The sequence below is a fragment of the Sphingopyxis microcysteis genome, from assembly GCF_012274265.1.
In the GTDB taxonomy this organism is placed as follows: Bacteria; Pseudomonadota; Alphaproteobacteria; order Sphingomonadales; family Sphingomonadaceae; genus Sphingopyxis; species Sphingopyxis microcysteis.
The window spans coordinates 1-230,686 of record NZ_JAANYY010000002.1 but is presented as its reverse complement, the minus strand read 5'-3'; the positions used below and the strand labels follow the sequence as shown (position 1 = coordinate 230,686).

Below are 230,686 nucleotides of genomic sequence, written 5' to 3'. Positions count from 1 at the left end.
GCGGCGGTCCAGGACATGGGCAAGAATGGCCGCGTGGTGCTGGTGGCCGAGGCGGTCCTTGCGGGTGAAGTGCCCGACGCGACCGCTGAGCTGGAGCAGCGCATTGCCGCGCGGCTCGGCCGGGAGCCGAAGCCATGATCCGCATCGCCCACCTGCTGCGCGGAGCCCGGCGTCCGCTGCTCCTGACGGGACTTGTTGCCTTGCCATTCGCCTGGGCGCCGCTTGCGGCCTTCAGCGAGGACCATGCCTTCCTGATCAATTCGAGCCCGAGCCTGCCAAACTGGGCCTTCTGGCTCGACAAGTCGGCGCCGATTGCGCGTGGCAGTCTGATCTTCTTCGAGCCGCCCAGCTCACCGCTGCTTGATAGGCATTTCGGCGAAGGGCCGCACCTCTTCGGCAAGCGCGTCCTCGGTCTGCCGGGCGATGTTGTAAGCCATGAGGGCGACCAAGTCCTGGTGAATGGCCGGGTTGTTGGCACGCGTCTCGAACAGACCCGGCTTGGGCTCAGGCTCAGTCCGGGGCCGGAAGGGGTGATCCCGCGCGGCTGCTACTATGTCGGCAGCGACCATCCGCGCGGGTTCGACAGCCGCTATGCCGAGGTGGGCTTTGCCTGCCGCGGGCAAATTCTCGGCAGCGGGAGGGCGGTGCTGTGAAGCGCGCCCTGCTTGTAACCTTTGCGCTTGTCCTCGCCGTTCCGGCCGATGCGCGGGACTATGGCCAGCAAGGTGCCGTGTTCCCGGTGATCGAACGCGATCTCCTGGAACAGATCCACACGCGGCTCACTGCCATGGAAAAATCAGGTGAGACCAAGCGGCTCAACCAAGAGCTGAGGCGGCGCACGACGGCGCGCGTCAACCGGCCCGAGCCGGTCGCGGGCCTCGTCCGGGCGAGCGCCGCTCGCCGCTGGAGCTTTGATCCGACGATCACACTCGAGACCGATATCCGGGGCGCCAAGGGCGAGCTCATCCATGCCCGCGGGACCCGGGTGAACCCGCTCGACAGCGTGCCGCTGCGCAGCGAGCTCCTGTTTTTCGATGGTGACGATCCTGACCAGCTCGCCTGGGCGCTCAGGGTTTCGCTGGGCGCCAAGCTCATCCTGACCAAGGGCGCACCGCTCGAGCTGATGAAGGCGCGGCAGCGGCGCTTTTACTTCGACCAGGGTGGCAAGTTGATCGCGCATTTCGGGATCAGGGCGCTGCCGGCTCGCGTGCGCCAGAATGGCCGGGTGCTCGAGGTCAGCGAGGTCGCCTTGGCTTCCCGACAAGGAGCACGCCCATGAAATCGCTTCGTCGCCTCGTCGCGACCCTGCTCGCAGGCCTGGGGCTGGCGTTGGCCAGTCCGGTCAGCGCCGATGCCGGGCCCGGTCGCTGCACCGGCAGCTTCGTCAACCCGATCACGGATATCTGTTGGTCGTGCCTGTTTCCGATCTCGGTCGGGGGTCTCAAGATCTGGCCTTCGAACCGGCCCGATCCTGACAACCCCGATCTGCCGCTCTGTTTGTGCGGCCTGCGGCCAGGGATAGCCATGGGCTTCTGGGAGCCGGTCCGGCTTGCCGACGTCAGCATGAAGCCATGGTGCTTCGTCAATCTGGGCGGGATGAAGCTCGATCCTGGGTTCGACATCGGCTTCCGCTCGATCAAGGGGCCCTCGGCCGTGGGCGGGGCCAGCCAGAACTATTCGAGCTGGCACGTTCATTGGTACGCTTACCCCTTGATCTACTGGATGGAGATCATCGCTGATTTCCTGTGCCTTGAGTCCGGCTCGATCGATATCCTCTACATTTCCGAGATCGATCCGCTCTGGCAGGACAGCGAGCTTACCGCGATCATCAACCCTGAGGCGGTGCTTTTTGCGAACCCGCTGGCACTAGCTGCCTGCGCGGCCGACTGCGTCTCAGCCACGGTCAATTTGCCGGTCGACGAGATGTTCTGGTGCGCTGGCTGCCAGGGCTCGATGTACCCGATGAACGGCAACGTCTCGGCGTCGATCGGCCATGTCCAGGCTTCGCGGCTCGTGCTCTCGCGCTTTGCCTACAAGCTGCACCGCGAACTCGTTGCCTGGGGCACGATGGGCGGCAAAGGGCTTTGCGGCAAGTACCTGATGCCGGTGATGCGCAAGCAGCAATACCGGTTCCAGGCCACCAACCCGAACCCGGCGACCAAGGGGCGCTACGCGTGCCCGCCGATTGGCGCCGCCACCACCTTTCAATCAGCTGGACAGGTCGTCCCCGCGATCGGTGAAGACATGGGATACCTCGTCTGGCGCAAGCGGAACTGCTGCGCGCTATGAACCGGAAACTTCTCCTGATCCCGCTCGCTGCGGGCATTTCTCTCGCAGGCCTGGCGCTGGCCCAAAGCGCGCCCGAAGGTATCGACCTCGAAGCCATCCGTGCCCGCTCGGCTGAGCATGCTAAGGATGCCGAGGCGCTGGCAACCACGGTCCGCACCCGGGCGGAGGTCGTGCATGACGAGGCATTGCAGAGCCAGAATGCCGCACAGGCCGCGGCCACGCGGTTTGCCGAGACTGTCCCGGCGTCGGCCAAAGGTCCAGAGGTCTTCGACTTCGACGCGATGGTGCGCGAGCGCGCCGAGGCAGAGAAGGCGCCGCTCTCCCAAAGCCCGCGCTTCATAGCCTTTGCGAGCCTGTCGATGCCGCCCGAGGCGCTCAAAGCGCTGGTTCGGGACATGGGGCGCGCAGGCGGCGTGACTGTGCTGCGCGGCTTCCCGGCCGGGGACTCTGCAAAGTTCAAGGCAACGCTGGCGGCGATCTGGCAGGGCGATGATGCCCCCCATGCGCTCGGGATCGATCCTCGCCTGTTCCGGGCTTTCGGCATCGAGGCCGCCCCCAGCTTCGTGATGGTCGGCAGCGACTTTGCGCCGTGTGATGGCTTTGACTGCCGCGACGCGCCTCCGCCGCATGACCGGCTCACCGGCAATGTGACGGTGAGCCAGGTCCTCGAGACCTTCCGCGATGGCAACGGCCCAGGCGCCCAGCTGGCCCGGCTGCACCTTACTCGCCTCGAACAGGAGCAGCGCCCATGACATGGCTTCGCTCGATACTTGGCGCCCTGCTGCTTCTGGCAGGAACGGCCCAGGCGGCCTCCGCTCAGACGACTGCCGATGCAAAAGCCGACGGCAAAGCGTTCGGCAACAGCGTAATCGATCGCGCCAAGGGCGCGGCTACCACGGCGCCAGATGCTTCGCGCGTTCCCGGATTCAATCCTGCCGCCACGCAAGGCCTTGAGGACCTGGCCGACCATCCCGATCGGATCGAGGGCGCCGCCCGTAGCGCGGCAACCGGCAACACCGCGATCCGGACGATCGAGGACAGCATGGATAACCGCGCCCGGTTTTCACCCCAGGAGATCAAGAGCATTCTCGCCCGCTCGGGCGAAATCAGCGAGACCCCGCTCGATTACACGAGCGGCATGTCGGTCTCCGGCTCGAAGGGCAATTGCGTCCCGCTTCCGCCTGGAACTGGCTCGGTCGGCACCTACATGGCGACTTGCAACACCGGCTATACGGCCGAGCAGAAGACGGCGACGTGCCAAGTGCCCCTCGATGTGCGCGCCGAGCCGCGCCAAGTCTATGGCTACTACTGCGTTGCGGGAAGCGGGGTCGATCCGACCGGGATTTATGCCTGCAACCACTATCCAGCGCCGCAGTGCACGGTGACGCAGTCCTGGCCGATTAACCTCTGCGATCCCTATTTCGGGATCTACTGGGGCTGCAACTCGGGTGACCTGCGCGTCGACCTCGTGAGCTGCACCGCGCCAGTCGAAGGGGCCACGCCTTACACGACCACCACCGAAACCGTGGTCACCGCCGAACGAAACGAGAGCCAGTGCTCCGCGCTGGCTGGCGATGCCAACTGCACACTCGACACCGAAGTCTGCACCGATAGCGACCCCGTCACCCGGATCGTCGATGGCGTCGCGGTTACCCAGCCATGCTGGGCCTGGCAGCGCAGCTATACCTGCTCGGCCAAGATGCCCGGCAATGACTGCGGCGAACTGGAGGCAAACGGCAGCTGCCGCTTCGTGCGCGAGGATTGCCTGACGGGCGACAGCCCCTGCTCGACGGCTGAGCGGGTCTATGAGTGCCCGGTGCCTCCAGGCGAGAACGCAGGCCAGCAATATGTCTGCGACGGCGACGTCTACTGCATCGACGGCTCGTGCGAGACGATCACCCGCGAGGCCAACGACGAATTCAAGGATGCGGTCGTGGCCCTGAACGCGATGGACCAGGCGCGGCGCGAGTTCGACCCTGCGACCATGACCCTCTTCAAGGGTGAGCGCGAGACCTGCTCGTCCAAGGTCTTCGGGGTGCTCAACTGCTGCAAGGGCAAAGGCTTCCCGCTGATCCCTGGCATCCAGTTCCTGGTCATGCTGGGCTGCAGCCGGGAGGAGGTCCTGCTCCACCAGCGCGATGCGCAAGGGCTTTGCGCCTATGTCGGGACCTATTGCTCTTCGAGCTTCCTCGGCGTCTGCCTGACCAAGAAGAAGGTCTACTGCTGCTTTGAGTCCAAGCTGACCCGCATCCTGCAGGAACAGGGCCGCGCGCAGCTTCCCAAGCCCTGGGGCAAGCCCAAGACCGAGCAGTGTCTTGGCTTCACCCTCGACGAGTTCGCCCGGCTTGATCTCAGCCGCATGGATTTCTCCGAGGTCTATGCCGAGTTCACCGATGCGGCGCGGCTCCCCGACGAGCTCCAGACCTCCGAGCTCATCCAGCAGAAAATCCGCGACTATTACGAAAGGAGCAGCCAATGAGCGCCCGTCGCACCCGCACGGCCATCATGCTGGCCGCCATGCTTGGTCAAGCAGTCCCGAGCGCTGCCCAGGACGCGGCCACGCTCCCCGGCGCTGCCGCCACTGAGGCCGGTGACGCCTTCTACTGCGGCGAGCGGCGGCTCGGCTACTGGTTCTACTGCGTGCGGCCGAAACCCGCGCCGTCGCAGACCGCCGAGCCGAAGTCCCAGGCACCGACCGCCACGGCCGCCCTCGATGCGATCACCGCGACGCTGCGTGAGCTCAAGGCTCGGGCGATCATCGAGCCTACACCTGAGAACGTGACTGCCTATATCCGCTTCCAACGCGAGCAACTCGATCGGGCTTCGTTGTTCTCGGATGTCTGGCAGCGGGCGATCTGGCAGGATCCGGGGCTCGACTACACGCTCGAGCGCCCGGTTGGAGCGGTGGCCAAGCGGCAATGGCAGGATGCTCGGACTGCCGAGCGCGATAGCGTGATGGCGCATCTCGGCGATCGCTACGGGCTGTTCTACTTCTTCGCCCAGACCTGTGGGGCCTGCGAGGTGATGAGCCCGATCGTCAAGGCGGTCGCCGATCGGTGGCAGCTCACGGTGAGAGCGATCTCGACCGACGGCGGGCCGTCGCGTCATTTCCCGAATTACACGGTCGAGAGCGGGCAGCGCCCGCGCATGGGCCTTGAGCCCAAGATCACGCCGGCCCTGGTCCTGTGGGACAGCGAAGCGGCGCGCGCGATCCCGATCGGATACGGCGTCCTGTCGGCCGATGAACTGCAGGACCGCATCTTTCTCCTGACCTCGAAGGAAGCCGGCCATGATTTCTAAGCTGCGCACGGCGGCGCTTGCTCTTGCCGCCACGAGCCTCGTTGTAACTCCGCTCCAGGCCAATGTCGGCGACAGCATGGACCGTTTCATGAACGACATGGGCGGAGCCGCGAATGTCACCGGTCCGAGCGCCTTCCAGGGCCAGTCGGCGGGCTACTATAGCCTCGGCAATGTCTGGACGCGCTTCCCGCAAAAGACGACCAACATCGCCAATCTCCAGCTGCCCCGGGCCCGGGCAGGCTGCGGCGGCATCGACATTTTTGCCGGCAGCTTCAGCTTCATCAACGCGAGCGAAATCGTCGCGCTGCTGAAGGCAGTCGCCAACAATGCTGTTGGCTTTGCCTTCAGCCTGGCGATCGACACGGTCTGCCCCGAGTGCTCGAAGATCATGCAGGAGTTTGCGCAGAAGGCGCAGCTCATGAACAACCTGTCGATCAACAGCTGCGAAATGGCCCAAGGGCTGGTCGGCGGGATCTGGCCCAAGGGTGACCTTGCCGACAAGGCGATCTGCGAGGCAATTGGTAACAGCGAGGGCATCTTCACAGACTATGCGGCGGCCAAGCATGGCTGCGGGACGCGCGGTCAAAGGAGCTCGACCAACTCCGGGGCCGGGGCAAACTATGCCGATGTGAACCCGGCTGTGCCGCGCAACTACACCTGGCACGTCCTCAAGAAGTCGGCCTTCTTCTCGCCCAATGGCACGTTCGACCGCGATCTTGCCGAATATGCGATGACGCTGATCGGCACGGTGATCTACGTGCCGCCGAAGGACGACGAGCCGGGCAAGTTCGTGCCCTTTGCTGGCGATGCCTCCTCAACGCTGGTGACCGCGCTGCTCGATGGCACGCAGGGCCAGACGGTCAGGGTCTTTGCCTGCGACGAGCCGGACCAGTGCCTCAATCCCACGTTTCGGGACATGAGCCTCAGTTCAGCCAAGGCCATCCGACCCAGGGTGGCCGCGCTCATCGGCAGCATGGTGGCTGCGATCCGCACGGATACGGCGATCGGCGATGCCGAGAAGGAACTGCTCCAGGTTGCCTCGGTCCCGCTCTACAAGATTCTGACGGTCCAGGCCGCCTATGGCCGGGGCATGGCGACCGATGACCGCGACACGCTCGCCGAGATCACCAGCATCGATCTGCTCTACGCGGTGCTCGACCGGATCGTGTCCGAGGCCGGCCGCTCGATGGCGAGCTTCATCGCAGCCGACGAAGCCAAGCTCGCCATCTGGCGTTCGCAGGTCGCGGACGTCCGCTCAAGCCTCGCGCAGCGCCAGGCAACGGGCCAAGCCAAGGTCTCGGCCATCATGCAGATCATCGAAAAGACAGCGATGATCGAGAACATGCTGGCAGCCTCGATGTCGCCCTCGATGGCGGCATCGCTCGACTGGTCGCGCGCGCTCCAGTCCCGTTCCATCGTCCCTTAAAGGCGAGACAATCCATGATCGAGATCTTCACGGTCGGCGGCGGCGAGTACATCGTCAATGTCCTGAATGCCGTCGCCAGCTGGACTGGTGCCGGCGGCTACAAAAGCCTGATCCAGGTGACCATGGTCATGGGCCTGGCGCTTGCGGTCATCGTACTCGCCTTCAACCAGGACTGGCGGGCCTGGCTCAACTGGTTCCTTGGTGCGACGCTCATCTACATGTGCCTGATGGTGCCGCGCATGGACGTCCATGTGACCGACCGGGTCAACCCGAGCCTTGCGCCGGCGAACGTCGCGAACGTGCCCTTGGGTCTCGCGCTCATGGCCAGCTTCACGAGCCAGGTCGGCGATTATCTTACGCGCTCGGCCGAGCTGGTCTTCGGCCTGCCGGACGACCTCAACTACTCGAAGAACGGCATGATCTACGGCGCGCGGCTCATCGAAGCGACGCGCTCCTTGCGCATCTCGGACCCCGAGTTTGCGGCCAATCTCGACGAGCACATCCGGCAATGCGTGTTCTATGATCTGCTGCTCGGCCGCTATTCGATGAAGCAGCTGGCAGAGAGCGATGATATCTGGACGACAATCGCCCCTGGTAGCGCGGCGCGGGCGCAGAAGTTTGTGACCCGGCAGGCCGATGACAGCGTAACGGCGTCGATCGTGACTTGCCGCGATGCCTACACCAGCCTTTCGAACCAATGGGCGGGGCTGGTCGATTCCATGGCGCTCAGCGCCGGTCGGCAACTCTATCCGCGCCAGACGGCGGCGCTCGCCAAGACCAAGCTGCTCGCTGATCTGCCGGTGGCCTACCAATATCTCTCGGGGGTCTCGAAGAACGCGAGCGACATCTTCCGCCAGGTCCTGACGATCAACGCGATGAATCAGGCGATGCACGGGTTTGCGGGCGCGAGCGGGACCTCGAGCGTCGATGTCTTCGCCCAGACCCGTGCCGACATTCAGACCGAGCGGACCTATGCCTCGATCGCCGAGAACGCGATGAAGTGGGTCCCCATCCTCAACGTCGTGCTGACGGTCGTGTTCTACGCGATGTTCCCGGTGATCTTTCCGCTTTTCCTGATGCCCAAGACCGGGCCGATTGCGCTGCGCGGCTATGTGACCGGGTTCTTCTACCTGGCGGCCTGGGGCCCGCTCTTCGTGATCCTGCACATGATCTTGATGTTCAAGGGCGCGAGCGATGTGGCGGCAGCTGGGAGCGGAACGGGCCTGTCGCTTGCGACCTTTGCGGGCATGACCGACGTGAACCGCGATATCGGGCTTTTGGCTGGCTATCTCGTCGCTTCGGTTCCGTTCCTTGCTGGCGGTATCGCCAAGGGCGCGCTTGCGATCTCTGGACAGGCGACCTCCTACCTCAACCCGTCGCAGAATGCGGCAGAGGAAGCGGCCCGAGAGGCCAGCACCGGCAATGTCTCGCTCGGCAACAGCAACCTCGACAATTCGACAGTGTTCTCCCGCCAGTTTGCGCAAGGCGCGCTCAATCCGAGCATTTCCTACGGTGCTCCACAGACCCGCGGATTTAGTGATGTGGGTACCCAGACGACGAGCTTCAGCGGGGCGGAATTCGCGACGGTGCCAAGTTCGCAGTACCCGTTTACACCCACGCTGGGGCAGGATTTCACGAGCAGGCTATCGACCATGGCAAGCCAGAGCCGCGGTCAGAGCGAGACCTATTCGAACCTTGCCCAGCAATCGACCAGCTCGGCTGTCACCCGGTTCAACGAGATCCGCAATGCCTACAGCCAGGGCCGATCCTCGGAGACGGTCAGCGGCACTGGCAGCAACGACAGCATCGGCACCGCCTTCAGCGAGGTCGACAACGCCTCCACCACCCTGCAGCGCCAGTTCGGCCTATCGCGTCGTGCGGCTGACGACATTACCGTTTCGTGGTTCTTGAACGGTGAAGGTTCGCTTAGTTTGGGAGGAGACAAGGGAGTAGGCAGCGCCTCGATCGGTGCCAAAGGTGGGCGAAATCAAAGCTGGACGGACAGTGACGTCGGCATTGCCTCCGAAGACCGCAATCGGATTACCGGGACATTGGAGCAACTTTCGGACACCCGGAACTGGTCCAGCACGCGTGAGGGCTTTCTGCGCCAGACGAGCTCGAGCTCGAGCTCCCAGGTTTCGACCAGCGCGGCGGGCCTTAGCCGCTCTTTGACCGAAGCGCAGACCTACTCGGTCGAGGCACGGCGCGCTGAAGAGCTAGCAAGCCGCCTCGAGAACCAAGCCTCCTGGTATGAAGGCGCCAACGCTGCCGGTTCGCTCAACCTCAGTCAGGCCTACCGCGAATGGGGCATGGCAGAGATCGAGGCGAACCGAGATTATTATGGCCCGGTCCGGTTCGACGACATCAATTTCCAGATGAGCGCGCAGGGACAGCAGCTCCAGGCCCGGTTTGTGGAGAGCTACGCTGACCGACTTCACGATGAGATCGAAGGAGAGCTGACGCTGCCTGAGTTCGCGCCGGTTAGCCGCCCCACTGTTGCGAGCCAAGGCGACGTCCGCGCCCGAGGACCGAGTGGAGGCGGTGGATCAGGAAATCTTGGCGCTGCCCCCGATCCATCGGGGATCAGGCAAGAGGTGCGCGCGGCACAGGCGCGGGGCCGCGGGATGATCGATCAGTCGAGAGGCAACCTCGATGCTGTCACCCGTGGAGCTAAGGGCGCAAGCGAGGAGGCCGCGGACGAGGTCAAAGAATGGTAGGATCAGAGGATCAGATCGTTGATGACAACGAATGCCGCAAAAGCAGTGAGGCCGACGAAGATGGCGATCAGCTTGATGCGCCCCCAAGGGTCAGCCCAGGTTTTCTTCCACGTGTAGGCAGTTAGACGATCTTCTGCGATGGCTCGATCAAGCTCTCTGAGGCCCTTCCAGTCCTCGGTCGCAGTAGGGTCGTCAGATGGCTTCAACATGAGGCACCCATTCAGAAGAAATACTGCTTCAAAATCGCTACATTATCCCAGATTTCCGGGCTTAATGTAGCGATTCTGACACACAAAATCCCGGGTGCCAAGCGATGTTCGGCTGCAATTTCATGAACTCAGTTCAAGATACCGGCAGAAGGCATTCGCGAGCTGCATCTGACGAGGCGTCCGGCATTCGGCCTCAAAAACTTTTGGCGATCCCACGAGGATGGTTACGCATTTCGCGCGTGAGGTCGCAACGTTCAAGCGGTTGAGACTGTAGAGGAATTCCATCCCGCGCGGCGCATCAGCATGCGAAGAGCTGGCGAGCGAATAGATCGAGATCGGCGCCTCCTGGCCCTGGAACTTATCGACCGTCCCGACCCGCGCCTGGGGTAGGCGACGTTGGATCTCGAACACCTGCGCATTGTACGGGGCGATGATCAGTATGTCCGCGATCCCAAGCGGCTTTTCGTTCCCCTCGCGATCGATCCAGGTCGCACCTTGTGCCAGTATGTCGGAGACCAGTTCGGCGATAACGTCAGCCTCTTCGGACGAGCAATTCTGATTGCCGGAATGCTCGACGGGTAGAAACCTCAGACCCGTGCCATTGGCGATCCCGTTCGCGTTGACCCGCTGCCCGGCTGCTTCTGCCTTTGCCCCGAGCTTGCCCTCGTAAAAGAGTTCGGATGTGAACGCACAGATCTCCGGATGCAGTCGCCAGGTGACGTCCAGAAACAGGCCTTCGTCAGGTGCGATGGTTTGCTTGCCCGAGAGCAGGTGGTCGAGCGCAGAGCAGCCGGTGCCGTCCGGATGGCTGCCTTGCATGGGCTGGTCAAGCTGTTGAGGGTCTCCAAGCAGAACCAGCGTTTTGGCCGCCTGCGAAACGGCAAGCACATTCGCCAGCGACATCTGCGCGGCCTCGTCGACAAAGAGAACGTCGAGACTTTCGAAGGCATCCTCTGTCGACCACAGCCATGCTGTTCCTCCTGCGACGCTGCAATCCGCTTTGAGCGCGGCGAAGACCTCCGCATTGCTCTTCTTCGCGAACCGCAGCCGCTCGGTTGCGTCCTCTTTGGACCCGGCCTTCGGCTTCTGGATACAGACCAGGGGGGTATTGGTCTCCTCAGCGACATCAATGACTTTGTTCATGAGATTGCGGATCACCTCGTGACCATTGGCCACGATCCCGACCTTCTTGCCTTGGCGGACAAGCTCGCAAATCATGTGCCCACCCGTGTGGGTCTTGCCGGTGCCTGGGGGGCCTTGGATCGGCAATACGCCTGCTGAGATCAGAGGGGCGATACGCACACCGGCATCGAGTGGCTTTTCTTTTTCAAGCCGAACTGGGCTGCCCTCTGCAATGCGCGGAGCCACCCGCATCAGCATGTCTCGTGCCGCCTGGTAGGCTTTCCCCTCAGCCATGCCGTTCTCACACACGTATGTTGCGAGCCTGACGAGTGCCTCCTGCATCGGCTTTGACGGGACATGCTCGTGGACAAAGACTGCAGCAGGGTGTTCCGCCGCCATTGCCGAACTCTTCTTGATGTCGATTGTGCGCTGTTCCCGTGAGATATCCTCAACGGTCCCCAAGGTCTGGCCGCCCTGCGCTCTGAGCCCTTTACCTGCTCGAATATCGGCTTCCTGGACCGGAAAGCTGTAGCGGTCGATGGGGCATTTGGCTGTGCCCCCCACCGTTTCAAGGTAGGTGAGGCCAGCGAGACCTGCCCGCTCATCGAGGAGCTCCTCCGCGGACAGATCACAGAGGCGGAAGTATTCCCACCAGGTCGCCTTTTCCTCGCGGCGATGCCACTCGAGAAGATTGGCAAGAAGCCAGCGCGCATGCTGCTCGGAGGTGCGCTCTTCCGGATCGACCGGGACATCGACAGTCAGCTGCTCAATTAGCGGCGTGATCCGCTCCAGCCATTCGGAAAGGCCTTCGCTCGGTCCGCTTTCCCCTGGCTCCGGTCTCGTAAACTCGATGCCTCGATCGATGAGCTTGCTGCGTTCGGCCTCCAGCCAATCGCGCAGAGCCTCGGTCGAGACACAGTCGTCGCGGTTGTAGGCTTCGACGGTTTGCTTATCCTCCGGCAGAATTCCCGCCGCGTCGTTCAGTTCGAGGCTCACCTGCAGCCGGTTAAGCGCAAGGTTCGCATCGGGAAGGCTTGCGTCACGAACATAGCCGTAAAGCGGCTCGAGCTTCTTGATGGAATAGCTCTCGACGCCCGCACGCAGCGAATGCCGGACAACGCTCAGCAAATCGACGAACACGAGACCACGCAGCAGCGAATCCAGTTCGTCTTCGCGCGTACCATATCGTCCCATCAGCCGTTTCAGCGCGCCCGGCTCGTATCCGCCGTAGTGATAGACATGGAGCTGCGGGAAGACCTTCTTCCGCTCGAGCACGAAATCGATGAATGTCTCGAAGGCTGCCTTCTCGCCGGCACGGTCAAGCGCCCACAGCCCGCGGTACTGTGGCTCACCCTTCTCGCGGAAGTGGAAGCCCAGGAGATATTCCAGCCCATGCTGGCCAACGAAGGAATCCCCCTCGAAGTCTAGAAAGATATCGCCCTCGCAAGGCTCAGGTAGGCAATTGAGGCCGAAACCTGCCACCGGCGCCAGCAGTTCGTAGCGCAGTTCGCCACTGACTCTGGTTTCAAGCTGGATCCTAGCCTGCTCGCGGACGCGGGTCAGAGATTCTTTCGAGCCACGCTCCGGCTTCCATTGCAGGGGCACCGGCAGTTCCGCCAGCGCCGTTGCCGTGGTGACGCCGTGATCCTTGAGCTCTGCGATCTGCATTGAGGAGATGCCCGCCACAAGGCAAAGGTGATCGTCATCCCGGCGTTGCTTGTCGCAGCGCGTGCTCCAATTGCAGATGTCACAGTTTGACGTCGGCTCCGGGTAGGTCTGTGCGGGCTTGTCGGTTCCGATCGCTCCGAGCAATCCCTGCTTCACCTGACGATGATAGGCGGCGAAATCGGCAAGCCGATACCGCTCCGGTGCAAAGTCGGTCCAGGGCGGGATGACGCTGGCGAAGATCGGCATGGTGCCTTGCACTTCGCCAATGAGCTCGGAGTAAAGGCAGAGCTGAAGGACGGTGCCGCCCTTCGTTTCCCGGGCGAGCTTGGTGTCGGCAGCTTCATAGGACCAATCGCCAAGGTCGCTTGGCGTATCGACGCGCTGCAGAATGTCGGCACGGCCTGCCCAGGATCCGCCTCGCAGCGCGCCCTGGACGATCACGTCAACGCCCGCCCGCATGGCGGCGATTGTTTGAGCGACGGCCTCGTCGCTGACGTCCACGCCTTCAACCACGACGCATGAAAGGCCTTGGGCGCGCAGATGGTCCACATAGGCCAGTTCGTGCTGCTTGCCGCGCTCCCAGAGCGCCTCGAGCGCGGGATCGAAGAATTTCGGACGTGAAAGCTTACCGCGCGCTGCCGCATGTTCCAACTGGGTCAAGTGCCGGCAGTTCAGATATCCGACCAGATCGGTAGCGCTGAGGCGCGGCGTTCCATTTTGAATTTGCACGATTTAGTCCCCGAAAACTCAGCACACTTCAGCTTCGGCAAACTCGAGCGTGAGCTGCCGTAATTGTTGGATGACGGCCTGCCGGGAGCCGAGTTCGACGCTCATCGTGTGGAGCCGGGCCTGATCCGCGCCGATCCGGTGCGAAGCCAGAGCACCAGGGCTGTCAGCCAGTGCGAAGTGATGCGGATAGAGCAGACTGAGGCAGTTGCAGTGGTAGATCTGACCATAGGCCATCATCTGATAGACGTCGGCCTGGGAGACCCCCTGCTTGGGATCATCGATCCGGGAGGAAATCCGCTTCCACTTGGTGTCTATAATCTGCACGACCTCGTTGCCACGCTTCACCAGGATATCGGGCCTCGTCTGAAACACCTGCCGGCCGTCGGTCTCATTCTCGAGACAAAAGAGACGTCCACCTTGAAGGCTGACGCTAAATCCTGTGCCCGAGAGCGCGCGCTTGAGCAGGCGCCCGACATACTCCTCGAAAAGAGTATTCATTTCAAAAAGAAGGGAAAAGCCGTCCTGCCGGCCCATCGAACTCGTCTGGAACCGGTCGCCGAGAAGAAGCCGGGCTAAGGTGATCAGCTCTTTCCAGCGCGCGTTGGTGCGATCGAGATGCACGTCATCCCAGCGCAACCCGCTTACCGGAACATCGGCAATGTCGGCATAGGCGAAGCCCAGCTCGGCCAGCCTGCGCTGGTTATCCGCATTGTTCGAAACGCGCAGCAACCGGGAAACAGCGGCTTTCATGATCTGATTGAGCGGAGTTTCAGGCGACAGCTCGTCGAAACGGCAAGCGAGACGCTGCGGCGAAGCGGCGAGACGCGTAAACTGTCGCGCAACATCAAGTCGGCCGCGAAGCGCGGGCAATTCATCCTCGCAGGCCATGTAGCGACGCGGCATGCCCTGACGCAGGGCGTCGGCGAGCTTTCGGGAAAACAGCCCGATCAGGACTTCAAGCAATGTGTCGCGTTGAGAGCCAAGCGCCGTCAACGTCCCGCTGTCGATTTCCAGATCGAGCGCGACGGCCAGCATATGCACCAGGCGATCCCGTAAGTAGCCGCGATTGTCGGGATCGCTCGCTGAAGGCTTCGCATCGATCTTGGGCAGGATCTCCAGCGCACACCCATCAGCGACAATCACGCCCACGACCTGACGCGCCCCAAGGGAATGCCGGCCATGCTCCAGGATTCCCTTGCCATTCTTGCCGGCCAAAGGAGAGCGGCGCGCAACGGCGACAAGCCTGTCTGCTGCCCATTCAGGGATGCATTCCTCACCCTCGCCATAAGCGAGCGATTGCCATTCGAGGAGCGATCGCCGGATCACGCAAAGCCCTTGTAGGCGTCGTCTGCAAACGGCTGCCGGACCTGCCAGCGCCAGCGAGCTGGAGCGTCGCCATCGGAGTCGAGGCCGTTGGGGGCCTTCAGTTCCCGTCGTTCCAAGAAGCGCTCGCCCGTCGTATCACCAAGCACGGCGGCGACCTTGGACCAGTCCTCGTAGAAGTACTCGGCGAGGAGTGGGATTACCTTGTGTCGCATGCATTCATCGACGTCGGAGCGGGTCGCACACCCCATGAAGTAGGCGTGCCCGATCTGGTGTTCCCGGTCGAAGAGATACTCGATGCGCTCGTTGAGAATGGCAAGGAGCTTTCTGAGCGCAATGCCATCGACATCCTCAGGCAGCGCCTCGGTGTCCGGCATGAGCTCTCGGAAGGTGAAGCGCCGGCGCAGAGCGGTGTCGAGTAAGGCGATGGAGCGATCCGCCGTGTTCATCGTGCCGATGATGTGGAGGTTCGACGGAACGCCGAAGATCTCGCCCGAGTAGGGCAATTTCACGCGAAGCTCGTTTTCCTCGCCGATCCGCTTGTCCGGCTCGAGCAAGGTGATGAGCTCACCGAAGACCTTCGAAATATTCGCGCGGTTGATCTCGTCGATGATGAGCACGTAGGGTTCGGGAACCCCCGTGGTAGCCACCGCGTCGCCACCTGAGGTGACGATCTGTTCCAGCGCGTCCCAGTCGATGTATCGGCTGTTCAGCTGGTAGACGGAAACCTGGCTGAAGATTTTCCCGTAAATGCGTTCGCGCGGGAGGCTCTCATCAGAGTGCCACAGCCATTTGACCGATCGGCGATGATTGTACTCACCGTTGGGACCGGGCACGAAACGATAGCCCCCGGTGACCTCGCCAATCGCCCGGAACTTCCGGTTGCCGTCTGACACAACGACTAGGGAACCAACCTCCATGTTGATTCGGAAGGCATACATCTGGGACATGTTGGGATCGTTACCGGTCGCCTCGGGGTGATCCTCGCGCCACCGTTCCTTGATCGCTTCCCATTTGTCGAAGCGGGGATCAGACCAGTCGACGTCGCCGCCATATCCCAGGACAATGTACCCATCGCGGATTGCATCCTGAAAGATTGCGTCATCTTCTGCTGCCCAGCTTCGCCCGAGCGACATCTTGAAGATCTTCTGGCTTCGATCGAGCAGCGGCTTCTCGGCGTCGACTGCATGGCCGCGGTTTTCAGAGGCAAGATTGGCAATCTGCTTGAAGATGCCGTCGTGGGGCTTCAGGCTGAACCCTCCACTGGCCGGACCATCGTCGCTCTCCTCGCCCGTGACGGGCCTCAGTCCTTCGACGAACTCTTCGTAGGAGAAGGACTGGTGAAACGTGACAAAGCCGATGCGCCCCTTGCGATGCAGGGACTGATAGACATCCATCAGTTCCTTGCGGCCAAGCTGCGCCGATCCTGGACCGTTGCAGATTTCCACGGCCTCGGCGGCTGTCGCATAGGTCTTTCCCGTTCCCGGAGGCCCGTAAAGGATCAGGTTGGTTGCAGTCGGCATGGCTGGCCTCATTTCTGAAATTTCTTGCGTTGCATCGGCAGCTTGGTCTTCCTGGCTCACGACCCAGAGGAAGCTCTGGACGTCCCACAGGTCTCGGGGCTGCCATCCCCAACCGGCCATTTCCTCGTAGAGCTTGTGCGCGAAGCGGAGCACTTCGGCATATTCTTCGGCTGACAGCGGGCTCCAGCCGAACAGCGGCTTGTGAACCAAAGCCTTATAGGCCCTCGAGAGCGGGTCGGTGTTGATGCCCAGGGCATCGCGCGGTCTGACCAGCGCCAGGAACATCGACGGGATATTGCGGCTCTCCGAGTAGGGCTTGCTCTTCTCTTGGCCCTCCAGAAGGACGGGCCAGATCGCGTCGACCATTTGTTTAGCCGCCGCCGGCGGGTCATCGCTTGAGCGGGCCAATTGGGCTGCTGCCAGTTCGAGAACATTCGGATGCTGCTGGCGAATGGCGGCGAGACGGTTGTTGGTCCGCCAACCGGGAAGATCGATACCCGTCAGGATGTCGAACAAGGCGCCGCCCAGCGCCTCGGGCGCCAGCGGCGGCTCTGACTGCAGGAGCGCCGCAACCTTGGCGATCGCCTCCCGCTTGTAGTTGATGACATCGCTGAAAACTTGCGAGGTCGCACCGGCAAATCCTTCCGGTTCAAAATCGGGATAGGTCCGCAGGAAACGAGCCTTGAGGTCCGCAAGCACGGCGGCGTCGAGGATCAGGTCATTCCCGTGAATTGAACCCTTCGCGGGAATGCCCAGAGCTCGGGCAATCTCTGGGTCGATTTCATAGGAAGTCAGTTTCTGTTTGCCGTATCCCAGATAGGGCCGCCGGCCGTTGTTGGACCGCAGCACCCGGACCAGACGCTGCTCCTTGAGCAGAGCCCGAGCCACCGCCAAGACATCGTCGGTTTCAATGGCATCTTCAGTTTTGTTCGAGGCGCCCATGATCCGGAACGCTTTGACCCCCGACTGCCGGTTGGTTTGGCGAATGGGCCAGTGAACCGTTCTGGAATCATCAAAGAGTGCGATGCGCTTCTCGGCATCGACACTGTCGAATGCGTCACCCGCAGTCCCTGAGCGGAACTGAGCGTAATCGTTAAGCGTCGAGCGATAGTGCGAGAGGTTCGCATAAAGATTGCCATCGATCGGAAAGCGAGCCGGGTTTTCCCGACCGGCACGTTCGTCGGCCTTAGAATAGGCAAGTGCGGCCTTGAAGCCTTCGAGACCATCAGCGTCGAAGGCTTCGTCAAGGTCGCCATAATGCGCTTCTACGCGCTTCGCGTCTTGCACTCGCGTGTTTTGCGTGGAGGGGGAACCTCCCTTCTTCGCGATCCACTCTCGAAATTCGGCTTCTTGCATCTGTGCTTTCTCAAAAATCTTTAAATGGATCGGTGAAATGGGCGCTGTCTATTTCGCGCCAATGAGATGCCAAAGCACCTCGATCATGGCGTATGTGTCTTTGGCACAGTAAGTCCTAAGCGATTGCGCTAGCTCAGCTACTCGGGCCTCGGAGGTCGCTGGTGCAATTGCTTCGAGATAGGCGAGCTGTGCCGCGGAGCCATCCGAGACGTCCAGCATGGCATAGTCGCCGCTATTGCTGATGGTCGGCAGGACAGCCTTGATAGACCAACTGCCGCCCTGATCGCGGTGGTACCAGTGCTCGCGGGTAACCGGCAGAAGATCAACAATGCGCGCTGCGATCGCCTTGAGATCGTCGGCGAGATCCGAAAACCGCTCCGCCAGCCGGAGGATGCATGTCCGCTCGAAGGCTGCATTATACGCGATGACGGTCCCATCCTGGGGGATCTGGGCCACCAGTGCCTCGGCGCAGGCGCGACGAGGATCTTTGCCATCCAGGCTTAAGAACTCACGATGAGTGACCTGCCCTTCGCAATCTTCGATGTGGGCTGAAAATTGAAAGGGGACTTGTTCCCAGGGTTTCGTTCCGAGCCAGCGAGGCAAGGCAAAGGCGATCGTCTCGAAATCGAGATAGGTTCGAGGAAATGTCCAATCTTCGACGATCCGCCGCGCTCCGTCGACGTCGTGGTAGGCGACGCCGGACAAGACAGCCTCGTGAATTCTCGCGTGAACGGCATTGGTGAAGCTGCCAGCCGGCACGTCCTTGAGCTCGGCAATGCCATGTTCGGCCCACTTGGCCGCTAGCTGCTTGCCTGTCCGGGGCAGCGAGGAGATCGGATATCGCGCCGTTTCCAGATCGCGCGAGCAATAGGCCACAAATTCGCACGGGAAAGGATCATGGCAATGACCGCCGGGATCGCGAGCGGGCTCTTCGCCATCAAGGACAGACCTGATTTCAGCGACCAACTTTGGGCGCTTGAGGGCGATCGGCTTGGCATCCTCCAGAGATGGCGTATCCACGAATGCGCCGTGGTAGTTTCCTTCCTCCGTCAGGAAGAACTGGTTGTTGAGATGCCGGATGGCGGCCGAACTCACCTGGACCCCGGCCTCACGCAGCACCCAGAGCTGGGTCGCTAGGTCGGCGACATGATAATCCTTGCGGCTCGTCGAACTCTTCACTTCGGCCACGTGCCAGCCCCCAAGCCCGTCGGGTTCCATGATATCGACGCGAACGAGCACACCATCGTGGGCAAAGGTAGCTTCGAACAGCGGGTCTTGAGCTGATGCGGACGTGAGTTCCTGGGTCCGCTGAAGCGCAGCGGCAAGGTCCGGCTCGGCCTCGATCATAATGCCGCCGGAGCACAGTAAACAGGCAGCGTCCCCAACTTCATGACCAGCAGCGAAGCGCGCCTCAGCACCTGCATCGAGCTCTGCAAGGTCAGGCCGATGCGTCTGCAGCCACAATCGCTTCGGGCACTGCTCGAAGGAGGTGATCTTAGATTTGGAAAGGCCGAACTTCCGGCTGCCAGAACTCATTGAACTACGTCATGCCCCCTCATTCCCAATGCCCAGCGTGCACTCTAGCACTGTTGGATGACAAAATCTGTCACCCCGGGTTAAACATCATCCTTCGAGATGAAAGAGATCGGGGCGCTCTGCTGATCATTGATCAGCGGTATCTCCGACGGTCGGCGCAGTTCGAGCTGCTCGGGAATATCCGAGGTAAGGCCATAGGCCAGGAGCAGTCGGGAGGTATCGCATTTAATGCTCGTCATCTGCGCGGGAGGGCTTGGGTGCATGAGCTTTAGATCGCCAAGTGTGGGGTGTACCCGAGCAATAAATTCCTTGTGCACCGCGGTCTTGCAACCGCCACCGATCGCCATGAGCTGCACAGGATTGCGGCGCAGGGTTGCATCGAAATTGCGCGGAGCAACGCGGGGATGCCGCGCGTAATTGAAGACCTGATCGTACTGCTCGATGCATGCCCGCCGAAACAAATCGTCTGGAAATCCGTCACTTCGGGCAGCTTCAAGTGCTGCGGCACCGAGCAGCTTCACCTCGGCGGCAAAGGCCGCGACGCGCTCGCGATTGACGAGGTTAAACGCTACTACGTCGAGCGTGGATGCTCCGACGTCGATGAGGATATGAGCGCCATCTCTGGCAAACGGCTCGTTGGCGTAGCCTGAGATCGCCGCGGTCAGTTCGGGTACGAGGTCAAAGCCCGCCGGCAAGTCATGCGTCGAGGCCTGATAGCATTCTCGAACCTTGCTGTGGGTGAGGCAGGTCGCGTGCGGCATAAGGGCACGCGCGGCGCTGACAATGTGCCTGAAATCCCGGTAGGTCTTGGTATCATCCTGGGCGGCAACGGGAATGCCGATGTTGATGGCCAGGAAATTTCTGGTTGCGTCGCCCCCCAGCGGCTGGGTCTTCTCGTACCATCCCAGGCAATGGGCCAGCTGCAGCGCCAGGAACGCTGCCGCGGCTTCGTTTCGCGTGACCGCCAAGTCCGGCAGAATGCGCTTGCCGCCGCCACCGGCGAGAATGCCTGCCTTGAAGCCTTCCAGTGCCACCTTGCCCTTGCCGGGCAGAAGGGAGAATTCCTCAGAATCTGGCGAAAACCAGATCACGCTCTGCCACAAATAGGGATGCCGGTTCGATTGCAGCAAATTGGGTGCAGGTCGTGCGGCGGTCGGATTGCCCGCCCGGTAAGGCTGGCGAACGGCAAGCTTGATTGAACTCGTCCCGAAGTCGCAGCCTATGATGTACCCTGAGTGGTCAGGCTCCGGCTTTGCCCGAATGAGCTCGGAGCCGAGCGCAATGCACTCTTCGACGCCGGTCCGAACCCAGGGGAGAGTGCGCTGCGGCCGCGTCTCTATCGGAGGCGGTGCCTCGCCGAACAGCACTCGAATTCGCTCAATGAGCTGTTTGGTCGTTGGCGGCGGCGGTGGTGGAGGGGCTACCGGGACTGCGGGTGTGCTTTCGACCGGATGCGGGACCCGTTTTGGCTTGGCGACGATGAGATTAGGAAGGAGTGGCAATCGAGCCTGCCCGTTACCAGCCTTCTTTCCATTGGCGGCTTCAACCGTTGGCGGGGGCGAAGCGGCGGGCGGCCCCTGCATGGCGATGGGCGAGGAAAGTTCGGGCTTCTTGCGTTCGTCGAGAGGCCGCTTGGGTAGCAAACCGGCCTTGATTTGATGCGGGAGAGGCGCCGCCGTCTCGACCGGAACGACTTTGGATCGTCCGCGGCCAGTCGGCCGAACCTCAAACTCCTGACGCTTGGCTTTCGGCGGCGCGCTTGCGACCTGACCTTCGGCCTTGCTCTTCATGGCTGCCTCGACATCGGCAAACCCGTTTGTATGGGAGTGATTGGGCTTTGCTCGCGGGTCGATCCGCCGGTGCTGAGCAGCGCCGGGCGCGCCCTTGAGTTTCTTCAAAGCCTCGGCTGCGTCAGCAAACGATCCGAATGTCTGCCCCTTCTTTCCCATGCTCACCGCCCCCCAACTTTAATGAGCGCAATGCCTGCGAGGATGGGCTCCTCGAACGTCAGTCGCCTTTCTCGCTCGGCGATCTCGTCCAACTTGACGTCCATTCGGGCGAGGAACTTGTTGAGCTTGCCTTGCTCAAGAAGGGCAATGCGCATGCGTCCATCGCCGCCGGTCAGCCGCAGATCCCGGATCCTGCTCTCGGCTTCGCGGCGCCTGCGCTCCTTATGTTCGACAATCAGCGCGCGTTGCGTCTCGACGCGGTCATAGTGATCGGCGGCGGTCGCCTGCTGAAAGTCGTCCCACATGGCCTCGAGCGACGGCAGAAGCCTATCCGAGATCACCGCGCTGGCTGAATCGCGCTCGGCCGGATCGAGGCCATGCAAACGCGGCGCGGCGGCGAGCGCCTCCATGAGAAGGCGTTCTGCATCGTCTTCCGGGACAATGGTCTGCGTCGACAGGTTCACGCCCAGAAAGGTCAAACGATCAATCGGCAAGAGCCCGTCAATCGACCAGCGCTGGACAGCCACAGCATAGGTGCCCGCCTTGAGTTTCAGTCCGGCAGGCTTGGGAATATGGAACGCAGTAGCCGGGCGCGGAGCCATCCCTGCCTGTCGATCATCAAGAATCCGCGCACAAAACCTCGCCAACGGGTGGGTCATCGGAACTGCTTCTAGCGCACGATAGCGCAAGGGCTCGGGATTGCTCCCGAATATGACTTTCACCCCACTCGCAGCGTCACGGCTGAAGCGCGTGGGGTAGCGGCGGATGTGTTGCGAACGGTAGCGTTCGAAGTCGGCCTGCCCTTTCGGTGACAAGCGGATGTCGTAGGCGTCGATGTCGAGGTTCGCGATCGGCTCAATCCGTGTGCCGGGATAGCTGTGCGTCAAGACAGCGGACACATAGTCCCGCAAATCATCGCCGGTCAGCCGCTTGTAGGGTGCCTGAGCATCCTTGATCTTCTGAAGGATGCTATCGCCATGGGCGACCAGACCCGGTGCTTCGCGTTCAAGTTCGTCGCTCTCGCGCTTACGCTGTTCAGCAGCCTGGGTGGCACGATCGAGCTCTGCAGCCCGCCGGTCGGGGCTGAGCTCCGGATCGGTGAGAACCAGTTCGATGTCGCGGATGATGTCGCCCAGGATCGGCTCGAAATCCCCGAGGGCTTCACGAATGATGCCCAAGCGCTCGTAGAGCCGATTGTACACCTGCTCCTCGATTGTTTCGGCGGCGATCAAATTGATGATCTCGATCGACGGGGATCGCTGGCCGATACGATCAATACGACCGATGCGCTGCTCGACCTTCATCGGGTTCCAGGGGAGATCCCAGTTGAAAAGGATGCGGCAGAACTGAAGGTCGAGGCCTTCACCGCCGACTTCCGAAGTCAGCAGGATGGTCCCGCCGGGTGAATCGGCAAAGCGCGCAATCGTCGCCTGGCGATCGTCCTTGATACCGCCGTGCAGTTCCATCACGCCAAAACCAGCGGCTTTGAGGCGACGAGCGAGGTACGAGATTGTCCGGCGGAAGCTGGAGAAGACGATGATGCGTTGATCACCGTCTGCCTCACGGACACGGCCGAGCCATTCGACCAATCGCGCAAATTTGGTGTCGGAGGCTTCAAGCTCCTTGAGGATGGCGGGATCGTCGCAAATCTCGCCGAGCGCCTGGATCAGGGGGCCAGGAACTTTCGACGGCGGGCGGTCATCCTCTTCCTCATCGAGGTCGAGTGAGCCGCTGCGCTCGCCCCAGTGACGGTAGGCTGAAGGCAAGCTCGAAGCGAGAAAGCGCTGGGTTTGGGCAAGCAGGAACCGCTCGTTGATGTCGTGGGTGTAGGCGTACTCCTCGATCCGTTGCGTAGCGGCATCGTAAAAGTCTCGCTCGGTATCGGACATCTCCCAGCGCGGAGCCTGGGGACGCCGCTCCACGCGAAACTCGGCGACATCGCGCCGGCGCGTGCGGTTGATAAGCGAGCCCAGCAGCGACATTTCCTCGATGCGGGCTGCCACTGCCACCCGATTGGCCGGCGTATCCTCCATCCCCTGCGCGAGTTCATGGCGCAGGCGCTTGAGGCGCCCCCCGGTCTTGAGCACCTGGCCTTCCGGCAGCTCATCCACCAATTTGATGAGGTCACCCATCGATGTCCGCGGATCGCGCGCGGCTTCCCAGGCCGCGATCATCGGAGCGTTCTCAGCCTGCAAGACGTCGAAAAGCCACTCGCGCTCGAACGTTTCGGGATCGATCAGCTTGAGGATCGCGCGAAGGTCGTTTGCCCGCAGATTGATTGGTGTCGCCGAGAGGAAAACCGAATAGTCGGACGCCTCGCTCACCATTTGCCCAAGCTTATGATTGAGCGTTTCAGTGTTGCGGAGGTGATGCGCCTCGTCGAACACAGCGAGGTCGAACAGCTCTTCCTCAGCATCGGCCATGTAGCGTGCGAGCTCTGCTCGCGGCCCCTTGGCGGGTTCATCGGGATTGTTCCAGTTCTTCGGCGGCCGGATTGCCGAGATCGAGGCGATCGCGGCAAAGCCCTCGCGCCTGACCTGATCGTCCTTGATTCGGTCCAAGAGGTCGGCTGCATCGCAGATGCGGGCATCGACATTGAACTTTGAGCGGAGCTCTTCGCGCCACTTTTCTGTCAGGGGTTTGGGGCAGACGATCAGCAATCTGCGGCTGTCGAATCGTGCAACCAGCTCGGTCCATATGAGGCCCGCCTCGATTGTCTTACCGAGACCCACCTCGTCGGCGATCAGCACGCCACGTGACGGCGAATTGAGCAGCTTCAGGACCGGCTTGAACTGGTAGGCATGAAATTCGGTGTTTGTCGCGCCGATGCTGTAGATGATGTCAGCGAGCTTGCCGGTCATGCGCATGTGCGTCAGGGTCCGCCGCAAATCGTCTGGGCCGGAGAGCTTGCCTGATGCGAAGTCGGCCAATGCGTTGGCTGTTTCTGGAACTTCCTCGAGTTCGATAAGAGGTACAGTTCTGCGTCCCGCAGGCAGTTCAATCTCGATGAAGGTGCGTCCGGCCCGCTCCAATGGCGGCTTCGTCGTGATCACGCCAATCGAGGACGGATCACCTTTGAGCCGAACGCGCGTACCAGGTTGCAAAGTCGTCCCCCTAATTCCGAGTCACAAATTTGTTCGAAGCGCACCTTGGCGGTCAAGTCTGACCGCGGAGTAAACCATCAGAATTTAAGTCGATGATGGCGATGTGCCGCAGTAATGATTGCTCCGTCATCGCCTACCACGAGGTAAGCATCGAGCGCCTTTTCCAGCTTGAGAAACGCCGATTTGCCCATGTCCTTGAGCATGCGGGACCGGCTTTGCCGGGTGAGATAGCAAACCTCGGCGCCACGATGACGACGATACTCTCCGTAGGCCATCAGGGCATCGACGGCCTGATGAGAAATCGCGCGCTGCTGCATGCGGGCTTCGGCGTGGTGCGTAAACATCTGATCGTCCTTTCCCTTGATGATGATTTGTGTCTAAATCACGGGGGTGACAGAAACTGTCATGGGGGAGCCTCTATGTCATTTGCCAAGGCGGTGGATCTCTTGCGCCTCGCAATGATGGCCACGTCCCGACAGGGGGTTTGTCTCAGTGATGTGGAAGCAGAATTCGGCGGCGTCCGGCGGACGGCACAGCGCATGATCGCGGCTCTCGAAGAGGCGTTTCCTGCGACCGAACACTATGTGGGTGACGACGGCCGACACTATTGGCGCCTGCCGTCTCGGGCTGTCGCGCCACTTCTTACCCCATCTGCAGAAGAACTTGTAAGCCTCAAGTCCGCGATCAGCGAACTCGAGCGGGTCGACATGAACGGCGAGGCTATCCAGCTGCGCAGCCTTGAGCGCAAAGTCAGGGCTCTAATTCCCAGCGATCGAACCCTTCGTCTGGCGACTGATGAGGAAGCTCTGCTCGAAGCCATGGGCTTTGCTGCCAGACCTGGCCCACGTCCGTCGATGAACGAGGCTGTGGATCTCGCCATCTCGGAGGCAATCAAGGGGCCGTTCGAGCTCAAAATTCACTACCAAGGCAGAGGGGATGCGAAGCCAACCTGGCGAACGATCGAACCGCTTGGCCTGCTCTTGGGCTCTCGCCGCTATCTCGTCGGCATCGATACGGCCAAGCGTGACGGGCGCTATCGCCACTACCGGGTCGAAGACATCATGGAGGCGCAGGTGCAGGCGAAGATCTTCGCCTATCCGGACGATTTCGATCTTCGAGAATATGCCACCCGTGCCTTTGGATCATATCACCACGAGGCCGAGTATGGGGAAGTGGTCTGGAGATTTTCGCCTGAAGCGGCGGATCGGGCCGCAAGGTTCCAATTCCATCCGAGGCAAGAGATTGAGCATCTGGATGACGGCGCCATGCTGGTACGCTTCAAGGCGTCAGGCCACCTTGAAATGAGCTGGCACCTTTATGCTTGGGGCGACAGCGTTGAGGTTATCAGTCCGAGCGGTCTTGCGGCCATGGTCCACCCCTACAGGCGCTCTGATTTTGCTGCGCTGCCATGATCTGTAAGTATATTGACAGAAATTATTTTTTCTATTTGGCGCGCTAGGACAGCAGGGACCTTTAAATGTATTCGACGCCACAGCCCGGCTCGGTAATTGAGCTCCGATCTGCAATTTGGAAAGTGCTTGGCACTTCGACGCTCAAGCAGGGCTATCGAGAAATCCATTGCCGTGGAGTCTCAGGCATTGTGCGAGATAAAGAGGCAAGGTTCATTTGGGATCTTGAGAAGAATGCTCGCGTCCTAAACCCAAGCGCGATCCAGCTGGTACCGGACACCTCGGCTGGTTTGATCGATACGAAACTTCATCTTGAGGCCGCATTTCGCCACACGTCAACGACTACCCGCGTACCGCTTGCACTGGGAAGGGCAGCGATCGATGATCTCACTTTCCAGCACTTGCCGGTAGAGCGGGCCCTCTCCCAGGACCGGGTACGGCTTCTGATTGCGGACGACGTCGGTCTCGGTAAGACGCTAGAGGCGGGCCTCATTGCTTCGGAGCTCGCCCTGCGAGGTCGAGCCAATCGTATATTGGTTGTTACGACGCGCGCGATGCTAACCCAGTTCCAAAAGGAATTCTGGACCAGGTTTTCCATACCACTATCTCGGCTCGATAGTGCCGCGATCAGAAGGATGCGGAACCGGATCCCGGCCCACTACAACGTCTTCGACCAGTTCGATCGGTCAATCGTTTCGATCGATACACTGAAGCGGGACACACAGATCCGGGATGCAATTAAAAATTCCTATTGGGATCTGATCATTATCGACGAGGCCCATAACGCTGCCCAAAGGAAGTCGGCGGCCGGATCGAACTCGCAACGGGCAGAGCTAGCGCAGCTGTTGTCGCGCCGGACCGACTCCTTGCTCCTCCTGACCGCAACGCCGCATGATGGTTCGCAGGAGAGCTTTGCGAGCCTGATCCGCATGCTAGACCCGACCCGGGTTCCAGACCCAAGCAGGCTGCATCGGTCCGATATCGAGGATCTGGTGGTCCGCCGGTTCAGGTCATCGCCCGAAGTCGTCGCTGATATCGGTTGTGAGGTGCCAAAGCGGGAACTGTTCCCACGACACTTCCCGCTCAGCGCGGAGGAGGAAGTCGCCTATCAAGCGATCGCCGACTTGCACCTCGATCTCGACGAGGAGCAAACGCGGGGGCGCGCGATTGACTTGTTTCGGACTACAATTGCCAAGGCGATCTTTTCCAGTCCCGTTGCGTGCCATGAGACGCTCGAGCGGCGTATACGCGGGATCGAGAAAGGCACCTCGCGCGGCACTGACGCGGACCTCAATCGTCTGCGCGCTCTAGCTCACCTGGTTGCGGCAATCGATACTGACACTTTCAGCAAGTATCAGCAGCTCTTGAAGCTCCTTCGCGAGCTGCGGTGGACCGGAAAATCGCCCCGCGACCGGTTGGTGATCTTCTCGGAACGGATCGCGACAGTTTCGTGGTTGGCCGAGCGGCTGCGAGAGGACCTTGATCTTTCACCGGAGCAGGTAGCGCGGGTGGATGGGGGCAGCGTCGAGGCAGACGTCAAAACCCAGGAGGTGATTGAGGCGTTCGGCCAAGAGCGTTCCCCAATCCGAATTCTAATCGCCTCTGACATGGCGTCCGAGGGCCTCAACCTTCACTTCCAGTGTCACCGTCTGATCCATTTCGACTTGCCTTGGTCCCTTTTGCGTTTCCAGCAGCGGAACGGGAGGATCGATCGATATGGTCAGGACCGTCCGCCCCAAATCAGTTACTTCGTTGGAGAGAGCTCGCACCCGAAAGTGCGTCAGATGTGGGTTCTTGAGAAGCTGGTTGCCAAGGATGAAGCGGCCCAAGCTGGTGTCGGAGACCCGGCCGTTTTTCTCGGCGCTGGAGACGCGGATGCAGAGGAGGTCATCGTCGCCGAGGCCATCGCGGCCGGGATCGGTGCGGAGGCATTCGAGCGCCAGATGGATGAGCGAGCCGCAGAGGTGGTGACGCACATGTCGGTTGACGACGAGTTTGCTGCTCTCTTCGGCGATTACGCCTCACCTGCCCCCGCCGAGGTTTTAACCTCGAAAGATCAAGGACCGCCCCGTCTATACCGTGACACGTTTGCCTACGCACGTGCGATGATTGAGCGGCTGTCCCGCCCTGAGGAGAACGCCTTCCCGGAGGCTCCGCGTATTCATGAGGCGGACCGGCTGATCCAGCTCGCCATTCCAGCAGATATGCGAGCCCGAGACGGGTTTGGCTACGCGAGCGAGGGGGCGGTAGACGGGCGGTTTATGCCCGAGGAGGCTGTCGGCCCCGGGGATCGGATTGAATTGACCGACCAGTCTGGTGTGATCAGCCAGGCCATCAGCGACGCGAAGGCTCAGGAACGGGCTTGGCCGACCGTGCAGTATCTTTGGGATGGGCACCCGATCCTTGAATGGTTTGCGGATCGGGCGAGCACCTTCTTTCCGGAGCATTCCGCGCCAGTAGCCCCGCTTATCGGACGTCTTCCTGAGGGTGAGGTTGCTGTCATCCTGCATGGAGCGGTTCCTAACGAGAATGGGGCCCCGGTAGTGGATCAGTGGGCCGCAGTGATCTGTTCTCCTGAGGGGACGGTCCGGATCGAGGATGTGGGCACGTTCCTCGAGCGGACCCGGCTGGCGGAGGACACCCCAAGCCGGATACTGGAGGATCTGTCGGCTGCTCAAGCGGCGATCCCGATCGCAGTGGATCGGTTCCAGACGCATCTGGTCGAGCTGCGGAAAGCCCGGGAAGCCGATATCCAACGAGACCTTGACGCAGTCCTTGGCCGGCTGTCTGCCCTCGAGAAGCGGTTCCGAGCCCAGCTGACGCTTGATCTAGGGGGCCTTGCCGAGGGGGGGCAGGAGTTAACCTCAGCCGAGAAGAGACGCCTGACGATGCGCCGCAAGCGTGAGCAGGAAATCGACAAGCTATTCCACGACTGGACGGAATGGTTCGAGCGCACCCGAAAGATGGTGGCTGATCCGAACCCGCACGTTGACGTCAAAGCCGTATTTGTAGGGTGACCTGATGGACCTGATTGGGATCGATAACGAGGCTGAGTTCTTCCCGTCTGGGACCCTGTCGGATGTGCTGAAGGAAGAGCTCCAGGACATAACCGTCCGATGGGCTGGCCTGGACCGCACGGCCCATCCGGTTGAGCGGCTCGCTCGCGTGGCTGGCCCTACCGTCGAGGCGCTGCGCCAGGTCCGGAACAATTCGGACCCGTTGCGGCGCGCTGAGCTGGTCCGTGACGCACGTCATGCTGTGTTGCTTGCCCTTGGGTATACTTGGCGACGTGAAGGTGCCTTTACGGCGCTCGACGGGGCACCAGTTATCCCGCTTGTGTCCCGCGCTGCAGACGGGTCCGGCCGAGACGCGCTTTGGGTTATCGAGGCGCCGATCCCGGCCCCGGAAGACGAGGCATCCGACCCGCTCGGCGCCTGCTTCATCGCGGACCAAGTTCCGCCGGATCTGCGCGAGGCGGTCCTGCTTGACCGGACCATCGAGTCCATCCTTGCGGAAGGTGTTTTTGAGCTGTCCGATGGGCCGCGTCACGTACTGGTCCTCGGCCTATCACAGATCGTCCTGATCGATAAACGGAAGTGGCCTGCGCGGTCCGCCCTGCGGTTTGATCTCCAAGAGATATTCACCCGCGCTGACCGTGACACGCTGACCGTCATGGCCTGCCTGATCTCCCGTGAAGCGCGCGTCCCGGAACAAGGTGCGCCGATCTCAGATCGGCTCGAGGAGGAGGCGCAGCGAAACGCGAACGCGGTTACAACTTCCCTGAAACGGACCGTTAGGGACGCGATTGAGCTGCTGGGGCAGGAGGTCATTGCGGTGACAGGCGGAAAGTATCCGTCAACTTTCCCAGAGCCGTCACGGCGTGGTGTCTGGATCGACGGGCCGGAGTTGTCGCGTGAGTGCCTGCGCTACATGTACCGGCTGCTGTTCCTGTTCTACGCGGAGGCTAACCCGCGCCTTAACCTCTTGGATATGCGCAATCCGATCTACACGACCGGCTACTCCCTCGAGGCGCTGCGCGAGCTCGAATCCGTGCCACTCCGAACAACGGCGGACCGTGAGGGAGGCTTCCTTTGGGAGAGCCTTCAGCGGACCCTCAGTTTGCTCTATACGGGCCTTGACCTCGCCGACGAGGAAAGGGGAACCGGTCTTCGCCTCCCTGCGGTCAAGGTGGCCCTGCTTGACCCGGAGAGCACGCCACTTTTGAACGGACTGCGGCTGCGCAACGAGGCGGTTCAGCAGGTGATCCGGCTCCTCTCTCTCCGGTCCACCGGAAAAAGCACTGGCCGGATCTCATATGCCAAGCTCGGGATTGGCCAGTTAGGCGCGGTCTACGAGACCCTGATCTCCTTCACCGGAGTTGTCGCCAAGACTGACTTGATCGAACTGAAGCCCCGCAAAGGGCGGTCAAACGAAGCCGCAGAGGAAGGGAGTCAAGCCGAAGAATCCGAAGCGGACGAAGACGTCGAGGAGGAGCTGTTTGACACTGACGAGCCTGACCAGGAGGATGCCTTCCGCCGTGACAAGGTGGACAAACTATCCCCTAGCTGGTTCGTCCCTCGCACTCGCATCAACGAGTTTGCCCCGGACGAGATCGTGTTTAACGGGCCGGAGGCGCTCGTCTATCCGAAAGGAACCTTCATTTACCGACTGGCGGGCCGGGACCGCGAGAAATCCGCGTCCTACTACACACCGGAACCTCTGGCCCGACTGCTCGTCAAGCACGCACTTATGGAGCGGTGCCGGGACCTCACCGCCGACGGGCTTCTTGATCTGAAAATCCTAGAGCCTGCGATGGGGTCCGCCGCCTTCCTGGTCGAGACAACGAACCAGCTCGCCGATCTCTATCTCGAGCGCAAGCAGAAGGAGGTAGGCCGAACCATCCCGCAGGAGGATATCGTCCTCGAGAAGCAGCGGGTCCGGGCCTATATCGCGGACCGGAACTGCTTCGGGGTCGACCTGAATCCAATCGCGGTCGAGCTGGGGGCAATCTCGCTCTGGCTGAACAGCCTGCATGGCAGTGAGTTCTCGCCTTGGTTCGGGGACCAGCTTCATGCCGGGAACTCCCTGATCGGCGCGCGCCGGGCCGCCTATGCCCCCGCGCTACTCAGCGCCAAGGCGCAGGGCGACCTCTGGTTCAATGGGAAACCAGATGAGATCGGCTGGCGCAAACGCCTGCCGGACGGGTACGTCTGGCAATGGCTCCTGCCCGCCAAGGACATGGCGAACTTCGACAAGGAAAAGTCGATCGCCCCCTTCGCGAAATCCGCACAGGACCAGATCAAGGCGTGGCGCAAGGACGGCTTCTTCAAGAAGCTCGAACCCCACGAGGTCAAGCTGGTTCAGAAACTCAGCCGGGTCGCCGAGGCCCTGTTCGATCAGGTCGCCGAGGATCTCGCCAAGACGCGAGCCGCCGCGAATGATGAGATCACCCTCTGGCCGGACAAGGTCATGCCCGGGAACAAGCGGCTGGACTTTCACGAGAAGGCCCGCCTGAACGCCCACCTGATCGGGGCCGATCACGCCACCAACACACTTCCCTACAAGCGGCTGAAAACCGCGATGGACGCGTGGTGCGCCCTCTGGCTCTGGCCGCTGGACAAGGCAGACATGCTGCCCGGCCGGGCAGAGTTCCTTCAGGGAATGGCGATGATCCTTGAGGGAGGGTTCACCGCCGACGGGTCGCTGGCCGCCCCCAGCGTAGCGGAATTCGCCGATCCGGCCCCTGACTTCCTAGACTTGCTGGAACCGGACGCGCCCGCGCGTGACCTGTTCAAGGCAGCCGCCAAGCGGCAAGAGGGTCTATTCCGGGAAACGAACGTCGAGGCGCTGATCGAGAACTTCGACTGGCTAAAGACCGCGGCCGAGGTCGCCGAGCGCGAGCGTTTCGTCCACTTTGATCTGATCTTCGCCGACGTGATGAAGGCGCGGGGAGGGTTCGACGTGATCGTGGGGAACCCGCCCTGGGCCAAGCCCTCGTGGAACGAGGGGCTGGTGCTGGCAGATATCGACCCGCTTTATGCGGGGCTATCGGCGGCGGACGCAAAGAAGGTTCTGGGTGAGGCGCTGCCGAAAGCGCCGCCCGTGCGGCGGGAGGGGCGGCTCGTTCCAGCTTTAGAGGCGTTCCTTCAGGACTTCGTGTCGACCCGGGGGGCGATGGAGGTGACCTCGTCCGAGGTGATGAACCCCTTCGCCGGGGGCGGGTCAAACAACCTCTATCGCTGCTTCATCGACCTTTCGTTCCGGCTTGTTGCACCGCAAGGCTATGCGGCGCTGATCCATCAGGATGGACATCTGGGGGACCCGAAGTCTGGGGCGTTCCGGCGGCACTGGTATGCGCGGATCGCAAAGCATTTTCACTTCCGAAATGAGATGAAGCGGAAGATGTTTGCCGAAGTTCACAATGAGACGAACTTCTCTGTAAACCTCTATCGAGGTGAGGACGGACTAGTTTTGTTCGATCAATTTTCTCAAGCCTTTCTGCCATCGCAAATCGAAGACTCTTATGCGCACGACGGCGTGGGGTCGGCGAAAGGAATTAAGGGCGATGATGGGAAATGGAACATTCAGGGCCACAAGGCTCGTGTCATCCACATTGATCGTGACGCCTTGTCTGTAATTCATGCTCTTACTGAAGAGGGTGAATGCCCGGTCGAAGAAGCTCGGTTCGTTCAGCCTTTTTCGACAGGTATCTTGGAGGTTTTCCGCAGACTTTCGCACCATAAAAATTTCTCCCAGTCGATCACAGGACTCGGCACTTCGCAAAAGGGTTTTGAAGGGCGACCAAGTTGGCAAGTAAATCGCTTGTGGGATGAAACTGGTGCGCAAAAGGATGGCACCATTTACCGGGAGACAAAATTTCGCTCATCAAGTGAGATGGTTTTACAGGGTCCGTTGTTCCATGTCGGAAACCCACTTTCAAAAACACCGAGAGCCGTTTGTAACTCGAACAAAGCATATGATGTAATCGACCTTACATGTGTCCCAGATGATTATCAGCCTCGCACGAATTATGGGCCGGCAGTACATTTTGAGGAGTATCAAAGAAGGTTGACACGATGTCGTTGGGACTCAACAAAAGTCCACACTGATTTCTATCGAGTGGCTGTCCGTGGTATGATTAACTTGAATACCGAGCGCAGCTTGATTTCTGCGATTATTTCGCCCGGTGTCGCACATGTTCACGGTGTCGAGAGCATGGCCTTTCATCAAGACGAGAATCTGATCAACGCGAGCGCGTTGCTGTGCTCACTACCAATCGACTTTCTAATCAAGGCCGCAGGGAAACAAAATTTTAACCTTATGGCTGAGAGTCTGCCTTGGGTCATTGTAGACGATACTGCCCTAAGTCGTTCGTTGCGCCTCGCCAGTTTGACGATAGCCTACGTAGACCTCTGGAACAGCCAAGCCCCAACCCTCGACGTCCTCCCTTGGTCCTCTCCAGACCCCCGCCTCCACCTCGAAGGCCCGGTCGAAGGCCCGGCCGCCTGGGACCGGACCGCAGGCCTCCGGACCGAATTCGCCCGCCGCATGGCGCTGGTCGAAATTGACGTGCTGGTCGCGCAGGCGCTCGGCCTGACCCTCGACCAGTTAATCGAGATTTACCGGATCTACTTCCCGGTCCTTCAGGAGAACGAGGCGGGCACTTGGTACGATCAGAACGGCCGGATTGTCTGGACGTGCTCTAAGGGCCTGCCCGGTGTTGGCTGGCTAGACGACCGCGGCAAGAGTCCCGGCCGCGCCGCCTGGGAGCGGAACATTGTCGACAACCCGCCAGCGCTGACCTGCACCGCCATCGACGACACAATGCCGGGCGGACCTCGCACCGTTACCCGCCACTTCGTTGGCCCATTTACCCAGTGCGATCGGATAGAAGACTACCGTCGCGCCTGGGCCCATTTCGAGCGGCTGAAATCCGCAAAGGCCGCCTGAGATGAACCCTATCCTCCTTGCCCGTCATGTCCAGGACAGCCTGCGCGAGCTGGTCCACACAACGCTGAACAGCACCAGTTCCGCCTTTGAGGGGATGGTGGACCGGTTCATTGCTGAGCCGAAAAACTTTATGAAGGGGCCGTGGATCTCCGTTGATATGCCGTTTCGGCAGATCGAGGGCGCGGCGGACGGGACATGGGCGCAGCCTTTCCCTGAGGTGCCGCTGAAGTTCGCGCCCTACCAGCACCAGACGGACGCCTTCGCCCGGCTGAGTGGCGAGGCGATGCGTTCGACACTGGTCGCGACTGGGACCGGGTCAGGCAAAACGGAATCCTACCTCTGGCCGATCCTGGAGCATTGTCGGAAAAACAAGGGGAAGCCCGGGATCAAGGCGATCCTGATCTACCCGATGAACGCGCTTGCGACCGACCAGGCACGCCGCATTGCGGCGGCCATTTCTGGAATAACATCACTGCATGGCGTGCGAGCGGGCATTTATGCAGACGCGGAGCCGAAGGATCCGACATATGAGGTGACCAAGGACAGCGTAATCACCCATCGCGAAACGATGCGGAAGAACCCACCGGACATCCTGCTCACCAACTACAAGATGCTCGACTATCTGCTGCTGCGGGGTCGAGACAAGACGCTCTGGGCGCAGAACGACCCTGAAACCTTACGGTTCTTGGTGGTCGACGAGATGCACACGTTTGACGGGGCCCAAGGGGCGGACCTCGCTCTTTTGCTGCGCCGTCTGAAATACCGCCTCAACACGCCGGACGTTCATCTGATATGCGTCGGCTCGTCGGCCACGCTTGGTTCTGGCGATGAAGCAGCACAAGAGCTGCGCAGCTACGCTGAGACCATCTTCGGTGAGCCGTTCGATGCTGGTGCGGTGGTCAGGGAAACACGGAAGACGCCTAACCAGGTGTTCGCTGACCCGGAGTACTTGGACCGGCCAGACCCGTCGGAAATTCATCGTGCACTGCATGAGGCTGCGGAGATGGATCAGCCGGATGCGGCACGACGATTGGCTGTTTGCCTCTTTCCGGAGCGTGACGACCCAGATCTCACTTTCATAGACGCGGGTGATCCCGCAGACCCGGGCTGGAGAATCGCGCTAGGGGACCGGCTGGTCCAGCATCATCTGTGTCAGCGGACGCTGAAGATCATCGCTGAGAACAAGGCGCCCGCCTCGCTTGAAACAGTGGCGGCTGGGCTTGCTCAGGTCCGGGTTCTCCGGGACTGGCCGGAAGCGGACTTGCGTGCTCTTACCGAGCTGGTGGTAGCACTGGTGGCTTGGGCGCGGTCAGGTGTTGTCGAGAGCCCACGCCCCCTCTTCAACGTCAGGCTCCAGCTCTGGATCCGGGAGATGTCCCGGATGGTCACGACCCTGCCTCGACTTGAAGCAGACGGGGTTCGCTCGCAGCTTGACCTTTTCCATGCGCTCGACCTGGATCGTCACATGCTCCGGAGGGCATTGCCGGTCGTTAACTGCAACAGGTGTGGAGCGACGGCGCATCTGGGCCGGCAGGACGCCCGATCGAAGTCGCTCCATGCCGATCTCGAACAGCTCTATCAGGAGTTCTTCGACGAAAACGGGGCGGGCCGGATCCGGCTAATCTACCACGAATCAATCGACCGGCTGGTCCAGGCGAGTGGCGCCGGGGGCCAGATTGTGAAGGGCCTCCTGAACGCAGAGACGGTCGAATTTACACCAGCTGATCACAATCAGCTTGATCCTGGGCCTGCCTCCCCAGTCTGGATCTATAACCCGACCGATGCAAACGGGCGCATTGATAGGACATGCCCTGCTTGCGGCCAGGCTCGTGGGCTCCTCCTTTTCGGGATGCGTGCAGCGCGCCTTACGACCGGAATCACCGGGACCCTTTACACCTCGGCGCAGAACGAGGAGCTGCCGGAGGCGAAACCGCGTTTCCTGATGTTCTCGGATTCAGTTCAGGACGCCGCCCACCGGGCAGCAGTCGCCGAGACCCGGAACGCCCTCTCGGTCTACCAGAAAGCCCTCTTCTCTGCCCTCCATGGCACTGAGGCAGGCGAGATGAGCCTGCATGAGGTGATCGAAGATGTCCCCCGGACGCAACTGGCCGAGCTCGGACCAGACGGCTTCACCGCGCAATTCATTCCAAAAGAACAGACCTGGCGGCACCGGTATCGCGAGCTGATCGAGAACAACACGTCAATTACCGATCCAGTCTTCCTCGACCACATCCGTCTACGGCTTGGCTGGGAGTATTTTGTCGACCTGAGCTATCGGTCACATTTCAACCACACGCTTGAGCTGAACGGAATGGTCGCAGCAGAGGTCCCAGTGGACTTGTTGCGCCTCTCGGCAGATCGGCTCTCACGCGAATTGCGCAATGAACTGCCGGGCGCGCCAGAGTTCGATACGGTCCTTCTGACTAGGCTCCTCGCCGGAGTTACACAGCAGATGCGTCGGCAGGGATCGGTGGCCCACCCCTATCTCGAGAGTGCGATTGCAACCGGCAAGGGCAGCTACGGTCTGAACTGGTACGCGGCTGCGATCCAGATGGGGGTCGGCAAGACCAGCTCCCTCCCGAGCCCTGACGGTCGGCGAGGCCTTGCTCCAATCCCGGTCACGCTCGGTCAAGCACCGAACGGGTTTGAACGGATCACCCGGCCCGGGAATGGCAGTTGGTACCGGGACTGGCTCTTCCGAACTATTGCTCCGGCTGACTTACGGTATGGGACTGATCCGGACACGATCTACCCCATGTTGATGCGCAGGCTGGAGGCGGACGATATCGTACGCCGCGTCAATGGACCGGAGGGACTGAACCGGCACGCATGGCTCCTTGTACCAGAGCGGGTAACCGTCTCCACCGTTACGATTGGGCTCACTTGCGACCGGTGCGGACGACGTGAAACCGGATTGGCCAAGAACGCCGCGGTCGCGGTCGGTTCACGCTGCAGCCGTATCGGCTGCGATGGGAGCCTTGTCGAGGCGGACCAGCTAGACCGGCCAGCCCTGCGCAGGGCGCTCCTTTCGGACCGCAATCATCGCGTGGTCGCCCGCGAACACACGGGGATCCTTGAAACTAATGAGCGGCTGCGGGTTGAAGCTGGTTTCATCAAAGGAGAGACCCGCTGGGCCCCGAACCTCATCTCAGCCACCCCGACGCTGGAGATGGGGATCGATATCGGAGACCTGTCCACCCTGCTCCTGAGCTCGGTCCCCCCAGAGGAAGCCAATTACGTTCAACGGATGGGGCGTAGCGGACGGCGCGATGGGAACGCGCTTAACATGGTTCTCGCAAATGCACGCGCCCACGACCTCCAGTTCTGGGAGGACCCTACACCGATGCTGTCCGGTCAGGTGCGCCCGCCGGGTGTGTTCCTTGCCGCTGAGGAGGTGTTGCTGCGTCAGGTGACCGCGTTCACCCTTGATGCCTACGTGGCAGCCTCGAAGGAGAGCGGGGATTACGGGAAGGTCCGGGATGTCCTGAAACGTCGGGGCAGCGGAGCCACAGAGGGGTTCCCGATTGAATGGCTCGATCAAGTCCGGGAGACCGGGTCCGAACTCGCGGAGCGGTTCCTGTCCGGACTGCCGCAGCAGGTTCGAGACCGAACAGATCTGGTGAACCGGATCCGATCTTATCTGACCGGAACCGACACAAAGTCGATCGGGTGGCGTGTCGGTGAGGCGTTTGATGCGGTTGCAACCGAGCGGGCCCGGCTGGCGGATAAGCGGGAAGAGGCGAGCAAGGAGCTCAAGCGCCTCCAGAAGCGGCGTGCTGAAATCACGGAGGAAGAGTTCCTGCGTCGAGAGCAAGAAATCAATCGCGACAGGTCCGAGATCAACCGCCTGATCCGAAGCGGAATCGACGAAGTACCGGTGATCAAGTTTCTCACCGACAAGGGTGTCCTGCCGAACTACGCCTTCCCAGAAGAGGGGGTGAAGCTGACATCGATCCTGTCGCGACGCAACGACGGTGCGGTCCCGCGCGACGAGGACGGGCTCTTGCACGTTGAATACTCTCGCCCGGCCAGTTCCGCCCTGTCAGAATTCGCGCCAGGGCAGTTCTTTTACGCGAACGGCCGTCAGGTGAAGATTGACCGGATCGAGATCGGGAAAGAGGATCTGGATCGCTGGACCTTCTGCCCGGCTTGTTCCCATGTAGCGAACCGGATTGATGGAGCGGCGAGCCGCACTTGCCCGCAATGCGGCGATGAGATGTGGTCGGATAGCGGATCTGAGCATGACGTTGTCCAGCTCAAGTCGGTAATTTCGGTAAACAGCGAGGAAAAGGCAGCGATCCGGGACGGCGATCAGCGGGATCAGCGTCAGTTCGATCGAGTCCTCATGCCGTTCCACGGACCGGAGGACATCGCGACATCCTGGTTCACAAGCAAAGAGACTGGCGCCCCGTTCGGATTCGAGTTCCTTCCCAGCTGCACTTTTCGAGATTTCAATTTCGGCTCGAAATCAACTCTCCCGGGACCGAAGATCGCTGGAGATAGACGACCGTCACAGCCGTTCCTGATCTGCAAACATTGTGGGGCCCTTCAGGGACCGCCCAGGGGAGAGGAAGACCGGGGTACACATCCGCCAAGCTGCATCGTCAATCGCGAAACGGATATGCCTCGGGACCGATGGGAGACTGGCGTTTTCCTGATGCGCAAGTTCGACACGGAGGCGATCCGCATAGTGATCCCGGTCGTCGGGGACGCAGATGACGACGACCTCAAGAGCTTCGTGGCAGCCATAAATCTCGGCATGAGGCGACATTTCGCTGGGAAGGTAGACCATATCCGGTCGACCATCTTCCAGGCGCAGCTGAACGGAATGACGAAAGTACGCAGCCTTTACCTCTATGATTCCGTCCCTGGAGGATCAGGGTATCTTCGCCAAATCGGCGAGCATCCGGATACGATGCGCCAGGTCATTAAGAGCGCAGCAGATGCTCTTCGAGACTGTTCTTGCAACCAGGAGCCGGACCGGAACGGGTGCTTTCGCTGCGTTAAACCTTACCGTTCTCAATTCGGACCAGGCGAGCCGGACCGGGACCGGGCGCGGCAGATGATGGAGGTGATCCTTGAAAAATGGGACAGCCTGACTCGGACCGAAACCGGGATCGACGAGTCAATTCGCGGTGCGCTGGTTGAAAGCGTCCTCGAGAAGCGGCTTCTCAGGGCGCTCTGCGACTTTTACGGTGACGGGGCGCTCTCCCCGCAAGTCCTTCCCGGTGGCCGACGCGGCTTCGTGCTGCGCGCGGGTCGTTTGGATGCACCGCGTCTATGGACGATCGAGCCACAAGTTCAGATCGACGCCCGATACCGGGGGCTGCCTCGCAAGCGGGTAGACTTTCTGCTCACGCCCGTGGGGCGAAGCGGGGGACTGCCGGTCGTTATCGAAATGGACGGGATCGAGTATCATGCGAACTCAGTCGCCCAGGATCTCCTGGATCGGATGCTGATGATCCGGTCCGGGCAGGTACGAGTCTGGACGCTATCCTGGCGAGACCTCGTCCCGGAAGATAAGGGCTACTTGAACCCGCTCTCGGAGAACTCTCTCGGTGCCCAAATGACCGGGCCTCTCGGACACGCGCTCGCTAACCCGCTTTTTTCTGCGCATGCGGAAGCGGTGCGCGCCCTTCAGACGGTTAGCACTCTCGATGCGCTGAAACACCTCCTAGACGGCGAAGACGACAGCGAGACAGCGATCCGTTCGGTTCTGGTCCGGGGCCTTGTGAAAGGGGGGCGGCCACTCGACCAGCTGCCAAGGCATGCTGCCCTGTCCGAAACAGGTCGCTCGTTCCTTGCATCATCTGAGGCTGCAGAACATGTGGGAACCGGCGCGCTCGATCTCTATTTAGCTTGCAAGAAAATCTCGCCAACCGAATGGGCCCAGTCAGATAGTGATATCCGGCTTCTGCTGCATGCTGTCCTTCCCGACCCAGGCGAGGTCCCGGCTGCTAAAACCCTTTACACCGAGGCATGGCGGGGGCTTTGGCGGCTGGTAAACCTGTTCCAGGGCGCACGAGGGCTTCATGTTGAGTTCGATGGGCTCGACACGCTTGCCCCGCCGGACATGCTGGACCCCGTTGAGCACGATGAACTTGGTGCTGGGGCCGCCGCGTGGGAGGAGGCGCGCGCCCTCTGCGACGAAGCATTCCATACTCTGATCGATGCACTGATAGCCGCAGAGACACCCGGGCCGGACCGGATTGGGGACGACTTGCTAGCAGGTGGCCGCGTAATTGGGATGATGGAGTTTGGCTGGGCGGACGCGCGCGTAGCTGTCGCTGAGATGACCGTAGATGAGGTTGGCTGGGTCCTTATCCAGTTTGACCCAGAGACGGACCAAGTCGGAGAGACGGTTTCGAGAGTTATTACAGCCCTTCAGGAGGCGCGGAAATGACGGACACAATGAACAAACGGGTCTCCTATGACATCGGCTGCATGAAGAGCTTGCGGAAGCTGCCGGATCGGGTGGCGCTCAAGTTCATGGACATGATGACCCGCTACATGTCCGACCCGTCCGCGAACGGGCTCAACCTCGAAACCGTGGAAGGTGCAAAGGACAACTCAATCAAGTCACTGCGTGTCGATCAGGGTTACCGTGCAATCGCCTTTGAGGTGGGCCGCGACATCATGTTTGTGCACGTAAACGAGCACGACAAAGCATACCGATGGGCAGCTGGACGCCGGGTCAAGCTGGATCCGGAGACAAACCGCGTTCGGATCATCGAAGAGGTTGAGGTAGTGCCAGAGCTGGTGGCAACCCCGGCTGTAGCCGCCCCACGTCTCTTCGAAGGTGTTCCTAACGCGCGTTTGCGGACGCTCGGCGTACCTGAGGAAGAACTCGCCGCGGTTTACCTCGTCCCGACAATCGATCATCTGGAGGCGGCTGAAGACCGGTTCGATCCGCTCACCTACCAAGTCCTCTACGCGGTCGCTGCCGGCTATGAGGACGAAGAAATCCGGTCCCTGACCGGGATCGGCGGAGAGACTGAGGCAGTAGCCCAAGTGCCTGCGACTGAGCTAACATTCGGTCAGATGATCGAGACGGAGCAGAGCCGCCAGACAATCTTCATCCCAGACAGCGAAGCCGAGCTGCGTCGTGTTTTCGAGGAAGGGCTCGAAGGATGGCGCATTTTCCTGCATCCGGAACAGCGCAAGATCGCCTACCGGGACTATAATGGCCCGGCCTTAGTCCGAGGTGGTGCTGGGACCGGCAAAACAGTCGTCGCGATGCACAGGGCGAAGCACCTGGCGGACCAGATCGAAAGGAACCTGAGCCTTGTGGGCCAGAGAGTCCTTTTAACTACCTTCACCACCAGCCTGGCCCATGACATCGAGGCCAACCTGCGGACTCTCTGTCCAGCCCATCTTGATGCACGGCCACCTCGGATCGAGGTCATCAATCTCGATCGATGGGTTTTCCAGTACCTAAAGCGAAAGAGTTTCACCCGCGAGGTTGCCTTCTTCGGAGAGGCGCGAGATCGGCTCGACCAAGTCTGGCAAGAAGTGTTTGACGATCATGAGCTGCCCGAGGGGCTATCCGAGGCATTTGTGCGGGCGGAGTGGTCGCAGATCATTCAGGCGAAAGGGCTTGTCGACCAGAAGGCATACCTGAAGGCGTCCCGAGCCGGACGTGGCACCCCACTCGATCGGAAGAAGCGGGCTGCCCTGTGGGATATCTTCGCCGATTATCGGGCCCGACTGATCAGCGAGCGGCTCGCAGAGCCGGATGACGCGTACCGGGAGGCAACCGAGATCTTGTCCGCCGAGGCGCCGAATCTTCCCTATTCGGCCGTGATCGTGGACGAGGCACAGGACATGGGGGAACAGGCTTTCAGATTGATCAGAGCGATCGTTCCGGAGAACCTGTCCGGGGACAAAAACTCACTTTTCATCGTGGGGGATGCGCATCAGCGGATCTACGGGCGGCGGGCCGCCATGTCCGCATGCGGGATCAACGTCCGAGGACGTTCGAAGCGGCTTCGGCTCAACTACCGCACGACGCAGGAGATCCGTGCTTGGGCCGTCTCCATCCTTGAGGGGGTCAACGTGGATGACCTCGATGAGGGTAAAGATAGCTTGCGCGGCTACGTCAGCCTCATGCGCGGGGTTGCTCCGGAGCTGGTCGGATGTCGATCTGAGGCAGAAGAATTGGATGGGTTGGTGGCTTGGGTCAGGTCACTCCCGACCGATCAAATTCGGCTCGCTGAGATCGGTGTCCTCTGCGCCCGCCGAGCGGACACGGACAGGGTCCAAGGCGCACTACGGCAAGCTGGTATCGAGACCGTTATACTTCAGTCTGGCGCGGACGACCGTTCAGTACCTGGGGTGAGGATCACTACGATGCACCGGGCGAAGGGACTTGAATTTTTTGCCGTTGCCATTCCATTCATGGCTGACGCCTCGTTTCCGCCATCAGTGGCTCTGAAATCAGCGGTAGATGCAGCTGACCGGGTCGATATTCTTGATCAGTATCGTTCGCTTCTACATGTGGCCGCAACCCGAGCAAAGAAAGCACTCCGGGTTTCTTGGTCAGGCCAGATCACGAGTCTGATTCCGAATGAGCACTAATTTTCATTCCTGGAGCGCTGCTTTTTTTTCGGACAGATCTACGGCATCATTCGAGAAAACTTCCCAAGTACGCCTCGACCTTCTCCAGCGTCCGTCGCCGGGGCCGCCGTCCCAACCGCAGGTCCAGCACAAAGCGCGGATCGCCGACCGCCCGTCTCCCGAACCGGGTCGCGGACATGTGGGTCTCCTTGAGATGACGCTCGATGCGGTCCAGAAGCTTCATGGTCTACCTCGAATCAGATTCAACTTGTGTTCTTGTTATGTTCTTATTAGGAGGACCCTATCGAGTCTAGGATGAATTCCTACACCTCACCTGGACCGCCCCTCGAAAGGCGCTGCCGATGGAGAATGTCAGAGAAGAGCTGGATCGCCTGATCCGGCAGAGAAACGTGGGTTATTCCGCGGTTTCGCGGCTGCTCAATCGCAACCCCGCTTATATCCAGCAATTCATCAAGCGTGGTTCGCCGCGCAAGCTGGATGACGAGGATCGGCGTATCCTTGCCCAGTTCTTCGGGGTGGATGAGCAGGTGCTCGGTGGGCCCGCGCTTCCTATGCGCGATGGCCTGGTCGAAGTACCAATTCTGAACGTCGATGCTTCTGCTGGCTTTGGTGCGATCGCGGAAAGCGAGACGGCCCACACCCGGTTCGGTTTCGATGAGCGGTGGCTGGGCAAGCTGACCCGGGCGAAAGGCCCCAGCCTGTCAATCATCCACGTCCATGGGGAGTCGATGGAACCGACGCTGCGGGACGGCGATGAGGTCCTGGTCGACGCATCGGATCAGGGCTCGCGCCTGCGCGACGGAATCTACGTGCTGCGTGTCGATGATGCGCTGGTGGTGAAACGTGTGACTATCCAGCCAGGCGGACGGCAGATCACCATCTCGAGCGACAATGCCGCCTACCCGACCTGGACTGACGTTGAGCGCGCGTCGATCCACGTGGTCGGTCGGGTCATCTGGTTTGGTCGTTCTGTCTGATCTGCCGCTTTCAGATCCCTGCAAATCGCTCCCGGTGGCGGGCCACGAAGTCTGCCCTTGGATGCAGCGCGCGATCACGCGGCAGCCGGATTTGCTGCCCCGCGGGCGGAAACAGCTGAAGAAGCTCGGACGGCACCTTGTTGTGTGACACGAGCAGACAGAGGTTGTCGTCGAAGGTGATCAGATGTCGATCAAACAGCCAATGGGCTGTTGCTGACAAGGCGACCCCGTTCTGGATGATGTCAGGACCGCCATCGGCGACCGACCAGATGTGCGCGGCCTGCGCTTCTGCCTTGCCGCCGCCATTGACGATCCTAAGCCCGGTCACGGCGCAGGTGTTCTCGTACGCATCGAGGACATGGTTGCGGAAGTTCGCGTCACGAATCTTGCGGTTGACGAGCATCTGCTCGACCCGCCGCTCCGCGAACTGATCGTGCAGAAGCAGATTGGTCTCCGGATCGATGCGGGGGGCATCGAGCTCCAGTCTGATGCGGTTTTCGGGATCGAGAGTTTCGGCAAGACCCGCATTGACGATGGCCACGAAATCCTCGTTTTCCAGCCTGCGGACCGACTTGCCGCGGAGGCTTCGTCCAGCATCGCCAGGCCGTGCCATCTCGCGCAGGAACCGCTCGGCAAACCGACCGCTGCCGTCGCGGTAGGGAACGGGCTGATCGAACTCGAGGTAGTCGCGCACGCGCGCATAGAAGTGGCTAGGATCGCTCGGGTCGGCATCGATGCGCTCGACGAAGGCCGCAGCGAAATAGGCCATGCGACCGCCAGAAACTCGCGTCTCGCGGTAGACGATCCAGTCGCTCTCAAGCTCTCGCGCAACCGAAAGGTAATTGCTCGGAAAGTGATACCGCTCGGTGATCGCGTCATCGTACCGCGAATTGCCGCTGACCTCGAAAACGCCCTTCACAGTTCCGCCCTAGCCAAAATCAATGTGCGCCAGGTTGCCTGGAGAATGTCCGGCCGTCCAGGCTCAACCTCGCAGAGATTAAATACCGATTTCGAATGGCTTGGTACGCTCCTTGACCAGTTCTGGCGGCTTTTTGGAAAGATCCTCCTTGCTTGGTGACCCGGCAGCCTGGCCTCTCGCTGCAGCCTCTCGCAGACGCTCGGTCACTTCCAGCGCCGAGGTCTTCTCACCGGTGTTCTGCGATACTGCCCTTCCAAGCTTGTCCGCACTGTCGACGACGAGCGTCAGGTGGTCCCGCAGCCGAGTCACGGTCACGAGAAAGGTTTGCTGATTGGCCAGATTGCGCTCCCGGCTATCCATGACAGCAATACCTCGATCCGAAGTCAAACCTTGCGCCATATGGGCATTGAGCGCGTACGCGAGGTCAAGCCGCCTGAGCATCGGGTCAGAGCGCTCCAACTCGTGCCGTAGGCCCGTAGAGGTGACCACAGTCACTCGAGAACCTTCAACGGCCTCGATCCTTGCCTGGTCAGCATTGAATAGTCCTCGGCGATGATCATTCTCGGTCCACCGGATCCGGTCACCGGCATGGATCGACAGCCGCTTCTCCTCGAAGAGCGCAAGGCGATCGTCCTTCGCACCGGGACGGATCCGGCTCGGCTGAAGGGTTCGTGCCTTACCTTTGCCATCGACGAGGAACACCTCGCGCGTCTTCTCGTCGATCCTGTCGACCTTGTATTCGCCGCGTGGGAGCCGCTGATGTTTATCGGGGCTCCGAACATCGAGGACCATGCCCGGGCGGTATGCCGAGACATAGCGGAGCTCCTCACGCGTTGCATTGACCCGTGACAGTACGGTCAGGTCGAGCGAGGTTTTGCCGAGCTCACCGTTGGCTTTGAGCCCTCGCTGGACAGCCTCGTTGACTGCGGTTCGCAAGGCCCGCCCCGAGGCGTAAATCGCGGTCCGCTCGCGCTCGAGCGGCGCAAGCTGGAGCCATTGCTCGGCAGCCGTAAAAGCGCTGTCGCCCGATGTCTCGATCGTCGAGTTCTTGAGATGACCAAGTGCGGTTTCCACGTTACCCGTTTGCGCAGCAGCCTGGGCCAGACGCAGTTGCGGATCCCGGCCGCGCAGGTTGGTCGTCATTTCGGCGCGCGCGATGCCAGCCTTCTGGACGAGATCAAACGGTTTGCCGGCATCGACCGCGCCGAGTTGGCGGGCATCGCCAACAAGCACAAGCCTGCGCGCGCCAACCAGATTGGCCAGCGTGACCAGACGCTCCTTGTCGCTGTTCGAGACCATCGAGGCCTCATCAAGGACGAGGACCCGGTCGCCCAATGCGGCTTTCGCCTCGGCCATCAAACCGGGATTGCCAGGATCCTCCAGCAGCGGTGCCCAGCTCTTGAGCAGGCGAGCCAAAGTCATCGAGCGAATACCGGTGTCGCGCTCCAGCATCTGCACCAGAGTGTTCTGAACGGCGAGCCCGATGATCTCCTTGCCTTCCTCGCCGAGGATCTGTGCCACGGGCTTCATAACACTGCTCTTGCCCGCACCGGCGACACCTTGGATGGCGATTGTCCGGTGGGACGAGCTGAGGATCACGCGGGCGGCCGCTTCTTGGCCACCATTGAGGTCGATGCCGTGATTGATGGCAGCGACGGCCTTGACTCGTGGGCCTGCCTCATTGCTCCCGAGAAGAGGAGCAACGGCATCCCTCCCGGCTTCGACCGCGGCGAGAATGCGATGCTCGCTCGCGAGCCCATCACGCGAGGTCAGCCAGCCCTTGTGTTCACCTGACCCTGGAACGAGTTCGCCCGAACGGACCAGCGAGCTGACCCGCTGCTCAATGGCGCCCATGGTTGTCGGCAGACCAAAATCCAGCGCCGATTTGAACAGGGCCTCGCGCGGAAAGGCCGCTTCGCGCTGCGAGAGGTGGCGTACCGCTGACGCTGTAGCCTGGGCTGCGGCGATGGTCTCGCGGTCTTGCTTAAGGACGTGAGCCGGGATCAGTGGATCGGCAGGATTGCCCCTGATGCGCTCGGCAAAGTCCCTGAGCCAGGCCCTGCCGCGCTCGATCAGGCTGGTGCCAGCCGCGGGTGCGTGCTGCGAGGAATACGAGTGGCTCTGTGCTCGTTCAATCATGGCCTGCAAGTTGAGCCCTGCTGCCCGGGCGTGGTCCTGCCAATCCGCCGTCAGGGCGCCCCTATCGGCGACGGTTTGTTTGGCGCTGCGGGTATCGAGGGCAGCGATCTTGCCCGCTTCAAGGCCTGGGCCGCGGCGTGCGTCCAGAACCTCCTGTCGCCTTGTGGAGAAAGCCATGACCTGGTCGCGAGAAAAGCCCGCCGCCTCGAAGTTCCCGTGCTTGCCGACAGGACCGACTTCATAACCGAGCTTCTCGACCGAGAGACGGAAGCGCGCCATCGTCATGCTGTTGAGAAGGGTATTGAGTGACCAGAGCCGGTCGTTCTTCAGCGTCCGCCATTTGCCATCAGCACCTTTCGTGACGTTGGCGATGACGGCATGGAAATGGAGGTTGGGCTCCTGGTTGCGATTGGTATCGTGCTGGAACAGCGCCACGGTGAGATTGCCGGTCTGCACGGTCCGCACCTTCCCGTTTTCGACGAGACGCGTTTCTGCCGCATTCTTCTCGGCCCACTGGAGCGTTTCCACCACGGCCTCGCGGTAGGCCTCAATGATCCGCTTGTCGTCGCCGACGAGGGCGAGGACCGACCAGCTCTTGGGCAGGGAAAAGGTCAGGTCGGTGCCGGCTCGGTGCTGGTTTTCGTGACCGACCCTGGTGCCATCCGGAAGCTCGCCCTTGAGGAGCTTGTCGAAGACTGTGGCATCGACCGCTCCGGAAAGGCCAAGGGCATCGGCTCCTGACCCAACCCATTGGCCTGAGCGATCCGCGTCTGCGCTTGCGTAGTAATTGTCAGCAGCAAAGTAGCTGGCTGCGCCGGACGCGGACCGGACATTGGCAACCGAGAGCATGGCTTATGGCCCTTCAAGCAAGGTGCCCCCTTGCTGTGGTGCCCTCAAAGGTCGGGTTCGTAGAAGTCTTGCGCCCCGCTCTCGACGCCGCCCTCGAGCAGGTCTCGTTCGGCCCGTTCTCGGGGGCTCTGACTGTCCTGCGATCGTGCGACCGGGATTAGCTTCGGATCGCCTGAAGCTGGCTTGTCTCCTCGCGCCGACGCCTTTTCATCGGGGGATGGCTGCGTCTCATCGGTCGCTTCACTTCTGCCGGAAAGAAGCGGCCCGGGAGGCAAGGTTGTAGTCGGCCCAGAACTCGTGAGCGCTTCGGCCGATGTTTCGACCTGGCCTTGTTCGGGCGCTACCCGCAAGACCTGTGCAGGGGCTTTGGAGAACCGCTGCTTAGTCACATTCCCTGTCTCATCCGGCGTCCTGACAACACGCTGAAGGTCCAACTTCAACTGCTCGGGAACGACCGGCTTGCCGGCGCCGTCGTCATTCGCGGCCGGGGCGCCGTCGGCAGCTTCGGCAGGCAAGGAGGCCCATTCCGAGGGATCGACATTGGTCTCATCCGCCGCGTGTGCCCCGGGAGCAGGCCCGAGTGCCCGCGCGATGAATCCCTCGGCCATCCGCGGCCAGCGGCGCGGGACAAGCGTGACCGGAGCGGCAGGAAATCCGTCGGGGAACTTGAGGTAACCGGAAAGCCTCGGCAGGTTCATGAACTGATCGGGCAGCAGCAACGGCTCAATCTGGCGACGGGGCGTCAGGCTGACGGCGTCGCGGGCATTGTTATAACCGTAGCTGTACCCTTCCTCCATGTCGCGGACCTGGCGATGACCGATGAAGTCGGAACACCAGGTGGCCGTTTCCCGGTCCGCAGTGGCGAGGATCAGCTTGCTGCGCGCGAGCGATGACAAGGTCATCGCCATGTTCTCGCCGTAGACCTCCTTGAGCTTGGCAAAGGCATGGACGCCAGTGACGATCGCACCGCCAAAATTGCGTGCGGTCTGCAGGCCTTTCTCCAGTGCGGGCAGCCGGTGCAACGCGCCCAGTTCGTCGATCAGAAACCAGACCCTGAGATCGGGCGTGCGCTCCATGGTCATCAGCGTGTTCATGGCCGTGTCGAGCCACAAGGTGAGCAGCTGCGAACAGATCGACATGTCGACGTAGCGCGCAGAGAGGAACAGGATTGATCCCGATTGGGAGCTGCCGCGGATCCAGTCCCGTACCGAAAAGCGGGGGCCTTTAGCGGGTAGCAGCTTCAGTGCCTTGGCGTTGGCGTTAAACACGGCGCGGATTGATTCTGCCATGCGCGCGGCTTCTGGCGCTGTCAGCGGATCGGCCATGGTGCCGCGCATAAGCTTGTGCACCTGCGCGAGGTCGGCGGTCATGAGGCGAGTGGCAAGCGCCTGGTTGCTGGCCTGACCGGTGCGCTGGAGATGCAGGCACATTTCCACGAAAAGCATGCGGGCTGCGAGCACCCAGAACTGCTCGGAACCACCGCCATCGTGCGGAACCAGCGCCTCGGCTGCGGCATGGAATTCGCCTTCGCTGGTGCAATCGTTGAATACGCTCCAGTTCGGGCAACGGGCATCGAGCGGGTTCAGAATGATGTCGCGGGTCGGATCGTAGAAGGTCTCGATGAAAGCTCCGGTAAGATCGAAAACAACGGCGCGCTGTCCGCGTGCCCGGGACTCGGCAAGGAGTTGGCTGAGGGCAACCGTCTTGCCGGTGCCAGTCGTGCCGATCAGCATGGTATGGCTTTGCTCGAGACGCCACGGCCAGGAGACGCCCGCGAGATGTGCCGGACTGTAGAAGCCTGCTTCCTTGGTCGCTGCTGCGCCTGCCAAACGCCATTTCCACCCTAGCGCTGCGTGCAGTTCGCGGGCACGTTCGGCGCGATTGTGCCGGTCGATCTCCGCTTCGAGTTCGTCCAGCGTGACGAGTATCGCCCCGCGCTCGTGCTTACGCTCCTTGGACTTGCCTCCGAACCGCTCAGCGAACCACCAGAAGGCAGCAAAGGCCGGGATCAGGACAAGCGCGGAAAGCCCGATACCGCGCCGGATGGCGGCGCCGAGTGCACTCCAGGCTTCGCGCATGGGCGGAAAATCGCGCACGACATTGAAAGGGATGCGGACAGTTCCGCCACCGGCCAATTTGAGTTCCACCAGCTTGCCGGGATCGAACTCCATGAACGCGTAGCCGGAGGCATAGACATGCATCCAGGCGAGATAGACCTGGTGATCGGTGAGCGTGGACGTCACCTCAAGATAGCAAAGCCAGGCGCTGACCAGGAAGGTCACCAGCAGGGGGCCTTTGAGCCCCGCTGCGAACATGAAACCGAAGTGTCCGAGGAGCTGGCTGCCGCGGGTGAAATTGAGGAGATTACGCTTCATCGCTGCCTCCTTCGGGTGTGGAGGCGCTGAGCCCGAGACGGACGAGACGACGATTGTAGGCTTCGTGCGTGCGCTGCCTCAACGAACCATCGGTATGGCTGGCCAGAAGCGCATCCAGGGCAACCGTGATGAAGAGGTTCTGCCGCACCGGGTCGAGCGCCGCAGGCCGCTTTCGCGCTTCGTTTTCACGCTGCCATGCGTCGATCAACTGGTCGCGAATGACGATGCTGACGGAGACCTGCTGGTCCCGGGCCTTGCCCTTTATCCAGTCAGCAAGTGGGCGGGGAACGTAGGTCTGAAGACTGAGATGCCGATCCATGTTCGGGGGTCCTATTGACCCTTGCGAACCTAGCTTGATCTTGCGGAAGACAGGGATGAGAATAAATCAGGAACATAAACCCGTCAACCGCGAAATGTGCGAATACTATCAATGGTTTGACTGGCTTCAATTTGCCCGCAAATTGCCAATCTGAAGCATGCTTCACGATTGAATTGGTTTGACACCAGCCCTAAAATTTCGCCTATCACGCTGAAATACCTTCCTTAAATCCAGCAGTGTCACTGCGTACGGTGTGCTCAGTCTACAAGCTGCGAGAGGGTGATCCGGTCACTTCGCCGGACATGTAGGAGGGGATGAAGAGCCTCGATAGCGCGGAGCCAAAGCGCGTGCGGGCGCCGATGCCCGCACCCCGCTCATCGGGCCCGCTTATGAATCGAAACGAACCGACGGCGAGCAAAATAAAAGGGCAGGAACCGTTCCCGGCTCCCACCCTTTTCGGCGTCAGAATTCATCCAGCATCGATCCGTGAATGGTGTGGACGACACGTGCTGCCAGGTGTGCTGGCAGAGCGCAGTAGTCGCCTTCATCGAGGGCGATATATCCGAGCTCTTCGTCTTCCACGATGTGCTGATCGAAGTAGCTGTGCAGTGCCCGGCGTTCGGCGAGTTCCAGGGCCTCGAAGTAGCTGCGGGATGAAGCGGTGCAAGGTGCAGAATAAGCCATGATGATCCTCCTGAGGTTGTCTCGAACGACAAGAGGAAGTGCGATGTTCGTGCGCATGTCGGGTCAGGGACCGCGCTCTCGCGCGGCCGCGTCAGCGGCGGTGGGGGAAACGATTTTGTCGGGGGAGGGATTCATCCCTTCTCCGACAAAATGGTGGGGCCCTGCCGTCCTTGAGGCGGCATGTGGACGGACATCATGCTGGGCATTCCGTGAGCCAGCCCCTCTACCCTCGCGGTTTGCACCGACGGTTGTGGGCGGGCTCCGCTTTTCTCGTTTTCCTACACCCGGCGCGCGGTGGCAGAAGCGCTCTCGAGGGATCACAAACCAAGGGGGCGGAAAGGACTGACATGCCCCGCAAGAACAATCCGGTCGATGCCTTGAAGAGGCTCCGGGAACAGCGCGACGAACTGGCGGCCAGGGAAGCAAAGCTCCGCGACGAGGCTGCCCTCGTCCTTGGCCACATTCTGATCGAGTGCGGCGCCGAGACGATCGAACCAGCGCAACTGCGTCAGATCGTGCGAGGAGCAATGGCACTCGGGATCGAGGAAACGCTGAAGCGGATAGCTCCCGCTTAAGCCCAACCCGGCGGCGGCAAGGGGTTCGATGCCCCGCGCCGCCGCATGGGACCAGAGCAAAAGAAAAGGCCCCGATGGCGTCTGCCACCGGGGCCTTGTCGTGAGGTGAGGACATTCAGTCCTCGTCGATGTCGGGGGCTCCCTCGTTGCTGCTCGAACGGCCCTTGGTGAGGAAGTCGACCTTGTCGGCGATGATCTCGCAGCCGTAGCGCTTGGCGCCGCTCTGATCTTCCCACTGGGTGTAGTGGATGCGCCCTTCGACCGTCACGAGCTGGCCCTTGGTGCAGTACTTGGCGACGTTCTGGCCCAGGCCGTTGAAGCAGGTGATCCGGTGGAATTCGCTGTCCTTGGCAGTGTAGCCGTTTTCGTCCTTGTAGGTCTTACCATCCTTGCGGGCGGGACGGTCGGTCACGACCGAGATTGAGGTGATGCTGGTTCCACCTTGGGTGGTGCGGGTTTCGGGGTCGCGAGCGATGCGGCCAACGAGAATAACGAGATTGGTCATGGGCTTTCTCCTGATCGAGCATTCCGGGGCCATCCCGGCTGCAAACCCGAGCAGAAGCGCCCCATGGCGAAGCGCACCGAAGGGGAACCCGGAACTGGTTCGGGTGGTGCGGGCAGCCGGGCACAGCCCGGCAACTCGGCCGGACCTGATCCGGGTTGCGCGTCTCGACGGGGGGTGATTCAGGGACAGGTTTGCATCGAAGCCGGGCGGAGCTGGATGCCTTGAACAGGTTTGCCCCGCCTCGTTTCCCTCCGGTCTTGGCTGGATCATCCCTGCCCGACCTTCCACCGGAGAATCCCTTCCTAGATCATCGTACTGACCGCTCCTCCAACCGGTGGCTCATTCCTGGACGAAACTGCTTCGCCGGGAAGAGGCATGTCGATCGTCACCCCTTCAGCGCCGTCCAGAGGGTTGCCTCGAAGCATCCAGGCCTGCGGCGTGATCAAGCGCGCCCAATCAGCAAAGGAGGGGATCGAGCCCAGGTCTTCACGTACGTGCTGTTCGCCGACCAGACGTACCGGAACGACCCGGCCATCGGCATTGACGAGGGTCTCGCCGAACAAGGTTTCGAGCATGAATATCCCCTCGGCATGGTGCCGGAGCGCGCGGTGCCGTGGGTCTGCCAGGATTGCCTTTGACTGGTCGAACCACTGGTGCAGCGGGAGATAGTCATCGACCGTGCCGCCCCATTTCCGGACCGACGAGAGAGCGTGGTAGTAGCAGTGGGCCATGCCAGGTGTCCTAGAGTTCGGTCGAGTGATCATTGGTCGCGATGAAGCGCAGACTGCAGTCGAGCACGAAAGTCGCTTCAGCCACATCGATCACGAGTTGGCCGCATGCACCGTCATTGATCTCCCAGCCCGGATGGTGGCGTTCGAGCGCCAGATAGGTCAGCTGTTCGAGTGCCTGGCCGATTGATTGCAGCTCTTCGGGACCAGCACGACCAACGTTGTCTGCTTCGCTTTCCATGAGGGAGACTTCTGGGCACGGGATCGCCGCGCCGGCTGCATCGAGGCATGCACATTCTTCAACGGCACCGCTGTCGCCGCATCCGTCGAAACGGATCTCGACGCGGGCAATCCCAGCGTCCTGCAAGCGCGGAAGAATGGCTGCCTTGAGCTGCTGGATTTCTTCGGCCACTTGCACTTGCCGCTCGGCCTGGCGAACAGCAAAGTCGGCCATCACAGCCTCGATATCGATCATGGAATGCCTCCTGGTAACTGAAGCCAACGGCAATTCGCTGGCTCCAAACGACAGGCGCGCGCCTTTCCTCTGACGGACGACGCCAGCGCCAACCCGGCTCTGGCGCGAAGACCGACAGGGCCTTAGTCGGTCCTGGCCGAAGTGTTCTTCGGATTGGTACCGAGAGGCCCGCGGCGATCGACAACGGTGATCCGCCGGGCCTTGGCTTCGATGACCAGACGTTCGAGCACGCCATTGCCCGGAAAGGCGATGACGTAGCGCGGATCAAGCGAGAGCATCCTCTCGTTGCGCTTGAAGCCGGCACGAGCGCCGAGCCGCATGTCGAGCGAGAACGTGACCTGCGGGATGCCGCGCCGTTCGGCCCAGCTCGATGCCAGGCGGTCGACGCCCTTGGTGTCGCCGCCATGGATGAGCACCATGTCGGGCACGCGGTCACGAACCTTGTCGAGGGTGGCCCAGACATTGTTGCCGAAGGTCAGCGCATCGTCTTCGCATCCATGACGGGTGCGCCCGCCAGCGAACACGACAGGGGTTCCTTCGGGCACTGCCGCACGGCGCTTGGCCTCGGCACGGGCGCGCAGGAAGTCGCGCCCTTCGACGAGTGCGGAAGTCAGCATGACGCTGTGATTGAAGCGAGAACTGGAGACCGGCTTCCAGGAGGAACCGAACTCGTTGAGGTACAGGGCTGCGGCGACCTCGCGCATCTCTTCAAGCGCCAGCATCGCGCCCTCGGCACACTGTGCCCGCTCGACCTGGGTCTCGAGTTCATATGTGTGAACCTCGGATCCATCGGCCGTAGCAATTAGCGCGCGGACTTCGTCGGTCGCGCGGTCGAGAGCCGTTGATTTGCGTTCGGCAGAGCGGTGGAAGATGTTGACGAAGGCCCAGCCAAGATCTTCGGCGTCGGCTTCAAGAGCGGTCCCGGACACCATGGCGAAAAGATCGGACCAGACCGCTTCGAGGGTTTGGACAACCGCCTCCCGGACCGGGAAATCGCTTGTCGATACGGGAGCGGTTCCGATCGAGAAACCGGCAAGATCGAGCCCGGCGAGTTGGTCGGCAAATGACGTGTGCATTGGGATATCCTCCTGACTGGCGTAAGGCCGACGCACCCATTCATGGCTGCGCCAGCGAGAGCCCGTCAGGGCCAGCATTCAGGCAGGATTGCGCACCCGTCAGGGGAAACCCGGCTTGGCGGGCTGGCGCGGGCAGGCCTTAAGCCTGAAGGGCGAAGGCCAACACGGGCCCGCCCAAGCCGGGTTGCGCAAGGCTGGCGGCTGGCCCAGGGCCTCTCTCGCATGGCGACAGACCAAGACCGGCCGGCAAAGCTCAGTCAGGGACGGCAATCCAAACCGCTGCGTCTTACCAAGCTGCAGACCTCAAGCTGCGCGCTTGGTGTAGACCCCCTCGCCGTTCGACATGTGCCCGAGGCATTCATAGTCGCCAAACATGGCATCGAAGCGGGATGCAATCTGGGATAGCCAGCGCCGTGCCCGCGGTGAGCGAGCCGTGCGCCAATCGGCGTCCCAATAGGCACCGTCATCGCGTTCGACGATCCAGACAGCCACAAGTGAGCCGTAGACCGATACGCCGAAATCGGCATAGGCATTGCGCATGAGGATCCGGTCTTCCCGGCCGCGCCATCCGTCATGTGGGATGAGCGACGGGAAGGCTTTGGCGGCCCGCTCGCACAGATCGTCACGCAGCCATTCATACTCGAATTCCCAGTCGTCCTCGGCTTCGACCTCGAGAACCGTGAATGCGACGATTGCGCCGCTGGGATAGCTGACTGATCGGCCCATAGCATCCTCCCTCAGGCCGCAAGCGCCGCGTCGTCTGACGCGTCGTCAAACTGTTCAGGCATCGCCCTCCCGCCGAGCTTCAGGAGCAGGCTCGATGACTCTTCGGCCTTTGCTGCAGCGGTCAGGATGGCGCGGTCATCGTCTTTCAGAAGCTTGAGCCAATGCTCGATATAGCTTGCGTGGCTGTCGAGGTGCGTGACCGGCAAGCCCAGCTCGGCGCCCAGCATCGCGCTGGAGAGTTCCGCGACCAGTTCCTCAGCGGCATAGGCCGCCGTGCCGAAGCGGTTCTTGAGATCGCGTCCCAGGCGGCTGACATGGCCGGTCCAGTGCGACAGCTCGTGCGCGAGCGTGGCGTAATAGTGATCGAAGCCATTGAACAGGCTGACCGGCGGCATCGTGACGCGATCCGCACTTGGCTCGTAATAGGCTTCGCAGCCCTGGTGACGCAGATTGACGGGGATGGCCGCAAAGAAGGCGTCGAGCTCGGACGCGCGCCCTTCAGGCTCGACCAGTTCCAACGTCGCGGCAGGATGGAAGCGCTCAGGCAGCCCTTCGACCTGATCGGCATTGAAGACCGGATAGGCTTTCAGCACCCGGCGGGCTTCATCGGTCTTTTCGCCGGTATCGGGCGCTTCGACCTCTTTGGTGTAGCTCTTGTAGAAGATCGCGATGGTCGACTTCTCGCCCTTGCGGACCTGGGCCCCGAGCGACTTTGCCTGATTGTAGGTCATCCAGAATGGCGAGGCGTAGCCGCACATGTCGGCGACCATCCAAAGCCAGAACACGTTCATGCCCCGGTACGGAATCCCACAGGCCCGCAAGGGCCGGGAGACCGGGACACCGCGCCACGGCTTGATCCATGGCTTCGTGCCTGCTTCCAGACGGGCGATGATTTCCTGGGTGATACGGGCGGCGGGCGACAAGCCGCTGCTCTGCCCCTTGCGATAGGCCATGATGGGTCTCCTGATTGAGGCATCCGGACAGTCGGCGACGGGTTCGCCGGTCAGTGCCACAGGTTCACGGGCCCCCTCTGCTCTGCTTCCAAAAAGGAAGCGGCCCTCCGGCGTAAGCCGAAGGACCGCTTCTCGAGGTACGAGTGGCCGAGCCTGTCAGGAGGAGGTCAGGCGGCCAGCTCGCGGGGGGTATGAATTTCGCCGTCGACACCAGGCTCAGCGTCGCTTGCGTCGATCTCGGCTTCGCCCGCCTCCGGCGTAGGGCGAGCGAAGCGCATGACCTCAGGCACCCAGGCCAGGGCCTTCTCGCGAACCTCGACCTCGGTGATGTAGGTGCCGGCGAATACGCGCTCGGCGCTCATCGCGAGATCACCTTTTTTGACCGAGGCAAAGCGCGAGGAGAGCTCGATGCCGCCGACATCGGTCAGCGCGTCGAGGATCACCTGCTTCGATACCCGGTCGAAGTAGTTGACTGCTGTCGGTCGCCACCACTGCGCCATGTCGATACCGATCAGGCTGCCGAGATGGTCCTGGAACGGCAGCTGACGCTCTCCCGCCATGTTGAGGCTTGCCTCGAGCGAACGGGCGACGACATAGCCCAGCCAGGCCGCGCGGCTGTCATCGGGCAGCGCACGGAAGAGATCGAAGCGGGACGTCGCTTCGGAACCGGCACGCCAGCTTTCGTCGAGGCCGGATCTGAACTCAGCAAGCGCGCTGCTCGCCGGCGCATCCTTGGCTTCGAAGCCGATGATCGGGCCTGCCGGAACTGGCGCGCGTAGCGTGGTCGAAGGGCGCGCCCACCAATCGTGGGTATCGGCATCGGCGAGGGTGAAGATCATGATGTCGAGCGCCAGCCCGGGATCGGATGCAACGTGAAGTGCCAGAACATCGCGGCGCTGCATCGCAAGTTCGTCAACCAGACGTTTCGACAAGGTGGTCCGACGCCTGTCCGAACCTTCTTCGCCTGCAACGACTTCGATCCCGTCATCGGGTTCTGCGGGTTCAGCCTGACGCTCGCCATAGAACACCGGCTGGAGAACCGGCGTGCCATCGCGCGATAGCACCAGGATCATACCTGCTTCGGCCTTGAGGTCAGCTGCGATGACGGGCGGGCGAGCTCGGATTTCCTGGCATTCGCGTTCTATCGCCTCGATCGCCGCTTCGGCGGCTGCCACCGCCTCCTCGGCACTGTCCTCATCCTCGAGGATCGCCGCATGCTCGTCATAGGAGGCATCGAGTTCGTCGAGCCTCGCCAATTCTGCGTCGGTCAATGGCGCCGGTTCGGCAGGAAGCCGGACCAGCCCTTCGACCAGATCGTGGCTGGCATAGGGATCGAGCGTCGGCTTGACCCAGGCAAAACCCTGCTCGGCGGCGAGAGCTTTGGCCTGCTCTTCCATCTTCGCGGCGGCAAGGCTTTCGAGCAGCGCAAAATCGACCCAGGATTCGCTGTCGTCGTTGTCGAACAGCTCACGCTCGATCCGGCCGCCCGCGGCAATGTAGGCATCGCGGCCAACGAGACGGGCGCGCGGATCGCTGCCCCGGACAGTGCCCGAGAGGACCATGCGCCGGATGCTGTCAGGATTGGGTGCGTAGTAGGCCGAGGAAACCTGCTCGAACACCCGGGCCTGGATGTCCTGGTCCGAGGTCGCGCCGAAGGCCTTGGCGATATCGAGGGTGATTTCCCCGGATGCCAGTGCCTCAAACACCACAGGCGCAAGGTTCGCGAGACGCAGCCGGCCATCAACGAAGCGAATGGTCAGACCGAAGCGGCGCGCAACATCCTCAACAGTCGCACCGCCTGCCACGAGCGCGGCAAAGGCCTGGGCCTCATCGGCTGGGTTCATGGCGAGGCGATGAAAGTTTTCTGCGAGGCTGGTCTCGACCGCGACTTCGGCGCTGTCCTCGAGCACGAGGCACGTGACTTCGTGATCGCGGGCGAGGATCTTGTCGTAAGCGAGCGCCAGCATCGCGCGGCGGCGGCGTTCGCCGGCTTCGACCTCGAACTTACCCTTCGCGGCCGGCCAGACGATAAGGTTCTGCAGCAGCCCATGGGCTGCGATGCTGGCCTTGAGCTCGGCATCGGCAGCGGGGTCACTGTGACGGCGGACATTGCGGGGAGACTGGACGAGCTTGTTCAGCGGGATCGACTTGATCATGGGACACACTCCTGATTGTGAGCCCGGCGCGTCGACCATCGACGCCCATATGGCTTAATCAGGGCAAAGCCCACTCCCCTCTAGTGCGTTCGCAGCACATCTCCCGATAGCGAAGGGCAGTGTCGAATGCCCATGGTTGTGGAATGACCGATTAGTCTCCTAGGCCCGCATCAGACCCGAGCCGCGGTTGGTTCGTTATTCGAAAAACCCGCGCGGGAATAAGATTTTTTAGCAAGGCTAAGTCACCTTTCTCGTTCATGGCATCGACTGCTCCTGAAGCGCATTGTGCCAATTAGGTTCTCCGCTAAGTCAATGTGGAGAAATGATTTGCGGGCGGTTGCTCAGGGGTGAAGCTCTCACTAGGCTGACGCTGAAGGAGAGCAGGGTGACATCGGTCTTCATCGCCTACGCTTCGGGCAACTCTTACCACAGTCAGATCATTGAGGGGGCAGCCAAAGCAGCTTCTACAGCTGCGCGTACTGTCACCGCATGGTCCCAGCAGGACACGTCCGGTTCACCGATTGCGCAATCGGTCGAAAGTTGGATCGAGAACGCGGACGCGTTCGTGGCCGACATCTCTCAAGTGAATGCCAATGTGACTTACGAGTTGGGGTATGCGATTGGCCTCGGGAAGCCGGTAAGGCTGATCCGCTCTTCGCATAGTTCTTTTCAGGACGTGAAGAATGTCGGGTTGCTCGATACGCTCGGCTACGATGCCTACGACCAACAGCCGGCCCTTGCTAAGATCCTTGCGCGCAAGAACGAGACAACAAGCTGGACACAAGTTCCGCGTAACAAAGACCAACCTCTATTTGTCTTGCAACGGCCTGGTTCCGGCGATGTCAATGGCCGTGTGGTTAGCGCGATCAAGAAGATCGCGCGCGTGCGCTTCCGCAATTTCAATCCGAGCGAGATCAGCCGTCTCAACGCGAGTGAGGCTTACGAACATGCGGCGTGCTCATTTGGAGTGGTAACGTTCTGGATGGACGGCACCGACGAACAATCGGTGCGGAATAATCAACGAGCGGCGTTCATCTACGGCGTCGCCCGAGGACGCAACATTCCCGCGCTGCTGATCGCGCACGAATCGATGGCGCTCCCGCTTGATCTCCAGGATCAAGCAGACCGGTTCTTCAACCTTTCTGACCTCGACAAGATGATTGGGGAGTTCCGGAATCGCGCTGCGGACGCCCAGAACGACTTTGTGGTGGTGAAACCGCACCACGAGCGCCTACTGGAGTTGTTGACGTGTGGGGATCCGGTCGCGGAGAACGAAGCCGCCACATTGGGTGATCATTTCCTACAAACCGATGGGTATCGACGGACTCTCGAAGGCACCGCAAATTTGCTGGTTGGGCGCAAGGGGAGCGGAAAGACCGCAGTCTTTCTCCAGGCTAGAGATCGTACCCGCGCCAACAAGGAAAACATCGTCATCGATCTGACACCAGACGGGCACCAACTGATTAAGATGAAGGAGTTCATCCTCGATAAGTTGAGTTTCGGAACCCGCAAGGAGGTGGTTGCCGCCTTTTGGGAATATGTTCTGTGGCTGGAAATTGCTTACAAGCTGCTAGAAAAGGATGAACAGCGTTCGCTGCGCGACGATCGTCTACTGCCTGGTTACCGGACGCTGCAGGCGCTGTTCGATGCGCGAGTCGATACTGGCACGGGCGATTTTTCCGAGCGCCTCAGGCGCTTGTCCGAGAATATCGTCGACCGCTTTAAGGCTAGTACGCTAGGTGAAGGCGAGATCGGTCAGCTGGCGTCATCCAAGGTGCTGGAGGCGATTTACGGGCATGACCTGCGCCAGCTGCGCGACGGAGTCATGGATTATTTGCGCCTGAAGGGTTTCGTGTTCTTCCTGTTCGACAATCTCGATCGGTTTTGGACGCCGGGCGGGTTTACTGACGATGACGCGTTGATCGTCGTAGGGTTGGCCGAATCAATGCAGGAGATCGCCCGCAAGTTCCGGAGGAAAAATCTCGAATTTCGCTGGGCCATCTTTGTTCGTTCGGATGTTTACGAGTTTCTCATCCGCGGCATGGCCGATTACGGCAAGCTTGCGGTGCAAAGCCTCGAGTGGGGCGATCGCGCACTGCTCAAGGTCTTGTTCGAACAGCGACTGCAGGCCAGCGTTCCGCATCTCGAGGAAGCCTGGACCAAGACTTGGGCGCGTGCGTCGGTGGATATGGTTGATGGGGTTCCAGTCATGGATTACCTGATCGACGGTAGCATGATGCGTCCGCGTTACCTGATCCGGTTGTTCGAAACTGCTCGACGCCGGGCCGTCACGTTCAATCGCCTTCAGATCGAAGAAGGCGACTATCGGGTGGCGCTGCGTGAACTAGGCTGGCAGGTGCTCGAAGACCTCGACCGCGAGATTTCCGATTTGGTCAAGGATGGCGCCTCCCTGCTATTCGAGATATTGCAGGCGCGCGAAGATCTGACCGTTGCCAAGTTGCGCTATCTCGCGGCGAAGCGGATCCATGATCCAGACGATCTGGCCAAGTTGATCGATGTGATGCTGTGGAACGGGAGCGTCGGGGTACTGGATGGAACAGCGCCCAAGTACATTTTCGACACGGGTTATAAGCGGCAGTATCTCGCGGCGATCATTAACGGTGATCAAGAAACCCGCCTGGCACTCCATCCCACGCTTGTTGCCGCAGTCGCCGGCCCCTCGTGATTATGCTGCGCTCGCATAATCGAGCGATTGTCGCGACCCCGCTGATCCCAACCTAGTCAACTGGCCCCTCGACCCTGCGCCGCCGGAGGGAGCGCTTCTCGGCGGGTATCACCGACGGTGCTGGATCAATGACCGCCTGTTCGCTGCATCCGAGTTCGAGATCGAGAGGCATCAGTGCATTCGTCGCGTTCGGGAAAAGCCTGAGCCGGCTGCGCAACTCGACGTGACGGATGGACACTCTCGCCGCACAGACGTCGTCTCCACGCGAGGCGGCTTGGTCAAAGACGAACGCCGTCGCACGTCCATCGCCGAGCGCTACCACCTTCCAGTATCCGGATGGCACCCGCTGGTAATCGCCGCCGTTCGGGAGTGGTCGCATCATCCGCTCATACAGCGGGCCCGTCAGGACGTAGACGGGCACCCCGAGGCGTTTGGCCATCTCGCGTTCCCGGTCCTCAAGACGCACCCAAGGCCCCTGGTTCAGGGCCGAACTCTGTGGCGTAATGTTCGACAGGATATTGGTGTCGGCCGCCGACGGCGTTCCTGAGAAGGAAGCAAGAGGCGCCTGATGACCGCGATCGATGTGCAGCTTTCCGCTGGCCATGTCATACGCGGCAGGCGCCAAAGTCTCATCATCGTCCAGCCATGGGTCAGCGCGCCAGTCGCGGTCACCGGATTGTCCGATCGATTCTTTGGTAACGCGATAGGCGACCCAGTCCGCCATTTTGGTCAGATCGTTCGACGAGAGCGTGTAGATTTCGCGTACGACGACGTCGTTCGTACCGGGAGCTCCCACCGGACAACCGTGGAGACAATGGAATGTATGCAGCTCGGCGTCCCTAGCGCTCGCCGCCGCAGGGACAGCAGCCGCCATTGTCGCGATCATCCAGATCGTCCTCATCGCAATCACCCTTCATCGTACAGGTGGCTGGCGAGCGTGTGCTTGCGCAGGCTTTCCGGCCGATAAGGCGCCACCTTACCCATTTGGGGGACCTGGACAGCCTCCAGTCGCTCAAGCACTGTGGGGTGGAGCATGGCTTCAGGATGGATCTCACGCTTCGCCAAGCTCCAGACCAGCCGGTTAAAGGTTAGCTTCCGGAGCAGCGCCGGTTGCGAGTTCAGCATCGCCGTCCGCTCGCTGTGCTGGAGGCCGAGCGGATCCGGCGAAGTCACGAGGCGATCATCCAGCACCGTGATGGCGTCGCCCATCGCATGCTTCAACTCCTCAACCATCCACCGCAACGCGATATCGGACAGGCGGGACTCCTCTTCCGGATAGCTGCCGCCGATGTCGGAATGGTTACCCGCAAACCACGCCTGCACCAGCCAATCGGGACGTCCCCTCTGCTCATTCCACGTAACGTCAGCGGGACGCCCCCAAGCCACCCGCGGAAACTTCGCGCGGTCCTCGTCGATCGCGAGAGCATGCCTAAGATAGGGGATCTCCCTGTCGACATAGCGATCGTAGTGTCGGCCACTCCACCACGCGACATGCATGTGCCTAATCAATGACAGCCAACCTCTAGGATCCCACTTGCTGCGCCTGAAGGTCGTTTCGTTGGCGAAGAACTTGACCTGTGACCAGAGCGACGTGGCGAACCAGTACGCAGCCGAGGCGGGCAGCAGGCCCAAGAGCGCCGTCACCCACCAGGGCACGACGCCGGCGACCAGCCAGGTCAGGCCGATCAGCGCTGCCATGCCTATGGCGGCGAGTGTCGTAGCGGCCCGGCTACCGAGCGCGGCCACCGTGTCAAACACCCCGACGAATTCCGGCTGCACGTTCCCCTGACCTTCGCCATCCTGACCCGTTGCCTCCGAACCGTATTTGGCACGGAAGCGGGCGGCGAGCGTCTCCCGCTCCGCCTCGTAACGTTCGCGCTTTGCGCCGGCCCCGTGATTGTATACCTTGCGCACACCCTCCGAGGCGATGGCCCGCAGCTCAGGTCCGTGGCGCGGGACGGGGCCGCCGGCAGCGTCTTGCGTCGGCACGCCGCACAGGTTCAGGACGTTGGCGAGCGAGCGCGCCGTGTAAGCCCCTCGGCTGAAGCCGAAGATGCAGATGCGATCGCCCAGCTCATATCTCGCGATCACGGCCGCGTAGCAGTCGATCACATTCTCATCGATGCCGGTCCCAACAGCGGCGGCGAGGACGTTGCGGACTCGTCTGAATGTTAGGCCTCCGATCTCTCCTGCCCCCAGACCGGGATCATAGAACGCGACCTGTTCCTTGGGGCTTATCGGCGAGTCCGGGCCCGGTCGCATCGACCGATACATCTTATAGACGTTGGACAATCGCTGATCGGGGCGAAGACCGCCGATCTGACCAGTGCCGTCCGAGAATATCAATATGGTCTTCGGCATTAACGCCCCCTGCTCCAAGTGCCACCACTAGGCCACGTCGACATCGAGCCAGCGGGCATAGGCCCTCACGTCGATCATCGGCACGGTGGCCTTCTCCTGGAGCCTCGCGATCAGCTCGAGGAGGAAAGCTGTCGCCGGCTTACTCATCAGCGTGAACATCCCGCATCCATCATCATCGCAAGAGAAGATGCCGTGCGCAGCGACACACCCCAGGTCTAACCGACCGCCAACGTTCTCTTCCGCTAAGGCCTTGATAAGCGGATCACCCAAGCCGGGCTTCCAATCGCTCTCGAGCGTGAGCATCCCCCCAATTATGTGCTGGAGAGGCTTGGCCGGATAGGTTCCGCCTGCATGGGGAATGGGAAGGCTCGTCCTGTGCAGCGCTCGAACGCTTGCTACCTTCTGCCTCGCGTAAGCAACCTGCTCTGCGTTGATCGACTGCTTCGCCTCGAAGACCGCGTAGACGCTTTCAGCCGGGATGACAGTCTGGCCTTGGAATTTGAAGATGAAGGGGGAATATTGGCGATCGAACACGACCACATCGATCTGATCGCTGAACGAGCCCACGCTGTCGACCACGTGAGCCGATGTCGCCTGGTACCGCTGAGGCAAATAGGTATTCAGCAATTCCAGCCAGACCTGCTCGCTCGCATCGCCCTTTGTTCCAGGATGCCCGAAGGACCTGCGGGCACGGCCGAGCTTTTCTTGGATCTCGTCGTGCAACTCCGAGAGAAGGATCTGGATCGACCAGTTCATCGCACAGTCCCTCCGACCTCGTCGCGGAACTTCGGCGTCGCCGTCATGGCTTCGGCAATCTCCAGCGCCCGTTCGCCCCGGATCGGCCTATCCGGGTAGGCATCCAGTGCGATCGCGGGTAGCAGTCGCTGAGCAAGATCCGAAAAGGTGAAACCTGGTGCGTCGTCGCGCGCGCCGGTCGCCGCCACGAGCGCCTCAATCTCAGTGGGGCTCACACCGAGCGGACTGAGGCGTAGCGACAGAATGTGGCGGCGTTGGACTTCGTTCGGGCGCATAAAGGACATGATGTCCGCCGCACGGCGTCGCACGGCAGGATCAAGCGCGTTGAGGCGGTTGGTGCACATGATCACCGCGGCGGGGAGCCGCAGGTTGGCCAGCCGGTCGATGCCCCTGATGAAGGCGTTAACGCCAGCACGGTCCTCGTGGTGCATCTGTGCTGCCTCGCGCGACTGCGCCAGCGCGTCGGCCTCGTCGACCAGCAGGATGATGCCGCCCTTCGATCTATCCCCCGACTTCAGCCGGCTAGCAGCTTGCACTGTGTGCTCGAATGCGGCCGCCAGGAGCTGGGTCATCTCGCCGACCCTTCCATGGCCTCGCGTCGCGAGGCTGAGCGGGTAGAGCGTGATTTCGATGTCCTCCTGCCGAGCCACCGCATCGCCGATCGTCTCGGCCAACTCCGTCTTTCCGGAACCAACGTCACCGGCCAGCACGACTAGGGGCGGGCGCCGTAGCACAACGTCCAGCAGCGGCCGAGCTTCCGCTGCATGAAAGCTCGTCGCCCACCGCTCCAACCCTTGCGGGTTCACGAGGAGACCGAGGATCTTGGCGAGCCGGGACTTCTGGTCATCGAGACCAACGAGACGCGCGAGACGTTCCTGCGGCTCAAAGTCCGGGTAGGTCTGACGACGTTCGAAAAGGTCGTCTAGGCCGGGCATGTTCTGCATCAGTAATTCCTCACGCTCGAGCGATCGAGCGCACGACCGCCCGAAGAATAGGTGCGGTCCGATTGCAAATAGCCATTGATCGGGGGTTCGGTACCACTGCTTCTCTGGAAGGGGAGGTTGCCCTTGAAGCTATCCCGTTCGGCAGGCGACAGATTCCAGAAGGCGTCGGTGTAGGTCATGAAGCTGGTAAACGATGCACCGGACACGTCCTTGCCGGGACGGATCCTGCCAGGGTCGTCATCGTTCGCTGCACCGCCAGCGAGATCGCGGGCAGCGTACTTCAACGTCGGCTCGATCCACGAGCCGTCACGCTTGAAGCCATAGGTAACCGATGACAGGTATCCGGCCTTCATCATTGCGATGGCTTCGGCTTCATAGTCGGCGATTTCACGATCCGACGGCCGCCCGTAGAGACGCTGGATACGCTTGAGGTCAGTCGCGATCTTTGCCGCTATGTGGCGGGCGTGGGTTATCGTGAACGTCGTGCTCTCGGTGTAAGTGTAGCTGGACATCGCGGACCTCAAGCCTGGAACGTGGAGCCGAAGACCTTTTGCCAGTAGCCGACGGTCAGTTGCTTGTTAGGTGCTGCCAGGGCGGCGTCGATGGCGTCGCCGGCATCAAGCGCGGCATCGACGATGTCGTCGATGTTTGCGTTCGTGTAGAGCCTGGACACGTTGTTATCGGCATTCACTGGATCGATGATCCGCACGGGATCGTTGAATTGGCCGATACTCGAAAGGGGGTAGTAGTCCGAGAAGGCGATCCGGTCCCGCAGTCCGCTGCGCGCCACGTAAGAGAAGAAGTGCTGCAGGGCCTCCGGGTAGTCGGACAGGTCCAGCCCGTCGTCGCATAGCTTAGCCATGATCAACTCGATCATGAACGACTTGAAGCGGAAGTCGTGCCGTTCCTGCTTCTGCTTCTTGGCCCAGAACTTCACGAGGCGGACGACCTGCGCAAAATGCTTCTCCTGAGCATTCTTGCGCTTACCCGCGAAGTCGAGGTGTAGCGGGATGCTGGTCTTGAGGAACGACCCGTCCTCCTGACTCACCAGGTTGCCATACCAGTTCGCATCGCCGTCATAGAGGATCGGCACTACATCGACGTCGAGTCCTGATCCACGGAACGAGACGGTCACCGAGTAAGTCTGCGGCTTCACCTGATCCGGCTCGAAATTCGGGAAGGCCTTGCGTAGCCGCTCGGCGAGATAGGTCAGCAGGGCGGCCACCGAGGTAGGCGCGTCGGTTCCGCTGATGTAGCAGGCGACGTCAATATCGTTAAGCGAACGGAGCGCGGTGCCCTTCGCCAGGCTACCCGACAACATCATCTTGCGGAGCGTGAAGTCGGGATGTTCGTCCACGTAGTTGGCAAGTTTGTCGCGCAAGCGACGCGCCTGCGCGCGATAATCGTTCGCCTTGTCTTGCGGGAGGTTCACGCGTTCCTCGGCAAAGCGCACAATATCGCGATGTCCGACGTGGTCACGGCTCATCGATTCGTCTCCTGGAAGCCCTCCGTCCTTGACGGGGACAGTCAAATGCGCGACTCGTCAGTCGACCCGCTAAAAACAATATGGGTATCGTAACAATACCCGTCAAGGAACTATACCCCATGCCTGTGGACGAAAAGCGACCGTGGACGCAGAACCGCCGTTTCGAGTTCATCGAATGGAAGCTTTTTTGGGAGGGGGCGCTCAATCGCAGTGACTTGGAGGACACGTTTGAGATTTCCACTCCCCAGGCATCGGTCGACCTCCGGCGCTACCGTGAACTGGCGGGAGGCAATATTGAGTACGATGCAACCAACAGGTCGTTCAGACCCACGCCCGACATCAAGCTCTCCTTCCTGAAGGCTTCTGCCGACCGTCTGCTGCTCCAATTGCGTGCATTCCTTTCCGGTGCCCTGCCGCGCCGCGAGGTGTGGTTTCGCGACATACCCGCTATAGGGATCACGCCCGACATCGTCCGCCATGTCGATGCGGACTGCCTGAGGATGGTCTTGGAGGCGATCCGGAAGCGGCACTGCGTGGAAGTGCGTTACCAGTCCCTGACGAATTCCCGTGTACGACAAATCGCCCCGCACGCTCTGGCTTTCGACGGGTATCGTTGGCACGTGCGAGCATGGGCCTGCGATCGGGGGGACTTCCGCGACTTCGTGCTCACCCGCATCGATCAAATCCGTCCCGGCCCCCCGGCTGACTTCGATCCGGCCGAGGACGTGGAATGGAGCAACACCATAAAACTTGATCTGCGCCCCCATCCCGGGCTGACGGAAGAGCAGAGCCTCGCTATCCAACGAGATTATGCACTCGACGGCGGGCGACGGGAAATCGAAGTTCGGCTCTCAATGGCCTTCTACTTCATAAAACGGATGAACCTCGACCTTACCGATCTTCCGCCGGCTCGCGCCCAGATTAGCCTGCATAATCTTGCCGAAGTCCAGGAAGCGATCAACAGTGCTAAGGCCGAAGCTAGGCGACGCGTTCTCGAGCGGACATCGCGATAATTCCCTTCAGAGAATCCGATAACTGTAGTCGATAGCCACAGCGTCGCTCTGAACAGAGAGCAGCGATTAGAGGCACAGAGAGGGCCTTTCTGCGACTCCTAAGTCGGCGGCGATTGCTATTCCAGCTGCGAGTCCTGTAGCGTCAATGGACTCGCTCAGCAGCGAACACTATCATTCGCCAGCATGTTCCACCTCCATTGCACCAAGAAGCTGCTTGATCGAATCAAACCGGATATCGCTGCGCCCGGGCAAAGCGATACGGCCCATGGAAACTGGTGGGCCACCGTAATGTTCTGGAAACCGCAGGTGGCATTGCTGATTTCCGAGCGCACGCTGCTTCCAGTGCTCATGCAGATGTCGCCTGCTGCGACGCTCTCTCGACGATTTCCCAAACAATTGGCCCTCGTTCTCAAAGAGCACCGAGTGCCATCCGAATTCATCGCTCAGGAAGTCTGGCAGATGGACAAGGTCCAGTACGCAAAGACTGCGAACCGGAGCGTCGTGGGCATCCTCAATGAGTTTGTTCGCCAGGCCGAGTTCTGGCTGGCCGCCTATGCCTATAAAAAGGGCGATAATGATGACCTCCTGGCGATTTCCGCCAAGCTAGCGGAGAAACCGTGTAGCCCGCTGTACAAGGGCCCGGTTTCGCCGGACAAAGCCCTTCATGAACTCGTGAAGGCTGGTTCGCAGACTTGAGTTTGCTGGCCGGACACTGTGCTCGGAGAACCTACAGCACTCGGCCGGAAGCCCGACTCATGCTGTCAGACGGGATCGGGCGGCAAATCGACGATACGGAAAACCGCTCCCGATCCGCCATCACGCACGAGGTCAACCCGCGCGCCATCCCAGTGATAGTCGAGGTGCCGCCCCTGTAGGGGGTTCGACGCGCAGTCTGGGTAGAAGAGCGCGACGCATTCCCCACCAGGATGCCGGATGCTCGGGTAGGCAATCCCGTTCGATCCCGCGCCCCTGAGCTGCCGCGCGACCGTTTGAGATGCGGCGTAGCTGTCAGGATCGAGCTCCGGGACCGGCTCCCCCGCCAGAGTTCGGAGATCATGCAAGTCTGCATCGACTGACATGACGATTTCCCGGAACTGCGAGGTCCAGCCAGGCGATTCCTTGGTTCGCGCCATGAAGCGGGCATGGTGGTGGATCGTCTCGAACAGTGCAGTTTCGAACCGGTCGCCAACGTAGAGCACGCCGTAGCTGCCATCGGTGAAGCGGCTCGGCCGGTCAGTGCTGACGTGGGTGAATGGCGCCATGAGGTAAGAGGCCCCGTTGCCGCCGACGCGCCGGTCAACCGGAACGAGGTCGAGGTTACCAATAGTCGCCATGATGCGAGGATTGGTCTTCTGCTCTGCCGAGATCAGCAGTGGCCAGTCGGCGGGATCAGCGATGTCTTCGAACAGATCGATCGGCGGAAAGGCGCTGCGGATGATCCGAGCAGCGTCCTTCCACTGGACTCTAGAAACGCGGATATCCGCCGCTCCGCTCACCAGCCACCACGCTCGGCGTCGAGGTAGCGACGCACCCGCATGATGTCGGTGAGCTCACCTCCGAGCATCACGTCAAGGCCACTCACTCCACCGAACGCATCGTTGGCCGCCCTCATCCAGGCATAACCACGGGTCGCCTCCGAGAAGATGATCCGGAGCGCCTTGTGAATACCCATGAGGTTGGAGAGACGAGCACGCCCATCGCGCGAGACGCGTCCCGGCCCTTCCGCCTTCCAGCGCCGATAAGATCGAACCGGCATGTCGAGCAGGGTTGCCGCCTGCTCGTCGGTCAGTTCCCATTTGCCGAAAAGATTGAGGACTGCTCGGAACATGGCCGCCGCCTCGTCCTGAGTAATCGGATCGGGACGGAAGGCGGTAACGGCAGTATCAACGGGTTGCAGAGCCAGCATGGCATTTCTCCATATGGCATCATATAACTTGATTAATGCCATTTGGCAAGAGGCTATGCCGATGATGCCAGTCTAGCCATCACGCTCGCTGCACCTACGATCGGCACAAAGAGCCGGGCCTGGTAACGGATGATCTCGGTAAAGCAGCCTTGGGCCTTGTACCAGTCGAGGCGGGCTACGCTCCAACCGGTAAGCTCAATTCGATGTGAGCCATTGACCAAGCTGCGCTTGACCATGAGCTTCTCGCGGCCCGCGAATTCCATGGTTCTGCCCGTCGCCAGGACGGACTGGACAATATCATCAGCGGAAAGCGTCTGTTCGCGCTCGAGACCCAGGGCTCGGCACAGGTCCGTAACACAATGGACCGGAACCTCCCGACCGAGGAGCGAACGGCCATCCGCCGCCGAGATGCGGCTCACCCTCACGAAATCCGAAGGGAGCTTGTCCCAGACCGGAAGCAGGAGGCCCGTCGCAAGATAGAGGCGCTCGCGCTTGTGGCTGGTCCGCGCTTCCTCAACCTCGGCTGCCCAGGCCTCGTGGAAAGCGTCGACGGAAATTACCTCCCAGCTGCTCTGAGCGAGCTGATCCTCGGTGATATGACTGCGCTTCAACGGGCGCAGCAGTTCGAAGCGGGAAACGCGGGTGCCGTCATCAGCAAGAATGCTGCGGGCAGGCACGAGCAAGGCAACCCGGCCTGAGCGGGCATTTCGAACCGGCCGTTGCCGCTGCCCAGCGAGGCCGTGAAGCTCCTCGAGCCGCTTCAGCGTCAGCGGCTTCAGGGCTCTGGCGATTTCCAGTTCCAGCAGATGGGTCGTCGCGCCCGAGGCGGGATCGGTGCGTAGCAGCGTGTCCGACAGGACCGTGAAGTCCTCGACTGCGATGGTCTCGAGACCGAGGTCCAGTGTACCGGCCTGACGGGCGGCATCAATGCGCGCTTCGACCAGACCCATGAACTCATCGAAGATCGCGTTCTGCAGGGCAATGGGTAGCGCCAGGATACGATTGAGCCAGCGCTGGATCGATGGCAGGTCATCGACCATCGACCCGTCAGGCCCTTCGATCCTGAGGCCCGTCAACTCCTGAAAGCGCCCGAGGCTGACCGCTTCGAGTTTGCCGGTGAACAACAGGCCGAACCAGCGATGGAGTGCCTCCTTCGCGTAGATGCTTTCGAGATTGTCGGCTGGATCAAAAAGGTTCTGACCGCCGGTCTGTCGCTGCCCGCGCGTCAGAGCACCCAGGCTGTCCAGACGCCGCGCGATCGTCGAGATGAAGCGGCGCTCGCCGCGCACATCGGTGGTCACGGGCCTGAACAGCGGAGCCGATGCCTGGTTGGTGCGATTGGTCCGGCCAAGCCCTTGGATTGCTGCGTCCGCCCGCCAGCCCGGCTCGAGCAGGAAGTGGACACGGCGGGCCTGGTTCCTCGCGGTAAGATCAGCGTGGTAGCTGCGGCCCGTTCCCCCGGCGTCAGAGAAGACCAGGATACGCTTGGCGCCGTCCATGAACGCCTGGGTCTCAGACACGTTGGCGCGCGGCGACCGCGATTGGAGCTTCTGACGACCGTCGCGGCCGACGATGAGCCGGCGTGTACGACCGGTGACTTCCGCCACCTTATCGACGCCGAAGCGTTCGATGATGGCATCAAGCGCGGTGGCAATCGGCGGCAAGGCGCAGAGCTGTTCGATCATCCGGTCGCGCGATGCAAGCGCAGAGCGGCACAGCACAGGAGCGCCATGCTCGTCACTCATCGGCTCGGAGCGAGGATTGCCGTTTTCGTCGGTGAACACGGCCATCAGGCGGACGGGGAAGCTCTTGGCGAGATAGTCGATCACGTATTCCCGCGGAGACAAGTCGATCTCGAGAGCTTCCCGCTCTTCGTCAGGCAGGTCGGCAAGCCGACGGTCTAGCATGGCCTCGGCCGTCGAAACGAGTTGCACGACAACAGCATGACCATCGGCAATCACCCTGTCGATCGTGGGCAGCAGGCTTGGGAGCTTCATCGACAAAAGCAGGTGCGCGAAGAAGCGCTGCTTGGTCCCCTCAAAGATCGACAGCGCTGCGGACTTGGCCCCGGAGTTGAGCGTCCCGCCGGTCTCGCTGTCGACGATCCGCGTGGCTTCCAGCGCTTCGCGCAGGTTAGCGTGGATGATTGCCCAAGCTTCGGCATAGGCATCGTAGACCGCGATCTGATCCTCGGTCAGGCAATGCTCGAGGATCTCATACTCGACACCGGCGAACGAAAGCGCCCGGGCTGTGTAGAGGCCGAGCGATTTGAGATCCCGTGCGACCAGTTCCATAGCTGCGATGCCGCCGTTGCGAATTTCGGCAACGAAGGCCTCGCGATTGGCAAAGGCGGTCTCCGGACCCCAGAGCCCGAGGCGCGTGGCATAGGCCAGATTGTTGACGTCGGATGCGCCGGTGGCCGAGGCGTAGAGCACCCTTGCCCGGGGCAGGAGGTTCTGCAGGCGCACCCCGGCAATGCCCTGCTCCGATCCTTTGACCTTGCCCCGCGATCCTTCGCCGCCAGCGGCGTTGGCCATGGCGTGCGCTTCGTCGAACACGATCACGCCGTCGAAATCTTCACCGGCCCAGGCGATGATCTGATCCAGCCGCGTTGCGTCGCTCCGGCCCGAACGCAGGGTCGGATAGGTGACGAAGAGAATGCCGTCGCGCATCGCGATGGGGGAGCCCAGCTTCCAGGACGCCAGCGGCTGGATGTCGATCGGGAGACCGCCAAGGGCGGTCCAGTCGCGGCGAGCATCTTCCAGCAGCGCCTCGTTCTTCGATATCCAGATGTGGCGGCGTTCCCCGCGCACCCAGCGATCGAGAATGACACTCGCGACTTGGCGGCCTTTACCAGCGCCGGTGCCGTCCCCGAGGAAATAGCCCTGCCGGTAGACGTGACCTTCCGCGGATGCCTTGAGCGAACAACCCTTGTCCTCTGGTTCGAACCGGCCGGGAAGATCGCGCGCATGGGCGCTTGACGCGTAGATGAGCGTCTCTGCCTGGGCAGCAGACAACAGGCCCTTGGCGAGCAACCCTTCGGGTAGCTGCGGCACAGCTTCGGGCTTGGGTGCCGAAATCGACCCCATGGCGACGGACTCGACGAGGGGCGTCGGATGCCCTGACGCGCCATCAATGACGATCCTGCTCGGACGATAGGGAAGATAGTGGCCGACCTGAGGGGCAAGCGGCGCAGGGGTTTCGAGCGACACGTAGGTGAGCGGCTTAATGGCGGAGGCTACAGGCGTGATCCTTTCTGGTGTCGGCAGCGGCCTGCGCGGCGCGGTAACCAGAAGGAACGGAGCACGAGCTGGAAGGCTCGACTTTTGGGGAGCAACCCCCAGGCTGGCGCGAGCCGGCAAGGCATCGACGAGATCGGCCAGCTGGCGGAACGCGTTCGTGCGAATAGCGACGGGCTCGTTGGCGTCTTCCACCTTGTCCAAGACCAGTAGTCGTGTGGTGATCCCAGTGCCGTGCTTCACGAAAGCACGTTCGACCGCGGCATTGAGTCGCAGCGAGACTGGCCCCTTCAGCCCCACCATAAACCTAGCGCAATCGAACCATTCGGGCATGATCGCGACAAGCCGACCGCCCGACGCCAGACGATTCCAGGCCGACCGCAAGTGGCGCGAGCCGGTGCGATTATCGTGCCCTCGCTCGATGCCGTGCGAATAGGGTGGATTCATCAGCACGACGCTCGGGCTGATGGCGGCATCGAGCAATTCGTCGATCAGTTCGGCGTCATGGCCGGTCACTCGGGCAGCCGGGAACAAGGCAGTCAGGCAGTCGCGGCGCAGCGGCGAGATTTCGTTGAGGGCAAGGCGCAAGCCAGCCTTGGCTGCCCACACCGCGAGCATCCCTGTTCCGGCAGAGGGTTCCAGGACGAGCTCGTCTGCTACTAAGGCGCAAGCACGGGCGGCAAGCCAGGCAAGGCGCGGCGGCGTCGCGAACTGCTGCCACTCGATCTGTTCGTCACTGCGGTTGGCTTGAGTCGGAAGCTGGGCTTCCAGCGTTTCAAATACGCGGCCGGCGTCGGCGGCCGAAGCGGCAAGATCGATCCGGGCGCTGGCATGCAGGTACTCGGCCTGAGCCAATTCCAGCGCGAGATGCGCATCGCGCACCGACCAGCGGCCTTCAGCGTCGGTGCCTCCGAAATGATTGGTCAGAAGCCTATGCACCTGCCGACGCGTGATCGGTTCACCGGATGCCATGCTTGCGGCGATGGTGCGAGCGACCAGCAAGACCGGAGGTTCAGATGGTGGGGGGAGCAAGAGAACGGGAGCAGAGCTGAGCATTTGGAGCCTCCTGACGTAGCCCAGTTCATTTGCTGGGCCTCATCAGGCCAAAGGCCTTCTCCCCTCTTTCTTCGTTAGGACTTGGATTGCAGCCACGCCTGCAAGGCGTCATTCCAGTCTGCGCCTTCAGCGCGCGGGCGACGCGTGATGATCGTCCGGCTTTCACAGGTATAGGCACTGAGCGCGCGTTCTTCGGCGAGTTCGCCGCCTGCATCATGGTCGACGAACAGGTGCAATTCGCGCACGCTCTCTGGGATCGATACGAGACCAAAACGTTCATTGCCGAGCGAGGCCCAGCAAGGGATCTGGGTCAGGGCCTTGGCAGCAAGCGCGCTCTCGATACCCTCCGCAAGGCCGAGCCGTCCTTCGACGGGATCGAAGAGACGAACAGCGCCCGATGCCAGACTCCCGAGCGCACGCTTTGGATAGTCGAAAGGGGGCACCGCCGGCCTTGTCGGATTGAGAAACGTGCGGTGAATCGCCACCTGTCGATGATCCATGGTCACTGCGGCGATCAAAGCAGGCAAGTACTGCGTGTTCCCCTTCGGGCCGAGCGGAGTGCGAGGGTGAAATCTGAGGGCACGAGAGGCAGCGCGAATGCCGCGGGCCTCAAGATACGACTTTGCGGGGGTGTCACCGATTGGCGTCGCTTCGCGCCAGATCCGCTCTGCAAACGCGCGATGGGCGGGCTTGTCGGCATTGGCGCATGCATCGCCTTCGGCGTTCCCTGAGAACATGCTCGCCGGCGAAACACCTCGTCCGGCGAGCGCCGTCAGGACCTGATCCTGGCTGCAGCCCGCGAAACAGTGGAAGAGGATGGCGCGTCGGCCCAAAGTTACGCCAAGCGAGGGCGTTCGATCATCATGGGCCGGGCATCGCGCCATGCCTTTGGCGCCGGACCAATGTCCACCGAGCTCCTCGCAAAGCTGCTTTGCCACTGAAGCAAGGGACGAGTTGGTAGCGCTGGATAACACGGGGGACATGTGGGGCTCCTCAGGCTCAAAATACCGCCCCTTTGCGAGCGACCTCTCCTCCCAGTCGCGTGCGCAAAACACTTTCCTACACCCTTTTGTTCACCATACGTTCTTTGCTGATTCGAAGCAATGCGACGAGATGTAAGATGATCAAATATGGAATGATCGGGATGCTCTTGGCGGCCGTTCCAGCGGTGCAGGCCTTGGCCCAGGTCGAAGCGCCATCCTTTGCGATTTTCGAACATCGCCCCTCAGCGACAGCCGCCGAGCCTGCCCAATCCTCCTTCGCGGCACAGAGTGAAATAGATTGGGGGGCAAGCAAGGCAGCGCCCTCGTTCCGCGAGGCAATCTACGTGGCGAATGTCCGAGAGGCAGAGCTCCGATACGGTCTTCCTACAGGCTTATTGCAGGCACTGATCTGGACGGAATCGCGGTTCAACCCGATGGCGATCAGCCCCGCTGGCGCGGCGGGGTTAGCACAGCTGATGCCGGGCACTGCTCGTTATCTCGGCGTTGCGAATCGGCATGATCCCGTCGCGAGCATCGATGGCGGGGCACGTTACCTCAGAGAGATGCTCGACAAGTTCGGGCAAATTCACCTCGCGCTTGCGGCCTACAACGCAGGGCCTGGAGCGGTTATCCGTGCCGGCGGCATTCCCCGAAACAACGAAACGCCAAGCTATGTCCGCAGCGTTCTGGACAGATGGCAAGCAATTAGCTCGCGCATCTGAAGCGTGTTTGTATAGCAGTGGCGAAGAACGGATTGCTTGAGCGGGGAAGGCTGAGTTTGATGGCTCCGAAACGAGATCGAGGCACCGAGGATGGCAATGTCATTCGCTTCGATTTCCGGGACGAATTGAAGAAGCAGCGCGGCAATCGGCGGCGCAAGGAGTGGGTCTTGGGACTGGGGGCTTTTTCGATCGTATTCGCGGGTGGAATGCTGGCATTGAACTGGCCCACGTTGAACCAGGCCTTATTCACCTCTTCAGAGCTCACACCGAGGTTTTCGCTGATGGCGGAGACTTCTTCGCCACGATTTGAGCTATGCGGAATGACACGTCGCACCTGCGTCGTGGATGGCGACACCTTCTGGCTCGAGGGTGAGAAGATCAGGATCGCTGACATCGACACGCCTGAGATCAGCGACCCCAAGTGTGATGCCGAGTATCAGCTCGGCATGAAAGCCACTCATCGGCTTCGTGACCTATTGAACGAAGGCGCGTTCGAGGTTCGACCAATCGGAAATCGTGATGAAGACCGGTTTGGACGCAAACTTCGGGTCGTCGTTCGGGGTGGTCAATCGCTTGGGGACCAGCTCGTGAGCGAAGGTCTCGCCCGCACTTGGACCGGGCGCCGGCAGCCGTGGTGCTGACAGTGGCAATATCACTGACCGTCAACGGTTGTTGCGGTATCGATCGGCAGGATCCGACCACAATTCGCCGTTCACTTCAGCACCGGGAAACGTCGGGTCTATCTGCGTCAGGAACGGCTCTTCAAGCGCGTGATTAACGCCCTATAGGCATGGTCTTCGGGAACGGTCAGGATCTGCGGCCGGTTTGCGATGATTTCGGCGATCTCTGGCGTCAATTCGTTCATCAGCAGGCTGAGCAGATTGTCGCCGATCGCGCGTGTGTCGCTTTGGTCCTCGAACAGCCCGGACTCCTCGCCATGCGCTAGCTTGTTGCGACCTTCGCGATAAATCTTCGAGACAGCGTCGCTGACACTGATTGAGCCCGCGCCCGTGGGTGCGGCTTTCGGATTAAGCGCTGCTTCGGCAAATTCGGTCATCGCCTTGGCATCACCGCCTGCCCCTGACAGCCCGTCTGCTGCGCAGCCATAGTCCACCACCGCCATGAAATCCGACGCCTCGCGGCGTGCCTCCCCGAACCAGTAGAGCGCGTTCGCCCAGCGCTCGACCAGGTGAGGCGCCTTGCTGGTGTTTCTGGCGCTGACATACGCGTCAAGCACCCGCCCGGCATCGTTGAGAAAGGGCTGCTCGGCCAGCATCTTCGCGGCCAGCGCTCCCGGAGGGCCGCCTAGGCCAGCGCGCGACGAGGACGAGCCCTTGAGAAACTGACCTGTCATCGTCGTCGCCAGCCACGCCTCGCTGAATAGATGCTGGCGTCCCGACTTGGTAAGCAGTCGTGCGTCCTCGAGATGAAATCGCAGTCCGATGACATCGATGGCGAGCCCGACGATTACAGATGCCTTCTCGTGCGACCGTGCCGGTTCATGGCCCTGCATGCGGACCGTCGCCACCCAGCCATAGCCGCGAAGCGAACTGAGCACTTCCCACGCCTGAAGTTCGTCCGCGGCGCTGCCTTGGGCGAGCGCCTGCCGGGTGAAGTCGTCGAAGGTGACCATGCCGTTTTCGACCTGCTGGACATGATGCAGGACCGCTGGATCGGTGACATAGACTGCGATCCAGTCGGCACGCGGCCGGAAGGCAACCGGTCCAACGTTGAAGGCCAGCACATTCTGGCTGGTGTCGAACAGGTGACATGGGATGTGGCGATCCAGATCAGGCCGGGCCCTGGCCGATCCCGCCTGCAGATTGGCTTCATAGTCGGCTGCCATCATCTGGTAGAAGCTATCGTCAACGGCGCCGGTCGTCTGGCCTTGCGGCAGGTGTCTTGGACAGGCGGCGATCGCATCGCCGATCGCAGTAAACGACAGTTTGTCGAAGACCTTTCGAGCGATTGTCTGGCGGAGATCGGCGTGCGCATCCCAACTCTGCTGGGTCAGCGTGTGCGCTGCGTCGATCGCGGTCCGCGTGCACTGATACTGACGACCGCCTCCGACCGGGATGGCCATTGCGGTGAACGGATCGGGCCAGAGCCTGTGCCAGTCATCGTACGGCATGGTCGCGGTCGCCATCACATCATCGAGAATTGTCTCGAGCAGTTCGGGTGCAGGCACTGGGGGTTTCTTGCTACTCCCGTGAATACGTGATCTTGCCATTCAATGCCTCCTCCGAACCTAGCCATGTAGATCGTGTCCGATTGTCCTGCACGCTAGGGTCGGCCCAGCGGCAACCCCTAGACGTTCAAAAGTCTCGTCAGCCTCTTCCCGCAAACGCGCCCTTGATGACTTTTCCACCCTCTCGGATTGTATCGAGATAATCGCTCCACCACTGGGCCATGCGAACCCGTTCCTCCCAGTGCTTACCGCGGTGATAGACGCCGCGAACGGCATTGCTGTCGCCATGGGCCAATCCTCGTTCGATCGCGTCCGGGTTCCAAAGGCCGCTTTCGTTCAGCATAGTGGAAGCGGTTGCCCGCAGGCCATGAGCGGTCACCTCGTCCTTGGTGAATCCCATCCGGCGGAAGGCGGCATTCAAGGTGTTCTCGCTCATTGGGCGAACAGAGGCACGGGCCGAGGGGAACACATAACCTTCGGTTCCGACCATCTCGGCGAGCTCTTTCAGGTAGCCAATCACCTGCTTCGAGAGCGGAACGGCATGAGGGCGCCGTGACTTCATCTTGCCTTCAGGGATGCGCCAGACACCTTCTTCGAGGTCGATTTCCTTCCATTCGGCATGCCGTAGTTCGCCAGGCCGCACAAAGACGTGAGGGGCGATGAGAAGAGCGTACCTAGTGATGAAGTTGCCTGTGTAGTCCTGGATCGCTCGTAGCAGCCCGCCAAGCTCCTTGGGTTCGAGAATCGCGGCGTAGTGCTTTGCCTTTGGCGTGATCAGTGCCCCGCGAAGCATTGACGTGGGGTCGCCTTTGCAGCGCGTGGTGGCAACGCCATACCGGAATACGCGGCTCGCAAACGACCGGGTCTTCTTCGCGGTCTCGTGCTTACCCTTGGCCTCGAGCCGCTTGAGAGGAGCGAGCACTTCAAACGGCTCGATCTCGTCGATCGGTCGGCTGCCAATCGCGTCCGCCAGCTGCTCGAGGAAGAAGTTGGCCTTCACGATGGTGGCATCTGCCCTGCCACTCTGCACCATCATCTGATCGATGTACTCCCGCGCCACTGCCTCGAAGGTCTGGGCTGAGAGGAATTCGGCGCGAATCTTCTGCTTGCGCTTCTCCATCGCCGGGTCGCCGCCGGACGCGATCTTGTGCCGCGCCTCATAGGCTGTCTGCCTTGCCTGCTTGAGGCTGATCTCGGGGTAGGCACCGATCGAGAGCTTCTTTTCGACCGGGCCGATCCGGTAGCGGAATCGCCAGAGTTTGCCGCCGGCTGGGGAGACCTCAATGTACAATCCGCGGTCGTCAGCAACCTTGTAAGGCTTGTCCTTTGGTTTGAGTGCTCGAAGCCGAGTCTCGGTCAGCGGCATGTGCGGGCCTTTTCCCGATGTGGTTTTCGCAAAGGCCCGCAAAAGGCCCGCAAAAATGTGCGGAACCCCCGAGAAAAGGCGGGACGATCCGGCACGATCCAAGGGCCAATTCCCTTGGATTTCTGCGGGTTTAATACACTTTTTGGGATGTTCCGAGAAGAACAAATGGTGCCCAGAAGAGGACTCGAACCTCCACGACCTTGCGATCGCCAGCACCTGAAGCTGGTGCGTCTACCAATTCCGCCATCTGGGCACGGGGTAGGAGCGGGCGCTTAGCGGCGGGGCTGGCGGCTTGTCAACTGCGCTGCGCGCGTCGCGGCATATTTTATCGCAAAGCTGCCGGTTTCGCGCGATCTGGCTGTCGTCGCCCCTTGCCCCCTCCCCCGCTTCGCGGCATGGGGATGCCGTCGGGCGCGCGCGGCGCCCCTCATAAAGAATCGATCACAGGCGGATCCCATGCAGAAATTCGACGGGCAATTGATCACGGTGCTGGGCGGCGGCGGCTTTGTCGGGCGCTATGTCGTACAGCGGCTGCTCGCGCGCGGCGCGCGCGTCCGCGTCGCGCAGCGCACCCCGCGCGCCGCGACGTACCTGAAGCCACTGGGCGGGCTCGGCCAGACCCAGTTCGTCGCCGCCGACGTCCGCGATCCCGCCAGCATCGCGCGCGCGGTGCAGGGTAGCGACGCGGTGATCAATCTGGTCGGCGCCTTTGCCGACATGCAGGCGGTGCAGGCCGACGGGGCGCGGCATGTCGCCGCCGCCGCGAAAGCGGCCGACGTCCGCGCGCTGGTCCATGTGTCGGCGATCGGCGCCGACCGCGACAGCCCGTCGGCCTATGGCCGCAGCAAGGGCCACGGCGAAGCCGCGGTGCGCGCCGCCTTCCCGGCCGCGGCGATCCTGCGCCCCTCGATCGTCTTTGGCCGCGAGGACCAGTTCATCAATCGCTTTGCGGCGATGATCCGTATGTCGCCGGTGATCCCCGTCGTGGCGCCAAACGCCAAATTCCAGCCGGTCTATGTCGGCGATGTCGCCGATGCGGTCGTCGCCGCGCTCGATAGCGCCGCGGCAGGCCAGACCTTTGAGCTGGGCGGGCCGCAGGTACTGACGATGGGCGAATTGCAACGCTGGATCGCCGATGCGACCGGCCGCGCGCCGCTGTTCGTCGATGTGCCCGATGCCGTCGCGGGAGCGCTCGCGTCGGGATTCGGCTGGGCACCCGGCGCGCCGATCACCAAGGATCAGTGGCTGATGCTGCAGACAGACAATGTCGTTGCGCCGGGCGCGGCGGGGCTGGCGGAGCTTGGCGTCCAGTCGACCTCGCTGGCCGCGGTTGCCGACGACTGGCTGGTGCAATATCGCCGCAACGGCCGCTTTGCGGTCGAGAAGCCCGCATAATATCCACGCCTCAGGCCACGGCCTGCCCCCGCCCGATCGCCTTGGTCGCTGGGGTGAACAACCCCAGGACATTTCATGCACGACCTTGCGACCATCATCCTGCTCGGCATCATCGAAGGGCTGACCGAGTTTTTGCCGGTGTCGTCGACCGGCCACCTGATCCTGGCCGCCGAACTGCTCGGCTTTACCGGCGAGGGATCGGCGGCGTTCAAGATTTCGATCCAGCTCGGCGCGATCCTGGCGGTACTCGTCGCCTATCGCCAGCGCTTCTGGAATGTCGGCATGGGTTTGCTGCGACAGGACCGCGATTCCATCCGGTTCACGCGCAACATCCTGATCGGCTTTCTGCCCGCAATGCTGATCGGCGCGGTCGCCTATGAGGCGATCCGCGCGCTGCTCCAGTCGCCAACGACCGTCGCCGTCGCGCTGATCGTCGGCGGCGTCGTGATCCTGGCGATTGAGCGCATGGTCAAGGTGATGAAGGTCGAAAGCGTCGAGGCAATGCCGCTGGGTACCGCGATCGCGATCGGCGCGATCCAGTGTATCGCCATGATCCCCGGGGTCAGCCGGTCGGGCGCGACGATCATGGGGGCGTTGTTGATGGGGGTCGAACGCAAGACCGCCGCCGAGTTCAGTTTCTTCCTCGCGGTTCCGACGATGCTGGGCGCAACCGTCTATTCGCTGTGGAAGGACCGCGATGTGCTGGTTGTCGACGATCTGACCGCGATCGCGATCGGACTGGGCGTCGCCTTTGTCGTCGCGCTGGCGGTGGTCAAGGCGCTGGTGGCGATCGTCGGCCGCTTCGGTTTCGCGCCCTTTGCCTGGTATCGAATCGCGCTGGGCAGCGTCGCATTGATCTGGTTGGCACTCAGATAGGTCCGATACGGCACTATTTGCGAAACATAATTGCGCCCGCCGGATTGCGAAGCCAACAGAGGTGTGATTTTAGGTCAGCTTTGCTTCCCTAACTGCGATTTCCTTCGTGACAGCGCCGATCCCGCCATGCATCTGCCCCGCTCAGAAGGGGAATTTGCATGGCTGCCGATCGCATGCTCCGGTTTGTGGAGCGTGAACAATCCTATCCCGACAAAAGGTCCGCCGAGGATCGTGCGCAGGATTTCCGCGAAATCGCCGAGCGCTATGCGGCACCCGACGCCGACGCGCAGGCGGCGCGCTGTTCGCAGTGCGGCGTTCCCTATTGCTCGGTGCATTGCCCGCTCCACAACCATATCCCCGACTGGCTGCGGCTGACGGCGGAAGGCCGGCTGCGCGAAGCTTATGAGCTCAGCAACGCAACCTCGACGATGCCCGAGATCTGCGGTCGCATCTGCCCGCAGGATCGCCTCTGCGAAGGCAATTGCGTCATCGAATTTTCGGGCCATGGCGCGGTGACGATCGGCAGCGTCGAGAAATATATCACCGACACCGCCTGGGCCGAGGGCTGGGTCGAACCGCTGCAACCCGGCGCCGCAACCGGCCAGTCGGTCGGCATCATCGGCGCCGGTCCCGCAGGGCTGACGGCGGCGGAATATCTGCGCGCCCAGGGGCACGAGGTGCATGTCTATGACCGCCACGACCGCGCCGGCGGCCTGCTGACCTATGGCATCCCCGGCTTCAAGCTGGAAAAGGATGTCGTGATGCGGCGCATCGATCGGCTGGCCGCTGGCGGCATCCAGCTCCATCTGGGTTTTGAGGTTGGCGCTGACGCCACACTCGACCAACTGCGCCAGAAGCATGACGCGCTGCTGATCGCGACCGGCGTTTACAAGGCGCGCGAGATCAATGTCCCGGGCAATGAAGCAGAAGGCGTCATTGCCGCACTCGACTATCTGGTCGCGTCGAACCGCAAGGGCTTTGGCGATGCGGTGCCCGCCTTCGACGACGGTCGCCTCAACGCCGCGGGCAAGCATGTTGTCGTCATCGGCGGCGGCGACACCGCGATGGACTGCGTTCGCACCGCGGTGCGCCAGGGCGCGAAGTCGGTCAAATGCCTCTATCGCCGCGACCGCGAAAATATGCCGGGCTCGCTGCGCGAGGTATCGAATGCCGAGGAAGAAGGCGTCGAATTCGTCTGGCTGTCGGCCCCTGCCAGCTTTACTGCCGACAGCCGCGTGAAGGAAGTCGCCGTCGCGGGAATGCGCCTTGGCGCGCCCGACGCCAGCGGCCGCCGCAGCCCCGAGGCCGACCCGGGGCGCACCTTCGACGTACCCGCCGACATGGTGATCAAGGCGCTCGGCTTTGACCCCGAGGAACTGCCCAACCTGTTCGGCGCGCCCGACCTGAGCGTCACGCGCTGGGGCACGCTGCGCGTCGATCACCAGACGATGATGACCAGCCTGCCGGGCGTGTTCGCCGCGGGCGACATCGTTCGCGGCGCCAGCCTGGTGGTGTGGGGCATCCGCGACGGGCGCGATGTCAGCGACCAGATGGCAAAGTGGTTGAAGGCGAAGGCGAAAAGCGAAAAGAAGGCAGCATGACCAACAGGGGAAGGAAATTCATGATGTCGAAGTTCAAAGCCATGCTGCTCGCCGGGACGTTCGCGCTGGCGCCGCTGACCACTGCCGCGCAGGAAGCGCCGGTCGCCGAGGTTGTTGCCGCCGATGAGCAAGGCGACGCCAGCAGCGAAGCCTATGCCGCCGACGCCAAGACAAAGATGCAGAAGGAAATGGATCAGGCGATCGCGCTGGTCGAAAAGATGTTCGACACCAGCAGCCTGCCGCCGATCGATCCGGCCCGGCTGACGCTGGCGCAGCAGACGATGGGGGCGCTGATCCCGGTCGGCAGCCTCGAAAAGATGATCGACAACATGTATGGCAAGATGCTCAAGACGGTCCTGGGTGAGCTCGGCAGCCAGTCCGACCTGATGCTGTCGATCAAGACCGGGGTCGAAAGCGAACAGATCGCGAAGCTCGACGAGCCGACCAGGGCGAAGATTGCCGACCTCTTCGATCCGCATCGCAAAGAACGCGAGGACCAGATCATGCGGGTGCTGCGCCCGCTGATCAGCGAAGCGCTGGCCGACATGGAACGGCCGATGCGCGACGGCATGGCCAAAGCCTACGCCCGCAAGTTCAGCGCGCCGCAGCTGGCCGACCTCAATACCTTTCTCGCGACCCCCACGGGCAATATCTATGCCAGCGAATGGATGGCGTTGCAGGCCGATCCCGAAGTGATGGTCGCGGTAATGAAAGCGCTGCCGCCGCTGATCACCAAATTCATGGATCGCGGCCCGCAGATCGAGAAGGACATGAAGGAGCTGCCCAAGGAAAAGCAGCTGGCGGACTTCAGCGACAAGGAACTCGCGTCGCTGGCCAAGCTGATGAAGGTCGATGTGCAGGTGCTGAAAGACCAGCGCGACCTGTGGAAGACAGAGGCGGTCGAGGACGTGGCGATGACCGACGACTATGCTGTCGAAGCCGCAGCGGATGCAGCCGACGCGGCGGCAGATGCAGCAGAAGCCGCAGCGGAGGCCGCCGTCGACCCCGCATTTGACCGCAGCAACTGGTCGGACGCCGACCGAAAGCGCGTCGAGGACGCCGAAGCCGCGATCGAGGTTGCGTCGTACAAAGCGGTCGAGGCCGAAGAAACCGCCGTCGCCAATGCGCGCAAGCGCCTGCCCCCTTCCGCCGAATAGGCCACAGGACGAACATCATGACCCATTACCCCACCCCCGATCACGCGCGGCTCGAAGCCGAAGGCATGTATCGTCCCGACCTGGAATCCGATGCCTGCGGCGTCGGCATGGTCGCGGCGACCGACGGCAAGCCGTCGCGCCGCGTCGTCGAGGCGGCGATCGAAGCCTTGCGGGCGGTCTGGCACCGCGGCGCGGTCGATGCCGACGGCAAGACCGGAGATGGGGCGGGCCTTCATGTCGACCTGCCGGTGCGCTTCTTTGACGACGCGATCGCGGCGTCGGGGCACAAGGTGCGCCCGAACCGGCTGGCCGTCGGGATGGTATTCCTGCCGCGCACCGACCTTGGCGCGCAGGAGGAATGCCGCACGATCGTCGAGGCCGAGATCATCGACGCGGGTTTCACCATCTATGGCTGGCGCCAGGTGCCGGTCGATGTGTCGGTGATCGGCGACAAGGCACAGCGCACCCGCCCCGAAATTGAACAGATCATGATCGCCGGGCCGCTGCCCGACGAAGCCTCGCTCGCCGAGTTCGAAAAGCAGCTCTACCTCGTCCGCCGCCGGATTGAGAAAAAGGTGATCGCGGCGCAGATCGCCGACTTCTACGTGTGCAGCCTGTCGTGCCGCTCGATCATCTACAAGGGGCTGTTCCTCGCCGAGAGCCTCGCCGATTTCTATCCCGACCTGACGAGCAAGCTGTTCGAAAGCCGCGTCGCGATTTTCCACCAGCGTTATTCGACCAACACCTTTCCGCAGTGGTGGCTGGCACAACCGTTCCGCTGCCTCGCGCACAATGGCGAAATCAACACGATCCGCGGCAACAAGAACTGGATGAAAAGCCACGAGATCAAGATGGCGAGCCTCGCCTTCGGCGAGCATTCGGAAGACATCAAGCCGGTGATCCCGGCGGGTGCATCGGACACCGCGGCGCTCGACGCGGTGTTCGAAACCCTGTGCCGCGCCGGCCGCGACGCGCCGACCGCGAAGCTGATCCTGGTCCCCGAGGCGTGGGTCAACGAGCCCGAGATGCCCGACGCGCACAAGGCAATGTACAATTATCTCGCCAGCGTCATGGAGCCGTGGGACGGACCCGCCGCGCTGGCGATGACCGATGGCCGCTGGGCGGTCGCGGGGATGGACCGCAACGCGCTCCGCCCGCTCCGCTACACGCTCACCGCCGACAATCTGCTCGTCGTCGGCTCCGAAAGCGGCATGGTGTTGCTGCCCGAGGCGAGCATCCGCAAGAAGGGCCGCCTTGGCCCGGGTCAGATGATCGCGGTCGATCTCGACGAAGGCACGCTCTACGAGGACCGCGCGATCAAGGACAAGATCGCGGGCGCCGCCGATTATGCCTCGCGCGTGCGCGGTTTCCGCACGATGGCCGACCTGCCAAAAGGCGGCAAGGCGAGCCTGTCCGTTTGGGACCGTCCCGAACTGCTGCGCCGCCAGGTCGCCGCGGGGCTGACCATGGAGGATATGGAACTGATCCTGTCGCCAATGGTCGAGGATGCCAAGGAAGCCATCGGATCGATGGGTGACGACACGCCGCTGGCGGTCATTTCGGACAAGCCGCGCCACGTCGCGCAATTCTTCCGCCAGAATTTCAGCCAGGTCACCAACCCGCCGATCGACAGTCTGCGCGAGCGGCATGTGATGAGCCTCAAGACGCGCTTTGCGAACCTCGCGAACATCCTCGACGAAAAGGGGCAGAGCGACCACGTCCTTGTGATCGATTCCCCCGTGCTGGTCGGCGACGACTGGGATCGGCTGCGCGCCTATTTCGGCGATGCGGTCGCCGACATCGATTGTACTTTCGCGGCGGGCGGCGACGCGTCGACGCTGCGCGAAGCGATCGCCCGCGTCCGCCGCGAGGCCGAGGAAGCGGTGCGTGCAGGACGCAGCGAATTGTTCCTCAGCGACCAGAATATCGGCGAAGGACGCGTCGGCGTCGCGATGGTGCTCGCCGCCGCCGCGGTGCACACGCATCTCGTCCGCAAGGGACTGCGCAGCTATGCGTCGATCAACGTGCGCTCGGCCGAAGTGCTCGACACGCACGCCTTTGCCGTGCTCGTCGGGGTGGGCGCGACGACGGTCCACGCCTATCTGGCCGAAGCCGCGATCGCCGACCGCCATGCGCGCGGGCTGTTCGGCAAGGAGCTGTCGCTGAACGACTGTCACCTGCGTTTCCGCAAGGCGATCGACGACGGGCTCTTGAAGATCCTCGCCAAGATGGGGATCGCGGTAATCTCCTCCTATCGCGGCGGCTATAATTTCGAAGCGGTGGGCCTCTCCCGCGCGCTGGTCAACGACCTCTTCCCCGGCATGCCCGCGAAGATTTCGGGCGAAGGCTATCAATCGCTGTTCATCAACGCGACCGAGAAGCATGAGGCCGCGTTCGACAAGCGCGTCACCACGCTGCCCATCGGCGGTTTCTACCGCCAGCGCGCGGGCGGCGAGACGCACGCCTATTCGGCGCAGCTGATGCATCTGCTGCAAACCGCGGTCGCGACCGACAGTTACTCGACCTATCTGCAATTTTCGCGCGGCGTCGCCGACCTGCCGCCCGTCTATCTGCGCGACCTGATGGAGTTCAACTATCCGGCGCAGGGCGTTGCGCTCGACAGCGTCGAGGCGATCACCGAAATCCGCAAACGCTTCGTTACCCCCGGCATGTCGCTCGGCGCGCTTTCCCCCGAAGCCCACGAGACGCTGGCGATCGCGATGAACCGCATCGGCGCGAAAGCCGTGTCGGGCGAAGGCGGCGAAGCGAGCGAACGCTATCAGCCCTATGCCAATGGCGACAATGCCAACAGCAACATCAAGCAGATCGCGAGCGGCCGTTTCGGCGTCACCGCCGAATATCTCGGCGCCTGCGACGAGATCGAGATCAAGGTCGCGCAGGGCGCCAAGCCCGGCGAGGGCGGCCAGCTTCCGGGCTTCAAGGTCACCGAGTTCATCGCGCGGCTGCGCCATGCAACGCCCGGCGTGACACTGATCAGCCCGCCGCCGCACCACGACATCTATTCGATCGAGGATCTGGCGCAGCTCATCTATGACCTCAAGCAGATCAACCCGAAGGCGCGTGTGTGCGTCAAGCTCGTCAGCTCGGCGGGCATCGGCACGGTGGCTGCGGGCGTTGCCAAAGCCCATGCCGACGTCATCCTTGTCGCTGGCAATACCGGCGGCACCGGCGCCAGCCCGCAAACCAGCGTCAAATATGCCGGCACCCCGTGGGAAATGGGGCTCAGCGAAGTCAATCAGGTGCTGACGCTCAACGGTCTGCGCCACCGCATCCGCCTCCGCACCGACGGCGGGCTCAAGACCGGGCGCGACATCGTGATCGCTGCCATTTTGGGCGCCGAGGAATATGGCATCGGCACGCTGAGTCTCGTCGCGATGGGGTGCATCATGGTGCGCCAGTGCCATTCGAACACCTGCCCCGTTGGCGTCTGCACGCAGGACGAAAAGCTGCGCCAGAAGTTCACGGGGTCGCCGGAAAAGGTCATCAACCTGATGACCTTCATCGCCGAAGAGGTGCGCGAAATCCTCGCCAAGCTCGGCTGCCGCAGCCTCGACGAGGTGATCGGGCGGACCGAATTGCTGCGACAGGTCAGCCGCGGCGCCGAGCATCTCGATGACCTCGATTTGAACCCGATCCTCGCCAAGGTCGACGCGCCCGACGATCAGCGCCGCTCGCAAGGACCAAGCTTCCGCAATCCGGTGCCCGACAGCCTCGACGCACAGATTTTGAACGACGCGAAGCCCTTGTTCGAGCGCGGCGAGCGGATGCAGCTGACCTATAATGTCCGCAACACCCACCGCGCGGTCGGTACGCGCCTGTCGGCCGAGGTGACCGCCCGCTTCGGGATGAACGGGCTTGCTGACAATCATGTCCAGGTCCGCCTCCGCGGCACCGCGGGCCAGTCCTTGGGCGCCTTCCTGTGCAGCGGCATCACGCTCGAAGTCTTCGGCGACGCCAATGATTATGTCGGCAAGGGTCTGTCGGGCGGCCGCATCGTCGTGCGCCCGACGGTGTCGAGCCCGCTGGTCAGCCAGCATAACAGCATCGTCGGCAACACCGTCCTTTATGGCGCGACCTCGGGCACGCTGCTCGCCGCGGGTCAGGCGGGCGAGCGTTTCGCGGTCCGCAATTCGGGCGCGAAGGTCGTCGTCGAGGGCTGCGGCGCGAATGGCTGCGAATATATGACCGGCGGCACCGCGGTGATCCTCGGCCCCGTCGGGTCGAACTTTGGCGCCGGGATGACCGGCGGCATGGCGTTCATCCTCGACACCGATGGCCGGTTCGAGAGCCGCGCCAACGACGAGTCGATCGTCTGGCAACGCATCGGCAGCGCGCATTGGGAGGCCTTGGTCCGCGAACTGGTCGAAGATCATGCGCAGGCCACCGGCAGCAAATGGTCGAGCGAGATCCTCGCCGACTGGGACCGCTGGAAGGGCCAGTTCTGGCAGGTGTGTCCAAAGGAGATGCTGTCGCGTCTTGCGCATCCGCTGAGTGATGCTGAGGCCGAGGTGGTTGCGGCAGAGTAATTCCTCCCTGTCGCGTAGCGATGGGGAGGGGGACCGCCCGCGAAGCGGGTGGTGGAGGGGCCGCACCGGCAGCGCCATGGCCCCTCCGTCAGCGCTTCGCGCTGCCACCTCCCCATGGCTGCGCCACAGGGAGGATCGTTTACCGCGTCGTTGCCGCGGTTCATCGCAAGCCTCACTCGCGTTCACCGGGGCGAAAGCGTCGATCCGCTACGGACGCCGCTTCGATGAACCATACGTCCTTCGAAAGGATGGAATCATGCCCCGCCTCGCCCTGATCGCCCTTCCCCTCCTCGCGCTCGCCGCGCCGCTGCCCGCTGCCGCTGCCGCTGCCGATGGCCAAATGCGCGATGCCGTTGCGACGCTGAACGACCCCGCTACGCAGGACCGGATGGCCGACACGATCACCGCGATCGTCGGCGCGCTGATGCAGATACCCGTCGGCCCACTCGCTGAGGCGGTCGCGCGCGTCGATCCCGATTCCGACGCCGCCTATATCCCGCGCGACGCGACGCTGGGCGAGGTCGCGGGCCGCGACCCCGATTATGCCGACCGGATGGGCGCCGATGTGCGCGCCACGACCCGGATGGCGGGACAGGCCGCCGCGGCGCTGGCGGTTTACGCCCCCGTGCTCAAGGATATGGCGCGCGATATGGCCGCGCAGTGGGAACGCGAACGCGAAGCGGCGCGCCGTTAACGTCTCCTTTTTCGTCATCCCGGCGAAGGCCGGGATCTCGCCGGTGCGTTCCGACGAGAGCGAGAGACCCCGGCCTTCGCCGGGATGACGAAACTACGGATAAGTCCCGCATCGGGCGTTGCGCGCGGCGCCCCGCTGCCGCTATGCCGAAACCATGTGGCAACTCTATCAATTCCCGCTCTGTCCCTTTTCGCGCAAGGTTCGCCTGCTACTGGGCGAAAAGGGCGTCGGTTATGAATTGGTGCGCGAATCGCCGTGGGAACGCCGCGACGAATTCATCGACCTCAATCCGGCGGGGCGCACCCCGGTTATGGTGGATCAGGCGCGCGGCCAGGTACTGATCGACAGCATGGCGATCGCCGAATATTTCGAGGAAACTGTCGAAGGCAAGGCGATGATCAACGGCACCGCGGCGAACCGCGCCGAGATCCGCCGGCTGACCGCATGGTTCGACCATGACTTCTATTATGAAGTCACCGGCCCCTTGCTGTTCGAACGGATGCAAAAGCGCATCGTCCACCGCCAGCCTCCCGATGGCGGCGCGCTGCGCGAGGCGATGAAGGCGGCGAACAACCATCTCGACTATGTCGACTATCTGATCGATCACCGCACTTGGCTGGCGGGCGCAACGATGAGCCTCGCCGACCTGACCGCGGCGGCGCATATCTCGGTCGCCGACTATCTCGGCGGGATCGACTGGACCGGACACGAGCAAACCAAGGGCTGGTATTCAGGGCTGAAATCGCGCCCGAGCTTCCGCCCGCTGCTGGCCGAGCGGATGGAGATCGTGACGCCGCCGAAATATTATGAGGATGTCGACTTTTAAACGTCGCCCCCGCGAAGGCGGGGGCCGCAGTCGGCTTGTCACTACGTCGCTGCTTTAGGTTGCCAACGGCCCCCGCCTTCGCGGGGGCGACGCTTCGGCATCTCCCGCTCTGTCCGTCATCCCGGCGAAGGCCGGGATCTCGCCGGTGCGGCAGGACGAGAGGGTGAGATCCCGGCCTTCGCCGGGATGACGATGTTGCTTCGGCTGGGGCTCAGCAGCTTTTGTATTTCCAGTTCCGATCCTTGCCCTCGGCGACCTGTGCGACGATCGTTTCGATGCGTTTGACCCGCGTTTCCTCGCGCTTCGCCTCGAGCACCCATTCGATATAGTCGCGGCGCTTGCCGGGCGAGAAGGCGTCCCAATGCCCTTGTGCCGTGGGATTGACCTTGAGCGCAGCGCCTAGATCGTCGGGCAGGTCGAGCGCCGCCTTTCGTTTCGGCGCCGCGCGTTTGGGCTTGCCCTCGGCGCACAGCGCCGCGGCCTTCCGGATATAGTCGGCCATCGCCTCGTCGCCCGGCAGGTCGGCCAGCGACGCGAGCCGCCCCATGCTGCCTATCGCCCCGGTGTCACGCGGCGAGCCGGTGACATCCTCGTCGCGCCAGAAACCAAAGGTCGCATGTTCCTTGAACGCCGCCATGCCGGCCAGATTCTGTCCGTTCAGCACAAAATGCGGGACGCCCCATTTGAGCGTCTCTTCCACGCCCGGCGCATGGCTATGTAACAGTTCGCGCAAATGGGTCAGGATCGGCTGCGCAAAGGGTTGCGCCTTCGCGATATAGGCGTCGACGCGGGGGTCGCGGCTTACGCCGGCCACCTTGCCGCGACCAGATAGTTGAGCGCCTCGCTGCCGCCGAGCTTGAAGCCCTTGGCTGCTGACGGCGACAGGCCGGTGCGGTCGATCACCTCAAGCCCCGCGCTTTCGAGCAGGTTGGTCAGTTCCTCGGGCTTCAGAAACTGGTCCCAGTCGTGCGTCCCGCGCGGCACCGCACCGACGCGCTCGGCCGCCTCGACGAGCAGCAGTTTCGACAGCATCGTGCGATTCGGGGTCGACAGGATCATCAGCCCGCCGGGTCCGAGCCGACCCGCAAGTTCGCCGATGAAGGCGGCGGGATCGGTGACATGCTCGACGACCTCCATCGAGGTGACGAGGTCGAAAGTCGCGGGCGGCAGCGCGGCGAGTTCGCCGGCAAAATAGCTGATCGCCAGCCCCTGCCCCGCCGCATGACCCCGCGCCGCGGCGATATTCTCGGGCGCCGCATCGACGCCCGTCACCTGCGCGCCCATCCGCGCGAGCGGTTCGGCGAGGAGTCCCGCGCCGCAACCGACGTCGAGCGCGCTGCGCCCCGCAAGCGGGTGACGTTCACGCGCATCGACGTGCCAATGCGCATCGATCTGGTCGCGGATATAGGCGAGGCGGACCGGATTGAGCTTGTGCAGCATCGCCGACGAACCGTGCGGGTCCCACCAGTCGGCGGCAAGCGCGCCGAAATGGGCGGCTTCATTCGGATTGATCGTCGCGGCGCTCATGCCTCGCGATGTGGCACTCCGCCTTCCGCGGCGCAAGAAATTCTATCGCGCGCATAGGTTCTCATGCTTGCCATTGCACCTCCCCTTCCGTAACGACGCGAGCGCCGCGGAAATGCTTGGAAAAGTCGCGGTTGAAACCGGTTCAGGAAAGCGGGGCGAGATGGCGCGGATCGTGATGAAATTCGGGGGCACGTCGATGGCGGGCACCGAGCGGATTCGCACCGTGGCGAAACTCGTCGCGCGCGAAGTAGCGAACGGTAACCAGGTCGCGGTCGTCGTCTCGGCCATGGCAGGCGAAACCGACCGGCTCGTCAATTTCTGCCGCGAGGCCAATCCGCGCTACGACCCCGCCGAATATGACGTCGTCGTCGCGGCGGGCGAGCAGATCACCTCGGGCCTGCTCGCGCTGACCTTGCAGGCGATGGGCACCCCCGCGCGCAGCTGGCTCGGCTGGCAGCTCCCGATCCGCACCGAGGAAGCGCACGCGCGCGCGCGCATCGCCGACATCGACACCGGCGCGCTCGGCGCCGCGATGGCGCGCGGTGAGGTCGCAGTGATTCCGGGCTTTCAGGGGCTGATGGACGACGGCCGCGTTTCGACGCTCGGCCGCGGCGGATCGGACACGAGTGCCGTGGCGGTTGCGGCGGCGCTGAAGGCCGACCGCTGCGACATCTACACCGATGTCGACGGCGTCTATACCACCGACCCGCGCATCGTCGCGCGCGCGCGCAAGCTCGATTATGTGACCTATGAAGAAATGCTCGAACTCGCGAGCGTCGGTGCCAAGGTGCTGCAAACCCGCTCGGTCGGGCTGGCGATGAAAGAGGGCGTGCGCGTGCAGGTGCTCTCGAGTTTCGTCGAAGGCGACGAGGCTCCCAAAAAAGGCACGATGATCGTCAGCGACGAGGAAATAGAGGAACATCAGATGGAACGGCAGCTGATCACCGGCATCGCCCACGACAAGAATGAAGCGAAGATCATTGTCACGCGCGTCCCCGACAAGCCGGGCGCGGTGGCCAACATCTTTGGTCCGCTCGCCGCGGCCGGGATCAACGTCGATATGATCATCCAGAACGTCGGCCGCGACAAGGGCGAGACCGACGTGACCTTCACCGTTCCCGCCACTGACTTGCTGCGCTCGATCGACTTGCTCGAGGGCGCGAAGGAAAAGATCGGTTTCAACCGCATCATCAGCGACGACAAGGTCGCCAAGATCAGCGTCGTCGGCGTCGGCATGAAGAGCCACGCGGGGGTCGCGAGCACGATGTTCCGCGCGCTTGCGGATAGAGGGATCAACATCCAGGCGATCTCGACCAGCGAGATCAAGGTCAGCGTGCTGATCGACGAGGATGAAACGGAGCTTGCGGTGCGCGTGCTGCACACGGCCTATGGGCTGGATGCTGACTGACCCCTTCTCGCGGCGAGCCAGTTCTCAGCGTCGAAAACCCTTTTCCGTCATCCCGGCGAAGGCCGGGATCTCACCCTATCGGATTGCCGCACTGGCGAGATCCCGGCCTTCGCCGGGATGACGATGAGGTCGAGGAAGATCATATCCCAGCGGGCGCAGACTCGCCGTCCACTCGCCGCAGCCGGGCCTTCATTACAAAATGCACCACCGCGACATGGATCGCGAACAGCCCGAATTTCGATGCCAGCGGAAAAACGCCGATGAACAGCGGCCACCAGGCGGTGAAGAAAATCGCGATGATCAGGTTTAACCCTGCGCTCGCAAACATCATCGCCGACCAGATCATGCCGAACCGCTCCATCACATCGCCGACCAACGCCAGTTGCTCGGGCGGGATGTAGCGATTGAGCCAGCCTTTGCGCAGCATCACGCTGCCGACGATCAGATAGACGATCGTCGGCTTCGCCATCACAAAGCGCGGGTCGCCGGTAAAGAGCGTCGCGGCCGCAGCGAAGAGTACCGATGCCAGGCTGATCCATTGCAGCGCCGCAACCTTGCGCCCGCGCACCAGTTCATAGCCGACGACCGCCAGCGCAACCGCCGTGCCGGCCACCGTCGCAACCAGGATCCCCGCCCCGGTCGCCAGCAGCACCGCAAAAAGGATGACACCCAGCGAATCGAAGAGCATCGGGCCGATCGCGTAGAGCAAAGTTCGCATGCCGCATCCTCTTGTCGCGAATCAAATGTTTTCGCCGTAAACATTGATCGACGAGACCGATGCGGTCAAGTATAAATTTACGCTGTTAACATGGGCGGCACGCCATGTACCGGTATGATTAGGTTCTCGATCGAAACCCAATTTCTGTGGTAGCCCCAAGCACCCACTTTGGAGGTGTTCGTTATGAAATCGGCGGTCAAAGCAGCCTTTGCCAGCGAAATGGCGTCCGCCCGATCAGCCGAAGCGGCAGGCGACTTTGCCCTCGCTGCCCGGCATCTGGAACGCGCCCATATCCTGGGCCAGCGCTGGTATGTGACCCATATCCGAACGCATTATCATATGTTGCGGCTTGCCCTGAAACGGTCGGACGCGAAAGAGGCGCGCGGTCAGCTTGTCCGGTTGATCGGCGCGGGCCCCTTTCACCTCGCGGGTTGGGTGCCCGTCGGCAACACCGGCGGCGCCGACGTATCCGCCACCCGGCCGATGCCGATACCGGCGGACCTGCAATCCCATCTTGAAGGCCATTCGCTCCGCAATGGCTTGATCCTGCGCGGCTTTTTGCTCGCGGCGATTGTCGCGGCCTATCTGATCTATCGGTAAGGAACGCGCTGCCGGGGCTCTGACGCCCGCCGACGCCAGCACGCAAGCCCTGTTGCCACACCAAAGAAAAGACCCGCCCCCAGGCCCATGTCCCCGGGGGCGGGTCCGCGACCCGTCGTCTGTGCGGCTGGTGCCGATCAGGCGAGGTCGAACCGGTCGGCGTTCATCACCTTCGTCCACGCCTTGACGAAGTCCTTGACGAACTTTTCGCCATTGTCGGACTGCGCATAAACCTCGGCGACCGCGCGCAGCTCTGAATTCGAGCCGAACACCAGGTCGGCCCGCGTCGCGCGCCAGGTTTCGCCGCCGCCCTTGCGGTCGGTGGCGACAAATTCCTGGTCATCCGACCCGTCGACCGCCTTCCAGACGTTGGTCATGTCGAGCAGGTTGACGAAGAAGTCGTTGGTGAGCTGTCCCGACCGCTTGGTGAAGTGGCCGTGTCCACGCTCGCCATGATTGGCGCCCAGCACGCGCAGGCCCCCGATCAGGACGGTCATTTCGGGGACCGACAGGCCGAGCAGCGACGCGCGGTCCAGCATCATTTCCTCGGTCTTCACCGCGAGCTTCTTCTTGCCCAGATAGTTGCGGAAGGCGTCGGCTTCGGGCTCCATCACGTCGAAGCTGGCCGCATCGGTCTGTTCCGCGGTCGCATCGCCGCGCCCGCCGGTGAACGGCACCGCGACGTTGAAGCCGGCATCCTTGATCGCCTTTTCCAGCCCGACGACGCCGCCCAGCACGATCGCGTCGGCGATCGACAGATTGCCGCGCAGCCCGTCGAGCGTGCTCAGCACCTTGGCCAGCAGCGCGGGTTCGTTGACTTCCCAGTCCTTTTGCGGCGCGAGGCGCACGCGCGCGCCATTGGCGCCGCCGCGATGGTCGGACTTGCGATAGGTGCTGGCCGAGGCCCAGGCCGTCTTGATCAGCTCGCTGACGGTCAGGCCGCTCGCGGCGATCTTTTCCTTCACCGCCGCCACTTCGGCGTCCGACGGCATCGTGCCGGCGGGGATCGGATCCTGCCAGATCAGGTCTTCGGCGGGAACTTCGGGGCCAAGGTAGCGGACCTTGGGACCCATGTCGCGGTGGCACAGTTTGAACCAGGCGCGCGCGAAAGCATCCTTGAACGCTTCATGGTCGCTCCGGAACTTCTCGCTGATTACGCGGAATTCCGGATCCATCTTGAGCGCCATGTCGGCGGTCGTCATCATCGTCGGAACCTTGACGTTGGGATCCCAGGCGGCCGGGGCCATATCCTCCGGCTTCTGGTTGATCGGCTGCCACTGCTGCGCACCCGCGGGCGAGTGGACGAGCTCATAGTCATAATCGAGCAGCAGGCGGAAATAATTTTCCGACCATTCGGTGGGAGTATTGACCCACGACCCTTCGATGCCGCTCGTCACCGCATGCTCGCCGATGCCGCCGCTCTCATGGCTGCTGACCCAGCCGAAGCCCTGCGCCGCCAAGTCGCCGCCCGCAGGGGCAGCGCCGAGCAGCGACGCGTCGCCATTGCCATGCGCCTTGCCAAAGGTGTGGCCGCCCGCGGTCAGCGCGACGGTTTCCTCATGGTTCATCGCCATGCGCTCGAAGGTTTCCTTCATGTCGCGCGCCGACAGCAAGGGATCAGGATTGCCGCCCGGGCCTTCGGGGTTGACGTAGATCAGGCCCATCTGGATCGCGGCCAGCGGCCCTTCGATCGCGTCCATGCCCTTGTCGGGGTCGATGCGCGTCTGGACGCCCTCGTTGACCCACTTGTCTTCGCTGCCCCAATAGATGTCGCGTTCGGGCTCGAACACGTCGGCACGGCCGCCGCCGAAGCCGAACACCGGCCCGCCCATGCTCTCGATCGCGACGTTGCCGGTCAGGATGAACAGATCGGCCCAGCTGATCTTGTTGCCATATTTCTGCTTGATCGGCCAAAGCAGACGGCGCGCCTTGTCGAGATTGCCATTGTCGGGCCAGCTGTCGAGCGGCGCGAAACGCTGCTGCCCGCTGTTGGCGCCGCCACGACCGTCGGCGGTGCGATAGGTGCCCGCGGCGTGCCACGCCATGCGGATGAAGAAGGGACCATAATGACCATAGTCGGCGGGCCACCACGGCTGGCTGTCGGTCATCAGCGCGGTCAGGTCGGCCTTCAACGCGTCATAGTCGAGCAGCGCGAACGCCTTCGAATAATCGAAATCGTCGCCCATCGGGTTCGACGCGCCGTTCGGGGTCAGGACTTCGGTCGCCAGCATGTCGGGCCGCCAGTCCTTGTTGGTGCGACCGAGCAGCGAACGTACGCCGCCGGGTTGGTGAACCGGGCATCCGCCGCTGATGGGGGTCTGGTCGTTCATACAGTCTCTCCTTTGGGGGTTCTCGTTGGATAAGGGTGGCGCGGCAGGATGACCGGCGCATGACGCGCGGGCGACCGGGGGGTCACCGCAGGCGCATCGATGCTGGCTGATCGCGAGTCGATTGGGTCGTCCTTTCGCCTTTGGATGGAAAGGATAGGACGGCCTCTTCCATCGACATAACCGAATAAGCTGAATTCAGTCATTGAACGAACCGATTACAGAGCGGCGGGTTGCGGCAATGAAATGACTTGGTCGCGCTGCTGCCACGCCCCGACGTAAGCGCGCCGAGGTCGCGCAACATTACGCAGGAACAGCGGGTTGGCATGATGTCACCCGCATCATGGTGTGACGAAATGGAGAGAGAAAGTGGCCAACCAAAACCCCAACGAGCAGCAGCAACGCGACGAAGAACAACGCCGCAAGCAGCAGCAACAGCAGGATGGCGGCCAGGATCGCCAGCAAGGCGGCCAGCGTTCCGATCAGGACCGCGGCAACCAGCAGCAGCGCTGATCGATCAGCCCGCACGAAAAGGGGGCGCTCCTCGCGGAACGCCCCCTTCTCTGTGTCCGGCGAATGGGCCGGGTCAGAAATTGAACTTGACCGTTCCGCCCCAGGTCCGCGGATCGCCCGGCTGGCCCGCAATCAGTCCGACATTGCCCGGCGCCACCTGCAGCGTTTCGATATAATCGACGTCAAAGGCGTTGCGGACCCAACCGAAAATATCGAACCCGTCAGCGCGAAACCCGACGCGGAAATTGGTCAGCGCATAGCCCTTTACGTCCGTGTAGATCGACGGCGACGCGTTCGAATTCCAGCGCGAGCGATAATTGCCGTCGACGCCGAGATAGAGCTGACCGTCCTTCGCGAGCAGCGTGGCGGGGATGTTGGTTTCCGCGCCATAGGAAAACGCCCATTTGGATACGCCGGGCAGGTCGGCGCCCGAAATGTCGCACTGGCGCGGGCTGAGCGCGCCGGGGATCCCTGGCTGCGAATAATCGGGCGCCGCATTGGCAGGCTGGAACGTCCCGCCGGACAGTTCGGGCGGGCACGGCGCGTTGGTGAACGATTTGTATTTCGCATCGGTATAGGCGCCATTCGCATAGGCCGTGAACCGGTCGCTGGTACGGATCTTGAAGTCTGCCTCGATACCCTGCGACACCACTTTTTCGGCGTTCGCCAGATAGCCGCGCACCGTCCCGAACTGACCGCCGTTCACGGTCGCCTGGAAATTCTTGATCTCGGTGCGGAAGGCGGTGAGGTTGAAGGTCGCGAGACGGTTCAGGAACTGCGTCTTGAGCCCGATTTCGAAATGATTGACCGATTCCGGCTTCACAGTGCTGGCACTCAGCACCGGCTGGTTGTTTGTATCGAGCGGCAAGCCATTCTGGTTGATCCCGACGGTCTTGAAGCTTTTGGCGTAAGTGGCGTAGGCCAGCACGTCGGGCGCGAGCTTGTAGTTTATGTTGAGGTCATAGCTGAAATTCCAGTCGCTGACCGACGGCTCGGTCAGCTGCGGCTGGTAAACCCCGCACTGTGCGGTGAGCACCGCATTGCCCGCCGTCGCCGCAGGCGCGCAACTGGCAATCACCTGCCCCGCACCCGTGGTCACCACGCGCTGATAAAAGCCCTGCTTCTTGTCATAATTGATGCGGATGCCCGGCTGGATCGTCAGTTCGGGGGTCAGTTTGTAACTCACCTGCCCATAGAGGGCCGCGCTGTCGGCTTTCAAAAACTGGGTGTTGCTGGCGGTCAGGCCGTTCAGCACCTCGGGCCGGTTATAGATATTGTTGGGGTCGGTCGACGGCGCGAGGCTGTAACGTGTCGCGTCGATACCCTGCTGCTCGGTGCCCTGCGTATCGATACGCTGCTTGAACCCGAACAGACCGACGACGAAATCGACCCGGTCGCCCTCGTAATTGTAGCGGAATTCCTGGCTGTACTGGTCTTGCTGCGACGGATTTTGCGACCGCGCCACGACCGAAGCGCCGGTGAAATCGCGGTCATTCTCCGGTAACCAGTCCCAGAAGCGCCACGCCGTGATCGACGTCAACGTCCCCGGCCCGACGTCCCATTTGACGCGCAGCGACGCGCCGCCAATCTTGTTGCCGGCATTCAGGCTGGCATCGATGTCGGTCAGCCGGTCGTACACATTGCGGCTGGGAACCGTGTAATTATAGCCGGGGTTGGGGGCCTGGAGCCGCGCGATGATCGCGTCATACTGCCGGTTCAGCGCCCGCTGCGTCGGCCCGACGCGGACGAAGGCGGTGCCGCAGCATTCGGGATCCTGCTTGCTGTAATCGGCAGCCAGCGTGATCGACAAATCGTCGTTCGGCTGGAACAGCAGCTGGCCGCGCAGGCCCAGATTGTCCTGTTCGTTGATCCAGCGATCGGTGCGCGTGTTGAACAAAGTGCCGCGGCGGCTGGTCGCGGCGATCGCGATGCGCGCGGCGATCGTGTCGGTCAGCGGCCCCGACACGGCGGCTTTTGCCTGCCGGTAGTTGAGATTGCCGACGCTGACCTCCGCGCGCCCCTCAAAATCGAAGGTCGGCTGGTTGGTCGTGATGTTGATCGCGCCCGCGGTGGTATTCTTGCCATAGAGCGTCCCCTGCGGCCCGCGCAGCACCTCGACCTGATCAACATCGAGAAAGTCGAAAGTCGCGGCGGCAACGCGCGAATTATAGACGTCGTCGACATAGATGCCGACGCCCTGTTCGAACCCGTCGCTGGTGAGGCCGTACGGCACGCCGATGCCGCGAATATTGACCGACGTGTTGCGCGGGTTGGTGGTATAAACCTGAAGCGTCGGGGCGAGCTGTTGCAGCTTCACGACGTTGAAGTTGCCCGTCGCCTCGATCGAATCGCCGCGAATGACCGAAATCGCGACCGGCACTTCCTGCGCGGTTTCCTGACGGCGGCGCGCTGTGACGATGATGATGTCGCCGCGGCTGACGTCATCGTCGATCTGCGCGGTGGCCGGCGCGCCCTCTTCCGCGCCATTGGCTGCGGACACCTCCTCAGCCGCGGCGGGCGTGGCGCCGATGGCCAGAAGAAGCGATATGGTGAGCGACGAGGCCTGCGCGCGGCGGCGGGCGGACGGGTATTTTGCGGTCATGACAATTTCCTGTTGCAAAGAAATTGCCACATCCGGTGGTCCGGTCTGCGGCAGGATGAGGGGAGAGCCCCCTTGGGAGATTTTGAAAGTTCAGTTGGGGTAGCGGTGCCGTTCGGTCACATCGACCTGCACCAGACGACCTTCGTGAACGGTCAGCTGGATGGCACCAAATTTCAGTTTCTGAAGCGCATCGAGCACGGTCTGCACCGCGCGAGGCGTCTGTTCGGATCCGTCTTTGTCGGTCTCCGTGGATGAACGCATGAATAATCCTTTCCCTGATGGATTCGCCGCCCAAGCATATGCCAAGTGTTTTAGTTGACAATGATTGATTTGCTTTCTGCGCCGAAAGGTTCGGTTGCTGCGCCAAACGGATTCCAGCACACGACGGGCCGATTGCCCCGTGGCCGCTAGGGATTGCGCGCGAGTCCCAGTGCTGGCAAAGGCAACCTCAATGAGCAAAATGAACGAACTGATGGCGCGCGGGATCGACCTGCTCGGCAGCGATTATGCCATCCTCTGCGGCGCGATGAGCTGGGTTTCCGAACGCCATCTGGTCAGCGCCATCAGCAACGCGGGCGGCTTTGGGGTGATTGCGTGCGGCGCGATGACGCCCGAACTGCTCGACACCGAAATCGCCGCAACCAAGGCGCTGGCAACGCGGAACTTCGGCGTCAACCTGATCACCATGCACCCGCAATTGTTCGACCTGATCGACGTTTGCGCCAAGCATGGCGTCGGCCATGTCGTGCTGGCGGGCGGCCTGCCGCCCAAGGGCAGCCTGGAGGCGATCAAGGCGTCGGGCGCCAAGGTCATCTGCTTTGCGCCGACATTGGCGCTCGCCAAGAAGCTGGTCCGATCGGGCGTCGACGCGCTGGTGATCGAGGGCATGGAGGCCGGCGGCCATATCGGCCCGGTGTCGACCAGCGTGCTGGCACAGGAAATCCTGCCGACGCTGGCGGACGAGGTGCCGATCTTTGTCGCCGGGGGCATCGGCCGCGGCGAAGCGATCGCCGCCTATCTGGAAATGGGCGCCTCGGGCGTCCAGCTCGGCACCCGCTTCGTGTGCGCGACCGAGAGCATTGCCCATCCCAATTTCAAGAAGGCGTTTATCCGCGCATCGGCGCGCGAAGCGGTCGCGAGCGTCCAGATCGATCCGCGCCTGCCCGTCATCCCGGTCCGCGCGCTGAAAAACGCCGGCACGGAAGCCTTCACCGCCAAGCAGCGCGAGGTCGCCAACAAGCTGGACGCGGGCGAAGTCGACATGATGCAGGCGCAACTGGAAATCGAGCATTATTGGGCGGGCGCGCTGCGCCGCGCGGTGATCGACGGCGATGTCGAAAATGGTTCGTTAATGGCAGGGCAATCTGTCGGTATGGTATCCCAAGAAGAGAGTGTGGCGGAAATCGTCGCATCTCTGGTGCAACAGGCCGAAGCCGCGTTGCACGCCCGGGGTTGACGCCGCATGGTATCGCGGTTGGGGAGTGGAACATGAATATGTCGCGGAAGATTATCGTCGCAGCTTTGCTCGCGAGCGTTGCTGCTTGTACGAAAGCGCCGCCTCCGCCGCCCCCGCCGCCGCCCCCGCCGCCAGTGGTCGTGGTGGTTCCGCCGCGGCCGCTGCCGCCGGGCAATGCGTCGGTGACCCAGATTCTCCCCGGTCGCGGCATCGACGGCAGGTTTGTCACGGCAAACAGCAATGTCACCGGCGACCGCGCCTTCTGGCAGCTTAAGATCGGGCTGAACGTCGCCGCCATCGGTTGCCGCGGCCTCGAGGAAACGACGCTGGTGTCGGCCTATAACAACATCATCAAGACGCATGGCAAGATCATCCGCTCGAGCGAAAAAAATGTGATCACCCAGCTCGGCAAAGAAACCAAAACCAACGGCACCGCCGCGCGCGATCGGCTGTCGACGCAGCTGTTCAACTATTTTGCCCAGCCCCCCGCACAGCGCGCATTCTGCGCCCGCGCCAATGAAATCGCACAGCTGGTTTCGTCGACCCCGACCGCGCAGGTGATCGAACAGTCGCCGGCGCATCTGGTGCGGCTCGATCAGCCATTCCATGACTTTTACGAGGCCTATGCGCGTTACCAGTCGGACGTCGCGGCGTGGGACGCCAAATATGCGCCGCCGCCGCCGATCATGAGCGCCCCGGCACCGCTGACGCCCGTCGGCTCGACGACGACGATGACGCCGGTCGGGACCGCTACGCCGCGGCCTGCATCGACCGGCACCAACTGACGCAGGCTTGGCAGACGCCAAGAATAGTTTTGCCGCGTCGGCGCGCGGGGGTCATGGCGCTCGGCGCATCCATCTGTTAGCAGGGGGCGAATGACCAACGCCCCGCCTCCGCCTTCGTCCGCTGCCCAGTCGGCCCGCACCATCCTGACGCGGCTGCACGAGGTCATGGCATCGCGCGCCAACGCGCAGGGCAAGCTCAACCAGGTCGTCGGGATCATCGGCGAATGCCTCGATAGCGAGGTTTGCTCGATCTATCTGCTGCGCGACGGCGCGCTCGAACTTTACGCCACCCGCGGCCTGAAACAGGAAGCGGTGCACGTCACCCGGCTGGGGCTCGGCGAAGGGCTCGTCGGTACGATCGCCGAGCAGATCGAAACGCTGAACCTGGACGAGGCCGCGGCGCATCCCGACTTTTCGTACCGTCCCGAAACCGGCGAAGAATTGTTCCACAGCTTTGCCGGGGTGCCGATCATCCGCCGCGAACGCGCGGTCGGCGTCCTCTGCGTCCAGCACGCCGACCCGCGCCGCTATGCCGATATCGAGATCGAGACGTTGCAGACGGTGGCGATGGTGCTGTCCGAACTGATCACCAACGCCGACCTTGTTGACACCGCCGCGCGCATCGACGCCGCTGCCGCTGACCAGTCGGCGCAGCGGCTCAACGGCCAAAAATTGGTCGACGGCATGGGCGCCGGGGTCGCGGTGTTCCATCAGCCGCGGATCACGATCGAACATACCGTCGCCGAAGATACCGAGGCCGAGCGCCACCGCGTCTATGCCGCGTTCGACAAGATGCGCGAACAGATCGACCGCATGGCGAGCCAGGCCGATTTCGGGGTCGGCGGCGAGCATGAAGAGGTCATCGAGACCTACAAGATGTTCGCTTATGACGAAGGCTGGTCACGGCGCATCAACGAAGCGATCGACAGCGGCCTGACCGCCGAAGCCGCGATCGAGCGCGTCCAGCAACGCACCCGGATGCGGATGCGCCAGATCGACGATCCGCTGCTGCGCGACCGGATGCACGACCTGGAGGATCTGTCGAACCGGCTGATCCGCATCGTGTCGGGGCAGATGGGTACCGCCGCGCAAATGGGCCTGCGCCAGGATTCGATCCTGATCGCGCGCAACCTTGGTCCCGCCGAATTGCTCGAATATGACCGCCGCCGCCTGAAAGGCGTGGTACTCGAAGAAGGCTCGTTGACCGCCCACGTCATCATCGTGGCGCGCGCGATGGGCGTTCCCGTCATCGGCCGCGTCAGCGACGTGCGCGCCTCGATCCGTGAGGGCGATTTGTTGCTGCTCGATGCCGCGGCGGGCGCGCTGCACGTCCGTCCGACACAGGCGGTCCAGGATGCCTTCGACGCCAAGCTGGTAATTTCGCAGAAGCGCCGCGCCAACCTTGCCTCGCTGCGCGACCTGCCGGCCGTCACCAAGGACGGGGTCGCAATCGAATTGATGATCAATGCGGGCCTGCGCGAAGATGTCGCCGCGCTCGACCTGACCGGCGCGCGCGGTATCGGGCTGTTTCGCACCGAATTCCAGTTCCTGGTGTCGGCGACCCTGCCCTCGCGCGACCGCCAGCAGCGCCTCTATCGCGACGTGCTGGACGCCGCGGGCGACCGTCCGGTGATCTTTCGCACCGTCGATATCGGCGGCGACAAGGCGCTGCCTTACATGAATGTGGGCGACGGCGCGCTCGAGGAAAATCCGGCGATGGGCTGGCGCGCGCTGCGCCTCGCACTCGAACGCGAAGGGCTGCTCAAGGTTCAGGCGCGGGCGCTCATGGAGGCGGCCGCCGGACGCACGCTGAACGTCATGTTCCCCATGGTGTCCGAACCGTGGGAATATGAAGCCGCGCGCAACCTGTTCGTCGGGCAGCGGGCGTGGCTGGCGCAGCACAACAAGAAACTTCCGGTCGCGATCCGCTATGGCGCGATGCTCGAGGTGCCGGGACTGCTCGAAACGCTCGACCTGATGCTGCCGCACCTCGATTTCCTGTCGGTCGGGACGAACGACCTCACCCAGTTCCTGTTCGCCGCCGACCGCGCGCACCCGCGCCTCGCCGAGCGTTACGACTGGTTGTCGCCGATCGTCATGCGCTATCTGGCGCGCGTCGTCCGCACGGTATCGGGATCGAAGGTCGCGCTTGGCGTGTGCGGCGAGATGGGCGGACGCCCGCTCGAAGCCATGGCGCTGCTCGGCGTCGGTATCGAACGCCTGTCGATCACCCCCGCCGGGGTCGGCCCGGTCAAGGCGATGATCCGCTCGCTCGACCTCGCCGCGCTCCGCGCCGACATGCCGGCGATCCTGGCTCAACCCTCATCCAACCCGCGCGGCCAGTATCAGGCATGGGCCGAAGCGCATCAGGTCGATCTGGGGGATTGACGCGCGAGGTAATTGCGCCACTGGCGATGTTTATGTTATGTTCTCCCAACTAAGTCAGGGAGACGATAATGAGCGATTCGAGCCCCCGCGCCACCGGCCAATGCCATTGCGGTGCGATCCGTTATTCGATGACCACCACCGTCCAGCATCACGCGCTGTGCCATTGCAGCGATTGCCGCCGTCACGCGGGGGCGCCGATGGTCGGATGGGCGCTGGTCGGGCAGGACGAGATCGAGATCAGCGGGACGCCCAAAATCTATGCGTCGTCCGAACATGGGCGCCGCCATTTCTGCGGCGAATGCGGCACCGGGCTGTTCTACACCAGCGAGGCGATTTTCCCGGGCCAGATCGACGTCCAGACGGCGACGCTCGACGATCCCGGCCTGATCCCGGCGCAGGTGCAGATCCAGACCGCCGAACGCATCGGCTGGATGGAAAAGCTGGACAGCCTGCCCGCTTTCGAGCGTTATCCGCCGTTCGAATAAAGGTCAGCGCGCATCCTCAGCACGCATCATCGGCGCAGCTATGGCGGACTTGCGCGCCCGACCGCATCACCCCTCGCTTCGTGTTCGGCGCTGTTCGTCCCACCAGGCGATGCGCTCCGCGATCCGCTTTTCAAACCCGCGATCGGTCGGCTGGTAATAGGTTTGCGCGCCCATGCCCTCGGGCCAGTAATCGGCGCCTGAAAAGCCGTCGGGAGCGTCATGGTCATAGGCATAGCCCGCGCCATAGCCGAGATCCTTCATCAGCTTGGTCGGGGCGTTGAGGATATTTGCGGGCGGCGCGAGCGATCCGGTATCGCGCGCCGACGCAAAGGCCGCCTTTTGCGCCGCATAGGCGGCGTTCGATTTGGGCGCGGTAGCGAGATAGAGGCAGGCTTGCACGATCGCGAGTTCGCCCTCGGGCGAGCCGAGAAACTGAAAGGCGTCCTTTGCGGCAAGGCATTGCACCAGCGCCTGCGGATCGGCGAGGCCGACGTCCTCGCTCGCGAAGCGCACCAGCCGCCGCAGCACATAGAGCGGCTCCTCGCCCGCCACCAGCATCCGCGCCAGATAGTATAGCGACGCCTGCGGGTCGGAACCGCGCAGCGCCTTGTGCAGCGCCGAGATCAGATTGTAGTGGCCGTCGCGGTCTTTGTCGTAAACCGGCATGCGGCGATGCAGAAACTGCGCCAGCTCGCTTGGCCCCAGCGGCTCGGGGATCGCGGCGGCGAACAAAGTCTCGACCTGGTTGAGCAGGAAGCGTCCGTCGCCGTCGGCGCTCGCGACCAGCGCAGCCTTCGCCTCGTCGGCAACCGGCAGTGCGCGCCCGACGTCGGCCTCCGCGCGCGCGACCAGCAAGCCAAGCGCATCTTCGCCCAGCCGGTTCAGCACCAGCACCTGCGCGCGCGACAGCAGCGCGGCGTTCAAGGCAAAGCTGGGGTTCTCGGTCGTCGCGCCGACGAGCACCACCGTACCGCGTTCGACATAGGGCAGGAACCCGTCCTGCTGCGCGCGATTGAACCGGTGAATTTCGTCGACGAAGAGCAGGGTCCGCTTGCCCGCGGCGGCCATTTTTTCGGCATCGGCAAAGGCGGTCCGAAGGTCGGCGACCCCCGAAAAAACCGCCGACAGCGCCGCAAAGCGCATCCCCACCGCCTCGGCCAGCAATCGCGCGATCGTCGTCTTGCCGGTGCCCGGCGGCCCCCACAGGATGATCGACGACAATTGTCCGGCCGCGACCATGCGGCCGATCGTGCCCTCGGGTCCGGTCAGATGTTCCTGCCCGACAACGTCGCCCAGCGTGCGCGGGCGCAACCGCTCGGCGAGCGGCACCGGCCCGACCGCGCTCTCGTCGCGCCGGGCCGGTGTCTCGCCGCCGAACAAATCTCCGGCCATCGGACGCTCAGCCTCCGCGCCGCTGTTTCTGGCGGATCAGCCGCAGATAGGTGTCGGCCACCGCGCGGTTGATTGCGTCCCATTGATAGGCACCGCTTTCGCTCACCGCCGCCGCGCCATGGTCGGCGCGCAGCCGGGGATCGGCGCAATAGCGCTGGAGATGATCGGCAAAGCCGGTGATCGACCCCGGCGCGACGAGGTAGCCCGTCTGGCCATGCTTGACGATGCTGGCGCTGCCCGTGGCGCGCGCGGCGACGACGGGAAGCCCGCACGCCATTGCCTCGAGCGTCACATTACCAAAGGTTTCGGTGACCGACGGATTGAAGAAAATGTCGCACGAAGCCAGCGCCTGCGCGAGATTCTCGCCGCCCTGAAAGCCGACGAAGCTGGCGTTCGGCAGTCGCGATTCGAACCATTCGCCCGCCGGTCCCTCGCCGATTACGACGACCTTGTGCGGCACCCCGCGCCGCGCCAGCACGTCGATGCTGTCGGCAAACACGTCGAGCCCTTTTTCCATCACCAGTCGGCCAAGGAAAGCGATCACCGGGACATCATCGTCGATGCCAAGCCCGCGGCGCCATTCCATGTCGCGGCGCATGGGATTGAACACATCCTGTTCGACCCCGCGGGTCCAGATACCGATGTCGTAATTCATCCGCTGGTCGCGCAGCACCTGCGCAAAGCTTTCCGACGGTGCGATCAGCGCATCGCATTTGCGGTAGAGCTTGCGCAGCCAGGCGACGATCACGGGTTCGAGGAACGACAGATTATAGTATCGGAAATAGGTTTCAAAGCGCGTGTGAACCGAACAGGCGACGGGCAGCTTGCGGCGGCGCGCCCACGCCGCGGCCTGCCGCGAAACGCGGTCGGGGCTGGAGATATGGAGGATATTGGGTGCAAATTCGGCGATGTCTTGCCGGACGCGCGACGAAAAGGTCACCGGAATGCGATATTCGCTGCGCCCCGGAATCGCAAAGGACGGCACGCTGACCAGATCGCCGGTCGGCGCGAAATCGGGGTTGGCGACGGTCGGCGAATAGACGCGCACCGCCGCGCCCTGCGCAAGCAGATAGCCGACAAGGCGGTTCAGCGCCTTGTTCGCACCATCGACGGTCATATTGTAATTGCCGCTGAACAGCGCGATGCGAAGGTCGGAAACTTCCATCCGGCCTCGCCTAATCCTTTAGTCCGGCAAAGGCAATTCCGTCAGAACTCGTCGCCGCGTTCCAACGGCGCTTCCAGATCGACCTCGACCGGCGGGTGCAGCCGCAGGCGATGGACACGCCGTTCGTCGGCCTCGGTCACCTCGATGCGCCAGCCGCTCGGATGGACGAGCATTTCTCCGACCTCGGGAACATGGCCGGCGAGCACCGCGGCAAGACCGCCGAGCGTATCAACATCTTCCTCTATCTCGGCAAGCCGGGGGTCGATCGCTTCGCCGACGTCGTCAAGCTCGGCGCGCGCATCGGCGTCCCAGCAGCCGTCGTCGCCCGGGACGAACAGCGCGGTCGGTTCGTCGTCATGCTCATCCTCGATCTCACCGACGATTTCCTCGACCAGATCCTCGATCGTGAGCAGGCCTTCGGTCCCCGAATATTCGTCGATGACGATCGCCAGATGGGTGCGTTTTGCGCGCATTTCGGCGAGCAGGTCGAGTACGCCCATCGATTGCGGAACATAGAGCGGCTGGCGGATCAGGTCGAGCAGCGGCGGCGGCGGGCGTCCCTCGGCGAGCACTGCGAACACATCCTTGACGTGGATCATCCCGACGACCTCGTCCAGATTTTCGCGGTACACCGGCAGGCGGCTATGCCCCGCCTCGGCAAATTGCGCGACGATTTCGGCAAAGCTGGCGCTTTCGGGGATCGCGATGATGTCGGCGCGCGGGACCGCGACATCGTCGACCGTCTGTTCGCCAAAATGGAGCAGGTTGCGCAGCATCTTGCGCTCGATCGGTGACATATCGCCGACGATATTGCTGCCGCGCCGGTCGTGCCCCTCTTCCTCGGCCTCGTCGATGACCTCTTCGATCTGTTCGCGCAGCGACGGTTCCTTGTCGCCGCCGAACAGCAATGTCCGCAGCCCGGCCCACAGGCCGGATCTACTGTCCTCTTCCGATCGGCTGGAAGATCCCTGGTCGTCGGGCATATAGGTCGCGGTTCCTCTGTTAATCCTGATCCGCATATGGATTGGCGATGCCCAGCGATGCAAGCGCTTTCACTTCCAAGGCCTCCATTGCCCCGGCGCTCGCATCATCGCCATGATCATAGCCGAGCAGATGCAGGGTCCCGTGGACGATCAGATGCGTCGCATGATCGCCGGTCGAAATCCCCTTTTCTTCGGCCTCGCGCGCGCAGGTTTCGCGAGCGAGCACGATGTCGCCGAGCAGGATTTCGCCGTCGTCGCTGTTCGCCAAACCTTCGAGCAGGTCGGCCTGGACCTGCGGAAAGGACAGCACGTTGGTCGGCTTGTCCTTGCCGCGAAAATCGCGGTTCAGCGTCTGGACTTCGGCATCGTCGGAAAGCCGCACCGCGACCTCGACCAGCGGGGCCGCATTGGCCAGCGCTGCGTACGGCGTCAGCGCCAGTGCCGCGGTCACCGCTTCCGCGGCGCGCGTTTCCCAATCGAGCGGATCGGGCCAAGGCGTCGCCTCATGGGTCTCGACGACTAGCACGGCCCGATCCTGTCGGTTCGCAGCATTCGGTAACACCGCCCCGCGTGCGACCCCACGGTTGCGGGCAGGAATGGCCCCGCAGTTTCGACAATCGGCATCATCGCGGTCGGCTACCCGGTTACGATGGGCAGGAACAGCGTTTTTTGAGCGATCAGGGCTTCGGCTGCGGCGCGCATTGGCTTTGGTCGCCCGCGCGGCACGCGGCGGCGGCGGCCTCCCATTTCCTATAGGCCTCCCTGGCCTTGCGCTCATTTTCGGCGATCAGCGCCTCGCGGTCGGCCAGCGCCTTGCGATACGCAGCCTCCTTCGCCGCTTGCTCGTCGGCAATCCGCTTTTTCTGCGCTTCATATTCGGCGATCTCCCGCTTCGCGGTTTCCGCCTGCTGCGCATTGAGCGCGCTGGTCGCGGCCTGCTCCTCGGCCGATGGTGCTTTCGAGGCCGCAGTTACCGCGGTATCGGGCTTGGCAACTGGCGCCTTCGCTGCCCCTTCACGCGTGTAGAACAGGCTGGACCCGCTTTCGGTCATGCGCTTTTTCACCGGGTCGATCGTCAGCGTGCAGGCGCGTTCGCGGCGGACCACAGTGCCGCTTGCCGTGCGGTCGTAGGTCGCGCAGGTCGCCTTGAGCTTGCAGCTGCGGTCGCCGCCCTCGCGATAGATGCCGGTAAATTTGGTCTGCCCCTTGGGCCACCAGCCCTCGGGATGGTTGAACAGCAGCGCGTTGCCGCCGGGGCCGTTCTTGAAGACATGAACTCCGACAATCGGCACGTTCGCGCCGTCGCTGCGCCGCCAGTCGCCCTCGACATCCTCGCGGCTGCACATCGCCTCGGCCGCCATCGGCGCCGAGCGCGTCCAGACGCGATCGGAGATGAACATCTGCGACCCGCCCTCGACCTTCAGCGTATTTTTCGCGGGGTCGATCACCAGCTTGCACGCGTTCGCCGACGACAGGTTCGACCCGCATTGCGCGTCAAAGGTGCAGCTGTCGCCAACCTGCCGAATCCGCGACACGACGACCGTGCCGTCGCCGTAAGGCGCCGACGCAAAACCGCGCGTCGATCCGACCGGCGCGCTGGCGCCGCGTTCGGCAGCGAAGACGATCTGCACCTGCGGTTTCTGTGCGCCCTCACCCTTGCGTTGCCACGCACCGATATAGGCGTCGGATTTGCATTGTTGGGCCATGACCTGCGGCGCGCTCGCCTTCCCGATGGTCATCCGCCCTTCGCTTGTCACGCCGCCACCTCGAGCTGGCTTGCAAACAGGTTGCGGCAGCGAAGCGATTTCGAAACCATATTTGCGGGCCAGCGCCCTTAAAAAGGCATAGCCATCATCACAACCATACCTTCCATCCAGCGAGAAAGTATAGCGGACATCGACGGGCTGTGATGAAATCCCTTCGGGCGCGTCAAATGACACGTAGAGGAGCTGTGGCGAGGGATCGAAGCCAATTTTATATCGGCCCCCAAGTGACCACTCCCCATTTGCAACTACATTAACTGGATACTTGTCGATTGTCACATCGCGCAGTGTATCGAGATCGAACTCCGCGCCGGTATCGACCTGCGCCAGCACTACAGCCGCCGCACCTGCTAGCCCCAATGCAAGGAATATCCGTCCGATCATCGCCGTCCCCCCCGAGCAACTCGTTCTGATCGCGATCCTAATATCGCTTCGGGCAGCCGCAACGTGCAAAACGAAAAGTATCAAATTTTTCCAAAGCTGTCGGCATCACCGCCACCTTGGCAAACGGCGTCAGTGCATATGTTTGAGCTTGTCGGGATTTCGCATCACATAAATGCCGGTGACCTTGCCGTCCTCGATCTCGAGCGCGGTCGTCTGGAGCTCGCCGTCGGCCTCGCGCGTGACGAAACCGGGCAGGCCGTTGATCGTGCCGGTGTGGACCAGCGTCGAGCCATATTTGCGCAGCAGCACCGCGACGCTGCGATGCACCTTCATCACCAGCGCCTTGCCAAGGATCGGGATCGCCGCGGCGGGGCGCTTGCCGCCGCCGTCGGCCCACATTCCGACATCGGCAGCGAGCATCGCGCCGAGTGCCGCCATATCGCCGCTGCGCGACGCCTCGAAAAAGGCGTTGGCGATTTCCAGCCCGCGCTGCTTCTCCAGCTTGTAGCGCGGGCGCGCGTCGCGGACGTGCGCGCGGGCGCGCGCTGCAAGCTGGCGCGTCGCACCGGGATCGCGGTTGATCGTTTTCGCCACCTCGTCGAAACCGACCCCGAAAACATCGTGGAGGAGGAAGGCGGCGCGCTCGAGGGGGGAGAGCCGTTCGAGCGCGAGCATCAGCGGAAGCGTGACATCGTCTTCCTCCTCCTCCTCGACCAGCGGATCGGGCAGCCACGGACCGATATAGGTCTCGCGCCTGCTCCGCGCCGATTTGAGCTGGTCGAGGCAAAGCCGCGTCACGGTGCGGCGAAGGAACGCGGCGGGCTCGCGCACGACGCTGCGATCGGTACCGAGCCAGCGGAGGAAGGCATCCTGCACGACATCCTCGGCATCGGCGACCGAGCCAAGCATACGGTACGCAACGCGGGTGAGGAGCGGGCGCAGCGGGTCGAAACTGACCGCCGCGTCCGCTGCATCCTGCGAGCCCTGCGCGGTCATCAGGCCGCCTTGGTCGCCGGCATGTCGTACCAAAGGTCGAAACCCACCGCGAGGCGGTTCCAGCCATTGATGACGTTGATCATCAGGGTAAGGTTCACCTGTTCCTCCGCCGTGAAATGCGCTTCGAGTCCTTCTTTCGCGGCCTGCTGTGTGTGACCGGCGGACAGGCGGGTCAAGGCGTCGGTCCACGCCAGCGCGGCGCGTTCGCGGGGCGTATAGACCGGCGCCTCCGGCCACGCGGCGAGCAGATGGAGCCGTTGTTCGGTTTCGCCCGCGGCGCGCGCCTCGATGCTGTGCATGTTGATGCAATTGGCGCAGCCGTTGACGATCGACGCGCGGAGCTTGACCAGCTCGATCAGGCTTTTTTCAAGGCTGTCCTGTGCCGCGAGCGACAGGCCCATCCACTGTTTCATCAGCTGCGGGGCGGCGGCGAAGGGATCGGTTACGACGGTCATGACGTGTCTCCTTTGGTTGCGAAGTACCGGCTTGACGCGGCACGACCGGCGGCTGTGACATGACAGACGAAAATATTTCGCGCGGAGGCAAAAATCCGATAGCCTGCTCACCTCGACAATGAGGAGGAGGGGTCCAATCATGAAGTTTCTCGATGGTTTCGGCGAACAGGCCTATGCGCTGCTGCGCATCATCGCGGGTCTGTTGTTCATGGCGCATGGGGTGCAGAAATTCTTCAACTTCCCGGCTGATTTTCCCTATCCGCTCAATCCGATGCTGTACGCTGCCGGCGCGATCGAACTGATCGCCGGGGCGCTGATCGCGATCGGCCTGTTCACCCGCCCCGCGGCTTTCATCGCCAGCGGCATGTCGGCGGTTGGCTATTGGGTCGCACACGGGCTGCAAAGCCCCTTCCCGATCGCCAATGGCGGCGAAACGATCGCGCTCTACTGCTTCATATTCCTGTTCATCGCGACGCGCGGCGCAGGGATCTGGAGCGTCGAGGGGATGAAGAAATAGCCAATGTGAGCGGGGTTGGTGGCGGCGTTCGGTCGAAGAAGACGTCGCCGATCCTCCCCCGACGGGGGAGGGGGACCACCCGAAGGGTGGTGGAGGGGCACGCGAGGTTTGCGCGGCGCTCAACCGGATGCGCTGCACTTTTTAGACGTGCGAGCGGTGGAGCACGACTTCGGCGGCAAGGCAAACCGATGGTGCCCCTCCACCAGCTTCGCTGGTCCCCCTCCCCGTTCCGGGGAGGATCGGCAACGTCAGCTCCCCACGCCTAACGGGCCGCCTTAGCTCCCCGGTCCCTCATAAGCCTCGACGATCCGCCCGACGATCGGGTGGCGGACGACGTCGGCGCTCGTGAAGCGGCTGACGTTGATCCCTTCGAGCCCCTCGAGCCGCGCGACCGCGTCGGCGAGGCCCGAGGTCGCGGGGATCGGCAGGTCGACCTGTTTGGGGTCGCCACAGATCACCATCCGGCTATTCATGCCGAAGCGGGTCAGGAACATCTTCATCTGCGGGATCGTCGTGTTCTGCGCCTCGTCGAGGATGATGAAGGCGTCGGCCAGGGTGCGCCCGCGCATGAAGGCGAGCGGCGCGATCTCGATCTCTCCGCTTGCGATCCGGCGTTCGACCTGTTCGGCGGGTAGGCAGTCGTGCAAGGCATCGTAGAGCGGCCGCAGGTACGGATCGACCTTTTCCTTCATGTCGCCGGGCAGGAAGCCGAGCTTCTCCCCCGCCTCGACCGCGGGGCGCGAGAGGATCAGGCGCTGGACGCTGCCGGTGATGAGCTGCGCCACCGCCTGCGCCACCGCGAGATAGGTCTTGCCCGTCCCTGCCGGGCCGAGCGCAAAGATCACGTCGTCGCGTGCCAGCGCCTTCATATAGGGAACCTGCGACGGGGCGCGCGGGACGATCGTCTTTTTGCGCGTGCGGATCATCACCGTCGGCGCTTCATCCTTGTCGTGGCGGATGATGCCGTCGAGCGTCGGCTGCGCCGACATCGCGATCACCCCGTCGACCATGCCTGCATCGACCTCCTGCCCCTTTTCGATGCGGTCATACAGGTCGGTGAGGACGTCGCGTGCGCGCGCCGCCGCTTCGGCCTCGCCCTCGATCTGGACCCGGTTCCCGCGCGCCGAGATATAAACGCCGAGGCGGTTTTCGATGCTGACCAGGTTGCGGTCGAACTCGCCGAACAGAATGCCCAACAGCTGCGTTCGCTCGAACTCCGCGGTCAATCGGACGCGGTCGCCGGGTTCGGCGGGGGTCGAGGCAGTCAGCGGGCGTTTGGACATATGGGCAAGTCACCTAAGCTAAGATTGATCCTGTGTACTCCCGCGAAGGCGGGAGTCCATCACCGATAGTTTCGGAATTCGACAGAAGCCGTTGGAGTGTGTCTTCGGGGAGACAGCTTCCGCCAGCCGCACTAGGCGACCGGCTCCATAAGGGCTTCGGCCGCCACGCTGTTGGCGCCCGCCGACACGATCCGCACATCGATCATGTCGCCAATCGCCAGGCCCGGTGCGGTGACATGCGCCGACTGGAGCCACGGCGTCTTGCCGATCAGCTGGCCATCGAGCTTGCCCTTGCGTTCGAGGAGCAGGCGCGTCGTGCGTCCGACGGTCGCCTCGTTGAACGCCTGCTGCTGTTCATTGAGCAGCGCCTGCAACCGCTGGAGGCGATCGTTCATCACCTCTTCGGCGATCTGGTCCGCCATCGTCGCCGCGGGCGTTCCGGGACGACGCGAATATTTGAAGCTGTACGCCATGGCGTAACGCGTCTCGTGAATGAGATCGAGCGTCGCCTGGAAATCTCCCTCGCTCTCGCCGGGGAAGCCGACGATGAAATCGCCCGAAATCGCGATGTCGGGGCGCGCCGCGCGGACGCGTTCGATGACGCGCAAATAGCTTTCGCTGCTATGGCTGCGATTCATCGCGGCGAGGATACGGTCGCTGCCCGCCTGCACCGGCAGGTGGAGAAAGGGCATAAGCTTGTCGACCTCGCCATGCGCGGCGATCAGCCCGTCGGTCATGTCATTGGGGTGGCTGGTCGTGTAGCGGATGCGTTCCAGCCCATCCTCGCGCGCCAGTTCGCGGATCAGCCCGTCGAGGCCGATCGCCCTGCCCCGTTCATCCTCGCCGTCCCACGCATTGACGTTCTGGCCGAGCAGCGTGATCTCGCGCGCGCCGCCTGCGATCAGCGCGCGGGCCTCAGCGATCAGATCGGCGAAGGGTCGGCTGATCTCGGCGCCGCGCGTATAGGGCACCACGCAATAGGTGCAGAATTTGTCGCAGCCTTCCTGCACCGTCAGGAAGGCGGTCGGGCGCTGTCCGTCGGCGCGCGCCGGCAGCGCGCCGAACTTGCTCATCGCCGGCATGTCGAGATCGACCGCCTTCTCGCCGCGCGCGGCGCGCGCGATCAGATCGGGCAGGCGGTGATAGGCTTGTGGGCCGACGACGACATCGACGCTCGGGGCGCGGCGCGCGATTTCGGCGCCTTCGGCCTGCGCGACGCAGCCCGCGACGGCGATCGTCGGCGTGCTGCCATCGGCGCGCTTCAACCGGCCAATGTCCGAATAGACTTTCTCCGCCGCCTTTTCGCGGATGTGGCAGGTGTTGAGCACGACCAGGTCGGCGTCGGCACCGTCGGCAGCGGCGACATAGCCTTCGGCGCCCAGCATCTCGGCCATGCGTTCGCCGTCATAGACGTTCATCTGGCAACCGAAGGATTTGACGTGAAAGGTCTTGGCGGTGGTGGGGGAGTCGGATTTCATCGGCGCGCTATAGGCGATGCCGCGGCGCGGCGGAAGTCGCCGCGATTCGGGCCGCTATCGCCGCGCGTGCGGCCTCGTTGATCGCCTTGCGGTCGCGCTCGGCCTCGTCGGGCAACGGGTCAAGATAATGGATCGTCAGCGGAATCGGCCGCTTGCGCGCCAGCAGCCGCTTGAAATTATCGAGCCCCGATTCGGGGTCGAGCCAGGCGATGTCGTTTGCCTGCGAACCATAATCGAGGAACACCGGCTGGACCTGCAAATTGGGCGGCGTCGGGATGATCGCCTGGAACAGCGAGGCGCGGAAGGGCAGCAGCCCGTCGCCGGGTCCGGTCGTACCCTCGGGAAACAGCGTCACCGGGCGTCCGCGCGCGAGGGCGTCGCGCAGGCTGTTCGCCTGGCTGTGTATGTCGCGTTTCGCTTCGCGCTGGACATAGATGGTGCTGTTCTGGTCGGCGAGCCAGCCGACGAGCGGGGTCGTTTTCACCTCGGCTTTCGACACGAAGGCCGAGCGCGCGGCGCCGCCGAGCGCCAATATATCGAGCCAGCTGACATGGTTGGATACGAACAGGACGTCGCGGCGAAGCCGGGTGCCGGTGGTCCGGATGCGCAGCCCGGCGATCCAGCCGACCGCATTGAGGAACGCCATGACCATCGGCGAAGGCCGGCCCACGGCACGGTAAAGCAGGTGCGGGACGATCAGGAACAGCAGCGCCAGCACCATCAGGGTCAGGCGGGCGACGGTTCGCCAGGTGATCGCAGCGCGATCAGTCGCGCTTGCGATCGATGGCGACACCATAAAGCTCCATGCGGTGGTCGACGAGGCGGAAGCCCAGCCGTTCGGCGATGACCTTTTGCAAGGCTTCGAGTTCGGGATCGACGAATTCGATGACCTTGCCCGTTTCGACATCGATCAGGTGATCGTGATGCGCTTCGGGCGCGGCTTCGTAGCGCGAACGGCCGTCGCCGAAATCGTGGCGGTCGAGAATTCCCGCCTCTTCGAACAGGCGCACGGTGCGATAGACGGTGGCGATCGAGATGCCGCTGTCGATCTTCGACGCGCGCTCGTACAGCGTTTCGACGTCGGGATGATCTTCGGAATCCGAGATCACGCGCGCGATGATGCGACGCTGCTCGGTAATGCGCAGCCCCTTTTCGTGGCACAGGGCTTCAAGGTCGATGGTACCGGACATGCTGGCCTTTCCTGCAAGATGCAGCCGCGTCTTTTATATTCAGACTGTATAGGGGCGACCCCGCGATAGGACAAGGGCGGCACCCCGCGGCACCGCCCCTCTCCTCGCGATCAGTCGATGCCCAAAGGGTCAGGCTTTGACCTTGCGCTTGCGTCCGCCGCCACGGCCCTTGGTGCCAAGGCCGATTTCCTTCGCCAGCGCGCGGCGCCGTTCGGCATAGTTCGGCGCGACCATCGGATAGTCGGCGGGCAGTCCCCATTTCGTGCGATAATCGTCCGGGGTCATGCCATAATGCGTCATCAGGTGGCGGCGCAGCATCTTCAATTTCTTGCCGTCTTCCAGGCAAATGATGAAGTCGGGTTTTACCGAAGCGCGGACCGATACGGCGGGGACCAACTTTTCCTCGACGACCGGCGTCGAGCCAAGACCGGTCAACGCGGCGTGGACATTATTGATCAGCAAAGAAAGATCGGAAATCGCGACGCTGTTGTTGCTGACATGCGCGGCGACGATGTCGGCTGTCAGTGTAACGAGCATTTCGCTGGTATCATTTTGGTCGGACATGAGACTATTCCTTATTGTTTTGACCCAGAAGCTGGACAGCGAACATTGGAATTCCTGTTGCGCCAATTACAATGTTGCCACTTTGCGCACGATCGCGCAACAACCGATCAGTTGCTACCGGTTACCGGCGATGTTCGCCGCATCGTAATCGCATCGCGCATCTTGCCGTCTTGACCGCGATAATAAGCGGCCCGCCGACCGACTTCCGAAAATCCGCTGCGCGAATATAAATGCACCGCGTCATTATCGGCGCGCATTTCCAGAAAATAGTCATCGGCGCCTTGCGCCGCGGCCCAGGCCTGCCAGTCCTGCATCAACAATCTGCCGATCCCGCGGCCGCGCCAGGCCGGGTCGACCGCGAGCAGCAGCAGCTCGCTTTCGGGTCCGGCGATCCGCGCCGCCGAAAAGCCGCAGGGCTGGTCGCCGTCCCACGCAAGGCAAACGCGCGCCGACGGCAAGGCGAACAAGGTGAGCAACTGCGCGCCGCTCCACGCTTCGCCATAGGCCGGCTCGAAAGCGGCATCCATCACCCGCATCACCGCGGCCAGATCCGCCACGCGGGCGGTGGCGAGGCAGATGTCGCCGGTCATGCCGTCGCCATCGGCTTGGCGTCGGGCGCGCGGCCATAGATCGGGCTGGGCTGATCGAGCAGCGCCGCGCGTGGCAGGTGCACGAAAGCGCGCGCATCGGGCAGCGTCGCGAGCGCGCGGCCGCTGCCCCGAAGCGCGACAAATTGTTCGGCGCGGTTGCCCACGATCAGTTCGTCGGCGAGCGCCGCGGCGGCGCCCGGCAGCAGCGAGCGAAGATCGGCGCGCGGCGACAGGTCGGCGGCAAACGGCTGGACGAACCATTGCCCGTGCCCGCCCTCCATCACGACGAGCGCACCACCCGCTGCGGCGATCGCGTCAGCCGCGGCCGCGGCCACCAGCGCCAGCGTCGAAAAGCCTTGCACCGGAACCTGCCAGCCCAGGGCCAGCCCACGCGCCGCGGCCACGCCGATGCGCACCCCGGCAAAGCTGCCCGGCCCGCAGCCGACGGCGATCGCGTCGGCCTTGCCGCCAACGACGAGCTCGGCGATCAGCGGTACCAGCCGCTCGGCGTGGCCGCGGCCGATCACGGCGTGGCGAAAATCGACAATATCCGTGCCCTCGATCAGCGCCACCGAACAGGCCTCGCTAGCCGAATCGATCACCAACTGGCGCATATGGCCCGGAAATTCCGGCTCAGGCGATACGATTGAAGCGATCGAAATCCGGACGCGGGCTGCGCTCGAAGATCGTCGCCGGATCGCCATAGCCAAGCGTCGAGATGAAGTTGCTCTTCACGCTCGGCTGATCGGCAAAAAAGGCTTCATCGACCGCGGCATTGTTGAAACCCGACATCGCGCCGGTGTCGAGACCCAGCGCGCGCGCAGCCAGAATGAAGTAGGCGCCTTGGAGGCTGGAATTGCGAAACGCCGTCGCTTTCGCCAGCTCGTCATTGCCGACGAACCAGCTGCGGGCATCGGTGTGCGGGAAAAGTTCGGGCAGATTCTCGTAGAATTCAAGGTCCATGCCGATGATCGCGGTGACCGGCGCGGCGAGGATCTTTTCCGCATTGGCGGGCATCGCCAGCGCGGCAAGCTTTTGCTTCGCGGCGTCCGACGTGCACCAGATGATCCGCGCCGGCAGGCAATTGGCGCTGGTCGGACCAAATTTCATCAGATCCCAGATCGCGTGCAACTGCGCGTCGGAAACGGGCCGGTCGAGATAGCCGTTATAGGTGCGCGCGGTACGAAACAGCTGGTCGAGGGCGCTGTCGGATAGCGGCTCGCTCATGGGCTAACTCCTCGGTGGAAAATGGGTCAGACGGCGTGAACCGCCGTTACCTCGGGAACATAATGTTTCAAGAGCGATTCGATGCCGTTCTTGAGCGTCGCCGACGAGGAGGGGCAACCGGCGCAGGCGCCCTGCAGCTTCAGATACACATTGCCCTTGTCAAAACCCCGATAGACGATGTCGCCGCCGTCGTTGGCGACCGCGGGACGCACGCGCGTTTCGATCAGTTCCTTGATCTGTTCGATGATGTCGGCATCGGCGGGATCGTCGGCAAAGTCGGCGCCATCCTCGGGCGGCACGGCAAAGTCGGCGCTGACGACGTTGAACAGCGGCACACCGGCAAGGAAATGATCCATCAAAATGCCTAGCACATCGGGCTTCAGGTCGCTCCAGCCAACGTCCGGCGCCGCGGTGACCGACACGAAATCGCTGCCAAAGAATACGCCGGTCACATCGCCCAGCGAAAACAGCGCGCTCGCCAGCGGCGACGCCTCGGCCTCTTCGGGGCTGGCAAAGTCACGGGTTCCCGATGTCATCACCGCCTGGCCGGGCAAGAATTTGAGCGTCGCGGGATTGGGCGTCGATTCGGTTTCGATCAGCATGGGGTGCATGTGGGACGCCATCGCGCTTTGTGCAAGCCGATTGGCCGCGCTAAACGTAGCGCATGCGCCGCTTCGCCCACTTTGCAGCCCTCGACTGGTCGGGCGCGCGCGGACCCCGGCAGCGCGGGATCGCGCTGGCGGTGGCGAGCGGCACCGGCGCGCCCCAACTGGTGCGTCCCGGCCATATCTGGTCGCGCGCCGAAATCCTGGCATGGTTGCAGCATGTCGCCGCATCGCGCGCCGACATGCTGATCGGTTTCGACTTTTCGGCGGCATTCGCCTTTGCCGATTGCGACGCCTATTTTCCGCAGTGGGACTTGAGCCCGAACAACCTGCCCGCGTTGTGGGCACTCGTTGAGCGGCTGACGCGGTCCGACCTGCATTATCAGATCGACGGATTCCTGAGCCACCGCGACGCCCGCCGACATTTCCGCCACGCGCGCGGCGACGTCGGCGACCTGTTCGCCCCGGGCGCGGGACGGCTGCGCGTCGTCGAGCAGCATCAGCGCGCGACCCGGCAGGCGGCGAGCGTCAGCAATTTCAACCTGGTCGGCGCGGCGCAGGTCGGCAAGGCAAGCCTTGCGGGGATGCGGCTGCTTCACCGCTTGCACCCCGCCCTGCCGCTGTGGCCCCTCGATCCTGTACCCGGCAGCGGTCCATTGCTCGTCGAAATCTACACCGGCGTCGCGGCGCGCGCAGCCGGGATCGCGGCGGGCCGCAGCAAGATCCGCGACGGCGCCGCGCTCGACGCGGCCTTGGCGGCGCTGGGCTCGCCCCCGGTCGGGGTGACCGGGCCGATCAGCGATCATCCCAGCGACGCCCTGATGACCGCCGCCTGGCTGCGCGCCGTCGCGGGCGAAGGTGCGTGCTGGTCGCCCGCGCCGCTCACCGAAGCGCTCGCCAGGACCGAGGGCTGGACCTTTGGCATCGTCTGACGATTTGTCGCCCTCGGCATCGGTGCGATGTCCGCTGTTTCCATCCACCGAAAAAATGCTTAGGGGAACGCGAGCGCCGGCTTAGCTCAGTTGGTAGAGCACCTGATTTGTAATCAGGGGGCCACGGGTTCGAATCCTGTAGCCGGCACCACAAGCAGTTGTGGCACTGCGCGCATCGCCCGCCTGTTCCATATGAACGGATAGCGCCTATCGCTCCCGCCCGCGCCGACGCGGCCCAAGCAAGGCCGAATTCAACTTTTTTAAAGTTAATACATTGGCTTTTGTCATAAACTTGGGCGACACCACGTGAAATTGGGGCACGATTGGGCAAGCGACAGACGCAATGGGGCAGCGGGCGGACCCGGATTGGGACGAAATATTCATGCAGGCGGCGTTGCAGCCTGACATGTGGCTGGGCGCGCTCGACGCGCTCGCCAGCCAGACAGGTTCGGGACACGGCCAGCTGATCGGCGTCGGCGGCGCGCGCGAGATTCCGTTCAACATCGTCACCAACTTCAGCACCGATCTGATCGATCATTTCGCCGTCAGCGGCTGGGGTGCCGAAACCCACAACTTCCGCGTCGCCGCTTCCAACCGCCACATCGAGCGCGGTTTTTACGATCCGGTCCTGTTCGAAGAACATTACGATCAGGTCATCCCGCAGCTTGCCTCGTCCGACTATCTCGACTGGTGCGAAGAAATCGGCATTCCCTTTGGATGCCAGACCAATTTGGTGATCGACAATTTCGGGATCGTCGGCCTCGCGACCTTGCGCGATCGCAAGGACGGGCGGACGACCGCCGCGCAGCGCAAGATTTTTGCCAGCGGCGCCAAGGCGGCGCGGCGCGCCGTGCGCTTGCAGGAAAAGCTGGAGGGCGAGCAGGCCAAGCTGCTGGCCGGCGCCTTCGACGCGATCCAGGTCAGCGCTTTCATCATCGACGTGCGCGGTCAGTTGCTCGCCCACAGCATCGGCGCCGACGCCATGCTGGCGGCGGGCGACGTCCGGGTGGCGGGGCGGTCGATCGATGCGCCGGGCGCCCCCTTCACCCTGCGCCAGACCGTCCAGGCGCTGACCGCGGACGGCGGCCTCGACCATATGCGGACGCAAATCATCACCGCCGAGAACCGCCCGCCGCTGATGATCGAAGGCTTTCGTCTGCCCGAACGCGAATGGTCGCTCGGCAAATTGCCGCATGCGATCCTGATCGCCAACGGCCCACGGCGCGATCGCGCCGGGGTGACCCAGTATCTGAGCGCGATCTACCGTCTGAGCCCCGCCGAAGCCGATATCGCGGTGCGCCTGTTCGAAGGCAAACCGCGTGCCCGGATCGCGGCGGAACGCGGCGTGACGGCCGAAACGCTGCGCGGGCAGATCAAGCAAATCTATCTGAAATGCGGCGTCGACAGCGAAGCGGCATTGATGCGGCTGCTGGCGCCGATCTTAAGTTGACCATCCCCCAACAGGGGGATGATCGCATCATACCGCCGAAATAAGGGTCCATTTGCAAGGACTAAGGGGGGCCATCCCTTCGGCCGCATCGCGCTGGATTCGTTCCGGACGACCCGCGATGCGTCGAAGGGGTCGGGCCCAAAAAATTCCTGTCGTTCGACGCGACCCCGAACGGCAGGGCGAGGGTCCTCATCATCGTGTGCGGCCTGGAAGGGCTCCGCCGTTATGCGGCGGAGCCCTTTTCGGTTCAGCCAGTCACGCGGCCGCGGGCAGCTTGTCGAGCAGCTTGTCGAGGGTGATCGGATAGTTGCGGGTGCGGATGCCTGTGGCGTTGTAAACCGCGTTGGCGACCGCCGCCCCGACCCCGCAGATGCCGAGTTCGCCGACGCCCTTTGCCTTCATCGGCGACGTTGTCGGATCGGTTTCGTCGAGGAAGATCACCTCCTGATGCGGGATGTCGGCATGGACCGGTACTTCGTACCCGGCGAGGTCGTGATTGACGAAAAAGCCGAAGCGCTTGTCGACCGCAAGTTCCTCCATCAGCGCCGACCCCGCCCCCATCGTCATCGCGCCGATCACCTGGCTGCGCGCCGCCTTTGGGTTGAGGATGCGCCCCGCGGCGCACACCGCAAGCATACGGCGGATGCGGATTTCGCCGGTCGCGGCATGAACCCCGACCTCGACAAAATGCGCACCAAAGGTCGATTGCTGATATTTTTCGGCAAGATCGCCATAATCCATCTTGTCCTCGGCGACGATTTCGCCGTCCTTGGCCGCGTCGCCCAGCGCCACGCTCTGCCGTCCCGCCTTGACCTTGCCGTCGGCGAACACCGCATCGACCGGGTTCATGCCGAGCTTTTGCGCCACCGCCTCGCGCAGCTTGACGCACGCGGCATAGACGCCGGCGGTCGAGCTGTTCGCACCCCACTGGCCGCCCGATCCGGCCGACACCGGGAACGCCGAATCGCCAAGCTTCACGACCACCTTGTCGAGCGGCAGGCCCATCATTTCGGCGGCGGTCTGGGCGATGATCGTGTAGGTGCCGGTGCCGATATCGGTCATGTCGGTTTCGACCGTCACCACGCCCGATCTGTCGAGCCGCACGCGCGCCGCCGACGGGCCGTTGAGGTTGTTGCGGAACGCCGCGGCGACCCCCATGCCGACCAGCCATTGGCCATCGCGGCTCGCCCCCGGTGTCGTGCTGCGCTTGGCCCAGCCGAATTTGTCGGCACCGATTGTCATGCATTCGTTGAGCTGGCGCTGCGAAAAGGGACGGCTCGGCTTTTTCGGGATCGACCTGGGTGTCGTTGATGATGCGGAACCGGATCGGATCGAGACCCAATTTTTCCGCCATCTCGTCGACCGCGACTTCGAGCGCCATCATCCCGGGTGCTTCGCCCGGCGCGCGCATCGCATTGCCTTCCGGCAAATCGAGCACCGCGAGCCGCATCGCGGTCATCCGGTTCGCGCCCGCGTACAGCAGGCGCGTTTGCCCGACCGCGGTTTCGGGGCCGCCGCCGGGCAAATCGCCCGACCAGCTTTCGTGACCGATCGCGGTGATCTTGCCATCGGCGGTCGCGCCGATCCGGATTCGCTGGATTGTCGCCGGGCGGTGCGGCGTATTGTTGAACATGAAGGCGCGCGGCAGCGCGACCTTGACCGGCCGCGCCGCCGCCTTGGCGCCGAGCGCCGCGAGCAGCGCATCGGCGCGAATGAACAGCTTGCCGCCGAATCCGCCGCCGACATAGGGCGAATCGAGACGGATATTCTCCCTCGGGATGCCCAGCGTTTTCGCCATGTCGCCCACCGACCAGGCGATCATCTGGTTCGACGTCCACAGCGTCAGCTTGTCGCCGCTCCAGGCGGCGATCGACGCGTGCGGCTCCATCATCGCATGGGCATGGTCGGGGGTGGTGTAGCGGGTGTCGAGTTGCACCGGCGCCGCGGCAAAGGCGCCCGCAAAATCGCCGACGCTGCTGTCCGCCTCGGTCCCGAAGGACGGCGGCGGCTTGACCGCGCTGCCCAGCGCGGCAGCCAGCTCGAACGCTCCCTTGCCGCGCGCATATTCGACCCGCACCAGCGCCGCTGCGGCGCGCGCCTGTTCGAATGTCTCGGCGACCACCAGCGCGATCGCCTGATGATAATGGTCGACCTCCGGACCGCCGAGCAGCTTTGCGGTGTTGAAATTGCCCTTGCCCAGCTTGCCCGCATTGTCGGCGGTCACGATCGCCAGCACCCCGGGCGCGGCACGCGCTTCGTCGAGCTTCATCGACGCAATCCGCCCCTTGGCGATCGCCGACCCGACGACATAGCCATAGGCCTGGTTCGCCGCGACATCGTGCCGTTCATAGGCATAGGGCGCGAGCCCCGTCGTCTTGAGCGGACCATCGATGCGGTTGGTGGGTTTGCCGACCACTTTCAGCTGGTCGATCGGGTTGGTCGTGGCGGGGGTATCGAACTTCATGGCTCAGCCCCTTGCTTGCGCCAGCACCCCGGCGAGCGTGCGCTCGACCAGCGGCAGCTTGTAGGCATTTTCATGGCTCGGCTTGGCATCGGCGAGCAGCGTGGCGGTGACCGCCTTCGCCCCGCGTGGCAGTTCGGCGTCGGCCGCCTCCACCCGCCAGGGCTTGTGGCCGACCCCGCCGAGCGCGACCCGCCCCGACCCGTCCTTCTGCACGATCGCCGCGACCGAAATCAGCGCAAAGGCATAAGAGGCGCGGTCGCGAACCTTTTGATAGATATGCGTGCCGCCGACGGGCTTGGGCAGCGTCACCGCGGTGATCAGCTCGCCCGGCACCAGCACGGTGTCGAGATGCGGGGTGGTACCGGGCGCGCGGTAGAAATCGGCCACGGCAACGCTCCGTTCCTTGCCCGCCGCATCGACGGTTTCGACGCGTGCGTCGAGCGCGCGCATCGCGACCGCCATATCGCTGGGGTGCGTCGCAATGCACGCATCGCTCGCACCGACGATCGCGTGCAGTCGGCTGAACCCGCCGATCGCCGCGCATCCGCTGCCCGGCTTGCGTTTGTTGCACGGCATGTTGGTGTCGTAAAAATAGGGGCAGCGCGTGCGCTGGAGCAGGTTGCCGGCCGTCGTCGCCTTGTTGCGAAGCTGGCCCGACGCGCCCGCGACCAGCGCGCGCGACAACAGGCCATAGTCGCGCCGCACGCGGGGGTCCGACGCCAGATCGGTGTTGCGGACCATCGCCCCGATGCGCAGTCCGCCATCCGTCGTGGGTTCGATCTTGTCGAGCGCCAGCCGACTGACATCGATCAGATGCGCCGGTGTTTCGATCTCCAGCTTCATCAGGTCGAGCAGATTGGTGCCGCCCGCGATGAAGCGTGCGCCTTTCACTTTCGCAAAGGCAGCGGTCGCCGCGGCGGGCGTTTCGACGCGTTCGTAGGTGAAGCTTTTCATGCCTTCCCTCCCGCCACATCGGTGATCGCGTCGATGATGTTCGAATAGGCGCCGCAGCGGCAGATATTGCCGCTCATCCGCTCGCGCAGCTCGCTTGCGGTGACTTTCGGTGTCGCGGTCAGGTCGGCCGTGACGTGGCTCGGAATGCCCGCCTTGATCTCTTCGAGCACCGCGACCGCCGAACAAATCTGCCCCGGCGTACAATAACCGCATTGATAGCCGTCGCGTTCGACAAAAGCGTCCTGCATCGGATGCATCTTGTCCGGCGTCCCCAGCCCCTCGATCGTGGTGATATTCTCACCATCATGCATCACCGCCAGTGTCAGGCAGCTATTGATCCGCCGCCCGTCGACAAGGACGGTGCACGCGCCGCACTGGCCATGATCGCAGCCCTTTTTGGTGCCGGTCAGGTGCAGATGCTCGCGCAGCGCGTCGAGCAGCGACGTGCGCGTATCGAGCTCGAGCTTATGCGCCGTGCCGTTCACCTTGAAAGCGACCGCAGCGGTCGGCGGCGCCGCGGCCGCCGTCTCTCCAGGCGCCGCCGCGGCCCGCGTCGGCAGGGCGGTCACCGCCGCTACCGAAGCGCCCCCGGCGAGTACACCGCGCCGTGAAAAGTCTATATCGCCAGGCGTTCGCATCGCGCGTCCCCGATTCTGTTTCTGGTTACCGATGGGCGGGGTCGCCCACGGGAAGGTCAGGCAGTCGATGCCGCGCGATTCTTATGATTTGCCGCGTCGGCGCAGAAGCTTTCGGATTCGGGAATCAGATTAACATACCGATCGGTCAGCCACCAGATGAACCCGCCGGAACCGCGGCAAGTTCCCCGCGCGCCTGACGAAAGACTTCAATGCTGCCCCAGATGGCGAGCGTCGCCATGATCGCCGCCACCGCCAGATCGGGCCAGCTTTGCCCGGTGCCGAACACGCCCAGCGCAGCGCCCATCACCGCGACATTGCCGATCGCGTCGTTGCGCGAGCAGATCCACACCGATCGCATGTTCGCGTCGCCGGTGCGATAGCGATAGAGCATCAGCGCAACCGCGACATTGGCGGCCAGCGCCAGCGCGCCGATCAGCCCCATGGTTTCGGCGTGCGGCGCCGACCCGTCGATGAACCCCCATACCGCCGAACCCAGCACCCACAGGCCAAAGGCGAGCATCGTCACCGCCTTGACCTGGGCCGCGCGCGCCCGCCACGCAAGCGCCATGCCGGCCACCCCCAGGCTGATCGCGTAATTCGCCGCGTCGCCCAGGAAATCGAGCGCGTCGGCCTGCAGCGCGCGCGAATCCGCCGCGACCCCGGCGACAATCTCGACCCCGAACATCGCGGCGTTGATCAGCAGCGCGGCCCACAGGATGCGCCGCCAGCGCGGGTCGTTGAGCGCGGTCTTGCCGCTGGCACCGGCACAGCAATGATCGGACAAGCGATGGCCTCCTTTGATCTTCGAGTCGGCACCCTATATGCACCCTGTAGCAACTACGGGGTCAAGCCATGAAAATCGGCGAGCTGTCGCGGGCAACCGGGACGAATATCGAAACCATCCGCTATTATGAGCGCATCGGCCTGCTCCCCGCGCCGCATCGCACCGCGGCCAATTACCGTAGCTATTGCGAACCCCACCGTGCGCGGCTGACCTTTGTGCGCCACTCGCGCGACCTTGGTTTTACCATCGATGAAATCCGCTCGCTGCTCGACTTGTCGGACGATCCCGGACGCGATTGCAGCGAGGCCGACCGCATCGCGAGCCGTCATCTGGAGCAGGTCGAGGACAAGATCGCGCAGCTGACGCGGCTCCGCGACGAGCTGACGCGCATCGTCGGGCGCTGCCGCGGCGGTGTCGCGGCGGATTGCCGGGTGATCGAAGCGCTGGGCGATCATCGCCACTGCAAGAGTGCGCACTGAACGCCTCTATTTCTCGTCATTGCGAGCGAAGCGAAGCAATCCAGGGCGGTTTACGCCTACTCTGGATTGCCGCGTCGCTTCGCTCCTCGCAATGACGATCGATTTGCAAGCCGCAACCGGGTTCGCGGCTTGGCGGGAATGACGAAGGGGATGGGACATTTAGGAATAAGGTGGGACGATTCTGTTGCCCGGCTCGTCCCCAGCCGCTGGTATCCGATTCTGTTGCCCGGTTCGGTCCGAACCGCGTTCTATTTGTCTAACCTTAGGCCGTGAGGCTTATCGGTTAGGCAGCCAGAGCGAGTGCTTCGTTATCGTTAGCACCTATTGGTTTTGAGCCTTGAACGGGTTACTCAGCCCGGAAGAAAATATCGTCTTTGAACACACGTCGATCCTGGTTCGGCCCCGTCAGAAGCCCGCGCCGCTGTCGCAACCACGGGTTTGTGGTGGAGCCGCCGGGTACTGCCCCCGGGTCCGCTGTGTCTATTCCACGACACCATTTATCCTCATAGTCGGCCGAAACCGACAGGGACTATATAGGGTGGGTGCGCACCGAATGAAAGGGTACGCAACACTTCCTTGACCGTTCGCATCGAGCGAAGTCGAGATGCCGTGAGGCCGAACACCCGCGCGGGGTGTCTCGACTTCGCTCGACACGAACGGATTTGGGCTATTTCTTCCGCAATTCGTCGCGGATTTCGGTGAGCAGGTCGACCTGCGTCGGCCCGGCCTCGGGCATCGCGATGAACTTGCTCGCCTGCCGCACCAGCAGGAAGACGACGAACGCCAGCAGGATGAAATTGATGATCGCAGTGACGAAGCTGCCCAACGCCATGACATTGGCGCCGGTCGCCTTCGCGGCGGCAAGCGTCATGTCCGCGGTCACTTTTTCGCCGCCCGACAGGACCAGATATTTGTTGGTGAAATCGACCCCGCCGCCGGTGATAAAGCTGATAAAGGGCATCAGCACGTCATCGGTCAGCGATTTGACGATCGTCCCGAATGCCGCGCCGATGATGACGCCGACGGCCAGCCCCATCACATTGCCCTGATTGAGGAATGCCTTGAAATCCTTGATCATGTGTTCACCCCTTGCTGGCCGCTACGCCTTGAATGCGCAGAGTGCATGACACGAATATCGCCGTCAATGATTGCGGGCGGCGGGGCGTCTTACTATATTAAGGCAGTTGGCGCGGCGCCGTGCCGCGCGGAGGGAGTGTTTGACCCATGACTTTCCGTTCTGCCCGCTGGATGATTATCCCCGTCGCAGCCGTGTCGCTGTCCGCGTGCGGCATCAACAGCGTCCCCACCAAGGAAGAAGCCGCCAAGGCGAAATGGGCGAATGTCGAGGCCGCGTACCAGCGCCGCGCCGACCTGATCCCCAACCTTGTCGAAACCGCCAAGGGCGCCGCGCAGATCGAACAATCGACGCTGGAAGGCGTCATTCAGGCGCGCGCGTCAGCGACGCAGGTCAAGCTCAGCACCGACGATCTTGACGACCCCGCGAAGGTTCAGGCGTTCCAGCAGGCGCAGGGCCAGGTTACCAGCACGCTCAGCCGCCTGCTCGCGACGGTCGAATCCTATCCGACGCTCGCGAGCCAGCAGCGTTTTGCCGACCTGATGACCCAGCTCGAAGGTACCGAAAACCGCATCAACGTGTCGGTGCAGGACTATAATGGCGCGGTGCAGGATTATAACACGACGATCCGCACCTTCCCCGACATCATCGGCGCCAAGATCGTCCATGGCGCCAAGCCGATGACCCCGTACAAGGCGATTACGCCGAACGCCAATCAGGCGACGAAGGTCGATTTCGGCAGCTAAGGCGACCAAGATGATCTCTTTTCCGTTCGCCCTGAGCTTGTCGAAGGGCCGTTCTTTCTTTCGACCACAGAAAGAGGAAGAACGGTGCTTCGACGGGCTCGGCACGAACGGAGTTTTGCGGCGCAAGAATAGACCTGCTGCCTTGGCGGTGTGGGTGGTGGCCATCGCCGCAGCGCTCGCGATGCCCGCCGCCGCGCAAACTTTCCCGAAGCTCGCGGGCAATCCCGTCGTCGATCAGGCCGATATCATCCCGGCGGGCGAAGAAGCGGCGCTCAACGCGCAGTTGCTGGAGCTCGAAAAAACCACCGGTCACCAGCTGGTGGTTGCGACGGTAAACGATCTCGAAGGCCGCGATGTTGCCGATTATGGCTATCGGCTGGGCCGCGAGTGGGGGATCGGCGACGCCGAAAAGGACGACGGCGTCGTCTTTCTGATCGCGCCCAACGAGCGGCGGATGCACATCGCGGTGGGGCTCGGCCTTGAACCGGTGCTGACCGACGCGCTCTCGGGCCGGATCATCCGCGACGTCGTGACGCCGAAATTCAAAGCGGGCGACATGCCCGGTGGCATTCAATCGGGGGTGAATGCGATCGCCCAGCAGATCCAGCTGCCGCCCGAGGAAGCCGCGGCGCGCGCGCAGGCCGCCGCAGCGAACGAACGCGACCGCGCCGATGACGGCAACATGGCCGGGCTCTTTTTCGTCGGATTCATCATTCTGATCTTCTTCGTCCTGCCGATGCTGGCGCGGCTCGGGCGGCGCGGCAAGAAACGGCGCAAGGGGCGGCCGTGGGACGCGCCGATCATCATCTGGGGCGGTGACGACGATGATTGGGGCGGCTGGGGCGGCGGTGGCGGCTCTTCATGGGGCGGCTGGAGCGGCGGCGGGGGCGGCGGCTTTGGCGGCTTTTCCGGCGGCGGCGGCTCGTTCGGGGGCGGCGGCGCCTCGGGCGGCTGGTAAGGGGTTCGAGCGATGCCAACAAAAGTCAGCCATGTCAGCGCCGCTGACCATGATGTCGTGACCGTCGCGGTCGCCGCGGCGGAGGCGCACACGAGCGGGGAGATCGTCACCGTCGTCGCGGCGCAGTCGAACGATTATGACGATGTCGCGCTGGTGTGGGCCAGTGTCGTCGCCTTCATCGCAATGTCGCTCATCGCGCTGCTCCCCGAATTTTATCGCGGCCTGTACGACCGGCTGACCGGCGGCTGGGGATATGAGCTGACCGCCAATCAATGGCTTGGGACAGTGATTGCAATCGGCGTCGTCAAGTGGATCGGTATGTGGTTGATTCTGCTGTGGCGACCGCTGCGGCTGGCGCTCACCCCGCGTGCGATCAAGGCTGCGCGGGTGCGGGCGCGCGCGGTCGACCTGTTCAAGGTGGGAACCGAGGCCAAGACCCTTGGCCGCACCGGGGTGCTGCTTTACCTCAGCCTCAACGAGCATCGCGCCGACATCGTCGCCGACGAGGCGATCGCGGCGAAAGTGTCGCCCGACGTGTGGGGCGATGCCATGGCGGCGCTGATCGAGCAGGTTCGCGCCGGACAGCCGGGCGCCGGGATGGCGGCCGCGGTGACGCAGATGGGCGCGGTGCTGGCAGAACATTTCCCGCGCGGTAGCGAGAATCCGAACGAGCTGCCCGATCGCTTGATCGAGATTTAGGTATCTCGCCGGTGACCCGCCCTACCCCCGACACCCCCGTCGTAACCCGCTGGGAGGGTAAGTTCATCACGGTGCGCCAGCAGGGGACATGGGAATATGTCTCACGTTCGCGCGGCATCCATGCCGCGGTGATCCTGGCGATCGACGACGCGGCGGACGGGCGCCATGTCATATTGGTCGAGCAATATCGCGTGCCGCTGAAGGTCAATTGCCTCGAACTGCCTGCGGGGCTGGTCGGCGACGACCGCGCAGGTGAGGCAGCCGAGGTCGCGGCAGCGCGCGAGCTGGAAGAGGAAACCGGCTATCGCGCCGCGCATTGGCGGACGGTGGGCGAATTCTACAGCTCGCCGGGAATGGTCAGCGAAAGCTTTACGTTGCTGGTGGCGACGGGTCTGGACAAGGTTGGCGATGGCGGCGGGGTCGCGGGCGAGGATATTGTCGTTCACCGCGTGCCGCTGGACGGGATCGAGCAATTCATCGCGGCGAAACGCGCCGAGGGATGCGGAATCGACGTGCGGGTGGCGATGCTGCTGGCGGGCGGGTTGCTCGGGTGACGGCCGGTTTCGAGCGCAAGCATCGATCCTCCCTGTGGCGAAGCCATGGGGAGGTGGCAGCGCGAAGCGCTGACGGAGGGGCTTTGGCGCCACCGTCGCCGCCCCTCCACCATTCGCTTCGCGAACGGTCCCCCTCCCCATGGCTTCGCCACAGGGAGGATCTGTAGCATCGTCATCCCGGCGAAGACCGGGATGACAAATAAGGGACCGTCGGGAATCCACCCCAAAGCGGCTCCCACCCGCAAATAGCTCTTTCCTACTATTTCCCACTGTGCCAGCCTTGGTTGCTGCCCATTCGCATGCGGCAGCCTGTCGGCCTACACGCACGATTCGTGCGCGCGATCAACGCGACCGGGCCATCATCAGCGTCAAAACGCGACGCCAATGGGCTGACTTTTCCTGAACTTTGGACGATCGGCCCCGCAAATCAGGAGCCGGGCCGAAAACGCCTGACGACAATGACCGCGCTTACCGCCCCCCGAACCGCCACCGAAGCAACGGTCGCGCCAGCAGCAATCCCGCAAGAAAGCCACCAACATGCGCCCAGATGGCGATCGCGCCAAATTCACCGCCACCGGCAAAGCCGATCAGCAGTTGCAGCCCGATCCATGCCGCCGCGAGCCACAGCGCGCGGACCCAATGCGCCGGGACCGGGCCGATCGCGGGCGCCTGACTGCGGCTGAAGATCAAGGCAAATACGGCGATGACCGCCGAGATGGCGCCGCTGGCGCCGATCATCGGCACCGCCGATTGCGGATCGGACAGAAATTGCGCGAGCGCCCCGGCATAAGCACCGGCGACGAGCAGCACCGCCATCGCCTTGGCGCCCAGCGGCGCCTCGAGCTGGCGGCCGACGAACAACAGGATGATGATGTTAAAGACGAGGTGCAGCACCCCGCCATGCAGAAAGGCAGAGGTCAGCGGGGTGAGCAGGAACGGCACCATCGTCCCCGGCGGGACGATCAGTTCGGATGCGAACCGCGCTGGAATAAAGCCGGCGCGGATGATCGCGTCGACATGCAACCCGGTGATCGACAGCAGGACATGGACGATGACACAGACGAGCGCGTAGCCGGTGACCAGCGGCGCCTGCTGCGGGTTCATAGCGTCCGTCCGCCCGTCAGATGAATTCGATCTTGGTCACCAGATAATATTTGTCGCCCGACGGCACGGTGACCTCGACCTCGTCATCGACGCGGCGGCCGATCAGCGCGCGGCCGAGCGGCGAGCTGTAGCTGATCTTGCCGTCCTTGGCGTCGGCCTCGGCCTGACCCACGATCTGGTAGCGCACCGGCTTGTCGTCCTCGTCGGCGAGGGTCACCGTCGCGCCGAACACGATGCGGTCGCCCGACAGCGTCGTCGGGTCGATGACCTGCGCGCGCGAAAGCTTGTCTTCCAGGTCGCCGATCGTCGCTTCGACCTGGCCCTGGCGTTCCTTCGCGGCATGATATTCGGCATTTTCCGAAAGGTCGCCGTGGGCGCGCGCTTCCTCGATCGCATCGACGATCAGCGGTCGCTCGGCTTTGAGCGCGCTGAGCTGGGCGCTCAGCTTGTCATAGCCTTCTGCCAGCATCGGTACCTTTTCAACGCTTGCCATTATCATCTTGTCCTTCGTCAATAATCCGCCGCCAGCGAAACTTCGCCGGGGCGGCTGCGCCGCTGTTCCGTAATGTCGGGGAGGTGGAGCGGTCCCTCAATAATAGTCCTGAAGCGGCTTTACTTCAAGACTGTGCGCGCGCAGCGCCCCGATCGCGTGGGTCGCGGCATCGCTGCCCGCCGCGGTCGTGTAATAGGCGACGTCGCCCGCCAGCGCCGACGCGCGGATCGATTGCGAATCCTGCAAGCTTTGCCACCCCTCGGTGGTGTTGAAGATCAGCTGGACGTCGCCGTCCTTGATCCGGTCGACGATGTGCGGGCGGCCCTCGGCGACCTTGTTCACGCGCTCGACCTCGATCCCCTGCGCCGCCAGATAGTCGGCGGTGCCGCCGGTCGCGATCACTTTCCAGCCCCAGCCGGTCAGGCGGCGGACGGGTTCCAGGATGCGCGGCTTGTCGCTGTCCTTGACCGACACGAACACGCGGCCGTCGGTCGGCAGGCGGTCGCCCGCGCCGAGCTGTGCCTTGGCAAAAGCGAGGTTGAAATCGCGGTCGATCCCCATGACTTCACCGGTGGACTTCATTTCGGGCGACAGCACCGGATCGGTGCCGGGGAAGCGCGCGAACGGGAAGACCGCTTCCTTCACCGCGACATGGTCGATGTCGCGATTGATCTTGGGCAGGTTGGCGAGCTTTTCGCCGGCCATCACGCGCGCCGCGATCTTGGCGATCGGCGAACCGACGGCCTTTGCGACGAAAGGCACGGTGCGCGATGCGCGCGGGTTGACCTCGATCAGATAGACTTCGTCGCCCTTGACCGCGAACTGGATATTCATGAGGCCGCGAACATTGAGCGCGCGCGCCAACGCGTCCGCCTGGCGCTCGATTTCGGCGACGATCGCATCCGACAGGCTGTACGGCGGGATCGAACAGGCGCTGTCGCCCGAATGGACCCCGGCTTCCTCGATATGCTGAAGCACGCCCGCGACGACGACATCGGTCCCGTCGCAGAGCGCATCGACATCGACCTCGATCGCATCGCGCAGATAGCGGTCGATCAGCACCGGCGAATCGCCCGACACCTGCACCGCGGTCTCGATGTAATTTTCGAGCTGCGCCTGATCGTCGACGATCTCCATCGCGCGGCCGCCGAGCACATAGGAGGGGCGCGTCAGCACCGGATAACCGATGCGTGCCGCGACCGCGACGGCTTCCTCGCGGCTGCGCGCGATGCCATTCTCGGGCTGCTTGAGCCCGAGCTTGTTGACGAGCGCCGCGAACCGTTCGCGGTCTTCGGCGAGGTCGATCGCGTCGGGCGAGGTGCCGAGGATCGGGATCCCCGCTTCGGCCAGCGCCTGCGCGAGCTTGAGCGGCGTCTGCCCCCCGAACTGCACGATCACGCCGACCAGCGTGCCCTTCGACATTTCGACGTGCAGGATTTCCAGCACATCCTCGGCGGTCAGCGGCTCGAAATAGAGGCGGTCGGACGTGTCATAGTCGGTCGACACCGTCTCGGGGTTGCAGTTGACCATGATCGTTTCATAGCCCGCCTCTTCGAGTGCGAAGCAGGCGTGGCAGCAGCAATAGTCGAACTCGATCCCCTGCCCGATCCGGTTCGGGCCGCCGCCGAGGATGACGACCTTTTTGCGGTCGCTCGGGTTCGCCTCATTCTCGGGCTCGCCAAAGGTCGGCGCTTCGTAGGTCGAATAGAGATAGGGCGTCTTGGCCGCGAATTCGGCCGCGCAGGTGTCGATCGTCTTGAACACCGGCCGCACGCCGAGCTTGTGCCGCAGGTCGCGCACTTCGGCTTCGGTGACGCCGCCGGTCATCGCCTTCACCGCTTCGTGGATCAGGCCCGAACCGCGCGCGGTCGCACGCTTCGATCCGGGGCGCAGGTTCGCCGACTGGAGCGCCAGATAGGCGAGGCGCTTGTCGGAGAAGCCCATGGCTTTGAGCTTGCGCAGCCCCTCGGCGTCGCGCGGCAGGCCGTTTTCGCACACCTCCTGCTCGGCGGCGACGATTTCGGCGATGCGTTCGAGGAACCACATGTCGTAACCCGCGACGCGGTTGATCTCGGCGAGCGGCAGGCCTTCGCGGATCGCCTGCGCGGTGTTGAGCAGCCGGTCGGGGGTGCGCTGCGCGAGTTCGTTGCGCAGCTGGTCGTGGCTCGCGCCTTTCAGGCGGTCGACGAAGTTGAAGCCCGAAAGGCCGGTTTCCAGCCCGCGCAGCGCCTTTTGCATCGATTCATGGATGGTGCGGCCGATCGCCATCACCTCGCCGACCGACTTCATCGCGGTTGACAGCGTTGCCTCGGCGCCCTTGAACTTTTCGAAGGCGAAGCGCGGGATCTTGGTGACGACATAGTCGATCGTCGGCTCGAACGACGCCGGGGTCACCCCGGTGATGTCGTTCATGATCTCGTCGAGCGTGTAGCCGACCGCCAGCTTCGCCGCGACCTTGGCGATCGGGAAACCCGTCGCCTTCGACGCGAGCGCCGACGAGCGGCTGACGCGCGGGTTCATCTCGATCACGATCAGCCGGCCGTCCTTGGGATTGACCGCGAACTGGACGTTCGACCCGCCCGTTTCGACCCCGATCTCGCGCAGCACCGCGATGCTCGCGTTGCGCATGATCTGATATTCCTTGTCGGTCAGCGTCAGCGCGGGCGCGACGGTGATGCTGTCGCCGGTATGCACGCCCATCGGATCGACATTCTCGATCGAGCAGATGATGATGCAATTGTCCTTGCGGTCGCGCACCACCTCCATCTCATATTCTTTCCAGCCGAGGAGCGATTCCTCGATCAGGACCTCGGTGGTCGGCGAGGCGATCAGGCCGCCGCGGACGATATGCTCGAATTCCTCACGGTTGTAGGCGATGCCGCCGCCGGTGCCGCCGAGCGTGAAGCTGGGACGGATGATCGAGGGCAGCCCGGTGCGTTCGAGCACCGCGAACGCCTCGTCGAGCGTGTGCGCGACGCCGCTGCGCGCGCTTTCGAGGCCGATCTTGTCCATCGCATCGCGGAACTTCTGCCGGTCCTCGGCCTTGTCGATCGCCTCGGCGTCGGCGCCGATCATCTCGACGCCATATTTGGTCAACGTGCCGTCGTTGAACAGCGCGAGCGCGGTGTTGAGCGCGGTCTGCCCGCCCATCGTCGGCAGCACCGCGTCGGGACGTTCCTTGGCGATGATCTTCGCGACGATCTCGGGCGTGATCGGCTCCACGTACGTCGCGTCGGCGAGGTCGGGATCGGTCATGATCGTCGCCGGGTTGGAGTTGACGAGGACGATGCGATAGCCCTCCTCCTTAAGCGCCTTGATCGCCTGCGTCCCCGAATAATCAAACTCGCACGCCTGACCGATAACGATCGGGCCGGCGCCGATGACGAGGATGGATTGGATGTCGGTTCTTTTGGGCATTATTTCTGTTCTTCTCTTGGGTGCATTTCGTTGCCGACGAAGCCGAGTTTCATATCCGCCGCGAATTCGCTCTTCCTCAATTCTCGAACGACGCATTCGACGTTGTCATATTTCTCATGCGGTGAGGGCTGAATCGCGAGTTGGTTGCCTTCACCCAGCTCCAAGGTGCCGGGCGCGACACGGCACATCTTCTCGATGCCGACCAATGCCGCCTTTTTTCGTTCGGTCGCAGAATCAGCGCCGCTCGAAGAACAACCGATCAAGGCCGGAAGCATCGCCAGAGCCAGAAGCGCCCGCGAACTCACTTCAGCCCACCCACAAACTTCTCGAACAGATAGAAACTGTCCTGCGGCCCCGGGCTCGCCTCGGGGTGGTACTGCACGCTAAAAGCATTCTTCCCCGTGATCGCGATGCCGCAGTTCGACCCGTCGAACAGGCTCTTGTGCGTCTCGACCACGCCCGCGGGCAGCGTCGCCGCATCGACCGCGAAGCCGTGGTTCATGCTGGTGATCTCGACCACGCCATCGGCGAACTCGCCGCCGACGCGCTGCACCGGATGGTTCGCGCCGCGGTGGCCTTGGTGCATCTTTACCGTCTTCGCGCCCGCTGCGAGGCCGAGCATCTGGTGGCCGAGGCAGATGCCGAAGATCGGCACATCGCGGTCGAGCAGCCCCTGGATCACCGGCACCGCATATTCGCCCGTCGCCGCGGGGTCGCCGGGGCCATTCGACAAGAACACGCCCTCGGGATTATGCCCCAGCACTTCGTCGAGGCTCGCGGTCGCGGGGACCACGGTGACGCGCGCGCCGGCCTTTACGAGGTTGCGGAAGATATTGTCCTTCGCGCCATAATCGATCGCAACGACATGCGGGCGCTCGCCGCCATCCTCGGTCGCATAGCCATGCCCCAGCGCCCACGCGCCGCCGGTCCAGTCGCCGGTGTCGGTGCGGCTGACGTCCTTCGCCAGATCCATACCCTCGAGCCCCGCCCAGCCGCGCGCCATGGCGAGCAGCGCGTCCACGTCGAACTTGCCGTCGGCGCTGTGCGCGATCACGCCGTTCGGCGCGCCAGCGTCGCGAATGCGGCGCGTCAGCGCGCGCGTGTCGATGCCCGCGAGCCCGATCACGCCCTGTTCGGCCATCCACTCGGGCAGCGTCTGAACGCTGCGGAAATTGCTGGGCGCCGTCGGCAGCTCGCGCGTGATTGCGCCGAGCGCGCCATGCACGCCGCGTTCCATATCCTCGGGGTTCGCGCCGACATTGCCGATGTGCGGGAAGGTGAAGGTGACGACCTGCCCCGCATAGCTCGGGTCGGTCAGGATTTCCTGATAACCCGTCATCGACGTATTGAAACAAATCTCGCCCACAGCAGAGCCGCTCGCGCCATAGCCGACGCCCCACAGGATCGTGCCATCGGCAAGGACAAGGACGCCGGTGGCGCCCGAGGGCTGGACCGCAGGCGCGGCAGAGGGGTTGGCAGGTGCCATTCAACATGCTCCGGACGGGGGCTAAACGGCCGACCAAGTAGGCGGCAAAAAAGTGATTCACAAGCTATCGGATTTGGAATCTTCCCGCTAGAGAGGGTCTTTCCGAAATTTCAGAGCCATGGGGACACGCATGATTCGTGACGACATCAAGGCTGCGCAGGTTGCCGCGATGAAAGCCGGCGACAAGGCGCGTCTGGGCACCATCCGGCTGATGCTGGCCAAGATCAAGGACAAGGACATCGAACTGCGCACGGGCACCGCACCCGCCGACGACGATGTGCTCGTTACCGACGTCCTCCAGAAAATGGTCAAGCAGCGCCGCGAATCGATCACGATGTACGAACAGGGCGGCCGCCAGGAACTCGCCGACATCGAGGCCGCGGAAGTGGCGGTGATCGAGGATTTCCTGCCCGCGCAGCTTTCCGAAGCCGACGCGACCGCGGCGATCAAGGCGATCGTCGATGAACTCGGCGCGACCAACCCGAAGGACATGGGCAAGGTGATGGCCGCGGTGAAGGACCGGCTGGGTTCGCAGCTTGATATGAGCAAGGCGAGCGGATGGGTGAAGGCGGCGTTAAGCTAAATCCGCACACACGGTCTATCGTCTCCGTTCGTCCCGAGCGAAGTCGAGGGACGTTGGACCTCGCGCTACGCCAACGTGTCTCGACTTCGCTCGACACGAACGGGTATGGGGAAGAATGGCGTTCTGGACCTACATCCTGCTCTGTTCTGACAGCCGCTACTACACCGGACACACCGACGATTTGGAACGCCGTATCGCCCAGCACCAACATGGCGGATTTTGCGATTTCACTTCGCGCCGGAGGCCGGTGATTTTGGTCTGGTCGCAGCATTTCGGAACGCGGGTTGAGGCATTGGAAGCTGAGCGCCGGATCAAACCATGGTCGCGCGCGAAAAAGGAAGCGCTGATCCGTGGCGACTGGGAAATGGTCAGCCATTTTGCCAAGCCACCCCACGAACGCCCGGACCTCACAGTGTCTTCTGAGCAGCACACCTCCCCTCCGTTCGTCCCGAGCGAAGTCGAGGGACGTGAGGCCGAGCGCAAACGTGTCTCGACTTCGCTCGACACAAACGGAGGTGGGTGTATGGCCTCCCCGCGCGGGGACGGGAGGAAAGTTAAGTGACCCTCACCCCCCAATGGCTGGACGAACTCCGCTCGCGGATCACCCTCTCGACGCTGATCGGTCGCACGGTGAAAGTCATCCGTGCCGGCCGCGAGTATAAGGCGTGCTGCCCCTTCCATAACGAAAAGACGCCCAGCTTCACGATCAACGACGAAAAGGGCTTTTACCACTGCTTCGGTTGCAGCGCCCACGGCGATGCGATCCGCTGGATGACTGACCAGCGCGGGCTGTCGTTCATGGACGCGGTCAAGGAGCTCGCCGCCGAAGCGGGGATGGACGTCCCTGCCCCCGACCCGCGCGCCGCCAAAAAGGCCGAGGAGCAGGCGAGCCTGCGCGATGTGACACAGGCCGCTGCGGACTGGTTCGCGCAGCAGCTCGCCAGCAGCAACGGCGCCCCGGCGCGCGAATATCTGGCGAAGCGCGGGATTTCGGAGGCGACGCGCAAGGCGTTCGGCTTCGGCCTCGCGCCCGAGAGTCGCAGCGCGCTCAAAGAGGCGCTCAAGAAATTCCCGACCGCGATGCTTGTTGAGTCCGGCATGCTGATCGCGGTCGACGATAAGGAGCCGTACGACCGGTTCCGCGGGCGGTTGATGATCCCGATCCGCGACGCGCGCGGGCGGGTGATCGCATTTGGCGGACGCATATTAGGCGATGGCGAGCCCAAATATCTGAACTCGCCCGACACGCCGCTCTTTGACAAGGGGCGCACGCTCTACAATCTCGACAAGGCCTCGCCCGCATCGCGGCAAACGAACCGGATCATCGTCGTCGAAGGCTATATGGACGTCATCGCGCTCGCCGAGGCAGGGATCGCCGACGCGGTCGCGCCGCTGGGTACTGCGCTGACCGAGAACCAGCTCGGCATGCTCTGGCGGATGGTGCCCGTGCCTGTACTGTGCTTCGACGGCGACAGCGCGGGACAGAAGGCCGCAATGCGCGCCGCGATGCGCGCGCTGCCGTTGCTCCGCCCCGGCTTCAGCCTTGCCTTTGCCACCCTGCCCGCGGGGCAGGATCCCGACGACCTGGTCCGGGCGCGCGGCGCCGAAGGCTTTGCCGCGATCGTGGACGAAGCGCAGCCGCTGGTCGAGCGGCTGTGGGCGCACGAAGTTGCGGCAGGGCCGCTCACGACCCCCGAGGAACGTGCGGCGCTGAAGACGCGCCTGCTCGCCCACGCCGACGCGATCGAGGATGCCGATGTCCGCCATCATTATCGCGAGGCGTTCCGCGAGCGGCTCGACGCGCTGTTCGCGCGGGGGCGCCCCGAGCGCGGGTCGCGCGTGCCATGGGCGCCGCAGCCGTCACGCGGCGGAGGCGGACGTCGCTTCGCTCCCGACCCGCGCCTCCAGCCACCCGTCGACGAGGCGCGATCGATCGGCCAGATCGGCATCGGCGGTCATTATGCCGCTTCGTTGATCGCCGGGCTGCTGCGCTATCCAGCGGCGATCCGGCGCCACGAAGAGGCGCTGACGCGGCTTGCCATCCCCGATTCCGGCGACGCCGAACTGCTGCGCGTAATGCTTGACAGCGCGGACGGCCAAGAAGGGCTTGATTGCGAGGGGTTGCTTGCCATATTGGAGCCAATGAAAGTGTATAATAGGGCGACGACATTGCTCAGAGCCGACGGAATGCACTTCTCGTTCAATCGCAGGCTTGACGGCGAAGAGGTTGATGCAGCGCGGGAAACTGCGCTTCGCGACCTGGATGAATATATCGGCGTGCTGGTCACCCAGCCTGAAATCCGCTCCCGGCTCGCCGAAGCCACTGCGGATTACATGCGCTCGATGGACGACGAAGGCCATGCGCGGCAGCAGAAGCTGCGTGCGATGGATGAGGAATTGACCCGCCGCCTGGCCGCGCTGTCCGACAGCAGCCCAGGCTGACCCACTGATTGCCCCATTGGCAGGAACAAATATGGCCACCAAGAACACCGCCGAAACCGAAGCCGACACCGACAGCCCGCTGATCGACCTGAACGAGGCCGACGTCAAAAAGCTGATCGCGCGCGGCAAGAAGCGCGGTTACCTGACCTATGACGAACTGAATGCGGCGCTGCCGCAGGACGAGATGTCGTCGGAGCAGATCGAGGACATCATGTCGGCGATTTCCGACATGGGCATCAACATCGTCGAAAGCGATGAAGATGTGCAGGAAGAGGCCGATCAGGAGGCCGACGACGAAGTCGATATTTCGGCCGGCACCGGGTCGGTTTCGAACCCTGCCATCGAAAAGAAGAAGGAAACGGTCGATCGCACCGACGACCCCGTGCGCATGTACCTGCGCGAAATGGGCGCGGTCGAGTTGCTCAGCCGCGAGGGCGAAATCGCGATCGCCAAGCGCATCGAGGCGGGCCGCGACACGATGATCCTGGGGCTGTGCGAAAGCCCGCTGACCTTCAACGCGATCATCGACTGGTCGACCGCGCTCAACAATGGCGACATGCAGCTGCGCGAAATCGTCGACCTGGAAGCGATGCTGTCGAAGGATCCGGCGCCCGAAAATCTGGACGACGAAGGCGCCGAGGACGACGGCGAAATCAGCGAGAAGACTGCTGGCGTCTCGTTCAAGGACGAGGATGAGGTCGAGGAAGAACCCGCCGCCGAAAGCGATGACGAGGACGGCGAGGGATCGTCGGGCAAGCGCGAAAGCTTTGAAGAGGACGAGGAAGACAATACGCTGAGCCTTGCGGCGATGGAGGAATTGCTCAAGCCCGACGCGCTCGAGAAATTCGCGAACATCACCAAGAGCTTCAAGGCGTTTTCGAAGCTGCAGGAAACGCGCCTCGAAGCCTTGTCATCGGGCGACGAATTCCCCGCGGCGTCGGAAAAGAAATATCACAAGCTGCGCGAGGAGCTGACCGCGCAGGTCGAAAGCGTGCAGTTCCACAACACCAAGATCGAATATCTGGTCGACCAGCTGTACAGCTATAACCGCCGCCTGACCGCGCTCGGCGGCCAGATGCTGCGCCTCGCCGAGCGCCACAAGGTGCCGCGCAAGGCGTTCCTCGACAATTATATCGGGCGCGAGCTCGAAGAAAATTGGATCGAGAGCGTCAGCGGCATCGACAAGAAATGGGCCGCCTTCGCCGAGAATGAAGCCGGCGCCGTCGACCGCATCCGCATCGAAATTTCGGAAATTGCGCAGGCCGCGGGCATGAGCCTCACCGAATTCCGCCGTGTCGTGAACATGGTCCAGAAGGGCGAGCGCGAAGCGCGTATCGCCAAGAAGGAAATGGTCGAGGCGAACCTCCGCCTCGTGATCTCGATCGCGAAGAAATATACCAACCGCGGCCTGCAGTTCCTCGACCTTATCCAGGAAGGCAATATCGGCCTGATGAAGGCGGTCGACAAGTTCGAGTATCGCCGCGGTTACAAGTTCTCGACCTATGCGACCTGGTGGATCCGGCAGGCGATCACCCGCTCGATCGCCGACCAGGCGCGCACGATCCGCATCCCGGTCCATATGATCGAGACGATCAACAAGCTGGTGCGCTGCAGCCGCCAGTTCCTTCACGAGAGCGGCCGCGAGCCGACGCCGGAGGAAATGGCCGAACGGCTGTCGATGCCGCTCGAAAAGGTCCGCAAGGTGATGAAGATCGCCAAGGAGCCGATCAGCCTCGAAACGCCGATCGGCGACGAGGAAGATTCGCATCTGGGCGATTTTATCGAGGACAAGAATGCGGTCATCCCGGTCGACGCCGCAGTGCAGTCGAACCTCAAGGAAACGGTGACGCGCGTTCTGGCGTCGCTGACCCCGCGCGAGGAGCGCGTGCTGCGCATGCGCTTCGGCATCGGCATGAACACCGACCACACGCTGGAAGAAGTCGGCCAGCAGTTCAGCGTGACCCGCGAACGCATCCGCCAGATCGAGGCGAAGGCGCTCCGCAAGCTGAAGCACCCGAGCCGCAGCCGCAAAATGCGGTCGTTCCTCGACCAGTAAGCGGGGGTTGCGAGCAGAGATATCGAGGGCGGTCCGGCAACGGGCCGCCCTTTTGTTGTGCGCTATTGGGTGTGAGCGGACTAATAGACATGATCACGCCCTCCCCTTCAGGGGAGGGCAGCGAGACTTACGAACTTGTTCGTTAGTCGCAGCGGGTGGGGGCCAGCGGCCTTGCGCAAGGCCGACGGCCCCCACCCCACTACGACTAGGCAGCAAGCTGCCAAGTCTTCGTTGCCCCTCCCCTGAAGGGGAGGGGCTGGCTCTTCGCTACGTCCGCAATCGATCTATTCCAATCACTGCATCGCCGCACCCCCACACCCATTTGCTGCACCGCACAAATATTTCGCCCGATGCTCTTTAAATCTTCACATTTGAACGCCAGATAGCCGTCGTCACGCGATGCGGAGCACTTCATCAACGGTTCAGGCGCCGCCCATCAAATGGCAATCATTCCCAACCAATGGGAATCGATTCACGATCCAGGGCAGGCGACCGATCATGGTCGACGCCATAAAGCTCGGATTTTCGGGAGATTGCTGAAACTGGCACGGCCTTTGCGATGCATGGTGCATCGGCGCGGGGCAGTGCTCGCAGCCCAAGGGAAAGACAAGAAGATGGCAAACGAAACCTCCAACCTTTTCAACCGCCGCGATACGTTTTTCGGCATCTGCGAAGCTGTCGGCCAGGATTTTGGCTTCAACCCGCTGTGGCTGCGCCTCGCCTTTGTGGCGCCGCTGTTCTTCTTCCCGGTGCAGACCTTCATCGGCTATTTCGCGCTTGGCGGCGTCGTGCTGGCCTCGCGCCTGCTGTTCCCCGCCAAGTCGGGTGCGCCCGCAACCCCGGCGCTGGCCGCGGTCGAAGCCGCTGAACAGCCGAGCCCGAAAGCCGAGGAGTTCGCCCTCGCAGCTTGAGCCGAATCGGCCGGACACTCCCTCTCCCCGGATCCGGCCTTTTCGCGCTGTTGGCGTCCCCCCGGGCGCCATCGATGGGACCGGCAAGCTTCCCCCGGGGCTTGCCGGTCCCTTTGCGTCTGTCCCTGACTGAAACAGCACCGGTACAAATCAAGCGCTGGCCATAAACGCGACGTTTACGACGTTGCCTTATGACCGGGCGTTGAATTTCACCGGCCCGGCCCCTGCGGCCCGCGCCACAGGCGAGGAACATGCGTTGAGCCAGTCGACCCAGCCCCTGCTGCAGCCGCGCGGCGTCGCCGAAATGCTCGATTCGCTGGTCGCCAGCAATGGCACCGGCGCGCATTCGCACGTCCGCGCCGGGGCATTGTCGAGCGGGCCGGATGCGATGCGCAACCTGGCCGACGCCGTCCATTTCCTGTGCCTTCTTCACGGCCGCCATCCCGGGGTCATCGACAATGCGGCGCGCAAGGCCGTCGACCCCGCATCGCGCCAATGGATGGACCAGGCCGCCGATGCGTTTGTTCAGGAACGCGCCTTTCTGACCAAGATCGCCTCGGCAGTCGGCCCGGTGCCAAGCACGCAGGGGCAGGCGCAATGCGAGGCCGCAGTCGCCGCGCAGCGCAAGGCGATCGACATGCTGTCCGAATCGGATCGCCACGGCTGCGCCGTTGGCGCCGCGATCGCGCTGACGCTCGACTGGCGGACGATCCGCGTCCTGCTCGACATCAGCGCCCAGCGGCTTGACATGACCCCGCCGACCTGCGCCCTGCCCGATCTGCGCGACACGGCCCGGTTGGCCGGGACGGTCGCCGACAGTCCGGCGATCGAACGCGCGATGGTGTTCGGCGCCCAGCAGCTGATCGCGCAGCACAACGGGCTGTGGGATCTGATGGCGGCGCGCGCGGCAAGCCGGGCAATCTAGTGCGTCGCCCCCGCGAAGGCGGGGGCCGTTATCGCCCCAACATCGACAGACAATTCTATTTCGCCAGCGGCCCCCACCTTCGCGGGGGCGACGCCTTCGGCTTGCACCCTCCTCCCACCCCCGCTATGCCTGCTTGACGTTCACGTTAAGGGAAAGATGAGCCGATGCGCTTTGATGGCACCAGCGCCTATATCGCCACCGACGACCTGAGGGTCGCGGTCAACGCCGCGACGCTGCTGCGCCGCCCCTTGCTGGTGAAGGGCGAACCCGGCACCGGCAAGACTGTGCTGGCCGAGGAAATCGCCAAAGCGTTCGACGCCCCGTTGATCACCTGGAACATCAAATCGACGACCAAGGCGCAGCAAGGCCTGTACGAATATGACGCCGTGGCGCGGCTGCGCGACGGCCAGCTGGGCGAAGAGCGCGTCCACGACATCCGCAATTACATCCGCAAGGGCAAATTGTGGGAGGCGTTCACGTCCGAAAAGCTGCCCGTCCTGCTGATCGACGAGATCGACAAGGCCGACATCGAGTTTCCGAACGACCTGCTGCAGGAACTCGATCGCATGGCGTTCCATGTTTACGAGACCGACGAGACGATCACCGCAAAGGAACGCCCGATCGTCGTCATCACCTCGAACAACGAAAAGGAACTGCCCGACGCCTTTCTGCGCCGCTGTTTCTTCCACTATATCAAATTCCCCGATCGCGACACGATGGCGGCGATCGTCGACGTGCATTTCCCCGGCATCCAGAAAACGCTGGTCAGCCGCGCGATGGACATCTTCTACGAAGTGCGCGAAGTTCCCGGCTTGAAGAAAAAGCCGTCGACCAGCGAGCTCATCGACTGGCTGAAGCTGCTGCTCAACGAGGACATGCCGCTCGAAGTGCTCCAGAACCGCGACGTCGGCAAGGCGATCCCGCCGCTCCACGGCGCGCTGCTCAAGAATGAACAGGACGTGATGCTGTTCGAAAAGCTGGCGTTCATAGCGCGGCGCCAGGGGAGCTGATCGCGGCGATGGCGTATAACGGCAGCTGTGCCTGCGGCGCGGTGACGGTCCGAATTGACGGACAGCCGTTGGCGGTGCGTCAGTGCTGGTGTCGCCAGTGTCAGAAACTCGCATCGGGCGGACCGACCTATAATGCAATTTTCCAGACCGCCGACATTGGCTGGTCGGGGAACATCGCATCAAACCACCGCATCGCGGCGAGCGGCAATGAACTGACCTGGGCCTTTTGCCCGGCCTGCGGCACCCAGCTCTATGGCGCATCGTCGGCACGGCCGGAAATGCGCGCTGTCCGGTTAGGCCTGCTCGACGATCATGGGCTGACGCCGAGCGTTGCCATCTGGACCAGCGAAGCGCCAGCGGGAGCGACGATCGATCCGGCCATCGAACATATTCCGGGCCAACCGCCCGCGCCGGGCACGACGCGTTAAAGCTGGTATGCCACCTCGACGTCGCCCCAGCGGCGGCCGTTGATCACCACAGGCGTATAGCAATTGCGCACCGTGACATAGTTGGTGCCGTCGCCCTCCTGCCGATAGACCGCCATGAAGAACGGCGCGTTGCTGCGTTTGGCCGCCTTGTCGGTTTCGTCGAACAGGATACGGCCGTTGCGGCAATAAGCGGTGTCATGCGCGACATCGCCGGTGGGCGCGCGCGAACATTCGCTGATGTGGGTCGGCAGAAAGCCGTTCATATCGGCGCCCGACGACATCTTTACATTGGGATTGTTCGCGACGACGTCGTCGAACAACGGCCGCCAGTTCGCATCGGCCCAGTCGCAAAGCGTGGTACGGAAGCGTTCGGGGTTCGAACCCGGGACGCGGACATAATTGGTGTCGAACAATTGCTCCATCGTGAGTTCGCCATTGGCCAGCGCGCGTTCGGCGATCGCAACAAATTTGTCGCGCACCTTGGCGGCGAGTTCGACGACCGCCGAATCCTGCGGGCTGACCCCGGCTGAGATCACCGCGTTGAACATCCGGTTCGACACATGCTCCATCGACAGGATCGAGGTGCGCGTGTCCTCCAGCGTCGCGCGATTGTCGCGCACCGACCCGACGACACGATCGACCGCCTCACGCACCTTGGCACCATTGGCGTGGACCATCGCGCTCGATTGCGCGATGCGGTCGCTTTGGTCGTCGAGCAGCGCGACGAGGTGCGTCGCGTCGTGCAACGCATCGGTGATCGTTTCGAACTGTGCTTCGGCACGGCTCGATTGTTCGACCCCGGCCTGGATTTCGGTGACCAGCCCGCCGGCCTCGGCGGCGAGGCTGCCGATGCTGCGGCGGATTTCGTCGGTCGCGCCGCGCGTGTTCTGCGCCAGCTTTTTGACCTCGGCGGCGACGACGGCAAAGGTGCGCCCGGCATCGCCCGCGCGCTCGGCCTCGATCGCGGCGTTCAGCGCCAGCATGTTGGTGGTCTTGGCAATTTGCTCGATCGACTGGCTGACCTGCTGCACCTGTTCCATCACCGCGGCAAAATTGGTGACATGGGTACCGAGCCGCGCAACGAGGTCGATGACCGCGCGAAATTCGGTGACCGCGCCGTTGACGCGCTCGGCACCGGCATCAAGCTGTTCGCACGCACGCGCCGACAGCAATTTTGCCTCGTCGGTCGAATCGGCAATCTGGCGCTGGTCGGATTCCAGGCTGACGACAAAATCCTCGAGCCGCCCGAGCTCGTCGATCTGGCGGTCCATCTGCCCCGTCGCACGCTTGATGCGCCCCGCCGCTTCGCTGCACCCCACGGCCAGTTCGCCGCAGTCGCTGGCGACCGACTGGTCGAGCACCGGCCCCGCTGGATTGATCGGATCATATTTCATGCGCGCACCCACCCAAAAACCATCGACGGGTCATGCCGGATAATGGTTAACGGGGCGTCAACAACCCGGACTCCGACCGCCGCGACCCTCGCGAGGGACGCCGAACTCCGCGCATAGCGGCAAATCCGCGACAAGCGGGTTCAGCCTGCCGAATCACGCCAGGTCGATCGGACTAGTTTTCCAAGGCGAGGCGCGCCGCCGGAAAATATGTTCGGCTGATCGGAACGACGGTGTCATTGGCAAGCCGGGCAATTGCTCGCCCGGATCGTCTTTCAATCCCGCGGACGCTGTCCTTCGCCACCCACCAGCTGCGGTGCACGCGGAGCCCCAGCCGGGGATCAATAATCGCCGCCGCGTCCGCCAGCCGCATCAGGATCAAGGCCGAACCGTACAGCGTGTGAACGCGCAGATAATGATCTTGGGCTTCGAGTGCGACAATATCCCGGCGCAATGCGGGTGGAAGCTTCGACATGAAATCGGGCGGATATTCGGGATCCACCGCCGACTGTTCGACCGCCGCGACCACCGCGACCGGATCCGCAGGCGACATGACGCCCGCAATCAGCAGCTGGACCAGCGCCACATAGGGAAACAGCGCGAGGAGTTGAGCGGGACTGAATATCCTGCCGGGCTGGACCACCCCGAAAGCCCAAGCCACGAAGAAGGTCATGGGTATTGCCGAAGCAGCGGCGCCCGCGAAAATCCTTTTTGCACCGCTCCCGTCCGTCCAGGCGGACAAAAGAGCGCGCTGCGTGACGGCCGCAGTTCCAAAGCCGGCGAGCGCAACAATCATCCAGAATAGATAGCGCACGGCGGGACTTAGGGCGGATTGCGATCCGAACGGCCCCATCACACCCAGCACCGCACCAAAAGCGACCGCACTCAGCAGCCCGCGCCACTTTCCCGGTATCCGCCATTCACGCATCGCCAACTGCATCGGTCTACCGTTCAGGAAATTGCGGCCATCATTCACGACTCCCCCCATTGCCGCTCCGCGTCAAGCCCCGTCAACGCTCCGGCGCAAGCGCAGGAATATTGGCAGGGAGAAGGTAATGAAACGGATTATCGCTGGTTTGGTATTGGCATCGGCAGCTGTCCCGGCGGCGGCAAGCGAGGCAGTCGACATGCGTTTCGCATGTCCGGCGGCGACGTCGATGCCCACCCAACCGCCCGAGCTCGCGGGCTTGTGGGATGCGCTCTTGGATGTGGGCGGCACTCCAAGCTTCGGCCTCCTCTCGGTCGGAATGACGGGTTCGGAGCTCGGCGGATCGCTGGCGCTGACCCCCGGCGTCGTGGTAGTCCGCAGCCTGACGAGCGACGGCCGGACCGTGGCGATGGTTGTTGCATCGCGTGAGGGCGATGTGCGCTTCGACGGTTCGCTCACCCCCGACGGGAAACGGATGTGCGGCATCGTCACCTATCACGGCGGTCAGAAATTCGCGATGATCGCGCAAAAAAGGCCCGACCGGACAAGCGCGCGCAGTGAGCCGACGGGCGCGACACAGCGATAGTGGTGCGCGGTCGCTGCGGCCCCATTTTCGCAGCGACCGCCTACACTTTCCGTAAACGTAAAGTGATTGCGCGCGGCGCGCGAACGCGATACGCCTGCGGGCATGTTTTTCGGCTTTCTCGACGAGCTTCGCGTCGCGGGCATTCCCGCCAGCCTGAAAGAGCATCTGATGCTGCTGGAAGCGCTCGACCGCGAGGTGATCGACCGCAGTCCCGAGCAATTCTATTACCTTAGCCGCGCAATCTATGTGAAGGATGAGGGGCAGCTCGACCGTTTCGACCAGGTGTTCAACAAGGTCTTCAAGGGCATCATCTCGGACTATGGCCAGAACCCGGTCGATGTTCCCGCCGACTGGCTGAAGGCCGTCGCCGAGAAATTCCTGACGCCCGAGGAAATGGCGGCGATCGAATCGCTTGGCGACTGGGACAAAATCATGGAGACGCTGAAGGAGCGGCTCGAGGAACAGCAGAAGCGCCACGAGGGCGGCAGCAAGTGGATTGGCACCGGCGGCACGAGCCCCTTCGGCAATTCGGGCTATAATCCTGAAGGCGTGCGCATCGGCGGCGAGAGCAAGCACAAGCGTGCACTGAAAGTCTGGGAAAAGCGCGAGTTCCAGAATCTCGACAACACCAAGGAGCTCGGCACCCGCAACATCAAGATCGCGCTCCGCCGCCTGCGCAAATTCGCGCGCGAGGGCGCGGCGGACGAGCTCGACATTCCAGGCACGATCGACGGCACCGCGCGGCAGGGCTGGCTCGACATCAAGATGCGCCCCGAGCGGCGCAATGCGGTCAAGCTGCTGCTGTTTCTCGACGTCGGCGGATCGATGGACCCGTTCATCAAGCTGTGCGAAGAATTGTTCAGCGCCGCGACGACCGAGTTCAAGAATCTCGAATTCTTCTATTTCCACAATTGCCCGTACGAAGGCGTGTGGAAGGACAACAAGCGCCGCTGGTCCGAGCGCCACCAGATGTGGGACATCCTGCACAAATATGGCCATGATTACAAAGTGATCTTCGTCGGCGACGCGTCGATGAGCGCCTATGAAATCACCCATCCGGGCGGCAGCGTCGAACATTTCAACGAGGAGTCGGGCGCGGTCTGGCTCCAGCGGATCACGCATGTCTATCCGGCAGCGGTGTGGCTCAATCCGGTGCCCGAAGCGCATTGGGGCTACACCCAGTCGGTCAAGCTGATCAAACAGCTGATGAACGACCGCATGTATCCGCTGACCCTCGCCGGGCTCGACGATGCGATGCGCGAACTGACGCGCAAGCATTGAGTCTAACTTACCGTCATCCCGGCGAAGGCCGGGATCTCAACCTCGCATCCCTTCGCACTGGCGAGATCCCGGCCTTCGCCGGGATGACGATTTCTACGGTAGCAATCTTGAACCGATCCCCTAATCCCGTTCGTGTCGAGCGAAGTCGAGACACCCGTCGGTTGCGCGCGCCTTAGGGGTGTCTCGGCTTCGCTCGACACGAACGGATTTCAAAAGTTCCGCTAGGCTTGCCATGTTCGACCTCCCCCTCGTCACCATCCTGCTGCTCACCGGCTTCATCAACCTGATCGGCGCGCTCGCTTATGCCGCGCGCATCGCCGGGGTCCGCACGCGGCGCATCGCGATGTCCTTCGCATTGTTCAACATCCTCGTGCTCTTTTCGCGTACCTCGAACAGCTTCCTTGGCCCCTTCCTCGCCAAGCGGATCGAGACGCGCATCCACGACGGCAGCGGCGGGCATCTGTTCCTCGACATGCAGCTGGTGCTGGCGGCGGCGAGCGTTGCGACGCTGATCGGCATATTACTGGTCCCGACCGGCCAACGCATGTTCGCGGCCGCGATCGGCTGGTATCAGGACAATCGGTCGACGACGAAGCTCGCGCTGAAGGCTGCAAGCCCGAGCGGCCTCAGGACATTGGGCCGGTCGCTGACCTTTCCCAGCCTGTCGCACCTCAGGAACTGGCGGATGCCGAAGGGTATCGGCTGGGGCGTGCTGATCGCCAACTGCCTCGCGCAATCCTTGCTCGCCGTGGGCGTGGTGGCGTCGCTCTACGCCGGCTATCTCGCGCCCGAGTTTCGCGTCACCGCGTCGCAGCTCTCGGCGCTGATCAACGGCTTTGCGACGATATTGTTGTTTGCCTTTATCGACCCGCAATTGTCGGTGATGACCGACGATGCCGTCGAGGGGAAGGTCGACGAGGCCGACTTTCGCCGCGCGATCACGCTCATCTCGCTAAGCCGCCTCGCCGGGACGGTGCTCGCGCAGGCGCTGCTGCTGCCCGCCGCGGCGCTGATCGCATGGGTCGCCGTTTATGTCTGATCGCGCGCGCGGCCACAGTCGCTTTCTTGCCGTCCGGTCGCGGCTGGAAGCGATGGCGGTTACGCCGGGGCCGCGCGGCTGGTTCCTCGAATTTCTCGTCTTCGGCTTCAAACAAGGCTGGGCGTGCCTGTTCGGCGGGCTGATGCTCGCGCTGCTGCTCGGCACGCACCTGTTCTGGCCCAACGATGCGCCGCTGCATCGCTATGACGCGATCACGATCGGCGCGGTGCTGATCCAGCTCGGGATGCTCGCGTTCCGATTGGAAACACCGAAGGAAGCGCTCGTCATCCTGATCTTCCATATCGTCGGCACGGTGATGGAGCTGTTCAAGACCGCCGCGGGATCATGGCAATATCCCGAGGCGAGCCTGCTCCACATCGGCGCGGTCCCGCTCTTCTCGGGCTTTATGTATGCCGCGGTGGGGAGCTATATTGCGCGCGTGTGGCGTATCTTCGACTTTCGCTACACGGGCTATCCGCCGGTCTGGACGAGCTATGCGCTCGCGGCGGCGATCTACGTCAATTTCTTTGCGCGCCACTGGACCTATGACGTCCGCTGGTCCCTGTTTGCGGCGACGGCTTTGCTGTTCTGGCGCTGTCAGGTGTGGTTCCGGCCGTTGCACGTCCACCGCCGGATGCCGCTACTCGTCGGCTGGGGGCTGGTCGCGCTCTTTATCTGGTTTGCGGAGAATATCGGGACGTTCGCGCGCGCATGGACGTACCCCAGTCAGGACGATGGTTGGCACATGGTGGGGCTGGAGAAGCTCGGCAGCTGGTATCTGCTGATGATCATCTCGTTCGTGCTGGTCAGTCTGGTACAGCGGCCGAAGGCGCCGGATCCCACCGACAAAAAAAGCACACCCACGCTGCATCCCGAAGCTCGCTGGATCGTGGCGATCGACGATGATGTGCTGACCATGACCGACGGCCAGGGCGAAAGAAGCGCATGTCCGCTATCCGATGTCACCGGAATCGCCGTCGAAACCAATGACAGCGGGCCTTGGGGCAGCGACGTATGGTGGATGTTCTTTGGGCCCAATGGCCGACTGAACCTGACATTCCCGCAAGGTGCGACGGGCGAAGACGCCGTCCTCGACCGGATCATGAAGCTACCCGGCTTCGATCATGCCGAAATGATCGCCGCGATGGCATCCACCGACAACTCCACTTTCATTGTCTGGCAACAAGAAGGCCGCTCAGCCGAACGGCCGGTCGATTGATGGCGGCGGTTCGCTGAACCATTTGGGACCGCTCTCGGTCATGTGGAAACAATCCTCGAGCCGGATGCCGAATTCGCCCGGAATATAGATGCCGGGTTCGTTCGAGAAACACATGCCGGGTGCGAGCTTCGTCGTTTCGCCGCGCACCAGATTGACCGGCTCATGCCCATCGAGCCCGATGCCGTGGCCGGTGCGGTGCGACGTGCCGGGCAGCTTGTAATCCGGCCCCCAGCCGAGGCTTTCATAATAGGCGCGCACCGCATCATCGACCTTGCCCGCGGGGGTGCCGAGCTTTGCCGCGGCAAAGGCAACGTCCTGCCCCTTGCGCATCTGGTCCCAGACCTGCCGCTGGCGCGGCGTCGCCTTGCCGTAAACGAAGCTGCGCGAGATGTCGGACTGATAGCCGTGCACCGTCGCGCCGCAATCCATCAGCACGACCTCGCCCTCCTTCACCGCCTGCGGCTTGCCCGACCCGTGCGGATAGGCGCTCGCCTCGCCGAGCAGGATCAGTTCGAATTCGCTGCGTCCGCCGAGCGCGGTCGTCGCCGCGGCCATGATTGCGCCGATCTGGTCGGGGGTCATTCCCGCCTCGATCCGCGGCGCGGTGTGACGATAGGCGGCGAGTGTGATGTCGCTCGCGATCTGCATCAGCGCGATTTCGGCGGGCGATTTGTGCATGCGACACCCGCGCACGACGGGCGCGCCGTTGACGACGGTCGCGTTCGGCATCGCCTTTTCCAACCCGTCGACCGCGAAATAGCGCACCGTTTCCTCGACGCCGATCTTGCCTTTGGTCAGCCCGCGTTTGCCCAGCCAGGTGGCGACCGCGGCGAGCGGATTGTCATCCTCGTTCCAAGTCAGCACGTCGGCCGCAACCGCCAAGCTTTCGCGCACCGACGGTTCTTCGAAAAAGGGCGTGACGACCGCCAGCTCGCCCTCGCGCGTCAGCACCGCCGCGGTCAGCCGCTCGCTGCGCGACCAACGCACCCCGGTGAAATAGATCAGGCTCGATCCCGGCTCGATCAGCAGCGCATCCATGTCGTTCGCGCGCAGCAGATGCGTCGCCTTGGCGAGCCGCGCCACGCGCTCCGCCTTGCCGATCGGAACCGCCTTGGCGGCCAGATTGGGGAGTCCGGCAGTATCGGCGGCCCATGCCGAGAGCGGCAGTGTCGCCGCGAGTCCGCCTAGCGCCGCGGTGCCAAGAAATTGCCTGCGTTGGATCATTTCACTCTCCCCGCGCGCTCTGGCGCCAACCTTTAACCCGTTCGCCCTGCACTTGTCGAAGCGCTGTTCTTTTCATCTCGCGCTGGTGGGAAGAACCGCCTCTCGACAAGCTCAGGACGAACGGGAGCAGAAAATCCGCATCAGTAAAGCAGCAAATCTGAAATCTCATCGCGCCACGCCGCCTCGTCGGGCTGCGCCAATGCGTCGAGATCACCTGCCACCGAGCCCGCATCATCAACCCACAGCCGCAGGTCGGGGCCGCCGTTGATCACGTCGATCGCGAGCACATCGTCGGTATATTCATATTTGAAATCAGTGCCGCGCCAGATCGGATAGTCGGGATAGAGCGAACGGATCGCCTTGAACCCCAGCGCTTGCACGCGCCAGGGACGGAACGCCGCATGGTCGTACCAGCCGCCTTCGGCATGGATATGGATGCCGCTGTTGAGCTGTTTCATATGCTTGTGGAAGGTCGGTTCGAACCAGATGTCGCGCAGCTTGCATCCGCCCAGCCATTCGGGCGCGAGCCGCTGCATTTCGGCAATCACGGCCTTTGCATCGATGTCAGGCGCGCCGAAGAGTTCGAGCGGGCGCGTCGTGCCGCGGCCCTCGCTCAACGTCGCGCCCTCGACCATCACCGTGCCGGCATAGGCGCGCGCCATGTTGAGGTTCGCGGCGTTCGGGCTGGGGTTGATCCAGACGCGTGTCGTCGGCCAGCCGAAGCCCGGGCCATCGGGCTCCCACCCCGCCATCTCGATCACCCGGTAATCGACATCGAGCCCGAAGTGGCGGATGAACCAATGCCCCATCTCGCCCATCGTCAGCCCGTGGCGCATCACCATCGGCCCCGCGCCGACGAAGCTTTCCCACCCTTCGCGCAGCCGTGTCCCTTCGACCGGGCGCCCCGCGGGGTTCGGGCGGTCGAGCACCCACACCGCCTTGCCATGCTCCGCCGCGGCCTCGAGCACATAGAGCAAAGTCGTGACATAGGTGTAGATGCGGCAGCCGAGATCCTGCAGATCGACGAGCATCACGTCGAAAGTATGCATCGACTGCCCCGACGGGCGGCGCACTTCGCCGTAGAGGCTGAACACCGGCATGCCATGGGTCGGATCGGTGAAGTCAGGCGACTCCATCATATTGTCCTGCAGGTCGCCGCGCACGCCATGCTGCGGCCCGAACACCGCGGTGACATTGACCCCCGCCGCGACGAGCGCGTCGAGGCTGTGCGTGAGGTCGTCGGTAACCGAGGCCGGGTGCGCGAGCAGCGCAACGCGCTGGCCCTGAAGCGGTTTGAGGAGCGCGGGGTCGGCGAGCAGGCGGTCGATGCCAAACTGGACTGTCATGCGCGCCCGGGTGCCTCAAGCGTGAGCGCAAAGCAATCGGGATGATGGAAGTCGGGTTTGCCGGCGGGGTGCGCGAGCGCCCAATAGCTTTTGGTGCCGTCCAGCTCCTCGATCACCGCTGACAGCCCAAGTTTCGATCCGGCATCGGGAAAAATCCCCGGTTCGACGCGCAATATATAGCGCACGTCGCTGCGCTCGACCGTCATCTCCCATGGCGCGAGCTCGTCCGAACGCAGCAGCGAGCGATAATCGTCGAACTGGTAACAGGCCCAGCGGCCGTCGGGGGCATAGTTGAATTCGGTATAGTCGGGCTGCCCCTCCTCGGTCAGGAACGCCTCGAAACAGGTACTCTGCCACAACCCGTCGGTTGCGCTGTCGGCAATGACCAGTTGCCCGTCGCCGGGCGGCAGGATGATGTCTCCCACGCCGCCCTCGACAATATAGTGCAGCGCAAAGCCCTCGTCGAACGACAGCGCGATCTCGACCGTGACCGACCGGACCGTTCGCGCCGGGGTATCGGGGTGGCAGACCAGCGACTTGCGAATGCTATCCAAAACCCCAACCCCATGCTAAGCGCCCGCCCGCTATGACGAACCACAAATCCGACCTGCTGCGCGTCCTCGATGATCGAGGCTATATCCACCAGATGACCGACGCGGAAGGGCTCGATGCGCTCGCGTGGAAACAGGTCGTCCCCGGATATATCGGTTTCGACGCAACCGCGCCCAGCCTGCACGTCGGCAGCCTGGTCCAGATCATGATGCTGCGCCGCCTGCAACAGACGGGGCACAAGCCGATCGTGCTGATGGGCGGCGGGACGACGCGGATCGGCGACCCGACGGGGCGCGACGAAAGCCGCAGGATGCTGTCGGACGAAACGATCGCCGACAATATCGCGTCGATCTTCAGCATCTTTCAGCAGTTCCTGACCTTTGGCGACGGCCCGACCGACGCGGTGATGGTCAATAATCAGGATTGGCTGGGCAAGCTCGGTTACATCGAATTGCTGCAGGAAGTTGGCACCCATTTCACGATCAACCGCATGATGACCTTCGATTCGGTCAAGCTGCGGCTCGAGCGCGAACAGCCGATGACCTTCCTCGAATTCAATTACATGATCCTGCAGGGCTATGATTTCCGCCATTTGTCGAAGGACATGGGGGTGCGGCTCCAGATGGGCGGATCGGACCAGTGGGGCAATATCGTCAACGGCATGGAGCTCGGCCGCCGCATGGACGGCGCCGACCTCTATGGTCTCACGACTCCGCTGCTCACCACCGCGGCGGGCGCCAAAATGGGCAAAACCGCCGCGGGTGCGGTGTGGCTTAATCCCGCTCAACTGTCCCATTTTGACTATTGGCAGTTCTGGCGCAACTGCGACGACCGCGATGTCGGACGCTTCCTCAAGCTGTTCACCGACCTGCCGCTCGACGAGATCGCGCGGCTCGAAGCGCTGGGCGGCGCCGAGATCAACGAGGCAAAGAAGATCCTCGCCAACCAAGCCACCGCGCTGTGCCGCGGCGCCGATGCGGCCAAGGCCGCCGCCGAGACCGCCGCGCAAACCTTTGAAAAAGGACAGATTGGCGGCGACCTGCCGCAGGTTGCCGCGCCCGCCGGAGGGATCAACATCGTCGATGCGCTGCGCGAACTCGGCTTTGCCGCGTCGAACAAGGAAGCGCGGCGCAAGCTCGACGAAGGCGCCGTCAAGGTCGACGGCGTCGTCATTCGCAACCCGCAGTATCGCATCCTCGGCGCCGACGACCCGGTGCCGCTGAGCCTGGGCGCGAAAAAGCATGGTCTTGTAACGCGATAAGGCGCAAAACCCGTTTACCCAATTTTCAGCATTCCGATGGATCGTCATGCCCAAATCAACAAGGTCCACAAAAATGCGCAAGATCGACACCAGCAAAGCCCATTATGTCGGGCTCGACCAGCGGATCGCTCCGCGTAGCGACGTCTATGTTCGCCTGCCCTTCGTCATGCCCGACGGCCGGCAGGAAATGTGTACCTGCGTCAACATTAGCGCCGACGGTATGCTGATGCGTTTCGAGCGCGGCTTGGAGATTGGCGACCTTGTGGTATTCCGAATGCCGATCATCGGTCGCACCGCGGCGAAAGTCGTCTGGTCGCTCGGTGGCAAGACCGGTGTCCAGTTCGACAAGTCGATCGCGGTCGAAGATTATCTGCCGATGATCCGCGCCATGGGAGCGCGGGCGGACGTCAACTAAACACTGGAAGCTAGGGACAAGCCCTCCCCTAGCCCCTCCCGCAAGCGGGAGGGGGACAATCAACCACTCCTGAGCAGCGGCACCGCCGCGTCACGCTCGAACAGATACAGGCAGTGCCGCACTGCTTCGCCGCGCGCCCCGTCCATCCCGCCGTCGCGTTCGACGAACAAACGAGCATCATCGTGTGCCACAGGCAATAGCCGGACGAGCTGCTCCGCACTCGCTAGGCCATAGTCCGCGTCGCCCGACTGCTTGAGCCCGAGCAATTCGCCGCCGCCGCGGAGCTCCAGATCCTTCTCGGCAATCACGAACCCGTCATTGGTTTCGCGCATCAGCGCCAGCCGCTCGCGCGCGGTTTCGGAGAGGTTCTGCGAGCGTAGCAACAGGCACACCGATTTGGCGGCGCCGCGCCCGACCCGCCCGCGCAGCTGATGCAGCTGCGCGAGGCCGAAATTTTCGGCATGTTCGACAATCATCAGGCTGGCAGCGGGAACATCGACCCCGACCTCGATCACCGTCGTCGCGACCAGTACGCCGATGTCGCCGGCTTGGAACCGTGCCATGACGTCATCCTTGTCCGGCCCTTTCATCCGCCCATGCACCAGCCCGACGCGGTCGGCGCCGAGCCGCTCGCGCAGCAGCGCGGCGCGATCCTCGGCCGCGGCAAGTTCGCTCGTCTCGCTTTCGGCGACCAGCGGGCAAACCCAATAGGCTTGCGCCCCCGTCGCCAGATGACGCTCCAACCCGCCGACCACCTCATCAAGCCGGTCGACCGATACGACGCGTGTGTCGACCGGGGTCCGCCCCGGCGGCATCTCGTCGATCCGCGACACGTCCATCTCGCCATGGTTGGCCAGTTGCAGCGTGCGCGGGATCGGGGTCGCGGTCATCACCAGCAGGTGCGGCGGCCGCGCCGCCTTCTGCGTGAGCATCAACCGCTGCGCGACGCCGAAGCGGTGCTGCTCGTCGACGACGACCAGCGCCAGGTCGCGATACGCCACGGCATCCTGAAAGATGGCATGGGTGCCGACCAATATGTCGATGCTGCCGTCGGCGAGCCCCATCAGCGTCGATTCGCGCACCCGCCCCTTGTCGCGCCCGGTCAGGATCGCGATGTTCACCGGCAGCCCGGCGAGCATCGCCTGCAAGGTCGCAAAATGCTGGCGCGCCAGAATCTCGGTCGGCGCGAGCAGCGCAGCCTGCGTCCCTGCCTCGACCGCCGCCAGCATCGCGCACAGCGCGACGAGCGTCTTGCCCGACCCGACATCGCCCTGCAGCATCCGCAGCATCGGGGTTTCGCGGCCCATGTCGGCGGCAATCTCGCGTCCCACCCGCTCCTGCGCCCCGGTCAATCCGAACGGCAGCCGCAGCGCACCCACCAGCCGCCCGTCGCCGACCACCGCGCGCCCCTTGCGCTTGCGCAGCCCCTCGCGGATCAGCATCAGCGCGACCTGGCTGGCGAAAATCTCGTCATAGGCCAGCCGGTCGCGCGCCGCCGCATCCTGCGGACTGGCGTGCGCGCGCGTCAGTGCCTCGCGCCACGCAGGCCAGCCGCGGCTGGTCAGCAGCGGGCCGTCGATCCATTCGGCAAGTTCGGGTCGCCGTTCGAGCGCGATTTCGACCAGCTGCGACAGCCGCGCGTTGGTCAGTCCTTCGGTCAGCGGATAGACGGGTTCGTGGATCGCGATCCCCGCGTCATCGCCCGGCTCGACGACCTGATCGGGATGGACGATCTGGCGCATCTCGCCATAGAGGTCGAGCCGCCCCGATACGCGGCGCTTCTCTCCGAGCGGGAACAGCTTGCGCGCCAGCCCCGATGTGCGCCCGAAATAGACAAGCCGGACATGGTCGCCCGCACTGTCGAACGCCTCGACTCCAAAGGGCGCGCGGGGCGAGCGGCCCGAACGATAATCCTGCGCGGTCAGGTCGACGATGATCGTCTGCCCCGCCTGCGCTTCGTCGAGCCGGTCGACCGGAAAACGCGAGATGAGCCCGGTCGGCAGGTGGAACAGCACGTCGACGACGCGTTCCAGCCCCAGCCGCGTCAGCGGCTTGGCCAGCTGCGGGCCGACGCCTTTCAGGTCGGTGAGCGCGGCAAAGAGCGGATTGAGGATTTCGGGTCGCATGGGTGACGTTTGTGTAGCGCGAGCTTTGCCAACTTGCACCTCCCCTCTCCCCTTGCGGGAGAGGACAGCGAGACTTGGTCCAGCTTCCGAAGCGCTATCCCCCTGGCTCGTCATCCCGGCGAAGGCCGGGATCTCGCCGGTGAGTGAGAACGATAGGGTGAGATCCCGGCCTTCGCCGGGATGACGAAATTGGGCAAGGCGCTTCTCTTGATACATCGTGCAACCGCTCTAAAAGGCCCGCCATGACCGACCGCCTCAAACGCCTGAAATTCCGCGCCTGGCACCGCGGCACGCGCGAGGCCGATTATATGATTGGCGGCTTTTTCGATCGCTATGCCGCGACCTGGAGCGAGGAACAGATCGGCTGGTTCGAAATGGTCGTCGAAGAGGATGACGTTGACATCATGGCGTGGGCGCTCGGTACGGGTGATCCGCCCGCGCATCTGGACCGACCCGACCTGATCGCCGCGATGCGCCGTCTGGACTATATCCCGCTGCCATGACGATTCCCGCCGCCGACATTTTTGCCGCGATCGGATCGGCAGCGGCGCCGCTGACGCTGGCGCGCGCCGCCGACGGGTTTTTGCCGCTGCTGCTCGCCGATCTGGCGCGCGCCAGCGACAAGAGGCTGGTCTATGTCGCGACCGATGATGCGGCGATGCAGGCGATCGCCGACGCCACGCCCTTTTTCGCGCCCGATCTCACCATCTATCGCTTCCCGGCATGGGACTGCCTGCCCTATGACCGCGCCGGGCCCTCGATGCGGGTCAGCGCCGACCGGCTGGCGACGCTGTCGGCCTTGCAGGCGCCGCCGAAGCGCGGGGAGCTGATTCTGACCACCGTCGCCGCGATCACCCAGCGCACGCTCACGCCTTTCCGCATCCGCCAGCTCGCGACGACGCTCGCGCCGGGGCAGCGGATCGACCGCGACGCGCTCGCCGAATTGCTGGTCGCCAATGGGTTCAGCCGCGTCGACACGGTCGCCGATCAGGGCGAGTTTGCGGTGCGCGGCGGCATCCTCGACCTGTTTCCCGCAGGCGAGGAAACCGGTCTGCGCGTAGACTTTTTCGGTGACGAGATCGAAAGCATCCGCCGCTTCGACCCCGCCGACCAGCGCAGCCTTGGCCCTGCCAAGGCGCTGCAACTGCTTCCAGCCGCCGAGACGCTGCTCGATCAGGACACGATCAAGCGCTTCCGCTCGAGCTACCGCGAGCTGTTCGGCGCGCAGGCGACCGGCGATCCGCTGTATCAGGCAGTCAGCGACGGGCGGCGGCAGGCGGGCATGGACCATTGGCTGCCGCTGTTCGAGGAACGGCTGGCGACGCTATTCGATCATATCGACCCTGCGACGCCGGTGCTGCGCGGCCACCGCAGCGAGGCGACCGCCGAAACGCGCTTTGCCGCAATCGCGGATTATCACGCCAACCGCGTCGCCGCTGAACGCGAATCGCCGGGCAGCTATCGGCCGCTGGCGCCCGAGACGCTGTATCTGAGCGAAGCCGAATGGGCTGGGTTGGCGGCGCAGCGCCCGATCCACATCGTCACGCCGTTCGACGTTCCGCCAGCCGCGCACATCGTCGATCTGGAAACCTTTGCCGCGCGCGATTTCACGCCCGAACGCGCCGCCGACCTGAATGTCTATGACAAGGTCGCCGATCATCTGTCGGACGAGCGCCGCAAGGGCCGCAAGACGATCATCGCCAGCTATTCGGAAGGGGCGCGGGATCGCCTGTCGGGGCTGCTGCGCGAGCATGGGGTGACCTCGCTAGCCCCCGCCGATAGTTGGCAGGAAGCGCTGGGTACCGCGTCCACCGAGAGCGGGGGGGCGACCGCGATGGTCGTCCTCCCCCTCGACCACGGCTTCGCCAGCAACGCGATCAGCCTGCTCACCGAACAGGATATTCTCGGTGAACGGCTGGTCCGCCGCCAGAAACGTCGCAAAAGCGCCGATGCCTTCCTCGCCGAGCTCGCGACGCTCAGCGTCGGCGATCTCGTGGTCCATCTCGATCATGGCATCGGGCGCTATGAAGGGCTGACCTCGATCCCGGTCGGGAGCAGCCCGCACGATTGCGTCGCGTTGACCTATGCGGGCGGCGACAAGCTGTACGTCCCGGTCGAAAATCTCGACGTGCTGTCGCGCTATGGCGGCGAGAGCGACGGGGTTGCGCTCGACCGGCTGGGCGGCGAGGCATGGCAGCGCCGCAAGGCGCGGATGAAGGAACGCATCCGCGAGATCGCCGGCGAATTGCTCGCGACCGCGGCGCAACGCGCGCTGCGCTCGGGCGACCTGCTGGCGCAGGACGCGGCCTATCCCGCCTTCGCCGACCGCTTCCCATATCAGGAAACCGACGATCAGGACCGCGCGATCGGCGACGTGCTGGCCGACATGGCGTCGGGCAGGCCGATGGATCGGCTGGTCTGCGGCGACGTCGGCTTCGGCAAGACCGAGGTTGCGCTCCGCGCCGCCTTTGTTGCTGCAATGGCGGGGGTGCAGGTCGCGGTCGTCGTGCCGACCACCCTGCTCGCGCGCCAGCATTTCACCAATTTCGTCGAGCGTTTCAAAGGCTTCCCGGTCAACATCGGACGCCTGTCGCGTCTCGTCCCGGCGGGCGAAGCGCAAAAGACCCGCGACGGCCTCGCGAGCGGTCAGATCGACATCGTCGTCGGCACCCATGCGGTGATCGCCAAATCGGTCGAGTTCAAAAACCTCGGCTTGGTCATCGTCGACGAGGAACAAAGGTTCGGCGTTGTCCATAAGGAGCGCCTGAAACAGCTCAAGACCGACGTCCATGTCCTGACGCTCACCGCGACCCCCATCCCGCGCACCTTGCAAATGGCGATGTCGGGACTGCGCGAGCTCAGCGTGATCCAGACGCCGCCGGTCGACCGACTCGCGGTGCGGACCTATGTGGCGCCGTGGGATGCCGTCGTCCTGCGTGAAGCGTTGCTGCGCGAGCATGATCGCGGCGGGCAGAGCTTCTTTGTCGTCCCGCGGATCAAGGATCTGCCCGATATCGAGGAATTTTTGCGCAACCGAGTGCCCGAGGTCAAATATGTCGTCGCGCATGGCCAGATGACCCCGACCGAGGTCGAGGACCGGATGAGCGCCTTTTACGACCGCAAATATGACGTGCTGTTATCGACGACGATCGTCGAATCGGGCCTCGACATCCCGAGCGCCAACACACTCATCATCCACCGCGCCGACCGTTTCGGCCTTGCCCAGCTGTACCAGCTGCGCGGCCGGGTCGGGCGCGGCAAGACGCGCGCCTATGCCTATCTCACCACGCCCGACCATGGCGCGATCACCGACACCGCCGAAAAAAGGCTGAAGCTGCTCGGAGATCTGGACACGCTGGGCGCCGGGTTCCAGCTGGCGAGCCACGACCTCGACATTCGCGGCGCGGGCAACCTCGTCGGCGACGAGCAGTCCGGGCATATTCGCGAAGTCGGCTTCGAACTCTATCAGTCGATGCTCGAAGAAGCGATCCTGGTCGCCAAGGCCGAAGGTGCGGGCAAGCTGCCGCCGCGCGAGGCTTTGTCACCGGTCATCACCATCGATGCGCCGATCCTGATCCCCGAGGATTATGTCCCCGACCTGCCGCTGCGCATGGCGCTCTATCGCCGCCTCAACGATGCCGGGGACCGCGCCGCGCTCGACGCCTTCGCCGCCGAGATGATCGACCGCTTCGGCCCGCTGCCGCCCGAAACCGCGAACCTTGTCCAGCTGATGGAGATCAAGGCTAACGCAAAGCTGGCGGGCATCGCCAAGCTCGACGTGGGGACGAAGGGGGCGCTGGTCAGCTTCCACGGCGACCAATTCGCAAACGTGCCCGGGCTGATCGCCTATGTGGAGCGGCTGAAAGGCCGCGCGCGCATCCGCCCCGACAACAAGCTGTCCGTCAGCGGCGACTGGATGAGCACCGGGGCGCGTTTGAACGGCGCGCTGCAATTGTCGAAGGGTTTGGGGAAGCTGGCGCGACAGGTAAACTAGCCGTCGCCCCCGCGCAGGCGGGGGGCGCAGGCAGCCTTGCGCTAGGCCGACAGCGGCCCCCGCCTGCGCGGGGGCGACGTTTATCCCATCAACCCCGGCAGCTGATCCCCCGGCACCGGTCCCGACTTCAAAAACCCCTGCCAGGTCGCGACCCCCAGCTCACGCAGCCGTTCCAGCTGGCGCTCGTTCTCGATCCCCTCGGCCACCACCAACAGCCCCAGCGCGCGCGCGAGGTCGACGATCGCGCGCACGACGATACGGTCGCGGTCGCTGCCGTCGATGGTACGGGTGAAGCCGCTGTCGATCTTCAGATAATCGATCGGCAGCCGCGCGAGCAGCGACAGGCTGGAATAGCCCGTCCCGAAATCGTCGATCGCGATCGCACAGCCCAGCGCGCGGATTTGCGCCAATTGCTCGGCGGCGCTCGCCGGGTCGCTCAGCATCGCCTGTTCGGTCAGTTCCAGCGTCAGCCGGTCGGGATCGACCTGCGCCGCTTTCGCCATCGCGGCGAACCGACCTGCAAATTCGGGATCGCCGAGATCGGCGGCGGTGATGTTGAGCGACACGCGCAGTTTCGCCAGCGCGCGCGGCCATTTCGCCATTTCGGCGAGCGCGACGCGGTGCGCATGTTCGGTGAGCTCGCATTCCAGCCGCGCGGCGCGTGCCGCGGTGACCAGCGGCCCCGCGCCGAGCAGGCCGAGCTCGGGATGCTGCCAGCGCAGCAGCGCCTCGACCCCAACCATCTCGCCGGTGCCGACATCATATTGCGGCTGATAATGGATCAGCACCTCGTCGCCCGAAAGCGCCGCATGGACCATCACACCATCGCGCGCCGATGCCGGGCGCGACAGCTGTTCCCCCGCATTGCGCAGCTGCTCGGCCACCGATTCGTCGCGGGTGATCAACGCCGCCGCAATGCGGATCGACAGGCGGCCGTTCGGATCGCCGACGATCGGTTCGGCCAGCGCGACGTGCAGCGCGCGTTCCTGCGCGCGTAGCGCCCCCAGCGACATGGGCGTCGATGGCACGATCAGGAAGCGCGGGCCGTCGAGTCGATCGACGCACGATCCCGGCCCGAATTCGTCGCTGGCGAAATTTTCCAGCCGCCGCCCGATTTCATCGAGCACCGCATCGCCCGTCGCGGTCCCCGCGCTGCTGTTGATCCGGGCCATCTGGTCGATCTGGACCAGAATGACACCGGCATCGGCGTCGTGGCGGTTATGCAGACCTTCGAGTTTACGGACGCACGCGGAAAGGGTTTCGGACAAGCGATTCATGGCGTCTCCGTAGCAGGCTTTGCTTGCCAAGTTCCTGCCTTTTGCATCACAAGGTGCCTGTGGCTGTCACATTTTCCCAACCTGCCGGATCGACGGCGCCTTTGATCGACGGCCATGGTCGGCGGATCAATTACTTACGCCTGTCGGTCACTGACCGCTGCGACCTGCGCTGCCGTTATTGCATGGCCGAGGACATGGTGTTCCTGCCCAAATCGGCGGTGCTGAGCATCGAGGAAATGGGCGAGCTGGCCGAACGCTTCGTCGCGCGCGGGATTCGCCGGATCCGCCTGACCGGCGGCGAGCCGCTGGTGCGGCGCGGGATCGATACGCTCGCGGCGCGGCTGGGCGCGATGATCGGGCACGGGCTCGATGAACTTACCCTCACGACCAACGGCATGCGGCTCGCCGAACATGCGCCGATGCTAGCGGCGGCGGGCGTCCGCCGGATCAACGTCAGCCTCGACACGCTCGACCCCGGCGCGTTCCGGCACATCACGCGCGTCGGCGACGTCAATGTCGCGCTCGGCGGAATTGCCGCGGCGCGCGCGGCAGGGATCGCGGTCAAGATCAACATGGTCGCGCTGGCCGGGCTCAACGAAGACCAGCTGCTCCCCATGCTCGATTATTGCGCCGAGACCGGCTGCGACCTCACGCTCATCGAAACGATGCCGCTGGGCGAGGTCGCCGAGGATCGCAGCGACCATTATATCCCGCTCCACCAGTTCATCGCTCCGCTCCGCGAGGTCTCCGCCATCTATCCGGTCGACAAGCGCACCGGCGGCCCCGCGCGCTATTTCGCGGTCGAAGGCAGCCCCGTGCCATTGGGCCTGATCACCCCGCTCAGCGACAATTTCTGCACGACGTGCAACCGGATCCGCCTGACCGTCGAAGGACGCATCTATATGTGCCTTGGGCAGGAAGACCATATCGACCTGCGCGCGGCGCTGCGCGAGCGCGGCGATGTCGACGGCTTGATTGATGCCGCATTGGCTGGCAAACCCCGCGCGCATGACTTTCATATCGAACGAAAGTCCACACCGGCGGTCGCGCGTCATATGAGTGCAACGGGCGGCTGACACTGCGCCTTCTGGGGGAAGCTTAATGCAACGCAAGATCGCGCTCGTCGCATCGAACGCGCCCGCGGCCATGGAAGCCGAAGCCGAATTGCGCCCGCTCTACGACTTTGTTGATCTGAACGAAGCCGATTTGCTGATCGCGCTCGGCGGCGACGGCTTCCTGCTCCACATGCTGCACCAATTGCTCGACCAGCGCCGCAGCCTGCCGGTGTTCGGGATGAACCGCGGCACGATCGGCTTTCTGATGAACGAGTTTCGCGTCGAGGGGCTGCTCGACCGGATCGCAGCGGCGCGCCCCTTCCTCATCCATCCGCTGTCGGGCGACATCACGACGATCAGCGGCGAGCGGCATATCCTGCCCGCAATCAACGAGATTTCGCTGCTCCGCGAAACGCGTCAGGCGGCGAAGCTCGAGGTGATGATCAACGAAAAGACGATGCTCGAGGAACTGGCGTGCGACGGCGTGCTCGTCGCGACCCCCGCGGGATCGACCGCCTACAATCTCAGCGCCAATGGCCCGATCCTGCCGCTCGAATCGGAAATGCTGGCGCTGACCCCGATCAGCCCCTTCCGCCCGCGGCGCTGGCGCGGCGCGCTGGTCCCCGAATCGACCAGCATCCGCTTCAACGTCCGCGAAGCGGCGAAGCGCCCGGTCAGCGCGGTCGCCGACCAGCGCGAAATCCGCGACGTAAAGACCGTGCTGGTCACCACCGACCGCAGCCGACCGCTGACTTTGCTGTTCGACCCCGACCAGGGATTGGACGAACGCATCGCAATGGAACAATTTATCGTCTGAGCGAGACAATTCGCGCCAAAACCCCCTTGATAAAGTTGGCGGCACGCGGCAAAGGGGCCGCCTTGCCCGCATCAGCGGGGTGTTCCTCGGTAGCTCAGCGGTAGAGCAATCGACTGTTAATCGATCGGTCGTAGGTTCGAATCCTACCCGGGGAGCCATTTCTTCTTCGTCATCATCACGCCTGCGACGCTGAGCCCAGCTCGGAACGGCGACGGGTTTGGCGCCGACTGGCGAGCGCGATCGACCGCATCAAATCACCATCCTCGACTGCGAAGCGGGCGGATAGCCGTGCTTTGTGTTGAATCGATGCATCGGTCGTGATTAAAAGCGCGCCGGGAAGGGTCGCACACCGATGACATCGATCATCAACGATTTCGCTTTTGCTACGCCGCGGCAGCGCGCGGTACTCGACCTGCTCGCCAACAGCCGCACGAGCAAGGAAATCGCGCATCAGCTCGGCATTTCGGAAGCCGCGGTGAATCGCCGCATCGAAGTGCTCCGATCGCGGTTGGGCGGGGTCACGCGACACGAACTGGCGCGGCAGTATCGCGAATGGTCGGCACAAAATGGCGATCTTTCGGCCGACAGGGCATGTGAAGAAAATGAGATGCAGATTCTCCCGCTGGCCGCAACCGCGCCGCCGAGCGATGTCAGCCCCCGGGACGACATGGTGCCCGCCGGCGAAGCGATGAGGGACCAGCTTGCGATTTCGATCGAAGCGCCCTGGAGCAAGCCAGCCGAGCCATCGGTCGTCCCCGGGGTGCTCGACGGCGACAACGCCCTCCTCACCCGCGGCGCGGCGATCGGCATCATCCTGTTTGCCATTCTCGCCAGCCTGGTCGTCGGCATCGCCGCCGCCAGGGCGCTCGCGGATGTGGTGAGCTAGCCGCCCCGTCCGGACCACTGCGCGCGCCGCGAACGAGCATCGGCGCCGAGGGGGAAGACGATGACGATAGCTGTACCCGCCTATATGAGGCGTATCCGCAACCACATCCGGACCGCCGAAGCCAAGGCGGACGAAAGCCTGCTCGCCAAGCTCGACGTGATGCAGGCGATCCTGCGCGCGCGCCAGACCGAGGACATGCCCGCGCCGCATGTCGGCCAAGACGCGATCGTCCGGCTCGGACGCGCGATCCAGTCGGATATCGCGTCGGCCAACGACGTCTTCCGCTCGCACAACGCTCTGGTCGACGCAAAGACGCAAATTACGGGCGGCCCGACGCACGAAGACACTTGGGCCTTTGAAGCCGACGACGACCCCGGGCGCCAGCAAGCCGCCTGACGATTGACGCCGCCGCCCCCGCGGGTCAGGATTTGATCATGGAAAATATCCAGATGATCAACATCCTGTTGGTGACGCTCCTCGGGGCAGCTGCGCTGCGTTGGGGCGCGGCCCCCGAAAGGATCTGCGCGGCGGTGCTCTTTTTCGTGACCCTCGCCGACCCGCTCTACCACCTGCTGGTGGGGCGCAGCACGATCTATGGATCGGTCGATACGGGTCACTTGCTCATCGACCTTGGGCTCGCCGCCACCTTTTTGGGCGTCGCGCTCTGGGCGAACAGGATTTATCCGCTATGGCTCGCCGCCTTCCAACTCGTGTCCGTGATTTCTCACTTCGTACGCGAAGTGACCGAAATCTTTCCGAAGCTGGCTTATGGGATCATGAGCTACGGCCCCTATTCCATCATCCTGATAATCCTGGCGGCGGGGATCTGGCGGCATCGGACACGGGTCCGGCGCTACGGGCGCTACCGGTCCTGGCGGACCTCCTCCAGCCCTTTGCCGGAACGCTTGCCGACACCGCAGCCGAACGGCTGATCCGGCATTTCGGAAGTATCGGGCGGGCGCTGACCGCCAGCCGCGATCAACTCGCCAACGCGCTGGAAGGCGACCGCAAGCTTGCCGAGTCCATCGTCGCGGCGCGGACGCTGATCGAAGCGGGGCTTCGCGAAGAGGTATCGCGCACCACGGTAACCACCACCGATCCGCGCTTTCAGGCCTATTTGCGGCTGGTGATCGGCAAGTCGGCGACCGAATGCCTGCACGTCACCTTTGTCACGCAGGATTGGGGCTATCTGGCCGACGAGACTATCGCGCAAGGGACGATCGCGCAGGTCGAGGGGCCGCTCCGGCGCCTCCTCGCCCGGGCCTTTGATGTGGGCGCGCACGGCATCATTCTCGCGCATAATCATCCGTCGGGATCGGCGGAGCCCAGCGCCGCCGATATCACGATGACAAAGAAGATCGAGCGTCTGGCGCGCGCGGTCGACATTCGCCTGCTCGATCATCTGATCGTCAGCGGCCGTACGATCGTCAGTATGCGCGAAAGGGGGCTGCTATGAGCGGCACCATGGAAGCGCGCGCGGCGATCCGCGACGTCGATATCGATACCGAGACGTTGGTGCTGCTGGCGCAACAGGAATATGCGAGCCGCCGCAGCCGCGAGCATTGCTTCGCCGCCAACATCTTCGCCGAACCCGCATGGGACATGCTGCTCGACCTGTTTGTGCAACATCATCGCGGGCGGCCGGTCAGCATCCATAGTCTGTGCATCGCCGCGGCAGTCCCCGCGACCACGGCACTGCGCTGGATCGGCAAGCTCGACGACTGCGGGCTCGTCGCGCGCGAACGATCGGCGCGCGACAATCGCGTCATCCATGTCGCGCTGACCGCACGCGGCCTCGCGGCGATGGAGCGCTATCTGGGCGAGCGGGCGCGTCCGGCGGCGCGCACCGGCGATATTTTTCGCCGAGCGACGATTTGACGTCGCGCGCTTCGCGCCGAATGCCGGTTTACCCTGCGAGCTTGCCCGCCGAGAGCATGTCGAGCGCGACGTCGACGATCATGTCCTCCTGCCCGCCGACCATCTTGCGGCGACCAAGTTCGACGAGGATCGCGCGGGTGTCGAGGCCGTGGTCGGCGGCTGCTTTTTCGGCGTGGCGCAGGAAGCTCGAATACACCCCGGCATAGCCGAGGGTGAGCGTCTCGCGGTCGACACGCACCGGACGGTCCTGCAATGGCCGCACCAGATCCTCCGCCGCGTCCATCAGCGCGTAAAGATCGCATCCATGGTTCCACCCATGGACGTCGGCCGCCGCGATGAATACCTCCAGCGGCGCGTTGCCCGCTCCCGCCCCCATGCCCGCCAGGCTGGCATCGACGCGCACCGCGCCATTTTGCACCGCGACGATGCTGTTCGCGACGCCCAGGCTGAGGTTGTGGTGGGCGTGCACGCCGCGCTGCGTTTCGGGCTTCAGCACCCGATCATAGGCCTGCAAGCGCGCCGCATATTGGTCCATCGTCATCGCACCGCCGCTGTCGGTGACATAGACGCAGTGCGCGCCATAGGTTTCCATGAGAAGCGCCTGCTGCGCGAGCGCGTCGGGTTCGGACATGTGGCTCATCATCAGGAAGCCCGACACGTCCATGCCGATGCCGCGCGCAAACTCGATATGTTGCTTCGCGACATCGGCCTCGGTGCAGTGGGTCGCAATCCGCACCGAGCGCACGCCCATGTCATGGGCATGTTTCAGATCGTGAATGGTGCCGATGCCGGGCAGCAGCAGGGTCGTGAGCACGCTATGCTCGAGCACTTCGGCCACCGCGCCGATCCACTCCCAGTCGGTATGCGCGCCAAAGCCGTAGTTGAAGCTCGACCCCTGCAACCCGTCGCCATGCGCGACCTCGATCGCGTCGACCTTCGCCCGGTCGAGCGCTTTTGCGATCGCGCGGACATGATCGAGGCCGTACTGGTGGCGGATCGCGTGCATCCCGTCGCGCAGCGTGACGTCTTGGATATAGAGTTTGGTGGTCATGGGATCCAAGGTCATGCGGCCAGCCTTTGCGCCATCTTCTCGGCGGTCTTCAGTGCCGCCGATGTCATGATGTCGAGGTTGCCGGCATAGGCAGGCAAATAATGCGCCGCGCCCTCGACCTCGAGGAACACGCTGACCTTCAGCCCCGTAAAGCTGCCGCCCATTTCGGGGATGCGCAGCGACGCATTGCTGCCGATGCTTTCGAACTGCACCGCCTGTTTGAGCCGGTAGCCGGGTACATAGGCCTGCACCTCGGCGACCATTGCCGCGATGCTCTGGGCGATTTCGTCACGATCGCCGTCATCGCACAGGCAATAGACGGTATCGCGCATGATCAGCGGCGGCTCGGCGGGGTTGAGCACGATAATCGCCTTGCCGCGCGTTGCGCCGCCGACCTCGACGATCGCCCGGCTGGTCGTTTCGGTGAACTCGTCGATATTGGCCCGCGTCCCCGGCCCCGCGCTTTTCGAAGCGATCGAGGCGACGATCTCGCCATAATGCACTTTAGCGACACGGTTCACCGCCGCGACGATCGGGATCGTCGCCTGCCCGCCGCACGTCACCATATTGACGTTTGCCGCATCGAGATGTGCATCGCCATTCACCGGCGGGATCGTATAGGGACCGATCGCCGCCGGGGTCAGGTCGATGACGCGCTTGCCGTGCGCGATCAGCACCTCGCTGTGCCGCTGATGCGCACCCGCCGAGGTCGCGTCGAACACGATCGCGATGTCGGCAAAGCCCGGCATGGCGACCAGCCCATCGAGCCCGTCGGCGGTGATCGGCACCCCCAGCCCCTCGGCGCGCTTCAGCCCGTCGCTCTCGGGATCGATGCCGACGAAGACGCCCATCTCGAGCACATCCGACAGGCGCATGATCTTGATCATCAGGTCGGTGCCGATGTTGCCCGATCCGATGATCGCTACCTTGGCCTTGCTCATCGCACCGGCCCATAGGTGAAGCTGCACGAGCCGATCCCGGCGATCCGCGCCTCGACATGATCGCCGGGGGTAAGCGCCACCATCGGCCCCAGCGCCCCGGCGAGCAGGATGTCGCCTGCCTTGAGCGGTTCGCCGCGCGCCGCCAATGTTTGCGCCAGCCACGCCGCAGCGTTCATCGGGTTGCCGAGCGCCGCGGCGCCCAACCCGGTGGAGGCGGTCTTGCCGCCGACATCCATTTCCATCGCCGCGCCTTCGAGGTCGAGGCCCGCGAGCGGCAGCCCCGCTTCGGAAATCACGAAAAAGGCCGATGAGCCATTGTCCGCCACCGTGTCGGCAAAGGTGATTTTCCAGTCGGCGATGCGGCTGTCGACAATCTCGATCGCCGCGTGGACGCTCGCGACCGCCGCCGCGACCTCTTCCACGCTCGTATCGGCGGCGGGAAGGTCGGCGCCGAGCACGAACGCAATCTCCGCCTCGGCCTTCGGCTGGATCGTGCGCGCCGGATCGAGCGAGCCGCCATCGGCAATCTGCATATCGGCAAACAGCACCCCGAAATCGGGCTGGTCGACGCCCAGCTGGACCTGCACCGCCTTTGCCGTCAGCCCCGCCTTGCGCCCAACGATCCGCCGCCCCTGCGCTTCCCAGAAGCGCGTGTTGATCGTCTGCACCGCGTAAGCGCCGTCGGCGTCGGTCGGCGCCAGCACATCGCGCAGCGGCGCAATCGCCCTGCCCGAATAGGCATCGCGCAGCCGCCGTGCGGCATGGTTGAGCCCATCGGTCATCCCGCGGCCTCCGGCGCATGCTTGCCGGGGTGCACCGCGCCGCAATGACCGCAGGTGCGCAGCTCCTCGCTAGCGTAAAAGGCGGCAAACAGCGGCGGCAGGTCGCGGACGATGCTTTTCAGTTGCACCTCGACGCGGTGGACGATGTGACCGCAATCGTCGCAATACCATTGAAAGGCGTCGATCATCCCGTCGGGCCGCTTGCGTTCGATCACCAGCCCGACGCTGCCCGGCACCGGGCGCTGCGGCGAATGCGGCACGCCCGGCGGCAACAGAAAGATGTCGCCCTCGCGGATCGGCATATCCTTCGGACCCTCGTCGGTCCACAGACGCAGGTTCATGTCGCCTTCCAGCTGGAAGAAGAATTCCTCCAGCGGATCGACATGATAATCGGTGCGCTGGTTCGGGCCGCCGACGACCGTCACGATGAAATCGGCATCCTCCCAGATTTGCGCATTGCCGACCGGCGGCTTCAGGACATCGCGGTGATCCTCGATCCACTGGCGGAAGTTGAAGGGCAATCCATAGGTCAGCATGTCGCTATCCTTTCGTGGGTGCGCGCGGGACGAAGGCGGTCGCCTTGATCTCGATCAGCAGGTGCGGGTGGGGAAGCTGGTGGACGGCGACCGTCGTACGCGCCGGACCCGCTTCATCGAAAAACTCGGCGTAAACTGCGTTATAGCCGCCGAAATCATTCATGTTGACGAGGAAGCTCGTCACATCGACGACATCGGCCAGCGATCCGCCCGCATCGGTCAGGATCGCCGCAATATTCTCGATCACCGTGCGTGTCTGCTCGCGAATATCGAGGCTGACGGTGCCATATTCGTCCGCCGACGCACCCGCAAAACTATTGTCGGGCCGCCGCGAGCTGGTGCCCGATACGAAGACGAAATCGCCCGCGCGGCGATAATGCGGAAAGCGCCCGCGCGGCCGCGCCTTGCCGGGAATGACCCGGCCCCCTCCATTTTTGGCGCGCGCGCCGCTCATGCCGCCTCTCCCGCGATCGTGAAGCCGACGCGGCCGAGATGCGCGGCGTCGAGCGACACCGCGCGCGCTGACCCGATCGCCGCCGCCGCGGTCGCGCCGCCCAGCATGATCGTCCAGCCCGGCTGCAACGTCAGCCCCGCCGCCCCCGCCAACCGCGCCGCGGCGACGAGCGAGCGGATCGGGTCGCCCAGGATCGCCGCGCTCGACCCGGTCTCGACGACGACATCGTCGACCCGCATCGCCATCGCGACATCGGCGACGTCGGTGGTGGCGGACAGCCACGGCCCCACGACAAAGGCCGATGACGAGGCATTGTCGGCGACCACATCGCCCAGCGCGAAACGAAAATTTTCGTAGCGGCTGTCGATAATCTCCAGCGCCGCCGCGACCGCATCGACCGCCGCCAGCGCTTCCTCCCGCGTCACCTCGCCCGCCAGCGGCGCTTTCAGCCGCACCGCGACCTCGGGCTCGACGCGCGGATGGATGAAGCGCGCGCGGTCGATCGCGGCGCCGTTCGCGACCACCATGTCCGACGTCAGCCGCCCCCAGATCTGGTCGGTCAGCCCCATCTGGACCATCTTGGCCTCGCTGGTGAACCCCATCTTGACCCCGACCAGCGCCGCGCCGCGCGCCAGCCGGTGGGCGATCGCGGCGCGCTGGATCGCATAGGCGTCGGCGAGCGACAATTCGCCCTCCTGCCCGGTGATTTGCGCGATCGCCCTTGCCTCACGGGCGGCGGCGTCGAGCCTTGCGGCAATGGCAGCAATGTCGGCCATAGGATCCTCTTACAGCTTCACACAGATATTGGTCGGCTCGGAATAAAAGCCCAGCGAATGTTCGCCGCCCTCGCGCCCGATGCCCGACAATTTCATCCCGCCGAACGGCGTGCGCAGGTCGCGCAGGAACCATTCATTGACCCAAACGATCCCCGTTTCCATCTGGGCGGCGACACGGTGCGCGCGTCCGACGTCGCGGGTCCAGATCGCCGCCGCCAGCCCATAAGCGCTGTCGTTCGCCAGTTCGATCGCCTCGTCCTCGCGGTCAAAGGGCGCGATATGGCAGACCGGGCCGAAAATCTCCTCGCGCACGCAGCGGGCATCGGGGCCGAGTCCGGTCAGGATCGTCGGCTGAACGAACGCCCCATCGTCGAGCGCGCTCCCGAACGCGGGCACTCCGCCGCCCGTCACCACCGTCGCCCCCTCGTCGCGCGCGAGCTGGTAATAGCCGAGCACCTTGTCGCGATGGCTGTGCGAGATCAGCGGCCCCATGTCGGCGCCCGACCAGGGATCGCCGATGGTCAGCGCCGCGGCGCGCTCGGCCAGCGCCTTGACGAAGCGGTCGAAAATCGGCCGCTCGACATAGACGCGCTCGGTGCACAGGCACACCTGGCCGCAGTTGGAAAACACCGACCGCACCGTCCCCGCCACCGCCTCGTCGAAATCGCAATCGGCAAAGACCAGCGCGGCGTTCTTGCCGCCAAGCTCGAACGACACCGGCTTCACCCCCGCCGCCGCGACGCGCATGATCGCACCGCCCGTCGCCGATTCCCCGGTAAAGGTGATCGCGTCGATGTCGGGATGCGCAGTCAGCCACTCGCCGGTGGATGCAGCGCCAAAGCCATGGACCAGGTTGAACACCCCCGGCGGTACCCCCGCCGCATCCATCACCTCGGCCAGCAGCGTTGCGGTCGATGGCGTTTCCTCGCTCGGCTTCACGACAACGACATTGCCGCAGGCGAGCGCCGGGGCGACCTTCCACGTCATCAGCAGCAGCGGCAGGTTCCACGGCGAAATGATCGCGACGACACCCAGCGGCCGCGCGATCGCATAGTTGATCGCGCTGCGCCCGTCGGGAAGGTCGGTGCGGAAACTCGGCATCGCGCGCGCCTCGGCGAGCCCGGCGAAGGCACGGAAATTGGCGGCGCCGCGCGGGATGTCGATCGTGCGCGCCTGATGCAGCGACTTGCCGGTGTCGGCGATTTCGGCCGCCGCAAATTCGTCGAAGCGCGCCTCGATCCCTTCGGCGACGCGGATGAGCAGCTTGCACCGTTCGGCCTGCGACATCTTGCCCCACGGCCCCTTCAGCGCCCGCCGCGCGGCGACAACGGCGCGGTCGACGAGCGGCTGGTCGGCCAGCGACACGCGGGTTGCGACCTCGCCCGTGACGGGGTTCACATTATCGAATCGCGCATCGGTCGCGACAAACGCGCCGTCGACATAGTTCTGGATCGCGCGGTTCGCGAAGGGATAAGCCGTATCGGTCATGCCTGCCCTCCGACGCGCGCATAGCCTGCGGTGTTGCTATGCGCCGCACCGCCTTTCCCGAGATGCCCCGCCATCTGGAGCAGCGACAGGAGCGTGTCGTTGAACTGCACAGGCTGTTCCAGAAACGCCGAGTGGCCCGCGTCGTTGATCTCGACCAGAAACGATCCCGCGACCTCGGCCTGCACCATCCGCACCGCCTCGACCGGGAACAGCCTGTCGTCGGTCCCGCACAGGAACAGGACCGGAAATCCCTTGCCGCTCAGCGCCGCCGCGGGCTGCGCGTCGAACCGCCCGGTCAGGCTGTGGCGATCGGCGGCGTTGAAGCTGGCGATCTGGGCATAGAGCGCTGCCAGCTCGCGCGGCGCGGCGGCACCCAGCACGCGCTCGATCTGCCCCATCGCGGCGGTCTTCGCCCGCGCTGCGTCCATGATCGCCTTGACCTCGCCCGTTTCGGCGATCCCATGCAGGCTGTCGCAGATTGCCAGCGCCGCGACCCGTTCGGGCACGCGGTGGGCAAAACCGATGCAGGTGCCCGCTCCCATCGACTGACCGGCCAGCGCGACCTTCGCCTCGCCCAGATGGTCGAGCAGCGCCGCAAGGTCATCGACGAAGCCATCGCGCCCGCGCCCATCCAGGTCGCGCGACAGTCCGAAGCCGCGATGATCGAAAAGGATGACGCGGTTCGACCGCGCCAGCGCGTCGAGCTGGCGATACCAGATCGCATGATTGCCGCCGATGCCGTGCGCCAGCACCACCGCCGGCCCCTGTCCATGCGCCTGCCAATAGATTTCGGCGCCCGCGGTCGCCAATAGGCCGCTGTCCATCACGATACTCCCATCAATTTGCTGAGCCGTACGACATAGTCGCCGAACGCCGGATCCTCGCGCGTGACGCTGGGGTCGCGCGGGCGCGGCAGGTCAATGCGGACATCCTCGACGATCGTTCCCGGCCGTTCGGACATCACCAGCACCCGGTCGGACAGCAGCACCGCTTCGGAAATGCTGTGCGTGACCAGGACCACGGTCTTTCGATCGCGTTGCCAGATCCGCAGCAACTCCATGTTGAGTCGGTCGCGGGTCAAGGCGTCGAGCGCGCCAAAGGGTTCGTCCATCAACAACACCTGGGGGTTGCGGGCGAGCGCCTGTCCGATGGCGACGCGGTGCCGCATCCCGCCCGACAGCTGGTGCGGATGGCTCGCCTCGAACCCGGTCAGCCCCAGCGTTTCGACAAGCTCGGCGAACGCCGCGTCGCTGGGCCGCTGCATCGCGGCATCGAGGTCGACGCCGAGCAGCAGATTGTCGCGCACGGTAAGCCAGGGCAGCAGGTTTGATGTCTGGAACACGAACCCCATTTCGGGCGCGGGCGTCGTCACCTCGGCACCATTGAAGCAGATGCTGCCATCCTCGAACGACGTCAGCCCGGCGATCAGACGTAGCAATGTGCTTTTTCCGCAGCCCGACGGGCCTAGGACCGAAACAAACTCCGCGGCACCAATTTCGGCGCTGACATCGCCCAGCACGCGCAGGTCGCCGAACGTCTTGCCGACGCTCGCCATCGAAATCACCGCACTCATGCTGCCCGCCACCAGATGAAGCGTTCCCAATAGGCCACGCTGTAGAAAAGAATGAGCGACATCAACGTCACTGCGATCAATGCCGCAAAGGTCAGCTTCGTGTGCCCTGAACCCGATGCGGTCAGGATCAGATTGCCCAGCCCGTCGTTCGATCCGACAAATTCGCCGACCACCGCACCGATGACGGCGAGCGGCATCGCGACCTTGCACCCGTCGAGGATGCTCGGCAGCGCTGCGGGAACGCGCAGCCGCCAGAAACTCTGCATCGGCGACGCGCGCAGGGCGCGGAAATGCTCTTCAAGATGGGCGGGCGTGCTGGCCAGCCCGCCCAGCGTCGAGATGATGATCGGGAAAAAGGCGAACAGGAACGCCATGATCAGTTTCGACGTCAGCCCATAGCCGAACCAGACGACGATCAGCGGCGCCAGCCCGATCTTGGGAATGCTCTGCAACGCGACGAACAGGGGATAGACAGTGCGCTTCGCGGTGCGAGAGAAAAAGATCAGCGCCGCGATCGGCACCCCCAGCGCCACCGCGATGATGAAGCCCCAGAACACCTCGGTCAGCGTGACCAGGCTTTGCGCCAGGATCGGCGCGCGCGATTGCCACAGTTCGGCGAGAATCGCGCTCGGCGGCGGCAACAGATAGGATTGCACCCCCGACCAGCGCACACCGAACTCCCAGCCAAGGCCGAGAAGGAGGAAAAAGCCTATGCTGATCAGACGATCGCGAGTGATGGGCGATGCGCTCATTGCCCTCCCTCCTCGTCGACCAGTGACTGAATACGCGCCGGTGGCGGCACCAGAAAATGCTCCAGCTGCCAGCGGTCGAATGTTTCCAGCCGTTTGCCGTCCCAAACCGACGGGGTGTAGGGATGGTCGGCGTCGATCCGCGTCATGTCGGTGTAGAATTCGACATTGTTGCCGTCGGGGTCACGGAACACCAGAAAACTGTTCGCCCCCGGGCCATGCTTGCCGATACCGCGGTCGATGGTGATACCGCGCGCGATCAGCATCGCCGCGACCTTTTCCATCTCGTCCATGCTTTCGAGGCGATAGGAAAAATGCTCGACCGCCGGAAAATGTCCCTCGGGCGTCGCCGTGTGACCGGGCGGGAGTTGCAGCAGCGCCAGATCATGATGGTCCTCACCGGCGCGCAAAAACACCATCTGATGGTCGATCCAGTCGGACACCTCGAGGCCCATCACCTCGGTGTAGAAAGCGAGCGAACGATCGATGTCGCGTACCTTCAGCACCAGATGGCCAAGCCGTGTTGGTCGCGGGCGATAGGCGGCGGGATCGGTCATCACCGCGTCCCCGTCGGCACGAAGGCATTGGTGAACAGCGCCGCGGTCGCATCAAAGCCCTGCAACTGGCCGCTCGCCTGCAGATAGGTCACGGTTCGCGCGATCTTTTCGGGGTTCAGGCGGTGCGATCCTCCTTCGGCCGCCATCAGCGTGGCGGTTTCGCGGATCTGCCGTTCGGTCACCGCTTCGTCGAGCAGCGGATGATGCTTGCGCAGGATCGCGAGCGCGCCCTTCGGATCGCGCGCTGCGTCGGCATAGCCGCGATAGGCCGCCGTCAGGAAGGCGCGGACCAGTTCGGGCTCCTTGTCGATCAGCGCATCGCGCGTCGCGAAGCCGCTGCCGTACACGTCGAGCCCGAAATCGGCGTAGGCGATGCGCCCGATCGTCACGCCCTTTACCTTCGCCGCCTTGTCGAACAGCGCCATCGAATTGCCCAGCCAGCATTCGGCGGCGTCGATGCGCCCTTCGACAAGCGACGACACGACGATCGCCGGATCAAGCTGGATCTGTTCGACGCGCGCCGGATCGACGCCATTATCCTTCAGCCACGCGGGGAGCAGCGCCTGGATAGCCGAGCTTTGCCCGGCGCCGAAGCGCAGGCCGGCGAGGTCGGCGGGCTTGGCGATCTGGTGGCGTTCCTTGACGAAGCAGGCACCCGCGGGCAGCCGCATATTGATGCCGCCGATCATCTTCGCCGCGCCGCCTTTCGACCGGTTGAGCGCCACCGACAGCGGGTCGATATAGGCAAATTCGAACATGCCCTGATCGAGCTCGTTCGCGGTCCGGATGCCGCCAAATCCCCGCACGGTTTCGACATTCAGCCCGGCCTCGGCGAAATATCCCTTGTCCTGCGCGACAAAGACACCGGCCATGCTGCCCTGCGGCAGCCAGGCCATGTTGAAGCGGACGTTGCGCGTGTCGGCTTGCGACACCGCCTTGGATGCGCTGCCGCCAAAGGCGCTCCACAATGTCAGCGCCGCGATTCCCGCGACGATCAGGATCGGGACCAACAGCGAACGGCGGGACAAGGCGGCCATGATCATGCTCCTTTCGGCAGGTGCGGCGCCGCAACCGGATTGGCGAGTTCGCCAATGCCGTCGACCCACGCGGTCATCACATCGCCATCCTTCAGGAACACCCCGCGCCCCATGCCGACCCCGGCGGGCGTACCCGACGCGATCAGGTCGCCCGCGCGCAGTTCGAGGATGGTCGAGAGATAGGCGATCTGCTCATAGATGTTGAAGATCATCTCGGACGTATTGCCGTCCTGCATCGTCTCGCCGTTGACCTTCAGCCCCAAGCGAATGTCGTGCGGATCGCCCAGGCAATCGCGCGGCACGAACACCGGGCCGAGCGGGGTGAAGCTGTCAAAGCTCTTGCCGCGGAACCAGTCGTGCGAAAAAGGGAAGTCGCTGCGCCGCGTGCGGTCGCGCGCCGAGACGTCGTTGACGATCGTATAACCTGCGATCATCGCGTGCGCGTCGGCCACCGCGATATTCTTGCCGGGTCGCCCCAGCACGACCCCCAGCTCGACTTCCCAGTCAGGGCGTGACACCTGCGGCGGGACGACGACCGTCGCCCCGGGGCCGACAATGCTTTCGACCGTCTTGAGGAAAATATAGGGTTCGCTGTCGGTCTTGGCCGCCAGCTTCGTCTGCATTTCCTCGGCATGTTCGATGAAATTCGATGCGGCGGCAAAGATACGGCGCGGTTCGAACGGGGCGGCGAGCTGGGGCGCCGCCATGCCGCCCGAAACATTGTCGAGCGCCCGGGCGAGCGCGAACAGCGCATCACGCCGGGCGTCCCAATCGCGGATGATCGTCGATACATCAGCCGCGACCGCGGCAAAGCCGTGCGCGCCGGCAGCATCATGAAGGTCGTGAAAGGCGTCGCCGACCTGGATTACGGGGCGCGGGCCTTCGGCTCCGGCGCGGGTGGCAAGGGCGAACCAGGTCATGCGGTGATCTTTCTTTCGAGGGGGACGGGCAAGCGCGGGCGCGGCGCAGGCGAGCGCGGCGCTCCCGATCTGCACAAGCGCCGTGCGGCGATCGAAACGGCGTGGCGCAGCGGGCGGGTCAAAATTGTGAGGGGGGCGAGGCATCGCATCTATCCGAACGCCCGGATCAGCATCCGCACCGCGACGACGGTCAGGAACAAGCCGAACATCAGGCTCAGCTGCCGCTTTGACAGCGCATGCGCGATGCGCGCACCCCACGGCGCGGTCAGGTAGGACACCGGCGCGATGATCGCGAAGCCGATCAGATTGACATAGCCGAGGCTGCCGGGCGGCAGGTCCTCGACATTCCAGCCGGTGACGACGAACGCCGCGGTCGCGGGAACGCTGATCAACAGGCCGAACAGCGCCGCGGTCCCGACCGCGCGGTGGATCGGGACATTGAACAGGGTCATCACCGGCACGCTGAGCGTCCCGCCGCCAATCCCCATCATGCTGGAAATGCCGCCGATGCCAAAAGGGATGGCCTGCCCCAGCGGTCCGCCGGGGACGGCGTCGGCGATATGCTTGCCCTCCAGCGGCAACAACATCTTGATCGCGACGATCAGCGCAACAATCCCGAACACCGCCGACAACATGTCGCCGCTCACCCGCGACGCGAGCAGGACGCCGGCAATCGCGCCCAGAAAGATGGCGATGCCCCAGCGGCGCAACTGATCGCGATCGACCGCGCCCTTGGCATGATGCGCGCGCGACGACGAGATGGCGGTCGGCACGATCGTCGCAAGCGAGGTGGCGACCGCGACATGCATCCGCACCGCGCTGTCGACATCGAGCGCCGCGAGCACCAGGTCGAGCACCGGGACGATGACGATCCCGCCGCCGACGCCCAGCAGTCCGGCAATTACGCCGCCGACCGCTCCGGTCAGCAGCATCATCGCCGCCAGCGTCAGCAGATCAGGATTCAAAAGCGAATGCATCGGCTCCCCCGCAAGTTCGATCCTGCTTGTGCGGATTGCCTGATATTCAGTCAAAGATAGAAAATGAGCTCATATATAACGAAAAATATATAACAATCGCGGTCGAGCATTCTATATATTTTCAGGGATAGCAGTGCGGCGATTGGATATTATCGCATATAGCAAAGACCCCGTAGCGCCGATGCCATGATGAAGATTGGCATCGCCGGGTTCGGCACCATCGGGCGCGTCGTGGCGCGCCATATCGAAGCAAGCGCGCTGCCGCTGGAACTCGCCGCGGTATCGGCGGGCGACCCGGTACGCGCCGCCACGGCGATGGCGCAGCTGCGCTCGCCGGTTCCGATCGTCGACACTACCGAGCTCGTCGCTGTATCGGACGTCATCGTCGACAGCGCCCCCACGGCCGCCTTTCGGGACATTGCCACCGCGACGCTCGGCGCGGGTAAAACGCTGGTGACGGTCAGTGGCGCGGCGCTGATGCAATGGCCCGAAGCGATCGAGATCGCCCGCGCGCATGGCGGGCGCATCATCCTGGCGACGGGTGCGCTGCTCGGGCTCGACGCCGTCCGCGCCGCCGCCCTCGGTACCATCCACTCGGTGACGATGGTCACGCGCAAGCCGGTAAAGTCGCTGATCAAGGCCGAACATGTCGTACGCAACCGCATCGACCTTTCGGAGCTTACCGAGCCGCTGAAAATCTTCGCGGGCAGCGCGCTCGAAGGGGCGATGGCCTTTCCCGCCAACGTCAACGTCGCCGCGGCGCTCGGCATGGCGGGGATCGGCCCGGCGCTGACCCGGCTCGAAATCTGGGCCGACCCGGCGCTCGAGCGCAACACCCACCGCATCATCGTCGATTCCGACAGCGCGCGCTTTGAACTGATCATCGAGAATATTCCCACCGACGAGAACCCCGGCACCGGCCGGATCACCGCGCAGAGTATCGTCGCGGCGCTCAATGATCTCGTCAGCCCCATCCGTATCGGAACCTAGAAAGGCCCAATCATGACCACCCGCCTGCGCCATGTGGCGATCGCATCCGCCGACCCCGACAATTCGGTCGGCTTCTTCACCGACGTGCTCGGCTGGACGCTGGCCGGCAAGATCGATAGCCGCAACGCGCGCGGCTATTATGTCACCGACGGCCACATCAACATCGCGCTCCTGTGCTTCAAGAACCGGCCCGCAGCGGGGATGGAATTCCCCGAAGGCTATACCGGGCTGCACCACATCGGTTTTCAGTGCGACGACATCGCCGCGGTCGTCGAGCGGTTCGAAAACTCGGGCTACGCGCCGCGCCACGACGTCAATCTGGCGCAGGGGCTGGGCAAGAACCCTGCCAAGGACAATGCCGAATATAAAATGACCGGCCCCGAAAATGTCATGGTCGACGTGTCCGAACGCGGCTGGGCGGGGACCGAGAGTTTTCAGGGTGCGCCCAAAGCAGATTGAACGCAGCGCCGCATGAGCACGCAACAAAGGAAGGCGGCCGGAGTATCGCTCCGGTCGCCCTTTTTGATGTCCGCATGTGTAGTTTACATCGTCATTGCGAGCGAAGCGAAGCAATCCAGAGCGGTTTAACGCCACCCTGGACTGCTTCGCTTCGCTCGCAATGACGAAATGACTGGTGTGCGCTACAAACCCAAGAACGCCTTCGCGTTACCGCTCATGATCTTTCCCTTCTGCGCGGTGCTCAATCCGTCATGCCCCATCACCAACGATCCGATGTCCTGCTCGCCGAGCGGGAACGGATGGTCGGATCCCAGAAGCACCCGATCCTCGCCCATCACATCGATCAGCAGGCTGAGCGCGCGCGGATCGAACACTGCGGAATCGACAAAGAAGCGATCGACGTAGCTCGACGGCGGATTGGGGCAATCAACGCGCACGATGTCGCGGTGGGTCCAGGCATTTTCGACGCGGCCGAGCAGGAAGGCAAAACTGCCGCCGCCGTGGCCAAAACAGATGCGCAGGTTCCTCGGCAGTCGCTCGAACGCGCCCGACAGGATCAACGACAGGATCGACAGCTGCGTCTCCGCGGGCATCGCGACCAGCCAAGGCAGCATATATTTGGGCATCCGCTCGCGCGCCATCATGTCCCATGGATGGATCAGCACGGCGGCGCCGACATCGGCGCAATGGGTCAGAAAGGTCTGAATTCCCGCATCGTCGAGGTTGCGCAGCCCCATATGATTGCCGATCTGGACCCCCAGATGGCCGGTCGCCATCGCGCGGCTGACTTCGGCGCACGACAGGTCGATGTCCTGGAGTGGCACCTGCGCCAAGGCCTTCATGCGATCGGGCGCATAGTTGCAGAAGATCAGCGCCTCGTCGTTGAAGCGCTGCGCACATTCCAGCGCCTTCGCCGCCGGGCGGCTATAGCCGAACATGATCGGGGTGGCGCAGATGACCTGCAAATCGATGCCCTGCGCATCGAGCGCCTCGACCCGCCGCGCGGGATCCCACAAAATGTCATCGACGGGGCGAAACTCGCTTGCCCCCTGCATGATGAAACCCTCGCCGCCGCCGGCATCGTGCAGCCACGGCAGCCCCTCGGTTTCCGCCCAGGCGCGATAATCCGCATCCATCAAGGGAAAGAAATGGCTGTGCATGTCGATGACCGCCATTTTTTGTGAAGCCTCTTTGGTCATGACTATTGCCGCATCCCCGTTCGCCGTCGTGCCTGCTCGCCGGATCGGGCGCAGGCCATGACCGTGGGTAACGGGGCTTCGCTATCAACAATAATCCCGAGACTTGCCCTCGCTATTATAAAATGGATATAACTATCGGAATCCGCTGTCCGGGGGCCAAGATGCCAAAGTTCCACGAAAATTTTCTGCTGAGTCGGCTGAAATTGCGCCAGCTGCGCCTACTCACCGCGATCGCCGACGAGGGCACGGTGCTGAAAGGGTCGCAGGCGCTGAACATCGCCCAGCCCGCCGCGACCAAGAGCATCAAGGAGCTGGAGGATGCGCTGGGCGTCCAGCTGTTCGACCGGTCGTCGCGCGGGGTGACGCCGACCGACTTTGGCCAAGTCATGATCAAACATGCCAAGCTGATCCTGACCCAGCTGCGCCACGCGGGCGAGGAACTGCAATCGCTGGAGGAAGGCCTGTCGGGCCGCGTGCATGTCGGCACATTGCTCGCCGCATCGACCTCGCTGCTACCGCGCGCGCTGGCGCGGCTGCGCGAACGACGCCCGGGGATCGCGGTCACCGTTGACGAAGGCACGATCGACCGCCTGATGCCGGGCCTGCGCACCGGCGATATTGACGTCGTGCTGGGCCGCCTGCCCGAATATCGCGAGCGCGAGGGACTGCGCCAGGAGGTGCTCTATCTCGACACCGTGTCGATCATGGTCCGCGAAGGACACCCGCTGACCCAACGCCGTGACCTGACGCTGGCCGATCTGGTCGACCAGGCGTGGGTGATGCCGCCGCCGCAGACGTCACTCCGCCGCCAGGTCGATCACGCCTTTCGCCACGAGGGGCTGGAGCCGCCGCAAGACGTCATCGAATCGGTGTCGATCCTCACCAATCACGCGCTGCTGATGAACACCGACATGCTGGCAACGATGCCGCATCAGGTCGGCATCGGTCAGGCGGGGCTGACCGCGCTGCCCGTCATATTGGAGGGGGCAAATTCGCGCATCGGCGCGACGACCCATGCGCATGGCGAGCTGTCGGCGGCGGCGCGCTATTTCATGGCGGTCGTCCACGAGGTCGCCGCCGAGATCCGCGCCGAGCTGGGGCAGGATCAGGACGTCGCGAACGGTCCGGGCGAGAGCCGCCGCCAGACAAAATAGGCCGACGCCACGATCACCAGCCACGGCACCCCGGCAATCACCGCGGTCTGCCAAAAGTCGGTATCGAGTGCCATCGTCACCGCGATCGCGCCAAGCAGCGCCAGCCCCAACAGCTGCGCATAGGGGAAGAAGGGCATCTGCACCGGCAGATCGGCGGCGCGGTGCTGGCGCCGGAACCGCAGGTGGCTGACCAGGATCGTGCTCCACACCAACAGCCCGCCGAACAGCGTGATCCCGAACAGATAATTATAGGCGAGCGGGGTCAGGATCGACACCGACGCCGCGGCGAGGATGCAGACACCTGTCAGCAGCGTCGCGCGCATCGGCACTTTCTGCGCGTTCAATTCGCCCAGCGCGCGCGGGGCATAGCCGCCACGCGCCAGCGAGAACAGCATCCGCGACCCCATATAGATGCTGGTGTTCATCGCCGACAGCGCCGCCGAGGCGACGACGAAGTTCATCACCCCCGCGGCATAGGGAATTCCCGCGCTGGCGAACATCTTCACGAAGGGGCTTTCGGTGACGACCTTCGCCCCCGATTCGGTCCACGGCAGGAAGGCGACGATGATGAACAGCGCGAGGATGTAGAACAGGAACAACCGCGCCGCCATCGTACGCAGTGCCGCCGGAATTGCGGTTTTCGGATCCTTCGCCTCGCTGGCGGTACCGACGACGAACTCCAGCCCCATGAAGGAAAACAGCGCCATCAGCACTGCCATCCACACGCCTGAAAAGCCGTTGGGAAAGAAGCCGCCGGCCAGCCCGGTGACATTGTGCAGGCCCACCGGGTCGCCGACGATCCCGAAGATGCGCGACAGGCCGACCATGATGAAGCCGACGATCGCCGACACCTTGATGACCGTCAGCCAATATTCGACCGACCCGAAATTATGCACCGCGCGGGTGTTCACCCACACGACCACCGCGGCGCTGCCGATCGCCCACATCCACACCGGCGTGTCGGGATACCACCAGGTCATGTAGATGCCGACCGCGACGGCTTCGCTGCCGATCAGCAAGACCTGCTGGATCCAATAGGTATAGCGGACGATGAACCCCATCATCGGGCCGAGATAGATTTCGGCATAGGTACCGAACGATCCCGCCGTCGGATGGACCACCGCCATTTCGGACAGGCTGAACACCATGATCACCGCGATCAGCGCCGCGATCGCATAGCTCACCAGCACCGCGGGACCGGCGTAGCCGATCGCGATGCCCGACCCCATGAACAGCCCGGTGCCGATCGCGCCGCCCAGCCCGATCATGATGATCTGCGCCTTGGTCAGCCCGCGTTCGAGCCCCGCCTCGCGGTCCACACAGGACTGTTCGTCCATCGCCATTCCCCCTAATTCTTGATCATGTGACGGCGTCGCGCGCCTGATGTTCGGGTTGTTTCCAGATGCCCCGATCCATGATCGTCACCAGCCGGTCGACCGCATCCCAGACATCGGCATAGCCGACGTAGAGCGGCGTAAAGCCAAAGCGCACCGTATCGGGCGCGCGGAAATCGCCGATCACCCCGGCGGCGATGAGCGCGCGCATGATCGGATAACCGTCGGCATGCGCGAACGACACCTGGCTGCCGCGCTGGGCCGCCTCGCGCGGCGAGGCCAAGGTAAATCCGTGCCCCGCGCATCGACGCTCGACCAGGCGGATGAACAGTTCGGTCAGCGCCATCGACTTGGTGCGGATCGCCGCCATGTCGGCCTGCAAATGAATGTCGAGCCCGGTTTCGACGAGCGCCATCGACAGGATCGGCTGGGTACCGATCAGAAACTGCCGCAGTCCGGGCTCCGGACGGTAACCCGGTTCGAACGCGAAGGGCGCGGCATGGCCCCACCAGCCGGTCACCGGCTGCAACGCCTGCCCCTGATGCCGCTTCGCCGCGAACAGGAAGGCTGGCGAACCGGGGCCGCCGTTCAGATATTTATAGGTGCAGCCGACCGCGAAATCGGCGCCCGCACCGTTCAGGTCGACCGGCATCGCCCCGGCGCTGTGGCACAGATCCCAGATCGCGAGCGCCCCCGCGGCATGGGCGCGCGCGGTGATCGCCGCCATGTCGTGGACATGCCCGCTCTTGTAATGGACATGGGTGATCGCGACCGCGACGGTGTTTTCGTCGATCGCGTCCGCAATCTCGTCCTTTTCGCACAGGCGCACCGTCACCCGCCCGCCGGTCGCCGCGGCGACGCCTTCGGCGATATAATTATTGGTCGGGAAATTGCTGCCCTCAAGGATCAGCACGCTGCGGTCGGGCCGCATCGCGACCGCCGCCGACAACACCTTGAACAGATTCTGGCTGGTCGAATCGCAGATCAGGGTCTCCCCGGCGTCAGCGCCGATCAGCGGTGCCAGCTTGTCGCCCAGCCGTTCGGGCAGGTCGAACCAACCGGCGCTGTTCCAGCTCTTGATCAGGTCGGTACCCCATTCGTGGGTCACCACCGCCTGCGCCCGCGCGCTCGCCGCCCTTGGCATCGCCCCCAGCGAATTGCCGTCGAGATAGATGATGCCGTCGGGCAGGACGAACTCACCGCGCATCGGCGCCAGCGGATCGGCGCGGTCCATCGCCTCGCACCACGCGCGGTCGGGCGTTTCGGGAATTGCCATTGTGGCGAGATCAAGCGTCATGGAAACATATCACCTTTGTCTGGGACATTTCGCGCATCGCAAAGCGCGCGCCTTCACGTCCCATATTGCCCCGCCCGGCGCCGCCGAATGGCATCGCGTCGAGCCGATAGTCGGTCGAATCATTGATCATCACTCCGGCGACCCGCAAGCGCCGCGCCGCGTGGCGCGCGTGACGGATCGATTCGGTGAAGATCGCAGCGTGGATGGCATAATCAGCGCGGTTCGCCGCGTCGATGGCGGCATCAAGGTCGGTAAACCGAAACAGGCTGGCGACCGGTCCAAAGGCCTCGTCACAAGCAATGCGCGCATCGTCGGCGACGCCCGCCAGCAGGGTCGGGCGCACCAGCGTCCCGGCACGCTCACCGCCCGCCAGCACCGTCGCGCCCTGCGCCACCGCCTCGGCGGTCCAGGCGACGATCCGTTCGGCCTGCGCGGCCGAGATCATCGGTCCGACGTCGGTGGCTGGATCGGTCGGATCGCCGACGCGCAGGCGACCCATGCGTGCGACCAGCGCATCGCGAAAAGCGTCATATGCTGCGTCATGGACATAGATGCGCTGCACGCCGATGCAATTCTGCCCAGCAGCGCCAAAGGCGCCCGCCGCGCAGGCATCGGCGGCCCTCGCAATATCGGCGTCATCCATGACGATGACCGGGCCATTGCCGCCAAGCTCCATCGCCAGCCGCTTGATCCCCGCGGCGCGCGTAATCGCCTGACCAACGCCGACGCCGCCGGTGAAGCTGACCATCGCGACGTCGGGATGCCCGGTCAGCGCGTCGCCAAAATCGCGCCCGCGCCCGGTCAGCAGTTGCAGCGCCCCGCCGGGCAGCCCCGCGGCGAGCAGCAACCGCGCGAGCATCATCGCCACAAGCGGCGCCTGCTCCGCCGGTTTCAGCACGACCGCGTTGCCAGCGCCCAGCGCCGGACCCAGCTTGTGGCAGATCAGGTTGAGCGGATCGTTGAATGGGGTGATCGCGGCGATGACGCCCAACGGTTCGAGGATATAATGGCCCGACCGCGCTTCGCCGCCCGGAAAGCTGTCGAAGGCGATCGTTTCGCCGGCCAGCCGCGTCGCCTCTTCGGCTGAAAGACGCAGCGTGTTGACCGCACGCGCGACCTCGCGCGCCGCGCTGCGGATCGGCTTGCCCGTCTCGGCCGTGATTGCCGCAGCAAAGCGCGCTGCATCGCCTTCCAGCGCCAACGCGGTATCGTGAAGGATGCGCGCGCGGGCGCCGGTCGACAGCGCGCGCATTGCCTCTGCCCCTTCAACCGCGCTCGCCACCGCGCGCTCGACATGGCCTATATCGGCGCAGGCGACCTCGGCCAGCGCCGCGCCCGACCAGGGATTGACCACTGCCATCGTCGCCGCTGCCGCCTCCCAGCGGCCGTCGATCAACAGCGATCGGCCGCTGTCGAACGCGACATGCATCATGGCTTGTCCTTGCGCAGCACCAGGCCGTCATATTCGCGGCTGTCGAGCAATGCCTCGACGATCACCGGGCCACCAGCGGCAAAGCCCGCCTCCAGCGCGGCGCGGAACTCGGCCGGATCGCGCGCGACGGTGACCGGAACCCCGAACAGCGACGGACCGCCGATCGTTCCCTCGGCGCGCACCGGGGTGCCGTAGATCGGGTTCGACTTCTTTTCCTGCTTGATACGGATCAGCGCGAGGTCATTGTCGGTAAAGACGATGATGACGATCGGCAATTTTTCGCGCACCGCCGTCGCGAGTTCGCCGACGGTCATCAGGAAACCGCCGTCGCCCAGCACGCAGCACACCGGCGTATCCGGACGGCAGAGCTTGGCGGCTATGGCGGCGGGCAATCCGAAACCCATCGCCGACCAGCCGTTGGTCATGATCTGGGTGCCCGGCGCCGGGGTACGCCAATGCTGGCCGATCAGATGCGTATGCGCGCCGACGTCGCAGGTCATAATGCCGTCATCGGGCAGCACGTCGCGCAGGACGTCGAGCGCCGCGCACGGCCCAAAGGCGCCGTCTCGCCCGGCAAGCTTGGCGAACATCGCGTCCTTGCGCGCGGCCAGCGCGGTCAGGTCCCAACCCTTGCCATCGGCAGGCAGCGCCAGCAGGGCATCGAGCGTCGGCGCGATCGCTCCGACCACATCGGCAACCACCGGGTGCAGCGCAGCATCGATGTCCGCCGGCGCGATATCGATGCTGGCAAGCGCCAGCCCGTCGCGCATCCAGTTTTCATAATTGAACTCGATCGGGTCATACCCGACCGCGACGACCAGATCGGCGTCGGCATGGGTCAGTCCGACCATGTCGGAAAGCGCGTGGAACAATATCCCGGCATAGTTGGGATGGCTTTCCGCGACCATGCCCTTGGCCATCGGCGTGAGCAGCACCGGCACCCCGAAGCGTTCGGCCAGCGCCACGATGCGGTCCTGCACGCGCGCGTGGACGGCGCCCAGCCCGATCGCGAGCACCGGCTTGCGCGCCGCGGTGAAAGCCGCGACCAACGCGGCGACATCATCGGCGGCAGCAGCAGGCACCGGATCGGCGGCGACCGGTCCAATCTGCGCCTCGTCCACAGCGACCGCGCTCATTCCCTGCGGCAGCCCGACATGCACCGCGCCGGGGCGGCCCGACAATGCGATTCGCGCCGCTTCGGCCAGCGTATCGACCGCGGTGTCGGCCTCGATCCGCATCGTCGCCTTGGTGAGCGGCGCGAACAGCGCCTGATGGTCGATCCCCATCTGGATCGTACGGCTGCGCCAAGGCGCGGGCATTTCGTCGGTCAGCGCGATCATCGGCGACCGGTCGAGCGTCGCCCCGCCGACGCCGGTGGCAAGGTTCGTCGCGCCGGGGCCAAAGGTGCCGAAACAGACACCGGGTACCCCGGTGAGCCGCCCGCACACGTCGGCCATGAAACCCGCGCCGCCCTCATGACTGGCAAGGACGAAGTCGATGCCGTCGGTGGTGCGGATCGCCTCCATATAATCGACCCAGCCGCCGCTCGGCACGCCAAAGACATGGCGCACCCCCATATCGCGGAGCGCCGCAACGACATTGCGGGCCACATTGGTCGATTTCATGCGCGATCCTTCAAACAGAGCCTGTCTCTGCAAGCGGCCTAGGCCGCCCTGTCATAAACAAATAATACCGAATGACCGCTTCGATATATGCCTGAGGTTATATAGTCCGATCAGACGAAGCGATTGGCGATCGTGCCGATGCCGTCGATCCCGCCCGCAACCCGGTCGCCTGCAACGATGCGGCCGACACCCGCCGGGGTGCCGGTATAGATCAGATCGCCCGCCTTCAGTTCGACATAAGTCGACAGTTCGGCGATGATGTCGGCCACTGGCCAGATCATGTCGGCGATGTCCCCGTCCTGGCGCAGTTCTTCGTTGACCGACAGCCAGATGCGCGCCGCGGCGGGATGGCCAACCTCGACCGCCGGGCGGATCGGCGACAGCACCGCGCTATCGTCGAAACCCTTTGCCATGTCCCACGGTCGCCCCCCGGCCTTGGCATCGGCCTGCAGGTCGCGGCGCGTCAAATCATTGCCGACGGCATAGCCGAACACCGCCGCCAGTGCGTCGTCCTCGCCGATATTGGCGCCACCGCCACCCAGCGCCACGACCAGCTCAATCTCGTGATGCAGGTTGGTGGTGCGCGGCGGCATCACAATATCTGCGCCCGCCGCGACAATCGCATCAGCGGGTTTGGAAAAGAAAAAGGGCGGTTCGCGATCGGGATCACCGCCCATTTCGCGGGCATGATCGGCATAATTCTTGCCGACGCAGAAGATGCGCCGGATCGGAAACCGACGATCGCTCCCGGCAATTTCGGCGGACGGGTTATCGATCGAAAAGACGGTGTTCATGCGGGACCCTTTGCTGTTCAGCCCGGCGGATAGAGGATCGCGCGGCACTTGCCCAGATCGGCCCCGTCGAGACCGCTTTGCTTGTCGGCGTTCCACGGGCTGCCCATCTGATCCTCGGGGCGATACCAAAAGCCGTAGAGCTTGTCGTTCGCCGCGACCAGCGTCGCCGCGCCGATGCTGCCCTCTTCGTTCGAGAACCAGGCGAGCCGCATGATCCGGCCAAAGATCGTGCCGCGCAATGTGCCGAGGCCATTATTATAGCACCCCAGAATCTCATCGCCGCGCTGGCGCAGCATGATGGGGCCATATTCGTGGCTATATACCCCGCTGACATCCGCCACCGCCGCGGCGCCACGTTGTTCGACGTCGCCGATGATCGCGACATCGGACAGGCGCGTCGCGCCGCTCCCGGCCCAATTGCTGTCGATGCGCAGCCGCAGCCAGCGTGCACGGCCCTGCTTGGGCAATTCGACCAAGGTCCGGGCATCGGCCTTCGCCTCGCCATCGACCAGCAGTTCGAACGGCCCGTCGGGGCCGGTCGTCGACCCCAGCAACGCAAAGCGCCGCACCGGCGACCCTTCGGCGGTCTGCGACATCGACCCGTCTTCGCGGACCACCGGCTCGAACCGGCTGTCGATCACGACCGCGTCGATCTTGCCATTGCCCGCCAGTTCAAAATTCAACGTGTGCGGAAAGCGGATATTCTTGTCCGACAGCCAGCCATAGGCAGGACCACCGTCGACCAGGTTGATCGTATAGGTCGACCAATGCCGCTTCGCCTCGCCGACCTCGGCCTCGGCGATGCCGCCCCAGCTGATGTGGAGGATGTTGTTGCCCGCGGGCTCGGCAGGTTTCTCCCCCGCCTTTTCGGCGGGTGCGTTCGAGCATCCGGCGAGAAGCAATGCTCCCGCCAGCGCCACATGACATGCGCGCATTGTCGATTTCCTTTTTTCGTCATCCCGGCGGAGGCCGGGGTGACCGTCTGAGGTTTACTTCGGTTCTTCTAACTGCGTTCCGGCCAGATTTTCCTTGGCGCACCAAGCCGCGGCTTGCCGAGCAGCGGGCTCGACAGCGCGTAAACCCCGTTGACCGAAAAGGCCCAGATGATGTTGCGGTCATATTCGGTAAAGACCGCGAAGGTCGAATTGCCGAACGTATATTCGGGCAGTTCCTCCTTGGTCGGGAAGCGCGGGACAAAATAGCCCGCGATGCTCGGTTTCGCCGGGTCTTTCACGTCGAAAATCTGGATCCCGGCGTTGTAGAACGCATAAATGGCAAGCCCCTGGCGCCCGCCCTCGGGTTGGCCCAGCCCGCCCGACCGCTTCGGCCCGAAGCTGCCGCGCCGCTGGCAAAAATCGGTGAAGGCGGCGCCCGGCGGCGGCACAGGGCGCGGGAATTTCGCCGCCACTCTGGGCCTTGCCGGATCGCGCACGTCGATCGAGAAAATATCCTTGTACGGCTCGTAACAATTCTCGTTCATCGGATAGCCGTTCGAGAACACGAAGCCGGTGCGGTCATATTGGCTGACATCGACATTGTCGAACTCGGTCCCCGCATAGCTCGGCGGCACGTTGAGGTGGCCGAGCGTCTTCGGGTTGGCGGGATCGGCAAGGTCAAAGGTGTAAAAGCCGAGCCCGCCCATGCCGCCGAAGCCGATCTGGCCGCCGGCCTCAATCGGCTTGGTCAGCACGATCGGGTTGCGCGACCCCATCCAGCTGGTGCGGTTGCCCGCGCGCGGATTGGCGCGGTACGCCGCTTCGCTGTCCCTGTCGCCCAGCCGCTGCCCCGGCACGCTGATCTGCGACACGAATTTGGGGTTGGCGGGATCGTCCATGTCCCAGACCTGATAGCCGGGCGAATAAAGATAGTCGGGATATTCGGTCAGCGCATAGCTGTCGTCGGGCGCCGCCGACAGCAGCATATATCTGCCACCCCACCAGGTCGCCGCATCGAGCGCGCCCGATCCTTGCTGCTGGCCGATCGGTGCGTCGGGATGCCGATAGTCGGTGGTGCGCGTCGCGATCAGGTCCCATTCGTCCGGGGTCGGGCCGTTCATCACGAACACCTTAAAGCCCTTCAGCGAATTGTAATTGCGCTGCGCCGCGACCTTGTCCGGCTGGCGCAGCTTGTCGTCCATCAGGCCGAAACGCCCGATCTCATAGGATGCGACGAGCACATTGCGCCGCAGTTTCTTGTTCCACGCAATGGTGACGCCGCCGAAATAGTCGGTGACCTTCGACGCGTCCCAATCTTCGCTGGACCCTTTGCTGTTCCACACGCCGCCCTGCGACCACACCACCTTGGCCTTGCGCGGATCGGTCACGTCCATGATCCGCAGATAGTCGCGATCATGGGTGTAAAGGTACCGCTTGCCGCCGAAATCGACGACGCTGGCCCACGCATGCCAGGGCGAGGTCACGCCGGGGTAGAAACCGATCACTTCGACATTGTTGGCGTAGCTGTTCTGATCCCAATGATCGAGTTGCCCCGAAAAATTGGGCGCATTGGTGGTCAGCGGGGTGGCGACCGGGTGACGGAACGCGCCGGTCGCCGGGTCCATGCCATAATCGACGTCGGGCTTGGGCGGCGCTGGCGGGTTCTCCGGCGTCGCCTGATGCCATGCCTTCAGATAGGGATCGACGATGTTGACGGGGCCGGTCGGGTGCCCGCCCTCGCCGCTCGCCGCGGTCAGCGCGGTGGCATAGAGCAGCCCCGCAACGACCGCCGCGGCGCCGCCGATGATCCTGTTCGCGCGTTTCATCGGCGGCCTCCCGTCTCGTCAATCCCGGCAAACATGGTCCCGGCGCGCCGTCAGAAACGGAACCGGGCCGTCACGCCATAGGTGCGCGGCGGAATATAGGTGCCGTAGATCGTCCCGAACAGCGCGAGCTTGCTGGTATAATTCAGCTCGTTGGTCAGGTTCTTGGCCCAGGCGGTCAATTCCCATTTGCTGTCCACATCGCGCACCCCGATCCGCGCGTTCAGCAGGATTTCGCTGTCGAATTTGAGCAGCGGCGAGTTCGGATTGTCGAAGAAATTGGCGCCGGTATACTGGAAATCGCTCCCCGCGATCAGAACAATCTTGTCGCTGACCGGCTGGTCCAGATTGGCCGAAATGCCGAACGCATGCTTGGGGGTGCGGCGACAGCTGTTGCCGTCGAGGTCGGTGCCGTCGTCGTCGATGATCAATTGGCCGGTAAAATTGCACCGCGAATAGGCATAGTTGCCCGACACGCTGAAGCTGTCGGTCAGTCGCGCCTGGATGTCGAGCTCCAGCCCGTAAGCGCGCGTGCCGTTCGCCGCGTTGAACACGAAATTGTCGGGCGGCAGACCCGGGCCGGGCGACAGGAACTGGTTGGTCTGAAGATTGTCGTACAGCGTGTAATAGGCTGCGGCGTTGACGAACACGCGCCGGTCCGCAAGCGCCAGCTTCGCCCCCAATTCAAAACTGTCGGCGGTTTCGGGCTCGAACGACACCAAGGCTTCGGCGGGGGTGTTGGCATCCTCGCCGGTCCAGCCACCCGGCTTGTACCCCTTGGCATAGCGGGCATAGAGGGTGACGTCGTTGTTCGGTTCAAAACGCAGCGTTGCGCTGGGCAGCCAGGCGTCCCAGCTGCGTTTGTCGGTCACGGTAAAGTTCACCGGGGCGCCCTCGAACGATTCCCCCGACCGGTTGTTCGAATAGCGTTTGCGGTCATAGGCATAGCGCAGCCCGGCATCGAAGGTCAGCTGGTCGGTCAGGCTGTAGCTGACCTCGCCGAACACGCCGATATTGTCGTTCTTGGACGTCGTGACCGTATGGTTCGACCCTGGAAAGGGCGACGCCGGCGTGCCGCCAAAGGCCATCGAAAAGGCGAATTCGGTGATCGCCTGGAAATCGGGGAACAGGAAGTTCACATCCTCGGCGCGGCGGATATTTTCGCGGAGATAATAGACCCCGCCTTCCAGCCGCAACGGGCCGCCGTCATCCCAGCGCAGCCGCAGTTCCTGCGAGAATTGTTTGACGTCTTCGGCCTTCCCGCTGTCGAAATAGCTGTCGGGGACGGTTGCCAGATAGACATCGAGCCCCGCGACCATCGCCGAGGTGACGTCGGGCGCGTTGGTCGCCGGGTCGATCGGGAAGTTGAAAAACAGCCCCGACCCGTCTTCGCGCGCCGCCAGCGAGGAATCGCGATAGGCGGTCTGCGACGCGATGCTCAAATTGTCATTCGCTTCCCAGTCGATCGAGCCGCTGACCCCATACATGTCCGAGTTCTGAAAGCCGGTGAAATTATGCGCGCCCTTGCGGGGATTGGCATTTTTGAACGGGGCGTTGCGGTCGGGCAGGACAAAGCCGGGCAGGCTGGCAATCGGCGGCGCGAAGAAGCTGTTGTACGTGACTTCATTGCTGTCGCCGGGAACGATCACGTCGACCCACCGCGCCCCGTCGCGGTGCCGCGTATAATCGGCGGACAAATTGATATCGACCGTCGCCGACGGCTGCCAGCGCAACTGGGCGCGCACCGACTGGACATTCTGATCCTCCTCGTCGCCGCCGCGCGTATTGATCGCATAGCCGTCATGGCTGCGCGAACTGACGACCAGACCGATGCCCACCGTGTCGGACACCGGCCCACGTACCGAGGCCGCGACGTCGAGCTTGTCGTAATTGCCATAGGTCGCCTCGACACGCCCCTCGAACTGATCGCCCGGCTTTTTGGTCACATAGTTGATCAGGCCGCCGACGACGCTTTTGCCAAAGCGCAGCGCCTGCGGCCCCTTCAGCACCTCGACGCGCTCCAGATCATACAGATCGAGCAGCGATCCGGTACCGCGCGACAGATAGGCGCCATCGACGAAAATCCCGACCGCGCCGTCGGCGCCCGCGCCCTGGATGTCCGACCCGATGCCGCGAATGAACAATTCGGTATCGACCGCGCGTTCGGCGCTCAGCTTCAGACCGGGAACGCGGTACGCGATTTCGGAAAAATCCTTGATCCCCGCCTGCTCCAGCGCGGCGCCGCTGAACGCCTGAACCGAAATCGGCACGTCCTGCAGGCTTTCCTCGCGCTTGCGAGCGGTGACGACGATTTCGTCGTTCGCCGACGCCTCGACCGCGCCGTCAGTCGCCGCTTGGGCATGAGCGAGGCCCGGTACCGCAAAAGCCGCCGCCGTTACAAGAAGCGCCCCGCGCATGGTCCGTGTTGATTTCATTGTCCGTCTCCCCCAACGACCGCCCGCGCCCCAAGCTTGTAGAGGGAAAGCACCAGGTTCGGCCCGTTTGATTTGCAGATTGGACGTTACCGGTGTTTGTATATCTATATAATAGATTGTATATCGTCTGATATTCGATTTTGGATATAACGCAAGGCGGGGTGTCGGGCTCCCCCGGTAGCATCACCTTGGATCGCAATGGCATTTTTGTCGGCGAGCGTGTGGATGGCGGACAGATAGCCGGTCTTTGCGCGCGAGCGTCGTCGGCGCGTTTCCGCAGTCAGCGTTCAAGATCGTCGGGTCGACGGTAGTCAGGCCTTCGCGAACGCCTCGATATCGGCGTTGAGGCGGTCGATGTGGGTCACGAACAGCCCATGCGGGGCGCCTTCATAAACGACCAGCCGCGCCGATTTCACCAGCTGCGATGCCGGCAGCCCGGTGAGCGCAAGCGGCGCGGAGGCGTCCTTGTCGCCATGGATGAACAGGGCCGGGATGTCGATGGCGCGAAGGTCGGCGCGGAAATCCGCTGCGGTCATCGCCCGGTTGAGGTCGATGACTGCGCGCAGCGACGTGCCGAGCATGATATTCTTGGTCCATTGGCGCATCAGCGGGCTGGTCTCGGGAACCACGAACGGATCGCTGTTGCTGTCGATCCATTGCGGAAAATCGCGATAAAATTGCTGGCGCATCTGGTCGAAGGCAGCGGCGGGAACCCCCGCCGGATTGTCGGGCTTGGCCGCGAGGCACGGCAGCGTCGTCGCCAGGAACAGCACGCGCGCGACCCGGCCCGCCGCCGGCTTGCCGTGCAAATAGCGCAATATTTCGCCGCCGCTCATCGAATGGGCGACCACCGTCGCGCCCCTGACGTCGAGCGCGGTCAGCACCGCGTCGACATCGCCCGCCAGCGTCGCATAATCATAGCCGCGCCCCGGATCGTCCGACCGACCATGGCCGCGCCGGTCGAAAGCGATGCAGCGGAACCCGCGTTCGGACAGCGTGGCCATCTGATATGCCCACATGTCCGACGACAGCGCCCAACCCGACAGGAAGAGGATCGGCGCGCCGGTTCCCCAGCTGCGGACATACAGGCGCGTCCCGTCGGGCGCCGTGACCCACGCTGGACTCGTCGATCCCGCGCGCGGTGCCGCGTGCGTCGCGGTTACCGCCAGCGCCAGCGCGGCGCCGCCCGCCAGCGTCCCTGCAAAAACCTCACGCCTGTTCATCATCTGCCCCTCGACGGTGGAGCCGCACGATGTCAGCGGTTCATGCGCCGCGCCACTACCCCGCAGGTAGGCGGCTGAGGTCATCCAGATTTTCCACCAGCGCCCGCGCCACCAGCGACGCCGCCGTGCGGGTCTCGGTAGCGACGTCGATGCGTTCGCCCCACGACGAAAAGGCGCGAACCGACCCGTCGCCGACCGGGATCGGCAGGACAAAACCGTCGTTGATCCGAAAATCGCGCGCTTCGGCCAGGATGCGGCGCTGGGCGTCGTTCATGAGCGCGGGCGGAATGTCGCTCCAGAAAAATCCGCGGTCGCGCGCCGCGGTCGCGCGGACCAGATAATCGACGTTGCGATAGCGGTTCGTGACATTGTGCTGGAGCCATTCGACCGCCGGGCGGCCACCCGCATCGCGGCGGATGTCCCAACCAGCGCGCGAACCGCGCAGCGTGCCGGTGATGAAATGATCGATTCCGATCCCACCGAAAAATTCGGCCGCAATCGCGGTCGACCGCGCCGCCGACGTCGATCCAGCCAGCGCGAACACCGCGTCGAAGGCACGCATCTCCAGCGTCCCGGTGTCGCGAACCCGGTCCGCAAAACGCGGCGCCAGTCCTGCCGCGAGCAACAACCGATCCTGTTCCATGCCCGACAGGCGGAGCGCTGCGGCCAACCGGGCCACCATGGCAGCGCTGGGCTTGGCGCGGCCGGTTTCGAGGAACCCCAGATGGCGGCACGACACGTCGGCGTCGAGCGCGAGGGCCAGCTGCGAACGGCCGTCGCGCTTGCGATGCGCCACCAGATACCGACCAAAAGCGCCGCGGCGATCGGATAGGAATGACTGGACCTCGGACATGGCGACCTCCTGACTCGGCGGCGGTGTCATAGCCCGATTATACAGTGCGTTTAAAGAGGGCCGCCGCTATCGATTCATCTTGGCGCGCCGCATGACGTCGGCCTAAGGCTGAGCGGACGATCAGGGAGAGCGAGTGCCGATGTCCGAAGCCCAGCCGCAAAGCTATCCCGAAATTCGCGACGCGGTGCGCCGCCTGTGCGCAGGATTTCCCGGCGAATATTGGCAGAGGCTCGACCGCGACCGCATCTATCCAACCGAATTTGTGCAAACGCTGACCGAGGCCGGTTTTCTGTCGGTGCTGATCCCCGAAGAATTTGGCGGGTCGGGACTGGGGCTCGGCGCGGCGACCGCGGTGCTCGAGGAAATTCATCGCTCGGGCTGCAATGGCGGCGCTTGCCATGCGCAGATGTACACGATGGGGACGCTGCTGAAACATGGTTCGGCGGCGCAAAAGGCCGCCTATCTGCCCGCGATCGCCAGCGGCGCGCTGCGTCTTCAGGCGTTCGGGGTGACCGAGCCGACGGCAGGCACCGACACCACCCGCATTCGCACCTTCGCGCGGCGGGTCGGCGACGATTATGTCGTCAACGGCCAGAAAATCTGGATCAGCCGCGCCGAACATTCGGACCTGATGATCCTGCTGTGCCGCACCACCCCGCGCGAGGACTGCGCCAAATCGTCGGACGGGATGAGCGTGCTGCTGGTCGACATGCGTGAGGCGGTGGGTAACGGGCTGACCGTCCGCCCGGTCCGCACGATGCTCAACCACGCGACGACCGAGCTGTTCTTCGACGACCTCAAAGTGCCCGCCGCCAACCTGATCGGCGAGGAAGGCAAGGGTTTTCGCTATATCCTGTCGGGAATGAATGCCGAACGCATCCTGATTGCGTCCGAATGTATCGGCGACGGCCGCTTCTTTATCGACCGCGCCGCCGCCTATGCGAAACAGCGCGAGGTGTTCGGACGGGCGATCGGCGAAAATCAGGGCGTCCAGTTTCCGATCGCGCGCGCCTATGTCCAGCTCGCCGCCGCCGCCGAGATGGTCGACAAGGCGGCGCGGCTGTTCGACGCCGGACAGGATGGCGGGACCGAGGCGAATATGGCGAAGATGCTGGCGTCCGAAGCGAGCTGGTTCGCCGCCGACATGTGCGTGCAGACGCACGGCGGCTTCGGTTTTGCCGAGGAATATGACATCGAGCGCAAGTTCCGCGAAACGCGGCTGTATCAGGTAGCACCGATCAGCACGAACCTGATCTTGAGCCATGTCGCGACGCACGCGCTTGGCCTGCCCAAAAGTTTCTGAGGACCGCGATGGACGATTATTCGGACTGGATCGGGCGCAGCGAAACGCGGCACGATATGGCAACCGCGGCGCCGCTCGTCGGTCTTGCCGCCTTGCTCGACCATGATCCCGCGGTGCCCGCGATCGTGCCGCCGCTCGGCCACTGGCTCTATTTCCTGCCCGACGCACGCCAGTCGGCGATCGGCGAGGACGGCCACCCGCGCCGCGACGATGGCGGCTTGCTGCCGCCTGTCCCGCTCCCGCGCCGGATGTGGGCGGGAGGGCGCGTCGAATTCCTCGCCCCGATCGCGGTCGGCGCCGCGCTGACCCGCGTCACCACGATCGCCGCGATCCGCGCCAAGCGCGGCGCCAGCGGCGACCTGCTGTTCGTGACGTTGCAGCACGACATCGCCGCCGACGGCGTCCCGGCGATTCGCGAGGAGCAGGATTTGGTCTATCGCGCCGCAGCCACCACCGCGACGGCCTCGCCGCCACCCGCAGCCGCGCCGTCGGCCGAGCCCGAACCCGCCGACGCAGTGCGCCGCGTAATGCCCGATCCCGTCCTGCTGTTCCGTTATTCGGCGCTCACCTTCAACGCGCACCGCATTCACTACGACCGCGAATACGCCCGCGACGTCGAGGGCTACCCCGGGCTGGTCGTGCACGGCCCGCTCATCGCGACCTTGCTGATCGACCATGCCCGGCGCGAAATGCCCGGCCTGACGCCGACCCGCTTCAGCTTCCGCGCCGAAGCCCCCTTGATCGACGGCATCCCGTTCGACCTCTGCCTGGCGCGCGAGGGAGGCGGCGCGCGGCTATGGGCGCGCGACGCCAATGGACGCCCGACGATACGCGCCGAGGTGACAAACTGATCGTCTAATTCGGCGCGAGCCGGCTTTGCACCGCGTGTCGGGGTTGCCCGCGCGCCGCCAGCAGCCGCTGTTGCTCGCCCCGCGATCGATACAGAAAGTCATGCGGCAGGCCCAGCCGCACGCTGGCGAGACTTGGTGGCGATTTGCGATCGACGCGGCGGTCGGCGAGGCGCCCCGCGGTGCCGAGCAGCATCCGGTCGAGCCGCGTCAGGTCGAACGCCGAACCCAGCTCCAGCCGCTGCCGGATGTGCGCCGGAAGCAGCGAAACCGACGCGCGCGCGATGGCGCGGTGCAGGAAGCGCGGCACCCCCGGCGCCGCCCTGCCCGACTGGATGATGTCCAGAAATTCGAACAGGATCGGATGCGGTTCGAACGACGGTTCGAGCCGGTCCAGCATCGCCATGAAGGCACCGACCGTTGGCGGCGTGTGCAGCGCCCCGAATTCACGCCCGATCGCATCGCCGTCGCGCATGAAGCGATCCTTGTCAGCATCGCTCAGCGGGTGGACGAAGCGGTCATAGGCCATCAGAAAACCGTATGACGCCGTCGCCGCGACCCAATCGAGCAGCACCGGGTCGAGCGCGCGATAGGTCTGCCCCGCGGGGGTTGCCCCCTTCACCTTGCCGTGCATCCGGTTGACCTTGCCGATCACATCCTTGGCACTGCTTGCGGGTCCATAGCAGGCGAGCATTGCGACCAGACCCGTGCGGCGCGACCGGCCGATCGGATCGACCTTGTACGTCGAATGATCCCACACCCCCGACCGGATGCGCGGTTCGGCAAATTCCAGCAGTACCGCCGCAATGCCGCCGATCCCCAGCGCGATCGGGTTCTTGTACACCCGCCACTGGATGCTATCGGGCGCCAGCAAGGCGGGCTCACTCGGCGGCCCCGCGAAATCGATCGCCGTCCCCAGATAATTGTCCTGCATCGCCAGCGTCATCGCCATCGCTCCCGCTAGAAATCGAACCCGACGGTCAGGCCATAGGTCCGCGGCGGGTTGGCAAATCGCACCACGACATTGGCATTGCTGGCGACCGCCGACCAATAATACTTGTCGAACAGATTTTTCGCCCACAACGACACCGACCAGCCGCTCTCGCTTTTCAACCCCAGACTGGCGCTGACCGTGCCATAGGAATCGACCTTGTAGATGTCGATATCCTCGAAAATCGTGTTCGACCGGCTCTGATAGCGCGCGTTCACCGCCCCGGTCAGATTCAGCGTATCGCTGACCGGCGTGTCATAGGCGAACGTCAGGCTGCCCTGGAATTTGGGGCTGTAGATAAATTCGGCGCCATCGAAATTTTCGGGCTGACCCGCGGCGTTGGTCCCATTGTAACCGTTGATCCGCGTCTTGAGATAGAGTGCGTTGGCGGCGATCGTCAGCCCCGTCGCCGGACGGATCGTCAGCTCGCCCTCGACACCATAGGCTTCGCTGTCGGGTACGTTGTCGAGCCGCGACAGCGCGGTGTAGATCGGATCGGCGAAATAGGTGCTGATCTGCTTGTCGCGGTAATCATAATAGAAAGCCGACAGGTTCGCCTGCACCAGCCGATCGGCGAGCGTCGCCTTGATCCCCAGTTCATACGCGGTCAGCTTTTCCTGCGTCACCGGTGCATTCTGGCGCGCCAGGTTCGCCGCATTGATCGGCGTCGTCCCCGATTTATAGCCGCGCGACACCGACGCATAGATCAGCGTGTCATCGTCTGGCGACCAGTCGAGCGCGACACGCCACGCGACATTATTTTCCTTCAGCAGCGACCGCACCTCGCCAAAGGTGCCGGTTGCCGGGTCAAAGGTGTTGCACTGCCCCTGGCTGATCTGCGGCGCGAGGACGCCATAGGTTTGCAGGTATAGCGCGCGGTTCACGACATTGACGTTCGGCAGCATATTGCCGTTGAAGTCGCGCGAGCAGCCGTTGTAGCGCTGCTTGTCCTCGGTGTAGCGGATGCCTGCGGTCAGCTTGAGCTGGTCGGTCAGCTCGGCATCGGCGTTGGCAAACACGCTCCACGTCTTGGTGCGGATGCGGCCGAAATCCTCATAGGTTCGAAATGCCTGGCTCAGCTGGAGCGGCGTGTAACCTGCCGAGTTGAAGAGCGGGCTGGCGAGCAGCGGCGCCCCGGCGGCGCGGATCAGCCCGACATTGGCATTCTGGCCCAGCAAGGTGCGGTTCGAATCGATGATCCGGTCGTTGGCGTAATAGGCACCGACTAGCCAGTTGGCTGCTCCCGCCTCCCCCTCGACATGCAGTTCCTGCGCGAAGCTCTTGATCCGCCCGACGGTATTCTGGAGCAGAATTTCATAGGGCGCGCCGCTCCAGTCGGACAGCGCATCGCGCTTGAAATCATTATAGCTGGTCAGCGAAACAAGCTTCATCGTGTCGCCCAGATCCTGGTCCCAGCGCAGCTTCAGTCCCCAAAAACGATTATTCTCGGCCAGCGGCCCATCGAGGCCGAGCCCCGTGCCGATGTCTGCCGAACGGCTGGCTTCGGGCGCCCAGTCGGCCTGGCTGGCGTTGGTCGGGAAATTGCCCGCGATGTAATTGGCAAGCCCCGGCGCGTTGAAGAAGCGCGAATTGCTGGTGCCGGTCGCCGGATTGGTCGCGGGCGTGAAGCCGATGCCCTGCCCCGCGACGGTGTCCGATTTGTTGCGCCACCAGGTCACCGACAGGTCGAAATGCGTCCCCGGCGCGGGATCGATTGCCAGCGCCCCGCGCACCCCATATTTCTTGACCTCGCCCAGCCGTTCGCCGCGCGTGTTGCTGACCTGCCAGCCCTTGTCGCTATTCTCGCTGCGGAACGACACGCGCGCCGCGATCCCCTCGCCGAGCGGGCCAGAGATATGACCGCCGATATTGTAGGTCTGGTAGTTCCCCAGATCGGCCCTGATGCTGGCGTCAAAGCTGTCGGTCGGCTTGGCGGTGATAAAATTGATTAGCCCCGCAGTGGTGTTGCGGCCGTACAGCGTCCCCTGCGGCCCTTTCAGCACCTCGACCCGCTCCAGATCCATCACCGGCCCGGTGTTCATGATCGGATAGGCATAGGCGACCTCGTCGACATAAGTGCCGACGGTCGAGGTTGCGGACAGGTTGATCGTGTTGAAGCCGATACCGCGCAGCGTATAGGTCGGCACCCCCTGATAGCTTTGCGATACTGTGAAGCTGGGTGCAACGCTCGTCAGGTCGCGGAGGTCGGTGACGCGCAGATTTTCCAGCGTCGCGCCATCGACTGCCTGGATCGCCATGCCGACATCGTTCATCGATTCGGCGCGGCGCTGCGCGGTGACGATGATCTCGCCTTCTGCCGCAACGGCGTCCGCTGCGGTTTCCTCTGCGGCGACCGCTGGCACGGACAGCGCAATGCCGGTCGCGGCGCTGGCCGCCAGAACGATACGAAATGCCTTCATCACTCATCCTCCCTCAAACGACTTGTCGCGAGGCTCGTCTTTGTGCGAGCGTGCGGACAGCCGGACGCTGGCCAAAGACGAAATCGCGGGGTCAGTCACAAGCTGGCATCCGTGGCAGGATGGATGGAGACGGGGCCGAGTGACCGATGATCGATCGACAGGCTGGGCGCAAATGCCGTCGCTGGTTCGCGCCGTGCAGGCCGCCGGGGATGCGATCGGGCTGCCCTATATCGCGGCGCAGGCCGACCTTGGCGACCCCGAACCGATGGCCGACGCCGACGGGCGACCCTATGCCGAAACCAGCTTTCGCTGGATCGATCCCGCGCACCAATATTGGCGCGATCGCAAGCTCGCGCTGCAGATCGCCTTCCTGACCGCAGCGCGGCTGACCGCCGAACCTTTTTACTACAGCGACGGCCAGTTGCGGACCTGGCGTCCGACGCAGTTGCTCGCCGCGGTCGATTGCGAGCAGGCAAAGAACACGCCGAATTTCGGCGAGGCGATCATCGCGCCGGTGCATCTGCCGCGGGGTCTGGTCGGCGCGGTCTTCTGGTGCTCGCGCGAACCGGTCGGGGTCGCGGCGCTGTTCGACCAGCATGCGGGCGATCTGCACAATCTCGCGCTCAAGCTGGTCGCGACCCACAATGAGGCCCGCGGGCGGCCGCGCAACGCGACCGTCCCGCAAACGCTGACGCGGCGCGAGGTGCAGTGCCTGCGCTGGGCGGCGGCGGGCAAGACCGATGGCGAGATCGGCATCATCCTGTCGCTGTCGGTATCGACCGTGCGCTTTCACCTGCGCAACGCCGCAGCCAAGCTGGGCGCGACCGGGCGCGCGCAGTCGATCCAGATCGCCGCCGGGCTCGGCTTCGTCGGCGCGCGGGCCGCCTGATGCAGGTGCCAGCTTGGCCTGCCGATCCCGCGGCGTACAAGGCGAGGCCATGGACATGCTGAACGAACCCGCGCTCGAGGCCTTTCGCGACGAAGTTCGCGCCTTTCTTGCCGAGGCGTTGCCGGATGACCTGCGCCGCGCCGCGAGCCGCGCCACCAGCGTCTTTCACGATCCCGCCGTCTCGCTGCCCTGGCAGCGCATCCTGCACGCGCGCGGCTGGGCCGCGCCCGACTGGCCCGCCGAGTTCGGCGGCCCGGGCTGGAGTGAAATCGAACGCTATATCTTCGCCGCCGAATGCGCCCGCGCCGGGACGCCGAACCTCGCCCCGATGGGACTGAAGATGGTTGCGCCGGTGATCATGCATTATGGCAGCGCCGAGCAGCGCGCCCATTATCTGCCGCGCATCCTGTCGGGCGAGGATTATTGGTGTCAGGGCTTTTCGGAGCCCGGGGCGGGATCCGACCTTGCGGCGTTGCAGTTGCGCGCCGTCCCCGACGGCAGCGATTATGTGCTGAACGGGTCGAAGATCTGGACCACCCACGCCCATTTCGCCAACCGCATGTTCGCGCTGGTCCGCACCTCGAGTGAGGGCAAGCCGCAGGCGGGGATCAGCTTCCTGCTGCTCGACATGGCGACCCCGGGGATCGCGATCGAACCGATCCGCACGCTGGCGGGCGACCATGAGTTCAATCAGGTCTTCTTCGATGATGTGCGGGTGCCGCAGGCAAACCGGCTGGGCGGCGAAAACGAAGGCTGGTCGGTCGCCAAGCATTTGCTGACCTTTGAACGCGGGGGCAAATATGCCCCCGGGCTGATGGCGCGCCTGACCCGTTTGCGCGCGCAATCGATCGCCGATCCGGTGCTGCGCGCGCAGCTCGACCGCGAGGCCATCGCCTTGCAGGCGTTGCAGGCGCTTGAGCTGAAAGCGATGCGCGGCGTCGGCGGTAGCCCGGCGCTCTATGCGTCAGCGCTCAAGATCCTCGGCACCGAAAGCGCCCAGCGCATCGATACGCTGGCCTGCGAAGCCGCGGGGTACGCAGCATGGGCGGACGCCGACGGACAGGCGCCCGCCGAGCTGGCGGTCGCAGTGCCACGCTACCTCAACGACCGCGCAGCGAGCATCTATGCCGGGTCGAACGAGATCCAGCGCGACCTGATCGCACGGCTGATGCTGGGCTAGGCGACAAGACACCGTAGCCCTGAGCCTGTCGAAGGGCGCCTAGCCGAGAAGCGCCCTTCGACAGGCTCAGGGCTACGGTGTGACGTAAACGCGACGCGATCCTGACAACGCTCTAGGCCGCCGCTTCCGAAAACCGCGCCAGATGATCGGCGCGCGGTCCTATCGCCGATGCGATCGCCAGTGCGCGTTTGAAATGCGCGCCAAGGCTCAGCTCCTCGGTCAGCCCCATCGCGCCATGGATCTGCACCGCGCCTTCGCCGACAACGCGCACCGCGTCGGCGACCTCGACGCAGGCCGCGCTCACCAACGCCGCGCGGTCCGCACGATCCTGATCGACGGACAATATTGCCGCCTCGATCAGCGCCGCGGCCTTCATCGCCGCCAGCTGCATGTCCGCAGCGCGGTGGCGGAGCGCCTGAAAACTGCCGATCGCGCGCCCGAACTGCTGGCGCTGGCCCAGGTAAAGCGTGCTGGCGGCGATCATATGCTGCATCAAACCCACCGCCTCGGCGCAGCGCCCCGCCAGGATGACGTCATTGACCCATTCGGCCATCGCACGCGCAGCGGCGCCGGTCGCCAGACGATTGCTTTCGCCTGCCTTCACTGTGAAGTTGAGGTCGGCGGTCACGCTGCCGTCGTGCATGATGCGGTGGCGTTGCTCGACCTTGTCGCGGTCCGCGGCGATCAGCAGCACGCTATCGTCATCGGCTAGCACGAACATATCGGCCTCGGCGCCGCCCGCGACCAGCGTCGCCGTGCCGCGCACCGCCCCGTCCGCATCGACGATCGGCATCGTCGCACTCGAGGCAGCGCAGATCACCGCCGCGCGCCGGTCGCCCTGCGCCAGACTGGCTAGCACCGCATGCTCCGGCGCGGCGCGCGCGAGCAGCATCGTGGCGGCGCTGTGCGACAGCCAGTCGGCACCCGCCAGTGCCGGTCCGAGCTCCGCCATGACCACCGCAATGTCGACCATGTCGCCGCCAAAACCGCCGTGCGGTTCGGGGACAGCGACCCCGGCCAGCCCCAGCGATTCCACCAGATCGCGCCAACCGGGCCGCGCATTGTCAGCCAGATAACGCTGCACGCTGTCGCGCAGCATTTGTTGCTCGTCGCGCAGCGGCAAGTCGAGGGCAGCGATGTCATATGTCACGTCAGATCTCCCGCAAACATCATGCGGGATCCGACCTGCGGGGTCTAGCTGATTGGCGTGGCAGGGCGCCCTAGCTGCGCGGCGCCCGATCCGGCGCCGCCAGCTCCGCCTCCGAAGGCCAGTGCCCCTGCGCATTTTCGGCGATGATTTCGGCCAGCAGCGCCTTCGCACCCGCTTCGTCGCCCGCAAAGCGGCGCTCCATCGCGATCGCGAACTTGATCGTGCTGTCCTTGGTCGCGCCGACGTCGGCAGGTTTCAGCCGCCCCTGCATGATCTGCACCGCCTGATAATAGATGTCGTTCTCGATCAGTTTCAGCCCCGGCTCGATCGCGTCGATCGCGGCGCGCGCTTTCGCGTGCTCGCCCATCTTGCGATAGGCGATATAGGTCCAGTAGGCGGTCGGCACGCGCATATCGTCGCGCGCAAAATCAGCCGAAAGTGCCAGCGATTTCGCCATCCCGTCCACGACGGTCGGATAGTCACCGGTCGCGAAGCTGGTCTGCGCATGATAATAAACGATATTGCCGCGATAAGTGCTGATCGTCAGTCCGATCGGATTGGGCAGCCCGTCAGGTTCGAAGCTGTCGGGCGTGTCACCCATCAGTTCGAGCGCCTTGCTGTAATCGGCCAGAGCCGCATCGAATTGCCGCGCGCGCGTCAGGTCGCGGGCGCGAAAACGATAGAGCTTGTAGCTGTTCGGAAAGACCTTCAGCCCGTCGGTGAACGCGTCGACCGCATCGCAGATCCGCCCCGAATAGTCGAGGCGCCGACCGAGCCAGATGTGTGAATCTTCCCGGTCGGGCGCGATGCGCAGCGCCGCGCGCGCGATCTCGATATCCTGATCGAGCCGCTTCTGCGTCGCCTCCGAAAATTTCGGCAAGCTCAGCGGCGTGCCGATCAGGCTGGTCGTGCATTGCCCGGCACTGGTCGCCGCGGACTGCGCAAACGCCGGAACCGCGGCGCCCAACAGCGCCAGCGCGGCCATCGATGCGCGCACGATCATCCGACCACATCCTGATAGATGCGGCGGACGTTGGTTCCCATGATCTTTTCGACGTCGCTCGATACATAGCCCAGCTTGCGCACGCCGTCCCACACCACTTCCATCCGGCGCGGGCCGTTGAGTTCGTCGATGAACAGCGGCCAGTCGTCGGCGTTGAAATTGGCGCCCTCTTCGCGCTTCAACTCGGCGATATAGGCGTCGGTCATCTCGACGACGCGGTGGTCGCGGTCGCTGCCGATTGCGACATGCTCGGCACCGATCAGCTTTACCGCATGGTCGATATGGCGGAAATAATCGGCGAGCGCGCCCTGGCGCTTCGTGGTCAGGAACGGCCGCATCTGGCAGATGCCGACCACCCCGCCCTTGCTGGCGAGCAGCCGCAGATTGTCGTCGGTCGTGTTACGGACATTTTTGTGCAGCGCCATGCACGCGGTGTGCGAAATGATCACCGGATCGGCCGATGCGTTGATCGTGTCGGCCATCGTCTGCATATTGGCGTGCGACAGGTCGATCAGCATGCCAAGCCTGTTCATCCGCTCGGTCACCGCGCGGCCCCAGTGGGTCAGCCCGTTGGCGCCCAATTCCTTGCACCCCGCGCCCGCCCAATTCTGGTCGTTGTAAGTGATCTGCGACGATCGGACGCCCAGCTTGTAGAACAGGTCGATATTGTCGAGATCGCGCCCGAACTGGGTCGAATTCTGGAACAGATAATAGATCGCGATCTGGCCGTTGCGGCGCGCGACATCGATGTCGCTGGTGCGCGTCGCCTTCAGGAACAGCGCCGGATTGGCGGCGATATGCGCGTCATGGTCGATCACCGCCTGGATCGCATCGTCATAGGCGTGCGCCTCATAGGTCTTGGGATCGCACAAGGTGACGGTGATCGCGTCGAGCCCGCTATCGCGCATCTGACCGACCAGCGCCGCGTCATATTCGAACCGGACCTCGCCCATCGCATCGAAGGTCAGCGGGCGCGCGGTCGTCTTCGCGGCCAAAGTCGGGGACATCGCCACGGCGGCCGATAGCGCCGCCCCCGAAAGCACAAATTGCCGTCTATCCATCGCCCTGCCCATCCTACCGACTCCCAATATTTTCTATTGGAAATTTATAGCCGATAAGAAAATTATTGCAAGAGACGCAAAATCCCGCCGCGCGGTCTGGGAAATCAGCCGGTGTTCACCCACAGCACCACCGCGTCCTGTTCGCTGGTCGAATAGGCGGCGTGCTGCATGCTGCTGTCGATATAGACGCTGTCGCCGACCCCCAGGATCGCGGGTTCATAATGTTCGGTCTGGAAACAGATCTCCCCCTCCAGCACGTAGAGAAACTCTTCGCCGCTGTGCTGCGACCAGGCCTTGAAATCCTCCAGGCTGCGCGCCTTGATCGTGGTCACGAAGGGCAGGATCTTCTTGTGCTTCAGCTCGACCGCAATCAGCCGATGGTTATACACGGGGGTCTCCATCGGGCGCCCCGCCCCGGCCAACGTGATGCTGCGCCGCCCCGCCGCATCCTGTCCGCTATTGCTCGCGAACAGGTCGGTAATGTCGATGTCGAACCCCAGCGCCAGTTTCTGCACGACGTCAAAGGTCGGCGACATCTGGTCATTTTCGATCTTCGACAGCGTCGATGCGGCGAGCGACGTCAACCGCCCGGCATCCTCCAGCGTCATCCCGCGCTCGCGGCGAAGCTGGTGCAGGCGCCGTCCCAGATGAAACCCTTCGGTTCGCGGCCGTTTCGACTGACGAACGGCGCCCAGAATTTCGGGTTCATCTGCTGTTCTGGGGGGCATTATCGGCGGTCCTTACCTTGGCCAAACAGTGCAAGATCGACGAATCCGGGGTGACTATCGACAATCAGCAGCCCCGTCCGCGTCCCGATCCTATAATGCACAAATTTCCGATAGGCTACGGCGCTGACATTTCGCCCATGTCAGCGCCGCATAGGCCCACCGGAAACAATCTGTGTCTCGCGGAACGCGAGGATCAGAATTTATATTTGGCGTTCAGATAATAGAAGCCGCCGGCAACCCCGAACACGCTGTGGTTGTCGTAGATCAGACCAGCGCGCGCGCGGGCTGCACCGCGATCGGGCGGGAAGATGTTGAAGATGTTGCGCGCCCCGACGCTGAGCTCGACATCCTGGATCCCGGTGTAGGAGATTTCGGCGTCGAACAAGGTCACCGCCTTGCGCGGCAGGAAGGTCGCACCGTCGAGGCGGCGCCACGAGCCATAATGGACGGCGCGCGCCATGAACCCGAAATCGCCAACCTTGGTTGTCGTCGAGAAATTGCCGCGCCAGCGCGGCGTTCCGCGTTCGAATTCGGTCACGATCGCCGGGCTGAAGCCCGGAGGCGGTGCGCCGCGCAGATGCTGTTCATTATAGTTCACCGCCAGGCTGAAGTCGGTCGACGCATTGTCCGACCAGCTGTGGCGATAGGTGCTGACCAGGTCGAAACCGCGCACGCGCGTGTCCATTTCGTTCTGGAAATAACGCACCTGCTGAATATCCGCCCCGTTCGGGAAATTGATCGCGGCCAGCGCGGCGCGCTCGGCGGCGGTCGTGTTGCGCGACGGCGTCAGCAACAGGCGATCGTCCACGTCGATCTGATAGAAATCGAGCGTGGTCAGGAAGCCGTCCAGCCCGGTGAACACCACGCCGGCCGACATGTTGAACGATGTTTCAGGCGTCAGCGCCTCCGACCCGAACACCTGCGCCGCGGGCGAACCCGGTACCAGCACGGCGTCGAGGATGAAGCCGCCAACCCCGTCGAGCTGCGAGGTCAGGCTGGTCCCGAACACCTGACCGGCGGCGGGAGCGCGGAAGCCGGTGCTCACCGACCCGCGCAGGGCGAAGGCGTCGCTCAGCTCGAAGCGGGTTGCCGCCTTGTAGCTGAAGTTGGTGCCGAACTGGTCGTAATCCTCGTAACGACCGGCGACCGACAGGTTCCACCACGGGGTGATATCGGCGTCGACTTCGGCGAACACCGCATAGCTGTTCGAGTCAAAGCTGCCCGCAAATTCCGGTGAGAAGCCCTGGAAGCCGTTCGATCCGGCGGGCAGATCGCGCAGCGGCCCGGTCAGATAGCTGGCAAGGTCGCCCTCGCCGATGACATAGGTTTCCTTGCGATGGCTGGCGCCCGCGAACAGCAGGATCTGGTCGTTCAGCTCATAGGAAATTTCGCCGTCGAACTGGATTTCACGCTGGGTCAGCGAACCCGGCTTGAACGACGTCGGCGAATTGACCCCCATCGACGCGTTGATCGTTCCGGTGATCGAATAATCGACCGTGTTGGTGCCGTAGCGCGCCGACAGATCCCAGGTCAGCGGGCCGTCCTGATCGCGCAGGCCAACAAGGGCGCTGAAATCTTCGAGGTGGCCGCCGAATTCGGGGGTGAAGCCGCCCGGATAGACGCGCGTCAGGTCGAACAGCTGCGGGTGCGCGGGCGACAGGTCGAAGGCCGAATTGGCATAGGTGCCGTGCCGGTTCAGCCCGCCCGCGGTGATCGGCTGGCGGAGGCCAAAGGTCACCGAGCTCTTGCCGGTCATATAGTTGCCGAAGGTATAGAGTTCGAGCGAATCGCTCAGCTCGATACCGGCGTTCCATACCGACTTGAACGCCATATACCGCGGGTCGAGGTTGCCTTCGGGATGCTCGGGCACGCCCGGGATACCCGCCGCGCGCAGCGCGACGGCGCCCGCATGGCTGGCCTTGCGCGCATAGGCCTTGGCCTGATCGGTATATTGGGCCGCCAGGTTGAAATAGGCGTTGTCGCCGACCGGCACGGCGATATGGCCCTGGATGTCATAGGTGCGGCCGCCGCTGCTGAAATATTCGCCGACCTGCCCGATGATCGAGCCGCCGCTTTTCTGCTTTTTCAGCTCCATGTTGATCACCCCGGCGATCGCGTCGGAGCCATATTGCGCCGACGCGCCGTCACGCAGCACCTCGACGCTCGACAGCGCGATCGGCGGAATGACGTTGAAGTCCTGACCCTGCGAACCCGAGGTCGACGAGTGACCGGTGCCGATCTGGACGATCGATGCGCGGTGGCGGCGCTTGCCGTTCATCAGCAGCAGGACATGGTCGGCGGGCGAACCGCGCAGCGTGATCGGGCGGACGAACGACGAACCGTCATTGCCCTGCAGACGCTGTGCGTTGAACGCCGGGACGAGCGTGCGCAGCGCGTCGTTCACGTCGGTATAGCCGGTCGCGGTGATGCTTTCGGGGGCAATGACGTCGATCGCGACCGAGCTGTCGGTGATCGAGCGGTCCTTGCGGCGCGTCCCAATGACGACAATGTCGCTGCCGCCCTCATCGGTGTCAGCACCTTCGGCTTCGGGCGGCGGCGTCTGCGCCTGGGCAACCGGCGCCATCGCGAACGCGAGCGCCGACGACAACAGCAGACGTGAAACGAACTTCGACATTATTTCCCTCCTTGGTAACCCATTATCGACCCTGGAAACCCCAAATTTCCGGGCTTCGTCATATTCTTGAAATTTTTCCTATCATAAATTTTATTGCCTAGCCAGCAAAATATTCCTATGTGGCGGTGCAAGGGCGGCGCCGATCTGCGTCGGCCCGATCGACGGGGAGCTTCAAGACGTGACCGACATCGCCAACCCGTCCGCGCGTGTCCGGTCGCTCAGCCGCCTCGGCGCCGTGTCGGTAACGGTATTTGCCGCGCTGCTGGCAGGCGCCGCGGGAGCGACCCAGCCGGACCCGGCCACGCAAGATGTTGTTATCCATGCGGGATCGGTGATCGCGGTGCCCGGCGAGCGCCCACTCGGCCCGACGACGATCGTCGTGCGCAATGAGCGGATAGCTCAGATCCTGCCGGGCCATGTCGATGGCGGCGGCGCGACGGTGATCGACCTCAAGGACCGGACGGTACTGCCCGGGCTGATCGATACCCATGTCCATTTCAGCTTCTCGCCCGCGACACGGCTATGGTCGGCGGCGATCGACACGCCCGAAGACGTCGCGCTCTTTTCCTTTTCCAATGCGAAAAAGACCCTGGAGGCGGGCTTCACGACGGTTCGCGATGTCGGGTCGGACGGTTATGCGATCCACGCCCTGCGCGATGCGATCAACGAGGGTATCGTCACCGGCCCGCGCATCTTCCTGTCGGGCACCTCGCTGTCGATCGTCGGCGGCCATGGCGACATGTCGGGGCTCAACCGCAAGACGACCGAAGCGCTGTTTCCTTATGACTATACCGGCGCCTGTACCGGCGCGACCCAATGCGCGCTGCGCGTACGCGAGGCCGCGAAATATGGCGCCGACCTGATCAAGATCACCTCCACCGGCGGCATCATGTCGCAGCAGGCGCGCGGGCTGGGCCAGCATCTCAGCGACGAGGAGCTGAACGCCATCGTCACCACCGCGCACAGCCTGGGGCTGAAGGTCGCGGCGCACGCGCACGGCGCGCAGGGGGTCACCGCATCGGTGCGCGCCGGGGTCGATTCGATCGAGCACGGCACCTATCTCGACGCCGAAACCGCCAAGATGATGGCGGCGCGTGGCACCTGGCTGGTGCCGACGCTCGGCCTGCTCGATTCGCACGACAGTGCCGATACCGCGCGCATCACCCCCGCGGTGGCGGCCAAGATGGCCGAAGCACGCAAGGTTTCGGGCGACAATATCCGCCTCGCGGTGCGCCATGGGGTCAACATCGCCTTTGGCACCGACGCCGGCGTGTCCCCGCACGGCGAAAATGCGCGGCAGTTTCGCAAGATGGTCGAACAGGGCCCGATGACCCCGATGGCGGCACTCCGTGCGGCGACGGTCGATGCCGCCGCGCTGCTCGGCCAGTCTGACAATATCGGCACGATCGCGCCGGGCAAATATGCCGACATGATCGCGGTTGCGGGCGATCCTTATCGCGACATCACCGTGCTGGAGAGAGTCGCGGTCGTGATCAAGAACGGCCAGATTGTCGCCCGGCATCCCGATTGACGAATGAACACCCCAAACCACCGAAGATATGACAGAAAAGAATTTTATGAACGCTCCTGAAAATATCGCCAAAATCCCCTCGACCGCGCACGCCGCCTCCCCGCTGGCAGAGCAGGCCGCCGCGACCTTCAACCAGCTCGGCCTGTCGCTGGGCGATCGGCTCGGGGCCGACCTGCCCGTCTTTTCGCCGATCGACGGATCCGGACTGGCGACGCTGCGCATGGACACCCCCGACGACATCGACGCGGTGGTCGCCAATGCCCGTACCGCCTTTGCCGCGTGGAAGCTGGTCCCGGCGCCGCACCGCGGCGAACTGGTCCGCCGCTATGGCGCCCTCGTCCGCGAGCATAAGGAAGCGCTGTCGCTCCTACTGTCGATCGAGAATGGCAAGATCCTGACCGAAGCGCGCGGCGAGGTGCAGGAAGTCATCGACATCTGCGAATATGCCGTCGGCCTGTCGCGCCAGCTGTTCGGGCTGACCATCGCGTCCGAACGCCCCGAACATCGGCTGACCGAATATTGGCACCCGATGGGGGTGCTCGGGTTGATCTCGGCATTCAATTTCCCCGCCGCGGTCTGGGCGTGGGGGACGACCGTCGCGCTGGTGTGCGGCGACAGCGCGATCTGGAAACCGTCTGAAAAGACCCCGCTCACTGCGCTCGCTTTTGCCGGGTTGCTCGAAAAGGCCGCCAACGACTATGATCTGGCGCCCGACCATCTGGTGCAGGTCGTCATCGGCGACGCGCGCTGCGGTACCGCGATTGCCGACCATCCCGACGTCGCGATTGTCAGCGCGACGGGCAGCGTGCGAATGGGGCAGGATGTCGCGGTGCGCCTCGCGCGGCGCTTTGCCCGCCCGGTGCTCGAACTCGGCGGCAACAATGCGGCGATCATCGCGCCCAGCGCCGACCTCGACCTCGCGCTGCGCGGCGCGGTGTTCGCGGCGACCGGCACCTGCGGCCAGCGCTGCACCACGCTGCGCCGCCTGATCGTCCACAACAGCATCCGCGACGCCTTCGTCCAGCGGCTGATCGCGACCTTCGCCACGCTGCGCATCGGATCGCCGCTCGACGACGCCACGCATGTCGGACCGCTGATCGACCGGATGGCGTTCGACGGCATGCAGCGCGCGCTCGAACAGGCGCGGGCCGAGGGCGGCACCGTCCATGGCGGCGAGCGGGTCGACATCGCGGGCGCTGCGGACGGCTATTATGTTCGTCCGGCGATCGCCGAAATGCCCGGACAGAGCGCGATCGTGCGCGAGGAAACCTTCGCCCCGATCCTCTATGTCATGGGCTATGACACGCTGGACGAAGCGATCGCGCTGCAGAACGGTGTCGCGCAAGGCCTGTCGTCGAGCATCTTTACCAGTGACGTCCGCGAGGCCGAGCGCTTCCAGTCGGCCGAGGGCAGCGACTGCGGCATCGTCAACGTCAACATCGGGACCAGCGGCGCCGAAATCGGCGGCGCCTTTGGCGGCGAAAAGGTGACCGGCGGCGGCCGCGTGTCGGGCTCGGACAGCTGGAAAAACTATATGCGCCGCGCCACCGCGACGGTGAATTATTCGGCATCGCTGCCGCTCGCGCAGGGGGTCAAGTTCGACCTCGACATCGATCCGTGAAACAGACGCACAAGAAACAAATCCAAGGAGAGTGAATATGATCCCCCGCACCCTGAAATTCCTGGCGTCGGCCAGCCTGCTGATGCTGGCTACCCCGTCGCTCGCGACCGCGCAGGAAGGCAGCTTCCAGGGAACCTCGCTGCTCGGCCAGCCGATGGTGACCACCCCCGACCGCAATGTCGGTGTCGCCGCGGTCGCGACGCTCGAACGCGCCGCCAAGGACGCCAAGGCGGCCTATGAAAGCAACATGACGGTCGACACCGCGACCTGGTACGGCCGCATCCTCTTCTATCAGGGCTATGTCAGGGAATCCGCGGCGGTTTACGAAACCGCGCTGAAACGCTTCCCCAATTCGGGCAAGCTGATGCGCCACCTCGCGCACCGCCATTTCTCGCTGCGCCAGTTCGACAAGTCGGTCGAAGTCGGGCTGAAAGCCGCGAAGATCTACGAGGGCCAGCCGCTCGAACGCGAAAAGCCCGGCCCCGACTATTTCCCCGGCTCGCCCGATGTCGTGCAATATTATCTCTATTACCACCTCGGCCAGGCCTATTTCGCCAAGCATGACTATGACAATGCCGCCAAATGGTTCGCCAAGTCGGCCGAAGCCGCCGCGTTCAACCATGATGTCGAAGCGCGCACCGCGAATAGCTATTGGGAATATCTGTCGCTCGCGCGCGGCGGCAATCTGCGCGCGGCGCAGAAGGTGCTCGACGAGTATGACCTGACGCTGTTCGAAGTGCAGCCCGACGGCAGCCCCGACACCTATTTCGACGGAATCCAGCTGTTCAAGGGCAACCGGTCGCCCAAATCCTTCTTCAGCGCCGAAGACACCGGCCGCGCCTTTGCCACTGCCGATGGCGTCGCCGCATCGACCGCCTACAGCCTCGCCAACTATTACATCCTGATGGGCGAGGCCGAAAAGGCGAAACCTTGGCTCCAGCGGTCGATCAACGTCGACAGCTGGAGCTATTTTGCCCGGGTCCAGGCCGAGGCCGACTGGCTGCTGCTGTTTCCCGGCGAGAAGCCCTGACGGCCGATCGCCGCAAGCCGTCGTTCCCGCGCGTGGTCCCTAGCGCGCAGGAACGGCGGCAATCAGGGTGCGCAGGCTGAGCCACGAAAGGGAGATGGTGCGCCACCCAGTCTGAAGCGAACCCGGCTCCGCCTGAAATTCCCTGTTCTCAGGGAATTAACAGGGAAATCATCAATTTTCGGACGCCCGTGTGTACCGCTTCGCCGCCGCGAACTCTTGGAAACGCGTGGTTTTCAAGCCGCCCGCGCCGCAAATTCCCTAAAAAATAACAGGGAATTCTTCTCCCGATAACAGGGAAGATAATTCCGTCGAACAGGGAACGTGCCGCGCAATAACAGCGATTGGCGAAGGCATATCAGGGATGGCTGTTTCTGGACGGAGCCGGGGACCAGCGCAGCGCGGCAGTTCGTGGACGCTCGCGGCAGGGTCCTGCGAGCATCCTGCCGGGGATCGGAGCCGGCAACCACAAAATTGCGGCAGGCCGTGCATTTCGAGCGATATTGTTCCTTTTAATGTCCTTCTAATGCCCCTTTTTGTTCCCATGTCCGATCTGGGCAAATCAACGGGACAGGGGCATCATGATCCAGATATCATCACAGCTCGTCGAACGCGACATCGCTTCGCTGCAACCTTATGCGCGCAATGCGCGCACCCATTCGAAAAAGCAGGTCAAACAGATCGCGGCGTCGATCGAACGCTTCGGCTTTACCAACCCGGTGCTGGTGTCGGACAACGGCGAGATCATCGCCGGGCACGGAAGGGTCGAGGCGGCGAAGCTTCTCGGCCTACGCAAGGTTCCGACGCTCGCGCTGTCCCATCTGAGCGATGCCGAGCGCCGGGCGTATGTGCTCGCCGACAACAAGCTCGCGCTCAATGCCGGCTGGGACAAGGAGATGCTGGCGATCGAACTGCAGGGCTTGATCGACCTCGACTTCGACGTCGAGCTGACCGGGTTCAGCTTGGCTGAGGTCGATCTTGTCCTGGACGAGGCGGGGGACAGCGACCCCGATGGGTTGGATGCACCCGAAGATCATGTTCCCGAGATATCGGGAACGCCTGTAAGCTTGATGGGTGACGTCTGGCTGCTCGGTCGCCACCGACTGCTGTGCGGCGATGCGCGTCGATCAGATGACCTGGCGCTGCTGATGCAGAATGAGCGCGCCGACATGGTATTCACCGATCCTCCCTACAATGTGAAGATCGACGGCAATGTCTGCGGCTTGGGATCGGTCAAGCATCGCGAGTTTGCGATGGCGACCGGCGAGATGAGCGAAGACCAGTTCGTGCGCTTCCTGACCGAGACGCTGGGCAACATAAGCAGCGTGATGCGCGATGGCGCTATCGCTTTCGTGTGCATGGACTGGCGCCATATGGGCGAACTGCTCGCGGCGGGACGGTCGGCGTTCACCGAACTCAAGAACCTCGTCGTGTGGAACAAGACCAATGGCGGGATGGGCGCCTTCTATCGCTCGAAGCACGAGCTGATCTTCGTGTTCAAGCAGGGCAGCGCCGAGCACACGAACAGCTTCGGCCTTGGCGAGACCGGTCGCTATCGGACCAACGTATGGGACTATGCCGGCATCAGCAGCATCGGCGCGAACCGCGGGGACGAGCTCGCCATGCATCCCACGGTCAAGCCGGTCGCGCTTATTGCCGACGCGATCCGCGATTGCTCGCGGCGCGGTGAGATCATTCTCGACGCTTTCGGGGGCTCAGGGTCAACGCTGATCGCGGCCGAGAAGACCGGGCGCAGCGCTCGCCTTGTCGAGTACGACCCCATCTACTGCGACACCATCGTCCGGCGCTGGGAGCAGCTTACCGGGAAACGAGCAACGCTGGCGGCGAGCGGGGCCTGCTTCGAGGAAGTCGCTTACGCACGTCCGCTCGGAGCGGTGGAGGCTGCAGAATGAGCAGCGAGGACCGGGACAGCAAGGCCCCTTCCACTGCTCTTGTTCATGCCACTGTGGGTTATTGCCAGCCACCGGTCGAACACCGGTTCCAGAAGGGGCAGTCCGGCAATCCGAGAGGTCGGCCGAAGAAGTCCCGCCAGTCCAAGCCTTCTTTCAATCCGTCCCACCAGCCGACCGATGGCCTTGTGCTGGAGGAAGCGTATCGGCTGGTATCCATCCGCGAGGGCGATCGGATGATCGAATTGCCGGCGATCCAGGCATCGACGCGCGCGCTGGCCATATCGGCGATGAAAGGAAGTCGGCTCGCCCAGAAGCAGCTCGCCGACATGGTGCGCGCCATCGAAGCGAAGCGACACGAAGGCCAGTTGCAGCTTCTCGACACCATGATCGAGTACAAGAAGCGGTGGACTGCCGAACTGAAACGCCGGCGGCAGTTCAACATCGACGAGCCAGATCCTGTACCGCATCCCGACCACGTCATCCTCAACCTTCGCAAGGGGACCGTTGATATCGAAGGTCCTGCCGACGAGCAGGAGAAGGAGTTCTGGGATCACCGGTTCGCGCGCATGGGCGACGCGCAGGAAAGCGTCACCTATTTTGCGGGCAAATATCGTCGGTGCCGTGACGACCGGCTCAAGGCGCAGTATCTGGAGGAGTGGCACTTCGAGCAGCGCATGTTCGATCTGCTCAACGACAGCCTTCCCGAGCGGCACAAGCGCAGGCTTACGGACCGCTCATACGCCGAAGGCGCATCACGCCAAGGCAAGACGCTTGAGGAGTTCCGCAGGAACAAGGCCATGCGCAAGGATTTTGTCGGCGATTGACGCATCGGCTACATACGAAACGTGGTCTATGGCAGTTCTTGGCCGGTTGTGGACAGTCAGCTCGTGGTGCCCAAAGCGAAGAAGCAGACATTCGATACATGACGACCTGCTTGGCTATTCCAGAGATCGCAGCAGAAAAGCCGTTGAAGTGGGTTGGATTTCGTCAGTTCGGGCCTGTATATACGACTGATGAGTTCCTCTTTATTTGTGCCGCGTAGCGCGCTCGGACAAACGGCTCCGAAATCCGGCAGAATTGCAGAAGTTAACGCTCGTAAGGCCGATCATGTCTCGCCCCGCTATGCCGCCATCAAGCAGTGGGTTTTCGACGCCGTCCGCGAAGGCCGGTTGAGATCGGGCGATCGTGTGCCGTCCGAAGCCGAACTCGTCGACCAATTCAATGTGTCGCGCATGACAGCAAACCGAGCCCTCCGTGAGCTTCAGGCCGCGGGCATCATCGTCCGAAGAGCGGGTATCGGGTCGTTCATCGCCGAACCGCGACCGATCGGACAAATGATCGAGATCCGCAACATCGCCGACGAAATTCGCGAGCGGGGACATATCTACCGGGCGCGGGTCATCCAGAATGTTGCCGAGCGGGCGAGCACCGAGACCGCTCCGCTCCTTCAGGTTCCCATGGGAACGAAATTATTTCATTCGATCATCGTCCATCATGAAGCCGAATTTCCGATTCAGCTTGAGGAACGGGTCGTGCTGGCGTCGGTCGCCCCGCATTACGGCGACATGGATTTCACCAAGACCACCCCGAACGAGTATCTGACCCGCATCGCGCCGCTCGAACGTGTCGAGCACCGCGTCTGTGCGCTGATGCCCGACGAGCGGACGCGCACAATGCTGGGGCTGGAAGAGGGTGAGCCCGTGCTGCGCATGACGCGGCGGACGTGGAGCCGGTCGCGGCTGGTCAGCCATGCCTGGCTGACGCACCCCGGCACCCGGTTCGAGCTGTCGGCCGCTTTTTCGATCGACGACTGACGCGGTCAGGCGGCGCGCGTTACGACGACGGGTTTGCGGCGACGGCGCAGCCAGCGAAAATCGGCGCGGCTGAAGCTTTTGAACAGGAGGTAGAAGCCTGTTCCCGACAGCCATAGGGTACCGAACGCGACGAAGATGATCAGCGGATGATTGAAACTCTTGCGGTTCACATAGTCCATATTGTGGAGCATCCAGAAGAAGTCCCAGGTTCGCCATGTGTCGCCGCGCATAATGAGGAAACGCGCGGTATCGAGCGAGACATAGGCGCTGCTGTTCTCGTCGTCGGCGAAGTCGACGCGCCACATCGGCCCCGTAAAGTCGCGCGCCTCCAGGTTCGGTTTGGACAGAACGCTGACCGAACGGATGGGTGCCTCGTTCATCATCGAAGCGATCTCGCGCGCCATATTTTGGTCGACGCGAATCTGTTCGCCGCTCGTTGCATCGACCAGCTGGACGCCCTTCGGACTGTGGACTTCATAGACGGGGCGTGCACCGAGGTCGCGGAGCACCAGCCCATGGATCGGCTCACCATTCGGAAGCTTTGCCAGCGCAGCATAATCGCCGGCGGGTAGCGGGTGCGCATGCGACATGCCACCGCCGTGGCCGCCGACCTTGTCCTTGTCGAGCAATGCCATGACCGAGCCGCTGAGCGCCCAGAGCAGGAACTGGAGGCCCAGAATCAGGCCGACCCATTTGTGGATGCGCCGAAAGAAGAGCGGCGTCAGGCGGATCCTTTTCATGCCTTTTTCCTCTTGCGGCGCGGGAAGGACCAGATCAGCAGCCACGCGCCGACCAGCGCCATGGCAAAGCCGGTCCACGTCGCGATGCGCAGCAGCAGATTGTTGACGTCGGTGCGCTCGTCATAATCCATGATGTGCAGCATCCAGGCGAAATCGAAGACGCGCCACAGCGCGTGCCGCCGCGAGATCAGCTCGCCCGTCGCGGGCGACAGATAGAGCGTCGGGCGGTTCCAGCCTTCGAACTCGATCTGCCAATACGGCGGTTTGCGCGCCTGCATTTCCTGCGGCGCATCGGTCAGCAATTTGACCGAGACGATCTGGCCGTCCCCAGTATAGATTTGGCGGGCCAGCGCTCGGACCTGCGCCTCGGTCGGTTTCGCGAGTGGCTGCGCCGTCGCACCTTCGAACAGCACCGGGCCGTCAGGCGTTTCCGCGCGCCAGACCGGCGCGCCGAAATACCGCTGCAAGCGGATTTCGGACGCGCCGGGCGCCGCTTCGACCACCCGCGACGGCTGTGCGAGCTGCGACAGATCGAACGGCTTGTCCACCGGGGAGCGGACGAGGTGGTCGCCGTGGATGATGTCGATATGGACGGCGACCATATACATCCCGGTCAGTGCCCAGAGCAGCGCCTGGACACCGACCACGAGGGCCAGCCATTTATGCGTTCGCCGAACAAGCAGCGGCCAGCGGATTGCCATCGTCGATCGCCCTAGAATGCGGTGCGGAAGCCGACATAGAAGCGGCGGCCGAGCAGGTCATAGGTCATCGTGTCGGTATTCGCATCGGTAAAGCTGCGAATATAGGGCGCCTTGCGATCGAACAGATTGTCGACGCCCAGCTGGAACCGCGTCTTGTCGTCAATCTCGTAGGCGAGCTGGAGATTGTGGTAGAAGACGTTCGGCGTCCGGTATCCGATCTGGGCCGGGGCCGCGTTGAAATCGGTCGCCTTGCCGATCCATTGCGTCGACCAGGTCGCACTGATCCCGTCCTTTTCGGCGGTCAGAACACCATAGCCGCGCCATTTCGGGTAGCCGCCGTTGCCGCCGCCGATGAAGCCGTCGAAAAGGATCGGCGCGCCGCCCGGGAAGGGGCTGACGACATATTTGTTGAGGTAGGTGACGTTCATGTCGAGCGACAGGTTCACCGACCCGATGCCGCCGGCATAGACCAGCCCGAGGTCGAGGCCGTTCATTTCCTCGCGCCCGGTGTTGATCGGCTGCGCCGACAGATAGGTGACCTCCCCGGTGAGCGCGCTGCGGGTGAAATCGTCGCAGAAGGGATGCGACAGATTTTGGCTGGCGTAGCAGACCGACAGTTTGGTCGACCCCGGGATCGCGCGGATCGCATCCTTGATCTTGATGTCGAACCAGTCGGCGGTCAGCGACAGACCGGGGACCAGCCCCTTGGGCGAAACCACGGCGCCGAGAGTCCAGGTCGTCGAGCTTTCGGGCTTCAGATTCTGGTTTCCGCCGACGGTGGTCAGGATCGTCGTGCCAAGCTGGACATAACCCGCCGGTACGCCCGACGCCTGGCAATTGGCGATCAGCGTCGCATTGCCGCTGGTCGAATAGCGCGAGCAGGGATCGGTCGTCGTCAGATTGCCCTCCGACACGCCGCCGAACAATTCGGGGACGTTGGGGATACGAAAGCCGGTGCCATAGGTACCGCGCAGCCGAATGCTGTCATTGACGACCCAGTCGAGCGTCGCCTTGTAATTCCAGTCGCTGCCGAACAAATCATAGTCCGAATAGCGGACCGCACCGCCCGCGGTGAGCGCCTGAAAGAAGGGCGTGTCGGCGAGGATCGGCACCGACAGCTCAAGATAGGCTTCCTTCGCCACGCTCTTGCCCGCGATCGGGCTTTGCTGGTTGGTGTTCGCGATGCCGAGCACGGTCAGCGGGTCGGGATCGCGCCAGCCTTTTTCCTTGCGATACACGACGCCCGCCGCGAACGACACCGGCCCCGCGGGCAGCTTGAACAGATCGCCGTTGAGGTCCGCCGTAACGGTAGCAAGTTCGTTGCCGCCGCGATCGCGCGAGGTGAACAGGATATAGTCCAGCACCTGCGGCGTCAGGTCGCCGAAACCCAGATAGTCGGCGCACGGAATCGCGGCGCCCGCCGCAAGACTGCAACTCGTCGTGTCGAGTGTGTTGCGGACGCGTTCCAGGTTCGCAATGTTCGTCGATCCATCGACCGCAGTATTGCGGCCGAAAGCGCCGGCGACTTCCCAAGCCCAATTGTTGGACAGCTTGCCGCGCAGGCCGAACGTCCCCTGCCAGGTGTTGGTTTCCTGGAAGAACTGGCGCGGCCCCGGCTCGGCAAGGCGGCGCTGGACGAGGACGATATTCTGGCCCGTCGGGTTCGTCGGATTGCTCGCCGCGATCGACAGGTTGCGCAGCGTTCCCGGCGACGCGATCTGGTTCGACTTGCGGAAGGTGTAAAGGAACTCGCCGAACGCCTCGATACCGTCGGTCAGGTCATAATCGGCGAAGAAGGCAGTACTGACACGCTCGACCGGACTGACCGCGTTGAGGAACGGGTTCGAGTTGAAATTATGCTTGGCGGCGCTGTACGGTTCAAAGAAATTGCCGTTGCCGCCGGGCACCTGATTGAAGTTGATCTGCTGCCCGTTCGGCAACACCGCGCGGCCACCGATCGTCGAGGCGCTGTTGACGCACGACAATTGGCCCGGGGTCGTTTCGGCCAGCGAGCAGGGCGCCCGCGTCGCCATGTTGACGGCCTTGGTCTTTTGATAGGTCACCGCAGCCATGAAGCCGCCGCGATCGTTGCGGATCCCCCAGAGCAGGTCGGCGGTGAAATCGGACCCGTCGCCCTTTTCGGTGATGCCCTGCCGGACGCTGAGGCCCAGCCCTTCATAATCGGTGCGGGTGACCAGATTGACCACGCCCGCCATCGCGTCGGCGCCGTAAATGGCCGATGCGCCATCTTTCAGCACGTCGGTCCGCGCCAGCGCGGCGACGGGGATCATGTTAAGGTCCGGCGACGAGTTAGCGCCGGTGCCGCCCGCGACGAGGCGACGGCCATTGAGCAGGACGAGGGTGCGCTTGATGCCGAGCCCGCGAAGGTTGACCTGCGCGGTGCCATAACCGTTGTTCGTCCAATAGGCCGAGGTCTGGTTGCCCGCGAAGCCGGCATTGGCGGGCAGGCGCTGAAGCACGGTTTCGATGTTCACGACGCCGGTGTTTTCGATCTGCTCGGCCGAAACGACCGTCGCGGGGCCGACCCCCGCCAAGTCCTGACGCCGGATGCGCGAACCGGTCACGACGATGTCGCTTGCCGAAGCGGCGCTGTCAGCGCTGGCGTCGGACCCCGCGTCCGGCGCGGCATCGGTCTGGGCGAAAACGGGTGTGGAGAAACAGGCGACGGCGGCGGCGCCTGCCAGCAATGTAGTCCTGATCGTCATGGCGAACCCCCCTTGTTTTGGCTTTGCGTCCCGTCAGGGAGCATTGATTGTATATACAGGTCAAGAATTATTTTCTTGATTTTTCAATATCTTAAATCGTTTCTGATTGGACATATTGGCGTAAGGAATACGCATCGCATTGCTCCACCCCTCATCGCGGGACGAATTTTCTGTCCAACGGGTCGCTTTTGAAATTTTCTTGCGAAGGTCGCGCACCGCGAGGCGAGCTATGCAGCGCCACTGGGGCTGGCGAGGGTCCGAGTCGCCCGAATCGAAACGGCCGCGCCTCGATGGTCGAGACGCGGCCGCTGATCCGCAAAATCTGTATCCAGGCTAGAACCAGGCGCGCACGCCGATCACCAGGCTGGTGGCGCTGGCGCCCTCCCCCGCCGCGCGGGCGAAGCGTGCCGTGTCGCCGAATTTCCGCGCCCATTCGACCCCGACATAGGGCGCGAATTCCTTGACGATTTCGTAGCGGAGGCGGAGGCCGAGTTCCATGTCGGAAAGGCCCGACCCGACGCCGCTTTCGGGAACATCCTGCGCCGCAAAATTGAGTTCGGCCATCGGTTGCAGGACCAGTTTTTGCGTGATGCGCTGGTCATAATAGCCCTCGATCCGGGCGCTGACGTCGCCCTTGTTCGACAGGAAGAGCGCACCCTCGACCTCGAACCAATAGGGGGCGAGCCCTTCGAAGCCGACGGTCGCATAGGTGCGGTCGGGGCCATGCCCCAGATCCTGACGAATACCTGCCTGCAGGTTGAAATAGGCATCGACCGCGCGGCTGTAGAGCAATTGCGTTTCGGCGCTTTCGATCGCTTCGCCGAAATTACCCTCGCCCTCGCTCTTGACGATGACGCGGTTGATGTCGCCGCCGTACCAGCCCTCGGCGTCCCAGCGATAGCCGTCGCGCCCTTTCCGCGCCTGATATTCGGCGAGGTTGAAGCTGAGGAAGGCGGTGGTCTGTGCGCCGTTTTCGAGCATCATCGCGTGACGCGAATGCTCCATTTCGCCTTTGGGGAACAGGCGGTCGGCGTACCAGTCGGACGGCGGCGGTGGCGCGGGCGCATCCCCTGCGGGGAGATCGGTGCCGACCAGCCCCGAAGGCGCGGCAGGCGACGCCACCCGGGGCGTGCAATGCCCCATCGCGGCATGTTCGGGCGAGCAGGCGGGATCGCTTGGCGGCGCGACCGGGGGCTGCGGCGTCGGCGCCGCGGCTTTGGGCGTGCAATGTCCCATCGCCGCATGCTCAGGCGGGCAGGCGGGATCGGTCGGTGCGTCGTGCGGCACCATGGCCGCTTCGTCGGGGGTGCAATGCCCCATTGCGGCATGCTCGGGCGGGCAGCTCGCGTCGGCGGTTGCGGGCGCGGCTTCGCCATGGCCGGCGTGCGATCCACGATCCATCGCACCCGTCGAGGACGGCGCCTCAGGCGCCGCGGGCGGCGCGCCGTGATGCCCGCCATGACCTGACTGGGCCGCCGCGGGAACCGCGAAGGCAAGGCCCGAAAGCCCGGCGAGCAAGAGTGAGGCGCGCATCATGCCGCCTCCTCCTTCGGACGGACGCTCACGACGCGCATCATTCCGGCGTGCATGTGATAGAGAAGGTGGCAGTGGAAGGCCCAGTCGCCGAGCGCGTCGGCGGTGAAATCGAACGTCGCGATACCGCCGGGCTGGACGATCACCGTATGCTTGCGCGGCGCGCGGTCGCCCTTCCCCGTCACCAGCTCGAAAAAATGGCCGTGCAGGTGGATGGGGTGGACCATCATCGAATCGTTGATCAGGTTCACGCGCACACGCTCGCCCTCGATGAACGGGATGGGTTCGTGATGGTCGGACATCTTGACGCCGTCGAACGACCACATGAAGCGTTCCATATTGCCCGTCAGATGGATGTCGAGCGAGCGGCTCGGTGCCCGCACGTCCGGGTTGCGGTCGAGCGCGACAAGGTCGCGGTAGGTCAGCACCTTGTGACCGACGTCCTCCAGCCCCTGCCCCGGCTCGCCCATGCGGTCGACGGGCATGGGAGAGATCGACTGGACGCTGGGGTCGCGCTTCACCTGCGGCGCGACCGAAAAGTCGCGCATGCTATGATCCATTCCGCCCGCGCCATGCCCCATCGCGGCATGGTCGGCGCCCGCATCGGCGGCGGGGGTGCAATGCCCCATCGCCGCATGTTCGGGGGTGCAAGCCGCATCGCCGGCGCCCATCGCGCCCATGCCCATATCCTGCATCGTCGCGAGCGGACGCCCCCGCAGCGGCGGCACTTCGGCAGCCATGCCCGCACGCGGCGCCAGCGTCGCGCGCGCCATGCCCGACCGGTCGTTGACCTCGGCGATGAAGCTGTAGGCGCGATCGGCGGCGGGAGTGACGATCACGTCATAGGTTTCGGCAACCCCGATCTGGAACTCGTCGACCGGCAGCGGCACGACGTTAAGTCCGTCGGCCTGGACGATCATCATGCCCAGCCCCGGAATGCGGACGTTGAAGATCGACATCGCCGATGCGTTGACGATGCGCAGCCGCACGCGCTCGCCGGGCGCAAACAGCGCAGTCCAATTGTCGCGCGGCCCGTGGCCGTTGACGAGGAATTGATACGTCGATCCGTTGACGTCGGCGACGTCGGTCGGGTCCATCCGCATCGCGCCCCATGCAATGCGATCCTTCAGCGGCTGATCCTCGCCCGCGAGGAGGCCGCCGAGCGTCTGGCGCTGCATGTTGAAATGGCCGGGATTGACCTTGAGCTTGCGAAAAATCGCCTCGGGCGACAGGCGACTGTGGTCCGACAGCACGATCACATGCTCGCGGTCATAGCCGATCGGATCGGCATCCTTCGGATCGATCACGATCGGGCCATAATGGCCAAGCTGTTCCTGCAGCCCCGAATGGCTGTGATACCAATAAGTCCCTGCCTGCACGACGGGGAATTCATAGACGAAGGTCGAACGGGCCTTGATCCCCGGAAAGCTGACCCCAGGGACGCCATCCATGTGAAAGGGCAGGATCAGCCCGTGCCAGTGAATCGAGCTTTCCTCGTCGAGGTCGTTGACCACCGTCAGCCGCGCTTGCTGCCCTTCCTTCAGGCGGACGAGCGGCCCCGGGATCGTCCCGTTGATGCCGATCGCGCGGCTGACCTTGCCATCGACGCGCAGCGTCTGACGCGCGATGCGCAGCGTGATGTCTTCGCCCGATACGGTCGGCAGCTGGGCGGCAAGCCCCGGCGAGACGGGTTGCGCCCAGGCGGGGAACCAAGCCGCCAGCGCGGCGGCGGCTCCGCCCCCCGCTGCTCCACCGATAAAACGCCGCCGATCGATCTGCATGATAATTAAAATTCCTCCACAAACTGCAATTCATACGCGCGTCCCGCCCGCATCCCTCATGCGTCCAGCATCGAACGCAATTTGGCGCGCGCACGGTACAGGCGCGTTTCGACCGTCTTCTCGCTGACTCCCAGCATCGCTGCGGTTTCGGACTGGCTCAGTTCTTCAACCCCGCGCAGCACGATCACTTCGCGCAGCTTGGCGGGAAGGTCGACAATCGCCTTTTGCACCCGCGCCAGCTCGGCACGGTCGCTCGCTTCGACGTCGATCGCCGGGCTGTCGCCGGCGACGTCATAGGCGCTCTCGAGTGGCAGCGCGCGAGTGAAAAAGGCGCGAACCGCGCGGCGACGCGCCCAGTCGCGGCATTTGTTGAGCGCAATCCGCGAAATCCAGACGCGGAAAGGCCGTTCGCCATCGTAGCGCGCGAGCGCGGCAAAGCCCGCAACGAAGCTTTCCTGCGTCAGGTCCATCGCCTCACCTTCGTCACCGATATTGCTGCGGATCAGGCGAAACACCGGTGCCTTGTAGCGGGCGAGGAACTCACGATACGCCTCCTGCCGGCCGACAAGGGCGAGCGCCGCGAGCTCGCGGTCGCCAAGTTGCGACAGGTCCGCCGTCACCTCGCATCGGCGGTCAGCGCCTTGACCACAACCTTGTCGAACATCGCGGCCTGATCGCGGTCGAGCACGCTGCGCATCGCGAACAGGTGGCGCAGCGTTTCCTTCTGCAATTCGCCCATCACCTCGTGCGTCTCGTCGATCGCCTTGGTGACGCGGGGGCCATAGCCATGTTCGGCCTCGATCGCCTGCGCAAGGCGGATGTTCGCCGCGCGCATTTCCAGCTCAAGCGCCTCGCGCCGCCCCGCGAACCGTCCCTCAATCGCCTGCAGCCGCTTTTCCTGCGCATCGGACAGCGTCAGTTCGCTGTGCAGCAGCGCGTGCAGTTCGGTCTCATTCGGCTTCGGCGCGTCGACGAGCATGCGGCCGACGAAAACACCCACGACCGCCGCCACAAACGCGATGAAGCCAAGGATCGCCACCCGGCGCGTCGCGTTCATCAGCGGGCATCCAACAGGCTGGAGGGCGCGAGCGGACTGGCCGAAATCAGCGGCGTCAGCGGGCTTGCCGCCACCGCGCTGGGCATTAATGCGCTGCCCGCCACCATTCCGCCGCTGAGCGAGAAGAACGCCGCCACCGCCATCATGCGGCGCGTCGCCGATGCTTCGGACTTGCGGACGGCGAGCGCGGCCAGCACGCGGTCGTCGAGCGCATCGAGCGTCGACGGCAGCGCCGCCGCGTTCAGTTTCCGAAACTCTTCTTCCATCACCTGCTCACCGGTCCTTTCAGCGCATTATACGCATGCGCGGGCGCATCCCCTCATTTTCCCATGACGCGTCACCGTCGATTTGTGCGAGGGCCGCGAACGCCTGCTGCGTATTAGCAGCAGAATCATCGCAGTGGAGCCTAATATGATCAAGCTTGCCCTCTCCCCCCTCGCCGCCATTGCCGCCGCGGCGCTGACTCTTTCGCCCGCCGCGGCGCTCGCGCATGCCAAGCTCGTCGCATCGACCCCCGCCGCCAACAGCAAGGTCGCCAAAGTCGCCTCGATCCAGCTGAAATTCAGCGAAAAGCTGATCGCTTCGACGGTCCGCGCCGAACTGGTGATGACCGCGATGCCGGGCATGACCGACCATCCGCCGATGAAGATCGCCATCGCCTCCGCCATGGGCAAGGACGGCAAGTCGATGACGCTGACCCCGAAACGGGTGCTCGTCCCGGGCACGTACAAGGTCAAATGGTCGGCCGCGGGCGCAGACACCCACCGCATGGGCAGCGAATTCAGCTTCATCGTCAAATAGCGACATGGCCGACGCGCTTATGACCAGCATCAGGTTCCTGCTATTCGCGGACCTGATGCTGATCCTGGGCCTGGCGGTCTTTCCGCTCTACGCGCTTCGTGGCCCACATTCCGCAAAGGCTTGCGCCGCCGCCGATATTGCCGCCGTACAACCTTGGCTCTGCGGGATCGGCCTCATCGTCTCTCTCGTCGGCATGTTCGCCCTCATCGCCAGCATGCATGGTATCGACATCGTCGCGGTCACGCCGAGAATGCTGCTATCGATGGCCACCGAAACCGATGTCGGCAAGGCATGGATCGTTAGAATGCTGACGCTTGGCCTGGCGATCATCGCCTCGCGGCAACTCGGCAAACGCGGAGCCGGGGCGGACATCATTTTGTCCCTCGCGGCGGCGACTGCGCTCACGACCCTCATCTGGTCGGGGCATGCCGCCGCCAGCGACAATTTCGCCGGAACGATCCACCGCGCCGCCGACGCGCTCCACATGATCGCGGCAGCGATCTGGATCGGCGCCATTGCCGCTTTCCTAATCCTCCTCCGCCCGGCGACCGATGACGTCGAACAGCCGAGATTTCCTATGGCCACGCAAAGTCTTGAGCGCTTTGCCCAAGTCGGCACCATCTGCGTCCTTGCAATCACCGCGACCGGGCTGATCAACTTCAAATTTATCGTGGGGCTAAAACACGTCGGCAACATGCTGGGTTCTACCTACGGCCATTTGCTCATCGCAAAGCTGCTGCTTTTTGGCGGCATGCTCGCATTGGCCGCCCTCAACCGCTGGCGGTTGACCCCGGCGTTGGCCGCCGCCGATGGCGAGCCGTCGCGGGCCGCAATTCGCAGCAGCATTGCGCTCGAGGCGGTTGCGGCGGCCAGTATCCTTGCGCTTGCCGCAATACTTGGCGTTCTTGAGCCCTGAAGCCACCGGCTCAGAGGCTGGCGGTGGCCGATTTAAGACAGGCAGCTTTTGGCGACCAAAATGAGAGAGCGGACGTTCGGCCACGAGCTAGGGTCAGGACCCATTGATTTGCGGTAGCGATTATGATTCAGGCGACCGTGAAGGAGCCTGAATTTGAGCGATTTATTCTGGCTGACGGACGAGCAAATGGCCCGCCTTCAGCCCTATTTTCCGA

190 protein-coding genes, 3 tRNA genes, 1 other RNA gene and 2 pseudogenes (1 of these 196 cut by a window edge) are annotated in these 230,686 nt (G+C 63.5%); 83 read left to right on the top strand and 113 right to left on the bottom strand.

Translation table 11 applies throughout. From position 1 onward, the window contains the following. The 9 genes in view from G9408_RS00995 to G9408_RS00955 are tightly spaced (at most 14 nt apart) and all read left to right on the top strand, a layout consistent with a single transcriptional unit that may run on beyond the window. Positions 1–138, top strand: the end of a protein-coding gene (locus G9408_RS00995) for a TrbI F-type domain-containing protein (protein WP_210423152.1). The gene continues 249 nt to the left of window position 1, outside the view; only the last 138 of its 387 coding nucleotides appear in the window; its start codon lies off the left edge, out of view; it ends in the stop codon at positions 136–138. Beyond that, positions 135–653: a S26 family signal peptidase gene (locus G9408_RS00990; RefSeq protein WP_168452321.1), complete on the top strand. Its 519-nt coding sequence runs from the start codon at positions 135–137 to the stop codon at positions 651–653. Before G9408_RS00995 ends, G9408_RS00990 begins: the two co-directional genes overlap by 4 nt. Further along, entirely contained in the window at positions 650–1,279 is a 630-nt protein-coding gene (traW, locus tag G9408_RS00985; protein ID WP_328804346.1) for a type-F conjugative transfer system protein TraW, read from the top strand. Before G9408_RS00990 ends, traW begins: the two co-directional genes overlap by 4 nt. Continuing rightward, positions 1,276–2,289, top strand: a complete 1,014-nt coding sequence (gene traU, locus G9408_RS00980; protein ID WP_168452320.1) for a conjugal transfer pilus assembly protein TraU — start codon at positions 1,276–1,278, stop codon at positions 2,287–2,289. Before traW ends, traU begins: the two co-directional genes overlap by 4 nt. Further along, the gene (locus G9408_RS00975; protein ID WP_168452319.1) at positions 2,286–3,041 is read left to right on the top strand and encodes a type-F conjugative transfer system pilin assembly protein TrbC; all 756 of its coding nucleotides are present in this window, start codon (positions 2,286–2,288) and stop codon (positions 3,039–3,041) included. Before traU ends, G9408_RS00975 begins: the two co-directional genes overlap by 4 nt. Continuing rightward, positions 3,038–4,768 carry a conjugal transfer protein TraN gene (locus tag G9408_RS00970; protein ID WP_168452318.1) on the top strand — a complete coding sequence of 577 codons (1,731 nt, stop codon included), beginning with the start codon at positions 3,038–3,040 and terminating at the stop codon, positions 4,766–4,768. Before G9408_RS00975 ends, G9408_RS00970 begins: the two co-directional genes overlap by 4 nt. Beyond that, positions 4,765–5,589 (top strand): conjugal transfer protein TraF, encoded by an 825-nt coding sequence (locus G9408_RS00965; RefSeq protein ID WP_408021856.1) that lies wholly within the window; start codon positions 4,765–4,767, stop codon positions 5,587–5,589. The genes G9408_RS00970 and G9408_RS00965 overlap by 4 nt, the downstream gene beginning before the upstream one ends. Then, positions 5,579–7,015: a conjugal transfer protein TraH gene (locus G9408_RS00960; RefSeq protein ID WP_168452317.1), complete on the top strand. Its 1,437-nt coding sequence runs from the start codon at positions 5,579–5,581 to the stop codon at positions 7,013–7,015. Before G9408_RS00965 ends, G9408_RS00960 begins: the two co-directional genes overlap by 11 nt. Positions 7,016–7,029: 14 nt before the next feature. Next, the gene (locus tag G9408_RS00955; RefSeq protein ID WP_168452316.1) at positions 7,030–9,732 is read left to right on the top strand and encodes a conjugal transfer protein TraG N-terminal domain-containing protein; all 2,703 of its coding nucleotides are present in this window, start codon (positions 7,030–7,032) and stop codon (positions 9,730–9,732) included. Positions 9,733–9,734: 2 nt separating this feature from the next. On the opposite strand, the gene G9408_RS00950 is transcribed toward G9408_RS00955, so the two are convergent. The 7 genes from G9408_RS00950 to G9408_RS00920 all read right to left on the bottom strand — a co-directional run bounded on the left by G9408_RS00950 (position 9,735) and on the right by G9408_RS00920 (position 24,200). After that, positions 9,735–9,941 carry a hypothetical protein gene (locus G9408_RS00950; RefSeq protein WP_168452315.1) on the bottom strand — a complete coding sequence of 69 codons (207 nt, stop codon included), beginning with the start codon at positions 9,939–9,941 and terminating at the stop codon, positions 9,735–9,737. A gap of 120 nt (positions 9,942–10,061) precedes the next feature. Beyond that, on the bottom strand, positions 10,062–13,460 hold the full coding sequence (locus G9408_RS00945) for a TM0106 family RecB-like putative nuclease (protein ID WP_168452314.1): 3,399 nt from the start codon (positions 13,458–13,460) through the stop codon (positions 10,062–10,064). 18 nt (positions 13,461–13,478) lie between these two features. Continuing rightward, positions 13,479–14,786 (bottom strand): McrC family protein, encoded by a 1,308-nt coding sequence (locus tag G9408_RS00940; protein ID WP_168452313.1) that lies wholly within the window; start codon positions 14,784–14,786, stop codon positions 13,479–13,481. Next, complete coding sequence (locus G9408_RS00935) at positions 14,783–17,662, bottom strand: AAA family ATPase (RefSeq protein ID WP_168452312.1); 2,880 nt, start codon at positions 17,660–17,662, stop codon at positions 14,783–14,785. Before G9408_RS00935 ends, G9408_RS00940 begins: the two co-directional genes overlap by 4 nt. Positions 17,663–17,710: 48 nt before the next feature. Further along, entirely contained in the window at positions 17,711–19,198 is a 1,488-nt protein-coding gene (locus tag G9408_RS00930; RefSeq protein WP_168452311.1) for a DUF2779 domain-containing protein, read from the bottom strand. Positions 19,199–19,278: 80 nt separating this feature from the next. Then, positions 19,279–21,147: a hypothetical protein gene (locus G9408_RS00925; RefSeq protein ID WP_168452310.1), complete on the bottom strand. Its 1,869-nt coding sequence runs from the start codon at positions 21,145–21,147 to the stop codon at positions 19,279–19,281. Between the two features lie 2 nt (positions 21,148–21,149). After that, positions 21,150–24,200, bottom strand: a complete 3,051-nt coding sequence (locus G9408_RS00920; RefSeq protein WP_328804345.1) for a helicase-related protein — start codon at positions 24,198–24,200, stop codon at positions 21,150–21,152. Positions 24,201–24,343: 143 nt separating this feature from the next. Here G9408_RS00920 and G9408_RS16680 point away from each other — a divergent pair, with 143 nt between their 5' ends. The 5 genes from G9408_RS16680 to G9408_RS00890 all read left to right on the top strand — a co-directional run bounded on the left by G9408_RS16680 (position 24,344) and on the right by G9408_RS00890 (position 42,187). Further along, positions 24,344–25,663 carry a helix-turn-helix transcriptional regulator gene (locus G9408_RS16680; RefSeq protein WP_408021855.1) on the top strand — a complete coding sequence of 440 codons (1,320 nt, stop codon included), beginning with the start codon at positions 24,344–24,346 and terminating at the stop codon, positions 25,661–25,663. A 65-nt stretch (positions 25,664–25,728) separates the two neighbouring features. Further along, positions 25,729–28,677, top strand: a complete 2,949-nt coding sequence (locus G9408_RS00905; RefSeq protein WP_168452306.1) for a DEAD/DEAH box helicase — start codon at positions 25,729–25,731, stop codon at positions 28,675–28,677. 4 nt (positions 28,678–28,681) lie between these two features. Next, the gene (locus G9408_RS00900) at positions 28,682–33,610 is read left to right on the top strand and encodes an Eco57I restriction-modification methylase domain-containing protein (protein ID WP_168452305.1); all 4,929 of its coding nucleotides are present in this window, start codon (positions 28,682–28,684) and stop codon (positions 33,608–33,610) included. A 1-nt stretch (position 33,611) separates the two neighbouring features. Further along, the gene (locus G9408_RS00895) at positions 33,612–40,013 is read left to right on the top strand and encodes a DEAD/DEAH box helicase (protein ID WP_168452304.1); all 6,402 of its coding nucleotides are present in this window, start codon (positions 33,612–33,614) and stop codon (positions 40,011–40,013) included. Continuing rightward, positions 40,010–42,187, top strand: a complete 2,178-nt coding sequence (locus tag G9408_RS00890) for a UvrD-helicase domain-containing protein (protein ID WP_168452303.1) — start codon at positions 40,010–40,012, stop codon at positions 42,185–42,187. The genes G9408_RS00895 and G9408_RS00890 overlap by 4 nt, the downstream gene beginning before the upstream one ends. A gap of 46 nt (positions 42,188–42,233) precedes the next feature. Here G9408_RS00890 and G9408_RS00885 read toward each other — a convergent pair whose 3' ends face one another. Then, a complete protein-coding gene (locus G9408_RS00885; RefSeq protein WP_168452302.1) occupies positions 42,234–42,410 on the bottom strand; it encodes a hypothetical protein in 177 nt (58 codons plus the stop codon). A gap of 118 nt (positions 42,411–42,528) precedes the next feature. Here G9408_RS00885 and G9408_RS00880 point away from each other — a divergent pair, with 118 nt between their 5' ends. Next, positions 42,529–43,164, top strand: coding sequence for a S24 family peptidase (locus G9408_RS00880; protein WP_168452301.1), 636 nt, complete (start codon positions 42,529–42,531; stop codon positions 43,162–43,164). A gap of 10 nt (positions 43,165–43,174) precedes the next feature. Here the strand turns inward: G9408_RS00880 and G9408_RS16675 are convergent, their stop codons facing one another. The 5 genes from G9408_RS16675 to G9408_RS00855 all read right to left on the bottom strand — a co-directional run bounded on the left by G9408_RS16675 (position 43,175) and on the right by G9408_RS00855 (position 50,449). Continuing rightward, on the bottom strand, positions 43,175–44,083 hold the full coding sequence (locus G9408_RS16675) for an HNH endonuclease (RefSeq protein WP_168452300.1): 909 nt from the start codon (positions 44,081–44,083) through the stop codon (positions 43,175–43,177). Positions 44,084–44,161: 78 nt separating this feature from the next. Further along, positions 44,162–47,071, bottom strand: a complete 2,910-nt coding sequence (gene mobF, locus G9408_RS00870) for a MobF family relaxase (protein WP_168452299.1) — start codon at positions 47,069–47,071, stop codon at positions 44,162–44,164. A 44-nt stretch (positions 47,072–47,115) separates the two neighbouring features. Next, the gene (locus tag G9408_RS00865; RefSeq protein ID WP_168452298.1) at positions 47,116–49,446 is read right to left on the bottom strand and encodes a type IV secretion system DNA-binding domain-containing protein; all 2,331 of its coding nucleotides are present in this window, start codon (positions 49,444–49,446) and stop codon (positions 47,116–47,118) included. After that, on the bottom strand, positions 49,436–49,765 hold the full coding sequence (locus G9408_RS00860; RefSeq protein WP_168452297.1) for a hypothetical protein: 330 nt from the start codon (positions 49,763–49,765) through the stop codon (positions 49,436–49,438). The genes G9408_RS00865 and G9408_RS00860 overlap by 11 nt, the downstream gene beginning before the upstream one ends. Before the next feature lie 462 nt (positions 49,766–50,227). Then, positions 50,228–50,449: a hypothetical protein gene (locus G9408_RS00855; protein ID WP_168452296.1), complete on the bottom strand. Its 222-nt coding sequence runs from the start codon at positions 50,447–50,449 to the stop codon at positions 50,228–50,230. A 347-nt stretch (positions 50,450–50,796) separates the two neighbouring features. Here G9408_RS00855 and G9408_RS00850 point away from each other — a divergent pair, with 347 nt between their 5' ends. Continuing rightward, complete coding sequence (locus G9408_RS00850; RefSeq protein ID WP_168452295.1) at positions 50,797–51,024, top strand: DUF6437 family protein; 228 nt, start codon at positions 50,797–50,799, stop codon at positions 51,022–51,024. A gap of 115 nt (positions 51,025–51,139) precedes the next feature. Here G9408_RS00850 and G9408_RS00845 read toward each other — a convergent pair whose 3' ends face one another. From G9408_RS00845 to G9408_RS00815, 7 genes are all read right to left on the bottom strand, one after another. After that, entirely contained in the window at positions 51,140–51,529 is a 390-nt protein-coding gene (locus tag G9408_RS00845; RefSeq protein WP_168452294.1) for a single-stranded DNA-binding protein, read from the bottom strand. Between the two features lie 302 nt (positions 51,530–51,831). Beyond that, positions 51,832–52,260: a DUF6915 family protein gene (locus tag G9408_RS00840; protein ID WP_168452293.1), complete on the bottom strand. Its 429-nt coding sequence runs from the start codon at positions 52,258–52,260 to the stop codon at positions 51,832–51,834. Between the two features lie 10 nt (positions 52,261–52,270). Continuing rightward, entirely contained in the window at positions 52,271–52,732 is a 462-nt protein-coding gene (locus G9408_RS00835; protein WP_168452292.1) for a DUF6878 family protein, read from the bottom strand. A 122-nt stretch (positions 52,733–52,854) separates the two neighbouring features. Beyond that, on the bottom strand, positions 52,855–53,808 hold the full coding sequence (locus G9408_RS00830) for a DUF2493 domain-containing protein (protein WP_168453389.1): 954 nt from the start codon (positions 53,806–53,808) through the stop codon (positions 52,855–52,857). 303 nt (positions 53,809–54,111) lie between these two features. After that, on the bottom strand, positions 54,112–54,534 hold the full coding sequence (locus G9408_RS00825; RefSeq protein WP_168452291.1) for a hypothetical protein: 423 nt from the start codon (positions 54,532–54,534) through the stop codon (positions 54,112–54,114). Positions 54,535–54,545: 11 nt separating this feature from the next. Further along, a complete protein-coding gene (locus tag G9408_RS00820) occupies positions 54,546–55,487 on the bottom strand; it encodes an ArdC family protein (RefSeq protein WP_168452290.1) in 942 nt (313 codons plus the stop codon). A gap of 167 nt (positions 55,488–55,654) precedes the next feature. Continuing rightward, on the bottom strand, positions 55,655–57,643 hold the full coding sequence (locus G9408_RS00815) for a ParB/RepB/Spo0J family partition protein (protein ID WP_168452289.1): 1,989 nt from the start codon (positions 57,641–57,643) through the stop codon (positions 55,655–55,657). Between the two features lie 385 nt (positions 57,644–58,028). Between G9408_RS00815 and G9408_RS00810 the strand changes: the two genes are divergently transcribed. After that, positions 58,029–60,329, top strand: coding sequence for a P-loop ATPase, Sll1717 family (locus G9408_RS00810; RefSeq protein ID WP_168452288.1), 2,301 nt, complete (start codon positions 58,029–58,031; stop codon positions 60,327–60,329). A gap of 52 nt (positions 60,330–60,381) precedes the next feature. Here the strand turns inward: G9408_RS00810 and G9408_RS00805 are convergent, their stop codons facing one another. The 6 genes from G9408_RS00805 to G9408_RS00780 are packed head-to-tail and all read right to left on the bottom strand — an operon-like array spanning position 60,382 to position 65,876. Continuing rightward, the gene (locus G9408_RS00805) at positions 60,382–61,230 is read right to left on the bottom strand and encodes a DNA/RNA non-specific endonuclease (protein ID WP_168452287.1); all 849 of its coding nucleotides are present in this window, start codon (positions 61,228–61,230) and stop codon (positions 60,382–60,384) included. 5 nt (positions 61,231–61,235) lie between these two features. Next, on the bottom strand, positions 61,236–62,690 hold the full coding sequence (locus tag G9408_RS00800; protein ID WP_168452286.1) for a phospholipase effector Tle1 domain-containing protein: 1,455 nt from the start codon (positions 62,688–62,690) through the stop codon (positions 61,236–61,238). 27 nt (positions 62,691–62,717) lie between these two features. After that, on the bottom strand, positions 62,718–63,446 hold the full coding sequence (locus G9408_RS00795; protein WP_168452285.1) for a DUF6602 domain-containing protein: 729 nt from the start codon (positions 63,444–63,446) through the stop codon (positions 62,718–62,720). Next, positions 63,443–64,390, bottom strand: coding sequence for an AAA family ATPase (locus G9408_RS00790; protein WP_168452284.1), 948 nt, complete (start codon positions 64,388–64,390; stop codon positions 63,443–63,445). Before G9408_RS00790 ends, G9408_RS00795 begins: the two co-directional genes overlap by 4 nt. Beyond that, positions 64,390–64,902, bottom strand: coding sequence for an HORMA-1 domain-containing protein (locus G9408_RS00785; RefSeq protein WP_168452283.1), 513 nt, complete (start codon positions 64,900–64,902; stop codon positions 64,390–64,392). The genes G9408_RS00790 and G9408_RS00785 overlap by 1 nt, the downstream gene beginning before the upstream one ends. 8 nt (positions 64,903–64,910) lie before the next feature. Beyond that, entirely contained in the window at positions 64,911–65,876 is a 966-nt protein-coding gene (locus tag G9408_RS00780) for a CBASS oligonucleotide cyclase (RefSeq protein ID WP_168452282.1), read from the bottom strand. Positions 65,877–65,995: 119 nt separating this feature from the next. Here G9408_RS00780 and G9408_RS00775 point away from each other — a divergent pair, with 119 nt between their 5' ends. Together G9408_RS00775 and G9408_RS00770 are read left to right on the top strand one after the other, a co-directional pair. Continuing rightward, on the top strand, positions 65,996–66,889 hold the full coding sequence (locus G9408_RS00775; protein WP_168452281.1) for a helix-turn-helix transcriptional regulator: 894 nt from the start codon (positions 65,996–65,998) through the stop codon (positions 66,887–66,889). A gap of 183 nt (positions 66,890–67,072) precedes the next feature. After that, a complete protein-coding gene (locus tag G9408_RS00770) occupies positions 67,073–67,585 on the top strand; it encodes a DUF6933 domain-containing protein (protein WP_168452280.1) in 513 nt (170 codons plus the stop codon). 65 nt (positions 67,586–67,650) lie between these two features. Here G9408_RS00770 and G9408_RS00765 read toward each other — a convergent pair whose 3' ends face one another. From G9408_RS00765 to G9408_RS00750, 4 genes are all read right to left on the bottom strand, one after another. Then, positions 67,651–68,385, bottom strand: coding sequence for an RES family NAD+ phosphorylase (locus tag G9408_RS00765; protein WP_168452279.1), 735 nt, complete (start codon positions 68,383–68,385; stop codon positions 67,651–67,653). After that, entirely contained in the window at positions 68,382–68,795 is a 414-nt protein-coding gene (locus G9408_RS00760; protein WP_168452278.1) for an MbcA/ParS/Xre antitoxin family protein, read from the bottom strand. Before G9408_RS00760 ends, G9408_RS00765 begins: the two co-directional genes overlap by 4 nt. A gap of 53 nt (positions 68,796–68,848) precedes the next feature. Beyond that, positions 68,849–73,090: a strawberry notch-like NTP hydrolase domain-containing protein gene (locus tag G9408_RS00755; protein ID WP_168452277.1), complete on the bottom strand. Its 4,242-nt coding sequence runs from the start codon at positions 73,088–73,090 to the stop codon at positions 68,849–68,851. A 74-nt stretch (positions 73,091–73,164) separates the two neighbouring features. Further along, positions 73,165–74,028, bottom strand: coding sequence for a DUF7146 domain-containing protein (locus tag G9408_RS00750; RefSeq protein WP_328804340.1), 864 nt, complete (start codon positions 74,026–74,028; stop codon positions 73,165–73,167). Between the two features lie 182 nt (positions 74,029–74,210). On the opposite strand from G9408_RS00750, the gene G9408_RS00745 reads away from it, so the two are divergent. Both G9408_RS00745 and G9408_RS16500 read left to right on the top strand, forming a co-directional pair. Beyond that, positions 74,211–74,795, top strand: coding sequence for a lytic transglycosylase domain-containing protein (locus tag G9408_RS00745; protein ID WP_168452275.1), 585 nt, complete (start codon positions 74,211–74,213; stop codon positions 74,793–74,795). A 59-nt stretch (positions 74,796–74,854) separates the two neighbouring features. After that, positions 74,855–75,436, top strand: coding sequence for a thermonuclease family protein (locus G9408_RS16500; RefSeq protein ID WP_235957428.1), 582 nt, complete (start codon positions 74,855–74,857; stop codon positions 75,434–75,436). Between the two features lie 107 nt (positions 75,437–75,543). On the opposite strand, the gene G9408_RS00735 is transcribed toward G9408_RS16500, so the two are convergent. The 3 genes from G9408_RS00735 to G9408_RS00725 all read right to left on the bottom strand — a co-directional run bounded on the left by G9408_RS00735 (position 75,544) and on the right by G9408_RS00725 (position 78,602). Next, positions 75,544–76,983 (bottom strand): hypothetical protein, encoded by a 1,440-nt coding sequence (locus G9408_RS00735; RefSeq protein ID WP_168452274.1) that lies wholly within the window; start codon positions 76,981–76,983, stop codon positions 75,544–75,546. Between the two features lie 139 nt (positions 76,984–77,122). Next, entirely contained in the window at positions 77,123–78,349 is a 1,227-nt protein-coding gene (locus G9408_RS00730; protein ID WP_037490048.1) for a tyrosine-type recombinase/integrase, read from the bottom strand. Positions 78,350–78,515: 166 nt separating this feature from the next. Then, positions 78,516–78,602, bottom strand: a tRNA-Leu gene (locus tag G9408_RS00725). Between the two features lie 203 nt (positions 78,603–78,805). Between G9408_RS00725 and G9408_RS00720 the strand changes: the two genes are divergently transcribed. The 7 genes from G9408_RS00720 (at position 78,806) to G9408_RS00690 (ending at position 89,445) form a co-directional block, all read left to right on the top strand. Continuing rightward, positions 78,806–79,744: a complex I NDUFA9 subunit family protein gene (locus tag G9408_RS00720; protein WP_168452273.1), complete on the top strand. Its 939-nt coding sequence runs from the start codon at positions 78,806–78,808 to the stop codon at positions 79,742–79,744. A gap of 75 nt (positions 79,745–79,819) precedes the next feature. Beyond that, the gene (locus G9408_RS00715) at positions 79,820–80,620 is read left to right on the top strand and encodes an undecaprenyl-diphosphate phosphatase (protein WP_168452272.1); all 801 of its coding nucleotides are present in this window, start codon (positions 79,820–79,822) and stop codon (positions 80,618–80,620) included. A gap of 158 nt (positions 80,621–80,778) precedes the next feature. Then, positions 80,779–82,221, top strand: coding sequence for an NAD(P)-dependent oxidoreductase (locus tag G9408_RS00710; RefSeq protein ID WP_168452271.1), 1,443 nt, complete (start codon positions 80,779–80,781; stop codon positions 82,219–82,221). Positions 82,222–82,244: 23 nt separating this feature from the next. After that, the gene (locus G9408_RS00705) at positions 82,245–83,378 is read left to right on the top strand and encodes a DUF2059 domain-containing protein (RefSeq protein WP_235957427.1); all 1,134 of its coding nucleotides are present in this window, start codon (positions 82,245–82,247) and stop codon (positions 83,376–83,378) included. Between the two features lie 17 nt (positions 83,379–83,395). Beyond that, positions 83,396–87,925, top strand: a complete 4,530-nt coding sequence (gene gltB / locus G9408_RS00700) for a glutamate synthase large subunit (protein WP_168452269.1) — start codon at positions 83,396–83,398, stop codon at positions 87,923–87,925. Between the two features lie 256 nt (positions 87,926–88,181). After that, positions 88,182–88,619, top strand: coding sequence for a hypothetical protein (locus G9408_RS00695; protein ID WP_168452268.1), 438 nt, complete (start codon positions 88,182–88,184; stop codon positions 88,617–88,619). 154 nt (positions 88,620–88,773) lie between these two features. After that, positions 88,774–89,445 carry a glutathione S-transferase family protein gene (locus tag G9408_RS00690; RefSeq protein ID WP_120218272.1) on the top strand — a complete coding sequence of 224 codons (672 nt, stop codon included), beginning with the start codon at positions 88,774–88,776 and terminating at the stop codon, positions 89,443–89,445. A 211-nt stretch (positions 89,446–89,656) separates the two neighbouring features. Here the strand turns inward: G9408_RS00690 and G9408_RS16670 are convergent, their stop codons facing one another. Next, complete coding sequence (locus G9408_RS16670; RefSeq protein WP_168452267.1) at positions 89,657–90,259, bottom strand: YdeI/OmpD-associated family protein; 603 nt, start codon at positions 90,257–90,259, stop codon at positions 89,657–89,659. Beyond that, positions 90,247–90,972, bottom strand: a complete 726-nt coding sequence (gene ubiG, locus G9408_RS00680) for a bifunctional 2-polyprenyl-6-hydroxyphenol methylase/3-demethylubiquinol 3-O-methyltransferase UbiG (RefSeq protein ID WP_168452266.1) — start codon at positions 90,970–90,972, stop codon at positions 90,247–90,249. Before ubiG ends, G9408_RS16670 begins: the two co-directional genes overlap by 13 nt. A gap of 160 nt (positions 90,973–91,132) precedes the next feature. Here ubiG and G9408_RS00675 point away from each other — a divergent pair, with 160 nt between their 5' ends. Next, the gene (locus tag G9408_RS00675) at positions 91,133–92,380 is read left to right on the top strand and encodes an aspartate kinase (RefSeq protein WP_168452265.1); all 1,248 of its coding nucleotides are present in this window, start codon (positions 91,133–91,135) and stop codon (positions 92,378–92,380) included. A 139-nt stretch (positions 92,381–92,519) separates the two neighbouring features. Here the strand turns inward: G9408_RS00675 and G9408_RS00670 are convergent, their stop codons facing one another. Next, on the bottom strand, positions 92,520–93,098 hold the full coding sequence (locus G9408_RS00670; protein WP_168452264.1) for an inner membrane-spanning protein YciB: 579 nt from the start codon (positions 93,096–93,098) through the stop codon (positions 92,520–92,522). Positions 93,099–93,281: 183 nt separating this feature from the next. Between G9408_RS00670 and G9408_RS00665 the strand changes: the two genes are divergently transcribed. Beyond that, complete coding sequence (locus G9408_RS00665) at positions 93,282–93,698, top strand: DUF3703 domain-containing protein (protein ID WP_168452263.1); 417 nt, start codon at positions 93,282–93,284, stop codon at positions 93,696–93,698. 137 nt (positions 93,699–93,835) lie between these two features. Here the strand turns inward: G9408_RS00665 and katG are convergent, their stop codons facing one another. Then, on the bottom strand, positions 93,836–96,028 hold the full coding sequence (gene katG / locus G9408_RS00660; RefSeq protein WP_168452262.1) for a catalase/peroxidase HPI: 2,193 nt from the start codon (positions 96,026–96,028) through the stop codon (positions 93,836–93,838). 366 nt (positions 96,029–96,394) lie between these two features. Between katG and G9408_RS00655 the strand changes: the two genes are divergently transcribed. Beyond that, complete coding sequence (locus tag G9408_RS00655; protein ID WP_168452261.1) at positions 96,395–96,538, top strand: hypothetical protein; 144 nt, start codon at positions 96,395–96,397, stop codon at positions 96,536–96,538. A 73-nt stretch (positions 96,539–96,611) separates the two neighbouring features. Here the strand turns inward: G9408_RS00655 and G9408_RS00650 are convergent, their stop codons facing one another. Continuing rightward, positions 96,612–99,140 carry a TonB-dependent receptor gene (locus tag G9408_RS00650; RefSeq protein ID WP_168452260.1) on the bottom strand — a complete coding sequence of 843 codons (2,529 nt, stop codon included), beginning with the start codon at positions 99,138–99,140 and terminating at the stop codon, positions 96,612–96,614. A gap of 90 nt (positions 99,141–99,230) precedes the next feature. Beyond that, entirely contained in the window at positions 99,231–99,401 is a 171-nt protein-coding gene (locus G9408_RS00645) for a YezD family protein (RefSeq protein ID WP_137871070.1), read from the bottom strand. A 190-nt stretch (positions 99,402–99,591) separates the two neighbouring features. Here G9408_RS00645 and G9408_RS00640 point away from each other — a divergent pair, with 190 nt between their 5' ends. The 4 genes from G9408_RS00640 to G9408_RS00625 all read left to right on the top strand — a co-directional run bounded on the left by G9408_RS00640 (position 99,592) and on the right by G9408_RS00625 (position 104,254). Next, positions 99,592–100,596, top strand: coding sequence for an NAD(P)H-dependent flavin oxidoreductase (locus G9408_RS00640; RefSeq protein WP_168452259.1), 1,005 nt, complete (start codon positions 99,592–99,594; stop codon positions 100,594–100,596). 38 nt (positions 100,597–100,634) lie between these two features. Continuing rightward, on the top strand, positions 100,635–101,381 hold the full coding sequence (locus G9408_RS00635) for a hypothetical protein (RefSeq protein ID WP_235957426.1): 747 nt from the start codon (positions 100,635–100,637) through the stop codon (positions 101,379–101,381). Positions 101,382–101,471: 90 nt separating this feature from the next. Further along, entirely contained in the window at positions 101,472–103,769 is a 2,298-nt protein-coding gene (gene ptsP, locus G9408_RS00630; protein WP_137871577.1) for a phosphoenolpyruvate--protein phosphotransferase, read from the top strand. A 68-nt stretch (positions 103,770–103,837) separates the two neighbouring features. Further along, positions 103,838–104,254 (top strand): GFA family protein, encoded by a 417-nt coding sequence (locus G9408_RS00625; protein ID WP_168452258.1) that lies wholly within the window; start codon positions 103,838–103,840, stop codon positions 104,252–104,254. 66 nt (positions 104,255–104,320) lie between these two features. Here the strand turns inward: G9408_RS00625 and G9408_RS00620 are convergent, their stop codons facing one another. From G9408_RS00620 to G9408_RS00590, 7 genes are all read right to left on the bottom strand, one after another. Beyond that, positions 104,321–105,646, bottom strand: a complete 1,326-nt coding sequence (locus tag G9408_RS00620) for a replication-associated recombination protein A (RefSeq protein WP_168452257.1) — start codon at positions 105,644–105,646, stop codon at positions 104,321–104,323. Positions 105,647–105,653: 7 nt separating this feature from the next. Next, positions 105,654–106,811, bottom strand: coding sequence for a glycosyltransferase family 4 protein (locus tag G9408_RS00615; RefSeq protein WP_168452256.1), 1,158 nt, complete (start codon positions 106,809–106,811; stop codon positions 105,654–105,656). 41 nt (positions 106,812–106,852) lie between these two features. Beyond that, the gene (locus tag G9408_RS00610) at positions 106,853–107,794 is read right to left on the bottom strand and encodes a hemolysin family protein (RefSeq protein ID WP_168452255.1); all 942 of its coding nucleotides are present in this window, start codon (positions 107,792–107,794) and stop codon (positions 106,853–106,855) included. 19 nt (positions 107,795–107,813) lie between these two features. Beyond that, positions 107,814–108,320, bottom strand: coding sequence for an rRNA maturation RNase YbeY (gene ybeY / locus G9408_RS00605; RefSeq protein ID WP_168452254.1), 507 nt, complete (start codon positions 108,318–108,320; stop codon positions 107,814–107,816). Positions 108,321–108,471: 151 nt separating this feature from the next. Next, on the bottom strand, positions 108,472–109,533 hold the full coding sequence (locus tag G9408_RS00600) for a cell envelope integrity protein TolA (protein WP_168452253.1): 1,062 nt from the start codon (positions 109,531–109,533) through the stop codon (positions 108,472–108,474). Positions 109,534–110,070: 537 nt separating this feature from the next. Beyond that, positions 110,071–110,937: a sigma-70 family RNA polymerase sigma factor gene (locus G9408_RS00595; protein WP_168452252.1), complete on the bottom strand. Its 867-nt coding sequence runs from the start codon at positions 110,935–110,937 to the stop codon at positions 110,071–110,073. Further along, a complete protein-coding gene (locus G9408_RS00590) occupies positions 110,937–111,392 on the bottom strand; it encodes a carboxymuconolactone decarboxylase family protein (RefSeq protein WP_168452251.1) in 456 nt (151 codons plus the stop codon). Before G9408_RS00590 ends, G9408_RS00595 begins: the two co-directional genes overlap by 1 nt. Before the next feature lie 139 nt (positions 111,393–111,531). On the opposite strand from G9408_RS00590, the gene G9408_RS00585 reads away from it, so the two are divergent. Next, positions 111,532–111,909 (top strand): DoxX family protein, encoded by a 378-nt coding sequence (locus G9408_RS00585; RefSeq protein WP_137871587.1) that lies wholly within the window; start codon positions 111,532–111,534, stop codon positions 111,907–111,909. Positions 111,910–112,184: 275 nt separating this feature from the next. Here G9408_RS00585 and G9408_RS00580 read toward each other — a convergent pair whose 3' ends face one another. The 9 genes from G9408_RS00580 to G9408_RS00540 form a co-directional block, all read right to left on the bottom strand. Further along, positions 112,185–113,192: a PhoH family protein gene (locus G9408_RS00580; protein ID WP_168452250.1), complete on the bottom strand. Its 1,008-nt coding sequence runs from the start codon at positions 113,190–113,192 to the stop codon at positions 112,185–112,187. Positions 113,193–113,323: 131 nt separating this feature from the next. Continuing rightward, positions 113,324–114,670 carry a tRNA (N6-isopentenyl adenosine(37)-C2)-methylthiotransferase MiaB gene (gene miaB / locus G9408_RS00575; RefSeq protein ID WP_168452249.1) on the bottom strand — a complete coding sequence of 449 codons (1,347 nt, stop codon included), beginning with the start codon at positions 114,668–114,670 and terminating at the stop codon, positions 113,324–113,326. A gap of 7 nt (positions 114,671–114,677) precedes the next feature. Next, positions 114,678–115,466: a lysophospholipid acyltransferase family protein gene (locus tag G9408_RS00570; RefSeq protein WP_210423150.1), complete on the bottom strand. Its 789-nt coding sequence runs from the start codon at positions 115,464–115,466 to the stop codon at positions 114,678–114,680. Further along, positions 115,435–115,860, bottom strand: coding sequence for a Fur family transcriptional regulator (locus tag G9408_RS00565; RefSeq protein ID WP_120216989.1), 426 nt, complete (start codon positions 115,858–115,860; stop codon positions 115,435–115,437). The genes G9408_RS00570 and G9408_RS00565 overlap by 32 nt, the downstream gene beginning before the upstream one ends. 129 nt (positions 115,861–115,989) lie before the next feature. Then, on the bottom strand, positions 115,990–116,424 hold the full coding sequence (locus G9408_RS00560; RefSeq protein ID WP_168452248.1) for a MucR family transcriptional regulator: 435 nt from the start codon (positions 116,422–116,424) through the stop codon (positions 115,990–115,992). Between the two features lie 107 nt (positions 116,425–116,531). Then, entirely contained in the window at positions 116,532–117,014 is a 483-nt protein-coding gene (locus G9408_RS00555) for a GNAT family N-acetyltransferase (RefSeq protein WP_168452247.1), read from the bottom strand. Next, positions 117,011–117,628 carry a tRNA (adenosine(37)-N6)-threonylcarbamoyltransferase complex dimerization subunit type 1 TsaB gene (tsaB, locus tag G9408_RS00550; RefSeq protein WP_168452246.1) on the bottom strand — a complete coding sequence of 206 codons (618 nt, stop codon included), beginning with the start codon at positions 117,626–117,628 and terminating at the stop codon, positions 117,011–117,013. Before tsaB ends, G9408_RS00555 begins: the two co-directional genes overlap by 4 nt. A gap of 19 nt (positions 117,629–117,647) precedes the next feature. Next, positions 117,648–118,241 carry a malonic semialdehyde reductase gene (locus G9408_RS00545; RefSeq protein ID WP_120216993.1) on the bottom strand — a complete coding sequence of 198 codons (594 nt, stop codon included), beginning with the start codon at positions 118,239–118,241 and terminating at the stop codon, positions 117,648–117,650. Positions 118,242–118,267: 26 nt separating this feature from the next. Then, entirely contained in the window at positions 118,268–118,843 is a 576-nt protein-coding gene (locus G9408_RS00540; RefSeq protein WP_168453386.1) for a NifU family protein, read from the bottom strand. A gap of 62 nt (positions 118,844–118,905) precedes the next feature. Here G9408_RS00540 and G9408_RS00535 point away from each other — a divergent pair, with 62 nt between their 5' ends. The 3 genes from G9408_RS00535 to G9408_RS00525 all read left to right on the top strand — a co-directional run bounded on the left by G9408_RS00535 (position 118,906) and on the right by G9408_RS00525 (position 121,228). Beyond that, the gene (locus tag G9408_RS00535) at positions 118,906–119,778 is read left to right on the top strand and encodes a hypothetical protein (RefSeq protein WP_168452245.1); all 873 of its coding nucleotides are present in this window, start codon (positions 118,906–118,908) and stop codon (positions 119,776–119,778) included. A gap of 75 nt (positions 119,779–119,853) precedes the next feature. Further along, positions 119,854–119,929: transfer RNA gene (locus G9408_RS00530), tRNA-Thr, on the top strand. Between the two features lie 231 nt (positions 119,930–120,160). Then, on the top strand, positions 120,161–121,228 hold the full coding sequence (locus G9408_RS00525) for a helix-turn-helix transcriptional regulator (RefSeq protein WP_168452244.1): 1,068 nt from the start codon (positions 120,161–120,163) through the stop codon (positions 121,226–121,228). A 255-nt stretch (positions 121,229–121,483) separates the two neighbouring features. Here the strand turns inward: G9408_RS00525 and paoC are convergent. The 4 genes and pseudogenes from paoC to G9408_RS00505 form a co-directional block, all read right to left on the bottom strand. Beyond that, positions 121,484–123,692: pseudogene (gene paoC / locus G9408_RS00520) on the bottom strand (aldehyde oxidoreductase molybdenum-binding subunit PaoC). A gap of 3 nt (positions 123,693–123,695) precedes the next feature. Beyond that, a complete protein-coding gene (locus G9408_RS00515) occupies positions 123,696–124,646 on the bottom strand; it encodes an FAD binding domain-containing protein (RefSeq protein WP_168452243.1) in 951 nt (316 codons plus the stop codon). Next, positions 124,643–125,284: an aldehyde dehydrogenase iron-sulfur subunit PaoA gene (gene paoA, locus G9408_RS00510; RefSeq protein ID WP_168452242.1), complete on the bottom strand. Its 642-nt coding sequence runs from the start codon at positions 125,282–125,284 to the stop codon at positions 124,643–124,645. The genes G9408_RS00515 and paoA overlap by 4 nt, the downstream gene beginning before the upstream one ends. A gap of 145 nt (positions 125,285–125,429) precedes the next feature. Then, entirely contained in the window at positions 125,430–126,068 is a 639-nt protein-coding gene (locus G9408_RS00505; protein ID WP_168452241.1) for a cation transporter, read from the bottom strand. A gap of 68 nt (positions 126,069–126,136) precedes the next feature. Here G9408_RS00505 and G9408_RS00500 point away from each other — a divergent pair, with 68 nt between their 5' ends. Beyond that, positions 126,137–126,547, top strand: coding sequence for a MerR family transcriptional regulator (locus tag G9408_RS00500; protein ID WP_168452240.1), 411 nt, complete (start codon positions 126,137–126,139; stop codon positions 126,545–126,547). A gap of 208 nt (positions 126,548–126,755) precedes the next feature. Here G9408_RS00500 and ssrA read toward each other — a convergent pair. Both ssrA and mscL read right to left on the bottom strand, forming a co-directional pair. Next, positions 126,756–127,110, bottom strand: a transfer-messenger RNA (tmRNA) gene (ssrA, locus tag G9408_RS00495). A 104-nt stretch (positions 127,111–127,214) separates the two neighbouring features. Further along, complete coding sequence (mscL, locus tag G9408_RS00490) at positions 127,215–127,625, bottom strand: large conductance mechanosensitive channel protein MscL (RefSeq protein WP_168452239.1); 411 nt, start codon at positions 127,623–127,625, stop codon at positions 127,215–127,217. 146 nt (positions 127,626–127,771) lie between these two features. On the opposite strand from mscL, the gene G9408_RS00485 reads away from it, so the two are divergent. From G9408_RS00485 to G9408_RS00470, 4 genes are all read left to right on the top strand, one after another. Next, on the top strand, positions 127,772–128,368 hold the full coding sequence (locus G9408_RS00485) for a LemA family protein (protein ID WP_168452238.1): 597 nt from the start codon (positions 127,772–127,774) through the stop codon (positions 128,366–128,368). 181 nt (positions 128,369–128,549) lie between these two features. Beyond that, positions 128,550–129,326 carry a TPM domain-containing protein gene (locus tag G9408_RS00480; RefSeq protein WP_168453385.1) on the top strand — a complete coding sequence of 259 codons (777 nt, stop codon included), beginning with the start codon at positions 128,550–128,552 and terminating at the stop codon, positions 129,324–129,326. A gap of 12 nt (positions 129,327–129,338) precedes the next feature. Next, the gene (locus G9408_RS00475) at positions 129,339–130,025 is read left to right on the top strand and encodes a TPM domain-containing protein (protein WP_168452237.1); all 687 of its coding nucleotides are present in this window, start codon (positions 129,339–129,341) and stop codon (positions 130,023–130,025) included. Between the two features lie 11 nt (positions 130,026–130,036). After that, on the top strand, positions 130,037–130,579 hold the full coding sequence (locus G9408_RS00470; RefSeq protein ID WP_168452236.1) for an NUDIX hydrolase: 543 nt from the start codon (positions 130,037–130,039) through the stop codon (positions 130,577–130,579). A 468-nt stretch (positions 130,580–131,047) separates the two neighbouring features. Here the strand turns inward: G9408_RS00470 and G9408_RS00465 are convergent, their stop codons facing one another. From G9408_RS00465 to carA, 5 genes are all read right to left on the bottom strand, one after another. Further along, complete coding sequence (locus G9408_RS00465) at positions 131,048–131,683, bottom strand: rhomboid family intramembrane serine protease (RefSeq protein WP_168452235.1); 636 nt, start codon at positions 131,681–131,683, stop codon at positions 131,048–131,050. Positions 131,684–131,699: 16 nt separating this feature from the next. Continuing rightward, a complete protein-coding gene (gene greA, locus G9408_RS00460; RefSeq protein ID WP_120217007.1) occupies positions 131,700–132,176 on the bottom strand; it encodes a transcription elongation factor GreA in 477 nt (158 codons plus the stop codon). Positions 132,177–132,272: 96 nt separating this feature from the next. Further along, complete coding sequence (gene carB / locus G9408_RS00455) at positions 132,273–135,593, bottom strand: carbamoyl-phosphate synthase large subunit (protein ID WP_168452234.1); 3,321 nt, start codon at positions 135,591–135,593, stop codon at positions 132,273–132,275. Then, a complete protein-coding gene (locus G9408_RS00450; protein WP_168452233.1) occupies positions 135,593–135,898 on the bottom strand; it encodes a hypothetical protein in 306 nt (101 codons plus the stop codon). The genes carB and G9408_RS00450 overlap by 1 nt, the downstream gene beginning before the upstream one ends. Beyond that, on the bottom strand, positions 135,895–137,079 hold the full coding sequence (gene carA / locus G9408_RS00445; protein WP_168452232.1) for a glutamine-hydrolyzing carbamoyl-phosphate synthase small subunit: 1,185 nt from the start codon (positions 137,077–137,079) through the stop codon (positions 135,895–135,897). Before carA ends, G9408_RS00450 begins: the two co-directional genes overlap by 4 nt. Before the next feature lie 130 nt (positions 137,080–137,209). On the opposite strand from carA, the gene G9408_RS00440 reads away from it, so the two are divergent. From G9408_RS00440 to G9408_RS00405, 8 genes are all read left to right on the top strand, one after another. After that, entirely contained in the window at positions 137,210–137,662 is a 453-nt protein-coding gene (locus G9408_RS00440) for a GatB/YqeY domain-containing protein (protein WP_168452231.1), read from the top strand. A 115-nt stretch (positions 137,663–137,777) separates the two neighbouring features. Continuing rightward, a complete protein-coding gene (locus G9408_RS00435; protein ID WP_168452230.1) occupies positions 137,778–138,224 on the top strand; it encodes a GIY-YIG nuclease family protein in 447 nt (148 codons plus the stop codon). Beyond that, positions 138,221–140,104, top strand: coding sequence for a DNA primase (dnaG, locus tag G9408_RS00430; protein WP_168452229.1), 1,884 nt, complete (start codon positions 138,221–138,223; stop codon positions 140,102–140,104). Before G9408_RS00435 ends, dnaG begins: the two co-directional genes overlap by 4 nt. A gap of 31 nt (positions 140,105–140,135) precedes the next feature. Continuing rightward, positions 140,136–142,160 (top strand): RNA polymerase sigma factor RpoD, encoded by a 2,025-nt coding sequence (rpoD, locus tag G9408_RS00425; protein ID WP_120217014.1) that lies wholly within the window; start codon positions 140,136–140,138, stop codon positions 142,158–142,160. Between the two features lie 440 nt (positions 142,161–142,600). Continuing rightward, complete coding sequence (locus G9408_RS16495) at positions 142,601–143,071, top strand: PspC domain-containing protein (RefSeq protein WP_235957425.1); 471 nt, start codon at positions 142,601–142,603, stop codon at positions 143,069–143,071. Positions 143,072–143,327: 256 nt separating this feature from the next. After that, positions 143,328–143,996, top strand: coding sequence for a DUF6975 family protein (locus G9408_RS00415; protein WP_408021865.1), 669 nt, complete (start codon positions 143,328–143,330; stop codon positions 143,994–143,996). Between the two features lie 164 nt (positions 143,997–144,160). After that, positions 144,161–145,006: an AAA family ATPase gene (locus G9408_RS00410; RefSeq protein WP_168452228.1), complete on the top strand. Its 846-nt coding sequence runs from the start codon at positions 144,161–144,163 to the stop codon at positions 145,004–145,006. Between the two features lie 8 nt (positions 145,007–145,014). Beyond that, positions 145,015–145,434 carry a GFA family protein gene (locus G9408_RS00405; RefSeq protein WP_168452227.1) on the top strand — a complete coding sequence of 140 codons (420 nt, stop codon included), beginning with the start codon at positions 145,015–145,017 and terminating at the stop codon, positions 145,432–145,434. On the opposite strand, the gene G9408_RS00400 is transcribed toward G9408_RS00405, so the two are convergent. After that, positions 145,431–146,828 carry a methyl-accepting chemotaxis protein gene (locus G9408_RS00400; protein ID WP_120217017.1) on the bottom strand — a complete coding sequence of 466 codons (1,398 nt, stop codon included), beginning with the start codon at positions 146,826–146,828 and terminating at the stop codon, positions 145,431–145,433. The two genes, G9408_RS00405 and G9408_RS00400, sit on opposite strands and share 4 nt — an antisense overlap. Positions 146,829–147,000: 172 nt before the next feature. Next, positions 147,001–147,801 (bottom strand): LytTR family DNA-binding domain-containing protein, encoded by an 801-nt coding sequence (locus tag G9408_RS00395; protein WP_168452226.1) that lies wholly within the window; start codon positions 147,799–147,801, stop codon positions 147,001–147,003. Between the two features lie 79 nt (positions 147,802–147,880). Here G9408_RS00395 and G9408_RS00390 point away from each other — a divergent pair, with 79 nt between their 5' ends. From G9408_RS00390 to G9408_RS00375, 4 genes and pseudogenes are all read left to right on the top strand, one after another. Further along, the gene (locus G9408_RS00390; protein WP_168452225.1) at positions 147,881–148,339 is read left to right on the top strand and encodes a hypothetical protein; all 459 of its coding nucleotides are present in this window, start codon (positions 147,881–147,883) and stop codon (positions 148,337–148,339) included. 102 nt (positions 148,340–148,441) lie between these two features. Further along, on the top strand, positions 148,442–149,620 hold the full coding sequence (locus G9408_RS00385; RefSeq protein ID WP_168453382.1) for a vWA domain-containing protein: 1,179 nt from the start codon (positions 148,442–148,444) through the stop codon (positions 149,618–149,620). Positions 149,621–149,852: 232 nt separating this feature from the next. Beyond that, the gene (locus G9408_RS00380; RefSeq protein ID WP_120217020.1) at positions 149,853–150,659 is read left to right on the top strand and encodes a lipid II flippase Amj family protein; all 807 of its coding nucleotides are present in this window, start codon (positions 149,853–149,855) and stop codon (positions 150,657–150,659) included. Next, positions 150,652–151,476, top strand: a pseudogene (locus tag G9408_RS00375) (DUF817 domain-containing protein); the annotation flags it as partial. The gene G9408_RS00380 and the pseudogene G9408_RS00375, both read left to right, overlap by 8 nt. 378 nt (positions 151,477–151,854) lie before the next feature. Here G9408_RS00375 and G9408_RS00365 read toward each other — a convergent pair. From G9408_RS00365 to G9408_RS00355, 3 genes are all read right to left on the bottom strand, one after another. Next, positions 151,855–153,102, bottom strand: coding sequence for a M24 family metallopeptidase (locus G9408_RS00365; RefSeq protein ID WP_168452224.1), 1,248 nt, complete (start codon positions 153,100–153,102; stop codon positions 151,855–151,857). Positions 153,103–153,242: 140 nt separating this feature from the next. Continuing rightward, positions 153,243–154,448 (bottom strand): exo-beta-N-acetylmuramidase NamZ family protein, encoded by a 1,206-nt coding sequence (locus tag G9408_RS00360; protein ID WP_168452223.1) that lies wholly within the window; start codon positions 154,446–154,448, stop codon positions 153,243–153,245. Then, entirely contained in the window at positions 154,445–155,002 is a 558-nt protein-coding gene (locus G9408_RS00355; protein WP_168452222.1) for a DOMON-like domain-containing protein, read from the bottom strand. The genes G9408_RS00360 and G9408_RS00355 overlap by 4 nt, the downstream gene beginning before the upstream one ends. Before the next feature lie 32 nt (positions 155,003–155,034). Between G9408_RS00355 and tyrS the strand changes: the two genes are divergently transcribed. Both tyrS and G9408_RS00345 read left to right on the top strand, forming a co-directional pair. Further along, positions 155,035–156,261, top strand: coding sequence for a tyrosine--tRNA ligase (tyrS, locus tag G9408_RS00350; RefSeq protein WP_168452221.1), 1,227 nt, complete (start codon positions 155,035–155,037; stop codon positions 156,259–156,261). A 73-nt stretch (positions 156,262–156,334) separates the two neighbouring features. Next, positions 156,335–156,676: a PilZ domain-containing protein gene (locus tag G9408_RS00345; protein WP_120217026.1), complete on the top strand. Its 342-nt coding sequence runs from the start codon at positions 156,335–156,337 to the stop codon at positions 156,674–156,676. Positions 156,677–156,735: 59 nt separating this feature from the next. On the opposite strand, the gene recG is transcribed toward G9408_RS00345, so the two are convergent. After that, on the bottom strand, positions 156,736–158,802 hold the full coding sequence (gene recG / locus G9408_RS00340) for an ATP-dependent DNA helicase RecG (protein ID WP_168452220.1): 2,067 nt from the start codon (positions 158,800–158,802) through the stop codon (positions 156,736–156,738). 242 nt (positions 158,803–159,044) lie between these two features. Here recG and G9408_RS00335 point away from each other — a divergent pair, with 242 nt between their 5' ends. Further along, positions 159,045–159,305, top strand: coding sequence for a succinate dehydrogenase assembly factor 2 (locus tag G9408_RS00335; protein WP_168452219.1), 261 nt, complete (start codon positions 159,045–159,047; stop codon positions 159,303–159,305). Further along, positions 159,302–162,796, top strand: a complete 3,495-nt coding sequence (mfd, locus tag G9408_RS00330; RefSeq protein WP_168452218.1) for a transcription-repair coupling factor — start codon at positions 159,302–159,304, stop codon at positions 162,794–162,796. The genes G9408_RS00335 and mfd overlap by 4 nt, the downstream gene beginning before the upstream one ends. 80 nt (positions 162,797–162,876) lie before the next feature. On the opposite strand, the gene G9408_RS00325 is transcribed toward mfd, so the two are convergent. Further along, a complete protein-coding gene (locus G9408_RS00325; RefSeq protein ID WP_168452217.1) occupies positions 162,877–164,073 on the bottom strand; it encodes a GGDEF domain-containing phosphodiesterase in 1,197 nt (398 codons plus the stop codon). A gap of 53 nt (positions 164,074–164,126) precedes the next feature. On the opposite strand from G9408_RS00325, the gene moaA reads away from it, so the two are divergent. The 8 genes from moaA (at position 164,127) to G9408_RS00285 (ending at position 168,709) form a co-directional block, all read left to right on the top strand. Beyond that, on the top strand, positions 164,127–165,149 hold the full coding sequence (moaA, locus tag G9408_RS00320; protein ID WP_408021854.1) for a GTP 3',8-cyclase MoaA: 1,023 nt from the start codon (positions 164,127–164,129) through the stop codon (positions 165,147–165,149). Between the two features lie 25 nt (positions 165,150–165,174). Continuing rightward, positions 165,175–165,945, top strand: a complete 771-nt coding sequence (locus tag G9408_RS00315; protein WP_168452215.1) for an NAD kinase — start codon at positions 165,175–165,177, stop codon at positions 165,943–165,945. Between the two features lie 83 nt (positions 165,946–166,028). Beyond that, positions 166,029–166,103, top strand: a tRNA-Asn gene (locus G9408_RS00310). Between the two features lie 194 nt (positions 166,104–166,297). Beyond that, positions 166,298–166,831, top strand: coding sequence for a response regulator transcription factor (locus G9408_RS00305; RefSeq protein WP_168452214.1), 534 nt, complete (start codon positions 166,298–166,300; stop codon positions 166,829–166,831). Positions 166,832–166,891: 60 nt separating this feature from the next. Continuing rightward, complete coding sequence (locus G9408_RS00300) at positions 166,892–167,227, top strand: hypothetical protein (protein WP_168452213.1); 336 nt, start codon at positions 166,892–166,894, stop codon at positions 167,225–167,227. 38 nt (positions 167,228–167,265) lie between these two features. Continuing rightward, positions 167,266–167,763, top strand: coding sequence for a hypothetical protein (locus tag G9408_RS00295; RefSeq protein WP_168452212.1), 498 nt, complete (start codon positions 167,266–167,268; stop codon positions 167,761–167,763). Between the two features lie 185 nt (positions 167,764–167,948). Further along, entirely contained in the window at positions 167,949–168,287 is a 339-nt protein-coding gene (locus G9408_RS00290; protein WP_235957424.1) for a JAB domain-containing protein, read from the top strand. Continuing rightward, positions 168,284–168,709 (top strand): winged helix DNA-binding protein, encoded by a 426-nt coding sequence (locus G9408_RS00285; RefSeq protein ID WP_168452210.1) that lies wholly within the window; start codon positions 168,284–168,286, stop codon positions 168,707–168,709. Before G9408_RS00290 ends, G9408_RS00285 begins: the two co-directional genes overlap by 4 nt. A gap of 28 nt (positions 168,710–168,737) precedes the next feature. Here the strand turns inward: G9408_RS00285 and dmpG are convergent, their stop codons facing one another. From dmpG to G9408_RS00215, 14 genes are all read right to left on the bottom strand, one after another. Continuing rightward, complete coding sequence (gene dmpG / locus G9408_RS00280) at positions 168,738–169,775, bottom strand: 4-hydroxy-2-oxovalerate aldolase (RefSeq protein WP_168452209.1); 1,038 nt, start codon at positions 169,773–169,775, stop codon at positions 168,738–168,740. Beyond that, complete coding sequence (locus tag G9408_RS00275; protein WP_168452208.1) at positions 169,772–170,701, bottom strand: acetaldehyde dehydrogenase (acetylating); 930 nt, start codon at positions 170,699–170,701, stop codon at positions 169,772–169,774. Before G9408_RS00275 ends, dmpG begins: the two co-directional genes overlap by 4 nt. Next, a complete protein-coding gene (locus tag G9408_RS00270; protein ID WP_168452207.1) occupies positions 170,698–171,483 on the bottom strand; it encodes a 2-keto-4-pentenoate hydratase in 786 nt (261 codons plus the stop codon). The genes G9408_RS00275 and G9408_RS00270 overlap by 4 nt, the downstream gene beginning before the upstream one ends. Next, positions 171,480–172,019: a 3-hydroxyanthranilate 3,4-dioxygenase gene (locus G9408_RS00265; RefSeq protein WP_168452206.1), complete on the bottom strand. Its 540-nt coding sequence runs from the start codon at positions 172,017–172,019 to the stop codon at positions 171,480–171,482. The genes G9408_RS00270 and G9408_RS00265 overlap by 4 nt, the downstream gene beginning before the upstream one ends. 4 nt (positions 172,020–172,023) lie before the next feature. Continuing rightward, positions 172,024–172,473 (bottom strand): RidA family protein, encoded by a 450-nt coding sequence (locus G9408_RS00260; RefSeq protein WP_168452205.1) that lies wholly within the window; start codon positions 172,471–172,473, stop codon positions 172,024–172,026. Then, on the bottom strand, positions 172,470–173,249 hold the full coding sequence (locus tag G9408_RS00255; protein WP_168452204.1) for a 2-keto-4-pentenoate hydratase: 780 nt from the start codon (positions 173,247–173,249) through the stop codon (positions 172,470–172,472). Before G9408_RS00255 ends, G9408_RS00260 begins: the two co-directional genes overlap by 4 nt. A gap of 9 nt (positions 173,250–173,258) precedes the next feature. After that, entirely contained in the window at positions 173,259–174,737 is a 1,479-nt protein-coding gene (locus G9408_RS00250) for a 2-hydroxymuconic semialdehyde dehydrogenase (RefSeq protein WP_168452203.1), read from the bottom strand. After that, positions 174,734–175,561, bottom strand: a complete 828-nt coding sequence (locus G9408_RS00245; protein WP_168452202.1) for an alpha/beta fold hydrolase — start codon at positions 175,559–175,561, stop codon at positions 174,734–174,736. Before G9408_RS00245 ends, G9408_RS00250 begins: the two co-directional genes overlap by 4 nt. Further along, entirely contained in the window at positions 175,561–176,322 is a 762-nt protein-coding gene (locus G9408_RS00240) for an ABC transporter ATP-binding protein (protein WP_328804335.1), read from the bottom strand. Before G9408_RS00240 ends, G9408_RS00245 begins: the two co-directional genes overlap by 1 nt. Beyond that, a complete protein-coding gene (locus G9408_RS00235; protein ID WP_168452200.1) occupies positions 176,307–177,062 on the bottom strand; it encodes an ABC transporter permease in 756 nt (251 codons plus the stop codon). The genes G9408_RS00240 and G9408_RS00235 overlap by 16 nt, the downstream gene beginning before the upstream one ends. Continuing rightward, positions 177,059–177,616: a VOC family protein gene (locus tag G9408_RS00230; protein ID WP_168452199.1), complete on the bottom strand. Its 558-nt coding sequence runs from the start codon at positions 177,614–177,616 to the stop codon at positions 177,059–177,061. The genes G9408_RS00235 and G9408_RS00230 overlap by 4 nt, the downstream gene beginning before the upstream one ends. Beyond that, entirely contained in the window at positions 177,616–178,653 is a 1,038-nt protein-coding gene (locus G9408_RS00225) for an ABC transporter substrate-binding protein (protein WP_235957423.1), read from the bottom strand. Before G9408_RS00225 ends, G9408_RS00230 begins: the two co-directional genes overlap by 1 nt. 2 nt (positions 178,654–178,655) lie before the next feature. Beyond that, positions 178,656–179,573 (bottom strand): fumarylacetoacetate hydrolase family protein, encoded by a 918-nt coding sequence (locus G9408_RS00220; protein ID WP_235957422.1) that lies wholly within the window; start codon positions 179,571–179,573, stop codon positions 178,656–178,658. A 149-nt stretch (positions 179,574–179,722) separates the two neighbouring features. After that, positions 179,723–180,550 carry a sulfite exporter TauE/SafE family protein gene (locus G9408_RS00215; RefSeq protein WP_168452196.1) on the bottom strand — a complete coding sequence of 276 codons (828 nt, stop codon included), beginning with the start codon at positions 180,548–180,550 and terminating at the stop codon, positions 179,723–179,725. 186 nt (positions 180,551–180,736) lie between these two features. Here G9408_RS00215 and G9408_RS00210 point away from each other — a divergent pair, with 186 nt between their 5' ends. Further along, positions 180,737–181,540, top strand: a complete 804-nt coding sequence (locus tag G9408_RS00210) for an aspartate dehydrogenase (protein WP_168452195.1) — start codon at positions 180,737–180,739, stop codon at positions 181,538–181,540. 12 nt (positions 181,541–181,552) lie between these two features. Further along, positions 181,553–181,999, top strand: coding sequence for a VOC family protein (locus tag G9408_RS00205; RefSeq protein WP_120217059.1), 447 nt, complete (start codon positions 181,553–181,555; stop codon positions 181,997–181,999). A gap of 182 nt (positions 182,000–182,181) precedes the next feature. On the opposite strand, the gene G9408_RS00200 is transcribed toward G9408_RS00205, so the two are convergent. Beyond that, positions 182,182–183,174, bottom strand: a complete 993-nt coding sequence (locus G9408_RS00200; protein WP_168452194.1) for an amidohydrolase family protein — start codon at positions 183,172–183,174, stop codon at positions 182,182–182,184. A gap of 185 nt (positions 183,175–183,359) precedes the next feature. On the opposite strand from G9408_RS00200, the gene G9408_RS00195 reads away from it, so the two are divergent. Beyond that, on the top strand, positions 183,360–184,352 hold the full coding sequence (locus G9408_RS00195; protein ID WP_168452193.1) for a LysR family transcriptional regulator: 993 nt from the start codon (positions 183,360–183,362) through the stop codon (positions 184,350–184,352). On the opposite strand, the gene G9408_RS00190 is transcribed toward G9408_RS00195, so the two are convergent. From G9408_RS00190 to G9408_RS00145, 10 genes are all read right to left on the bottom strand, one after another. Next, entirely contained in the window at positions 184,304–185,689 is a 1,386-nt protein-coding gene (locus G9408_RS00190) for an amino acid permease (RefSeq protein WP_235957421.1), read from the bottom strand. The genes G9408_RS00195 and G9408_RS00190 overlap by 49 nt on opposite strands. Before the next feature lie 22 nt (positions 185,690–185,711). Continuing rightward, positions 185,712–186,962, bottom strand: a complete 1,251-nt coding sequence (kynU, locus tag G9408_RS00185; RefSeq protein WP_168452191.1) for a kynureninase — start codon at positions 186,960–186,962, stop codon at positions 185,712–185,714. 10 nt (positions 186,963–186,972) lie between these two features. Then, on the bottom strand, positions 186,973–188,415 hold the full coding sequence (locus tag G9408_RS00180) for an aldehyde dehydrogenase family protein (protein ID WP_235957420.1): 1,443 nt from the start codon (positions 188,413–188,415) through the stop codon (positions 186,973–186,975). Further along, positions 188,412–190,040, bottom strand: coding sequence for a thiamine pyrophosphate-binding protein (locus G9408_RS00175; protein ID WP_168452190.1), 1,629 nt, complete (start codon positions 190,038–190,040; stop codon positions 188,412–188,414). Before G9408_RS00175 ends, G9408_RS00180 begins: the two co-directional genes overlap by 4 nt. A 110-nt stretch (positions 190,041–190,150) precedes the next feature. After that, complete coding sequence (locus G9408_RS00170; protein ID WP_168452189.1) at positions 190,151–190,834, bottom strand: fumarylacetoacetate hydrolase family protein; 684 nt, start codon at positions 190,832–190,834, stop codon at positions 190,151–190,153. A 17-nt stretch (positions 190,835–190,851) separates the two neighbouring features. Then, a complete protein-coding gene (locus G9408_RS00165; RefSeq protein ID WP_168452188.1) occupies positions 190,852–191,769 on the bottom strand; it encodes a hypothetical protein in 918 nt (305 codons plus the stop codon). Between the two features lie 68 nt (positions 191,770–191,837). Next, entirely contained in the window at positions 191,838–193,595 is a 1,758-nt protein-coding gene (locus tag G9408_RS00160) for an LVIVD repeat-containing protein (protein ID WP_168452187.1), read from the bottom strand. A gap of 50 nt (positions 193,596–193,645) precedes the next feature. Then, positions 193,646–196,027: a TonB-dependent receptor gene (locus G9408_RS00155; protein ID WP_168452186.1), complete on the bottom strand. Its 2,382-nt coding sequence runs from the start codon at positions 196,025–196,027 to the stop codon at positions 193,646–193,648. Between the two features lie 311 nt (positions 196,028–196,338). After that, a complete protein-coding gene (locus G9408_RS00150; protein ID WP_235957419.1) occupies positions 196,339–197,334 on the bottom strand; it encodes an alpha/beta fold hydrolase in 996 nt (331 codons plus the stop codon). Continuing rightward, complete coding sequence (locus tag G9408_RS00145; RefSeq protein WP_168452185.1) at positions 197,306–198,103, bottom strand: autoinducer binding domain-containing protein; 798 nt, start codon at positions 198,101–198,103, stop codon at positions 197,306–197,308. Before G9408_RS00145 ends, G9408_RS00150 begins: the two co-directional genes overlap by 29 nt. Before the next feature lie 139 nt (positions 198,104–198,242). Between G9408_RS00145 and G9408_RS00140 the strand changes: the two genes are divergently transcribed. Both G9408_RS00140 and G9408_RS00135 read left to right on the top strand, forming a co-directional pair. Further along, complete coding sequence (locus G9408_RS00140) at positions 198,243–199,406, top strand: acyl-CoA dehydrogenase family protein (protein WP_168452184.1); 1,164 nt, start codon at positions 198,243–198,245, stop codon at positions 199,404–199,406. Between the two features lie 8 nt (positions 199,407–199,414). Beyond that, positions 199,415–200,257 carry an FAS1-like dehydratase domain-containing protein gene (locus G9408_RS00135; protein ID WP_168452183.1) on the top strand — a complete coding sequence of 281 codons (843 nt, stop codon included), beginning with the start codon at positions 199,415–199,417 and terminating at the stop codon, positions 200,255–200,257. A 4-nt stretch (positions 200,258–200,261) separates the two neighbouring features. Here G9408_RS00135 and G9408_RS00130 read toward each other — a convergent pair whose 3' ends face one another. Together G9408_RS00130 and G9408_RS00125 are read right to left on the bottom strand one after the other, a co-directional pair. Further along, positions 200,262–201,206, bottom strand: a complete 945-nt coding sequence (locus G9408_RS00130; RefSeq protein WP_235957418.1) for an oxygenase MpaB family protein — start codon at positions 201,204–201,206, stop codon at positions 200,262–200,264. Positions 201,207–201,214: 8 nt separating this feature from the next. Further along, the gene (locus G9408_RS00125; RefSeq protein WP_168452182.1) at positions 201,215–203,665 is read right to left on the bottom strand and encodes a TonB-dependent receptor; all 2,451 of its coding nucleotides are present in this window, start codon (positions 203,663–203,665) and stop codon (positions 201,215–201,217) included. 139 nt (positions 203,666–203,804) lie between these two features. Here G9408_RS00125 and G9408_RS00120 point away from each other — a divergent pair, with 139 nt between their 5' ends. Both G9408_RS00120 and G9408_RS00115 read left to right on the top strand, forming a co-directional pair. Continuing rightward, positions 203,805–204,554 carry a helix-turn-helix transcriptional regulator gene (locus tag G9408_RS00120; RefSeq protein ID WP_168452181.1) on the top strand — a complete coding sequence of 250 codons (750 nt, stop codon included), beginning with the start codon at positions 203,805–203,807 and terminating at the stop codon, positions 204,552–204,554. Between the two features lie 49 nt (positions 204,555–204,603). Next, the gene (locus tag G9408_RS00115) at positions 204,604–205,734 is read left to right on the top strand and encodes an acyl-CoA dehydrogenase family protein (protein ID WP_168452180.1); all 1,131 of its coding nucleotides are present in this window, start codon (positions 204,604–204,606) and stop codon (positions 205,732–205,734) included. A 112-nt stretch (positions 205,735–205,846) separates the two neighbouring features. Here the strand turns inward: G9408_RS00115 and G9408_RS00110 are convergent, their stop codons facing one another. From G9408_RS00110 to G9408_RS00090, 5 genes are all read right to left on the bottom strand, one after another. Further along, the gene (locus G9408_RS00110; protein WP_328804334.1) at positions 205,847–206,884 is read right to left on the bottom strand and encodes an acyl-CoA dehydrogenase family protein; all 1,038 of its coding nucleotides are present in this window, start codon (positions 206,882–206,884) and stop codon (positions 205,847–205,849) included. Positions 206,885–206,954: 70 nt separating this feature from the next. After that, positions 206,955–207,887: a tetratricopeptide repeat protein gene (locus G9408_RS00105; RefSeq protein ID WP_168452179.1), complete on the bottom strand. Its 933-nt coding sequence runs from the start codon at positions 207,885–207,887 to the stop codon at positions 206,955–206,957. After that, complete coding sequence (locus tag G9408_RS00100; protein ID WP_168452178.1) at positions 207,884–208,894, bottom strand: dipeptidase; 1,011 nt, start codon at positions 208,892–208,894, stop codon at positions 207,884–207,886. The genes G9408_RS00105 and G9408_RS00100 overlap by 4 nt, the downstream gene beginning before the upstream one ends. Before the next feature lie 158 nt (positions 208,895–209,052). Then, complete coding sequence (locus tag G9408_RS00095; RefSeq protein WP_168452177.1) at positions 209,053–209,676, bottom strand: helix-turn-helix domain-containing protein; 624 nt, start codon at positions 209,674–209,676, stop codon at positions 209,053–209,055. Positions 209,677–209,869: 193 nt separating this feature from the next. Next, positions 209,870–212,311: a TonB-dependent receptor plug domain-containing protein gene (locus G9408_RS00090; RefSeq protein WP_168452176.1), complete on the bottom strand. Its 2,442-nt coding sequence runs from the start codon at positions 212,309–212,311 to the stop codon at positions 209,870–209,872. Positions 212,312–212,489: 178 nt separating this feature from the next. Here G9408_RS00090 and G9408_RS00085 point away from each other — a divergent pair, with 178 nt between their 5' ends. The 6 genes from G9408_RS00085 (at position 212,490) to hutC (ending at position 220,217) form a co-directional block, all read left to right on the top strand. Beyond that, entirely contained in the window at positions 212,490–213,842 is a 1,353-nt protein-coding gene (locus G9408_RS00085; RefSeq protein WP_168452175.1) for a metal-dependent hydrolase family protein, read from the top strand. A 46-nt stretch (positions 213,843–213,888) separates the two neighbouring features. Next, positions 213,889–215,463, top strand: a complete 1,575-nt coding sequence (amaB, locus tag G9408_RS00080; protein WP_168452174.1) for an L-piperidine-6-carboxylate dehydrogenase — start codon at positions 213,889–213,891, stop codon at positions 215,461–215,463. Positions 215,464–215,500: 37 nt separating this feature from the next. Then, entirely contained in the window at positions 215,501–216,493 is a 993-nt protein-coding gene (locus tag G9408_RS00075; RefSeq protein ID WP_168452173.1) for a tetratricopeptide repeat protein, read from the top strand. 578 nt (positions 216,494–217,071) lie between these two features. Beyond that, a complete protein-coding gene (locus tag G9408_RS00070; RefSeq protein WP_168452172.1) occupies positions 217,072–218,403 on the top strand; it encodes a site-specific DNA-methyltransferase in 1,332 nt (443 codons plus the stop codon). Continuing rightward, positions 218,400–219,227 carry a DUF5681 domain-containing protein gene (locus G9408_RS00065; protein WP_168452171.1) on the top strand — a complete coding sequence of 276 codons (828 nt, stop codon included), beginning with the start codon at positions 218,400–218,402 and terminating at the stop codon, positions 219,225–219,227. The genes G9408_RS00070 and G9408_RS00065 overlap by 4 nt, the downstream gene beginning before the upstream one ends. Before the next feature lie 153 nt (positions 219,228–219,380). Next, the gene (gene hutC / locus G9408_RS00060) at positions 219,381–220,217 is read left to right on the top strand and encodes a histidine utilization repressor (RefSeq protein WP_235957417.1); all 837 of its coding nucleotides are present in this window, start codon (positions 219,381–219,383) and stop codon (positions 220,215–220,217) included. Between the two features lie 5 nt (positions 220,218–220,222). On the opposite strand, the gene G9408_RS00055 is transcribed toward hutC, so the two are convergent. The 8 genes from G9408_RS00055 to G9408_RS00020 all read right to left on the bottom strand — a co-directional run bounded on the left by G9408_RS00055 (position 220,223) and on the right by G9408_RS00020 (position 229,021). Then, the gene (locus tag G9408_RS00055) at positions 220,223–220,957 is read right to left on the bottom strand and encodes a PepSY domain-containing protein (protein WP_168452170.1); all 735 of its coding nucleotides are present in this window, start codon (positions 220,955–220,957) and stop codon (positions 220,223–220,225) included. Then, positions 220,954–221,658 (bottom strand): PepSY domain-containing protein, encoded by a 705-nt coding sequence (locus G9408_RS00050; protein ID WP_168452169.1) that lies wholly within the window; start codon positions 221,656–221,658, stop codon positions 220,954–220,956. The genes G9408_RS00055 and G9408_RS00050 overlap by 4 nt, the downstream gene beginning before the upstream one ends. 11 nt (positions 221,659–221,669) lie before the next feature. Continuing rightward, the gene (locus G9408_RS00045; protein ID WP_168452168.1) at positions 221,670–224,384 is read right to left on the bottom strand and encodes a TonB-dependent receptor domain-containing protein; all 2,715 of its coding nucleotides are present in this window, start codon (positions 224,382–224,384) and stop codon (positions 221,670–221,672) included. Between the two features lie 333 nt (positions 224,385–224,717). Then, a complete protein-coding gene (locus G9408_RS00040; RefSeq protein ID WP_168452167.1) occupies positions 224,718–225,920 on the bottom strand; it encodes a copper resistance protein B in 1,203 nt (400 codons plus the stop codon). Next, positions 225,917–227,704, bottom strand: a complete 1,788-nt coding sequence (locus G9408_RS00035) for a copper resistance system multicopper oxidase (RefSeq protein WP_168453375.1) — start codon at positions 227,702–227,704, stop codon at positions 225,917–225,919. Before G9408_RS00035 ends, G9408_RS00040 begins: the two co-directional genes overlap by 4 nt. A gap of 50 nt (positions 227,705–227,754) precedes the next feature. Further along, the gene (locus tag G9408_RS00030; RefSeq protein ID WP_168452166.1) at positions 227,755–228,318 is read right to left on the bottom strand and encodes an RNA polymerase sigma factor; all 564 of its coding nucleotides are present in this window, start codon (positions 228,316–228,318) and stop codon (positions 227,755–227,757) included. Beyond that, on the bottom strand, positions 228,315–228,755 hold the full coding sequence (locus G9408_RS00025) for a periplasmic heavy metal sensor (protein WP_168452165.1): 441 nt from the start codon (positions 228,753–228,755) through the stop codon (positions 228,315–228,317). The genes G9408_RS00030 and G9408_RS00025 overlap by 4 nt, the downstream gene beginning before the upstream one ends. Continuing rightward, complete coding sequence (locus G9408_RS00020) at positions 228,755–229,021, bottom strand: hypothetical protein (protein WP_168452164.1); 267 nt, start codon at positions 229,019–229,021, stop codon at positions 228,755–228,757. Before G9408_RS00020 ends, G9408_RS00025 begins: the two co-directional genes overlap by 1 nt. A gap of 145 nt (positions 229,022–229,166) precedes the next feature. Here G9408_RS00020 and copC point away from each other — a divergent pair, with 145 nt between their 5' ends. Next, positions 229,167–229,556, top strand: coding sequence for a copper homeostasis periplasmic binding protein CopC (copC, locus tag G9408_RS00015; RefSeq protein WP_168452163.1), 390 nt, complete (start codon positions 229,167–229,169; stop codon positions 229,554–229,556). A 4-nt stretch (positions 229,557–229,560) separates the two neighbouring features. Further along, on the top strand, positions 229,561–230,472 hold the full coding sequence (gene copD / locus G9408_RS00010; protein ID WP_168452162.1) for a copper homeostasis membrane protein CopD: 912 nt from the start codon (positions 229,561–229,563) through the stop codon (positions 230,470–230,472). The last annotated feature ends 214 nt before the right edge of the window (positions 230,473–230,686 follow it).

What these genes read in the sequence shown, in the direction of transcription:
- G9408_RS00990 (WP_168452321.1), top strand. Translation starts at nt 135, where the DNA reads ATGATCCGCATCGCCCACCTGCTGCGCGGAGCCCGGCGTCCGCTGCTC.
- traU (WP_168452320.1), top strand. Translation starts at nt 1,276, where the DNA reads ATGAAATCGCTTCGTCGCCTCGTCGCGACCCTGCTCGCAGGCCTGGGG.
- G9408_RS00975 (WP_168452319.1), top strand. Translation starts at nt 2,286, where the DNA reads ATGAACCGGAAACTTCTCCTGATCCCGCTCGCTGCGGGCATTTCTCTC.
- G9408_RS00970 (WP_168452318.1), top strand. Translation starts at nt 3,038, where the DNA reads ATGACATGGCTTCGCTCGATACTTGGCGCCCTGCTGCTTCTGGCAGGA.
- G9408_RS00965 (WP_408021856.1), top strand. Translation starts at nt 4,765, where the DNA reads ATGAGCGCCCGTCGCACCCGCACGGCCATCATGCTGGCCGCCATGCTT.
- G9408_RS00960 (WP_168452317.1), top strand. Translation starts at nt 5,579, where the DNA reads ATGATTTCTAAGCTGCGCACGGCGGCGCTTGCTCTTGCCGCCACGAGC.
- G9408_RS00955 (WP_168452316.1), top strand. Translation starts at nt 7,030, where the DNA reads ATGATCGAGATCTTCACGGTCGGCGGCGGCGAGTACATCGTCAATGTC.
- G9408_RS00950 (WP_168452315.1), bottom strand. Translation starts at nt 9,941, where the DNA reads ATGTTGAAGCCATCTGACGACCCTACTGCGACCGAGGACTGGAAGGGC.
- G9408_RS00935 (WP_168452312.1), bottom strand. Translation starts at nt 17,662, where the DNA reads ATGCAAGAAGCCGAATTTCGAGAGTGGATCGCGAAGAAGGGAGGTTCC.
- G9408_RS00930 (WP_168452311.1), bottom strand. Translation starts at nt 19,198, where the DNA reads ATGAGTTCTGGCAGCCGGAAGTTCGGCCTTTCCAAATCTAAGATCACC.
- G9408_RS00925 (WP_168452310.1), bottom strand. Translation starts at nt 21,147, where the DNA reads ATGGGAAAGAAGGGGCAGACATTCGGATCGTTTGCTGACGCAGCCGAG.
- G9408_RS16680 (WP_408021855.1), top strand. Translation starts at nt 24,344, where the DNA reads ATGATGGCGATGTGCCGCAGTAATGATTGCTCCGTCATCGCCTACCAC.
- G9408_RS00905 (WP_168452306.1), top strand. Translation starts at nt 25,729, where the DNA reads ATGTATTCGACGCCACAGCCCGGCTCGGTAATTGAGCTCCGATCTGCA.
- G9408_RS00900 (WP_168452305.1), top strand. Translation starts at nt 28,682, where the DNA reads ATGGACCTGATTGGGATCGATAACGAGGCTGAGTTCTTCCCGTCTGGG.
- G9408_RS00895 (WP_168452304.1), top strand. Translation starts at nt 33,612, where the DNA reads ATGAACCCTATCCTCCTTGCCCGTCATGTCCAGGACAGCCTGCGCGAG.
- G9408_RS00890 (WP_168452303.1), top strand. Translation starts at nt 40,010, where the DNA reads ATGACGGACACAATGAACAAACGGGTCTCCTATGACATCGGCTGCATG.
- G9408_RS00885 (WP_168452302.1), bottom strand. Translation starts at nt 42,410, where the DNA reads ATGAAGCTTCTGGACCGCATCGAGCGTCATCTCAAGGAGACCCACATG.
- G9408_RS00880 (WP_168452301.1), top strand. Translation starts at nt 42,529, where the DNA reads ATGGAGAATGTCAGAGAAGAGCTGGATCGCCTGATCCGGCAGAGAAAC.
- mobF (WP_168452299.1), bottom strand. Translation starts at nt 47,071, where the DNA reads ATGCTCTCGGTTGCCAATGTCCGGTCCGCGTCCGGCGCAGCCAGCTAC.
- G9408_RS00865 (WP_168452298.1), bottom strand. Translation starts at nt 49,446, where the DNA reads ATGAAGCGTAATCTCCTCAATTTCACCCGCGGCAGCCAGCTCCTCGGA.
- G9408_RS00860 (WP_168452297.1), bottom strand. Translation starts at nt 49,765, where the DNA reads ATGGATCGGCATCTCAGTCTTCAGACCTACGTTCCCCGCCCACTTGCT.
- G9408_RS00855 (WP_168452296.1), bottom strand. Translation starts at nt 50,449, where the DNA reads ATGGCTTATTCTGCACCTTGCACCGCTTCATCCCGCAGCTACTTCGAG.
- G9408_RS00850 (WP_168452295.1), top strand. Translation starts at nt 50,797, where the DNA reads ATGCCCCGCAAGAACAATCCGGTCGATGCCTTGAAGAGGCTCCGGGAA.
- G9408_RS00845 (WP_168452294.1), bottom strand. Translation starts at nt 51,529, where the DNA reads ATGACCAATCTCGTTATTCTCGTTGGCCGCATCGCTCGCGACCCCGAA.
- G9408_RS00840 (WP_168452293.1), bottom strand. Translation starts at nt 52,260, where the DNA reads ATGGCCCACTGCTACTACCACGCTCTCTCGTCGGTCCGGAAATGGGGC.
- G9408_RS00835 (WP_168452292.1), bottom strand. Translation starts at nt 52,732, where the DNA reads ATGATCGATATCGAGGCTGTGATGGCCGACTTTGCTGTTCGCCAGGCC.
- G9408_RS00830 (WP_168453389.1), bottom strand. Translation starts at nt 53,808, where the DNA reads ATGCACACGTCATTTGCCGACCAACTCGCCGGGCTCGATCTTGCCGGT.
- G9408_RS00825 (WP_168452291.1), bottom strand. Translation starts at nt 54,534, where the DNA reads ATGGGCCGATCAGTCAGCTATCCCAGCGGCGCAATCGTCGCATTCACG.
- G9408_RS00820 (WP_168452290.1), bottom strand. Translation starts at nt 55,487, where the DNA reads ATGGCCTATCGCAAGGGGCAGAGCAGCGGCTTGTCGCCCGCCGCCCGT.
- G9408_RS00815 (WP_168452289.1), bottom strand. Translation starts at nt 57,643, where the DNA reads ATGATCAAGTCGATCCCGCTGAACAAGCTCGTCCAGTCTCCCCGCAAT.
- G9408_RS00805 (WP_168452287.1), bottom strand. Translation starts at nt 61,230, where the DNA reads ATGAGGACGATCTGGATGATCGCGACAATGGCGGCTGCTGTCCCTGCG.
- G9408_RS00800 (WP_168452286.1), bottom strand. Translation starts at nt 62,690, where the DNA reads ATGCCGAAGACCATATTGATATTCTCGGACGGCACTGGTCAGATCGGC.
- G9408_RS00795 (WP_168452285.1), bottom strand. Translation starts at nt 63,446, where the DNA reads ATGAACTGGTCGATCCAGATCCTTCTCTCGGAGTTGCACGACGAGATC.
- G9408_RS00790 (WP_168452284.1), bottom strand. Translation starts at nt 64,390, where the DNA reads ATGCAGAACATGCCCGGCCTAGACGACCTTTTCGAACGTCGTCAGACC.
- G9408_RS00785 (WP_168452283.1), bottom strand. Translation starts at nt 64,902, where the DNA reads ATGTCCAGCTACACTTACACCGAGAGCACGACGTTCACGATAACCCAC.
- G9408_RS00780 (WP_168452282.1), bottom strand. Translation starts at nt 65,876, where the DNA reads ATGAGCCGTGACCACGTCGGACATCGCGATATTGTGCGCTTTGCCGAG.
- G9408_RS00775 (WP_168452281.1), top strand. Translation starts at nt 65,996, where the DNA reads ATGCCTGTGGACGAAAAGCGACCGTGGACGCAGAACCGCCGTTTCGAG.
- G9408_RS00770 (WP_168452280.1), top strand. Translation starts at nt 67,073, where the DNA reads ATGTTCCACCTCCATTGCACCAAGAAGCTGCTTGATCGAATCAAACCG.
- G9408_RS00760 (WP_168452278.1), bottom strand. Translation starts at nt 68,795, where the DNA reads ATGCTGGCTCTGCAACCCGTTGATACTGCCGTTACCGCCTTCCGTCCC.
- G9408_RS00755 (WP_168452277.1), bottom strand. Translation starts at nt 73,090, where the DNA reads ATGCTCAGCTCTGCTCCCGTTCTCTTGCTCCCCCCACCATCTGAACCT.
- G9408_RS00745 (WP_168452275.1), top strand. Translation starts at nt 74,211, where the DNA reads ATGATCAAATATGGAATGATCGGGATGCTCTTGGCGGCCGTTCCAGCG.
- G9408_RS16500 (WP_235957428.1), top strand. Translation starts at nt 74,855, where the DNA reads ATGGCTCCGAAACGAGATCGAGGCACCGAGGATGGCAATGTCATTCGC.
- G9408_RS00730 (WP_037490048.1), bottom strand. Translation starts at nt 78,349, where the DNA reads ATGCCGCTGACCGAGACTCGGCTTCGAGCACTCAAACCAAAGGACAAG.
- G9408_RS00720 (WP_168452273.1), top strand. Translation starts at nt 78,806, where the DNA reads ATGCAGAAATTCGACGGGCAATTGATCACGGTGCTGGGCGGCGGCGGC.
- G9408_RS00715 (WP_168452272.1), top strand. Translation starts at nt 79,820, where the DNA reads ATGCACGACCTTGCGACCATCATCCTGCTCGGCATCATCGAAGGGCTG.
- G9408_RS00710 (WP_168452271.1), top strand. Translation starts at nt 80,779, where the DNA reads ATGGCTGCCGATCGCATGCTCCGGTTTGTGGAGCGTGAACAATCCTAT.
- G9408_RS00705 (WP_235957427.1), top strand. Translation starts at nt 82,245, where the DNA reads ATGTCGAAGTTCAAAGCCATGCTGCTCGCCGGGACGTTCGCGCTGGCG.
- gltB (WP_168452269.1), top strand. Translation starts at nt 83,396, where the DNA reads ATGACCCATTACCCCACCCCCGATCACGCGCGGCTCGAAGCCGAAGGC.
- G9408_RS00695 (WP_168452268.1), top strand. Translation starts at nt 88,182, where the DNA reads ATGCCCCGCCTCGCCCTGATCGCCCTTCCCCTCCTCGCGCTCGCCGCG.
- G9408_RS00690 (WP_120218272.1), top strand. Translation starts at nt 88,774, where the DNA reads ATGTGGCAACTCTATCAATTCCCGCTCTGTCCCTTTTCGCGCAAGGTT.
- ubiG (WP_168452266.1), bottom strand. Translation starts at nt 90,972, where the DNA reads ATGAGCGCCGCGACGATCAATCCGAATGAAGCCGCCCATTTCGGCGCG.
- G9408_RS00675 (WP_168452265.1), top strand. Translation starts at nt 91,133, where the DNA reads ATGGCGCGGATCGTGATGAAATTCGGGGGCACGTCGATGGCGGGCACC.
- G9408_RS00670 (WP_168452264.1), bottom strand. Translation starts at nt 93,098, where the DNA reads ATGCGAACTTTGCTCTACGCGATCGGCCCGATGCTCTTCGATTCGCTG.
- G9408_RS00665 (WP_168452263.1), top strand. Translation starts at nt 93,282, where the DNA reads ATGAAATCGGCGGTCAAAGCAGCCTTTGCCAGCGAAATGGCGTCCGCC.
- katG (WP_168452262.1), bottom strand. Translation starts at nt 96,028, where the DNA reads ATGAACGACCAGACCCCCATCAGCGGCGGATGCCCGGTTCACCAACCC.
- G9408_RS00650 (WP_168452260.1), bottom strand. Translation starts at nt 99,140, where the DNA reads ATGACCGCAAAATACCCGTCCGCCCGCCGCCGCGCGCAGGCCTCGTCG.
- G9408_RS00645 (WP_137871070.1), bottom strand. Translation starts at nt 99,401, where the DNA reads ATGCGTTCATCCACGGAGACCGACAAAGACGGATCCGAACAGACGCCT.
- G9408_RS00640 (WP_168452259.1), top strand. Translation starts at nt 99,592, where the DNA reads ATGAGCAAAATGAACGAACTGATGGCGCGCGGGATCGACCTGCTCGGC.
- G9408_RS00635 (WP_235957426.1), top strand. Translation starts at nt 100,635, where the DNA reads ATGTCGCGGAAGATTATCGTCGCAGCTTTGCTCGCGAGCGTTGCTGCT.
- ptsP (WP_137871577.1), top strand. Translation starts at nt 101,472, where the DNA reads ATGACCAACGCCCCGCCTCCGCCTTCGTCCGCTGCCCAGTCGGCCCGC.
- G9408_RS00625 (WP_168452258.1), top strand. Translation starts at nt 103,838, where the DNA reads ATGAGCGATTCGAGCCCCCGCGCCACCGGCCAATGCCATTGCGGTGCG.
- G9408_RS00620 (WP_168452257.1), bottom strand. Translation starts at nt 105,646, where the DNA reads ATGGCCGGAGATTTGTTCGGCGGCGAGACACCGGCCCGGCGCGACGAG.
- G9408_RS00615 (WP_168452256.1), bottom strand. Translation starts at nt 106,811, where the DNA reads ATGGAAGTTTCCGACCTTCGCATCGCGCTGTTCAGCGGCAATTACAAT.
- G9408_RS00610 (WP_168452255.1), bottom strand. Translation starts at nt 107,794, where the DNA reads ATGCCCGACGACCAGGGATCTTCCAGCCGATCGGAAGAGGACAGTAGA.
- G9408_RS00600 (WP_168452253.1), bottom strand. Translation starts at nt 109,533, where the DNA reads ATGACCATCGGGAAGGCGAGCGCGCCGCAGGTCATGGCCCAACAATGC.
- G9408_RS00595 (WP_168452252.1), bottom strand. Translation starts at nt 110,937, where the DNA reads ATGACCGCGCAGGGCTCGCAGGATGCAGCGGACGCGGCGGTCAGTTTC.
- G9408_RS00590 (WP_168452251.1), bottom strand. Translation starts at nt 111,392, where the DNA reads ATGACCGTCGTAACCGATCCCTTCGCCGCCGCCCCGCAGCTGATGAAA.
- G9408_RS00585 (WP_137871587.1), top strand. Translation starts at nt 111,532, where the DNA reads ATGAAGTTTCTCGATGGTTTCGGCGAACAGGCCTATGCGCTGCTGCGC.
- G9408_RS00580 (WP_168452250.1), bottom strand. Translation starts at nt 113,192, where the DNA reads ATGTCCAAACGCCCGCTGACTGCCTCGACCCCCGCCGAACCCGGCGAC.
- miaB (WP_168452249.1), bottom strand. Translation starts at nt 114,670, where the DNA reads ATGAAATCCGACTCCCCCACCACCGCCAAGACCTTTCACGTCAAATCC.
- G9408_RS00570 (WP_210423150.1), bottom strand. Translation starts at nt 115,466, where the DNA reads ATGGTGTCGCCATCGATCGCAAGCGCGACTGATCGCGCTGCGATCACC.
- G9408_RS00565 (WP_120216989.1), bottom strand. Translation starts at nt 115,860, where the DNA reads ATGTCCGGTACCATCGACCTTGAAGCCCTGTGCCACGAAAAGGGGCTG.
- G9408_RS00560 (WP_168452248.1), bottom strand. Translation starts at nt 116,424, where the DNA reads ATGTCCGACCAAAATGATACCAGCGAAATGCTCGTTACACTGACAGCC.
- G9408_RS00555 (WP_168452247.1), bottom strand. Translation starts at nt 117,014, where the DNA reads ATGACCGGCGACATCTGCCTCGCCACCGCCCGCGTGGCGGATCTGGCC.
- tsaB (WP_168452246.1), bottom strand. Translation starts at nt 117,628, where the DNA reads ATGCGCCAGTTGGTGATCGATTCGGCTAGCGAGGCCTGTTCGGTGGCG.
- G9408_RS00545 (WP_120216993.1), bottom strand. Translation starts at nt 118,241, where the DNA reads ATGAGCGAGCCGCTATCCGACAGCGCCCTCGACCAGCTGTTTCGTACC.
- G9408_RS00540 (WP_168453386.1), bottom strand. Translation starts at nt 118,843, where the DNA reads ATGCTGATCGAAACCGAATCGACGCCCAATCCCGCGACGCTCAAATTC.
- G9408_RS00535 (WP_168452245.1), top strand. Translation starts at nt 118,906, where the DNA reads ATGCGCCGCTTCGCCCACTTTGCAGCCCTCGACTGGTCGGGCGCGCGC.
- G9408_RS00525 (WP_168452244.1), top strand. Translation starts at nt 120,161, where the DNA reads ATGCAGGCGGCGTTGCAGCCTGACATGTGGCTGGGCGCGCTCGACGCG.
- G9408_RS00515 (WP_168452243.1), bottom strand. Translation starts at nt 124,646, where the DNA reads ATGAAAAGCTTCACCTACGAACGCGTCGAAACGCCCGCCGCGGCGACC.
- paoA (WP_168452242.1), bottom strand. Translation starts at nt 125,284, where the DNA reads ATGCGAACGCCTGGCGATATAGACTTTTCACGGCGCGGTGTACTCGCC.
- G9408_RS00500 (WP_168452240.1), top strand. Translation starts at nt 126,137, where the DNA reads ATGAAAATCGGCGAGCTGTCGCGGGCAACCGGGACGAATATCGAAACC.
- mscL (WP_168452239.1), bottom strand. Translation starts at nt 127,625, where the DNA reads ATGATCAAGGATTTCAAGGCATTCCTCAATCAGGGCAATGTGATGGGG.
- G9408_RS00485 (WP_168452238.1), top strand. Translation starts at nt 127,772, where the DNA reads ATGACTTTCCGTTCTGCCCGCTGGATGATTATCCCCGTCGCAGCCGTG.
- G9408_RS00480 (WP_168453385.1), top strand. Translation starts at nt 128,550, where the DNA reads ATGCCCGCCGCCGCGCAAACTTTCCCGAAGCTCGCGGGCAATCCCGTC.
- G9408_RS00475 (WP_168452237.1), top strand. Translation starts at nt 129,339, where the DNA reads ATGCCAACAAAAGTCAGCCATGTCAGCGCCGCTGACCATGATGTCGTG.
- G9408_RS00465 (WP_168452235.1), bottom strand. Translation starts at nt 131,683, where the DNA reads ATGAACCCGCAGCAGGCGCCGCTGGTCACCGGCTACGCGCTCGTCTGT.
- greA (WP_120217007.1), bottom strand. Translation starts at nt 132,176, where the DNA reads ATGGCAAGCGTTGAAAAGGTACCGATGCTGGCAGAAGGCTATGACAAG.
- carB (WP_168452234.1), bottom strand. Translation starts at nt 135,593, where the DNA reads ATGCCCAAAAGAACCGACATCCAATCCATCCTCGTCATCGGCGCCGGC.
- carA (WP_168452232.1), bottom strand. Translation starts at nt 137,079, where the DNA reads ATGGCACCTGCCAACCCCTCTGCCGCGCCTGCGGTCCAGCCCTCGGGC.
- G9408_RS00440 (WP_168452231.1), top strand. Translation starts at nt 137,210, where the DNA reads ATGATTCGTGACGACATCAAGGCTGCGCAGGTTGCCGCGATGAAAGCC.
- G9408_RS00435 (WP_168452230.1), top strand. Translation starts at nt 137,778, where the DNA reads ATGGCGTTCTGGACCTACATCCTGCTCTGTTCTGACAGCCGCTACTAC.
- rpoD (WP_120217014.1), top strand. Translation starts at nt 140,136, where the DNA reads ATGGCCACCAAGAACACCGCCGAAACCGAAGCCGACACCGACAGCCCG.
- G9408_RS16495 (WP_235957425.1), top strand. Translation starts at nt 142,601, where the DNA reads ATGGCAATCATTCCCAACCAATGGGAATCGATTCACGATCCAGGGCAG.
- G9408_RS00410 (WP_168452228.1), top strand. Translation starts at nt 144,161, where the DNA reads ATGCGCTTTGATGGCACCAGCGCCTATATCGCCACCGACGACCTGAGG.
- G9408_RS00405 (WP_168452227.1), top strand. Translation starts at nt 145,015, where the DNA reads ATGGCGTATAACGGCAGCTGTGCCTGCGGCGCGGTGACGGTCCGAATT.
- G9408_RS00400 (WP_120217017.1), bottom strand. Translation starts at nt 146,828, where the DNA reads ATGAAATATGATCCGATCAATCCAGCGGGGCCGGTGCTCGACCAGTCG.
- G9408_RS00390 (WP_168452225.1), top strand. Translation starts at nt 147,881, where the DNA reads ATGAAACGGATTATCGCTGGTTTGGTATTGGCATCGGCAGCTGTCCCG.
- G9408_RS00385 (WP_168453382.1), top strand. Translation starts at nt 148,442, where the DNA reads ATGTTTTTCGGCTTTCTCGACGAGCTTCGCGTCGCGGGCATTCCCGCC.
- G9408_RS00380 (WP_120217020.1), top strand. Translation starts at nt 149,853, where the DNA reads ATGTTCGACCTCCCCCTCGTCACCATCCTGCTGCTCACCGGCTTCATC.
- G9408_RS00365 (WP_168452224.1), bottom strand. Translation starts at nt 153,102, where the DNA reads ATGATCCAACGCAGGCAATTTCTTGGCACCGCGGCGCTAGGCGGACTC.
- G9408_RS00360 (WP_168452223.1), bottom strand. Translation starts at nt 154,448, where the DNA reads ATGACAGTCCAGTTTGGCATCGACCGCCTGCTCGCCGACCCCGCGCTC.
- tyrS (WP_168452221.1), top strand. Translation starts at nt 155,035, where the DNA reads ATGACGAACCACAAATCCGACCTGCTGCGCGTCCTCGATGATCGAGGC.
- G9408_RS00345 (WP_120217026.1), top strand. Translation starts at nt 156,335, where the DNA reads ATGCGCAAGATCGACACCAGCAAAGCCCATTATGTCGGGCTCGACCAG.
- recG (WP_168452220.1), bottom strand. Translation starts at nt 158,802, where the DNA reads ATGCGACCCGAAATCCTCAATCCGCTCTTTGCCGCGCTCACCGACCTG.
- G9408_RS00335 (WP_168452219.1), top strand. Translation starts at nt 159,045, where the DNA reads ATGACCGACCGCCTCAAACGCCTGAAATTCCGCGCCTGGCACCGCGGC.
- mfd (WP_168452218.1), top strand. Translation starts at nt 159,302, where the DNA reads ATGACGATTCCCGCCGCCGACATTTTTGCCGCGATCGGATCGGCAGCG.
- G9408_RS00325 (WP_168452217.1), bottom strand. Translation starts at nt 164,073, where the DNA reads ATGAATCGCTTGTCCGAAACCCTTTCCGCGTGCGTCCGTAAACTCGAA.
- G9408_RS00315 (WP_168452215.1), top strand. Translation starts at nt 165,175, where the DNA reads ATGCAACGCAAGATCGCGCTCGTCGCATCGAACGCGCCCGCGGCCATG.
- G9408_RS00305 (WP_168452214.1), top strand. Translation starts at nt 166,298, where the DNA reads ATGACATCGATCATCAACGATTTCGCTTTTGCTACGCCGCGGCAGCGC.
- G9408_RS00300 (WP_168452213.1), top strand. Translation starts at nt 166,892, where the DNA reads ATGACGATAGCTGTACCCGCCTATATGAGGCGTATCCGCAACCACATC.
- G9408_RS00295 (WP_168452212.1), top strand. Translation starts at nt 167,266, where the DNA reads ATGGAAAATATCCAGATGATCAACATCCTGTTGGTGACGCTCCTCGGG.
- G9408_RS00285 (WP_168452210.1), top strand. Translation starts at nt 168,284, where the DNA reads ATGAGCGGCACCATGGAAGCGCGCGCGGCGATCCGCGACGTCGATATC.
- dmpG (WP_168452209.1), bottom strand. Translation starts at nt 169,775, where the DNA reads ATGACCTTGGATCCCATGACCACCAAACTCTATATCCAAGACGTCACG.
- G9408_RS00275 (WP_168452208.1), bottom strand. Translation starts at nt 170,701, where the DNA reads ATGAGCAAGGCCAAGGTAGCGATCATCGGATCGGGCAACATCGGCACC.
- G9408_RS00270 (WP_168452207.1), bottom strand. Translation starts at nt 171,483, where the DNA reads ATGACCGATGGGCTCAACCATGCCGCACGGCGGCTGCGCGATGCCTAT.
- G9408_RS00265 (WP_168452206.1), bottom strand. Translation starts at nt 172,019, where the DNA reads ATGCTGACCTATGGATTGCCCTTCAACTTCCGCCAGTGGATCGAGGAT.
- G9408_RS00260 (WP_168452205.1), bottom strand. Translation starts at nt 172,473, where the DNA reads ATGAGCGGCGCGCGCGCCAAAAATGGAGGGGGCCGGGTCATTCCCGGC.
- G9408_RS00255 (WP_168452204.1), bottom strand. Translation starts at nt 173,249, where the DNA reads ATGGCCGACATTGCTGCCATTGCCGCAAGGCTCGACGCCGCCGCCCGT.
- G9408_RS00250 (WP_168452203.1), bottom strand. Translation starts at nt 174,737, where the DNA reads ATGACCGATACGGCTTATCCCTTCGCGAACCGCGCGATCCAGAACTAT.
- G9408_RS00245 (WP_168452202.1), bottom strand. Translation starts at nt 175,561, where the DNA reads ATGGACAGCGGCCTATTGGCGACCGCGGGCGCCGAAATCTATTGGCAG.
- G9408_RS00235 (WP_168452200.1), bottom strand. Translation starts at nt 177,062, where the DNA reads ATGAGCGCATCGCCCATCACTCGCGATCGTCTGATCAGCATAGGCTTT.
- G9408_RS00230 (WP_168452199.1), bottom strand. Translation starts at nt 177,616, where the DNA reads ATGACCGATCCCGCCGCCTATCGCCCGCGACCAACACGGCTTGGCCAT.
- G9408_RS00225 (WP_235957423.1), bottom strand. Translation starts at nt 178,653, where the DNA reads ATGGCCGCCTTGTCCCGCCGTTCGCTGTTGGTCCCGATCCTGATCGTC.
- G9408_RS00220 (WP_235957422.1), bottom strand. Translation starts at nt 179,573, where the DNA reads ATGACCTGGTTCGCCCTTGCCACCCGCGCCGGAGCCGAAGGCCCGCGC.
- G9408_RS00215 (WP_168452196.1), bottom strand. Translation starts at nt 180,550, where the DNA reads ATGCATTCGCTTTTGAATCCTGATCTGCTGACGCTGGCGGCGATGATG.
- G9408_RS00210 (WP_168452195.1), top strand. Translation starts at nt 180,737, where the DNA reads ATGATGAAGATTGGCATCGCCGGGTTCGGCACCATCGGGCGCGTCGTG.
- G9408_RS00205 (WP_120217059.1), top strand. Translation starts at nt 181,553, where the DNA reads ATGACCACCCGCCTGCGCCATGTGGCGATCGCATCCGCCGACCCCGAC.
- G9408_RS00200 (WP_168452194.1), bottom strand. Translation starts at nt 183,174, where the DNA reads ATGGCGGTCATCGACATGCACAGCCATTTCTTTCCCTTGATGGATGCG.
- G9408_RS00195 (WP_168452193.1), top strand. Translation starts at nt 183,360, where the DNA reads ATGCCAAAGTTCCACGAAAATTTTCTGCTGAGTCGGCTGAAATTGCGC.
- G9408_RS00190 (WP_235957421.1), bottom strand. Translation starts at nt 185,689, where the DNA reads ATGGACGAACAGTCCTGTGTGGACCGCGAGGCGGGGCTCGAACGCGGG.
- kynU (WP_168452191.1), bottom strand. Translation starts at nt 186,962, where the DNA reads ATGGCAATTCCCGAAACGCCCGACCGCGCGTGGTGCGAGGCGATGGAC.
- G9408_RS00180 (WP_235957420.1), bottom strand. Translation starts at nt 188,415, where the DNA reads ATGATGCATGTCGCGTTCGACAGCGGCCGATCGCTGTTGATCGACGGC.
- G9408_RS00175 (WP_168452190.1), bottom strand. Translation starts at nt 190,040, where the DNA reads ATGAAATCGACCAATGTGGCCCGCAATGTCGTTGCGGCGCTCCGCGAT.
- G9408_RS00170 (WP_168452189.1), bottom strand. Translation starts at nt 190,834, where the DNA reads ATGAACACCGTCTTTTCGATCGATAACCCGTCCGCCGAAATTGCCGGG.
- G9408_RS00165 (WP_168452188.1), bottom strand. Translation starts at nt 191,769, where the DNA reads ATGCGCGCATGTCATGTGGCGCTGGCGGGAGCATTGCTTCTCGCCGGA.
- G9408_RS00160 (WP_168452187.1), bottom strand. Translation starts at nt 193,595, where the DNA reads ATGAAACGCGCGAACAGGATCATCGGCGGCGCCGCGGCGGTCGTTGCG.
- G9408_RS00155 (WP_168452186.1), bottom strand. Translation starts at nt 196,027, where the DNA reads ATGAAATCAACACGGACCATGCGCGGGGCGCTTCTTGTAACGGCGGCG.
- G9408_RS00150 (WP_235957419.1), bottom strand. Translation starts at nt 197,334, where the DNA reads ATGACCTCAGCCGCCTACCTGCGGGGTAGTGGCGCGGCGCATGAACCG.
- G9408_RS00145 (WP_168452185.1), bottom strand. Translation starts at nt 198,103, where the DNA reads ATGTCCGAGGTCCAGTCATTCCTATCCGATCGCCGCGGCGCTTTTGGT.
- G9408_RS00140 (WP_168452184.1), top strand. Translation starts at nt 198,243, where the DNA reads ATGTCCGAAGCCCAGCCGCAAAGCTATCCCGAAATTCGCGACGCGGTG.
- G9408_RS00135 (WP_168452183.1), top strand. Translation starts at nt 199,415, where the DNA reads ATGGACGATTATTCGGACTGGATCGGGCGCAGCGAAACGCGGCACGAT.
- G9408_RS00130 (WP_235957418.1), bottom strand. Translation starts at nt 201,206, where the DNA reads ATGGCGATGACGCTGGCGATGCAGGACAATTATCTGGGGACGGCGATC.
- G9408_RS00125 (WP_168452182.1), bottom strand. Translation starts at nt 203,665, where the DNA reads ATGAAGGCATTTCGTATCGTTCTGGCGGCCAGCGCCGCGACCGGCATT.
- G9408_RS00115 (WP_168452180.1), top strand. Translation starts at nt 204,604, where the DNA reads ATGGACATGCTGAACGAACCCGCGCTCGAGGCCTTTCGCGACGAAGTT.
- G9408_RS00105 (WP_168452179.1), bottom strand. Translation starts at nt 207,887, where the DNA reads ATGATCGTGCGCGCATCGATGGCCGCGCTGGCGCTGTTGGGCGCCGCG.
- G9408_RS00100 (WP_168452178.1), bottom strand. Translation starts at nt 208,894, where the DNA reads ATGTCCCCGACTTTGGCCGCGAAGACGACCGCGCGCCCGCTGACCTTC.
- G9408_RS00095 (WP_168452177.1), bottom strand. Translation starts at nt 209,676, where the DNA reads ATGCCCCCCAGAACAGCAGATGAACCCGAAATTCTGGGCGCCGTTCGT.
- G9408_RS00090 (WP_168452176.1), bottom strand. Translation starts at nt 212,311, where the DNA reads ATGTCGAAGTTCGTTTCACGTCTGCTGTTGTCGTCGGCGCTCGCGTTC.
- amaB (WP_168452174.1), top strand. Translation starts at nt 213,889, where the DNA reads ATGAACGCTCCTGAAAATATCGCCAAAATCCCCTCGACCGCGCACGCC.
- G9408_RS00075 (WP_168452173.1), top strand. Translation starts at nt 215,501, where the DNA reads ATGATCCCCCGCACCCTGAAATTCCTGGCGTCGGCCAGCCTGCTGATG.
- G9408_RS00070 (WP_168452172.1), top strand. Translation starts at nt 217,072, where the DNA reads ATGATCCAGATATCATCACAGCTCGTCGAACGCGACATCGCTTCGCTG.
- G9408_RS00065 (WP_168452171.1), top strand. Translation starts at nt 218,400, where the DNA reads ATGAGCAGCGAGGACCGGGACAGCAAGGCCCCTTCCACTGCTCTTGTT.
- G9408_RS00055 (WP_168452170.1), bottom strand. Translation starts at nt 220,957, where the DNA reads ATGAAAAGGATCCGCCTGACGCCGCTCTTCTTTCGGCGCATCCACAAA.
- G9408_RS00050 (WP_168452169.1), bottom strand. Translation starts at nt 221,658, where the DNA reads ATGGCAATCCGCTGGCCGCTGCTTGTTCGGCGAACGCATAAATGGCTG.
- G9408_RS00045 (WP_168452168.1), bottom strand. Translation starts at nt 224,384, where the DNA reads ATGACGATCAGGACTACATTGCTGGCAGGCGCCGCCGCCGTCGCCTGT.
- G9408_RS00040 (WP_168452167.1), bottom strand. Translation starts at nt 225,920, where the DNA reads ATGATGCGCGCCTCACTCTTGCTCGCCGGGCTTTCGGGCCTTGCCTTC.
- G9408_RS00025 (WP_168452165.1), bottom strand. Translation starts at nt 228,755, where the DNA reads ATGAACGCGACGCGCCGGGTGGCGATCCTTGGCTTCATCGCGTTTGTG.
- G9408_RS00020 (WP_168452164.1), bottom strand. Translation starts at nt 229,021, where the DNA reads ATGGAAGAAGAGTTTCGGAAACTGAACGCGGCGGCGCTGCCGTCGACG.
- copC (WP_168452163.1), top strand. Translation starts at nt 229,167, where the DNA reads ATGATCAAGCTTGCCCTCTCCCCCCTCGCCGCCATTGCCGCCGCGGCG.
- copD (WP_168452162.1), top strand. Translation starts at nt 229,561, where the DNA reads ATGGCCGACGCGCTTATGACCAGCATCAGGTTCCTGCTATTCGCGGAC.